Annotated in this window: 189 protein-coding genes and 2 pseudogenes (2 of these 191 cut by a window edge); 105 read left to right on the top strand and 86 right to left on the bottom strand. The window is 65.9% G+C overall.

Annotated elements, in window-relative coordinates; translation table 11 throughout:
• Window positions 1-365 carry the start of a dienelactone hydrolase family protein gene (locus G5S35_RS31915; RefSeq protein ID WP_065059058.1) on the bottom strand. 1,042 nt of this gene lie to the left of the window's left edge, so only the first 365 of its 1,407 coding nucleotides appear in the window; the start codon lies at window positions 363-365; the stop codon falls past the left edge of the window.
• Here G5S35_RS31915 and G5S35_RS40095 point away from each other — a divergent pair.
• From G5S35_RS40095 to G5S35_RS31925, 3 genes are all read left to right on the top strand, one after another.
• Window positions 364-495: a hypothetical protein gene (locus G5S35_RS40095; protein ID WP_272904524.1), complete on the top strand. Its 132-nt coding sequence runs from the start codon at window positions 364-366 to the stop codon at window positions 493-495. The genes G5S35_RS31915 and G5S35_RS40095 overlap by 2 nt on opposite strands.
• Window positions 496-788: 293 nt before the next feature.
• A complete protein-coding gene (locus G5S35_RS31920; protein ID WP_183040470.1) occupies window positions 789-1,193 on the top strand; it encodes a hypothetical protein in 405 nt (134 codons plus the stop codon).
• On the top strand, window positions 1,156-1,650 hold the full coding sequence (locus G5S35_RS31925) for a DUF1801 domain-containing protein (protein ID WP_183040471.1): 495 nt from the start codon (window positions 1,156-1,158) through the stop codon (window positions 1,648-1,650). The genes G5S35_RS31920 and G5S35_RS31925 overlap by 38 nt, the downstream gene beginning before the upstream one ends.
• Window positions 1,651-1,701: 51 nt before the next feature.
• Here G5S35_RS31925 and G5S35_RS31930 read toward each other — a convergent pair whose 3' ends face one another.
• The 4 genes from G5S35_RS31930 to G5S35_RS31945 all read right to left on the bottom strand — a co-directional run bounded on the left by G5S35_RS31930 (window position 1,702) and on the right by G5S35_RS31945 (window position 7,128).
• Window positions 1,702-2,727 carry an XdhC family protein gene (locus tag G5S35_RS31930; protein ID WP_183040654.1) on the bottom strand — a complete coding sequence of 342 codons (1,026 nt, stop codon included), beginning with the start codon at window positions 2,725-2,727 and terminating at the stop codon, window positions 1,702-1,704.
• Between the two features lie 52 nt (window positions 2,728-2,779).
• Window positions 2,780-5,203, bottom strand: coding sequence for a c-type cytochrome (locus G5S35_RS31935; RefSeq protein WP_183040655.1), 2,424 nt, complete (start codon window positions 5,201-5,203; stop codon window positions 2,780-2,782).
• A gap of 53 nt (window positions 5,204-5,256) precedes the next feature.
• Window positions 5,257-5,787, bottom strand: a complete 531-nt coding sequence (locus tag G5S35_RS31940; RefSeq protein WP_183040472.1) for a (2Fe-2S)-binding protein — start codon at window positions 5,785-5,787, stop codon at window positions 5,257-5,259.
• Window positions 5,788-5,955: 168 nt separating this feature from the next.
• The gene (locus tag G5S35_RS31945; protein WP_065059053.1) at window positions 5,956-7,128 is read right to left on the bottom strand and encodes an FAD-dependent monooxygenase; all 1,173 of its coding nucleotides are present in this window, start codon (window positions 7,126-7,128) and stop codon (window positions 5,956-5,958) included.
• 296 nt (window positions 7,129-7,424) lie between these two features.
• Here G5S35_RS31945 and G5S35_RS31950 point away from each other — a divergent pair, with 296 nt between their 5' ends.
• The 5 genes from G5S35_RS31950 (at window position 7,425) to G5S35_RS31970 (ending at window position 13,304) form a co-directional block, all read left to right on the top strand.
• Window positions 7,425-8,177 (top strand): maleate cis-trans isomerase family protein, encoded by a 753-nt coding sequence (locus G5S35_RS31950; protein ID WP_065059052.1) that lies wholly within the window; start codon window positions 7,425-7,427, stop codon window positions 8,175-8,177.
• Between the two features lie 57 nt (window positions 8,178-8,234).
• On the top strand, window positions 8,235-9,098 hold the full coding sequence (locus tag G5S35_RS31955; protein WP_183040473.1) for an alpha/beta fold hydrolase: 864 nt from the start codon (window positions 8,235-8,237) through the stop codon (window positions 9,096-9,098).
• A gap of 27 nt (window positions 9,099-9,125) precedes the next feature.
• A complete protein-coding gene (locus G5S35_RS31960; protein ID WP_183040474.1) occupies window positions 9,126-10,157 on the top strand; it encodes a 2,5-dihydroxypyridine 5,6-dioxygenase NicX family protein in 1,032 nt (343 codons plus the stop codon).
• A gap of 28 nt (window positions 10,158-10,185) precedes the next feature.
• A complete protein-coding gene (locus G5S35_RS31965) occupies window positions 10,186-10,839 on the top strand; it encodes an isochorismatase family protein (protein WP_183040475.1) in 654 nt (217 codons plus the stop codon).
• Between the two features lie 146 nt (window positions 10,840-10,985).
• The gene (locus G5S35_RS31970) at window positions 10,986-13,304 is read left to right on the top strand and encodes a xanthine dehydrogenase family protein molybdopterin-binding subunit (RefSeq protein ID WP_183040476.1); all 2,319 of its coding nucleotides are present in this window, start codon (window positions 10,986-10,988) and stop codon (window positions 13,302-13,304) included.
• A 34-nt stretch (window positions 13,305-13,338) separates the two neighbouring features.
• Here G5S35_RS31970 and G5S35_RS31975 read toward each other — a convergent pair whose 3' ends face one another.
• Complete coding sequence (locus G5S35_RS31975; RefSeq protein WP_065059047.1) at window positions 13,339-13,782, bottom strand: MarR family winged helix-turn-helix transcriptional regulator; 444 nt, start codon at window positions 13,780-13,782, stop codon at window positions 13,339-13,341.
• 478 nt (window positions 13,783-14,260) lie between these two features.
• Here G5S35_RS31975 and G5S35_RS31980 point away from each other — a divergent pair, with 478 nt between their 5' ends.
• The 4 genes from G5S35_RS31980 (at window position 14,261) to G5S35_RS31995 (ending at window position 21,694) form a co-directional block, all read left to right on the top strand.
• On the top strand, window positions 14,261-15,571 hold the full coding sequence (locus G5S35_RS31980) for an MFS transporter (protein ID WP_065059046.1): 1,311 nt from the start codon (window positions 14,261-14,263) through the stop codon (window positions 15,569-15,571).
• A gap of 369 nt (window positions 15,572-15,940) precedes the next feature.
• Window positions 15,941-17,278: a flavin-dependent monooxygenase QhpG gene (gene qhpG / locus G5S35_RS31985; protein WP_234774844.1), complete on the top strand. Its 1,338-nt coding sequence runs from the start codon at window positions 15,941-15,943 to the stop codon at window positions 17,276-17,278.
• A 348-nt stretch (window positions 17,279-17,626) separates the two neighbouring features.
• A complete protein-coding gene (locus tag G5S35_RS31990; RefSeq protein ID WP_065059045.1) occupies window positions 17,627-18,451 on the top strand; it encodes an alpha/beta fold hydrolase in 825 nt (274 codons plus the stop codon).
• A gap of 999 nt (window positions 18,452-19,450) precedes the next feature.
• On the top strand, window positions 19,451-21,694 hold the full coding sequence (locus G5S35_RS31995) for an NADP-dependent isocitrate dehydrogenase (RefSeq protein WP_065059044.1): 2,244 nt from the start codon (window positions 19,451-19,453) through the stop codon (window positions 21,692-21,694).
• Between the two features lie 112 nt (window positions 21,695-21,806).
• On the opposite strand, the gene G5S35_RS32000 is transcribed toward G5S35_RS31995, so the two are convergent.
• Window positions 21,807-22,271 (bottom strand): GNAT family N-acetyltransferase, encoded by a 465-nt coding sequence (locus G5S35_RS32000; protein WP_176080305.1) that lies wholly within the window; start codon window positions 22,269-22,271, stop codon window positions 21,807-21,809.
• Between the two features lie 150 nt (window positions 22,272-22,421).
• On the opposite strand from G5S35_RS32000, the gene G5S35_RS32005 reads away from it, so the two are divergent.
• The 3 genes from G5S35_RS32005 (at window position 22,422) to G5S35_RS32015 (ending at window position 24,900) form a co-directional block, all read left to right on the top strand.
• Window positions 22,422-23,345 carry a LysR family transcriptional regulator gene (locus G5S35_RS32005; protein WP_065059043.1) on the top strand — a complete coding sequence of 308 codons (924 nt, stop codon included), beginning with the start codon at window positions 22,422-22,424 and terminating at the stop codon, window positions 23,343-23,345.
• 198 nt (window positions 23,346-23,543) lie between these two features.
• Window positions 23,544-24,515: a GGDEF domain-containing protein gene (locus G5S35_RS32010; RefSeq protein WP_065059042.1), complete on the top strand. Its 972-nt coding sequence runs from the start codon at window positions 23,544-23,546 to the stop codon at window positions 24,513-24,515.
• 157 nt (window positions 24,516-24,672) lie between these two features.
• Window positions 24,673-24,900, top strand: a complete 228-nt coding sequence (locus G5S35_RS32015; RefSeq protein ID WP_237181923.1) for a hypothetical protein — start codon at window positions 24,673-24,675, stop codon at window positions 24,898-24,900.
• 367 nt (window positions 24,901-25,267) lie between these two features.
• Here the strand turns inward: G5S35_RS32015 and G5S35_RS32020 are convergent, their stop codons facing one another.
• Genes G5S35_RS32020 through nirB form a run of 3 tightly spaced genes read right to left on the bottom strand, consistent with a single transcriptional unit; the run spans window position 25,268 to window position 32,547 of the window.
• Window positions 25,268-29,509 (bottom strand): bifunctional nitrate reductase/sulfite reductase flavoprotein subunit alpha, encoded by a 4,242-nt coding sequence (locus G5S35_RS32020; protein WP_183040477.1) that lies wholly within the window; start codon window positions 29,507-29,509, stop codon window positions 25,268-25,270.
• 56 nt (window positions 29,510-29,565) lie between these two features.
• Complete coding sequence (gene nirD, locus G5S35_RS32025; RefSeq protein WP_065059039.1) at window positions 29,566-29,916, bottom strand: nitrite reductase small subunit NirD; 351 nt, start codon at window positions 29,914-29,916, stop codon at window positions 29,566-29,568.
• A gap of 39 nt (window positions 29,917-29,955) precedes the next feature.
• On the bottom strand, window positions 29,956-32,547 hold the full coding sequence (gene nirB, locus G5S35_RS32030) for a nitrite reductase large subunit NirB (RefSeq protein WP_183040657.1): 2,592 nt from the start codon (window positions 32,545-32,547) through the stop codon (window positions 29,956-29,958).
• A gap of 678 nt (window positions 32,548-33,225) precedes the next feature.
• On the opposite strand from nirB, the gene cobA reads away from it, so the two are divergent.
• A complete protein-coding gene (gene cobA, locus G5S35_RS32035) occupies window positions 33,226-34,005 on the top strand; it encodes a uroporphyrinogen-III C-methyltransferase (RefSeq protein ID WP_183040658.1) in 780 nt (259 codons plus the stop codon).
• A 28-nt stretch (window positions 34,006-34,033) separates the two neighbouring features.
• Here cobA and G5S35_RS32040 read toward each other — a convergent pair whose 3' ends face one another.
• The 4 genes from G5S35_RS32040 to G5S35_RS32055 all read right to left on the bottom strand — a co-directional run bounded on the left by G5S35_RS32040 (window position 34,034) and on the right by G5S35_RS32055 (window position 36,366).
• A complete protein-coding gene (locus G5S35_RS32040; protein WP_074985093.1) occupies window positions 34,034-34,318 on the bottom strand; it encodes a cupin domain-containing protein in 285 nt (94 codons plus the stop codon).
• A 192-nt stretch (window positions 34,319-34,510) separates the two neighbouring features.
• Window positions 34,511-35,302: a glycosyltransferase family 2 protein gene (locus tag G5S35_RS32045; RefSeq protein ID WP_065059037.1), complete on the bottom strand. Its 792-nt coding sequence runs from the start codon at window positions 35,300-35,302 to the stop codon at window positions 34,511-34,513.
• A gap of 36 nt (window positions 35,303-35,338) precedes the next feature.
• Window positions 35,339-36,064: a 3-oxoacyl-ACP reductase FabG gene (fabG, locus tag G5S35_RS32050; protein ID WP_065059036.1), complete on the bottom strand. Its 726-nt coding sequence runs from the start codon at window positions 36,062-36,064 to the stop codon at window positions 35,339-35,341.
• A gap of 41 nt (window positions 36,065-36,105) precedes the next feature.
• Window positions 36,106-36,366 (bottom strand): phosphopantetheine-binding protein, encoded by a 261-nt coding sequence (locus tag G5S35_RS32055; RefSeq protein ID WP_065059035.1) that lies wholly within the window; start codon window positions 36,364-36,366, stop codon window positions 36,106-36,108.
• A 496-nt stretch (window positions 36,367-36,862) separates the two neighbouring features.
• On the opposite strand from G5S35_RS32055, the gene G5S35_RS32060 reads away from it, so the two are divergent.
• The 13 genes and pseudogenes from G5S35_RS32060 (at window position 36,863) to G5S35_RS32120 (ending at window position 53,668) form a co-directional block, all read left to right on the top strand.
• Window positions 36,863-37,603, top strand: a complete 741-nt coding sequence (locus G5S35_RS32060; RefSeq protein ID WP_237181924.1) for a COG4648 family protein — start codon at window positions 36,863-36,865, stop codon at window positions 37,601-37,603.
• A 52-nt stretch (window positions 37,604-37,655) separates the two neighbouring features.
• On the top strand, window positions 37,656-39,440 hold the full coding sequence (locus G5S35_RS32065) for an AMP-binding protein (protein ID WP_183040478.1): 1,785 nt from the start codon (window positions 37,656-37,658) through the stop codon (window positions 39,438-39,440).
• A gap of 149 nt (window positions 39,441-39,589) precedes the next feature.
• Window positions 39,590-40,480, top strand: a pseudogene (locus G5S35_RS32070) (LpxL/LpxP family acyltransferase); the annotation flags it as partial.
• A gap of 80 nt (window positions 40,481-40,560) precedes the next feature.
• Window positions 40,561-41,274 (top strand): outer membrane lipoprotein carrier protein LolA, encoded by a 714-nt coding sequence (locus G5S35_RS32075; RefSeq protein WP_237181925.1) that lies wholly within the window; start codon window positions 40,561-40,563, stop codon window positions 41,272-41,274.
• Between the two features lie 58 nt (window positions 41,275-41,332).
• Window positions 41,333-43,909: an MMPL family transporter gene (locus G5S35_RS32080; RefSeq protein ID WP_183040480.1), complete on the top strand. Its 2,577-nt coding sequence runs from the start codon at window positions 41,333-41,335 to the stop codon at window positions 43,907-43,909.
• The gene (locus G5S35_RS32085) at window positions 43,906-44,859 is read left to right on the top strand and encodes a polysaccharide deacetylase family protein (RefSeq protein WP_183040481.1); all 954 of its coding nucleotides are present in this window, start codon (window positions 43,906-43,908) and stop codon (window positions 44,857-44,859) included. Before G5S35_RS32080 ends, G5S35_RS32085 begins: the two co-directional genes overlap by 4 nt.
• Before the next feature lie 33 nt (window positions 44,860-44,892).
• Window positions 44,893-46,140 (top strand): beta-ketoacyl-[acyl-carrier-protein] synthase family protein, encoded by a 1,248-nt coding sequence (locus G5S35_RS32090; protein ID WP_183040482.1) that lies wholly within the window; start codon window positions 44,893-44,895, stop codon window positions 46,138-46,140.
• A complete protein-coding gene (locus G5S35_RS32095) occupies window positions 46,137-47,072 on the top strand; it encodes a beta-ketoacyl synthase chain length factor (RefSeq protein ID WP_183040483.1) in 936 nt (311 codons plus the stop codon). The genes G5S35_RS32090 and G5S35_RS32095 overlap by 4 nt, the downstream gene beginning before the upstream one ends.
• On the top strand, window positions 47,069-47,581 hold the full coding sequence (locus tag G5S35_RS32100) for a hotdog family protein (RefSeq protein WP_183040484.1): 513 nt from the start codon (window positions 47,069-47,071) through the stop codon (window positions 47,579-47,581). Before G5S35_RS32095 ends, G5S35_RS32100 begins: the two co-directional genes overlap by 4 nt.
• A gap of 13 nt (window positions 47,582-47,594) precedes the next feature.
• The gene (locus G5S35_RS32105; RefSeq protein ID WP_065059029.1) at window positions 47,595-47,912 is read left to right on the top strand and encodes a hypothetical protein; all 318 of its coding nucleotides are present in this window, start codon (window positions 47,595-47,597) and stop codon (window positions 47,910-47,912) included.
• Window positions 47,913-48,291: 379 nt separating this feature from the next.
• Window positions 48,292-48,900 (top strand): DUF2760 domain-containing protein, encoded by a 609-nt coding sequence (locus tag G5S35_RS32110; RefSeq protein WP_183040485.1) that lies wholly within the window; start codon window positions 48,292-48,294, stop codon window positions 48,898-48,900.
• Window positions 48,897-50,765, top strand: a complete 1,869-nt coding sequence (locus tag G5S35_RS32115) for an Hsp70 family protein (protein ID WP_065059027.1) — start codon at window positions 48,897-48,899, stop codon at window positions 50,763-50,765. Before G5S35_RS32110 ends, G5S35_RS32115 begins: the two co-directional genes overlap by 4 nt.
• Window positions 50,766-50,800: 35 nt before the next feature.
• Window positions 50,801-53,668, top strand: a complete 2,868-nt coding sequence (locus G5S35_RS32120) for an Hsp70 family protein (RefSeq protein WP_183040486.1) — start codon at window positions 50,801-50,803, stop codon at window positions 53,666-53,668.
• A gap of 105 nt (window positions 53,669-53,773) precedes the next feature.
• Here G5S35_RS32120 and G5S35_RS32125 read toward each other — a convergent pair whose 3' ends face one another.
• The 6 genes from G5S35_RS32125 to G5S35_RS32150 all read right to left on the bottom strand — a co-directional run bounded on the left by G5S35_RS32125 (window position 53,774) and on the right by G5S35_RS32150 (window position 61,010).
• Complete coding sequence (locus G5S35_RS32125; RefSeq protein ID WP_074985107.1) at window positions 53,774-55,168, bottom strand: MFS transporter; 1,395 nt, start codon at window positions 55,166-55,168, stop codon at window positions 53,774-53,776.
• A gap of 24 nt (window positions 55,169-55,192) precedes the next feature.
• Window positions 55,193-56,002, bottom strand: a complete 810-nt coding sequence (locus G5S35_RS32130) for a type IV pili methyl-accepting chemotaxis transducer N-terminal domain-containing protein (protein WP_183040487.1) — start codon at window positions 56,000-56,002, stop codon at window positions 55,193-55,195.
• Window positions 56,003-56,450: 448 nt separating this feature from the next.
• A complete protein-coding gene (locus tag G5S35_RS32135) occupies window positions 56,451-57,590 on the bottom strand; it encodes a porin (protein WP_074985192.1) in 1,140 nt (379 codons plus the stop codon).
• A gap of 167 nt (window positions 57,591-57,757) precedes the next feature.
• On the bottom strand, window positions 57,758-58,588 hold the full coding sequence (locus G5S35_RS32140) for an ABC transporter ATP-binding protein (RefSeq protein ID WP_065059023.1): 831 nt from the start codon (window positions 58,586-58,588) through the stop codon (window positions 57,758-57,760).
• Complete coding sequence (locus tag G5S35_RS32145; RefSeq protein ID WP_183040488.1) at window positions 58,585-59,727, bottom strand: FecCD family ABC transporter permease; 1,143 nt, start codon at window positions 59,725-59,727, stop codon at window positions 58,585-58,587. Before G5S35_RS32145 ends, G5S35_RS32140 begins: the two co-directional genes overlap by 4 nt.
• Window positions 59,724-61,010, bottom strand: a complete 1,287-nt coding sequence (locus tag G5S35_RS32150) for an ABC transporter substrate-binding protein (protein ID WP_183040489.1) — start codon at window positions 61,008-61,010, stop codon at window positions 59,724-59,726. The genes G5S35_RS32145 and G5S35_RS32150 overlap by 4 nt, the downstream gene beginning before the upstream one ends.
• Window positions 61,011-61,133: 123 nt before the next feature.
• On the opposite strand from G5S35_RS32150, the gene G5S35_RS32155 reads away from it, so the two are divergent.
• Together G5S35_RS32155 and G5S35_RS32160 are read left to right on the top strand one after the other, a co-directional pair.
• Window positions 61,134-61,898: a response regulator gene (locus tag G5S35_RS32155; RefSeq protein WP_183040490.1), complete on the top strand. Its 765-nt coding sequence runs from the start codon at window positions 61,134-61,136 to the stop codon at window positions 61,896-61,898.
• Window positions 61,899-61,957: 59 nt separating this feature from the next.
• Window positions 61,958-63,394 carry an ATP-binding protein gene (locus G5S35_RS32160; RefSeq protein WP_237181926.1) on the top strand — a complete coding sequence of 479 codons (1,437 nt, stop codon included), beginning with the start codon at window positions 61,958-61,960 and terminating at the stop codon, window positions 63,392-63,394.
• A gap of 9 nt (window positions 63,395-63,403) precedes the next feature.
• On the opposite strand, the gene G5S35_RS32165 is transcribed toward G5S35_RS32160, so the two are convergent.
• Complete coding sequence (locus tag G5S35_RS32165) at window positions 63,404-64,198, bottom strand: NAD(P)H-dependent oxidoreductase (protein WP_183040491.1); 795 nt, start codon at window positions 64,196-64,198, stop codon at window positions 63,404-63,406.
• A gap of 87 nt (window positions 64,199-64,285) precedes the next feature.
• Between G5S35_RS32165 and G5S35_RS32170 the strand changes: the two genes are divergently transcribed.
• From G5S35_RS32170 to G5S35_RS32200, 7 genes are all read left to right on the top strand, one after another.
• Window positions 64,286-65,179: a LysR family transcriptional regulator gene (locus G5S35_RS32170; RefSeq protein WP_318298059.1), complete on the top strand. Its 894-nt coding sequence runs from the start codon at window positions 64,286-64,288 to the stop codon at window positions 65,177-65,179.
• Window positions 65,180-65,584: 405 nt separating this feature from the next.
• Entirely contained in the window at window positions 65,585-67,219 is a 1,635-nt protein-coding gene (locus G5S35_RS32175; RefSeq protein ID WP_176080322.1) for a peptide ABC transporter substrate-binding protein, read from the top strand.
• A 13-nt stretch (window positions 67,220-67,232) separates the two neighbouring features.
• The gene (locus G5S35_RS32180) at window positions 67,233-68,171 is read left to right on the top strand and encodes an ABC transporter permease subunit (protein WP_183040492.1); all 939 of its coding nucleotides are present in this window, start codon (window positions 67,233-67,235) and stop codon (window positions 68,169-68,171) included.
• Between the two features lie 23 nt (window positions 68,172-68,194).
• A complete protein-coding gene (locus G5S35_RS32185; protein WP_183040493.1) occupies window positions 68,195-69,088 on the top strand; it encodes an ABC transporter permease in 894 nt (297 codons plus the stop codon).
• A 1-nt stretch (window position 69,089) separates the two neighbouring features.
• A complete protein-coding gene (locus G5S35_RS32190; RefSeq protein WP_183040494.1) occupies window positions 69,090-70,073 on the top strand; it encodes an ABC transporter ATP-binding protein in 984 nt (327 codons plus the stop codon).
• The gene (locus tag G5S35_RS32195; protein WP_124263186.1) at window positions 70,070-71,110 is read left to right on the top strand and encodes an ABC transporter ATP-binding protein; all 1,041 of its coding nucleotides are present in this window, start codon (window positions 70,070-70,072) and stop codon (window positions 71,108-71,110) included. Before G5S35_RS32190 ends, G5S35_RS32195 begins: the two co-directional genes overlap by 4 nt.
• 98 nt (window positions 71,111-71,208) lie before the next feature.
• The gene (locus tag G5S35_RS32200; protein ID WP_065059016.1) at window positions 71,209-72,789 is read left to right on the top strand and encodes an OprD family outer membrane porin; all 1,581 of its coding nucleotides are present in this window, start codon (window positions 71,209-71,211) and stop codon (window positions 72,787-72,789) included.
• Window positions 72,790-72,826: 37 nt separating this feature from the next.
• On the opposite strand, the gene G5S35_RS32205 is transcribed toward G5S35_RS32200, so the two are convergent.
• The 3 genes from G5S35_RS32205 to G5S35_RS32215 all read right to left on the bottom strand — a co-directional run bounded on the left by G5S35_RS32205 (window position 72,827) and on the right by G5S35_RS32215 (window position 74,714).
• Window positions 72,827-73,249 (bottom strand): carboxymuconolactone decarboxylase family protein, encoded by a 423-nt coding sequence (locus G5S35_RS32205; RefSeq protein WP_176080326.1) that lies wholly within the window; start codon window positions 73,247-73,249, stop codon window positions 72,827-72,829.
• Window positions 73,233-73,718 (bottom strand): MerR family transcriptional regulator, encoded by a 486-nt coding sequence (locus tag G5S35_RS32210; protein WP_065059015.1) that lies wholly within the window; start codon window positions 73,716-73,718, stop codon window positions 73,233-73,235. Before G5S35_RS32210 ends, G5S35_RS32205 begins: the two co-directional genes overlap by 17 nt.
• A 108-nt stretch (window positions 73,719-73,826) precedes the next feature.
• Window positions 73,827-74,714 carry a LysR family transcriptional regulator gene (locus G5S35_RS32215; protein WP_183040496.1) on the bottom strand — a complete coding sequence of 296 codons (888 nt, stop codon included), beginning with the start codon at window positions 74,712-74,714 and terminating at the stop codon, window positions 73,827-73,829.
• 108 nt (window positions 74,715-74,822) lie between these two features.
• On the opposite strand from G5S35_RS32215, the gene G5S35_RS32220 reads away from it, so the two are divergent.
• Both G5S35_RS32220 and G5S35_RS32225 read left to right on the top strand, forming a co-directional pair.
• Window positions 74,823-75,422 (top strand): short chain dehydrogenase, encoded by a 600-nt coding sequence (locus tag G5S35_RS32220; protein ID WP_065059013.1) that lies wholly within the window; start codon window positions 74,823-74,825, stop codon window positions 75,420-75,422.
• 136 nt (window positions 75,423-75,558) lie between these two features.
• Complete coding sequence (locus G5S35_RS32225; protein WP_183040497.1) at window positions 75,559-77,277, top strand: tetratricopeptide repeat protein; 1,719 nt, start codon at window positions 75,559-75,561, stop codon at window positions 77,275-77,277.
• 37 nt (window positions 77,278-77,314) lie between these two features.
• Here the strand turns inward: G5S35_RS32225 and G5S35_RS32230 are convergent, their stop codons facing one another.
• Window positions 77,315-78,835 (bottom strand): SulP family inorganic anion transporter, encoded by a 1,521-nt coding sequence (locus G5S35_RS32230; protein ID WP_074985129.1) that lies wholly within the window; start codon window positions 78,833-78,835, stop codon window positions 77,315-77,317.
• 389 nt (window positions 78,836-79,224) lie between these two features.
• Between G5S35_RS32230 and G5S35_RS32235 the strand changes: the two genes are divergently transcribed.
• Entirely contained in the window at window positions 79,225-79,662 is a 438-nt protein-coding gene (locus tag G5S35_RS32235; RefSeq protein ID WP_065059139.1) for a carboxymuconolactone decarboxylase family protein, read from the top strand.
• 10 nt (window positions 79,663-79,672) lie between these two features.
• On the top strand, window positions 79,673-80,095 hold the full coding sequence (locus tag G5S35_RS32240) for a cupin domain-containing protein (protein ID WP_176080329.1): 423 nt from the start codon (window positions 79,673-79,675) through the stop codon (window positions 80,093-80,095).
• Window positions 80,096-80,123: 28 nt separating this feature from the next.
• On the opposite strand, the gene G5S35_RS32245 is transcribed toward G5S35_RS32240, so the two are convergent.
• Together G5S35_RS32245 and sfnG are read right to left on the bottom strand one after the other, a co-directional pair.
• Window positions 80,124-82,058, bottom strand: a complete 1,935-nt coding sequence (locus G5S35_RS32245) for a hypothetical protein (RefSeq protein WP_183040498.1) — start codon at window positions 82,056-82,058, stop codon at window positions 80,124-80,126.
• 720 nt (window positions 82,059-82,778) lie between these two features.
• Complete coding sequence (gene sfnG / locus G5S35_RS32250) at window positions 82,779-83,882, bottom strand: dimethylsulfone monooxygenase SfnG (RefSeq protein ID WP_176080331.1); 1,104 nt, start codon at window positions 83,880-83,882, stop codon at window positions 82,779-82,781.
• Between the two features lie 843 nt (window positions 83,883-84,725).
• On the opposite strand from sfnG, the gene G5S35_RS32255 reads away from it, so the two are divergent.
• The gene (locus G5S35_RS32255; protein WP_065059006.1) at window positions 84,726-85,868 is read left to right on the top strand and encodes a porin; all 1,143 of its coding nucleotides are present in this window, start codon (window positions 84,726-84,728) and stop codon (window positions 85,866-85,868) included.
• A 231-nt stretch (window positions 85,869-86,099) separates the two neighbouring features.
• Here the strand turns inward: G5S35_RS32255 and G5S35_RS32260 are convergent, their stop codons facing one another.
• Window positions 86,100-86,717, bottom strand: a complete 618-nt coding sequence (locus tag G5S35_RS32260) for a histidine phosphatase family protein (protein WP_124262742.1) — start codon at window positions 86,715-86,717, stop codon at window positions 86,100-86,102.
• Between the two features lie 190 nt (window positions 86,718-86,907).
• Between G5S35_RS32260 and G5S35_RS32265 the strand changes: the two genes are divergently transcribed.
• Window positions 86,908-87,279, top strand: coding sequence for a hypothetical protein (locus G5S35_RS32265; RefSeq protein WP_065059004.1), 372 nt, complete (start codon window positions 86,908-86,910; stop codon window positions 87,277-87,279).
• Window positions 87,280-87,300: 21 nt separating this feature from the next.
• Window positions 87,301-87,543, top strand: a complete 243-nt coding sequence (locus G5S35_RS32270; protein WP_124262740.1) for a hypothetical protein — start codon at window positions 87,301-87,303, stop codon at window positions 87,541-87,543.
• 127 nt (window positions 87,544-87,670) lie between these two features.
• On the opposite strand, the gene G5S35_RS32275 is transcribed toward G5S35_RS32270, so the two are convergent.
• Window positions 87,671-88,585: an AraC family transcriptional regulator gene (locus G5S35_RS32275; protein ID WP_183040499.1), complete on the bottom strand. Its 915-nt coding sequence runs from the start codon at window positions 88,583-88,585 to the stop codon at window positions 87,671-87,673.
• Between the two features lie 101 nt (window positions 88,586-88,686).
• On the opposite strand from G5S35_RS32275, the gene G5S35_RS32280 reads away from it, so the two are divergent.
• The gene (locus G5S35_RS32280; protein ID WP_183040500.1) at window positions 88,687-89,439 is read left to right on the top strand and encodes an SDR family oxidoreductase; all 753 of its coding nucleotides are present in this window, start codon (window positions 88,687-88,689) and stop codon (window positions 89,437-89,439) included.
• 7 nt (window positions 89,440-89,446) lie between these two features.
• Here the strand turns inward: G5S35_RS32280 and G5S35_RS32285 are convergent, their stop codons facing one another.
• The 4 genes from G5S35_RS32285 to G5S35_RS32300 form a co-directional block, all read right to left on the bottom strand.
• Entirely contained in the window at window positions 89,447-89,884 is a 438-nt protein-coding gene (locus G5S35_RS32285; RefSeq protein WP_183040501.1) for a MarR family winged helix-turn-helix transcriptional regulator, read from the bottom strand.
• A gap of 17 nt (window positions 89,885-89,901) precedes the next feature.
• Complete coding sequence (locus G5S35_RS32290) at window positions 89,902-91,800, bottom strand: FAD-binding monooxygenase (RefSeq protein ID WP_183040502.1); 1,899 nt, start codon at window positions 91,798-91,800, stop codon at window positions 89,902-89,904.
• 267 nt (window positions 91,801-92,067) lie between these two features.
• Window positions 92,068-92,685, bottom strand: a complete 618-nt coding sequence (locus tag G5S35_RS32295) for a glutathione S-transferase family protein (RefSeq protein ID WP_183040503.1) — start codon at window positions 92,683-92,685, stop codon at window positions 92,068-92,070.
• Window positions 92,686-92,696: 11 nt separating this feature from the next.
• Complete coding sequence (locus G5S35_RS32300; protein ID WP_110326410.1) at window positions 92,697-93,062, bottom strand: hypothetical protein; 366 nt, start codon at window positions 93,060-93,062, stop codon at window positions 92,697-92,699.
• An 83-nt stretch (window positions 93,063-93,145) separates the two neighbouring features.
• Here G5S35_RS32300 and G5S35_RS32305 point away from each other — a divergent pair, with 83 nt between their 5' ends.
• The gene (locus tag G5S35_RS32305) at window positions 93,146-93,592 is read left to right on the top strand and encodes a MarR family winged helix-turn-helix transcriptional regulator (RefSeq protein ID WP_183040504.1); all 447 of its coding nucleotides are present in this window, start codon (window positions 93,146-93,148) and stop codon (window positions 93,590-93,592) included.
• 37 nt (window positions 93,593-93,629) lie between these two features.
• A complete protein-coding gene (locus tag G5S35_RS32310; RefSeq protein ID WP_110326612.1) occupies window positions 93,630-93,830 on the top strand; it encodes a hypothetical protein in 201 nt (66 codons plus the stop codon).
• 242 nt (window positions 93,831-94,072) lie between these two features.
• On the opposite strand, the gene G5S35_RS32315 is transcribed toward G5S35_RS32310, so the two are convergent.
• A complete protein-coding gene (locus G5S35_RS32315) occupies window positions 94,073-94,282 on the bottom strand; it encodes a hypothetical protein (protein WP_183040505.1) in 210 nt (69 codons plus the stop codon).
• A 620-nt stretch (window positions 94,283-94,902) separates the two neighbouring features.
• Window positions 94,903-95,616 (bottom strand): FadR/GntR family transcriptional regulator, encoded by a 714-nt coding sequence (locus tag G5S35_RS32320; RefSeq protein ID WP_065058995.1) that lies wholly within the window; start codon window positions 95,614-95,616, stop codon window positions 94,903-94,905.
• Between the two features lie 191 nt (window positions 95,617-95,807).
• Here G5S35_RS32320 and G5S35_RS32325 point away from each other — a divergent pair, with 191 nt between their 5' ends.
• From G5S35_RS32325 to G5S35_RS40100, 3 genes are all read left to right on the top strand, one after another.
• The gene (locus G5S35_RS32325) at window positions 95,808-97,334 is read left to right on the top strand and encodes a UxaA family hydrolase (protein ID WP_074986495.1); all 1,527 of its coding nucleotides are present in this window, start codon (window positions 95,808-95,810) and stop codon (window positions 97,332-97,334) included.
• Window positions 97,335-97,438: 104 nt separating this feature from the next.
• Window positions 97,439-98,461: a 2-keto-3-deoxygluconate permease gene (locus tag G5S35_RS32330; protein WP_237181927.1), complete on the top strand. Its 1,023-nt coding sequence runs from the start codon at window positions 97,439-97,441 to the stop codon at window positions 98,459-98,461.
• 135 nt (window positions 98,462-98,596) lie between these two features.
• Window positions 98,597-98,725: a hypothetical protein gene (locus G5S35_RS40100; protein WP_258365468.1), complete on the top strand. Its 129-nt coding sequence runs from the start codon at window positions 98,597-98,599 to the stop codon at window positions 98,723-98,725.
• 152 nt (window positions 98,726-98,877) lie between these two features.
• On the opposite strand, the gene G5S35_RS32335 is transcribed toward G5S35_RS40100, so the two are convergent.
• Together G5S35_RS32335 and shc are read right to left on the bottom strand one after the other, a co-directional pair.
• A complete protein-coding gene (locus tag G5S35_RS32335; RefSeq protein WP_065058993.1) occupies window positions 98,878-99,831 on the bottom strand; it encodes a chemotaxis protein CheV in 954 nt (317 codons plus the stop codon).
• A 244-nt stretch (window positions 99,832-100,075) separates the two neighbouring features.
• Window positions 100,076-102,100: a squalene--hopene cyclase gene (shc, locus tag G5S35_RS32340; RefSeq protein ID WP_237181928.1), complete on the bottom strand. Its 2,025-nt coding sequence runs from the start codon at window positions 102,098-102,100 to the stop codon at window positions 100,076-100,078.
• 64 nt (window positions 102,101-102,164) lie between these two features.
• Between shc and G5S35_RS32345 the strand changes: the two genes are divergently transcribed.
• On the top strand, window positions 102,165-102,941 hold the full coding sequence (locus G5S35_RS32345) for a TetR/AcrR family transcriptional regulator (protein ID WP_183040506.1): 777 nt from the start codon (window positions 102,165-102,167) through the stop codon (window positions 102,939-102,941).
• Here G5S35_RS32345 and G5S35_RS32350 read toward each other — a convergent pair.
• Entirely contained in the window at window positions 102,931-103,980 is a 1,050-nt protein-coding gene (locus tag G5S35_RS32350) for a LacI family DNA-binding transcriptional regulator (RefSeq protein WP_183040507.1), read from the bottom strand. The two genes, G5S35_RS32345 and G5S35_RS32350, sit on opposite strands and share 11 nt — an antisense overlap.
• A 191-nt stretch (window positions 103,981-104,171) precedes the next feature.
• Between G5S35_RS32350 and G5S35_RS32355 the strand changes: the two genes are divergently transcribed.
• The 5 genes and pseudogenes from G5S35_RS32355 to G5S35_RS32375 all read left to right on the top strand — a co-directional run bounded on the left by G5S35_RS32355 (window position 104,172) and on the right by G5S35_RS32375 (window position 110,701).
• The gene (locus G5S35_RS32355) at window positions 104,172-105,329 is read left to right on the top strand and encodes an ABC transporter ATP-binding protein (protein ID WP_183040508.1); all 1,158 of its coding nucleotides are present in this window, start codon (window positions 104,172-104,174) and stop codon (window positions 105,327-105,329) included.
• A gap of 83 nt (window positions 105,330-105,412) precedes the next feature.
• Window positions 105,413-107,409, top strand: a pseudogene (locus G5S35_RS32360) (beta-galactosidase).
• An 82-nt stretch (window positions 107,410-107,491) separates the two neighbouring features.
• Entirely contained in the window at window positions 107,492-108,745 is a 1,254-nt protein-coding gene (locus G5S35_RS32365) for an ABC transporter substrate-binding protein (protein ID WP_110326434.1), read from the top strand.
• Between the two features lie 93 nt (window positions 108,746-108,838).
• On the top strand, window positions 108,839-109,825 hold the full coding sequence (locus tag G5S35_RS32370; RefSeq protein WP_231957420.1) for a carbohydrate ABC transporter permease: 987 nt from the start codon (window positions 108,839-108,841) through the stop codon (window positions 109,823-109,825).
• Window positions 109,826-109,849: 24 nt separating this feature from the next.
• Window positions 109,850-110,701 carry a carbohydrate ABC transporter permease gene (locus tag G5S35_RS32375; protein ID WP_065057895.1) on the top strand — a complete coding sequence of 284 codons (852 nt, stop codon included), beginning with the start codon at window positions 109,850-109,852 and terminating at the stop codon, window positions 110,699-110,701.
• A 60-nt stretch (window positions 110,702-110,761) separates the two neighbouring features.
• On the opposite strand, the gene G5S35_RS32380 is transcribed toward G5S35_RS32375, so the two are convergent.
• Entirely contained in the window at window positions 110,762-111,139 is a 378-nt protein-coding gene (locus G5S35_RS32380) for a type II toxin-antitoxin system VapC family toxin (protein ID WP_110326438.1), read from the bottom strand.
• A complete protein-coding gene (locus G5S35_RS32385) occupies window positions 111,139-111,375 on the bottom strand; it encodes a type II toxin-antitoxin system Phd/YefM family antitoxin (RefSeq protein WP_065057893.1) in 237 nt (78 codons plus the stop codon). The genes G5S35_RS32380 and G5S35_RS32385 overlap by 1 nt, the downstream gene beginning before the upstream one ends.
• 268 nt (window positions 111,376-111,643) lie before the next feature.
• Here G5S35_RS32385 and G5S35_RS32390 point away from each other — a divergent pair, with 268 nt between their 5' ends.
• From G5S35_RS32390 to G5S35_RS32410, 5 genes are all read left to right on the top strand, one after another.
• Entirely contained in the window at window positions 111,644-112,525 is an 882-nt protein-coding gene (locus G5S35_RS32390) for a DUF3348 domain-containing protein (protein WP_183040509.1), read from the top strand.
• A 10-nt stretch (window positions 112,526-112,535) separates the two neighbouring features.
• Window positions 112,536-115,694: a DUF802 domain-containing protein gene (locus G5S35_RS32395; RefSeq protein ID WP_183040510.1), complete on the top strand. Its 3,159-nt coding sequence runs from the start codon at window positions 112,536-112,538 to the stop codon at window positions 115,692-115,694.
• Window positions 115,691-116,344 (top strand): OmpA family protein, encoded by a 654-nt coding sequence (locus G5S35_RS32400; protein WP_183040511.1) that lies wholly within the window; start codon window positions 115,691-115,693, stop codon window positions 116,342-116,344. The genes G5S35_RS32395 and G5S35_RS32400 overlap by 4 nt, the downstream gene beginning before the upstream one ends.
• Entirely contained in the window at window positions 116,337-116,966 is a 630-nt protein-coding gene (locus tag G5S35_RS32405; protein ID WP_183040512.1) for a DUF2894 domain-containing protein, read from the top strand. The genes G5S35_RS32400 and G5S35_RS32405 overlap by 8 nt, the downstream gene beginning before the upstream one ends.
• A 197-nt stretch (window positions 116,967-117,163) precedes the next feature.
• Window positions 117,164-118,333, top strand: a complete 1,170-nt coding sequence (locus tag G5S35_RS32410; RefSeq protein ID WP_183040513.1) for a linear amide C-N hydrolase — start codon at window positions 117,164-117,166, stop codon at window positions 118,331-118,333.
• A 63-nt stretch (window positions 118,334-118,396) separates the two neighbouring features.
• Here the strand turns inward: G5S35_RS32410 and G5S35_RS32415 are convergent, their stop codons facing one another.
• The 4 genes from G5S35_RS32415 to galU all read right to left on the bottom strand — a co-directional run bounded on the left by G5S35_RS32415 (window position 118,397) and on the right by galU (window position 123,228).
• The gene (locus G5S35_RS32415; RefSeq protein WP_065057889.1) at window positions 118,397-119,374 is read right to left on the bottom strand and encodes an AraC family transcriptional regulator; all 978 of its coding nucleotides are present in this window, start codon (window positions 119,372-119,374) and stop codon (window positions 118,397-118,399) included.
• Window positions 119,375-119,451: 77 nt separating this feature from the next.
• Entirely contained in the window at window positions 119,452-120,525 is a 1,074-nt protein-coding gene (locus G5S35_RS32420) for a porin (RefSeq protein WP_065057888.1), read from the bottom strand.
• A 661-nt stretch (window positions 120,526-121,186) separates the two neighbouring features.
• Complete coding sequence (locus G5S35_RS32425; protein ID WP_183040514.1) at window positions 121,187-122,335, bottom strand: hypothetical protein; 1,149 nt, start codon at window positions 122,333-122,335, stop codon at window positions 121,187-121,189.
• Window positions 122,336-122,343: 8 nt separating this feature from the next.
• Complete coding sequence (gene galU / locus G5S35_RS32430; protein ID WP_074986513.1) at window positions 122,344-123,228, bottom strand: UTP--glucose-1-phosphate uridylyltransferase GalU; 885 nt, start codon at window positions 123,226-123,228, stop codon at window positions 122,344-122,346.
• A 354-nt stretch (window positions 123,229-123,582) separates the two neighbouring features.
• Between galU and G5S35_RS32435 the strand changes: the two genes are divergently transcribed.
• On the top strand, window positions 123,583-124,953 hold the full coding sequence (locus tag G5S35_RS32435) for a UDP-glucose dehydrogenase family protein (protein ID WP_074986515.1): 1,371 nt from the start codon (window positions 123,583-123,585) through the stop codon (window positions 124,951-124,953).
• Between the two features lie 125 nt (window positions 124,954-125,078).
• Here G5S35_RS32435 and G5S35_RS32440 read toward each other — a convergent pair whose 3' ends face one another.
• The 8 genes from G5S35_RS32440 to rfbB all read right to left on the bottom strand — a co-directional run bounded on the left by G5S35_RS32440 (window position 125,079) and on the right by rfbB (window position 133,257).
• The gene (locus G5S35_RS32440) at window positions 125,079-125,546 is read right to left on the bottom strand and encodes a hypothetical protein (protein WP_183040515.1); all 468 of its coding nucleotides are present in this window, start codon (window positions 125,544-125,546) and stop codon (window positions 125,079-125,081) included.
• Between the two features lie 101 nt (window positions 125,547-125,647).
• On the bottom strand, window positions 125,648-126,613 hold the full coding sequence (locus tag G5S35_RS32445) for a helix-turn-helix domain-containing protein (protein WP_183040516.1): 966 nt from the start codon (window positions 126,611-126,613) through the stop codon (window positions 125,648-125,650).
• 33 nt (window positions 126,614-126,646) lie between these two features.
• Complete coding sequence (locus G5S35_RS32450; RefSeq protein WP_065057882.1) at window positions 126,647-128,905, bottom strand: polysaccharide biosynthesis tyrosine autokinase; 2,259 nt, start codon at window positions 128,903-128,905, stop codon at window positions 126,647-126,649.
• A gap of 14 nt (window positions 128,906-128,919) precedes the next feature.
• Window positions 128,920-129,384 (bottom strand): arsenate reductase/protein-tyrosine-phosphatase family protein, encoded by a 465-nt coding sequence (locus tag G5S35_RS32455; RefSeq protein WP_065057881.1) that lies wholly within the window; start codon window positions 129,382-129,384, stop codon window positions 128,920-128,922.
• Window positions 129,381-130,553 (bottom strand): polysaccharide biosynthesis/export family protein, encoded by a 1,173-nt coding sequence (locus G5S35_RS32460; protein WP_183040517.1) that lies wholly within the window; start codon window positions 130,551-130,553, stop codon window positions 129,381-129,383. Before G5S35_RS32460 ends, G5S35_RS32455 begins: the two co-directional genes overlap by 4 nt.
• A 206-nt stretch (window positions 130,554-130,759) precedes the next feature.
• Window positions 130,760-131,308: a dTDP-4-dehydrorhamnose 3,5-epimerase gene (rfbC, locus tag G5S35_RS32465; protein ID WP_110326456.1), complete on the bottom strand. Its 549-nt coding sequence runs from the start codon at window positions 131,306-131,308 to the stop codon at window positions 130,760-130,762.
• Window positions 131,305-132,192 carry a glucose-1-phosphate thymidylyltransferase RfbA gene (gene rfbA, locus G5S35_RS32470; protein WP_065057879.1) on the bottom strand — a complete coding sequence of 296 codons (888 nt, stop codon included), beginning with the start codon at window positions 132,190-132,192 and terminating at the stop codon, window positions 131,305-131,307. The genes rfbC and rfbA overlap by 4 nt, the downstream gene beginning before the upstream one ends.
• Window positions 132,193-132,195: 3 nt before the next feature.
• Complete coding sequence (gene rfbB / locus G5S35_RS32475; RefSeq protein WP_183040518.1) at window positions 132,196-133,257, bottom strand: dTDP-glucose 4,6-dehydratase; 1,062 nt, start codon at window positions 133,255-133,257, stop codon at window positions 132,196-132,198.
• 385 nt (window positions 133,258-133,642) lie between these two features.
• Between rfbB and G5S35_RS32480 the strand changes: the two genes are divergently transcribed.
• The 3 genes from G5S35_RS32480 (at window position 133,643) to G5S35_RS32490 (ending at window position 138,695) form a co-directional block, all read left to right on the top strand.
• Window positions 133,643-134,899: a DUF1972 domain-containing protein gene (locus G5S35_RS32480; protein WP_183040519.1), complete on the top strand. Its 1,257-nt coding sequence runs from the start codon at window positions 133,643-133,645 to the stop codon at window positions 134,897-134,899.
• 159 nt (window positions 134,900-135,058) lie between these two features.
• The gene (locus G5S35_RS32485) at window positions 135,059-137,275 is read left to right on the top strand and encodes a glycoside hydrolase family 5 protein (RefSeq protein WP_183040520.1); all 2,217 of its coding nucleotides are present in this window, start codon (window positions 135,059-135,061) and stop codon (window positions 137,273-137,275) included.
• Window positions 137,276-137,321: 46 nt separating this feature from the next.
• The gene (locus G5S35_RS32490; protein WP_183040521.1) at window positions 137,322-138,695 is read left to right on the top strand and encodes an O-antigen ligase family protein; all 1,374 of its coding nucleotides are present in this window, start codon (window positions 137,322-137,324) and stop codon (window positions 138,693-138,695) included.
• 91 nt (window positions 138,696-138,786) lie between these two features.
• Here the strand turns inward: G5S35_RS32490 and G5S35_RS32495 are convergent, their stop codons facing one another.
• The 7 genes from G5S35_RS32495 to G5S35_RS32525 all read right to left on the bottom strand — a co-directional run bounded on the left by G5S35_RS32495 (window position 138,787) and on the right by G5S35_RS32525 (window position 146,492).
• Window positions 138,787-140,265: a lipopolysaccharide biosynthesis protein gene (locus tag G5S35_RS32495; protein WP_183040522.1), complete on the bottom strand. Its 1,479-nt coding sequence runs from the start codon at window positions 140,263-140,265 to the stop codon at window positions 138,787-138,789.
• Entirely contained in the window at window positions 140,262-141,371 is a 1,110-nt protein-coding gene (locus tag G5S35_RS32500; RefSeq protein WP_183040523.1) for a glycosyltransferase family 4 protein, read from the bottom strand. Before G5S35_RS32500 ends, G5S35_RS32495 begins: the two co-directional genes overlap by 4 nt.
• A gap of 10 nt (window positions 141,372-141,381) precedes the next feature.
• On the bottom strand, window positions 141,382-142,536 hold the full coding sequence (locus tag G5S35_RS32505; RefSeq protein WP_183040524.1) for a glycosyltransferase: 1,155 nt from the start codon (window positions 142,534-142,536) through the stop codon (window positions 141,382-141,384).
• Window positions 142,533-143,363: a glycosyltransferase family 2 protein gene (locus G5S35_RS32510; protein WP_183040525.1), complete on the bottom strand. Its 831-nt coding sequence runs from the start codon at window positions 143,361-143,363 to the stop codon at window positions 142,533-142,535. The genes G5S35_RS32505 and G5S35_RS32510 overlap by 4 nt, the downstream gene beginning before the upstream one ends.
• Window positions 143,350-144,057: an acyltransferase gene (locus G5S35_RS32515; RefSeq protein WP_183040526.1), complete on the bottom strand. Its 708-nt coding sequence runs from the start codon at window positions 144,055-144,057 to the stop codon at window positions 143,350-143,352. Before G5S35_RS32515 ends, G5S35_RS32510 begins: the two co-directional genes overlap by 14 nt.
• Window positions 144,058-144,133: 76 nt before the next feature.
• Window positions 144,134-145,075 carry a dTDP-4-dehydrorhamnose reductase gene (rfbD, locus tag G5S35_RS32520; RefSeq protein ID WP_065057871.1) on the bottom strand — a complete coding sequence of 314 codons (942 nt, stop codon included), beginning with the start codon at window positions 145,073-145,075 and terminating at the stop codon, window positions 144,134-144,136.
• 46 nt (window positions 145,076-145,121) lie between these two features.
• A complete protein-coding gene (locus G5S35_RS32525; protein WP_124261622.1) occupies window positions 145,122-146,492 on the bottom strand; it encodes an undecaprenyl-phosphate glucose phosphotransferase in 1,371 nt (456 codons plus the stop codon).
• A gap of 85 nt (window positions 146,493-146,577) precedes the next feature.
• Here G5S35_RS32525 and G5S35_RS32530 point away from each other — a divergent pair, with 85 nt between their 5' ends.
• Window positions 146,578-146,931: a hypothetical protein gene (locus G5S35_RS32530; protein WP_124263295.1), complete on the top strand. Its 354-nt coding sequence runs from the start codon at window positions 146,578-146,580 to the stop codon at window positions 146,929-146,931.
• 181 nt (window positions 146,932-147,112) lie between these two features.
• On the opposite strand, the gene G5S35_RS32535 is transcribed toward G5S35_RS32530, so the two are convergent.
• Complete coding sequence (locus G5S35_RS32535) at window positions 147,113-147,511, bottom strand: response regulator (RefSeq protein WP_065057868.1); 399 nt, start codon at window positions 147,509-147,511, stop codon at window positions 147,113-147,115.
• 637 nt (window positions 147,512-148,148) lie between these two features.
• On the opposite strand from G5S35_RS32535, the gene G5S35_RS32540 reads away from it, so the two are divergent.
• Entirely contained in the window at window positions 148,149-149,126 is a 978-nt protein-coding gene (locus tag G5S35_RS32540; protein WP_183040527.1) for a helix-turn-helix domain-containing protein, read from the top strand.
• 138 nt (window positions 149,127-149,264) lie between these two features.
• Here the strand turns inward: G5S35_RS32540 and G5S35_RS32545 are convergent, their stop codons facing one another.
• Both G5S35_RS32545 and G5S35_RS32550 read right to left on the bottom strand, forming a co-directional pair.
• The gene (locus G5S35_RS32545) at window positions 149,265-150,092 is read right to left on the bottom strand and encodes a helix-turn-helix domain-containing protein (RefSeq protein WP_231957419.1); all 828 of its coding nucleotides are present in this window, start codon (window positions 150,090-150,092) and stop codon (window positions 149,265-149,267) included.
• Window positions 150,093-150,749: 657 nt separating this feature from the next.
• Window positions 150,750-151,742 (bottom strand): helix-turn-helix domain-containing protein, encoded by a 993-nt coding sequence (locus G5S35_RS32550; RefSeq protein ID WP_065057865.1) that lies wholly within the window; start codon window positions 151,740-151,742, stop codon window positions 150,750-150,752.
• 268 nt (window positions 151,743-152,010) lie between these two features.
• On the opposite strand from G5S35_RS32550, the gene G5S35_RS32555 reads away from it, so the two are divergent.
• The 4 genes from G5S35_RS32555 to G5S35_RS32570 all read left to right on the top strand — a co-directional run bounded on the left by G5S35_RS32555 (window position 152,011) and on the right by G5S35_RS32570 (window position 155,436).
• Window positions 152,011-153,018, top strand: coding sequence for a GlxA family transcriptional regulator (locus G5S35_RS32555; RefSeq protein ID WP_183040528.1), 1,008 nt, complete (start codon window positions 152,011-152,013; stop codon window positions 153,016-153,018).
• Between the two features lie 257 nt (window positions 153,019-153,275).
• Window positions 153,276-153,569: a hypothetical protein gene (locus tag G5S35_RS32560; RefSeq protein WP_080180334.1), complete on the top strand. Its 294-nt coding sequence runs from the start codon at window positions 153,276-153,278 to the stop codon at window positions 153,567-153,569.
• Between the two features lie 187 nt (window positions 153,570-153,756).
• On the top strand, window positions 153,757-154,290 hold the full coding sequence (locus G5S35_RS32565) for a hypothetical protein (RefSeq protein WP_080180333.1): 534 nt from the start codon (window positions 153,757-153,759) through the stop codon (window positions 154,288-154,290).
• Between the two features lie 138 nt (window positions 154,291-154,428).
• Entirely contained in the window at window positions 154,429-155,436 is a 1,008-nt protein-coding gene (locus G5S35_RS32570) for a helix-turn-helix domain-containing protein (RefSeq protein ID WP_183040529.1), read from the top strand.
• Between the two features lie 27 nt (window positions 155,437-155,463).
• On the opposite strand, the gene G5S35_RS32575 is transcribed toward G5S35_RS32570, so the two are convergent.
• On the bottom strand, window positions 155,464-156,195 hold the full coding sequence (locus tag G5S35_RS32575; protein ID WP_080180332.1) for a GntR family transcriptional regulator: 732 nt from the start codon (window positions 156,193-156,195) through the stop codon (window positions 155,464-155,466).
• 235 nt (window positions 156,196-156,430) lie between these two features.
• Between G5S35_RS32575 and G5S35_RS32580 the strand changes: the two genes are divergently transcribed.
• Genes G5S35_RS32580 through G5S35_RS32590 form a run of 3 tightly spaced genes read left to right on the top strand, consistent with a single transcriptional unit; the run spans window position 156,431 to window position 160,370 of the window.
• On the top strand, window positions 156,431-157,780 hold the full coding sequence (locus tag G5S35_RS32580) for an MFS transporter (RefSeq protein ID WP_183040530.1): 1,350 nt from the start codon (window positions 156,431-156,433) through the stop codon (window positions 157,778-157,780).
• A 30-nt stretch (window positions 157,781-157,810) separates the two neighbouring features.
• Window positions 157,811-159,391 carry a UxaA family hydrolase gene (locus tag G5S35_RS32585; RefSeq protein WP_080180331.1) on the top strand — a complete coding sequence of 527 codons (1,581 nt, stop codon included), beginning with the start codon at window positions 157,811-157,813 and terminating at the stop codon, window positions 159,389-159,391.
• Window positions 159,392-159,440: 49 nt separating this feature from the next.
• Window positions 159,441-160,370 carry a dihydrodipicolinate synthase family protein gene (locus G5S35_RS32590; protein ID WP_183040531.1) on the top strand — a complete coding sequence of 310 codons (930 nt, stop codon included), beginning with the start codon at window positions 159,441-159,443 and terminating at the stop codon, window positions 160,368-160,370.
• A gap of 102 nt (window positions 160,371-160,472) precedes the next feature.
• On the opposite strand, the gene G5S35_RS32595 is transcribed toward G5S35_RS32590, so the two are convergent.
• The 6 genes from G5S35_RS32595 to G5S35_RS32620 form a co-directional block, all read right to left on the bottom strand.
• Complete coding sequence (locus G5S35_RS32595) at window positions 160,473-161,501, bottom strand: ABC transporter substrate-binding protein (RefSeq protein ID WP_065057858.1); 1,029 nt, start codon at window positions 161,499-161,501, stop codon at window positions 160,473-160,475.
• 54 nt (window positions 161,502-161,555) lie between these two features.
• Complete coding sequence (locus G5S35_RS32600; protein WP_183040532.1) at window positions 161,556-162,458, bottom strand: SMP-30/gluconolactonase/LRE family protein; 903 nt, start codon at window positions 162,456-162,458, stop codon at window positions 161,556-161,558.
• A gap of 124 nt (window positions 162,459-162,582) precedes the next feature.
• A complete protein-coding gene (locus G5S35_RS32605; RefSeq protein ID WP_176081619.1) occupies window positions 162,583-163,593 on the bottom strand; it encodes an ABC transporter permease in 1,011 nt (336 codons plus the stop codon).
• Complete coding sequence (locus G5S35_RS32610; RefSeq protein WP_065057855.1) at window positions 163,590-164,528, bottom strand: ABC transporter permease; 939 nt, start codon at window positions 164,526-164,528, stop codon at window positions 163,590-163,592. Before G5S35_RS32610 ends, G5S35_RS32605 begins: the two co-directional genes overlap by 4 nt.
• A complete protein-coding gene (locus G5S35_RS32615) occupies window positions 164,525-166,051 on the bottom strand; it encodes a sugar ABC transporter ATP-binding protein (protein ID WP_074986624.1) in 1,527 nt (508 codons plus the stop codon). The genes G5S35_RS32610 and G5S35_RS32615 overlap by 4 nt, the downstream gene beginning before the upstream one ends.
• A gap of 444 nt (window positions 166,052-166,495) precedes the next feature.
• Window positions 166,496-167,458 (bottom strand): 2-hydroxyacid dehydrogenase, encoded by a 963-nt coding sequence (locus G5S35_RS32620; protein WP_065057854.1) that lies wholly within the window; start codon window positions 167,456-167,458, stop codon window positions 166,496-166,498.
• Window positions 167,459-167,782: 324 nt separating this feature from the next.
• Here G5S35_RS32620 and G5S35_RS32625 point away from each other — a divergent pair, with 324 nt between their 5' ends.
• From G5S35_RS32625 to G5S35_RS32640, 4 genes are all read left to right on the top strand, one after another.
• Window positions 167,783-168,565, top strand: coding sequence for an SDR family oxidoreductase (locus G5S35_RS32625; RefSeq protein ID WP_124261614.1), 783 nt, complete (start codon window positions 167,783-167,785; stop codon window positions 168,563-168,565).
• 69 nt (window positions 168,566-168,634) lie between these two features.
• Window positions 168,635-169,957: an MFS transporter gene (locus G5S35_RS32630; RefSeq protein ID WP_074986552.1), complete on the top strand. Its 1,323-nt coding sequence runs from the start codon at window positions 168,635-168,637 to the stop codon at window positions 169,955-169,957.
• Window positions 169,958-169,996: 39 nt separating this feature from the next.
• A complete protein-coding gene (locus G5S35_RS32635; protein WP_065057915.1) occupies window positions 169,997-170,407 on the top strand; it encodes a VOC family protein in 411 nt (136 codons plus the stop codon).
• Window positions 170,408-170,511: 104 nt separating this feature from the next.
• Window positions 170,512-171,795: a citrate synthase gene (locus G5S35_RS32640; protein WP_065057914.1), complete on the top strand. Its 1,284-nt coding sequence runs from the start codon at window positions 170,512-170,514 to the stop codon at window positions 171,793-171,795.
• Window positions 171,796-171,840: 45 nt separating this feature from the next.
• On the opposite strand, the gene metE is transcribed toward G5S35_RS32640, so the two are convergent.
• Entirely contained in the window at window positions 171,841-174,135 is a 2,295-nt protein-coding gene (gene metE, locus G5S35_RS32645) for a 5-methyltetrahydropteroyltriglutamate--homocysteine S-methyltransferase (protein ID WP_183040533.1), read from the bottom strand.
• Between the two features lie 153 nt (window positions 174,136-174,288).
• On the opposite strand from metE, the gene G5S35_RS32650 reads away from it, so the two are divergent.
• From G5S35_RS32650 to G5S35_RS32695, 10 genes are all read left to right on the top strand, one after another.
• The gene (locus G5S35_RS32650; protein WP_074986556.1) at window positions 174,289-175,197 is read left to right on the top strand and encodes a LysR family transcriptional regulator; all 909 of its coding nucleotides are present in this window, start codon (window positions 174,289-174,291) and stop codon (window positions 175,195-175,197) included.
• 388 nt (window positions 175,198-175,585) lie between these two features.
• Window positions 175,586-176,992: a class I SAM-dependent methyltransferase gene (locus G5S35_RS32655; RefSeq protein ID WP_065057850.1), complete on the top strand. Its 1,407-nt coding sequence runs from the start codon at window positions 175,586-175,588 to the stop codon at window positions 176,990-176,992.
• A gap of 1 nt (window position 176,993) precedes the next feature.
• Window positions 176,994-178,331, top strand: a complete 1,338-nt coding sequence (locus G5S35_RS32660; protein WP_074986557.1) for a sensor histidine kinase — start codon at window positions 176,994-176,996, stop codon at window positions 178,329-178,331.
• Between the two features lie 7 nt (window positions 178,332-178,338).
• A complete protein-coding gene (locus G5S35_RS32665) occupies window positions 178,339-178,743 on the top strand; it encodes a response regulator (protein ID WP_065057848.1) in 405 nt (134 codons plus the stop codon).
• A gap of 25 nt (window positions 178,744-178,768) precedes the next feature.
• Window positions 178,769-179,830 carry a response regulator gene (locus G5S35_RS32670; RefSeq protein ID WP_183040534.1) on the top strand — a complete coding sequence of 354 codons (1,062 nt, stop codon included), beginning with the start codon at window positions 178,769-178,771 and terminating at the stop codon, window positions 179,828-179,830.
• Window positions 179,831-180,326: 496 nt separating this feature from the next.
• The gene (locus G5S35_RS32675) at window positions 180,327-183,587 is read left to right on the top strand and encodes an autotransporter domain-containing protein (RefSeq protein ID WP_183040535.1); all 3,261 of its coding nucleotides are present in this window, start codon (window positions 180,327-180,329) and stop codon (window positions 183,585-183,587) included.
• Window positions 183,588-183,713: 126 nt separating this feature from the next.
• A complete protein-coding gene (locus G5S35_RS32680) occupies window positions 183,714-185,837 on the top strand; it encodes a tetratricopeptide repeat-containing sulfotransferase family protein (RefSeq protein ID WP_183040536.1) in 2,124 nt (707 codons plus the stop codon).
• The gene (locus tag G5S35_RS32685; protein ID WP_183040537.1) at window positions 185,834-187,027 is read left to right on the top strand and encodes a glycosyltransferase family 9 protein; all 1,194 of its coding nucleotides are present in this window, start codon (window positions 185,834-185,836) and stop codon (window positions 187,025-187,027) included. Before G5S35_RS32680 ends, G5S35_RS32685 begins: the two co-directional genes overlap by 4 nt.
• Window positions 187,024-187,920, top strand: a complete 897-nt coding sequence (locus G5S35_RS32690) for an alpha/beta fold hydrolase (RefSeq protein WP_237181929.1) — start codon at window positions 187,024-187,026, stop codon at window positions 187,918-187,920. The genes G5S35_RS32685 and G5S35_RS32690 overlap by 4 nt, the downstream gene beginning before the upstream one ends.
• A gap of 225 nt (window positions 187,921-188,145) precedes the next feature.
• A complete protein-coding gene (locus G5S35_RS32695) occupies window positions 188,146-191,361 on the top strand; it encodes an EAL domain-containing protein (RefSeq protein WP_183040538.1) in 3,216 nt (1,071 codons plus the stop codon).
• 72 nt (window positions 191,362-191,433) lie between these two features.
• Here the strand turns inward: G5S35_RS32695 and G5S35_RS32700 are convergent, their stop codons facing one another.
• Window positions 191,434-191,760, bottom strand: a complete 327-nt coding sequence (locus tag G5S35_RS32700) for a hypothetical protein (protein WP_065057844.1) — start codon at window positions 191,758-191,760, stop codon at window positions 191,434-191,436.
• Between the two features lie 377 nt (window positions 191,761-192,137).
• On the opposite strand from G5S35_RS32700, the gene G5S35_RS32705 reads away from it, so the two are divergent.
• Entirely contained in the window at window positions 192,138-192,689 is a 552-nt protein-coding gene (locus G5S35_RS32705) for a GNAT family N-acetyltransferase (protein WP_183040539.1), read from the top strand.
• A gap of 25 nt (window positions 192,690-192,714) precedes the next feature.
• Here G5S35_RS32705 and G5S35_RS32710 read toward each other — a convergent pair whose 3' ends face one another.
• The 6 genes from G5S35_RS32710 to G5S35_RS32735 all read right to left on the bottom strand — a co-directional run bounded on the left by G5S35_RS32710 (window position 192,715) and on the right by G5S35_RS32735 (window position 199,404).
• Window positions 192,715-193,338: an ATP-binding cassette domain-containing protein gene (locus tag G5S35_RS32710; protein ID WP_183040540.1), complete on the bottom strand. Its 624-nt coding sequence runs from the start codon at window positions 193,336-193,338 to the stop codon at window positions 192,715-192,717.
• Window positions 193,339-193,612: 274 nt separating this feature from the next.
• Entirely contained in the window at window positions 193,613-193,963 is a 351-nt protein-coding gene (locus G5S35_RS32715) for a PilZ domain-containing protein (protein WP_065057842.1), read from the bottom strand.
• Between the two features lie 271 nt (window positions 193,964-194,234).
• Entirely contained in the window at window positions 194,235-196,373 is a 2,139-nt protein-coding gene (locus G5S35_RS32720) for a putative bifunctional diguanylate cyclase/phosphodiesterase (protein WP_183040541.1), read from the bottom strand.
• A 286-nt stretch (window positions 196,374-196,659) separates the two neighbouring features.
• Window positions 196,660-197,529 (bottom strand): substrate-binding periplasmic protein, encoded by an 870-nt coding sequence (locus G5S35_RS32725; protein WP_161495546.1) that lies wholly within the window; start codon window positions 197,527-197,529, stop codon window positions 196,660-196,662.
• Between the two features lie 98 nt (window positions 197,530-197,627).
• Window positions 197,628-198,329, bottom strand: coding sequence for an amino acid ABC transporter permease (locus G5S35_RS32730; protein WP_110326624.1), 702 nt, complete (start codon window positions 198,327-198,329; stop codon window positions 197,628-197,630).
• A gap of 235 nt (window positions 198,330-198,564) precedes the next feature.
• The gene (locus tag G5S35_RS32735) at window positions 198,565-199,404 is read right to left on the bottom strand and encodes an IclR family transcriptional regulator (protein WP_065057839.1); all 840 of its coding nucleotides are present in this window, start codon (window positions 199,402-199,404) and stop codon (window positions 198,565-198,567) included.
• 274 nt (window positions 199,405-199,678) lie between these two features.
• Between G5S35_RS32735 and G5S35_RS32740 the strand changes: the two genes are divergently transcribed.
• Entirely contained in the window at window positions 199,679-199,936 is a 258-nt protein-coding gene (locus G5S35_RS32740; RefSeq protein WP_065057838.1) for a hypothetical protein, read from the top strand.
• A 122-nt stretch (window positions 199,937-200,058) separates the two neighbouring features.
• Here G5S35_RS32740 and G5S35_RS32745 read toward each other — a convergent pair whose 3' ends face one another.
• A complete protein-coding gene (locus G5S35_RS32745) occupies window positions 200,059-200,604 on the bottom strand; it encodes a MerR family transcriptional regulator (protein ID WP_183040542.1) in 546 nt (181 codons plus the stop codon).
• A 220-nt stretch (window positions 200,605-200,824) separates the two neighbouring features.
• On the opposite strand from G5S35_RS32745, the gene G5S35_RS32750 reads away from it, so the two are divergent.
• Window positions 200,825-202,066 (top strand): NADH:flavin oxidoreductase/NADH oxidase family protein, encoded by a 1,242-nt coding sequence (locus G5S35_RS32750; RefSeq protein ID WP_183040543.1) that lies wholly within the window; start codon window positions 200,825-200,827, stop codon window positions 202,064-202,066.
• Here the strand turns inward: G5S35_RS32750 and G5S35_RS32755 are convergent, their stop codons facing one another.
• Window positions 202,067-203,608 carry a methyl-accepting chemotaxis protein gene (locus tag G5S35_RS32755; protein WP_124261602.1) on the bottom strand — a complete coding sequence of 514 codons (1,542 nt, stop codon included), beginning with the start codon at window positions 203,606-203,608 and terminating at the stop codon, window positions 202,067-202,069. It lies immediately after the preceding gene.
• A gap of 153 nt (window positions 203,609-203,761) precedes the next feature.
• Window positions 203,762-204,670 (bottom strand): LysR family transcriptional regulator, encoded by a 909-nt coding sequence (locus G5S35_RS32760; RefSeq protein ID WP_183040544.1) that lies wholly within the window; start codon window positions 204,668-204,670, stop codon window positions 203,762-203,764.
• A gap of 176 nt (window positions 204,671-204,846) precedes the next feature.
• Between G5S35_RS32760 and G5S35_RS32765 the strand changes: the two genes are divergently transcribed.
• From G5S35_RS32765 to G5S35_RS32790, 6 genes are all read left to right on the top strand, one after another.
• On the top strand, window positions 204,847-205,629 hold the full coding sequence (locus G5S35_RS32765; RefSeq protein WP_110326626.1) for a 5-oxoprolinase subunit PxpA: 783 nt from the start codon (window positions 204,847-204,849) through the stop codon (window positions 205,627-205,629).
• 46 nt (window positions 205,630-205,675) lie between these two features.
• Window positions 205,676-205,918, top strand: a complete 243-nt coding sequence (locus tag G5S35_RS32770; protein ID WP_065057834.1) for an acetyl-CoA carboxylase — start codon at window positions 205,676-205,678, stop codon at window positions 205,916-205,918.
• A 4-nt stretch (window positions 205,919-205,922) separates the two neighbouring features.
• A complete protein-coding gene (locus G5S35_RS32775; protein WP_183040545.1) occupies window positions 205,923-207,359 on the top strand; it encodes an acetyl-CoA carboxylase biotin carboxylase subunit in 1,437 nt (478 codons plus the stop codon).
• Window positions 207,356-208,231, top strand: a complete 876-nt coding sequence (locus tag G5S35_RS32780) for a 5-oxoprolinase subunit B family protein (RefSeq protein WP_065057832.1) — start codon at window positions 207,356-207,358, stop codon at window positions 208,229-208,231. The genes G5S35_RS32775 and G5S35_RS32780 overlap by 4 nt, the downstream gene beginning before the upstream one ends.
• Window positions 208,221-209,216, top strand: coding sequence for a 5-oxoprolinase subunit C family protein (locus G5S35_RS32785; protein WP_183040546.1), 996 nt, complete (start codon window positions 208,221-208,223; stop codon window positions 209,214-209,216). Before G5S35_RS32780 ends, G5S35_RS32785 begins: the two co-directional genes overlap by 11 nt.
• A 276-nt stretch (window positions 209,217-209,492) precedes the next feature.
• A complete protein-coding gene (locus G5S35_RS32790) occupies window positions 209,493-210,848 on the top strand; it encodes a purine-cytosine permease family protein (protein ID WP_183040547.1) in 1,356 nt (451 codons plus the stop codon).
• 76 nt (window positions 210,849-210,924) lie between these two features.
• Here G5S35_RS32790 and G5S35_RS32795 read toward each other — a convergent pair whose 3' ends face one another.
• From G5S35_RS32795 to G5S35_RS32805, 3 genes are read right to left on the bottom strand one after another with little or no spacing between them, the layout of a single operon-like run.
• Window positions 210,925-212,373: an efflux transporter outer membrane subunit gene (locus tag G5S35_RS32795; protein ID WP_183040548.1), complete on the bottom strand. Its 1,449-nt coding sequence runs from the start codon at window positions 212,371-212,373 to the stop codon at window positions 210,925-210,927.
• Window positions 212,370-215,618: an efflux RND transporter permease subunit gene (locus tag G5S35_RS32800; protein WP_183040549.1), complete on the bottom strand. Its 3,249-nt coding sequence runs from the start codon at window positions 215,616-215,618 to the stop codon at window positions 212,370-212,372. Before G5S35_RS32800 ends, G5S35_RS32795 begins: the two co-directional genes overlap by 4 nt.
• A 9-nt stretch (window positions 215,619-215,627) precedes the next feature.
• Window positions 215,628-216,857 (bottom strand): efflux RND transporter periplasmic adaptor subunit, encoded by a 1,230-nt coding sequence (locus G5S35_RS32805; protein ID WP_183040550.1) that lies wholly within the window; start codon window positions 216,855-216,857, stop codon window positions 215,628-215,630.
• A gap of 504 nt (window positions 216,858-217,361) precedes the next feature.
• On the opposite strand from G5S35_RS32805, the gene G5S35_RS32810 reads away from it, so the two are divergent.
• Window positions 217,362-217,979, top strand: a complete 618-nt coding sequence (locus G5S35_RS32810; protein WP_065057826.1) for a TetR/AcrR family transcriptional regulator — start codon at window positions 217,362-217,364, stop codon at window positions 217,977-217,979.
• A gap of 41 nt (window positions 217,980-218,020) precedes the next feature.
• On the opposite strand, the gene G5S35_RS32815 is transcribed toward G5S35_RS32810, so the two are convergent.
• Entirely contained in the window at window positions 218,021-219,109 is a 1,089-nt protein-coding gene (locus G5S35_RS32815) for a porin (protein WP_074986631.1), read from the bottom strand.
• A 563-nt stretch (window positions 219,110-219,672) separates the two neighbouring features.
• Between G5S35_RS32815 and G5S35_RS32820 the strand changes: the two genes are divergently transcribed.
• From G5S35_RS32820 to G5S35_RS32840, 5 genes are read left to right on the top strand one after another with little or no spacing between them, the layout of a single operon-like run.
• The gene (locus G5S35_RS32820; RefSeq protein WP_183040551.1) at window positions 219,673-222,513 is read left to right on the top strand and encodes an ABC transporter permease subunit; all 2,841 of its coding nucleotides are present in this window, start codon (window positions 219,673-219,675) and stop codon (window positions 222,511-222,513) included.
• The gene (locus tag G5S35_RS32825; protein WP_183040552.1) at window positions 222,510-223,211 is read left to right on the top strand and encodes an ABC transporter ATP-binding protein; all 702 of its coding nucleotides are present in this window, start codon (window positions 222,510-222,512) and stop codon (window positions 223,209-223,211) included. Before G5S35_RS32820 ends, G5S35_RS32825 begins: the two co-directional genes overlap by 4 nt.
• A 51-nt stretch (window positions 223,212-223,262) precedes the next feature.
• Window positions 223,263-224,510: an ABC transporter substrate-binding protein gene (locus G5S35_RS32830; RefSeq protein ID WP_183040553.1), complete on the top strand. Its 1,248-nt coding sequence runs from the start codon at window positions 223,263-223,265 to the stop codon at window positions 224,508-224,510.
• Window positions 224,507-225,928, top strand: coding sequence for an NtaA/DmoA family FMN-dependent monooxygenase (locus G5S35_RS32835; protein WP_074986585.1), 1,422 nt, complete (start codon window positions 224,507-224,509; stop codon window positions 225,926-225,928). Before G5S35_RS32830 ends, G5S35_RS32835 begins: the two co-directional genes overlap by 4 nt.
• A gap of 44 nt (window positions 225,929-225,972) precedes the next feature.
• Window positions 225,973-227,220, top strand: coding sequence for an acyl-CoA dehydrogenase family protein (locus G5S35_RS32840; RefSeq protein WP_176081634.1), 1,248 nt, complete (start codon window positions 225,973-225,975; stop codon window positions 227,218-227,220).
• A gap of 57 nt (window positions 227,221-227,277) precedes the next feature.
• Here the strand turns inward: G5S35_RS32840 and G5S35_RS32845 are convergent, their stop codons facing one another.
• Together G5S35_RS32845 and G5S35_RS32850 are read right to left on the bottom strand one after the other, a co-directional pair.
• Window positions 227,278-228,423 (bottom strand): porin, encoded by a 1,146-nt coding sequence (locus G5S35_RS32845; RefSeq protein WP_065057821.1) that lies wholly within the window; start codon window positions 228,421-228,423, stop codon window positions 227,278-227,280.
• 365 nt (window positions 228,424-228,788) lie between these two features.
• Complete coding sequence (locus G5S35_RS32850; RefSeq protein ID WP_065057820.1) at window positions 228,789-229,526, bottom strand: response regulator; 738 nt, start codon at window positions 229,524-229,526, stop codon at window positions 228,789-228,791.
• A 286-nt stretch (window positions 229,527-229,812) separates the two neighbouring features.
• Here G5S35_RS32850 and G5S35_RS32855 point away from each other — a divergent pair, with 286 nt between their 5' ends.
• Window positions 229,813-230,686, top strand: the 5' portion of a protein-coding gene (locus tag G5S35_RS32855) for an ATP-binding protein (RefSeq protein WP_124261591.1). Its footprint extends 662 nt past the window's final position; 874 of the gene's 1,536 nt are visible here — the first part of the coding sequence; its start codon is at window positions 229,813-229,815; its stop codon lies beyond the right edge, outside the window.

A 230,686-nucleotide genomic window follows, 5' to 3' on the forward strand; every position in this document is an offset into this window, starting at 1 on the left:
GGCGTCATATGGCCGCCCGATTGCGCGAAGCCGCGCATCATCGGCATGGCGACGGCGTAGCCGCGCGACAGGAAATACCACGGGATGAACTGATCGGCGACACGCGGCGCATTCGGCGGATCGTCGGACGCGCCGTGATTGACGAGCGCGAGCGGAAACGGGCCGCCCTGCGCGGGCATATACACGGTCACTTCGAGATTGACGCGCGGCGAGGCCTGCACGGGCACGCGCAGGATCTTTTCGTTGAGCGGCGCGGCGGGCTCGACGTCCGGGTCGTAAGTCGGCAACGCGGCGTGCGCCAGCGTCGCAAGACAAACGAAAGCCATCAGAACGAGGGAAACCGTGAATTTCAGGCGTGACGTCATGGTGGATCGGGTTCGAGAACGGGCTGCGCGCGGCGCTGCTGGACGCATCGCGTTCATCCTCGCCATCCTTCAGCCCGCGCTCCGCTACGCCGTGCTCTACGGCACGTTCGCGGAAAACTTGAGCGCGTGAAGCGAATCGCTTGAACGACGCCAGGACAGTGCCAGGTTACAAGGACATAACAAGCGCATCGATCATCTAATTTATTTCGGCATCCAGATTAATATCCAATCCACCCAATCTTCGCTGATACGGATGGGCGAGCGCATCGAACGTAGCGTTAGGTGCGTTTATTTAAGCTCATTCACTTCGTTAGTTGCATTAACAACTTTATCTGCGTTGCGATGCCGACTACGCTGGCGGCGAGCGCACCGAACCGCTAACATCGTCGCCTTTTCGTATTTCCGCGCTCGCGCATTCGCCCGATGAAGGCCCCGCTTCTAACCGCCCTCGCCCTCGCTTCGGGCAACACCGTGACGTGGCTGCTCGGCCTGCGCGTCGTCGGCGCGATCGACTGGCTGCCCGACTGGTATCGGCTGCATCATTGGGGCGACACGACCGTGATCGTGCTCGCCACGTTCTCGCTCTATCTGATGAGCCGCGCGCCGCTCAAGGCCTATGCCGTGCATTGCCTCTCGCTGTTTCTGCTGTGGGAAATTCCGACCGTGCTCTATGGCGTCGAACGACTCGCCGGGCCGCCGATGCCCGACGCCGTGCACGCGCAGCTCGCGCCGTTCATCGCGGGCAGCCTGATTCTGTTGACGGCCGCCTCGACCGTCGCAGCGGCCACGTATGTTGCGCCGCGCCGTAAAACCCGGCGCAAGCGCTAACGCGTTTCGCGGCATACTGGCACCTCCATCCGCCCGAGGATCGCACGCGACGACCACCACGCCGACGAATCCCTCCGCCCGCATCGACGAACTGATCGCCGGCATCGACGACTGGCGCGGCGCCACGCTCGCCGCCGTGCGCGCGTGCATGCGCGGCGCCGACGCGGCCATCGTCGAAGAATGGAAATGGATGGGCAGCCCGACCTGGTCGTGCGACGGACTCATCGCGGTCGCGAACGCGCACAAGGGCAAGGTCAAGGTGACGTTCGCGCACGGCGCGGGCCTCGCCGATCCGGACGGCCTGTTCAATGCGGGACTCGAAGGCAACGCGCGGCGCGCCATCGACTATGCCGAAGGCGACAAGGTCGACGCCCGCGCGCTCAAGCGGCTCGTGCGCGCCGCCATCGAGTACAACCGCGCGCATTTGAAGAAGAACGCGAAGACAAAGGGCGCGTAACGCCGTGCGAGTGACGGCACGCGACTACGCTCGAAAACGTTCGCGCGTCGTTCAAGCCAGCGCCTTGCCCGCCTCCACATCCGCCAGCCGATCGACCGGCACGCGATGCCGACGCGCCGTGAGATCGGCGACGATCGACAGCGCGATCTCGGGCGGCGTGCTGCCGCCGAGATACAAACCGACCGGCGCACGCAGCGTGTCGAGCGCCGCTTGCGTCACGCCGAACAGTTGCAGGCGCTCGCGGCGCGCCGCGCTGTTGCGCCGCGAACCGATCGCGCCGACGTAGAACGCGGGCGTCATCAACGCTTCCATCAGCGCGAGGTCGTCGAGCTTGGGATCGTGCGTGAGCGCGATCACGGCCATGCGCGCGTCGGGGCGCATCGCGAGCACGGTGTCGTCGGGCATCGTGCGCACGCGCGCGACACCGGCCACGCGCCAGTCGTCGAGATACGATTCGCGCGGATCGCAGACCGTCACCGCATAGCCGAGCGGCAGCGCCATCGTCGCCACGTACTCGCTCAACTGGCCCGCCCCGATCAGCAACAGGCGCCACGACGGCCCGTGCATCGTGGTCAGGCGCTCGCCGTCGAAGCTGAATGCGTCCGTGTTTGACTGCGCATTTGACTGCGTGTGTGACTGTGGGTGCGACTGCACGCGCACGAGCGTCACCGCGCCGCTGCGCATGTCGAGCGTGCGGCGCATCAACTGCCCTTCGCGCAACGCCGCGAGCAGCGCATCGAGCCGGCTGTGCGCGCCGAGCGTTTCGCACGCGAGGCGCATCGTGCCGCCGCAAGGCAGGCCGAAGCGATGCGCTTCGTCGGCGCTCAGTCCATATTCGAGCGTCGATGCACGCGCGCGCGGCGGCCCTTGCGCACGCAGACGCTCGACGAGATCGTCCTCGATGCAGCCGCCCGACACCGAGCCGACGAGGTGGCCGTCGTCGCGCAAAGCCATCAGCGAGCCGAGCGGACGCGGCGACGAACCCCACGTGCGCACCACCGTGTAGAGCCACGCCGTGCGGCCCGCCGCCAGCCAGCGCGCCGCCGTTTCCAGCACTTCGCGATCCGCGTCCTGCATGCTCACGTCTGCCTCCGTCACGGGATACTGCGCGCGTTGACGATCGCGCCGCTCAATGCGTCTGTGCGCGCACGCGCGCCGACGCGCTTTCCAGATCGCGCCACGCGGGTTCGTCCGGCGCATAACGCGCGCGGATATAGCCCGCGAGTTCAGCCATCTGGCGATCGTCGAAACTGTCCTTGAAACCGGGCATGTAGCCGAGCCCTTCGGTCGCGGGTTGCTCGATGCCGTTCATCAGCACGTGCAGCAGATTGTCGGGGCTCGCGTGGCTCACGCTCGTGTTCAGGCCCATCAGCGGACGCACGCCGAAATGGCCCACGCCGCCCGAGGCCGCGTGACACACCGCGCACGCCGCTTCGAACATGCGCTGGCCGTTCTGGAAACCGAGCGTGGTGAGCGCATCGGCATTCGCGCCTGAGGCGCGTGCAGCGGCGGCCTGCGCGGCGGCGGCCGCTTCGACCGGCGGCGACAGCGACGCGATGTAATGCGCGATGGCGCGCACGTCCGATTCCGGCAAGTCGGCAAGACCCGCGACCACGGGCGCCATCGGCCCCGCCGCCACGCCGTGCTCCGGCGAAAAACCCGTGCGCAGATAGGCGAACAGCGCGTCTTCGGTCCACGGCACGGGCGCGCCGCTTTTGCCGACCTTGCTGTTCGTGCCCGCGTGCGCGGCCACGAGCGACGGCGCGTCCCAGCCTTCGGCGCTGCCGCCCGCGAGATAGGCGAAGCCACCCTTTTCCGCGCCGAGCGCGTTGCGCGGCGTGTGGCACGCGCCGCAATGGCCCGCGCCGTCGACGAGATATTTGCCGCGATTCCAGAGCGCCGAGCGTCGCGGATCGGGCGCGTACTGCGCGTCGTCGTGGAAGAGCCAGTTCCAGCCCGCCACGAGGCGGCGCTGATTCATCGGGAACGGCAGCTTCGTTTCGGGCGCGGCCTGCTTCACGGCCGGTTGCGACATGAGCCACGCGTAGAGCGACATCATGTCGGCGTCGCTCATGCGCGCGAACGACGTGTACGGAAACGCGGGATACAGATGACGGCCGTCGCGCGCAATGCCCTGACGCATCGCGCGCGCGAACGCTTCGTAAGTCCACGCGCCGATGCCGGTCTCGCGATCCGGCGTGATGTTGGTCGACCAGACGGTGCCGAACGGCGTTTCCAGCGCGAAGCCGCCCGCGTTGGTCGCGCCGCCGGGCGCGGTGTGGCACACGGCGCAATCGCCCGCGACGGCGATCTGCCGCCCGCGTTCGAGCATCGCAGCGCTCCATGCCGAGGCGTCGGCGTTCGCGCCCGCGGGCAGCGGCGCGATGGACGCAGGACCGGACAGCATCGAGCACGCGAGGCCGATCAGCCCGCCCGCCACGCCGCCGATGCCGCCGCCTGCAAGCCAGCGTTTCCAGCGCGAGGGACGGCGTTGCGCGGCGGGTGCATCGAGCGCCACGGCCGGACCGGCCGCCGCAAACGCGCGGCGCAGCGTGTCGGGATCGAACGGCGGCGCGCGAAAACGCACACCCGTGGCGTCGTAGAGCGCATTGGCGATGGCGGCCGCCGCGGGCGCGCTCATCTGATCGATACGATTTTCGTCTTGATCGTTGCGACTCTGAATTAATCCGGATTCCGAATCGATTGGCGAATCGATCAGGTCATGCGAAACCGAAGGCTGATTGCCGGCTGGCGAGCCGGTTTCGTCGTGCGTGGCGCGAGCGAGGCGACGCACGCCGGTTGCGCGCGCGATGGCCTCTTCGATCTGCCATGCGGGCATGCCCGTAAGCGCGGTCTGATCCGGCGTACCCGCGCCTTGACCGGCCACGACGCGCCGCACAGCGATATCGCCGGTTGCACGATTGACGTCGAGATCGACGACCCATGCGGACCAGCTTGCCGCCTGTTTCACCGATTTCAGCGATTTCGCCGACGTGCTTTTATCCGCGTAATCGAGCGCGAGCGTCGAAGGCTGTGCGTGCTCGTCGGCGCGTTCGCCATCGAAGGCGAAGCCGCGCCCGCGCACCCAAGGCGAGTCCGGTTGCGCAGCGGCGGCCACCGGCGCGCCCCACGCCGCCCGCTCGCTGACCATGCGGATGACCTCGCGCGCGCCGGCATCGCGGCTCGCGTCGAGATGATCGAGACGCAACGCGACTGCATCGCGTTGCGCGTCGTGCGCGATTTCGTCGATAAACGATTCGCGCGCGAACGCATGCGCCTGCGAGGGAATCGCGCACGCGGGATCGTCCACGGCGATGCTGGCCTGCACATGGCGATACAGCAGCGGCGGCAGCGCCGCGCTTTCCGCATGCACGGCTTCAGCTTCGGCCTGCGCGTCGAGACGCGCGCGGTAATGCCACTTCGTCATCGTGCCGTCGGCGGCGAGACGTGCTTCGACGGCCAGTTGCGCATCGGCCTCGCGACCTTGCGCGGGCCACGCGTAATCCGCGCGACGCAGCGTGCCCGATTGCTGCGCGTGCGCGTCCGTGTTCATCGCCGTCAACGCCGCATCGGCGCGCAAGGCCAGCCCTTGCGGATCGTCCTCGCTCATCGCGCTTCGCTTCCCTGCTCGTTTTCTACTTTATCCGCCTGCTGCAGATACAGCGCCGCGCGCTTCACGGCGCGCACGATCTCCAGATGCGTGCCGCAGCGGCACAGATTGAAGCGCAGCGCGTCGCGTATCGCGCCTTCATCGGGCGACGGATTGCGCGCGAGGAGCGCGGTCGCGCTCATGATCATGCCGTTGAGGCAATAGCCGCACTGCGCGGCCTGTTCGTCGATAAACGCCCGCTGCACCGGATGCAGCGCGCCGAGCGTGCCGAGTCCTTCGAGCGTCGTCACTTCACGCTCGCGCGCCGCCGCCACCGGCACCACGCACGAACGCGTCGGCTGGCCGTCGACGAGCACCGTGCACGCGCCGCATTGACCCAGACCGCAGCCGTACTTCGGACCGTTGAGTTCGCAGTCGTTGCGCAGGATGTAGAGCAGCGGCGTGTCGGGCGTAGCGCCCTCGATGGTGCGCGTCGTGCCGTTCACGCCGAGCGTGAGCGGCCCCGCGAAGGAAGCGGAATGCAACATGAACTGACTCGAATTTAAGGTGAGCACGGGCTGCGTGGCACAGGGTATGACTGGCTACAACCCGCTCCACCGCCCTGCGCGGCGTTCGACGAACGCGCGCACAAGACGTTATAACCCGCCGAAATTCGGCGCGCACGCGTGTGATGCACGTGATCCACGCGATGCACGTTATGCCGTGGCGGCCTCGCTGGCGCTCGGCGTGCGCTTCGCCTGCGGCGCGACGAGCGGCGTGTTGAACACGTCGTACGCGAACACCCACGCCGGGTCTTCGTTCGTGCGCAGCCACGTATTGTTGTGCGAGACGAGTTGCACCTTCGACGCGCGCTCGGCCCGGTTCGCCTCGTACAGCGCGAACGCACCCGCGTAATCGGTCGTGCCCACTTCGTCGAGGCAGCGCGTGAGCATGGCCGCATCCTCGATCGCCATCGCCGCGCCTTGCGCCATATGCGGCTTCATCGGATGGCAGGCATCGCCGAGCAGCACGAGACGGCCACGGCTCCAGAGCGGCAGCGGATCGCGTTCGAGCAACGGCCACTTGGTGATCGACGGCGATACGTCGATCAGATTCAGCACGTCCGGGTGATAACCGTCGAACGCCTCGCGCATTTCCTCGCGGCTGCTTTCCATCATCGAAACGCCCGTGGGCCATTCGGCTTGCGGCACGCCCGTGACGTAGTAGTACTCGTCGCGCTTCTCGGTCACGTAATAGACCATCATGTGACGGTCTTCCGACCACCACTTCACGCACATGTCGTACGCGCGATTGCCGAGCAGCGACGCGGAAAACACCGCGCGATGCGCGACATAACCCGTATAACGCGGCGGTTCCGCGCCCAGCAGATGCTCGCGGATCTTCGAGTTCACGCCGTCCGCGCCGATCACGATGTCGGCGGTTTCCACGCTGCCGTCGGCGAACGTCAGGCGCACTTCGCTGCCCGTATCCTCCACCGCGCTCAGGCACTTGCCGAACGCGATCGTGCCCGGCGCGACGGCGTCGGTCATCAGCTTGTGGAAGTCGCCGCGATGCACGGTCAGGTAGCTCGCGCCATAGGTCTTGAGCGCGTAGTCGCCGAGCGGAATCTGCGAAATCGCTTCGGCCGTTTTCGAGTCGCGGCTGTACCAGTAATCGGGGTGCGAGCCCATGACGTTGAGCGCGTCCTCGCAGCCGATGCGACGCATGATCTTCATGACGTTCGGCCCGAGGTGGATGCCCGCGCCGAGACGCGAAAACGCGGGTGCCTGCTCGTAAAGGCGGACGTCGTGGCCGCGGCGCTGCATCAGCGCGGCGGCTGCCACGCCGCCCAGGCCTGCGCCGATGATGGCGATACGGGGTTTGCTCATGATTTCTCCAGGTCGTGCGCCCACGCGGCAAACGCGCCGCCGGGTCGGGTTGAGTTCGAGGTCTGCCGAGGTGAAATGTAGCGTACACATTAGAAAATAAATCGGCAAGCGGAAACTTTCCCTGGCCGTATCGCGGACTGAAACAGCATTAAATCGCTATATATGAAGCAATGCACGTGAACGATTAATTTTCCACGTTGCACATTTAAAACGTACACACTAGACTTTGCCAAGATTTCGACGACGCCTGCGCCCGCCGGGTTTCGTCGCCGCCCAACTGCAATGGAGTGAGCGTCATGAGCAAGACCTACCGCATCGGCCAGATCGTGCCGAGCTCGAACACCACGATGGAAACCGAGATTCCGGCGATGCTGCGTCTGCGCGAAGCGATCCGCCCCGAGCGCTTCACGTTCCATTCGAGCCGCATGCGCATGAAGAAGGTCGTCAAGGAAGAGCTGGCCGCGATGGATGCGGAGTCGGACCGCTGCGCTGTCGAGCTTTCCGATGCGCGCGTCGACGTGCTCGGTTATGCGTGCCTCGTCGCGATCATGGCGATGGGCCGCGGCTATCACCGCGTTTCGCAGGCGCGTCTCACGAAGCACACGGCGGAGAACGGCGCGGCCGCGCCGGTGCTCACGAGCGCGGGCGCGCTCGTCGACGCGCTCAAGGTGATCGGTGCGAAACGCATCGTGGTGGTCGCGCCGTACATGAAGCCGCTCACGGAACTCGTGGTCGATTACATCCGGCACGAAGGCTACGAAGTGCTCGACTGGCGCGCGCTCGAAATCCCCGACAACCTCGAAGTCGGCCGTCACGATCCGGCGCGCCTGCCCGAGATCGTCAAGACGCTCGATTACGCCGATGCCGATGCGATCGTGTTGTCCGCCTGCGTGCAGATGCCGTCGCTGGCCGCCGTCGCGAAAGTCGAAGCGATGACCGGCAAGCCCGTGATCACCGCCGCCATCGCCACCACCTACGCGATGCTGCGCGAACTCGATCTCGAACCCATCGTACCGGGCGCGGGCGCGCTGCTTTCGGGCGCGTATTGAGCGGCCGTCTTTTATCGATCCGTCACGTAGTCACGCAGTAACGCAACCGGAGCCCTCATGTCCAGCACGTTTCTCTACGGCGCGAACGTTCACGCGAACGGCATCCGCCAGCACTATCTGCGCTACGGCGGCGCGCAAGGCGAACGCGCCGCGCGGCCCGCGGTCATCGTCATTCCCGGCATCACGAGTCCGGCCATCACGTGGGGCTTCGTCGGCGAGGTGTTCGGCGCGACGTTCGACACCTATGTGATCGACGTGCGCGGACGCGGCCTCTCCGAAGCATCGGCCACGCTCGATTACGGTCTCGATGCGCAAGCCGCCGACGTGGTCGCGCTCGCCGCCGCGCTCGGGCTCGAACGCTATGCGCTGGTCGGTCATTCGATGGGCGCGCGCATCGCCGCGCGTGCCGCGTTGCAGGCGAACGGCGCGCTCGAATCGGTAGTACTCGTCGATCCGCCGGTCTCGGGTCCGGGACGTCGCGACTATCCGGGCAAGCTGCCCTGGTATGTCGATTCGATGGCGCTCGCGCGTCAGGGCATCGACGCCGAAGGCATGCGCGCGTTCTGCCCCACGTGGACCGACGAAGAACTGCGTCTGCGCGCCGAATGGCTGCATACCTGCGACGAGCGCGCCGTGCTCGCCTCGTACGCGGGCTTCCATACCGACGACTTCCACGCGGACGCCGCGCAACTGACGCTGCCCGCGCTGCTCATCACCGCCGGGCGCGGCGACGTGGTGCGCGACGAAGACGTCGCCGACTTGCAGCGCGCCACGCCCGCGCTGCAGCACGTGCGCGTGCCCGACGCGGGCCACATGATTCCGTGGGACAACGCCGCCGGCTTCTACGCGGCATTCGGCGACTTTCTCGGCGCTCCGCTCGCGCAGCAAGCCGAATCTGTTACCGCCGAAGTTACCATTTAACACGCAACGCTCACCGGAGAACGCACGATGCCCGTCAGCGACCATCAACTGATCGAAGCGTGGAAAGAAGTGCTCACGCTCTCGCGCCTCGAAGCCGGCCAGACCGTCACGATCCTCACGAGCGTCGCCACGCATGCGCAAACACTCGCGTGCGCGCTGATCGCCACGCAGTCGATGGGCGCGATCGTCAACCGGCTCGACCTGCCGCCCGTGAACGGCGAAAAAGCCTTCAGCCGCGACTCGCTCGCATGGCTCGGCACCACGCCGCTCACGGGCAATCACGCCGCCATCGCGGCGCTCAAGGCAAGCGATCTCGTGCTCGATCTGATGACGCTGCTCTTTTCGCCCGAGCAGCACGACATCCTCAAGTCGGGCACGAAAATCCTGCTCGCCGTCGAGCCGCCCGAGGTGCTCGCGCGTCTCGTGCCGACGCTGGAAGATCGCGAGCGCGTGCTGGCCGCCGCGAAAAAAATCGGCGCGGCGCGCGAGATGCGCGTGAGTTCGCCCGCGGGCACGGCGCTCGTGTGTCCGCTCGGCGAATTCGGTCCGACCGCCGAATACGGCTTCGTCGACGAACCGGGCCGCTGGGATCACTGGCCGAGCGGTTTCGCGCTCACGTATCCTGACGACCGCACCGCGCACGGCACCATCGTGATCGATCGCGGCGACATCCTGCTGCCGCAAAAGCGCTACGTGACGGAGCCGATCGTGCTGACCGTCGAAGGCGGCTACGCGACGAAGATCGAAGGCGGCGTCGACACCGCGCTGCTGCGCGACTACATGGAAACGTTCAACGATCCCGAAGGCTACGCGATCTCGCACATCGGCTGGGGCTTGCAGCCGCGCGCGCGCTGGTCGACGCTCGGCCTCTACGATCGCGAGGCGACCATCGGCATGGACGCGCGCGCGTTCGAAGGCAACTTCCTGTTCTCTCTCGGGCCGAACAACGAAGGCGGCGGCTCGCGCACCACGACCTGCCATATCGACATTCCGCTGCGCAACTGCACCGTCAAGCTCGACGACGACACCGTCGTGCGCGACGGCCGCATCGTGCGCTGAGCGCCCATTCATACGCAGAACATCTGACATGAACGATCACGCACATCACGGCGATCACGCCGAAGCCGCCGTCTATCGCCAGCAAGGTTTCGGCACGCCGCTGCCCGTGAAGGGCAACATCGGCCTGCTCATCATCGACTTCGTGGTGGGCTTCGCGGACCCGAACACCTTCGGCGGCGGCAATATCGCGCCCGCCATCGCCCGCACGCAAACCGCGCTCGCGCTCGCACGCGAACAGGGCTGGCCGGTCGCGCACAGCCGCATCGTCTACGCGGCCGACGGCAGCGACGACAACGTGTTCTCGCTGAAAGTGCCGGGCATGGCCACGCTCACCGAGGACCATCCGAACAGCGCGATCGTGCCCGAGCTGACGCCCGCGCGCGGCGAACTCGTGGTGCGCAAGACCGTGCCCTCGGCGTTCTTCGGCACGCAACTCGCGCCGTGGCTCGCGCAGCGCGCGGTGCAGACGCTGCTGGTCGCCGGCGCGGTGACGAGCGGCTGCGTGCGCGCGAGCGTCGTCGATGCGATGTCGCATGGCTTCCGCCCGCTCGTGCTCTCCGATTGCGTGGGCGATCGCGCGATCGAGCCGCACAAAGCCAACCTCTTCGACATGCAGCAGAAGTACGCGGCCGTGATGCCGCTCGACGAGGCCATTGCCGCGATCGAGGCCGCGCGGCGCTGAACGCGGCTCGCTGGTCGTGCATTCGCCGCTCGTCGTTTGACGTGTGTTTTTTGGCGACGTAGCGTCACGTACACGCGCTCGCGCGAAGACGCGATCAACGCAAGTCCCGCCCGACGTCACGCGCGCCGCCACAGGAACTCTCTGCCGTGAACCGCTCCGAACTGCTCGCGCGCGCGAGCTGCCTCACCGTCGTGCGCCAGCCCGCACCGCCCGTCAAGCCCGCGCCCGGCCAGCCGGGCAGCCTCTCGTCGTTCGTGCCCGAGGTGCCGGAAGTGTTCGTCGCCGTGCTCGACGACGGCCGCATTCTCGCGTTCAACGGACACGTCGATCTCGGCACGGGCATCCGCACCTCGCTCGCGCAGATCGTCGCCGAGGAACTCGATGTGCCCGCCGCGCGCGTGGCGATGCAGCTCGGTCATACCGCCGCCACGCCGAATCAGGGGCCGACCATCGCGAGCGCCTCGATCCAGATTTCGGCCACGCCGCTGCGTTGCGCGGCGGCGCAGGCGCGCCTCGCGCTGCTCGAACTCGCGGCGAAGCACTTCGGCGCGCCCGTCGACGCCCTCGCCACCGACAACGCCGAAGTCTTTTTCGCCGATGCCGATCACGCCAACACCGGGGACAAGCCCGGCGACACGCGCCGCGTGAGCTTCGCGCAACTCGTCGCGGGCCGCCGCATCGCGCTCGATCTCGACCTCAAGGTCGCGGTCAAGGATCCGTCGACGTATCGCGTGATCGGCAAGTCGTCGCCGCGCGTGGACATCCCCGCGAAGGCCACGGGCGCGCTCACCTTCGTGCACGACATGCGCGTGCCCGGCATGCTGCACGGCCGCGTCGTGCGCCCGCCCTATCACGGCATCGACAGCGGCGCGTTCGTCGGCAAGCTGCTCGAACATGTCGATCGCGAATCGGTGGCACATGTGCCGGGGTTGCGCGCCGTGGTCGTGAGCGGCGACTTCGTCGGCGTGGTCTGCGAGCGCGAGGAGCAAGCGATCCGCGCGGCGCGCGAGTTGCGCGTGACGTGGAAGCCGATGCCCGCGCTGCCCTCGCTCGACGATCCCGGCGCGGCCATCCTCGCCGCGCCGGCCACGCGCCGCCCGCTGCTCGAAGAAGGCGATGTCGACGCTGCGCGCACGGCGCCCGGCGCGCTCACCCTCACGCGCACTTACGTGTGGCCGTATCAGATGCACGGTTCGATCGGACCGTCGTGCGCGCTCGCCGATTATCGCGAGCCGGGCGCGGGGCGCATCACCGTGTGGTCGGGCACGCAGAACCCGGTCTCGCTGCGCTACGACCTCGCGACGCTCATGGGCCGCGACGAGGCCGACATCGACATCGTCCGCATGGAAGCCGCGGGCTGCTACGGCCGCAATTGCGCCGACGACGTCTGCGGCGACGCGCTGCTGCTCTCACGCGCGGTACAGGCGCCCGTGCGCGTGCAGCTCACGCGCGCCGACGAGCACGCATGGGAACCCAAGGGTACGGGTCAGGTGGTCGAAGTGACCGGCACGGTCTCGCGCGAAGGCCGCATGACGGGCTACGACTTTCGCACGCGCTATCCGTCGAACGACGCGCCGTTGCTCGCCGCGCTGCTCACCGGCGTGGTGCCGGGCGAGCAGCCGCGCGTGTTCGAAATGGGCGATCGCACGGCTGTCTCGCCGTATGTGAGCGAGAACCGCCGCTTCGTCTGCGAGGATCTCGCGCCGCTCGTGCGCTCGTCGTGGTTTCGCGGCGTCTCCGCGCTGCCTAATTCATTCGCGCACGATGCGTTCGCCGACGAACTCGCGGCGCAAGCCGGCGTCGATCCACTCGACTTCCGGCTGCGTCATCTGCAGGATGCGCGCGCCGCCGAATTGCTCGAAGCGGTTGCGCAACGTGCGGGCTGGAAGGCGCGCGTGACACGCGCCGCGTTGCCGAACGACACCGAGCGCCACGCACGCGGACGCGGCATCGCTTACGCGCGCTACGTGCATAGCCGCTTCCCGGGCTTCGGCGCGGCGTGGTCGGCGTGGGTGGTCGATCTCGTGGTGGACCGCGTGACCGGCGAGGTGCGCGTGGAGCGTCTCACCGTGGGTCAGGACACGGGCACGATGGTGAATCCGGACGGCGTGCGTCATCAGATTCACGGCAATGTGATTCAGGTGCTGAGCCGCTCGCTGAAGGAGCGCGTACGCTTCGCCGATGGCAAGGTGGCGAGCCGCGAATGGGGCAGCTACCCCATCCTGACCTTCCCCGAACTGCCCGCCGTGGACGTGGTGCTGATGCCGCGCCAGGGCGAGCCGCCGATGGGCGCGGGCGAGTCGGCCTCGGTGCCGGGACCGGCCGCGCTGGCGAATGCGATTTTCGATGCGACCGGCGTGCGCTTCTACGCGCCGCCCTTCACGCCCGACACGATCCGCGCAGGCTTGCGCGCGGCGGGCCAGTTACTCGGCGCGCGCCACGCGGAGGCGGTGAGCGCGCGTTAATCGTGCGCCCGCTTATCGCGCGCTATTTACAACCTTATTCGCCGTCCGACTCCATCATCTTGCGCAGCAAAAACAGCAGCGCCACGCGCTCGCCCGCATTGAGTTCGCCGTAGGTGCGCTCGGTCACCTGCTTCGCGAACGGCACCGTGCGCTCGATGAGCGCGAGCCCGGCGGGCGTGGCGCGGACGAGCAGCTTGCGGCCGTCGTTGGGGTCGGGCAGCACTTCGATGAGCGCGCGCGACTTCAGGCGCTCGACCACGCCGCGAATGGTGGCCTGGTCGATGGCCGTGGTCTTGACGATGTCGTTGAGCGAGCAGCCCTGCTTTTCCTTCACGGCGCACAGCGTGACGAACTGCGCGGCGGTGAGGTCGGAATCGGGAATGGCTTCCTGGAAGATCGAAACGTGACGCTGATAGGCGCGGCGCAGCAGATGGCCCACCTGATCGTGGAAGTCGTATGAGTCCTTGGGAGACGGCATGAAGGTTCGGCCCGAAACGGCTTGTTGGCGAAAAAATGTAGTGTACACCTTAGACATTCACGTTCGATACGCACACCTTCTCGCCATTTGCGTTCGATCATCCGCGCATTCGTCGCGCCGACGCAGGGTCGGAAACGAACGAACGTTCCAGAAGGCGCGCGAGACGCAGGATTCGCGCCCGATTCGATCCAGCGTCAACGCTACTAATTCGAGCGTATTCGCACAAATTTAGTGCTGAATGAGCACCATCTTCCGGCACGAACATGATTACCTTTAAGGCACGAAATCACCTTATTTACAGGATGAAATCCTCGCAGCGACACGCCTGATGAAAACCCCTATCCGCTTTCATCGGCAAGAATATTTAGAGCGTATACGCTTATATTTTGACATGCTATACAGTCATCTGTGAGCGCTCGATGTGTGCACGCATCGGACGACTAACTTCCATCCGCTTCATCCCACCAGGGAGCCTTCCATGTCAACCGTGCAATCCGGCAGCGCCACACTTTCACCTGCCGGCGCCCAACACGGCGAGCTATACCGCAAGGTCACGTTCCGCCTCATCACGATCTTCTGTCTGTGTTATTTCGCGGCCTACCTGGACCGGATCAACATCGGCCTCGCGAAGCTGCAGATGCTCGACGCGCTCAAGTTCAGCGACACGATCTACGGTCTCGGCGCCGGCCTGTTCTTCGCGGGCTACATCCTCTTCGAGGTGCCGAGCAACCTGATTCTGCAGCGCGTGGGCGCGAAGCTGTGGATCGCGCGCATCATGATCACGTGGGGCATTCTGTCCGGCGCGACGATGTTCGTGACCACGCCGATGCAGTTCTACATCGTGCGCTTCCTGCTGGGCGTGGCCGAAGCGGGCTTCCTGCCCGGCGTGCTGCTGTACCTCACGCAGTGGTATCCGGATGCACGGCGCGCGCGCATCGTCGCGCTGTTCATGGTTGGCCTGCCGCTCTCCAGCATGATCGGCAGCCCGATCTCGGGCTGGATCATGCGCTTCTTCGACGGCGCACACGGTCTCGGCGGCTGGCAATGGCTGTTCTTCATCGAGGCGCTGCCTTCGGTGCTGCTCGGTCTCGCGATCCTGCGCTGGCTGCCCAACAACATCGAATCGGCGAAATGGCTCGACGCGCAGGAAAAGAAGACCTTGCGCGCGAATCTCGATGCCGATCCCACCGGCGGCAAGAGTCACGCGCTCGGCAAAGCCTTCGTCGATCCGAAAGTGTGGGCGCTCGGCCTGATCGACCTGTGCGTGCTGCTCGGCCTCTACGCCGTGAGTTTCTGGCTGCCGACGATCCTGCGCGACACCGGCGTGAAAGACACCTACACGATCGGCTGGCTGATGGCCGTGCCCAACGCCGCCGCCGTGATCGCCACGCTCTGGTGCGGCGCGAGTTCGGACCGTCTGCGCGAACGCCGCTGGCATATCGTCGTGCCCTTCCTCGTTTCGGCCGTGGCGCTGGCCGTCGCGGCGGGCGGCTCGCACGGCACGCTGTCGACCGTGCTGCTGTTCTCGCTCGTGAACGCGGGCGCGGCGGCGGCCATGCCGGTCGTATGGTCTTTGCCCTCGACGTTTCTCAAGGGCTCGGCGGCGGCAGGCGGCATCGCGTTTGCATGCTCGATCGCGAATCTGGGCGGCTTCGGCAGCACCTATTTCATCGGCTGGCTGCGCGATACGTTCCATTCGCAAAGCGCGGGGCTCTATGGTTTCGCCCTGTGCATGGTGATCGGTTGCGCGCTTGCGCTTTCGTATCCGAAGCAGGTCGTCAACCGTTGATGACAACCTCGGCGTGGCGCGTGCGAATGCATTGAAACTGGCGCTTTAAGCGCGACGTATCACACAACACGAAGTCTGAAGAATACGCATCGCCGCCTTTCCCCGGGCGGCGATGCGTTTTTCATTGGACGCAAACATTCAGCAGCACGCATCAATCGTGCGAGCACGATCGTTCATACGCATCGCGCATCGACGGCACATGTATCGCGCATCCACGGGAAAAATGCGTCCTTGCCCGGATGGACTTATCGCGGCATCCATGCCAGATTGCCTTTTCATGTGCGCCATCCACGACGATGGCGCGCGGCTTCACTCACAACGGGGGACAGTGTGCAGCCTTTCGTCGACGCCCCTGCCCACGCAGGCTGAATGACGATGAGCATCGATTGCGCCAGCCCGCCGCGCATCGTCGTGCTCGGCGCGGGGCCCGCGGGCGCCGCCGTCGCGCGCGCACTCGCCACGCTCGGCTATGTTGTGCAGGTGGTCAGCGACTGGCGCCGTTTTGATGCGGTCGAGTCGCTGTCTGCACGCGTCATCGAAGGCTTGCGTCACGCGAATCTGCATCGCGCCGCCAGCTGCGCGATCGGACCTTGCACGCGCACCACGCTCTGGAACGGTGCCCTGCAAACGCTTAACGCAGAGTTTCTCGTCGAGCGCCGCGCGTTCGACCGGGCGCTGCGCGACGACCTGCGCAGCGTAGGCGTCGACGTGATCGAAGCGAATGTGCGGACGCTGCAATCGTCGTCGAGCGGCCACGATCTGATGATCGATACCGCTGACGGCCCGCTTTCGCTGCGCGCCGATTTTCTCGTCGAAGCGCGCGGGCGACTCGCGCCCCTCATGCGTGACGCCACGCGCGGCCCGCAAACGCTCAGCCTGCTCAATAGCTGGGACGGCCAGCCCGGTCGCGCGGCTTGCGCCGTCGAAAGTCTCCAGGACGGCTGGGCGTGGATGGCGCGCCTGCCCGACGGCCGCTGTTACTGGCAAATGACGCTCGACGTGGCGAGCGCGGAACTGCCGCAACGCGACGAGTTGCTCGCGTTTTGCGCGCGCATGCGCCACGCGCCGCTCGCCGGCGACTTCTTCGCGGGCGACACCGACACCGACGCGCGTCTCTACGCGCGCAGCAGCACGGCCACGCTCTGCGGACGCACGGCCGCAAGCAACTGGCTGCGCGTCGGCGACGCGGCCATGGCCGTCGATCCGCTCGCGGGCAACGGCATCTTCCAGTCGCTGTCCACGGCCTTGCAGGCGCCCGCCGTGATCCACACGCTGCTGCGCTGCCCCGAACGCGCGCCGCTTGCGCTGCGCTTTCATCAGCAACGTATCGAACAGTTGTTCACGCGATTCGCGCGCGCCGGACGTGACATCTACGCACTCGAACTGCGCTGGGCCTTACGCCCGTTCTGGGAAACGCGCCGCATCTGGCCCGATGACGAACCCTCGCAATCGAGCGCCGATTTCAGCCAGCTCGTGATCGAACGCGCGCCCGTGATCGACGGCGATCTGATCGCCGAAGCCGAGGTGGTCGTCACGCCGGATCAGCCGCTCGGCGTCTGGCATTTGCAAGGCGTGCCGCTCGCGCCCATCGTCGAAGCCTTGCGCAAACAGCCCGCCGAACAGGTTCTCAAATCGCTCGATGCGGAGCAGGCGCGCATGGTGCGCCACTGGCTTTCCGCGCACGGCTATCCGCAGCCTTTCGCGTGAGGGTTCGGTGTCGCGATTCAGTGTCGTGATTCAGGTCTTTCGTTGCGTCACGCTTCCGCCATTTTCATCACGCGAACTGAAACGTCTCGCGCGTTTGTTTCGCGAATGTGCACATGCACAGCTCGCGGACGTCAATTGCGCAGGATGGCGCCATCGCTTTCGCATCCTCTCTATACTCGTGCGCGTGTCCGGGCCAGTCTGCCGCGCACGTATGCATCCGTCTGATCACGCAGAGTTCCGTCACCGGTCGCCGTCTTCGCCACGCCGCCAAGCGGCGCGCGAGACCCCGCGGCTGCGGCGTGACTTTCTCGCTGTTTTTCTTCCCTGCTTGAACCAGGAGAGCCGCAGATGAGCACGTTCACCACTCGCGATGGCACGTCGATTTTTTATAAGGACTGGGGCAGCGGACGCCCGGTCGTCTTCTCGCACGGCTGGCCGTTGTCCGCCGATGCGTGGGACGCGCAGATGCTCTTTCTCGTGCAGAAAGGCTTTCGCACCATCGCCCACGATCGGCGCGGCCACGGCCGCTCGGACCAGCCCGCCAAGGGCAACGACATGGACACCTGGGCCGACGACCTCGCCGAGCTGCTCGACAAGCTCGACGTGAAGGACGCCACGCTCGTCGGCCATTCGACGGGCGGCGGCGAAGTTGCGCATTACATCGGCCGTCACGGCACGAAGCGCGTGGCAGGCGCGGTGCTGATCGGCGCGGTGCCGCCGATCATGATCAAGAGCGAGAAGAATCCGGGCGGCCTGCCGAAAGAAGTGTTCGACAACATCCGCAAGGGCGTCGTCGACAACCGCTCGCAATTCTTCCAGGATCTCGCGCTGCCGTTCTACGGCTTCAATCGCGAAGGCGCGAAAGTCTCGCAAGGCACGATCGATTCGTTCTGGCAGCAAGGCATGTGGGGCGGCATCCTCGCGCTTTATGAATGCGTGCACGAATTCTCGGAAGTCGATTACACCGAGGATCTGAAGAAGTTCGACGTGCCCACGCTGATCCTGCATGGCGACGACGACCAGATCGTGCCGATTGACGACGCGGGCAAGCTCTCGGCGAAGATCGTCAAGGACGCCACGCTCAAGATCTATCCAGGCGCGCCGCACGGCATGTGCACGACGGAAGCCGACAAGGTCAACGCGGATTTGCTGGCGTTTTTGAATCGCGGGTGAAAGCGCGGTTTATCCGTGCGGCCTGACGCCCCCGTGCTGCTCAGCGGCCGCGACGAAACAGGCGCGCCGCCTCGCGGCGGCCGCTTTTTCGCATCCAGACCTCCCGACCGATCGCCATGGCCCGCGCTTGCGGCATGCGGGCGAGACCGCCGGCATCGAGTGTAGTACGACGTTTGCATACGATCGGCTGGCAATCAGGCCGCTCATGCTGCCACGACCGTCTGATCGGGAACAAAACGCGACTACCGACAACGACCTGACGAGCGCGACGCACACCGGCGGCCGTCCTGCCAAACCGCGTCGGAGAGATCGGCGTCCGACCATTCGACATTGGTGAATTGGCCGTCGCGTGAGGCATTGGTGAAATCCGCAGTGGCATGCGTGTTGGGCGGGACGACCCTGTTCGGTCGGACAGCCGCTGCCCTCGCCTTTTGCGGCATTTGAGGGGAGCCGAGGTTGAGTTCGGCTTTCGCGCCGCGCCCCACCTGAACACTTCGGCATTCACGAACAACCGCCGTCGAATCGCCCCATCGATCTACCCCCAATAATTTTTCCGCACCGCAACACGACCAACACCCGTCGAATACCCCACTAAACGACCAGGAAAACGACGCCGCAAATGATCTGTCCCGGAAAAAAATTCTTCTATAAGACTCATCGATTCGGTCGGCTTTTCGCAAGGGTCTTTACCAGCTTGACAGAGAATCGGGGGCCAAAACGAAAAATGGCTCGCAGGGTCGCCAGAGGGCGGTCAACAGCCCGATTTCCCTTATGCGACGGCCATTTGGCGAGATAACGTTTTCAGCGCCGACGCCGCCCGAAGGCGGCAAACGCGACGACTTCGCGACGAAACGACGCCACGCAACGCAATTTCACAATATGAAATCCTTGTTCGATTGGCCCCCGGACCGCTCCAAAATCAGGCAAAATCCAGGTGTTTCGCCGACTGCGCGCAGCCGGTGGTGTCACCACCCTGTTTGAGAACCCGCCAAGAAGCCGATGAGTACCCAGCAACCCACCATCATCTATACCCTGACCGATGAAGCGCCGCTGCTCGCCACCAGCGCGTTTCTGCCGATCATCCGCACCTTCGCTGCGCCGGCCGGCGTGAACGTCGAGACCAGCGATATTTCCGTGGCGGGCCGTATCCTCGGCGAGTTTCCGGAATTCCTCACGGAAGACCAGCGCGTGCCCGACAACCTGGCTGAACTGGGTCGTCTGACGCAACTGCCGGAAACCAACATCATCAAGCTGCCGAACATCAGCGCATCGGTGCCGCAGCTCGTCGCCGCGATCAAGGAACTGCAGGGCAAGGGCTACAAGATCCCCGACTTCCCCGAAGATCCGAAGACCGACGAAGAAAAGGCGATCCAGAAGCGCTATTCGAAGTGCCTCGGCTCGGCCGTGAATCCGGTCCTGCGTGAAGGCAACTCGGACCGCCGCGCGCCGCTGGCCGTCAAGAACTACGCGAAGAAGCACCCGCACAGCATGGGCGAGTGGAGCATGGCTTCGCGCACGCACGTCGCGCACATGAAGCATGGCGACTTCTACCACGGCGAAAAGTCGATCACGACCGACAAGGCGCGCGAAGTGCGCATGGAACTCGTGACGAAGAGCGGCGAGACCATCGTCCTCAAGCCGAAGGTTGCGCTGCAGGCCGGCGAAATCGTCGACAGCATGTTCATGAGCAAGAAGGCCCTGCTGGCTTTCTACGAAGACCAGATGGAAGACGCCCGCAAGACGGGCATCATGCTCTCGCTGCACGTCAAGGCGACCATGATGAAGGTCTCGCACCCGATCGTGTTCGGCCACGCCGTGCGCACGTTCTACAAGGACGCGTTCGCGAAGCACGCCAAGCTGTTCGAACAACTGGGCGTGAACGTCAACAACGGTCTCGTCGATCTGTACACGAAGATCGAAGCGCTGCCGGAATCGCAACGCGAAGAAGTCATCCGCGACATGCACGCGTGCCACGAGCACCGTCCGGCGCTGGCGATGGTCGATTCGGCCAAGGGCATCTCGAACCTGCACGCACCGAACGACGTGATCGTCGACGCCTCGATGCCCGCAATGATCCGCGCAGGCGGCAAGATGTGGGGCGCCGACGGCCGTCCGGCCGACACGAAGTGCCTGATTCCGGAAAGCACGTTCGCGCGCATCTACCAGGAAATCATCAACTTCTGCAAGACCAACGGCGCATTCGACCCGAAGACCATGGGCACGGTGCCGAACGTCGGTCTGATGGCGCAGAAGGCTGAAGAGTACGGTTCGCACGACAAGACCTACGAAATCCCGCAGGACGGCACGGCGCGCATCGTCGACAACGCCACGGGCGAAGTGCTCGACGCGCTCACGCAGCCGGTCGAGCAAGGCGACATTTGGCGCATGTGCCTCGTGAAGGACGCGCCGATCCGCGACTGGGTCAAGCTCGCCGTCACGCGTGCGAAGAACTCGAACACGCCGGCTGTGTTCTGGCTCGACCCGTATCGTCCGCACGAAAACGAAGTGATCAAGAAGGTCGAAACGTACCTGAAGGATTACGACCTGACCGGCCTCGACATCCAGATCATGTCGCAAGTCCGCGCGATGCGTTACACGCTCGAACGCGTGATCCGCGGCCTGGACACGATCTCGGTCACCGGCAACATCCTGCGCGACTACCTGACCGACCTGTTCCCGATCATGGAACTGGGCACGTCGGCGAAGATGCTCTCGATCGTTCCGCTGATGGCCGGCGGCGGCATGTACGAAACGGGCGCGGGCGGTTCGGCGCCGAAGCACGTGCAGCAGCTGGTTCAGGAAGACCACCTGCGCTGGGACTCGCTCGGCGAATTCCTCGCGCTGGCCGTCTCGCTGGAAGACCTCGGCATCAAGACGAACAACGCGCGCGCCAAGCTGCTCGCGAAGACGCTCGACGCCGCAACCGGCAAGCTGCTCGACAACAACAAGGGCCCGTCGCCGAAGACCGGCGAGCTGGACAACCGCGGCAGCCAGTTCTATCTGTCGCTGTTCTGGGCGCAAGAACTGGCCGCGCAGAAGGACGACGCGGAACTCGCTGCTCACTTCGCGCCGCTCGCGAAGGCACTGGCCGAAAACGAGCAGAAGATCGTCGCCGAACTGGCCGCGGTTCAGGGCAAGCCGGTCGACATCGGCGGCTACTACAAGCCCGACTTCGCGAAGCTCGCGGAAGTCATGCGTCCGAGCAAGACGTTCAACGACGCGCTCGCAGCCGCAGCAAAGTAAGTGATTTCATGCGCCCCGCGCTTCGTGGGGCGTCGTGAGTTTCACGCAAAACGCCCTTGCAGCCTCACGCTGCAAGGGCGTTTTTTATGCCTCGGCAATTCGTTCGCGATGCTTACTTTTTCGCCAACGGGATTTCATAGCGGATATGACCGCTACGCGAGGCGATCCGGTCGTACACCGCCTGCGCCGCCTCGTTCGCGTCGTTCGTGATCCAGTAAATGCGAAACCAGTTCTCGCGCTCGCCGATCTCGCGCAGGCGCTCGATGAAAGCCGTGGCGACACCCTTTCTGCGTCCCTGCGGCGCCACGTACAGATCCTCCAGATAGCAGACCGTCTGATCGCTCCAGGTGTTCGGATGCAGCACGTAGTTGCACAGACCCAGCGGCTCGCCGTCCTCCCCGTGCGCGATCAGCGCGTGAATCGGTTCCGCCGGATCGGCGATACGCGCCCACGTGCGCGCATTCACGCGCTCGTCGAGCGTCACCTCGTAGTGGCGGCAATAGGCCTGCCAGAGCGCGAGCCACTCGGCGTGATCGGCGGCCTCGACGGGACGGATGGCGAAATCGGCGGACGGCACGAACGGGCTCCTGGTGATGGAAAACACGGGCGGCGGGCCTTCATCGTAACCCATCGATTAACGATGCCGCCGACGCCTCGCACTGGACGTCAGCCGCGCAAGCCGCTATGCTGAAATCATTCATTCCGATGACTTCCGCAATCTGAAATCATGCCTGCCGATATCAGGACGATCGATCTGAACCTGCTGCGCGCGCTCGACGCCCTGCTCGACGAACGCAACGTCACGCGTGCCGCGCGCCGTCTCGCGCTCACGCAGCCCGCCGTGAGCGGCATGCTCGTGCGCCTGCGCGAAGCCTTCGACGATCCCCTCTTCATCCGCACGCAACGCGGCATCGCGCCGACGCTGCGCGCGCTCGAACTCGTCGCGCCGCTCAAGCAGATTCTCGGCGAAGTGGAAACGCTGCTCACGCCGCAAGCCTTCGATCCCGCGAGCGCCGACTTCACGCTCACGCTCGCCGCCACCGACTACGCGCTGCAAGCCGTGGTCGCGCCGTATCTCGCAGTGCTGCGTCGCGAAGCGCCGGGCATCCGCGTGGCCGTGGTGCCGGTGCAGGACCCGTCGCTGCATGCGCAACTCGCGCGCGGCGATGTCGACGTGGCGCTCGTCACGCCCGAGAGCACGCCCGCCGATCTGCACGCGCGGCGTCTGTTCGACGAACGCTACGTCTGCGTGATGCGCGCCGATCATCCCGATGCCGCGCGCGGACGCATCACGCTCGCGCGTTTCTGCGCGCTCGATCACGCCCTGGTGTCGTACACGGGCGGCAGCTTTCACGGCGTCACCGACGAAGCGCTCGCGCAGCATGGCCGCGCGCGCCGCGTCGCGCTCTCGGTCACGAGTTTTCTCGTGCTGCCCGAAATCCTGCGCGCAAGCGATCTGATCGCCGTGGTCCCGCAGCGGCTCGCGCAACGCGCCGAAGGTCTCGCCGTGCTGCCCGCGCCGCTGGAAATTCCGGGCTTCACCAAGACCGCCGCGTGGCATGAACGCACGCATCGCGATCCAGCGCGGCGCTGGGCACGCGCGTTGCTGTTCGAAACCTGCGAATCGCTTCGCGCCACGGCCGCGGCCTAGCGGTGCGAACAACGCGATTTAAGCGATTCGTCCAGCATTCGATCCTGCTTGCGGATGCAGCCGTGGTGCAGTCATTTCGAAAGGCCGCGCTGCACCCGATCCGCGCATCATGCGAACATCGCGCCGGCACATAACGCGCGTCCCGCGTACGCCTGGCGTTAGAATCGAAACTCTCTTTTCTTCACTTCGCCCTCATCCATGCTTCGACCTTCTGCACCGGAAAACGAAGCCGAGCGTGTGGAAATTCTGCGGTCGTTCCAGTTACTCGACACCCAGCCCGAGGAACGCTTCGATCGCATCACGCGCCTCGCACGACGCCTGTTCAACGTTCCCATCGCGGCGGTCACGCTCGTCGATACGCGGCGTCAATGGTTCAAGTCGCATCCCGGCCTCGACGTTTCCGAAACGCCGCGCGACGTCTCGTTCTGCGGCCACGCGATTCTCGGCGACGACCTCTTCTTCGTCAGCGACGCGCGAACGGACGTGCGCTTCGCCGACAACCCGCTCGTCACCGGTGCGCCGAACATCCGCTTCTATGCAGGTTGTCCGCTGTCGGCCGGGCATCAGATGCGCATCGGCACGCTCTGCCTGATCGACGACCGGCCACGCGAATTCGACGACGAAGAACGCATCGTGCTGCGCGATCTCGCGGACATGGCGCAGGAAGAAATCGCCGCCACGCAGCTCGCGACCACCGACGAGCTTACGGGTCTCTCGAACCGGCGCGGCTTCAAGCAACTCGCCGAGCAATCGCTGCGCATGCGCCGCAGCGCTCAGCAGCCGGTCTCGCTGCTCTACCTAGACCTCAACGGCTTCAAGCAGATCAACGACACCTACGGTCATGCCGAAGGCGATCGCGCACTCGTTGCGTTCGCAACGATCATGCTGACCGCGCTGGGTGAAGGCGATGTGATCGGGCGGCTCGGCGGCGACGAGTTCGCGGTCCTGCTCGGCGACGCCGACGAAGCGGGCACGCTGCACGCCATCGAACGCATCCGCTCGCAGCTCGAGGTGTTTAACCGCACGGCGCGCAAGCCCTACGAACTGCGCTGCAGCGTGGGCAACGCGGCGGGCGGCGGCGACTTCGACGGCTCGATCGACGACTTGCTGGTGCGCGCCGACACCTCCATGTATCAGCAGAAGCGCGCGACGGGCAGCGAGCGTCGCTAATCGCGTCGCTCGCCCTTCATGCGTTTTTCGCATGTTTTTCGCTGGCGCTATTTTTGTTTGCAGATGTCGTGCGATTTCCGACGGCGTATCGTCATCACACGGGGCACGCTACTTGCTTGCTCTCGGTGATCACTGAGTACGTGAGTCGGGGATCGACATGATGAAGTCACTACACGAAGCGCGCGAGCGCACGATGCTGGCCGCGACCGGCCTGGCCGTTGGACTTGCCGCCACGGCGGCGGGCGCCGGACTCTGGTTGCGCGCGATCGGCAACGACAGCGCCGCGAATGCCGACGTTCAGTCGGCTTCGGTGGGCGCTATTCTCCTGGGCGTGTTCGTCGCCATCTGCGCGGGTCACGAAATCTGGCGTAACCGCGCGCGCTAATCCGCGTTTGCAGCGCGCAAATACCGGCTTTTGCGCGCTTCAGGCCCACTTCCTCCATCGTCGCCAGCAGGCGCCGCGTGAATGCGCGAGCCGCCTGCTTGAGCGCTGGCGCGCGCGCCGCCATGCAGTGTGACCGCGCGAGTGCGAGCGGCACGCTGACGAAGCGTGCGATGTTTGCGCGCCACCGCCGCGAATGCACCGTCCTCTGCGAATTCAGGCACGATGTCCCCGGCATCGGGCCGCACGATCACGTGTGGGCTAATCTGGTGCACACGAAGCCAGGCGGCGGCGAATTGATGCACCACGAAGTTGGGGGCCAGGCGCACGGGCGATGCGCCCCGACGGCGTTGCTCAGGCGCGCCCCCCTTCAATACACATCCCGCACATAACGCTTCTCGCGCGCCATCTGCCCAACATATTCACTGGCGGCTTCATCGCTCATGCCGCCATGGCGCGCAACCACCGACTTCAGCGCGGCATCCACGTCTTTCGCCATGCGGCTCGCGTCGCCACAAACATAGAGATGCGCGCCCTCTTGCAGCCACGCCCACATCTGCGCACCCTGCTCGCGCATGCGGTCCTGCACGTAGATCTTGTCCTGCTGGTCGCGCGAGAACGCCAGATCGAGGCGATTGAGCAAACCGTCGCCGTGCATCTGCTCCAGTTCTTCGCGGTAGTAGAAGTCGGTGGCCGCGTGCTGTTCGCCGAAGAACAGCCAGTTGCGGCCCGAGTCGCCGCGCGCGCGCCGTTCGTGCAGGAAGGCGCGGAACGGCGCGACGCCCGTGCCGGGGCCGACCATGATCATCGGCGTATCGCCGTGGCGCGGCGGGCGGAAGTGCGTGCTCTTCTGCACGAACACCGGCACGCTGCCTTCGGCCACGCGATCGGCGAGGAAGGTGGACGCCACGCCCTTGCGCTCGCGTCGGCCATTGTTGTAGCGCACGGCAGAAACAGTCAGATGCACTTCGCCCGCGTGCGCCTTCGGGCTCGACGAGATCGAATAAAGACGCGGCTGCAAACGCTTGAGCATGCCGATCAGTTCCGGCGCCGAGAGTTCGACCGGATATTCGTGCAACACGTCCGCGAGCTGCTGGCCCCAGAGCCACTGCTTGAGGTCGCCCTTGCGCTCCTCGCCGAGCATCGCCGCGAGTCCCGTGTCTTTCGCACGCGCGGCGACGAAGGCCAGCGCATCGGGACCCGGACGCGCGATTTCGTAGTGCGTGGCGAGCGCATCGGCGAGACGCATCGTGCCCGCGCCCGGCACGTCCACCGAGGCGTCGCCGTGCAGATGCGTGAGATCGAGCAGTTCGTCGACGAGCGCCGGGCAGTTGGTCGGCCACACGCCGAGCGCGTCGCCCGCTTCGTATTCGAGGCCCGCTTCGGCGGTGGCGAGCGAGAAGTAGCGCGTATCCTTCGACGCGCCCTTCATGTTCAACCGCACGTTGCCGATCAAACGTGACGCGGCGGGCCGCGCCTTCGTCGGCGCGCTGCCGGGCAGCGCCTCGGGAATCGCACCGCCCGCGGGCACCGCGTGCAGCGCCGCATCCTCTTCCTTGATGCGCTGGACCACGCGTTCGAGCCACGCGTCGGCGGCTTCCTGATACTCGCTGTCGCAATCCACGCGCGCCATCAGACGTTGCGCGCCGAGCGCGTCCAGACGTGCATCGAGATTGCGGCCGTGACCGCAGAACTGATCGTAATTGCGGTCGCCGAGCGCGAGCACCGCATAACGCAGCGACGCGAGGCGCGGCGCGCTATCCGCCTTCAGCGCCTTCAGCGCCGCCCAGAACGACTCGCCGTTGTCGGGCGCGTCGCCGTCGCCGAAGGTGCTGGTCATCAGCAACACGTACTGCGCTTTCTCCAGCGTCTCCGGCGCGTAATCGGCCATACAGGTCGCGCGGATCTCGAAGCCCGACTCCATCAATTGCATCGCGTAGCGCTCGACCAGCGACTCGACGTTGCCGGTTTGAGACGCCCAGAGCAGCGTCACTTTCGGACGCGCATGCGCGATGCGCACGGCCGCGCTCTTGTCGCTTTGCAGCGCGTGCAGGCCGCTCTGCGCGTGCGCAGTGTGTGCCGATTCCAGCTCGGCCGGCGCGCCGCCGCTGAACAAGCCCGCGAGCGTGCCGTCGACCCACGCACGCGTGGCGGGCGCGAACGGCGCATGCGCGGGCAAGGACGGCACGCCCTCGCCGCGCGCTTGCGATGCACGCAGGCCGCCGACGAAACCCGCCAGCCAGAGCCGCTCCGTTTCGTTCAGCGCCGGCGCGGCCAGCTCGCCGAGGCCAAACAGATTCGCAAACGCGTCGAGGCGCGCGCCGTCGTGAGTCACTTCGCGGGACATGGTGCTTTCCTGGAGCAGTGGAGCGGCGGCGCGCTCGGGAGTCGGTTCGGCGTCGGGTGCAGCGGTGCCGGGCGCGGGCGCCGGTTCGGCTTCGACGCGCGTCAGTGCGACCGCGCAAAACTTGAGTTCGGGCTGCTGGGAAATCGCGTCGATGGCGTCGTTGGTGACAGCGTTCACGCACAGTTCGTCGCCGAACACGTCGTTCCAGTGCATCGGCGCGAAACAGTTGCCGGGCATCACGCGATCGGTGACGACGGCGGGCAGCACGACGCGGCCGCGCCGCGAACGCACTTCCACGCGATCCTTCGCGGCAATGCCGAGCGCGCTCGCATCCTCGGGATGAATCTCGACGAACGGCGCCGGATTGAGCTTGTTGAGCATGGCCACCTTGCCGGTCTTGGTCATGGTGTGCCACTGATGCTGCAATCGTCCCGTATTGAAGACGATGGGAAAAGTGCCGTCGGGCAGTTCGGCGGGCGCGACGTGCGGACGCGCGAAGAACACGCCCTTGCCATGCGGCGTGGCGAACGCGAGACGCGGGCGCGTGCCGTCGGCGTTTTCGCGCAAGGTCTGGCTCACGCCGTCGTTCAGATAACGCAGCGGATTGCGCTCGTTGTGCGCGCCTTGCGCATCGGCGGGCGCGCATGGCCATTGCAGCGGCGTCTCGCGCAGCTTCGCGTGGCTCGCGCCGCGCAGATCGTAGCCGGTCTTCGGATTCGAGAACCGCACGATTTCATCGAAAACCTCCGCCGCGCTCGCGTAACCGAATGCGTCTTCATAGCCCATCGCACAGGCCACGCGCGCGATCAGCTCCCAGTCGGGCAACGCCTCGCCCGGCGGCTCGACGGCTTGCTGCATGAGCGTCATGTTGCGCTCGGAATTGATCATCACGCCTTCGGCCTCGGCCCAGAGCGCGCCGGGCAGCAGCACGTCGGCGTAGGCGTTGGTTTCGGTGTCGAGAAAGGCGTCCTGTGCGATCACGAGGTCGGCGGCGCGCAAACCGGCCACCACGGTCTTGCGGTTCGCCACCGAGGCCACCGGATTCGTGCAGATGATCCAGCACGCCTTGATCTCGCCCGCTGCCATGCGCTCGAACATGTCGATGGTGCCGCCGCCGAGCTTCGTCGTGAGCGTGCCGCGCGGCAGCGACCAGGCGTCCTCGACGAAGCCGCGATCTTCCTCGGAAAGCACCGAGCGCTGACCCGGCAGGCCCGGACCCATATAGCCCATCTCGCGCCCGCCCATCGCGTTCGGCTGGCCCGTGAGCGAAAACGGCCCGCTGCCCGGACGGCAGATTTTGCCCGTCGCCAGATGCAGATTGCAGATCGCGTTGGTGCTCCACGTGCCGTGCGTGCTCTGGTTCAGGCCCATCGTCCAGCAGGTCATGAACTCGGGCGCGGCGCCGATCATCTGTGCGGCGCGGCGGATGTCGTCGGCGGCGATGCCGGTGATGTCCGCGACTTTGTCGGGCGTGTAATCGGCGAGAAACGCGGGCATCTCGTCCCAGCCCTGCGTGTACTGCGCGATGAAATCGCTATCCGTGTGGCCGTTTTCGTGCAGCAGATGCAGCAGGCCGTTGAGCAGCGCGAGGTCGGTGCCCGCCTTGATCTGCAGGAACAGCGAGGCTTTATCGGCGGTCGCGTTGCGGCGCGGATCGACGACGATCAGCTTCGCGCCCGCCTTCACGCGGTCCATCATGCGCAGGAACAGGATCGGATGGCAGTCCGCCATGTTCGCGCCGATCACGAAGAACAGATCGGCCTTGTCGAAGTCCTGATACGAACCGGGCGGGCCGTCCGCGCCGAGCGAGAGCTTGTAGCCGCTACCCGCGCTCGCCATGCACAGCCGCGAATTCGACTCGATGTTGTTGGTGCCGACATAGCCCTTCGCGAGCTTGTTGACGAGGTACTGCGCCTCGATCGACATCTGGCCCGACACGTAGAACGAGAGCGCGTCGGGGCCGTGCGCGTCGAGCGTGGCGCGCAGCCGCCTGGCCGTGTCGGCGATTGCCTGCGCGATCGGCAGCGGCACGGGGTCCGCGTCGCGCGCGTGACGCACGAACGCGCGTTCGAGACGCCCCGAATTGCGCAGCGCCACGTGCGCCGACGAACCCTTCGTGCAGAGCCGTCCGAAGTTGGTCGGATGCTCGGCGTCGCCGGCGATTTTCGTGACCGCGCCATCCTCGACCTGCAGGATCATGCCGCAGCCCACACCGCAGTAGGGGCACACGGTCTTGACGGATTTCGCGGACTTCGGGCTGCTCATGCGCGTTCGGATCGGCTTGGTGAGTGAAAAGGCGAATCAGAAAAACTGCGTGAAAATCAGGCCGAAATCCACACCTGGCCGTTTTCCACGCGCGTGGCGAATGCGTTCACCGAGCTGCCCGGCACTTCGAGACACTCGCCGGTTTCCAGATCGAAGTGATGCTTGTAGATCGGCGACGCCACCACGATGCGCTCGCCCAGGCTGCCGACGAGACCGCGCGAGAGCACGGCCGCGTTCGAGTTCGGATCGTAGTTGCCGATCGCGAACACGCGCGCTGCGCCGTCGTCGATATGGAACACGGCGACCTGCTCGCCGTTCACGAGCGCGCACACGCCGGTATTCGGCACGATGTCGTCGAGCTGGCAGATCGACACCCAGGTTTCGTCTTGCTGAAGAATGGCATTCATTTCGGATTCCTCGTTATTTGTTGATCGAAAACCGCCACGTCACATCGTTTCGGCGACGACGGGAATCGCCGCCAGCCCTTCGTACTGCGCACGCACCGGCATGCCCTTGCGTTCTTCGAGCGTGGCCGGACGGATTTGTCCGCGTTCTTCGACGAAGGTCACGTTCGCGTCGCCCGCATCGCTGTTGACGAAGTGACGGAAGCGGCGGCGCGTAGCCGGATCGGTCACGGCGACCTTCCATTCGTCTTCGTAGGTGTCGACCACGATCTGCATCTCGGCTTCGAGTTCGGCGGCGAGACCGAGCTTGTCGTGCACGACCACGTCGATCAGATAATCGAGGCCGCCTTCGAGGTTGTCACGCCACACGCTCGTGCGTTGCAGGCGGTCGGCCGTGCGCACATAGAACATCAGGAAGCGGTCGATGTAGCGGATCAGCGTGTCGCGGTCGAGGTCGGCGGCGAGCAGTTCGGCGTGGCGCGGCTTCATGCCGCCGTTGCCGCACACATACAGATTCCAGCCCTTTTCCGTGGCGATCACGCCCACGTCCTTGCCCTGCGCTTCCGCGCATTCGCGCGTGCAGCCCGAGACGCCGAACTTGATCTTGTGCGGCGCGCGCAGGCCTTTGTAGCGGTTCTCCAGGCCGATTGCGAGACCGACCGAATCGCCCACGCCGTAGCGGCACCACGTCGAGCCGACGCACGACTTCACGGTGCGCAGCGACTTGCCGTAGGCATGGCCCGATTCGAAACCCGCGTCGATCAGTTCTTCCCAGATCAGCGGCAACTGCTCGACACGCGCGCCGAACAGGTCCACGCGCTGGCCGCCCGTGATCTTCGTATAGAGGCCGTACTTCTTCGCCACCATGCCCACGGCGATCAGCCCTTCGGGCGTCACCTCGCCGCCCGGCATGCGCGGCACGACCGAATAGGTGCCGTCGCGCTGGATGTTGGCGAGGTAGTAGTCGTTCGAATCCTGCAGGCTCGCGTGCTCCTTCTTGAGCACGAATTCGTTCCAGCACGAGGCGAGAATGCCGGCCACCGCGGGCTTGCAGACATCGCAACCGAGACCGTGACCGTGCTTCGCGAGCAGCGCGCCGAAGGTCTTGATCTGCTCGACGCGCACGATGTGATACAGCTCCTGGCGCGAATACGGGAAGTGCTCGCAGAGATGATTGTTGACGCTGAGGCCCTGACGCTTCATCTCCGACTTCATGATCTGCGTGACGAGCGGCACGCAGCCGCCGCACGACGCGCCCGCGCAGGTCGTGGCCTTCATCGCGCCGATGCTGGTCGCGCCATCGCGCACGGCCGCGCAGATCTGCGCCTTCGAGACGTTGTTGCACGAACAGATCTGCGCGCCGTCGGGCAGCGCTTCCACGCCGAGCGCGGGCTTGGCGCTGCCGTCGGCTTGCGGCAGGATCAGGAATTCGGGGGCTTCCGGCAGCGCGATGCCGTTGAGCATCATTTGCAGCAGCGTGCCGTATTCGCTGGCGTCGCCGACCATCACCGCGCCGAGCAGCTTCGTGCCGCATTCGGACACCACGAGTTTCTTGTAGACCTGGCGGCGTTCGTCGGCGAAACGATAGGCGCGGCTGCCCGGCGTCTTGCCGTGCGCGTCGCCGATGCTCGCCACATCCACGCCCATCAGCTTGAGCTTGGTGCTCATGTCCGCGCCCGCGAAGCACGCCGCCGCCGCTTCACCCATCGCTTCGCCCGCCAGCGTCTTCGCCACGTTGCGCGCCATGTCGTAACCAGGCGCGACGAGGCCGAAAATCTGCCCTTGCCACAGCGCGCATTCGCCGATCGCGTAGATATGCGGATCGCTCGTGCGGCACTCATTGTCGATGGCGATGCCGCCGCGCGGACCCACGTCGAGCCCGCAGGCGCGCGCGATTTCGTCGCGCGGACGGATGCCCGCCGAGAACACGATCATGTCGGTGTCGAGGTGCGTGCCGTCGGCGAACACCATGCGATTCGCGGCGCTTTCGCCGTCGACGATGGCCGTGGTGTTCTTCTGCGTGTGCACCGTCACGCCGAGTTCCTCGATCTTCGCGCGCAGCACGCGGCCGCCGTCGTCGTCGACCTGCACGGCCATCAGGCGCGGCGCGAATTCCACCACATGCGTCTGCAGGCCGAGATCGCGCAACGCCTTCGCGCATTCGAGACCGAGCAGGCCGCCGCCCACCACCACGCCGGTGGTCGCGCTCGCGCCGCGGGCCTGCATCGCTTCGAGATCGTCGATCGTGCGATAGACGAAGCAATCCGCCCGATCGTTGCCGTCGATCGGCGGCACGAACGGCACCGAGCCGGTGGCGATCACGAGCTTGTCGTACGCGAGCGTTTCGCCGTTCGACACGCTCACGGTGCGCGCTTCGCGATCGATCGACACGGCCTTCGCGCCGAGCACGAGACGCACACGTTCGCGCACGTCGTCGCGTTCGAAGAAGCCCGGCGCGACGAGCGAGAGATCGTCGGCGCTCTTGCCCGCGAAAAATTCGGAGAGATGCACGCGGTCGTAGGCCGGACGCGGCTCCTCGCAGAGCACCGTGACGCGCACGTTCGCGCTTTCGGCGAGCACGCTCTCGAGAAATTTATGGCCCACCATGCCGTGGCCAATGACGACGACGTTCAGACCGTTCACTGCGAGCGAAGTTTGCGTCATGCTTGTGCACCAAATAAAAAGGCGTCCCGCGAAGCCAGCTTGCAATAAGCCAGACTCGGGGGACGCCGTTGCCCTGAATTCAATCGATTTGCACTGCTCTGCTGCTGCGCAGCCGGATCGCCGTTGATCCTGTCGACGATCGTTATGCAAGCGCTGTGCCAATTCGTGCGCGCGGCGCGAAAGCCCCGTGCAGCGGGCTTTTCACGTGATCGCTCGCGGGCGGCGCACCGCAACGGCCTGACGCGTCGTGATGCAGCGGAGCACAGATTTGGTGCCGTGCAGCACAGTCGCTGTGCGCTGTCGCCATGAATGGGCCGGCTTCGCGTTAGTGCGCTGTCGATGCCGCGCATAAGGTTTCGGGCGCGTGCGATGCGCGCAGAAAGGCATCGACGAGACATGCGGGCGCAGTGCACCGCGCGCTGGTCTGGAACTTGCGTGATTAGCGCGTGCGAGTCGATACGAACGGCAACGATGCCGGGCGCGTCGCGCGATGTGCAAGCGATGCAAGCGAGCACGCGACGCATCGCCCTCGCAGGATGGGCAGAACTCAGGACAACGGCGTCCCCTCGTCATCGACGACGAGCGGACGCCGTTTTTTATTGGGCAATCGAGATGATCGACATGATGAACCGTAACGCCATCGGCACGATGGGCAAGGTCACTTTATTGAGCGCGGGTCCGGGCGACCTCGACCTGCTGACGTTGAAAGCGGCGAAGGCGCTCGCGAGCGCGGACGTCGTGCTGATCGACGACCTCGTGAATCCCGAGATCGCCACGCTCGCTCCGCAGGCGCGCGTCATCAAGGTCGGCAAGCGCGGCGGTTGCCGCTCGACGCCGCAAGCGTTTATCGAGCGCCTGATGCAGCGTTACGCGAAGAAAGGCGCGCATGTCGTGCGCGTGAAAGGCGGCGACGCGCTGCTGTTCGGCCGCGCGGGCGAGGAACTCGCGGCGCTCGATCGCGCGGGGATTGCGGTGGAAATCGTGAACGGGATTTCGTCGGCGTTCGCGGCGGCGGCGGGACTCGGCGTCTCGCTCACGCATCGCGATCATTGCCAGGGCGTGATCTTCGTGACGGCGCATCTGCGCGATCACAGCGAGCCCGACTGGCGCGCGCTCGCGGCCACCGGCATGACGCTCGCGATCTACATGGGCATGAGCCGCATCGAGGGCTTGTGCGCAACGCTCGCGCAGGCGCTCTCACCCGCCACGCCCGCCGCCGTCGTGCAGTGGGCCGGCAGCGCGAACGAGCGCCGCGTGACGGGCGCGCTCGGCACGATCGCGGCGCTCGCGCGCGACGCCGGGCTCGGCAGTCCGGCGATCATTCTGGTCGGCGAGGCGATTGGCGAGGCGCTGGCTTTCGCGTCGCGTGAAACGGATGTTGCAGCGCCGAATGCTGCGGCGACGCTGCCGCAATTGCGCCGCGCGTGAGCATCGCCACTGAGCGCGACATCGACGCTTACTTGATCTCGACTTCGACGAACACCACTTCGCGCGGCGATGCATTGACCACGTTGTGCTCCACGCCCTGCAAGCCCGCGTAGCTCTGCCCCGCAACGAGCGGTTTCTCGCGCGGACCGTCGCGGGTTTCGATCAGCAGCACGCCATCGGTTTGCGGCACGACGATGTAATCGTGACCGTGCACGTGCCAGCCGGTTTCGGCGCCGGGCGCGAAGCGCCATTCGGTGACGATGGCGCGCGCGTTCGAGACCTGCACGGTGGGGACGGCTTGAGGACGGCTCATGGGGTGCTCCTGATGTTGTTATCGGACGACGATCGAATGATCTCGTGCGCCGATTCTCAGGCAAGCGGCCCTTCACGGAAAGTGACAGTGCGTGCGCGCGGACCAGCACAGTTGCGCGCGCATGAAACGCACGGTCAACGCACGACCAACGCAAAACCGTCGCGACTCAATTCATCAGCATGCCGAATAAAATCAGCGCCCGCCGCTCACCACGCGCTTCGCCACCAGCCCCGGCAGACGCAAGCCAAATCCGGCCACGAGCCGCAGGTGCATCCACGACAGCAGCAGATTGTCGCGCGCATAGTTGAAGTGCGAGACGCCGCCTTCGTCGGCCTTGAAATAGCGCACCGGCGCTTCGATCTGGATCGGCCGCACGCCCGCCCAGCACAGCCGCACGGCGGCTTCGGGATCGAAGTCGAAACGGCGCATCCACGGCAGACGCGTCATGATCGTGCGTAGCGGCGTGATCGGATAGACGCGGAATCCATACAGCGAATCGCCGATGCCCGCCCACAGCGTTTCCACGTCGGCGAGCAGATTCGACACGCGGCGGCCCTGCACGCGCAGCTGCGGCGCGCTCGCATCGAACTTCGGGCGGCCGAGCACCATCGCCTCGGGATTCGCCTGCGAAGCGGCCATGAAACGCGGGATCAGGTCGGCGGGATGCTGGCCGTCGGAGTCCATCGTGAGCACGTGCGTGAAGCCCTGCGCCGCGGCGGCCTCGATGCCCGCGAGCACCGCGCCGCCCTTGCCGCGATTGACGGGCAGCACGATCACGCGCAGGCCGTCGTCCTGCGCGGCCATCGCCTGCAGACGTTCGGCGCTGCCGTCGGTGCTGCCGTCGACGACCACCCACACGGGATTCCAGTGCGCACGCGCGGCGCGCACCGTCTCATCGACCTTCATGCCGGGGTTGTAGCTCGGAATCAGGACGAGATGCGTCGCGCTGGCGCGCGGCGGGGTGGAAGTAACGTCGGCTTGCATGGAACGGGAACGGAGTGGTTGGGACGGCGCGCCGGATCAGGCGAGACCGCCGTTGATCGACAGCACCTGGCCGGTCACATAGGCGGCGGCGTCGGAGACCAGATAGGCGACCATCGCCGCCACTTCCTCCGGCTTGCCGGCGCGCTGCGCGGGCACGATCTGCTTGAGGCGCTCGGCGGGGAACGCGCGCTCGGCCATCGGCGACTCGATCACGCCCGGCGCGATCGCATTCACGGTGATGCCGCGCGACGCCACTTCGAGCGAGAGCGCCTTGGTCGCGCCGATCAGCCCGGCCTTGGCCGCCGAATAGTTGACCTGGCCGCGATTGCCCATCACGCCCGCGAGCGACGCGACGTTCACGATGCGCCCGTGGCGCGTGCGGATCATCGGCAGCAGAAGCGGCTGCGTGACGTTGAAGAAGCCGTTGAGCGACACGTCGATCACGCTGCGCCACTGCTGGCGCGACATGCCGGCCATCGGCGCGTCGGCGGTGATGCCCGCGTTGTTGACGAGGATCTGCACGGGGCCGCCGTTGGCGTCGTCGATCAGCGGGGCGAGCGCGGCTTCGGTGGCGTCGGCGTCGGTGACGTCGAACGCGATCGCGCGCGCCTGCCCGCCCGCCGCGACGATGCGCTGCGCCACGGCCTCGGCCTGCGCGAGCTGACGGTTCGCGTGCACCCAGACTTCATGCCCCGCCGCGGCCAGGGCGTCGCAGATCGCCTGGCCGATCACTCCGCTGCCGCCGGTCACGAGTGCGCGCATCGGCTCTCTCCTGTGGTTCGTCGGTCGCGTGGCGCGTGCGATCAGCGCACGCGATGTGCGTCGACGTAGGCGGCCAGCGCGCCGAGCGTCGCGAAGATCTTTTCGTTGTCCGGGTTGTCCGAGCGCAGCTCGAAACCGTACTTCTTCGAGATCAGCAGCGCGATTTCGAGGATGTCGATGGAGTCGAGCCCGAAGCCTTCGCCATAGAGCGGGGTTTCGGCCGTGACGTCGTCGAGCGAGACGTCTTCGAGATTCAGTTCGCCGACGATGAGCGCGGCCAGTTCATGTTCGAGAGCGTTCATAGGCGTGCGTGTCGTGTCGCGGTCGTACCGCGGTTGCGTCCCGTCGGGGGCGCGCCGGACGGGACATCGTCCGCGCCGCCGCTTGCCTCGCAGGCGCGTTCACCCCGCTCTGCCTGCCCGATTTAGGGATCGTTTGGTAAAAGTTACGCGGATTCTAGACGATGGGTATCGGGGCGTATACGGTGTCGCCCGCCGAAAGGTTACAGACGTTCCGAACCGTCTCGCCCGCAATTTTGGGACACGACCGCCGCAGACGCTTGCACGGCGTCGGACGCGCGCCGATGGGAGCGGGGTCGCGGCTTGCACAGAGGCATACAAACGGTTACAAACCTGCCGGTGCCTTGTCGGACGGCGCTACGCCGCCACCCTAAAATACGGCTGCCACCCGCCTGCAGGCTGTTTGCGGCCCGTTTTTGTCATATCTATGACGGCTTCCGGCATGGAAAATAGCGCCGCCGCAGCCGCCGCCCACTACCATTTGAAGATAAGGAACCCGATGTCACGCCGCACCGACGCGCCAGCCGCGCCAGCCGCGCCTGCCGCGCCTGCCGCGCCCTCGCCGGACCGCCGTCCGGACAGCGCCCGCTCCCCGAGGGAAGCGGCGCTGGGCGTCGTGCGCGCGGGTCTGGCTGTGGCGGGCGTGATCGCGTACCAGTTGCTCGCGCATCGGGCGGTGGCCACGCCCGGCGAAGCAGGTCTCGGTCTCGCGATGGCGCTGCTGCCGCCGCTCGTGCTCGCGCTGGGCGCCGCCGCCGGATCGCCGCGCCGCGCCTGGCTGCTGCCGCTCTGGGCGTTGACCGTCGGGGCGTTGTGGAGCGCGCGCACGCCGCTTGCTTATCACTTCGAATGGGGTCTGTATCTCGAACACGTGAGCTTCAACCTCGGGCTGGCGCTGCTGTTCGGGCGCACGCTGGCCGCCGGGCGCGAGCCGCTGTGCACGCAGTTCGCGCGCACGATGCGCGGCGGCGGTCCGCTGCCGCGTGCGATCGTGCGCTACACGCGCCGCATCACGCTCGCGTGGACGCTGTTTTTCGTGGCGATCGCCGCTGTGTCGACGCTGATGTTCGCGTTCGCGCCGATCGTCGCCTGGGCCACCTTCGCCAACTACGTCGCGCTGCCCCTGGTGGGCGCGATGTTCGCCGCCGAGCACGCCTGCCGCGCGCTGGCGCTGCCGCACGAACCGCGCGCCCGCATGCTCGACGCGGTGCGGGCGTACCGCGCGCGCGCCACGCCCTGAACGACGGGCCGGCAGCCGCGCTGCTGGCCGAAGTTTTCGCATCAACCGATTTATGCCGACTCATCCGCTGCTGTTTCACGCTTCGCCCCGCCAGGTCATCGCCTGGCGCGATGGCGCGCCCGTCACCGTGCGCGGCTTTCTCGCCGACGTCGCACGCGTGGCCGCCGCGTTGCCGCCGGGCGGCCACGTGTTCAACGTCTGCCGCGACCGCTACCGCTTCGCGGTGAGCCTGTGCGCGGCGCTCGTCGCGCGGCGCATCAGTCTGCTGCCTTCGAACCACACGCCGGAAACGGTCCGTCAGCTCGCGGCCTTCGCGCCCGATACCTTCTGCCTGCACGACTCGCCCGACTGCGCGATCGACCTGCCGCGCTTTCAATATCCCGATACGGCCGTCGTAAATCTGAACAAAGATGACTGCCGCGACAGCAGTGACGCCTTCGTCGTCCCGCAGATCGACGCCGCGCGCGTCATGGCCTATGTCTTCACCTCGGGCTCGACCGGCGCGCCGGTGCCGCATCGCAAGACCTGGGGCTGCCTCGTCGACGGCGTGCGCGCCTCCGCGCAGAGTCTCGGTCTGACAGGCGACGATGCCGCCGCCCACACGCTGGTCGGCACGGTGCCCGCGCAGCACATGTACGGCTTCGAATCGACGGTGCTGCTCGCGCTGATCGGCGGCCTCGCCTTCAGCAGCCGCCAGCCGTTCTACGCCGCCGACATCCGCGCGGAACTCGACGCCGTGCCGCAGCCGCGCGTGCTCGTCACATCGCCGATCCATCTGCGCACGCTGCTCGCCAGCGACGCGCCGCTGCCGCGCGCGGCGCTCGTGCTCAGCGCGACCGCGCCGCTCGCCGAAAAGCTCGCGTGCGAAGCCGAAGCGCGGCTCGGCGCGCCGCTGATCGAAATCTACGGCAGCACGGAAACCGGCCAGATCGCCACGCGCCGCACCGCGCGCGGCGCGGTCTGGCAACTGCTGCCGCGCATCCGGCTGAACGCCCTGAAAGCGCGCGACGACGAACAGCAAGATCAGGAAGACAGCACCACGTTCTGGGCCAGCGGCGGCCACCTCGACGAACCCGTGCCGATGGGCGACGCGCTCGAACTGCTCGACGCGCAGCGTTTCCTGCTGCACGGGCGCAAGCAGGACCTCGTCAATATCGCGGGCAAGCGCACCTCGCTCGCGTATCTGAATCATCAGCTCAACGCGATTCCCGGCGTGAGCGACGGCGTGTTCTTCATGCCCGGCGACGCCGCCGACACTGCCGACACGTCAATCACGCGCCTCGTCGCGCTGGTAGTCGCGCCTTCGCTGAACGCAGCCGAGTTGCAGCGCGCGCTGCGCGAACGGATCGACGCCGCGTTCCTGCCGCGTCCGCTCGTGTTCGTCGATGCGCTGCCGCGCAACGAAACCGGCAAGCTGCCGCGCGACGTGCTCGCGGCGCTGGCCGCGCGTCATACGCGCGCTGCGGCGTCGGGGTCTCCGTCGGCATCGACCTGTGAATCCGCGCCCGCGAAAACGCTAGCGCACGCGCTGCGTTTCACGATCGGCGCCGATCATCCCGCGCTGCCGGGCCATTTTCCGGGCCAGCCGATCGTGCCGGGCGTGGTGCTGCTCGACCGCGCCATCGACGCCATCGGTGCCGCGCTCGACCAGCCGCTCGACACCTGGCGTCTCTCGGCGGCCAAGTTCCTGAGCCCGGCCGCGCCCGGCGAAGCGCTCGACCTCGCCTTCGACGCCGCCGCGAGCGGCGCGATCCGCTTCACCGTGCGTGCGGGCGAGCGCGATGTGGCGAGCGGCACGCTGGCCGTGCCGTCCGTCCAGGCGGAGGCCGCGCCATGACGCCGAACCTGCCGCCGGACGCAAACGCAACGACCGCATCGACCGCCTCGAATCAAGCGGATCAAGCCGCCCCGAACGCGACCGCCAAACCCGCGCGCCCCGACTGGGCACAACGCGAGGAGCGCGGCAGCGCGCTGCTGCTGCGCGTGATGACGTGGCTCTCCCTGCGCCTCGGCCGCCCCGCCGGACGCGCCCTGCTCTATCTGTGCGCCGCCTGGTACGTGCTGTTTTCGCCGCGCGCGCGCAGCGCCTCGCGCGACTATCTGCGCCGCGCGCTCAACCGTGCGCCGCGATGGCGCGATTGCTGGCGTCACGTCTTCACGTTCGCGACCACCATCCACGACCGCATCTATCTGATGCACGGGCGCTTCGACCTGTTCGACATCCGCCCGCACGGCCAGCAGCTCGTCGACGAAGCACTCTCGGGCGGACGCGGCGCGTTCCTGATGGGCGCGCATCTGGGCAGCTTCGAAGTGGTGCGCGCGCTCGGCCGCACGCGCCCGCGCCTGCGCGTGGTGGTGACGATGTTCGAAGAGAACGCGCGCAAGATCAACGCGACGCTGGCCGCCGTGAATCCCGCCGCGAGCCCGGAAGTGATCGGCCTCGGCCAGATCGATTCGATGCTCAAGGTGAAGCAGCGTCTCGACGAAAACTGCATGGTCGGCATGCTGGCCGACCGCACGCTGCTCGCCGACGACGCCGCCACGATGCGCCGCATGGCGTTTCTCGGCGAACCCGCCCCGTTCCCGCTCGGCCCGCTTTATATGGCCGCGATGCTCAAGCGCCCGGTGCTGTTCATGACCGGGCTCTATCGCGGCGGCAACCGCTACGACGTGCACTTCGAAGTGGTCGCCGATTTCACCCACACGCCGCGCGACGCGCGCCGCGCCGCCATCGACGCCGCGCTCGCGCGTTACGTCTCGCTGCTCGACAGGTACGCGCGCGCGGCGCCCTATAACTGGTTCAACTATTTCGATTTCTGGAAAACGGTCAAGCCTGCGGCCGATGCGGCTGCGTCCGCGCCTGCTTCTGCCGACAGCGCCGTCGCACGCGACGCGCACGCCACGCGCGCCACGCGCCGCGCCTCGGCCAACCTGACCGCCCAGGAGACTTCCGACGCATGAGCACCACCCCACGTATGAGCACTCACCTTCTTTCGCGTCGCCTCATCGCGCGCGTCTTCGCCGCCATCGCCCTCGTCGGCGGCGGCGCCGCGCTGAGCGCGATCGGCACGCTCGCGCCTGTCACGCCGGCGCAGGCCGCGCCCGCCTGGACGCTCGACCGCCTGATGGCCACGCTGGCGCAGCACAAGACCGGCCGCGCGGCCTTCACCGAAACGCGCTGGCTCGCGATCGCCTCGGAGCCCGTCGAATCGTCGGGTGAACTGGCGTTCGCCGCGCCCGATCATCTGGAAAAGAACACGCTGAGCCCGAAGCCCGAGCATCTCGTCGTCGACGGCGACATGCTCACGGTCGATCGCAACAACCGCAAATACACGCTCGCGCTCGCGCACTATCCGGAAGTGGGCGCGTTCATCGAGAGCATCCGCGCGACGCTGACGGGCAATCGCTATGCGCTCGAACAGACCTATAAAGTCGCGCTCGCCGGTCACGGCGACGACTGGACGCTCACGCTCACGCCGCTCGATTCGCGCATGCGCAAGGTCGTCGACACGATCACGCTAGAAGGTTCGCGCGGCGAGCTGCGCAGCGTGGCGATCCAGCAGGCGGGCGGCGATCATTCGCTGATGAAGCTGCGTCCGCTCGCGGCGACGGCGGCTTCGTCGACCTCGTCGGCCACGGCGGCGAAGGGTTCGGCGTCCACGTCGGGCTGAGCGCCCGGCATCGCCCTGTCCACACGAACAACACCAACAAGACATAAGGGACGCGCCGATGGACCACCGCACCCGCCCCGACTCCGAGACCGCCCCCGCGCCAGGTTCCGCCCGCAGTGCCGGATTCGTGCAGCCCGCCGTCCTGCTGTGGCTGCTGTTTCTGCTCGGCTGCGCCGTGGCCATCGCGCGCGCGCAGTTCAACACCGACCTCTCCGCGTTCCTGCCGCGCGCGCCGAGCGCGGGTCAGCGCGTGCTGATCGAGCAACTGCGCGACGGACTGGTTTCTCGGCTGATTCTCGTCGGCATCGAAGGCGGCGATGCGTCGTCGCGCGCGCGGCTTTCACGCGCGATGGGCACGACGCTGCGCGCCGATCCGCAATTCGCGGCGGTCCATAACGGCGAGGCCGTCAACGACGCGCGCGACCAGCAGTTCGTCTACGCGCATCGCTACGCGCTGAGTCCGGCGGTCACGCCGCAGCGCTTCAGCGTGGCGGGCCTGCACGACGCGCTCGGCGAGAGTCTCGATCTGCTCAGCTCGTCGGCGGGACTCGTGGCGAAAGACCTGCTGCCGCACGATCCGACCGGCGAAGTGGCCGCGCTCGTCGATCAGCTCGACAGCGCCGCGCAGCCCGCGACGCGCGACGGCGTATGGGCCTCGCGCGACGGCACGCGCGCCGTGCTGGTCGCGCAGACCGCCGCCTCGGGCTCGGACACCGACGCCCAGGCGCGCGCGATCGAGGCCGTGCAGCGCGCCTTCGACGCCGCCGCGCGCACGCTGCCGGACGGCGCTCACGCCGACGCGTATCGCCTGCTGATGACCGGCCCCGGCGTGTTCTCGGTGCAGACGCGCGACGCGATTCGCCATGACGTCGAGCGCATTTCGGCGCTGAGCCTCGTGCTGATCGTCGCGCTGCTGCTCACGCTCTATCGCTCGCCGCGCACGCTCGTGCTCGGCCTGCTGCCGGTGCTTTCGGGCGTGGCGGCGGGCATCGCGGCCGTGAGTCTCGCGTTCGGCACCGTGCAGGGCATCACGCTCGGCTTCGGCACCACGCTGATCGGCGAGGCGGTCGATTATTCGATCTATCTGTTCGTGCAGTCTTCGGCATCTTCGTCGACATCGGCATCGACGCAGGCGCAGCGCGCCGCCGCCCTGCGCGCGTGGATCGCGAACTGGTGGCCGACGATCCGCCTCGGCGTGCTGACTTCCGTGTGCGGTTTCGCGTCGATGCTGTTCTCGGGCTTTCCGGGCCTCGTGCAACTGGGCGCATACTCGATCGCCGGGCTCGTGACGGCCGCGCTCGTCACGCGCTTCGTGCTGCCGCATCTGCAAGGCGGCGCGCATGCGATCCGCGATGTCTCGCGCCTCGGCGCGGCGCTCGCGCGCGCCGCCGCTTACGCGCCGCGTCTGCGCTGGCCGCTCGCCGCGCTCGCCCTCGCGGCGGTCGCACTGGTCGCGCTGCACCGCGATGCGCTGTGGAGCCACGAACTCTCCGCGCTGAGCCCCGTGCCCGCCGCGAGCCTGGCGCTCGACACCCGCCTGCGCGCCGACCTCGGCGCGCCCGACGTGCGCTATCTCGTCGAGATTCCCGCCGCCAGCGCGCAAGCCGCGCTCGAAGACGCGGAACGCGTCGGCGCGCAGTTGCAGCCGCTCGTCGCGCGCGGCACGCTCGCGGGCTTCGAAAGTCCCGCGCGCTATCTGCCGAGCGACGCCGCGCAGCGCGCGCGCCTCGCGAGCCTGCCCGACGCCGCGACGCTGAGCGCGCGTCTGCGCGAAGCGGTCGCGAACCAGAGCATCCGCGTGAAACCCGAGGCGTTCGCGCCGTTCATCGCCGACGCGCAGGCCGCGCGCGTTGCGCCGCTCATCACGCGTGCGGACCTGAACGGCACCTCGATGGCGCTGGCCGTCGATGCGCTGCTCACGCAACGCGACGGCCACTGGAACGCGATGCTCGCGCTGCGTGCGCCCGCGCACGCGAACGCAGCGAGCGCCGCCAACACGTCGAGCCTCGACGCCGCCGCGATCCGCGCCGCCGTCGCGCAGGCGGGCGTGCCGGGCGCGCTGTTCGTCGACCTCAAAACGGAAGCCGACCGCCTCTACGTGAACTACGTGCACGAAGACATCCGGCTCTCGCTCGCGGGCTTCGTGGCGATCTGCGTGCTGCTCGCGCTCGCGCTGCGTTCGCTGCGTCTGGCCGCGCGCGCGCTCGCGCCGCTCGTCGCCGCCGTGCTGGTGGTGATCGCGGGCTTCGCGCTCGCGGGCGTGCCGATGACGATCCTGCACCTCGTCGGCATGCTGCTGATCGTGGCGGTGGGCTCGAACTATGCGCTGTTTTTCTGCAAGCGCGGCGCGACGCGGCATGGGCAATCCGCTGACGAATCGGCGACCATCGCACCGCACACGCTGGTCTCGCTGCTGGTGGCGAATCTCGCGACCGTCGCCGGGTTCGGGCTGCTCGCGCTCTCGCATGTGCCGCTGCTCGAAACCTTCGGCCTGACCGTCGGTCCCGGCGCGATGCTCGCGCTCGCGTTCGCGGCGATCCTCGCGCCGCGCAGCGGGACCACGTCCGCCGCGCAGGAAGTGGAAGCCGGCGCACACGCCGACACGCAATCCCATCGACAAGGAAACCCAGCATGAACGGGCCCACGCCGCCGGGAGCGGACCGCACACATTCGCAGCCGAATCCGCGCCACGCCGACGCCGCGCGCCGCTGGGCGCCGTCGCCGTTCATCGCGGGCGCGGCGGCGCTGCATGCGGGCGCGGCGGCCGCGCTGATCGCGCAACCCGCGACGTGGCCATGGGCCGTCGGCAGCGTCGCGGCCTCGCATCTCGCGCTGACAGCGGCGGGCCTCTGGCCCAGAAGCGCGCTGCTCGGCCCGAACTGGACGCGCCTGCCCGCAGCGTCTGCCGCCTCCGTCACGTCCGTGCCCGGCGCCGACCGCCGCCTCGCCCTCACCATCGACGACGGCCCCGATCCGGAGATCACGCCGCGCGTGCTCGATCTGCTCGACGAATACGGCGCGCACGCGACCTTCTTCTGCATCGGCGAGCGCGCGCGCCAGCATCCGAAGTGGATCGAGGCGATCGTCGCGCGCGGCCACGCCGTGGAGAACCACAGCCAGCGCCATCGGCATACGTTTTCGGTCAGCGGACCCGGCGCGCTGCGGCGCGAGATCGAAGCCGCGCAACGCACGCTGACGGACATCAGCGGCACGCGTCCGCGCTTTTTCCGCGCGCCCGCCGGCTTGCGCAATCCGTTTCTCGAACCGGTGCTCTGTGCGCTCGGCCTGCAACTGGCGAGCTGGACGCGGCGCGGTTTCGACACGCGCGAGCGCGATCCGCAGATCGTGACGCGGCGTCTGCTGACCGGTCTCGCGCCGCGCGACATCCTGCTGCTGCACGACGCCAACAGCGCGCGCGACGCACTCGGCCAGCCGGTCGTGCTCGCGGTGCTGCCGCAGGTGCTGCGCGCCGCCGCCGAGGCGCACTATCACTGGATCACCCTGCGCGCGGCGCACGACGCCGCGCCCGTCACGCCAGTCGGACACGGCGGCAACGCCGCCCCGTTTGGTAAAATTCGCCCCTAAATGGCGCGCGCGCCGGCCCCAGGACCGAACTCCGTGAATCCCCTTCTCGTCTCGCACTTCACCGCCACCAGCTGCCTCGGCTGCGGGCTCGACGCCATGCTCGACGCGCTGCGCGAGCGGCGCAGCGGCCTCGCGCCGTGCGACTTCGAACGCGCGGATCTCGACACATGGATCGGCGCGGTCCAGGACGTCGACGCCGTCGACATCCGCGCGGATCTCGCCGCCTACGCGTGCCGCAATCATCGCCTCGCGCAACTCGGTCTCGAACAGGACGGTTTCGCCGAACGCGTGCACGCCGCCGTCGCGCGTTACGGCGCGGACCGCGTCGGCGTGTTCGTCGGCACCAGCACGAGCGGCATCCTCGAAACCGAAAACGCCTATCGCGAGCGCGACCGCGAGACCGGCCTGCTGCATCCCGGCTTCGACTACGCGCGCACCCACAATCCCTACGCGCTGGCCGCGTTCGTGCGCGACTATTTCGGGGCGCGCGGGCCGGCCACGGCGATCTCGTCGGCGTGCTCGTCGAGCGCGAAAGTGTTCGGCTCGGCGCGGCGCATGATCGAAGCGGGCCTGATCGACGCGGCGGTCGTGGGCGGCGTCGATTCGCTGTGCCTCACCACGCTGTACGGCTTCAACTCGCTCGAACTGCTCTCGCGCCAGCCGTGCCGCCCGTTCGACGTGGCGCGCGACGGCATTTCGATCGGCGAAGCGGCCGCGTTCGCGCTGCTCGAACGCCTGCCCGCGCAAGCCGATGCTCTGCCGGGCGACGCGATCCTGCTGCTCGGCATCGGCGAATCGAGCGACGCGCATCACATGTCGTCGCCGCATCCGGAGGGACTGGGCGCACGCGCCGCGCTCGAACAGGCGCTCGCGAGCGCGGGCCTCGCGCCGGACGAGATCGACTACATCAATCTGCACGGCACGGCCACGCCGAGCAACGACGCCTCCGAAAGCCGCGCCGTGGGCGCGCTGTTCGGCGCGACGCCGTGCAGCTCGACCAAGGGCGCGACCGGCCACACGCTCGGCGCGGCGGGCGCGCTCGAAGCGATCGCGGCGGCGCTCGCGCTGCGCCACGGCTTCGTGCCCGCGGGCGTCAACACGCAGGTCGTCGATCACGCGCTCGGACTCGATTACGCGCTGACCAATCGCGACGCCGACGTGCGCGCCGCGCTCAGCAATTCGTTCGGCTTCGGCGGCACGAATTGCAGCCTCTTGCTGGGGCGCGCGGATTTCGCGTTGAGCCGCAAAAACGGCGCTGCAAAGAACGAGGTGCAATCGTGAAACTGCATGCGTGGATCGAAGGGATCGGCGTGATCGGGCCGGGCCTCGCCAACTGGACGCAAGCCGCCGACGTGCTCGCGCAACGCGCGCCGTACGAAGCCGCGCGCACCGTGCTGCCCGCGCCCGCGAGCCTGCCGAGCGCCGAGCGGCGCCGCACCGGCCCGGTCGTGCGCGCGGCGCTCGCCGTGGGCCACGAAGCGGTCGACGCCAGCGGGCGCGACGCCGCCACGCTCGCGTCCGTGTTCGCGGCCTCGGGCGGCGACGGCGTGAATTGCCACGCGATCTGCGAAACGCTCTCCACCGACGACCGCCAGCTTTCGCCGACGCGCTTTCACAACTCGGTGCACAACGCGGCGGCGGGTTACTGGAGCATCGCGTCGCACGCGCGCGCGACGGCAAACGTGCTGTGCGCGCACGACGCGAGCTTCGGCGCGGGCCTGCTCGAAGCGCTCGCCCAGGTGGCCGTCGACCGCGTGCCGACGCTGCTGGTCGCCTACGACTGCGAATATCCCGAGCCGCTGCGCACGGTGCGCCCGATCGCCGATGCGTTCGGCGTGGCGCTGGTGCTCGCGCCCGTCGGCGATGAGGCGCGGGGCGATGCCGACCGCGATGTCGATATCCATGTCGACGGCGCGGCGCGTCCGCGCGCGCTGGCCTGCATCGAAGCGAAGCTCACCGACGCGCCGGCCACGCAACTCGACGCGCCCGAATTCGAAACGCTGCGCGCCAACAACCCGGCCGCGCGCGTGCTGCCGCTGCTGCACGCGCTCGCGACGCGGCAGGCGGCGAGCGTGGTGATCGACTATCTGCCGGAAACGCGCGTGCGGCTCGATGTGTCGTGGCCGGATGCTGCTGTTGCTGCCGACGTTGCCGCCAACGTTGATGCCGCGTCGGGCGTCGCTTCAGGCGCACCGCGCGAGGCCGCGCCATGACGCCCGACGCGCCGACGCTCGCCGCGCCGCTCGACCGCGCCTGGATCGCCGCGCACATTCCGCACAGCGGCGCGATGTGCCTGCTCGACAGCGTCGAAGCCTGGGACGACGCGCAGATCCGCTGCCTCGCGACCAGCCATCTCGACGCGCACAATCCGCTGCGCGCGAACGGCCGGCTCGCCTCGGTCTGCGGCGTCGAATACGCGGCGCAGGCGATGGCCGTGCACGGCGCGCTCGGCAGTCTCGCCGATACCGGCGCGACGGCGCAGCGTCCGCGCGCGGGCTTTCTCGCGAGCGTGCGCGGCGTCGAGGCGCAGGTCGCGCGGCTCGATACGCTGGACGCGCCGCTCGTCGTCGAGGCCGAGCGCATCGGCGGCGACGGCACCACGATTCTTTACCGCTTCACGCTGCGCTGCGACGCCCGCGTGCTGCTGACGGGACGCGCGGCGGTCATGCTCGACGCGTCCGCGGCGGGGACGCTGCGACGTCCCGCCATCGATAACTGCTGAAGGGAGAACCACAATGAAAACCCATCGAATCCTGCTGGCCGCGCTGGCGTTCGGCCTGGCCAGTTCGGCCGCGTTCGCCGATGTGCACGAAGTGAAGGAAGACATCAAGCACGACACGAAGTCGGCGGCGAAAGCGACCGGCCACGCGGCGCGCGACTTCGGCCACGCGACGGCGAGCGCGGCGAAGACCGTCGGCCACGGCATCGCGCACGGCACGCGCGAAGGCTGGGACGCCACCAAGCACGCGACGCACGAAGGCTGGGACGCCACCAAGCGCACCACCAAGCGCGTGTTCCATAAGGACGATGCGCCGGGCAAGGACGACGCTTAAAGTCTTCGCATCCCCTTCCGGCGCGTACACGACGGCGTGTTCATTCGACACGCCGTCGGTTTCACCCCGGGCGCGTGCGTCTCGTGCGCCGCCATGACTGCGCGACGGCATCACGCGACCTCGATCGCCTCGCCCGATGCCCGCCAAACCGGGCTCGCACGCCGCTTTCCCTCCTCCGAACGGCCAATTTGCCCGCTTTTTGTCCGGTAAGCGCCCGCGACAAGGCAAAATACGGGTTTCGAGCCCGCACGGGCTCATGTTTTTTCCCGCCGGCCGCTCCGCACACGGGGCCCGAACACGGCGAAGCCGCGCGAGAGACGCAGCGGCGCCCGGCCCGGCCGGACGCTCGCCCGCGCGTGCGAGACCACTGGAGTAGTTGATGACCGAAGCCAAGATTTCCTTCGCTGGCCGCCTTTCGCTGGCCATCGGATCGTTTTTCGCCATTCTCGGCGACGCCGACCTCGCGGCCGGCGTGCGCCGTCTGCGTAACGGCGAAGCCGCCGCGCCCGCGCCGCAAGCGCCCGTGCCCGCCGCCGCGCCGGTGGCCGCGCCCGCACCTGCACCCGTCGCTGCGCCCGCTCCCGCGCCCGTCGCCGCCATCGAGGAAGCCAGCCCGCAATCGGCGCTGCAACTGCTTGGCCTGCTGCAGCGTAATGCGCGCTTCGTCGACTTCGTCGAGGAAGACATCGCCGGCTACAACGACGCCGATATCGGCGCGGCCGCGCGTCTCGTCCACGAAGGCTGCCGCGCCACGCTGCGCGAGCACTTCACGATCCGCCCGGTGCGCAGCGAGGCCGAAGGCAGCCGCGTGACCATCGCGGAAGGCTTCGACGCCACCGCCATCCGCCTGACCGGCAACGTGGTCGGCTCCGCGCCGTTCACCGGCACCGTCAGCCATCGCGGCTGGCGCGTCGAAGACGTCAAACTGCCCAAGCTCGTGAAGTCGCACGACGCGAAGGTCATCGCACCGGCCGAGGTGGAACTGTGAGCGATCCGCGTTTTTCGATCGGCGTCGATCTGGGCACGACGCACTGCGCCCTCTCCTACGTCGACCTCGCCGCCAGTGACGGCGAAAAGACCGTGCAGGGCGTACTGCCCGTCACGCAACTCACCGCGCCGGGCGCGATCGAGTCGCCCGAGCTGCTGCCCTCGTTTCTCTATCTGCCGAACGCGGGCGAACTCACGCCCGGCGACCTGACGCTGCCGTGGACCGCCTCGCGCGAGTACGCCGTCGGCGAAATGGCGCGCAGCCGTGGTGCGGGCACGCCCATCCGTCTCGTGTCGAGCGCGAAGAGCTGGCTCTGTCATCCGGGCGTGGATCGCCGCGCGGCGATCCTGCCGAACGACGCGCCGCCCGAAGTCGCGCGCGTCTCGCCGCTCGAAAGCTCGATCCGCTATCTCACGCATCTGCGCGAGGCGTGGGATCACGCGCATCCGGATGCGCCGTTCGCGCAGCAGGACGTCACCGTCACGATTCCGGCCTCGTTCGATCCGGCCGCGCGCGAGCTGACAGCCGAAGCCGCGCAGGCCGCCGGCTACACCAGCATGACGCTGCTCGAAGAACCGCAGGCCGCGCTCTATAGCTGGATCCAGAAGAGCGGCGGCGCGTGGCGCAAAGACGTGAAGGTCGGCGACATCATCCTCGTCGTGGACGTGGGCGGCGGCACCACCGACCTCTCGCTGATCGCCGTGGTCGAGCGCGAAGGCAATCTCGAACTGCTGCGCGTGGCCGTGGGCGAACACATCCTGCTCGGCGGCGACAACATGGACCTCGCGCTCGCGCACGTGGTCGCGCGCAAGCTCGCCCAGCAAGGCACGCAGGCCGATCCGTGGCAGTTGCGCGCGCTCACCTACGCCTGCCGTTCGGCCAAGGAGCAACTGCTCTCCGACGCCGGCCTCGAAGCGGTGCCGCTGGTGGTGCCGAGCCGCGGCTCGAAGCTGATCGGCGGCTCGATCCGCACCGAACTCACGCGCGCTGAACTCACGGCCACGATCCTCGAAGGCTTCTTCCCGCGCGTGGACGCCGCGGCGCGTCCGGTCGTGCGCACCCGTGCCGGCCTGACGCAACTCGGCCTGCCCTACGCGCAGGACGCGGGCGTCACGCGCCATCTCGCGGCCTTCCTCGGCCGCCAGGTCGCGGCGCTCGCGGAAGTCGAAGGCTTCGGCGCGCCCGCCGAGGGCACGAGCTTCCTGCATCCCACCGCCGTGCTGTTCAACGGCGGCGTGTTCAAGTCGTCGCTGCTCGCCGGACGTGTGCTCGAGATCATCAACGGCTGGCTGTCGGCGGAAGGCGCGGCCCCCGCGCGTCTGCTCGGCGGCGCGGACCTCGATCTCGCGGTCGCGCGCGGCGCGGCCTATTACGGCTATGTGAAGCGCGGCAAGGGCGTGCGCATTCGCGGCGGCACGGCGCGCGCGTACTACGTGGCGATCGAGTCGGCCATGCCCGCGGTGCCGGGCCTCGAACCGCCGATTTCGGCGCTCTGCGTCGCGCCCTTCGGCATGGAAGAAGGCAGCGACGCCGCGTTGCCGCCGCAGGAATTCGGCCTCGTCGTGGGCGAGCCGGTGCAATTCCGCTTCTTCGGCTCGTCGGTGCGCCGTCAGGATCAGGTCGGCACGATGCTCGACTTCTGGTCGCCCGAGGAACTACAGGAACTCGAATCGATTCAGGCCACGCTGCCCAGCGCGGGCCGTACCGTGGGCGAAGTCGTCGCGGTCCGGCTGCATGCGCGCGTGACCGAAGCGGGCACGCTCGAACTCGAAGCCGTGCCGTCGGGTAGCGACGAGCGCTGGAAAGTCGAGTTCGACGTGCGCGGCGGCGCGGGCGAAGGCGCGGGCCAGGGCGCGAGCTTCTGAGCGCACGCTTGAAGTCCGATCCGCCTGAGAACGCGATGAAGCAATACGTCGTCGGCATCGACCTGGGAACGAGCAACACGGTCGTGGCCTGGGCCGAAGCCGGCGCGAGCGGGGCCGCTGCGGGCAACATCGGCGTGTTCGAAATCGAGCAGCTGACGGGGCTCGGCGAAGTGAGCGCGCAGCCGTTGCTGCCTTCGGCGCGCTATCACCCCGCGCCCGGCGAACTCGCCGCCGACACGCTGCGTTTGCCGTGGCGCGATTCCGCTGCTTCGTCTGCCGCTTCGTCCACCGCCTCCACGGCCGACACGCCTGCGCCCGTCATCGGCAAGCTCGCGCGCACGCTCGGCGCGCAAGTGCCGGGGCGGCTCGTGGCCAGCGCGAAAAGCTGGCTCTCGCACGCCTCGGTCGACCGGCTCGCGCCGATCCTGCCCTGGGGCGCGCCCGACGAGGTCGCGAAGGTCTCGCCCGTCGACGCGAGCGCCAGTTATCTCGCGCACGTCCGCGCAGCCTGGCATCACCGTTTTCCGCACGCGCCGCTCGAACATCAGGACGTGGTGCTCACCGTACCCGCCTCGTTCGACGACGGCGCGCGCGCGCTCACGCTCGAAGCCGCGCGGCGCGCGCAACTGCCCACGCTGCACCTGCTCGAAGAACCGCAGGCCGCGTTCTACGACTGGCTGTTCCATCATCGCGACGCGCTGCAAGCCGAACTCGCGCAGACGCGTCTCGTGCTCGTCTGCGACGTGGGCGGCGGCACGACCGACCTCACGCTCATCAAGGTCCATTTCGAGGACGGCGAGCCGCAGTTGACGCGCATCGGCGTGGGCAACCATCTGATGCTGGGCGGCGACAACATGGACCTCGCGCTCGCCCACCTGGCCGAAAGCCGGCTCGCGACGCAGGACGCGCGGCTCTCGGCCGCCAGCCTGTCGCAGCTCGTCGAGCGCTGCCGCGTCGCCAAGGAGCAACTGCTCGGCGACGCCGCGCCCGAGTCGGTCGGCATCACGCTGCTCGGTGCGGGCGCGCGGCTGATCGGCGGCGCGCGTTCGACGCAACTGGGCCGCGACGAGGCCGAGCGTATCGTCGTCGACGGATTCTTTCCGGCGGTCGGCCCGCGCGATCTGCCGCGCCGCTCGCGTGCGGCGATCGTCGAATTCGGTCTGCCCTATGCGGCCGATGCGGGCATCACGCGTCATATCGCGTCCTTCCTGCAACGCTTCGCCGCGCAGTCGCGCGAGGCGCTCGGTGTGTCCGCCCATCATGCCGATGCCGTTTCGAACGGTGAATCCGCCGCCCCGCCGATGCCCGACACGCTGCTGCTCAACGGCGGCGTGTTCCGCGCGCCCGCGCTGTCGGCGCGTCTGCGCGAGACGCTGGGCAACTGGCGGCAAGCGCCGCTCACCGTGCTGCAAAACGATCAGCCCGACGTGGCCGTCGCGCGCGGCGCGGTCGCGTTCGCGCTGGCGCGCGCGGGTCACGCGCCGCGTATCGGCGGCGGCTCGCCGCGCAGCTATTTTCTGGTGCTCGACGAGGGCGGCGACGCGCGGCGCGGCATCTGCCTGCTGCCGCGCGGCACCGAGGAAGGCCACGAAGTGCAGCTCGACGAGCGCGTGTTCGCGCTGCGTCTGGGCCATCCCGTGCAGTTCCATCTGGTCTCGACGGTCGCGGAAACGGCGTGGCAGCCGGGCGAGATCGTCGATCTCGATCAGGACGCCGCCGACTTCGTGCGTCTGCCTCCGCTCGCGACCGTGGTCGCGCGCGAGCGCGGCGCGAACAAGGCGCGCAACGAGCGCGACGAAAGGCCCGTGCGGCTCACGGCGCAACTGACCGAAGTCGGCACGCTTGAAGTGCGCTGTATCGCGACCGAGGACGCGTCGCAGCGCTGGCTGCTCGAATTCCAGTTGCGCCGCGACGAAGCCGCTCACGCCGCGAACACCGGCGACGACGTCCGCCATGCTTCGCTCGATCACGCCATCGAACTGATCGAGCGCGTGTTCGGCGCGAAGTCGTCGAAGGTCGATCCGAAGGAAGTGAAGCGGCTGCGCGCGCAGCTCGAACACACGCTCGGAGCGCGCCAGAACTGGGACAGCCCGCTGCTGCGCGAACTGTTCGGCGCGCTCTGGGAACGCGCCGCGCGCCGCCGCCGCTCGCCCGACCACGAGCGCCTGTGGCTCAATCTCGCCGGTTATTGCGTGCGGCCCGGGTTCGGCTATCCGCTCGACGAATGGCGCGTCGAACAACTGTGGACGCTGTTCGACGACGGCATCCAGCACATCAACGACAGCCAGGTCTGGTCCGAATGGTGGACGCTCTGGCGGCGCGCGGCCGGCGGTCTCGACGAGGCCGCGCAGGAGCAGGTGCTCGAAGCGATGCGCTGGCTCGAAGACGCGGCCAGTTCGAAGCAGCACAAGCTGCCGTTCGATCCCGCGCGCCTCGGCAACGCCGATATGACGCGGCTTTACGCGTCGCTCGAACGGATCGGCGCGGATCGCAAGATCGAGATTGGCGAGCGGCTGCTGGCGCGGCTGCAGAAGCCTGCGGAGAATCATCAGAGCTGGTGGGCCGTCGGGCGTATCGGCGCGCGGCTGCCCTTCTATGGCAGCGCGCACGGCGTCGTGCCGCCCGAGGTCGCCACGCGCTGGCTCGACGCGATCCTCGCGCTCGACTGGAAGAAGGTGGAACCGGCAATGTTCGCCGCCACGCAAATCGCGCGTATGACCGGCGACCGCTCGCGCGATCTCGATCCTGGCGTGCGCGACACGGTGCTGCGTCGGCTCGAACACGGCAATGCGCCGCCCGCGTGGATCGAGATGGTGCGCGAAGTCGTCACGCTCGATAACGCCGATACGGGCCGCGTGTTCGGCGAAGCGCTGCCCGCGGGGTTGAAGTTGATGGGCGCGTAGCGTTCGCGCGCAGGGATCGGCATACGCGCCGTCATCGAGAAAGCAAAAACGCGCTCCGGCCTGAAACCGGAGCGCGTTTTTTTACGCGTGACGCAGTGACGGAACTCAGTTGCCCGCACGCACCTCGACGGTCTGCACAGCCGCTTGCGGCATGACGCTTTCCTGCGGCAGCGCCCATTCGAGCCAGCGCGCGCGATGCGCCACCACCAGCATGAAGGCCAGCGCCGCGATCGCGCCGAACGTCGCAAAACCCATCTGATAGCTGCCCGTGCTTTCCTTCGCAATGCCCATGATGACCGGCAGATAGAAGCCGCCGATGCCGCCCGCGGCGCCCACGATACCCGACATCAGACCCGTGCGGCCGGTCCAGCGGCGCGGCACGAGCTGGAAGGTCGCGCCGTTGCCGAGACCGAAGCAGACATACGTGAACAGCAGCAGCGCGATGCCCGCGGCGAACGGCGGCATCCACGCGGCGAATGCGAAGTCGCACAGCGAGATCGCGGCGAGCAGCAGCACGAGCGCGCGCACGCCGGAGATGCGATCGGCGATCAGGCCGCCGAGCGGACGCACCATCGCGCCCGTCAGCGCCAGCAGCGACATGATCACGCCCGCTTCGAGCTTCGGCACCTGATAGAGCGAGATCAGCAGCGTCGTCACATACGAGGACATGCCGACGAAACCGCCGAACGTGATGCTGTACACGAGCATCACGACCCACGTATCGCCTTCCGCGAGCACGCCGCGATAGTGACGCGGCAGCACCGCGATCGCGAGCAGCGCGCCGAGCACCGGCAGCAGCAGCACGCCGGTCTTGCCCGCGCCGAACACGCCGTCGTGCACGGCCAGCACCAGCGCGATCAGACCGGCGAGCGTGATGAAGAACGCGCGCATCGCTTTCGGCGCGCTGCCCGATTTCGGGCCGAGATCGCGCGCCCAGAAGCACACGGCGAGCGCCGCGAGCGCCAGCAACGGCAGCGCCGCGCCCGTCGCGCGCGCCCAGCCGAAGCTGTTGGCGAGACCGGGGAACAGGAAGCCGTCGAGCACCGCGCCGATGTTGCCGGCCGCCGCGAGACCGAGCACGAGACCCTGCACCTTCGGCGGATAGTTGCTGCCCGCCATCGGCAGCGCCACCGCGAAACTCGCGCCGCCCACGCCGAGCAGCACGCCCAGCACCAGCAGCAGCGTGTACGACGGCGTGCCCGGCATCAGCAGCAGCACGAGCGCCGGAATCGCCGACAGCGCAATGCCCATCAGCGCGACCTTGCGGCCGTCGCAGGCCTGATAGAGATTGCCGAGCGTGACGCGCAGGATCGCCGCGCCGAGCACCGGCACCGCGACCAGCAGGCCGAGTTCGCCCGGCGTCATCTTGATGTCCTTCTGGATGAACGGCGCGAGCGGCCCCAACATCACCCACACCGTGAAGCCGGTGTCGAAGTACAGAAAACACGCGACCAGCGCGCGCCAGTTACCGCTCTTCAGCGAGTTCAGCAGGTCTTTCACGAGGCTCTCCCCAGGTAAAAACGGTCAGCACGCCAGCGGCGCGCGAATCCGATGATTTCGTACTCCGATGTTCTGTCCGGCGCCGCTGCGCGCCGGGCTGCCCGCACGCGTATCGAGCCCGCCGCGCGCGCCGACCACGCCCTGAATCAGCCGATCCATTTCGCCGATCACATTGGCCAGCTCGGCGGTGATCACGGCGAATTCGCGTCCGTACTGGCCCGCGCGCGCCGCCGCCACGCGTGCATTGAGCGCGACGATGTTGGCGCGCATCGAAATGGTGGCGAGCTGGTCGGCGACTTCGGCTTCGCGGCGCTGCGTCTGGGCCTCGACGCCGCGCATCGCGTCCTGATACGCGAGCGTGAGCGTCTGCAGCAGATCGAGCAGCGGCGTGGCTTCGGCGGTGAGCTTCGCGAGCGCGTCGATGGCGTGGATGCCAGTCGTGGCGTTCGCAACGTTCGTGGCGTTCGTGCTGGTCGCACCGCCGCGCTTGTCGATACCGCCGCGTTCGAGCTGCGCGATCGCGTCGCCTGCGAGCTTCATGAACGCGCGAATGCGCTCGTCGGCGCGGCGCGAGCCGAAGTAAAGCTGACGCAGCGCGTCCGAGAATACGCCCGGAAAATGGCCGTCGCCTTCGACGAGTTGCGCGTGCGCGTCGGCGAACGAGGCAAGGCAGCCGCGCGCGACGCCGAGCGCTTCCTGCCCTTGCGCGCCGTCCTGCGTCGCGAGCAGCACATACAGCACGATGCGCTGCGAGAGCATGCGCTGACGCCCCGAAAGGTTGATCAGCTCGCCCACCACTTCTCCGGATACCGCTTCGCTGGTTTCGTTCTTCATCGTCAGGAGTACAGAATGGATAACAAGCGTGATTGACGAGCGATGCGGCTCGAACAGTCACCAGGCGCGAGCACCAATAAAAAAGCGTCCCGAAGCGTTGCCTTCACGCGCGTGGCCTGAGCCGAGCCGCGTGTCGGGTTATCGCTTCGGGACGCCGTTGCCCCGCCTGCCGGATTCACCCCCGCTCATGCGGGAGTCACGTCAATTCATTGGAGCCATCGTTGGCCCCGAGCCTATTTAGCAATACGTATGCCAACTGCGTGCCCGACCGCATGATGCGCGCGAAAACGCCGATGGCGTAAGGCTTTGGCAAGAGACCCCGTTTCAGGCGCGGAAACCATGCGCGGGCCGCGTGCATGACGCAGCGCCGCATTCGTGTGCCTGCGATGAATGCTGCTGGTGCACCGCCACGACGCGGCGCACCATCGACGGGCGCGCGGCCGCGCGCTCAGAACCGGTGCCGGATGCCCACGCCCACGACCGTCTGCTGATCGCTGCTCGACGCCGACTGGCCGCTCACGTCCGCGCCCAGGCCCGAGCCGTCGGCGGCAATATGCTGCCAGCTCACCTGCGTATACAGATCGGTGCGCTTCGAGAGGTAGTAATCGGCTTCCACCGACACTTCATGCCAGCGCGGATGATGCTGGCCGCTCGCGCTCGACATCGTCGCCTGCGTATACGTGTACTCGCCGCCCAGGCTGAACGAGGGCGTGAAGTGATAGACCGCGTTCAGCTCGTAGTTCGAGAAGTTCGCGCCCTCGCCGTTCGCCGCGATGCCGAGGCTGTTCGCGCCGTTGATCGTATCGAGTCCGCCGAGTTGCGTGCGCGTCCACACGAAACCCACGCGCGCGTTGCCCGCGAGCCAGTTCACGCCCGCGCCGTAAATGCGCTGCTGCGCGGCGATGAAGGTGCGCTCGGTCAGCGTGATCGCGCCATTCGTGTTGCTGCTGCCGCCGTTGTTCGCCTGGAGATAGCCTGCCGCGAACAGCAGCGAACCCGTGTCGTACGACGCGCCGAGGCTGTAGACGCGGTTGTCGTCGAAGCCGCCCGCTTCGTTCGAGAAACCGTAGAGCGCGCCGAACTTCACGCCGCCGTAGTTCGCGCTCGCGTACTTGACGGCATTGTTCACGCGGAACGAGTTGTTGAGGTTGTCGTTGTCGTACGGGTGCGCGCTCAGGTTGTTGCCGCCGGGGTGCTGGCCCGTGAAGCTCAGCGGCGCGAGGTAATCGACTACCGAGTCGTACTGGCGGCCGAGTGTCAGCGCGCCGTAGCGCGCGTTTTCGAGCCCGACGTACGACTGGAAGCCGAACATGCGGCCGCCCTGGCGCAGCGTGCCGTTCATCACCGAGAAGCCGCTTTCGAGCTGGAAGATCGCGGCCGTGCCGCCGCCCAGATCCTCGCGCCCCTTGAAGCCCCAGTGGCTGCCGGTCACGTTGCCGCTGCCCGCCGCCACGACGTTGTGCCCGCCCGAGTTGCTGTTGAACGAAAGACCGGCGTCGATGATGCCGTACAGCGTCACGCTGTCCTGCGCATGCGCCGCGCAGGTCCATGCCGCCGCGCACGCGGCGACCAGGAATGTCTTTTTCATAATGCCCTGTTGTATGTCGTGTTGGTTCGAGTTGTCGTTCGCGGCGTGGCCGCGTGCCTGTCCGATGCGCGCGCGTGCGCGCGATGGCGCGGCGTCGCGAAACGACGCGCCATCGGCACAGCGGAACAAACGGATGGAGGGTGGGCTGGCTGGGCCGCGCGGCACGCTTAACGCGTGTGGCGACTGGCGATGCCCTGGCGATCGGCGATGCCGTCGATCAGCACTTGATGAAGACCGCGCGAGCAAGGCTCGATGCGTGCGCGGACTCCGAAAACCTGCGCAAGACTGGCGGGCGTGACGACTTCGGCGCTCGGGCCGAAGTGCGCGATGTGCCCGTCGTGCAGCAGCATCGCGCGATCACAGGCGCGCAACGCCGCGTTGATGTCGTGCAGCACCACCACCGTCGCGATGCCGCGCTCGCGCGTGACGTCGCGCAGCACCGCCATCACCTGATACTGGTGATTGAGATCGAGCGCCGAGAGCGGCTCGTCGAGCAGCAGCACCTGCGGCTCGCGCACCAGCGCCTGCGCAATGCCGACGAGCTGGCGCTGGCCGCCCGAGAGTTCGTCGAGCGAGCGGTTCGCGAGCGTCGCGATGTCGAGCCGTTCGAGCGTCGCGTGCGCCGTCGCGAGATCGCGCTGCGCGGCGGTTCCGGTGCGCGCGCGCAAGGCCGGATCGCGGCCCGCGCGCGCGGCCACCAGCACCGACTCCAGCACCTGCAACCGCACGCCCGCCGGCAAGGCCTGCGGCAGATAGACCACGCTGTGCGAACGCGCGCTCGCCGCCGTGAGCGCGAGCGGCGCGCCATCGAGCGTGAGCGAACCCGCCGCCGGTTTCGCAAGGCCCGCGAGCGTGCGCAGCAGCGTGGACTTGCCGCTGCCATTCGGCCCGAGCAGCGCCGTGATCTCGCCGCGCGGCAGCGGCCCGGCGCTCAGGCCGCGCAGCACGTCGCGGCGGCCATACCGCACGCTCAGGTCGTGAATCGCGAGACCGTTCATGCCGAGCCTCCCTGCGAGCGCACCACGATGCCGAGGAACAGCGGAATGCCCACCAACGCCGTGACGATGCCGACCGGAATCAGCACGCCCGGAATCAGCAGCTTCGAGGCAATCGACGCCATCGACAGCATCAGCGCGCCGAGCAACAGGCTGCCCGGCAGATAGAAGCGATGGTCCTCGCCGAACAGCGCGCGCGCGACGTGCGGCGCGATCAGCCCGACAAAACCGATGGTGCCGACGAACGACACCGCGAGCGCCGAGAGCACCGCCACGCGCAGCAGCGTGCCCAGACGCAGCCGCTTCACATCGATGCCGAAGCTCGCCGCGCGGTCTTCGCCGAGACGCAGCGCGGTCAGGGCCCACGCGTTTTTCATCGAGAGCGGCAAGGCGATCGCGAGCGCCGCCGCGAGCACGCCGATCTTCGGCCAGTCCGCGCGCGCGAGCGAGCCGAGCGTCCAGAACACGAGACCCTGGAGCGCGTCGGCGGACGCGATGAACTGCATCAGCTCGACGAGCGCATGAAACGAGAACACCAGTGCGATGCCCATCAGCACCACGCCCGCCGTGCTCATGCCGCGCCAGCGCGCGACCAGATCGAGCACGAGCGCCGAGGCGAACGCGAACACGAACGCATTGGCGGAGACGATCCACGTCTGCGCCACGCCCGGAATCGCGAGATCGAGCACGATGGCCAGCGACGCGCCGAACGCCGCCGCCGCCGACACGCCCAGCGTGTACGGACTCGCGAGCGGATTGTTGAGGATGGTCTGCATCTCCGCGCCCGAGAGGCCGAGCGCCGCGCCGACCGCGAGCGCCATCACCGCGTAAGGCAAGCGGATCTGCCAGACGATCACGGCGTTGGCCGGATCGGCGGACGCGCGTTCGAACAGCGTGCGCAGCAGCGTCGCGAGCGGCAGGCCCGACGGCCCCGAACTGAGATCGACGAGCAGCGACGCCGCGATCAGCAGCGCGACCGCCATCAGCAGGAGCGCGCGCCGGCGCGTGAGCCGCGTGTAGGCGCGCAACTGCCGCGCGGCCTCCTCGCCTTGCGCAGCGCGCCTCGCTTCGGCATCAGCATCGGCGTCGGCTTCGGGGTGCGCGCGCCAGCCCGAACCGGCCGGCAGGCGCGCGTCGCTCATCGCGCGGCCTCGTTCTGCGCGCCGGCCTGGGTTTGCAGCGGCGCATCGACCCAATCGGTGCCGCTCACCGGCACGGCCAGGAAGCGTCGATACAACTCCTCCTGCGTCGCCTTCACGTCGAGCGATTTGAACTGCTGCGGATAGAACCACTTCGCGAACGCCTCGATCGCCAGAATGTTGTACGGCGAGTCGTAGTAGTTGTGCGAGATGCCGTGCACGCGGCCATCGTGAATCGCCTTGATGGTGTCGAAGCCCGGACGCGCCACCAGTTGCGCGAGGCTCGCCTGCGCATCGTGCTCGCTCGTTTCCGCGCCCACGCGCAGCGACGCGAGGCCCGGCTTGGTGCGGCTGCCGGTGGCGATATAGACATCGGGCTTCGAGGCGATCACCTGCTCCATGCTGATGTCGCCGAGCACGCCCGGCAGCAGATCCGCCGCGATATTGCGGCCGCCCGCGGCCTGCACGAACTCGCCGAAATTGCCCTTGCCCGCCGTGTGGCAGCAGCCCGCGTCCCACACGCCCGCGAGCATGTCGACGAACACCTTCGGACGCTGGTTCTCCGGAATCTTGTCGACGACGTTCTCGACCGCCGCGAGATGCTGCCGGTAGAACGCGATATACGCATCGGCCTGCTGCTCGCGGTGCAGCACCTGGCCGAGCAGCTTGATGCTCGGCAGCGTGTTCTGCATCGGGTGCACGCGGAAGTCGATGAACACCACCGTCGTGCCGGTCGCTTCCAGTTGCTTCACGAGCGCGTTGTAGCGGCTCGGGCCGTGACCGGCGACGCTGAAAATCGCCACGTCGGGCTTGAGCGCGAGCGCCTTTTCGTCGCTGATGCTGTCCTCGGTCGCCTTGCCGATCAGCGCAATCGTGCGGATCTGCGGGAACTTGCGCGCGTAGGCGTCGAAGGTCTGCGGGTCCATCGCGGGCAGATCGCCCTGCCAGCCGACGATGCGCGCGAGCGGCTGCTGGCCTTCGAGCAGCGCGAGCGCCGACAGCAGACGGCTTTCGCCGAGCAGGATGCGGTGCGGATTGGCGGGAATCTTCACCGTGCGGCCGGCGAGGTCGGTGACGGTCTGCGCGGCGGGCGCGGCCGCGGCATTGACCGTGGCGGCCGCGCTCGACGTGGCGGGTGCAGCAGGCGTGGCGGCCCACACCTGCGAGGCGCTCAGGCACAGCCCCAGCGCCAGCGTGGCCGCGGCGGCGGCCGTGCGTGCAAGGCGGGCGAAAGGTTCGGCGTGCGACGCAATCGCGGCGCGGGAAACGGGCGTGATATAGTTCATAAATGAGAACGATTGCTATTTGCAGGCCACACTTTAGCGGCGCGATGTAATGGCAATGTGTTGAGAAGCGGCGCTTTTGTAATGGAATGTGTTGGCGCCGCCCGCAGCGGAAAAAGAACAGCGATGGACCACATACTCGTCGTCGACGACGACCCCAATATCCGCACGCTCCTGCGCGACTATCTGCGCGACATGGGCTACGAAGCGAGCGCGGCCACCAATGGCGCGCAGATGAAGCAGACGCTGCGCCAGCAAAAGATCGACCTGATCGTGCTCGACCTCATGCTCGACGGCGAGGACGGCCTCGATCTCACGCGCGAATTGCGCCGCGAAAACGCGGTGCCGATCATCATGCTGTCGGCGCGCGGCGGCCTGCTCGACCGCATTCTCGGCCTCGAAATGGGCGCCGACGACTATCTGCCCAAGCCCTTCGATCCGCGCGAACTGGTCGCGAAGATCAAGGTCGTGCTGCGCCGTGCGCGCGTCGTGCCGGGTTCGGGTTCGCCCCACGCGGCGCATGCGCACCCTGCGCCGCACGCCCAGCACGGACGCCACGGCGACGCCAGCGCGTTCGTGAGTTTCGCGGGGTGGCGTCTGGACACACGCATGAAGCAGATGCTCTCGCCCGACGGCGTGGTGGTCTCGCTCGGCGGCTCCGATTACCGCACGCTGCGCACGCTGCTCGATCATCCGAACCGGCCGCTGTCGCGCGAATTCCTGCTCGAACAGGTGTTCGACAAGGACCACACGCCGCTCGACCGTTCGATCGACGTGTGCGTGAGCCGTCTGCGCCATCACCTCAAGGATTCGGCGCGCAATGCCGCGCTGATCCACACGGTGCGCAACGAGGGCTACATGCTGGTCGCCGATGTGAGCCACGAAGCGTGACGACGCCGGACGCCCCGACGTGTGGCTTGCAACGGGGTCTGCAACGCGGATGGCAGCGCGTGAAGCGCGCCTTCTGGCCCGACACGCTGTTCGGCCGTCTCGTGCTGATCCTCGCGGCGGGCATGTTCGCGGGCCAGTTGCTCACCAGCACGATCTGGTTCGACACGCACGACAACCGCACGCTCGAAATCCCCGCGCGCCTGTTCGCGAGCCGCCTCGCCGATACCGTGCGCCTGCTCGAACGCGCGCCCGACGCCGCCGCGCGCGCGAGCGTGCTGAGCGCACTCGGCGACGACCGCTACCAGTTGCATTGGGTGCAGGGCACGCCGCCCGCCGCGCCGCCCGCGCCCTCGCTCACGTTGCGCGCGACAAGCGGGCTGATCGAAGGCGTGATCCGCAAACGCCTCGGCACGCTCATCGAAGTGCGTCTGCTCGATGCGCATCTGCGCGACGACGACGGCCGTCATCGCGGCATCCTCAGCCTGTTCGACTCGCGCATGCCGACGGGCGATTTCCACGTATTCCTGAATATTCCTCAGCAAGGCTGGCTCGAGATTCAATCGAAGGAAGGCCAGGCCGGCATGCATTCGGAACGCGGCGAACTCGTGTTCGACTATCTGCTGCGGATTTATCTGCTGCGCTTCGCGGCGGTCTGCGCGATTGCGTTCGTCGCCGTGCGCTTCGCGCTCGCGCCGTTGCGTCAACTCACGCGCGCGGCGCAGGCGCTCGGTCGCAACATCCATCGCGCGCCGCTGCCCGAAACGGGGCCGCAGGAAGTGCGCAGCGCGGCGCATTCATTCAACGCGATGCAGCAGCAATTGATCGACAGCTTCGCGCAGCGCGCGCGCTTTCTCGCGGCGGTTTCGCACGATCTGCGCTCGCCACTCACGCGCTTGCGGCTGCGCGCGGAAATGCTGCCCGATCCCGCGTGGCGCGAGCGGCTGCGCGGCGACCTCGATGAAATGGAAGCGATGGTGCGCGCGACGCTCGACGTCGTGCAAGGCGTGGAAGTCACGGAGGCGCATCAGAAAATCGATCTCGACTCTATGCTCGAAGGCCTCGCCGCCGACGCGCGCGAGGCCGGTCAGGCCGTCAGCGTGACCGGCGCGACGCGTGCGCCCGTGCGCGGCTTTGCGCGCAATCTCAAGCGCGGTCTGCAAAATCTCGTGGACAACGCGATCCGCTACGGCGGCGCGGCGCACATCGCGGTGCGCGACGATGGCGACAGCGTGCACGTGACCGTGAGCGACAACGGCCCCGGTATCGCCGACGACGCGTTGCGCGAACGCGTGTTCGAGCCGTATTTCCGCATTGCCTCGCTGCGGCGCGATGATGGCGGCGAAGGCGAAGCGCAGGCAGGCGGCACGGGCCTCGGACTCACCATCGCGCGCAGCGTGGCCGCCGCGCACGGCGGCACCCTCACGCTCGTAAATCGCATCGAACAGGGCCGCATCGCCGGTCTGGACGCCGAACTCGTGCTGCCGCGCGACGACTGATCCACACGCTCAGGAAGCCGCGCCCGCGCCATCGACATGCGCGGCAAAACCCGTGCGCCCGGGCGCGATCTCGTCGCGCAAGGTCAACGCGGGAATCTCGTAAGCCCCCGCATTCTGCTGACGAAATGCGATGGGCGCCGTCTCCCACAAACGGTCGAGCCGCTCGCCGAGCGCCGCACGCGTCTGCGCAAAACGCGCGTCGTCCATGCGGCTCGTGCGGTAGACGACGAACGGCGGCAGCACGTCGAAACCGGGGTAATACAGCACTCCATGCTGGATCGGAAACAGAATGTCGTCGATCGGCCCGTTGATGCCGCGCGGACCGTAATGCGACTCCCAGCCGCCCGTGGTCACGATCAGCATCGCGCGCTTGCCGGCCAGCGTGCCTTCGCCGTAACGGCTGCCCCAGCGCTGATCCGAATGCTCGCCCACGCCGTACGCGAAACCGCAGGCATACACGCGCTCCACCCAGCCCTTCAGAATCGCAGGCATCGTGAACCACCAGAGCGGAAATTGCAGGATCACGGCGTCGGCCCAGCGCAGTTTTTCTTGCTCGGCGGCGATATCGGCGGGTTGCGTGCCGCCTTCGAATGCGTGGCGCGAATCGGCGGACGGACGAAACGGCTCGGCGAGATCGCGCGCGGGCGCGTCGTCGGCGTCGAGCGTGGCTTTCCAGTTCATCGCGTAGAGATCCGAGACCTGCACCGTATGGCCCGCGCGTTCGAGACGCTCGACGGTGAAGTTCTTGAGCGAACCGTTCAGCGAGCGCGGTTCGGGATGGGCATAGACCAGCAGCACGTTCATGACGACACTCCGTTTGGGTAAGTGAGGTCGAGCTTAGTGGCCGCTCTGCTATATTGGAAATGAATATCGGCAATGGCAGGTATTACCGTGAATAATCTCCGTCGTCTCGATCTGAATCTGCTGGTCACGCTCGACGTGCTGCTCGACGAACTCAACGTCACGCGTGCGGCCGAACGGCTCGCCTTTTCGCAGCCCGCCGTGAGCGTGCAACTGGCGCGTCTGCGCGACCTGCTCGGCGACCCGCTGCTGCTGCCCGGCCCGCGCGGCATGCGGCCGACGGCGCGCGCCGAGTCCTTGCGCGAACCGCTGCGTGAAGCGCTCGACGCGCTGGAGCGTGCGGTCGCGCCCGAAGGCCCGTTCGATCCGTCGGCGGCGCAACACACCTGGCGCGTGTCCGCCACCGACTACGGCGAATCGACCATCGTGCTGCCCGCGCTCAACGCGCTGCGCGCGACCGCGCCGCATACGCGCCTCGCCGTGATCGAACTGCCGCCCGCGAATCTCGCCAGGGCCGCCGAACAGGGCGAGATCGATCTCGCGATGCATATCGTCAGCGGCGCGCCCGACACGCTGCGCCAGAAACTGCTGTTCAAGGAGCGTTACGTGCTGGCCGGGCGCGCCGGACATCCGCGCCTGAAGCGCCGTCCGAACGCGAAGCAGTTCTGCGAACTCGAACACGTAATCGTTTCGCCGGACGGCGGCGGCTTTCGCGGCGTCACCGACGAAGCGCTCGCGCAAGCGGGACTCGCGCGCCGCGTGGTGCTCTCGGTGCCGCATTTTCTGTTCGTGATCGCCGCGATCTCGCAGACCGATCTGGTCGCGATGCTGCCGTGGCGGCTCGTGCGCGGCAATCCGGCGCTGCGGCTTGTCGAAGCGCCCGTCGAGGTGCCCGGTTATGAGATGTGCATGCTGTGGCACGAGCGCGTGCATCGCGATCCGGCGCATCGCTGGCTGCGCGAGCAGATCGCCGCCGCGATGTGAGCGCTTGCGCGATTGATTAAACGCAACGCGCCGTCACGGCGCGAAACATCGCGCGTCGCACTCGTGTAACCCATTGCGCAAAGCGCGCGCGGCATCGCCCGGATCGCCGCCGACATCGCGCAAAATAAGTCACTCAATATCAACGGCTTACGCATTCGCGTGCATCACGCACGCTCGAAGCGCGCACACGCCGCCAACGCCCCACTATCAGATAACTCCGATTCTTGCGGCGCATCCCTCCGGATTGACAAGCCCTGGCGCGGTTTCAATAATCGCCCCCGGCTCGCCAGAGCAGGCTAATTCTCGAATTTTCACGCGGCAGCGCGCGTTAATCGCCTCGCGTCATCGAACGACAAGCGGACGACCGGCACGTCAATGTCAAAGAACAGTTAATCAGGATCACGAATGAGCTACCGTACCCGACTTTTACTCCGCGCCGCTGCGTTCGCCGCGATCACCACGTTCAGCGTCGCGCAAAGCGGCGGCGTGTTCGCCGTCACGATTCCGGCTGGCACCGCGCTCGCGCAGAAGCAGGAAATCACGCGGCAACTGCTCGCCGAAATCGAGTCGCTCGATCCCGCACGCATCGAATCGGTTGGCGCGAATCTCGTGGGCATCGACGTGTATGAAGGGCTCACGCGCATCGACGCGGCGGGCAACGTGGTGCCGGGCGTGGCCGAATCGTGGACGCATCCCACGCCCGATACGTGGATCTTCAAGCTGCGCCGCGAGGCGAAATGGAGCGACGGCCATCCGGTGACCGCCGCCGATTTCGTCTACGCATGGCAGCGCATGGCCGATCCGAAGACGGCCTCGGTCTATACCGTCGCGATCGAATTCCTCCAGAACGCGAAGGCCGTCATCGCGGGCAAGTCGCCCGTAACGAGTCTGGGCGCGCGCGCGATCGACGCGACCACGCTCGAAGTCAAGACCGAAGCGCCCGCGCCCTTCTTCCCCGAACTGACGGCCAGTGCGAGCATGGCGCCCATCGACCGCGCGACCGTCGCGAAGTATGGCGCGAGCTGGACGCGTCCCGGCAATCTCGTCAGCAACGGTCCGTACGTGCTCGCCGACTGGCAGCCGAACAACCGCATCGTGCTGATGAAGAATCCACAATACTGGAACGCCGCGCGCGTGGCCATTTCGAAGGTCACGTATCTGCCGATCGAGAGCGACGAAACCGCCATGCGCATGTTCCAGTCCGGCCAGATCGACATGACGTATCAACTTCCGTCCGGCCAGTACGCGCAGATCCAGAAGCAGTTCGGTCCCGAGCTGCGCGCCGGCACGCAGATCGGCACGTACTACTACGCGCTCAACAACACCGATCCCGCGCTGCGCGACGCGCGTGTGCGTCAGGCGCTGTCGATGGTGCTCGACCGCGACCTGCTCACCGCGAAGATCACGCAGAACGGCGAGCGTCCCGCCTATGGCCTGATCGTGAACGGCACGAAAGGCGCGCATCCGTATGCGCCCGACTGGGCCGCGTGGCCGATGGCGAAACGCGTGGAAGCCGCGCGCGGTCTGCTGAAAGCGGCCGGTTATTCCGATGCGAAGCCGCTGAGTTTCAAGCTGATCTACAACACCAACGAGATGCACAAGAAGGTCGCGCTGTTCGCAACGAGCGAGTGGCGCACGAAGCTCGGCGTGAACGCGACGATCGAGAACCTCGAATTCAAGGTGCTGCTCAAGCAACGTCACGACGCGGCATATCAGATCGCGCGCGACGGCTGGTATGTCGACTACAACGACGCGATGTCGTACTTCGGCTTGATTCAATGCGGCAGCCCGCAGAACGATCAGCGTTACTGCAATCAGAAAGTGGATGCCGACGTCGCACAGGCGAATCGTCAGACCGACGAGACGAAACGCGAAGCGATGCTCACCGAGGCGTTCAATCGCGCGATGGCCGACACGCCGCTGCTGCCGCTGTTTCAGTACGCGAGCGCGCGTCTCGTGAAGTCCTATGTCGCGGGCTATTCGCTGACGAACTACATCGACCAGCGCGCCACGCAGGACATGTACATCCTCAAGCACTGATCCGCGCCTCGCCATGTTCGCCTATACCTTGCGCCGCCTGCTCTGGGCGATCCCCACCGTGCTCGCGGTCGTGACCGCCTGCTTCCTGCTGCTGCATTGCACGCCCGGCGGCCCGTTCGACACCGACAAGCCGCTCTCGGCGGCGGCGCTCGCGAATCTCAACGCGCGCTACCACCTCGACGAACCGCTCTGGCAGCAGTATCTGCGCTATCTGGGCGCGCTGCTGCACGGCGATCTCGGCAGCTCGTTCCGGTACGCCGACTGGTCCGTGAACGAACTCGTGCGCAAGGCGCTGCCGATCAGCCTCGGCATCGGCGGCGTGTCGATTCCGCTCGCCGTGCTGTTCGGCGTGGCGCTGGGCGCGCTGGCCGCCGTGCGCCGCAACAGCCTGATCGACCATGCGGTGATGCTGCTCGGCAATCTCGGAAACGTGGTGCCGCCGTTCGTGCTCGGTCCGGTGCTCGTGCTGTGTTTCGCCCTCCTGATCAAATCGCACGACGGCGTCGGCTTGCTGCCCGCCGGCGGCTGGGGCGACGGCGAGTGGCATTACCGCGTGCTGCCCATCGCGCTGCTGGTGGTCGTCAACATGGCGTCGATCGCGCGCGTGATGCGCGGCAGCCTGATCGAAGTGCTGTCCGGCAACTTTATCCGCACCGCGCGCGCCAAGGGTCTGCCCGGCCACACCATCGTACTGCGCCACGCGCTGCGTCCCGCGCTCATGCCAGTGGTGTCGCTGCTCGGCCCCGTGTGTATTTCGTCGATCACGGCCGCCGTGGTCACCGAGTCGGTGTTCGCGCTGCCGGGGCTCGGCCAACTGGTCGTCAACGGCGCGGTCAATCGCGATTACACGCTCGTACTCGGCCTCGTCGTGCTCACCACGGTCTGCGCCGTGCTGTTCAACCTGCTCGTCGATCTGGCGTATGCGTGGCTCGATCCGCGCATCCGCTACTGATCGCGCCTGTTCATTTTCACGCCATGAATGCCCTCTCCACTCCTCACGCGCACGCCGACGAGACACGCCGGACACTGCGCACGTTGCCGCCCGCGCTCGCGCGTTTCGTGCGCCATCGCGCGGCGCTCGCGAGTCTCGCGCTGCTCGTGCTGATCGCGCTCGCCTGTTTCATCGGCCCACTGCTGCTGACGAATTCGCCCACCGAAAGCGACTGGAGCGCCATCAGCCTCGCGCCCACGCTGCAAGGTGGCCACTGGTTCGGCACCGACGAACTCGGCCGCGATCTGCTCGCGCGCACGCTCGTCGGCGGACGCGTCTCGCTCGAAGTCGGGCTGCTCGGCACGCTGGTGTCGACGCTCGCGGGCGTGCTGGTCGGCGCCACGGCCGGCTATCTCGGCGGCCGCACGGACGCCGTCCTCATGCGCCTCGTCGACATGATGTACGCGATTCCGTACATGCTGATCGCGATCCTGATGGTCACGCTGTTTGGCCGCGCGTTCTCGCTCGTCGTGCTGACGATCAGCGCGTTCTCGTGGCTCGACATGGCGCGCGTGGTGCGTGGTCAAACGCTCTCGCTGCGCACGCGCGAGTTCGTCGACGCGGCGCGCGCCATCGGCGTGAAGCCTGCCGCGATCATCGTCCGGCATATCGTGCCGAATCTCGCGGGCATCGTCGCCGTGTACGCGACGGTCACGGTCCCGGCCATCATTCTCACGGAGTCGGTGCTGTCGTTCCTCGGCCTCGGCGTGCAGGAACCGATGACGAGCTGGGGCGTGCTGATCGAGGACGGCGCGCAGAAGCTCGAAGCCATGCCGTGGCTGCTGCTCTGTCCCGCCGCGCTGCTGTGCACGACGCTCTATTGCGTGAACTTCGTCGGCGACGGGCTGCGCGATGCGCTCGACCCGCGGGAGCGTTGAGATGGCGCTACTCGAAGTCGAACAACTCGGCGTGCGTTTCGTGCGTCGCGACGGGCCGCCGCTCACGGTCGTCCACGATGTTTCGTTTGCGCTCGAAGCGGGCGGCACGCTCGGCATCGTCGGCGAATCGGGCTCGGGCAAGAGCCAGACCGTCATGGCGATGCTCGGCCTGCTCGCCTCGAACGGGCGCGCGCATGGTCACGCGCGTTTTCGCGGCGACGATCTGCTCGCGATGAAGCCCGGCGCGCTCAACCGCATTCGCGGCGACCGCATCGCGATGATCTTCCAGGACCCGATGACCTCGCTCAATCCGTTCCTCACGATCGAGCGGCAGATGACCGAGTCGCTGCAACAGCATCGCAAGCTCACGCGCCGCGCGGCGCGCACACGGGCGATCGAAGCGCTCGAACGCGTGCGCATTCCCGACGCCGCGCGCCGCATCGGCCTCTATCCGCACGAGTTTTCGGGCGGCATGCGCCAGCGCGTGCTGATCGCCACGGCGCTCATGATGGAGCCCGACGTGCTGATCGCCGACGAACCCACCACGGCGCTCGACGTCACCGTGCAGGCGCAGATCATGGCGCTGCTGCGCGAGATGAATCGCGAGCGCGGCACGGCCATTCTGCTGATCACACACGATATGGGCGTCGTCGCCGAACTCTGCGACGACGTCATGGTGATGTACGCCGGACGCGCGGTCGAGAAGGCATCGGCCACCTCGTTATTCAACAGTCCCTTGCATCCGTACACCGTCGGTCTGCTCGGCGCGCTGCCGCGACTCGACGCGCCCGGCGGCGCGCCGCTGCGCACGATTGCCGGCAATCCGCCGCTGCCCGGCAGCGGCGGCCAGGGATGCGCCTTCGCGCCGCGCTGCGCACAAGCGTTCGAGCGCTGTCACCAGGAAACGCCGCTGCTGCGCGCATCCGGCGCGCGCGAACGCGCTTGCCATTTGCCCGCGCCCGTCGCGCGAGGAGCGCACGCATGACCGCCACGCTCACCACAACATCCGACATCGCCGCATCCGGCACGCTGCTGAGCGTGCGCGATCTCGCCGTGCACTTTCGCGTGAAGCGCGGCCACTGGCCGTGGCAACAGGCGACGCTGCGCGCGGTGGACGGCGTGTCGTTCGACGTGCGGCGCGGCGAAACGCTCGGGCTCGTCGGCGAATCGGGCTGCGGAAAATCGACGCTCGCGCGCGCCGTGATCGGGCTCACGCCGGTTGCGGGCGGCAGCGTGACGTGGCGCGGCGAAGAAACCGTGCATGGCGCGCGCCGCCGGCTCGGCGCGCTGCGCCGCGAAGCACAGATGATCTTCCAGGATCCGCTCGCCTCGCTCGATCCGCGCATGTCGATCGCGCAGATCGTCGCCGAACCGCTCGTCACGCACGCGCCGCAACTCGGCCGTCAGGAGATCGCGCGGCGCGTGCTCACGATGCTCGAACGCGTGGGCCTGAACGCGCATCACGCCGCGCGACGCGCGCATGAATTCTCGGGCGGCCAGTGTCAGCGCGTGGGCATCGCGCGCGCGCTGATCGGCGAACCGGGACTCGTGATCTGCGACGAGCCGGTTTCCGCGCTCGATGTGTCGATCCAGGCGCAGATCGTCAATCTGCTGCGCGATCTGCAGCGCGAACTCGCGCTTTCGCTGCTGTTCGTCGCGCACGACCTCGCCGTGGTGAAGACGATCAGCCATCGCGTGATGGTGATGTATCTGGGCCGCGTGATGGAGCTGGGCGAGCGCGACGCGCTCTACCACGCGGCGCGTCATCCGTACACCCAGGCGCTGCTCGATGCCGTGCCGCTACCCGATCCCGCGTTGGCCCGCGCGCGCGAGGTGCCGCTGCTGAGCGGCGACATCCCCTCGCCGCTCAATCCGCCTTCGGGCTGTGCATTCCGCACGCGCTGCTCGCGCGCGCTCGCGGTGTGCGCCACCCAGACGCCCGCGCTGCACGCGCACGGCTCGCCCCATTCGATCGCCGCCTGCTGGCATCCGCGTACGGGCGGCGATCCTCCCGCTGCCTGAGTCGTCCGCATGCCTCGCGGATGCGGATGTTTATCCAGACAGATTGGCAATCCTTAATGATTGCCATGAACCGACGACAACATAATCCGAGACACACGATGAAACGAGACCAGAGCATCAGGAGCACGACGTTGGCGACGGCGGCGTCGGTATTGGCCATATCGCTGGCGGTATCGCTGGGCGCGAACGTGGCCGAAGCGGCGCCCGTCGGCGGCACGACTTCTGCAGCGTCGACTGCAAAAGCGGGCACGACATCCACGCACAAGGCGAAGCGCAAAACGAAACGCAAACAGTCGCGTCAAGCGTCGCGCCAAACGACGCAGCAACGCGCTCAAGCGCAATTTGAACCGCTGCTCGCACCGAACGCGCCCGAGCAACTCGCCGCGCCCACGCCCGATCAAGGCACCAACGAAGCGGTGCGCGCCGATAATCCGCCGCGCGCGCAATCGGATCAGGCCGCCAGCAAAGGCCTGATCGGCGACAGTCATCTGACGCTCAACCTGCGCAATTACGCCGACGTGCTCGACATGGAAGGCGGTCCGCATCGTCACGCGTGGGTACAGGGCGCGATGCTCGACTACACCTCCGGCTTCACGCAAGGGCCGATCGGCTTCGGCGTGGATGCGTCGCTGTACGGCGCGCTCAAGCTCGACGGCGGCGCGGGCGCCGGCAACATGGTGCACGTGGCCAAGGGCGGCGGCGGCTCGAATCAGCTCGCGTGGGGCTATCCGGGCGTGTACGACGTGAAGGCGCGCGTCTCGGACACGGTCGTCAAATACGGCCTGCACATGGTCGACGACAACCCGTTCTTCGAGCCGCACGACAACCGCGCGCTGCCGCCCACTTTCATGGGCGTCTCGCTCGTGAGCCGCGACGTGCCGAACGCCGTGCTGCAGGCGGGCAGCTTCACCAAGGTCAACGCGCGCGGCCACACCAATCTCACCGACCTCACGACGTCGTACGGCGGCGTGTCGTTCAAGCGCTTCAGCTACGTGGGCGGCACGTGGGATTACAGCCCGAACGGCAGCGTCGCGCTGTTCGCCAATCAGGCCGACGACGTCTGGCGCCAGTATTACGGTTCGGTGCAGCAGAGTGTCGGCGATCCGTCGACGCTCAAGTGGACCGGCTTCGCGAATATCTACTCGACGCACAGCGTGGGCGGCGGCAAGGAAGGCCATATCAACAACAACGCGTACAGCGTGTCGCTGGCCGCGCAGCACGGCGCGCATTCGCTGCTGTTCGGCTTCCAGCAGATTCTCGGCGACCAGTTCTTCGATTACGTGAACGAGACCAACGGCATCTATCTCGTCAACTCGATGGACGTCGATTACAACGCGCCGCACGAGAAGTCGTTCCAGGTGCGCTATGGCTTCGACGGCAAATACGCCGGGCTGCCGGGCGCGAAGGCGATGCTCTGGTACGCGCTGGGCTGGGGCGCGGATGCGTCGGCGGGCGCGGCGGCCAATCCGGATTCCGGGCTCTACTGGAAGAACGGCCAGCCCGTGCACGGCTCGCATCACGAGTTCGGCTTCATCCCTTCGTACACGCTGCAAAGCGGGCGCTTCAAGGACACGAAGATCTCGTTCGTCGCGATGTGGCATCACGGCTCGAAGTACTACTCCGACGCGAGCAACATGGAATACCGGCTCGTCGTGGGCGTGCCGCTCAAGCTGTTCTGAGCGACATCAGCGCGCAGGCCGCCGGAGCGCTTGGGATTCAGGCGGCTTGCGCGTGATCGGTGGATTCGGCGGAATCGGCGGAATCAGAGGGTTCGGCCGCTCCAGCGTCCTCGCCCCGCGCACGCCGCGCCGCGAACACCTCGCGCGCGGCGAACAAACCGTTGAGCGCGGCGGGAAAGCCCGCATACACCGCCATCTGCATGATCGTCTCGACGATCTCCGCTTCGCTCAGTCCCACGTTCAGGCCCGCCGCGATATGCACCTTGAGCTGCGGCTGCGCGTGGCCGAGCGCGGTCAGCGCCGCGATGGTCGCGATCTCCCGTGCGCGCAGATCGAGACCGGGCCGTGCGTAGATGTCGCCGAACGGAAACTCCAGCAGATACGTGGCGAAGTCCGGCGCGATATCGGCAAGCGAGGCCACCACCTGCTCGCCCGCGTGGCCGTCAATCGCCGTCAGCATGCGCAGGCCGCGCGCGAGGCGGCTTTCCTGTGCGCCGCCGGGCGCTGCCGGCGCGGGTTGTTGAAGGTTCGGGTTCGTCGGGTTCGTGACGGTTTGCATGCGCGTGCCTCTGCGAAGAAATAGGAGCGGTCGAATAGCCTTCGATCTTGGCGTCGAGCGCGAGGAGGCACGCCTGCATTTCGGCGATATGGGCACGCACCGCGTCGCGATGCTCGACGAGCAAGGCGCAGCGCTCGGCTTCGGTCGCGGCGCCTTCGGCGCGCAACCGGGCGTAGCGCAACATGCCCTGAATCGGCATGCCGGTGGTCTTCAGACGGCCCAGAAACGCGAGCCAGTCGAGAATCGAGCGGTCGTACGCGCGCTGCCCGGAACCGTCGCGCAATGCGAACGGAATCAGGCCGATGCGCTCGTAGTAGCGGATCGTATGCACCGACAAGCCCGTCAGGCCGGCCACATCGCCAATTTTCATGTGCTTCCCCTCAACGACAACCACGATGGTGAGACTTCGAGCGCGCTCCAGGTCAAGCGCGATTTTGCGCCCACGCCGGAGCGCTCCGTTCGAACCGGTTCGAGCGGCTCAGCCTAGCTGCGCCGCTGCGTGCTCCGCCAGGAAATCGACGAAACTGCGGATCTTCGGCAGAGGCTGCCGGTCCTGCCGATACAGCGCGTACACCGGCCGTCCCTCGGGTGCGAACGCGTCGAGCACGCTGACGAGACGGCCCGACGCCAGATCGTCGGCGACGAGAATGGCCGGTTGCAGCAGCAGCCCCGCGCCGTGCAGCGCCGCCTGGCGCAGGCCGTGGCCGTCGTTGCAGACGAAGTCCGTCTGCTCGGGCCAGCGGTTGTCGCCGAGCAGCCGCCAGCCGTTGCGGCGATCCCAGACCGCGTGGCTCAGACAGCGATGATCGGCGAGGTCGGCCAGCGTGCGCGGCGTGCCGTGCCGCGCCAGATACGCGGGCGCGGCGCAGATCGTCATGCGGTACTGGCCGAGCGGGCGCGCGATCAGATCGAGGTCCGGATCGAGCGCGCCGATGCGCACGGCGACGTCGAAGCCTTCATCGACGAGATCGACCACGCCGTTGCTCAGATCGAGGTCGATACGCACCTGAGGATGCGCGTTCTGATAGGCCGCCGCCAGCGGCGCGACCACGCACGCGCCCAGCGTGGTCGCCGCGCTGATGCGCAGCGTGCCGCGCGGCTCGGCGCGCAGGCGCTCCACCGACGCCTCCGCCAGCGCCAGTTGCTCCAGCACCTTGCGGCTTTCCTCGTAGAAGCGGCGGCCCGCGTCGGTGAGGCTTTGCGCGCGTGTGTTGCGCTGGAGCAGCTGCGCGCCCAGATGCGTTTCCAGTTGCCGCACGTGCTTGCCCACCATCACCGGGCTCAGGTCCAGCGCGCGCGCCGCCGCACTGAAACTGCCGCTGTCCACGGCGCTCACGAACACTTCGATACTGCGCAGCCGGTCCATGATTACTAACTCCTGGTTTCAGGTGAACGAAATTATCGTCCATTTATTCTTTTCGGTGTCAGGCGGATAGTGTGGGCATCCCGTTATCTTTTCGATGGAGCGATGCACATGAAAATCCTTCTGGTCGGCGCGAGCGGCGCCGTGGGCCGCGCGATCGCGCAGACGCTCGGCGAAACGCACACGATCGTGCCCGTGGGCCGCACGAGCGGCGCCTACCGCGCCGATCTCACCGACGACGCCAGCGTCACCGCGCTATTCCGCGAAGTCGGGACGGTGGATGCGATCGTCTCGGCGACCGGTCACGTCCATTTCGGGCCGCTTGCGCAGATGAACGCGGCGCAGTTCGACATCGGCTTGCAGGACAAACTGCTCGGCCAGGTGCGGCTCGCGCTGATCGGCCAGCACTATCTGAGCGACGGCGGCTCGATCACGCTGACGAGCGGCATCGTCGCCGAAGAACCCATCGCCCAGGGCGCGAACGCGACCGCCGTGAACTGCGCGATCGAAGGCTTCGTGCGCGCCGCCGCCACGGAATTGCGCGGCAACCGGCGCATCAACGCGGTGAGCCCGACCGTGCTGACCGAGTCGCTGGAACGCTTCGCGGGCTTCTTCCCCGGCTTCGAGAGCGTGCCCGCGCAGCGCGCGGCGCTTGCGTACCAGCGCAGCGTGGAAGGCGTGCAGACGGGGCGGGTTTATCGCGTCTGGTGAAGGTCCGGCGCGGGCGCGGTGAGCGCGTGCCGCCGCCTTCTCATCGGCTATCGGAAAATTCGGATTTAGCCGATGGATAGTGAGATGGCGCGCGCCTACGCTGGGGCAGGTCCAACGTCCGCCCCTCCGGCCCGCCATGAATACGCCCACGATCGATCCCCTCGCCTCTCACGCGCTTTACGCCGCAGGCCGCCACGCCGAGGCGCTCGCGCTGCTCGACGCCCTGCTCGAACACGATCCGGCCAATCGCGAGGCGCTGCATCTCGCGGCGCGCTGCCTGCACGCGCTCGAACGCGCCGACGCAGAGCATCCCGCCGGTTCCGCTGATATCGCAGACACCGCTCACGCACCGCCCGACGCCTCGCCCGCGCTCGCCACCGCGCTCCTCGCGCTCGGCAACCGCTTTTACGCGCGCAAGCAGGCCGCGCAGGCCGAACACGCCTGGCGCGCGGCGCTCGCCATCGAGCCGGACTGGCCTTCGGCGCTCGGCAATCTCGGGCTCGCCTTGCGCGACCAGGACCGCGCAGCCGAAGCCGAAACCGTGCTGCGCCAGGCGCTCGCCATCGCCCCCGATCACGCAGGAGCCCGAAGCAATCTCGCGCTGCTGCTCTGGCACACGCAGCGTCTGGACGCGGCGCACGCCGAATATCGGCACATCCTCGAACGCGAGCCCGACAATCTGCACGCCAACAACAATCTCGGCCTGCTGCTGCTCGACCTGAACCGCCAGCCCGAGGCCGAGGCGGCGTTCCGGCGCGCGCTCGCGGCCGACCCGAGCGTGCCCGAGGCGCACAACAATCTCGGCAACGCGCTCAACCAGCAGGCGCGCACCGATGAAGCGATCGCCGCCTATCGCCAGGCGCTCGCGCTGCGGCCCGACTACACCGTCGTCAAGGGCAATCTGGCGATGCTGCTGCTGCGCAACGGCCGCTATGCCGAAGGCTGGCCGCTCTACGAGGCGCGTCACGACGAAACCGTCGGCGAGCACGCGGTGAAACTGCCGCCGGTGCCGTGGCCGCGCTGGTGCGGCGAACCGCTCGACGGCAAGTCGATCATCGTCTGGCCGGAGCAAGGCTATGGCGACGACCTGCAATTCTGCCGCTACGTCACGCTGCTGAAAGCCCGCGGCGCGGCGCGCGTGAGCGTCGCGTGCGGACCCGCGCTCGGGCGGCTGTTCAAAAGCCTCGAACATGTGGATGCCGTCTACGTGCTCGACGGTCAGGGCACGATCCCGCGCCACGACTACTGGTGTTTCATGATGAGCCTGCCGCTGCGCTTCGGCACCACGGTCGAGACGATTCCGGCGCCCATGCCCTATCTGCGCGCGGACGCCGCGCTCGCGCAAAGCTGGCGCGAGCGGCTGCCGGCGCGCGGGTTCAAGGTCGGCGTCGTCTGGGCGGGCGCGCCGCGTTCGCACGATCGGCGGATGAACGCGATCGATCAGCGCCGCTCGACGCACGCACGCGACTGGCTGCCGATCCTGCGCGTGCCCGGCGTGCGCTTCGTGAGCCTGCAAAAAGGGGAAGCGACGCAGCCGCAGATCCACGCGCTGCCGGCGGAACTGCGTCCGCTCGATCCGATGGACGCGGCGCAGGATTTCGCCGATACGGCCGCCATCGTCGATGCGCTCGATCTCGTGATTACCGTCGATACGTCGATGGCGCACCTCGCGGGCGCGCTCGGCAAGCCGGTGTGGATTCTGTCGCGCTACGACGCGTGCTGGCGCTGGCTGCGCGAGCGTGACGATTCGCCGTGGTATCTGCGCGCGCGGCTGTTCCAGCAGCGCGCGCCAGGCGATTGGGGTGAGGTGATCGCTCGCGTGGCGCGCGCGCTCGATGCGTTAGCGAAAGCTTAAGCGCCGCGAGATCGACGCGCGCCGCTCACCGCAACAATCAGGACGCGCGTTCCGCCGCCAGCCGCACGTCCGCATCGGCGCGCGCGAGCAGGCCGCTGCAACGCGGCGAGAGATGGGCGAACGTCAGGTGCTTGCCCGCACGCTCGTAGCGCGCCTGCACCGCTTCGAGCGCGGCGATGGCCGAGTGATCGGCCACCTGCAGATGCGCGCAGTCGAGGCGCACCTGCGCCGGATCGCGCGCCGGATCGAACAGCGTCTGGAACTGCGCCGCCGAGGCGAAGAACAGCGTGCCGCGCAGCGTGTAGACGCGCTCGCCCGACGGCTCGTCGCGCATCTCGCAGCGGAATTCGCGCGCGTGCTGCCACGCGAAATTCAGCGAGGCGATCACGATCCCGCACATCACGGCGGTCGCCAGATCGGTGCAGACGGTGATCACCGTCACCGCGACGATCACCACGGCGTCGTTGCGCGGCACCTTGTGCAGCACGCGCAGCGAACCCCACGCGAACGTCTGTCCCGCCACGATGAACATCACGCCCACCAGCGCGGCGAGCGGAATGCGCTCGATCAGCGGCGACAGGAACAGGATGAAGAGCAGGATCATCACGCCGCTCGTCACGCCGGACAGACGACGGCGACCGCCCGAGCCGAGGTTGATGACGGTCTGGCCGATCATCGCGCAGCCGCCCATCGCGCCGAACAGGCCCGACACCACGTTGGCCGCGCCGAGCGCCACGCATTCGCGGTTGGGCTGGCCGCGCGAGGCGGTCACGTCGTCGGTGAGATTGAGCGTGAGCAGCGTTTCGAGCAGGCCGACGAGCGACATCAGCACCGCATAGGGCAACACGATGCGCAGCGTCTCCAGATTCAGCGGCACGCCCGGAATCGCGAACACGGGCAGGCCGCCCGCGATGTGCGCCATGTCGCCGAGCGTGCGCGCGGGCAGATGCAGCAACGCCGCCGCCGCGCCCACGCCGACGATCGCCACGAGCGCGGGCGGCACGGCCTTCGTCAGACGCGGCATCACGAAGACGATCGCCATCGTCAGCGCCACGAGACCGCACATCAGCCAGAGCGCCTGGCCGTGCATCCATTCCATGCCGTGCGCGCCCGGCAGCTTGAAGTGCTCGAACTGCGCGCGCGCGATGATGATCGCGAGGCCGTTCACGAAGCCGAGCATGACCGGATGCGGCACCATGCGGATGAGCTTGCCGAGCTTGAGCGCGCCGAACAGCATCATCAGCAGGCCGCCGAGCACGACGGTCGCGAACAGATACTGCGGGCCATGCTGCACCACCAGCGCGACGATCACCACGGCCATCGAGCCCGCCGCGCCGCTGATCATGCCGGGGCGGCCGCCGAACAGCGCCGTGATCGTGCAGATGAAGAACGCGCCGTAGAGCCCCATCAGCGGATTCAGGTGCGCGACGAGCGCGAACGCGATGCACTCGGGCACCAGCGCGAACGAAGACGTGATGCCGGCGAGCAATTCGCTGCGCAGCGCGGAGAACGAAAACGGCGCCGTGGAACGGCTCGGAGTGGAACGGGCGGATTCCATGGTGCGGGCGGTAGACCGGAAAAAGACGGGCAAACGGGCTGAAAGCGCGCTGCAAAACAACGCGACGAGGCGCGCGGCGCGCCCGGTCCGGATGCACCTGGACGGTGCGTCGGCGGGCCTGCGTACAAGGCCCGATAGGGCGCATCACTGTAAAACATGCAGGCGCACGCGCCGGAGTCCGGACGAACGGGAGCGCGCATGTTAACAGAATCGGCGTTGACGCGCAGGCGACGATGGCCTCGTCGAGCGCACGGGAAGCATTAAAGGAGGCGGAAAAGTGGCTACCTGAAATAGCCGAAAACTGGCTATTTTGAATAGCCGCTATCGCGACTACGATGACGTTCATCGCGCCACCCTTCCCCGGCGCGGCCCACTTCGAAGGAACGATCATGCAACAGCGTCTCGACTTCTACCGCGCCAATCCGAACGCCATCAAGGCCCTGCTCGGACTCGAAGAACGCGTCGAAAAGAGCGGCATCGACAAGCCGCTCGCCGAACTCGTGCGCCTGCGCGCCTCGCAGATCAACGGTTGCGCCTACTGCGTCGACATGCACGTGAGCGACGCGCGCAAGGGCGGCGAAACCGAACGACGTCTGGCCACCGTCGTGGTGTGGCGCGAGACGCCCTTCTTCACGGAACGCGAGCGCGCCGCGCTCGAATGGACCGAGGCGCTCACGCTGGTCTCGCACGAGCACGTGCCCGACGCGGTCTGGGAAGCCGTCAAGCCGCATTTCAGCGACGCCGAAATCGTCGACCTGACCCTGCTGATCAACGCGATCAATAGCTGGAATCGCCTGGCAATCGCGTTCCGCAAAATGCCCGCCTGAGAGGCGCGCCATGAAGACGATTCTGCAAACCGCGCTGGCGTCGCTTGCGTCGCTGATGGTCGCGCTCGCGTCGATGAACACCGCGCAGGCGCACGACGCCGCAAGCGAAACCATCGCCCCGGTCATGAAGCAGGCGATTCCGGAAGCGCCCGGCAAGAACGTGCTGATCGCCACCGTGACGTTCGCGCCGGGGCAGGCGTCCGAGCCGCACATGCACAAGGGATCGGTGTTCGCCTACGTCACGCAGGGCCATATCGAATCGCAGATCGAAGGCTCGCCCGCGCGGACCTATGGCCCCGGCGAGGCGTGGTACGAGCCGCCCGGCTCGCGTCACCTCCTCGCGCGCAACGTCAGCGCGACGGAGCCGGCGCAGATCCTCGTGTTCGCCGTCGCCGGCGAGCACGATGCGATCAAGCAGCCGATTCCGCACTAAGCACCGGGCGCGAAGGCCGCGCAGTGCCTCAGTTCGGCACGTAACCCGTCGGCAGCGTCGTGTTGGCCTTGGCCACCGTCGCGTTGTTCGACACCACGTAGACCGGCGACTCCGTGAGGTTCAGCGTGACCGTGCCGTTGCTGTAGGCCACCGTCGACGGATTGCCCATCATGTCGAGCACCGTGACCGTGCCGTTCGTACCCGGCGCGTCCACCGCGAGGCTGTACGCCGTGCTGTACGTCGAGCTATAGCCCGCGCTGGCGTTCCACACGGTGTTGTTGTGGGTCCAGAGCGCCGTGATCACCGAGCCGTTGTTCAACTGCTGGAACGCGTAGGCGTAGACGCCGGACGGCACGCCGTTGACGGGACCGAGCGTGTTGGTGCCGTCGATGATGCGCGTCATCGCCGCCACGGCCATCGCCGCCGGTTTCGGGCTGATGTTGGTTGCGCCGTACTGGCCCTGCGCATCGGCGAGATCGAAGAACGTGCCGTAGCCCACGAGGCCCGGGAAGTCCGCACCGTAGAACACCCACGTCTGGTCCGCGCCTTCGCCGAGCGCGATCAGGTGTGCGCGCGCGGCCACCGCGCCCTGCGCGTACAGCACGTTGGCCGTCGGGTAGTTCGCGCCGTACGACGAGCCGTTGTCGTAGCTGATGCCCACTTCGGTCTGGAACAGCTTCATGCCGGGCTTGTAGTCGGCGGCCATTTCACTGCGCAGCGTGCGCATCTGGCCGATCAGCGACCCCGACGCCGTCGACGGATCGGTCGCCAGCCGCTCAGGCGGATACGACGGCGACGTGCCGTTGATGTCGTAATAGCCGTGCGTGGTCACGCCATCGAGATACTGAGCGAAGCCGAGCGACGCGAGCGTGCGCAACTGCTCGGCAGTGCCCGAAGGCGCGGTATCGGCCGGACCCATCAGCACGGCGTGCGGATCGGTCGAATGCAGCCCTTGATAGACGGTCTGATAAAGCTGCACGAATTGAGCGTTCGTGCCCGCCCACTGCGCGTCCGGCTCCCACGTGAGCTGATAGTAGTTGGCCGACTGATTCTTGAAATACGTAGTCCGAATTAAATTCGATTCGGTGCCCACGCGGCTCATGTAATCCTGATAGTACGAGAGATCGGTGGGCGGCAGTGTCTCGTCCTCGAAGGCATTCGTCGGGCTGGCCCACGCGGGAATGCCGTCGAGACGGATCAGGCGCATCACGTTGCCCGAGGTGAAGAACGGATCGAGATTATTGGCGTTCGGATTGAAGGTGTTGGGGCCGTTCGGCTCCATGTTGTAGAGCTCGCGATGATCGAGCTGCCACGAAATGCCGAGCGCCGAGAGCACCGCGGCGTTGCCGTCCTCGCCTTGCATGCCGAAGCGGTGCAGGTCCTGATGCGCATACGTCACCGCGGGAATCACGCTACCCAGAGCGGGCAGCACGCCGAAGGTCGCGTTGCCCGCGGGCCGCGTGCCGGCCGAGGGAATCTGGCCGCCCGCGCTGGCGAGCGAGGCGGAGATCGCGAAGTAACCCGCGAGCGTCGACGAGCAGTTCACCGTCGTGGTCACCGCGCCCGCCGTGACCGGCGTGGTGCCGCTCGCGGCCACGTTGCCGAATTGATCGGCGATCGACCAGTTCAGCGTGTCGGGCGACGCGGCGTTGGTCACGATCGTCACCGGAAAGCTCGCGCCCGAGGCGAAGATGCGGCCGCTTTGCGCGCTCGGCGTGTCGGCGGACACGAGCGTGCCGCTGGCCGTCGCGCTCGAGGCCGAAGGCGCGCCGCAGGTCATCGCGCCCTTCGCCACGACGGGCGAATCGGTGCCGCCGCTGGCGTTGACGGCGTTCGAGCCCGCGTTTTGCGCGCCGCCGGACGCGTTGGCGTTCGTGGTGTCCGAACCGGTCCCCCCGGACCCGCCTCCCCCGCAAGCCGCCAGTAGCAGCGATGAGGAGAGCAAAATAAGAATGGGCTTCATCGTTTGTAATAGGCAAAGCGACGCCCAGCCAGCAGCGGCGCTCGCGCGCCCGGCTGCAGGCCGAAGGTCTGGTATGAGAGGTCGGCGGACGCCGCGCATCGGTCGAATGCGCACTTCGTCCGTCAAAACGAGGGCGCGGCTGGCACACCCGGTCGAACCGGCGTATCTGTCCTTTTCGCCTGGGCGCGGGCGCGCCGGGAGCGCGCCGTTGCGGCGATTGCGTCGTCGGGACTTGCGGCCTTGCGCGGGTTCCCAAGGGAATTTGGGGGACATGCGCCTTCGGTGAGCCGAAGCGGCAAATTCACTGCTTAAAATCAGATCATTCGCGGCGGCAGATCTTACCTGGCATTTCTCCTGATATATACCAATTCGACGTAAGAAAGTGTTACATAAGGCAATACAAAACCGAATTGCCGATAATTAAATTCGTTACCGTCGAAATCGCGTCCATATCGGGAAATTTTTGCTTCGGTGCGCGCACGCTGTCGTGCGATGACCGCGAATGATGACCACTTGAGGCCTATAACGGCGGACTTGAGGGGAACTGAAGAGGTGCGCGAAAATTATGTCTGGTGGATACCGGCCCTGTTTTAATTCTAATTTTTATTGCAATGACGGGCCGGGTTCGCTTTTCGACGCAATATGATTACATTTTCATCGGATGAATAAACCATCCGATGAAAATGTAATTGAAATCATGACATCGTGAATACCCGCTGATTACGCCGGCTGGGATTCGCGCTCGCGTTCCAGTTCGCGCACGAGCGGCAGCACCTTCGCGCCGAAGTACTCCACTTCTTCGATGAAGTGCAGAAAACCCGCAAGCACGAGGTCGACGCCAATCGCCTTGAGCGCGACGATGCGCTCCGCAATCTGGCGCGGCGTGCCGATCAGATTGGTGCGGAAGCCGTCGTTGTACTGCACGAGGTCCTCGAAGGTCGATTTCGCCCAGTTGCCCTCGCCTTCGGGCGACGCCTTGCCCGCCTCTTTCACCGCGCTGCCGAAGGCCTCCACGGCCTCCACGTGGGCATGGCGCACGATGTCGTCGAGCACCGCGCGGGCTTCCTCTTCCGTGTCGCGCGCGATCACGAACGCATTCACGCCAATCTTCACGCTGTGCTGGTTCTTCTGCGCTTTCGCGCGAATGTCGTCGATCTGCGCCTTGAGATTCTCCACCGTGTTGCCGTTCGTGAAGTACCAGTCGGAGACGCTCGCCGCGTTGTCGCGCGCGGCGCGCGAACTGCCGCCCTGAAACACCTCCGGATGCGGCTTCTGCACCGGCTTCGGACTCAACGTGTAGTTGTTGAAGCGATAGAAGTCGCCCTTGAACGTGAAGTTGTCCTGCGTCCAGATGCCCTTCACCGCCTGAATGAATTCGTTCGAGCGCCGGTAGCGTTCGTCGTGCTCGAGCCACGCCTCGCCAATCGACGTGAATTCATCCTTGAACCAGCCGCTCACGATGTTGATGGCGATGCGCCCGTTCGAAATATGGTCGATGGTCGCGATCTGTTTGGCGACCACGGCCGGATGCCACGGACCGGGCAGGATCGCGGCGATCACCTTGAGCTTCGTGGTGGCATGCAGCAAGGCCTGACTGAACGACACCGATTCGTGCTGATACTGCGCGCCGTAACCGGCCGTGAAGCGGATCTGGCTGAGCGCGTAGTCGAAACCGGCTTTTTCGGCGGTCTGCGCGAGCTTCTGGTTGTATTCGAGGCTCCAGTCGGTGCGTTGCTCGATCTTGCTCACGACGAGACCGCCGCTCACGTTCGGCACCCAGTAGGCGAATTTGATGGCGTCGTCGGCGGGAGTGCGCTGGCTCATGGTCGGCTTCCTGAAAGATGAGTGGAGTGAGCGGTCCCTCATCTTTGAGGATTTGCGCACGCGGCTGAACGATTTTCTCGTGCTATGAAAAGTCGCCTGACTGCTATGCGCGAACGGCATTGCGAAGCGATTGCGCCGGTTCGATCGTCGTAGCGGACAGCGCGTCAATCTGCCAGCGGCTTTTCCACCGTTATCGTGACTGCCATTTGGAACCGCTGTAACGGACACGATCATTCCCTCTAATCCGGCAATATCGTCTTTAAACTGTGGCGTAATGACGCACTATTCGCCTGACTGGTAACGCACGACGAACCGCCATACAGAGATCGCGAAAATTCCGCAATGCGGCGTCATCGCCCTGAATCGCTGCAATTTGAATGGAGCGACGCGGGTCTCTGACGATTTCCGCACAATGCATTCCCCATACGGATCGCCATGGCTCAAACGCCCGTCATTGAACTCATTAGCGCGCCAGCTTTAGCGCCCTGATCCGTTCCCGGCCTTGAACCGCGCCTTTCCCGACGACAGGTTTGTCCTTTCGTATCGTTTTATCCGGAAAACCGGGATGACGCGCGATGACGCCGAATGCCCTCGAAGCATGCCAATAATGCGACCTGCAGCGCATAAAGACTATCGAGATCACAACATGAGGGGGACATTTCATTCTGTAAAAGATTATTTGCGTTATCTCAAATCATGACGGTAAAGGCGCGATCTGTTGGATGAGTGCAACGGCATTGGAGTGCGACAGCGATATATTTCGTCCGTCCCAACCCGGCAGATTTACACCGCTCATATTCAGCTTGTCTATGAGTAATTGCCTCAGAAACAGGAACGTGCAGAATGAACGTGAAATTCAATAAGAAATTGGTCGTGGCAGCGGCGCTCAGCGCTTTCGGCATTGCCGCTCACGCACAAAGCAGCGTCACGCTGTATGGCTCGCTCGACGCAGGCATCGCGTATGTCAACAACGCGGGCGGCCATAGCGACTGGCTTCAGTCGAGCAGCCTGCTCTCGAATACCTATTTCGGTTTGAAGGGCGCTGAAGACCTCGGCGGCGGCCTGAAGGCAATCTTCAAGTTGGAATCGGGCTTCAGCCTGTCGAACGGCGGCTTCAGCAACGGCTCGATGTTCAATCGTCAGGCGTACGTCGGTATTCAAAGCGCCCAGTACGGCACGGTCACGCTCGGCAAGCAATACGACTCGGTCGTCGACTATCTGTCGCCGCTGTCGCTGGCCGGCCAGGCAGGCGTGGTCAATCTCGCCGCCCACCCGTACAACAACGACAACATCGGTGCGCAATACTCGATCAACAACGCGATCAAGTATGAAAGCGCCAACTACGCCGGCTTCCACTTCGGCGGCCTGTACGGCTTCAGCAACGATCCGGGCCAGTTCTCGAACGGCCGCGCATGGAGCGTGGGCGCCGGCTACTCGGCAGGCCCGCTCACGGTGGCCGCCGCGTATGACCAGACGAACACCGACATCAACGGCACCACCAACTCCAACGCCGCGGCCACGACGCTGCTGGGCGGCGACGTGAAGCGCACCTACGGCGTCGGCGCGACCTACGCGTTCGGCCCGGGCACGGCTGGCGTGTTGTACACGCACACGCGCATTCAAGGCGCTTCGTTCGGCGTCACCGGCCTGAACGCACGCTTCGACAATATCGAAGTCAACGGCACGTACAGCCTCACGCCGGCACTCGCGATCGTGGGCAACTACACGTTCACGTACGGCAAGACGACCGGCGCGGGCACGAACTCGAGCGATCCGAAGTGGCATTCGGCCACCCTCGCGCTCGACTACTCGCTGAGCAAGCGCACCGACGTCTACGTGGCCGGCGCCTACCAGCACGCTTCGGGCAATGTCTACGACAACGGCACGGACGTGATCGGCAATACGGCCAACATTGCCGGTCTGATCGGCAACTCGACGACGCAAAACCAGGTGGCGGCAACGGTCGGCATGCGCCACCGCTTCTAAGCCACGCCGCGCAATCGGGCCGGTTGATCCGGCCTGAATTGCGGACAACAAAAAAGGCGTCTCCGCCGTGACGGAGGCGCCTTTTTTACCGCGGTTTGATGGCGTTTAATCGCGGATCGCTGCACCGGAAAGTCCAGGGAATTTGCTGATTCCCGCTTTTTTCATGCTTGTTCACTTCGACTTGATGCCGCCTGCTTTCCGGGCGGCTTTTTTTTGCTGCCGACGCGAGGCCTACCGGCAGCCTTCGGGAATCGCATTCCAGCGACGCACGGCGCGGCTTTCGCGGTCGAAACCCAGCACGCTGATCGACGCCGTATCGAGGTAGAAATGCGCGCCAAGCGCCGCCGAGTCGCCGACCCAGCAGCCCGCCAGCGTACGCAGAAAATGGGCATGAGAAAACACGGCCACGCGGCCGCCGTTTCCGACCATCGAGAGCAGACTTTCGACCACGCCACGCGCGCGCGTCTCGATCTGCGCGAGGCTTTCGCCTTGTGCGATCGACGAGCGCCATACACTCCAGTCCGGTTCGGTCTCGCGGATCTCCGGCGTGGTGCGGCCTTCGTAGACGCCGTAATCCCATTCGAGCAGATCGGCGGACACGACCATGCGATCGCCAAGCCCCGCGAGCTTGCAGGTCTCGATCGCACGCGACATGGGGCTCGCGAGCACGGCGTCGAACTGCACGTCGGCGAGCGGCTTCGCGAGTGCGCGCGCCTGTTCGCGACCATGCCCGGTCAAAGCGATATCGGTACGGCCCGTGTGCTGGCCGGTGCGGCTCCACTCGGTTTCACCATGACGGATCAGCCAGACTTCGCGGGGCTTGGCAGGGGATTTCGCAACGGCGGGCATCGGGTAGCTCCAGAATGAACGGCGTGGTCATTCTATGCCGCGTGGACGATCCGCTTCAACCCGATACGCAAGATGCGCCAGACCGCTGGGCCGCGCGCCGGTTTTCAGGACAGACAATTTCGCGACGATGCGACCATGACGGCCCAGTTTTCGCCGACCTTTCGCCTTCCTTGCCGCCATGAGAATCCCAATGCTCCTGAAGTCGTTGTTCGACCCTGAACCGGCCGCCGTGCCGGTCGCGCCCGCTACGCCGGTCACCACGCCTACTCACGCCACGCCGGCCACTGCGGTCATGTCACCCGAAGCCGGGACGGCCAGCGCGCCCGCGGCGGCCGACGGCACGCTGCCCCGAAACGAAGCGCACGACAAACCGAACGACGATCCCAACGACACCGCAGGCACGCCGCTTCACGCGACCGACCCGCTGCTCGACGGCATCGACGCGCTCGGCGAAATCGTCCTCACGCTCGACGCGCAATTGCGCGCGCAAAACGCCTCGCACACGGCGCTCTGCCAGCGTCTGCACGGCGAGCTTGGCGCGCTGCGCCGCGCACTGCGCTGAAACCCAACCACGCGCCACGCCGTGAAGGCCGCGAGCCGCCAGATCGAGCGATCGGCGGCGAATGACAATGCGGCGCAAACGCTCGATGCCCTCTCGCTCCACGCGAGCGCGCCATTCCGCGCGCACTTCATGATGCACGCGCGCACGGCCGAAGCGCGCGCACCGTTGCTCGCCCGGCATCGCCACGCGTCGCTGCATGGAAACGCATGGCGCACTCGACGGCATCGACTATTTGCTCTCACAGGATTTGCGGCTGCTGATTGAAACCGCGATTGCGCATTGATGTGACACGCAGCATGGAAAAAACAGCGTGCAGCAAGCGCTGATTCCCATCGAAAATCGGATAATTAATTCGCTCGACTGATTACTTTATCCAGTCACGCGCAAGGCGTTAAACCATGTCCAGACTCGCCTGTTGCTCACGCGCATACTGCGCGGGCGGCCGCCCGACATGCCGCGTAAACGCCACGCTAAACGTACTCGCGGAGCTATAGCCCACGCGCTCCGCAATCTCAGCGAGACGGCCCGCGTTACGGCGCAGCAGATCCTTCGCGAGCGCCATGCGCCAGTTGAGCAGATACTCCATCGGCGCAACGCCCACCGCACGGCTGAAGCGCTCGAAGAACGTCGAGCGTGACAGCGCCGCCGCTTTCGCGAGTTCGGCGACAGTCCATGCGTGCGTGGGCTGCTCGTGCATGCCGCGAATCGCGGCGGCCAGGCGCGTGTCGGCGAGCCCGCGCACGAGTCCCGGCGACGCCTGCGTGCCCGCCGCCGAACGCAGCGCCTCGATCAGCAGCACTTCCATCAAGCGCGACAGCACGATCTCGCGCGCGGGCCGCTGCTCGCGCGTCTCCTCGCGCACGAGCCCGACCAGCGTGGCAAGGCGCTGCTCGCCGCGCACATGCACGTAGCGCGGCAGCAACGACACCAACAAGGCCGCGTCGGGCGAAGCGAACGAGCAATGCCCCGCCATCATGCGCGCGTCCACCGGGCGGTCCGGATCGCCGATTCTGTACTCGTTGTCGCCGAGCGCGACCGGATCGCGCGATTCGACGTCCGGCGGCGCATCGAGACTCGTCATCGCGACGCCGTACACCGCCGGAATCAGCACGAAATCGCCCGCATGCAGCATGATCGGCGCGTGTCCGTCGATGGCCATTTCGCAGCCGCCTTCGAGAATCACGCAATAGAACGGCTGCCCTGAATCCGAGCGGCTGATGCGCCACGGACTCGCGCCGTGCACGAGTTTCGAGAAGCGCGCGCCCGGTTGCAACAGCATGACCACCTCAGCCAGCGGATCGATCATCGCCGGACTCCTGCGAAAGATTTTCGGATTTTTGATTGTAGCAAGTACGGCTTGCGCGCTCTATCGTAAGTGCACTCACCAACCACTTGACTGGAGTGCACATGAAAACCGTGCTGATCACCGGCTGTTCCTCGGGCTTCGGCCTCGAAATCGCGCGCGAATTTCTCGCCCGCGACTGGCGCGTCGTCGCCACGATGCGCACGCCGCGCACCGACTTGCTGCCGCCTTCGGACCGCCTGCGCGTGCTGCCGCTCGACGTCACCGATGCGCAGAGTATTCAACGCGCCGTCGAAGCCGCCGGTCCGATCGACGTGCTCGTCAACAACGCGGGGTTCGGCATGGCGTCGCCCGCCGAACTCGCGCCGATCGACGCCGTCCGCGAGATCTTCGAAACCAACACGCTGGGGACGATCGCGCTCACGCAGGCGGTGCTGCCGCAATTCCGGCAACGCAAGGCGGGCGTCGTGGTGAACGTCACGTCGAGCGTGACCATGAAGGTGCTGCCGCTGTTGAGCGCCTACCGCGCGAGCAAGGCGGCGGTGAACGCGTTCAGCGAATCGACGGCGGTGGAAGTGGCGCCCTTCGGCGTGCGCGTGCATCTCGTGCTGCCCGGGCGCTCGCCCGAAACACGTTTCGCCGATAACGCGCGCGGCCATATCTTCGGCTTCGAGCACGAGGCTTACGCCGATCTCGTCAAGCGCGTGTTCGCCGAATTCGCGGATACCGAAGCGCCCGTGACCTATTCGAAGGATGTGGCCGCCGCCGTCTGGCGCGCGGCCACCGATCCCGCCGCGCCGCTGCGCATTCCGGCGGGCGTGGATGCCGAAGCGTGGGCGGCCGAAGCGGCGCGTTAATCCACCACTATTCTCGCGGCACCATCAACGCCAGCAGCAGGCGGCGCAGCTCCATGCATTCGCGCGGCGAGAGCCGCGCCGTGAGCACGCGCTCGACTTCCTCCACGCGCGGGCGCAAGCTCGCCAACTGCTTCTTGCCCGCCGCCGTGAGAAACAGCACGTAGCTGCGCTTGTCGGCGGGGTCGTCGGAACGCTCGATCAGATCGTTGCGCACCATGCGGGCCACGAGGTCCGCGATGGTCGAGCGATCCACGTCCAGCTCGTCGCCGAGTTGCCGTTGATTGAGGCCGGGCGTCTGCTGGAGAATTTCGAGCGCCGCATACTGCACGCTCGTAATCTCCGCCGACACTTCGCTCAGCCACACTGCCGCGTGGCGCTGCTGCGCGCGGCGCACGAGGCTGCCCGTGAATTTGGAAAGCGCGGGATCGTCGGATTGTTTCGGCAATTTCGCTGTCGATGTGTTTAGCGCGTGCGGAAGATCGGGGCGAAAAAGGCGTCGAGCTCCGCGTACGCGTCCAGTGGAAGAACATGGGCGACGTATTGATCCGGACGGACCACGACGAGCGCGCCGCGTGCACGGTCGATGCCGCGCTCGTCGAAGATATCAGTCGCGGCGTCGCTCGTAAATGCCTTCTCGTAGTCGATCAGGCCGTGACGGCCCTTGCGCGGCAACAGCAGGGCCGGCAAATCGTCGACGCGCACTTCGCGATGCGGCTGCTGGAGGACCGCGCGCAGATCGAGCACGCTGTCGATGTCGGCTTGCGCGGCGGTCGCGCGGCGCAGCACCGACTCGGGCGAGTTGACCAGATGCTCGCAGAGCGCGCGCAGCGCGTGGCCGTCGGCGTCGGCGAACGCATAGAGACGCCAGCGGCCGTCGGCGCGCGCGGCGTGGCCGAGATGCACGGGCTTCGCATCGGCGAGCCGCACGACCGGCGATGAATGGAAGCGCGCGCCAATCGGAAAGCCCGTGGCCAGCGCCTGGTGCATGGCCTCGCCCGTGAGCGCGCCCGCGCGGTAACGCGTGGCGACGCCAGCCGTGTAGCGGCCCGCGCGCACGAAATACGCCTGCAATTCCGCGGGATCGACGCCGCCCGCTTCGGGCCGCTGCGGGTCCTTCGGCGGCGCGGCCATCATCGCGGACCACTCCTTGTCGAAGTCGATCAGTTCCTGCGCGACCGGCTGGCGTTCGTCGGAATAGCTGCGCAGCAGGCTCGCGTCGCTGCGGCCTTCGAGCACCGCGCCGAGCTTCCAGCCCAGATTGAAGCCGTCCTGCATCGACACGTTCATGCCCTGCCCCGCCTTCGCGCTATGCGTGTGGCAGGCGTCGCCGGCGATGAACACGCGCGGCTCGCGCGCGCTGCCGTCGGCGGCGATGGCGTCGTCGAAACGCTCGGTCAAACGCTGGCCCACTTCGTACACCGAGAACCACGCGACCTCTTTCACGTCGAGCGTGTAAGGATGCAAAATGCCGCGCGCCGTGTCGATCAGACGCTCGACCGTGGTCTGCTTGATGCTGTCGCGATTCTCCGGCGTGACGTCGCCGAGATCGACATAAAAGCGCACCAGATAACCGCCTTCGCGCGGAATCAGCAACAGATTGCCCTTGCTCGCCGATTGAATCGCGGCCTTCAGGCGGATGTCCGGAAAGTTGGTGACCGCGAGCGCATCCATCACGCCCCACGCGTGATTGGCGGCGTCGCCGCGCAGCGTCTGGCCGATCGACGCCCGCACGCGGCTGCGCGCGCCGTCGCAACCCACCACGTAGCGCGCCCGCACGGTGACGGTTTCGCCTTCACGCGTGGCGTCGGTGCGGCGCAGCGTGACGAGCACCGGATAGTCGGCATCAGCGCCATCTCGCTGCACGTCGACCACTTCGAGGCCGTAGTCCGGCTCGGCACGCTGCGCGGAACGACGCATCACGTCGAGCAGATAATCCTGCACGCGCGCCTGATTGACGATCACATGCGGAAACTCGGACAAACCTGTTTCGGTATCCTGAACACGTCCGGTACGCCGAATCGCGCCGCGATCCTGCGCGTCCGGACGCCAGAACACGGTTTCGTTGACCCAATACGCTTCGCGCAGCAGGCGGTCGCTGAGCCCGAACGCCTCGAACATCTCGACGGTGCGGCAGGCCACGCCGTCCGCCTGTCCCATCTGCAACGGTCCCTCGCGTCGCTCGACGACGCAGGTCTTGATCGACGGAAACTGCGAGAGTTGCGCCGCCAGCACGAGACCCGCCGGGCCGCTACCGGCGATCAGCACGTCGACTTTCTCGGGCAAACCGGCACGCGGCGCGCCGGCGGCTGCGGGTTCGATGGTCGGGTCGCCAACGCGGAATCCGTTGAGATGAAACTGCATGGTGTCTGTCTCCGTGGGTATCGGTATCGTGATGGAGACAAATATACTCCGTACACCAACTATTTAAAAGCACTTCCGGCACGCCTGATGTTTACCCTGGGATGAGGAGATGGCACGCGCCAGCGGTCGAAAAAAACGAGCGGACCCGCCGTGCCGGTCGCGGCAAACGCGATTCGTCTGCCGATTCAGCGGGTCTGTCGCTCAACAATGGTTTTCTAACAAATAATCAGCATACCGAAGTAAATACCTCATCAAACACGCGCCGCGCTACGCCGCCTTGCGCGCATCGGCAATACGCTGCGGCGCTTCCGGACGCGCGTACAGCCTTTCCAGATAATCGCGCAAACGCGGAAAGCCATCGAGCAATTGCACCTCGCCTGCCCAGTCGATCAGATAGGCCGTCACGCAATCGGCCACCGTCAATCGATTGCCGACGATAAACTCGCGCCCGTTCAGATGCTTCTCCAGAACCGACGCCATCGTCTTGAAGTCGTTGCGCGCGAGTTCGATATCGGCGGGCGAGCGCTGGTCCGGCGGATAGAGAAAGCTGTGCCGCGTGATGCGCCAGAGCGGCTGCTCGAGTTCGGTCACCGCAAACATCGTCCAGCGATACACCTGTGCGCGTTCGTCGAGATCGTCCGGCAGCAAACCTTTCTCGGGATATTTATCGGCCAGATACAGCACGATGGCGGCGGACTCGGGAATCACGCGGTCGCCATCGACGAGCACGGGCACCTTGCCCGCCGGATTCAGGCGCAGATAATCGGGCCGTTTATGCTCGCCTTCGAGCAGATTGACCGAAATGAATTCAAAATCGGCGTCGACTTCCTTGAGACCCCATAGCGCACGCTGCGAACGGGTCCCGGCAAATCCATAGAGTTTCATGACGCCCCCGCTCAGCCGGCCGGAATGGGCAGCACCGGCATCACGTCGATGGTCTCGCCCGGAAAGATCGTGAAATGCGGATGGCCTTCGAACATTTTTGCCGCGTCCGCGTGCGAGGCGCTGCGCACCACCGTGAAGCCCGTCAGCCGATTCGTGGTGTCCGTCACGCCGTCCGCGCCGATGGTCCGCGTCTTGCCAAGCGGCCCGCCCATCTCGACGATCGACGCCTTGTGTTGCTCGACCCACGCCTTCCATGCCGCAATGCCTTCATGCTCTTTGGCGCGCCGCTCGTCTTCGGGCATCGCCATCCAGGCTTTCATGCGCGGCGTGTCCTTGCCGCCGAGAAAAACCGCGAGAAACAGTTGATGATCGCTCATGCTTCCTCCAGCTATCGAAAGGAACAACGGGAGACTGCCCGACCGGCCTTGACAATATAGGTTGATATCAACACAATTGCAACATGGCCTACCCGAAAAAACCTCCCTTCGACGCCACGCTCATGGTGCGCGATTGCTGTCTGTGCCTGCACATGCAGCGCGCGGCGCGCAATCTCGCTCGCATTTTCGACGAGGCGCTGCGTCCGCTCGATCTCACCAACGGGCAATTTTCGCTGCTGATGTCGCTGAATCGCCCGCATCCGCCGACGATGAAAGAAGTGTCGTCGCTGCTGGCCATGGATCGCACCACGCTCACGGCCGCGCTCAAGCCGCTCGAACGGCGCGAACTGGTGCGTATCGAACCGGACGAAGACGACAAGCGCAGCCGCCGCCTGAGCCTCACGCCCGCCGGCGACCGCCTGCTCGCGCAAGCCTTTCCGATCTGGCAGCGCACGCACGAGGAAATCGAAGCACCGTTCCCCGCGGGCGAGATCGACCGCTTACGCACCCATTTGCGCGCGCTTTCGTAGACAATGTGGCGATGCAACGTTGCAGGAGTTCATCGCCATGAGGCGTCTTTATTTCGCTGCCGTATTCGCCGCCTGTTTTAACGCGCTCGCTAGCGGCTGTGCGTCCACTTCGACGCCTGATGGCGCACCGTCCGCCTCGCAACAACCGAGGCTCACGGTCGGCACGAGCTATCCGGATACGCAATTGATCCTGCCGTGGTTTCTCAACGACGTGATCAATCTCGTGAATTATCGCTAGCCTGAGAGCCATCGAACAGTCGTTCGGGTGAGGAGATCACCTTCAGGGTTCTGTCGCTGGTCAAAATATTCTCGTAGGCGAGAAGGCATGCGTTATAGCAGTGAAGCTGCGGGCTCGATCCCACAGTTACAGTCAGATCGGGCCCAAGGGACATTGACGTAAGGGGCTATATTCGACCCTGAGCGGTCTCTCACGTTGATCGATAACGGCCATTTGATGTACGTTCTAAGTGGCCGCGCTAGTCAGCAAAAATAGAACGCGATTTCACGAATAACCTTGCCGTCTGCTTCCGAAACCATGCCAGACATGAAGGGGGTCAATTGCACAAGGATCCCCTTCGCGGGGACGTTGGGCCGATTCACCAAGCACACCAGTTCATCGCGGACACTTGAATCCGTCACGTAGGTGCCAATCAACCGCAGCAAGTTCTTGCGTACTTCTTCGACCGTCATTTTCGAAGTGGCAAATGGATGAGCCAATTGGTCATGTTACGCTCGGAAGCCCACAAGACGAATCTGTACGAGATACCGATGACTAGAGCGAATGACTGACAGCGCGTCCAAATTGGCACGATTGGCTGAGGCTTTTTTCGGTGGCCTAGCGAAAGGAGTGATGGTATTTGTGGGCATAGCCATACTGATAGTGGCCGTACTCTCAGGAGGGGGAGCAGATGTCATTGGTGGCACCTTGCCGACTACACGAAAAGAATGGGGCTACGTTCTTCTCATCATTCTGATATCCGTCACAGGCTTAATCACCTTCCTTTGGTTGCGACGCTCCTGGAAGTTCTGATAAGGCTACGGCGAACCTCCCACGTTTCTGACGAGGCCATGAGTGGCCGCTTCTGGCCGAACTGAGTCAGATGATCTAACGTTATCGCGACGCGAAAGAACGCGTGCCGCTACGAAGCGCATAATGCGCCGCCCTCCCCAAAAAAACAGCCGAAAACCCCACGGATCAAAGGCTTGAGCCAACTCGCCGCAATTGTTAATAGAGAACCCTCATGGTTCCCCAACGACGTGATCAATCTCGTGAATTACCGGTAACTGCCAGCATCCCGCTTCAGCGCCGCTCAGACGTTGAACTGTTTGCCCACGTAATCGATGTGCACGAACATCGCCTGCTGTGCCGCGTCGGGATTGCGGTCGCGAATGGCGTGATAAATCGATTCGTGCTGATCGAGACGATTGCGTGCCTGCATCGCCGCGTTGGCGTTATTGACCGTCGCGTCGTAGGTATTGCTCGCAATATGATCGCGCAGCATCGCAATGACGCTCGCGTAAAACTGATCGAGCAGACGATTGTGCGAGGCCGCCGTGAGCGCCGTGTGGAATTCGCCGTCGGTGGCCGCTTCGGCGTCCACGTCGGCATGAGTCACCGCATCGCGCATGCGCTCGAGTATGGTCTCGAAGCGTTCGAGTTCATGCGCGGACGAGCGCAGCGCCGCGAAGCGCGCCGCCGCGCATTCGAATACCAGGCGGAATTCGAGCGTTTCCGAGCGCAACGGCGGCGTATCCGCGATCAATTGCAACCACGGCGCCGCGAGCCCTGTGGGTTTCGCACGCAGCAGATAGACGCCGCTGCCGCGCCGCGTTTCGAGCACGCCCTTGCTCGCGAGCCGGCCGATCGCCTCGCGCACCGTCGCCCGCGAGACGCCATACGACTCCGCGAGCGCGCGCTCGGAAGGCAGGCGCTCATCGGCCTGCCAGCGTCCTTCCTGAATGCCTGTCTCGATGCGCCGGACCGTCTGGGCCAGCGCGCCTGTGTTTTTCGAACGACTTTCCACCTTCGACTCTCTGTTCGCTATGCCTGAATGGCGCGGAAAAATGCCGCGTGACGCCGTGGTCCCCGAATTGGCCTGACCAATTTGCGCCTGTCTCCCGCCCGCCCGATCATGTGCCCACGCCGGTCGCCAACGCTCGCGAGCCACTACGAAGAGCCACGCCCGGCACCCCGACCCCACAATCAGGAGGCACCATGAGCCAGGCTACGCTCGCCATCAAACTGCACGACCTCGACGACGTGCTGATCGCACGCGGCGCACTCGCCGCCGGTACGATTCTCGCCGATTTCGACGATATTGTTTGCGCCGCCGACATTCCCGCCGCCCACAAGGTCGCCTGCCGCGACGTCGCGCAAGGCGCGCCGGTGCGCCGCTACGGCCAGATCATCGGCTTCGCCACGCAGCCGATTCGCGTCGGCGACCACGTGCACGTCCACAATCTTTCGATCGGCGAATTCGACCGCGATTACGCTTTCGGCGAAGACCTCAAAACCGTCGAGCCCGCGAGCGCGCCGCTGACCTTCAACGGCTTTCGCCGCGCCGACGGCCGCGTGGCCACGCGCAACTATATCGGCGTGATCAGCACGGTCAACTGCTCGGCCACCGTCACGAAGCTGGTTTCGCAGCACTTCAGCACGCCGGGCGCGCTCGATGCGTACCCGAACGTCGACGGCATCGTGCCGATCACGCACAGCTTCGGCTGCTGCATCGACCATCATGGCGAAGGCATCGCGCAACTGCGCCGCACGATCGGCGGCTATGTAAAGCACCCGAATTTCGCGGGCGTGGTTATCATCGGTCTCGGTTGCGAGGCGAACCAGATGGGCGCGATGTTTATCGCCGAGGGCGTCGAGCCCGGCCCGCTGCTCGTGCCGCTCGTGATGCAGGAAGAAGGCGGCACGCAAAAGACCGTGGACGCAGCGATCGCCGCCGTGAAAACCATGCTGCCGATCGCGAATCAATCGGTGCGCGAGCCGCTGCCGGTTTCGCACATCAATATCGCGCTGCAATGCGGCGGCTCCGACGGCTATTCGGGCATCACGGCGAACCCGGCGCTGGGCGCGGCCGTCGATCTGCTCGTGCGTCACGGCGGCACCGCGATTCTCTCCGAAACGCCCGAGATTTACGGTGCGGAACATTTGTTGACGCGGCGCGCGATCAGCCAGGAAGTCGGCGAAAAGATCGTCGAGCGTATTCACTGGTGGGAAGCCTACGCGGAACGCGAGAAAGGCAGCATCGACAATAATCCGACGCCTGGCAACAAGGCCGGCGGCCTCACGACGATCCTCGAAAAGTCGCTGGGCGCGGTGGCGAAAAGTGGTTCCTCGCCGCTGATGGGCGTGTATCGCTATGCCGAACCGGTCGACACGCACGGCCTCGTCTTCATGGATGCGCCGGGTTACGACCCGATGGGCGCGACCGGCCAGATCGCCAGCGGCGCGAATCTCGTGGTCTTCACGACGGGACGCGGTTCGTGCTTCGGCGCCAAGCCCGCGCCCTCGATCAAGCTCGCGACCAATTCGCCGATGTATCGCCGCATGGCCGACGACATGGACATCAATTGCGGCGACATCATGGACGGCACCGCAAGCGTCGAGCAAAAGGGCGAGGAGATTTTCCGCATGATCGTCGAGGTGGCGTCGGGCGGCAAGAGCAAGAGCGAAGCGCTCGGCATCGGCAACGAGGAATTCGTGCCGTGGATGATCGGCGCGCAGATGTAACGCCGCGCGCGGCATGCCGCGCCATCGCCTCGCATGACCTTTGAAGAATGAAAACCGGCCGCACGCCCGCATGCGTGCGCGCCAGAATAAGCAGGAGACTCAAGGTGAAAATCAAACAGGCCATCGAACGCTTTCCTGGAGGGATGATGGTCATCCCTCTGCTCTGGGGTAGCGTACTCAATACATTCGCGCCGCGCGTGCTCGGCATCGGCAGTTTCTCGACGCAACTCGCGCATGGCGCGCTGCCGATTCTCGCGGTGTTCTTCGTCTGCATGGGCGCCGAAATTCAGTTTCGCACCGCGCCGCGTGCGCTTCGAAACGGCGCGGCGATCACGATCGCGAAACTCGTCAGCGGTGTGCTGATCGGGCTCGTGGTCAGCAAATTCTTCGGCGCGCAAGGGTTTCTCGGTTTATCCGGCATGGCGATCATCGCGGCCGTCACCAATGCAAACATGGGTCTCTACGCCGCACTGACGCGGCAATTCGGCGATGAAATGGATCGCGGCGCGCTCGCGGTGCAGTCGATCCTCGAAGGCCCGTTCATCACGATGGTCGCGCTCGGGCTGTCCGGCCTCGCGAAGATTCCCGTGCTCGATCTCGTGGCGACGATCCTGCCGATCGTCATCGGCATGGTGCTCGGCAATCTCGACGCCGACATGCGCAAATTCCTCAAGTCGGGCGGCGATCTGCTGATTCCGTTTTTCGCGTTCGGGCTCGGCGCGCAGATCAATCTGCATGCGATTCTCGGCGCGGGTCTGTCCGGCATCGTGCTCGGCCTGATCACGCTCGCGGCGGGCGCCGTGTTCAACGTGCTGGCGTCGCGCCTGATGGGCGGCTCGGGCGTCGGCGGCATGGCGGCCTCGACCACGGCCGGCAACGCGGTTGCGACGCCGACCGCGATCGCCGCCGTCGATCCGCGCCTCGGCGCGCTCGTGTCGGTGGCGACGCCGCAAATCGCGGCCTCGACCATCGTCACGTCGCTGCTCGCGCCGTTGATGACGGCGGCTTACGCACGCTGGCGCGCGAAGCGCACCGCGAGCACCGGGCGCACACACTCGGCTTCGCGCGACGATGCGCATGCAGTGCCGGCTATCGACGTCAACGCCCACGCGGATCGCGTGCATTGATTCAGACCTCGCGCGCGCGACCCGCAAGTTAATGTAAGGTGCGCGCGCATCGAGTGCTGATAAACTCCCGTTCACGCCGGTTCACAGAACGCAATAAAGCGCACAGCCGGCGTTCGATTACCACGCGGGGTTTATATGTACATTCGCATTCTGGCGATTCTTCTGGTCGCCGCCACGACGCTCGGCCTTTCGGCCTGCAATACGATCGCCGGCTTCGGCCAGGACATCACCGACTCGGCGCGCACCGTGCAGCACGCGCTGTAACGCAAAACCGCCCCGCTCCGCACAACGCAAAAAAAAGCCGACCCGAAGGTCGGCACGGAGCGGTTCCGGGGCTTTGTCGTCGGCGCCCGGAACCAGAGAGAAGCGTTGTTATGTGTTACAGGGGGTTCGTTGCAGCGGCGACTGTTCCGCGTTCATGCGGCGAGCGCCTTGCGGATCGCCGCGGACAATTCGGCCGGGGCGAACTTCGTGATGTAGCCGTTCGCGCCCGCGTTGCGCGCGTGCGCTTCGTTTGCCGCGCCCGTGAGCGACGAGTGAATGATCACGGGAATATGCTTGAGCCGATCGTCGGCCTTGATCTTGCGTGTGAGCATGAAGCCGTCCATCTCGGGCATTTCCAGATCGGTAATCACGAGCGACACTTTCTCGCGCACCGGCACCTTTTCCTGCGCAGCTTCCTCCGCGATCTTCAGCAGCATTTGCCACGCCATTTCGCCGTTCGACGCAATCACATGCGGCGCTTCGAGCGCCGTGAGCGCCTGACCGATCAGCGCACGCGCGAAGCCCGAATCGTCGGCGGCGAGAATGCGGCCGCCCGCCGTGCGCAGCGCGTCGCCCACCGCTTCGGGCTTCACGTCTTCGTGCTGCTCCGGGAACACGTCGCGCATCACCTGCTCGACGTCGAGCACCTGCGCGAGACGCGTCTGTCCATTGCCCGCGTCGATGCGCGCGATCCCCGTCACGTAGCCCGACGTGCCGCTCGATTCGGCGCTCAGCACTTCCTTCCATTCGAGGCGGATGATGTCCTCGACCTCCTCCACCGCGAACGCCTGGGTGCCGCGCGAGAATTCGGTGATGAGCAGGATCGCGGGCGGCTTGTCCGACGCCGAACCGATCAGCGAAGCAATGTCGATCACCGGAATGATCTGGCCGCGAATATCGACCGCGCCCACCAGATGCGCGGGCGAACCGGCGATCGGCGTGACTTCCGGCATCGTCACGATTTCGCGGATCTTGAACACGTTGATGCCGTAAAGCCCGCGCCCGGCGCCCGGACGCGCCTCGCCGAGGCGAAACAGCAGGAGTTCTAAGCGGTTGTTGCTGGTGAGCGTGGTGCGTTCGTCGACGCCTGGCTGGATCGTCTTCATGGAATTTGTCTAAGGAATTGCGTCGTTTCTGCGTCGTTTTGGCTGGCGCTCGCCGGGATGTCCTGCGCATCTGTCCCCGCTCTGCACGACCCTCTACCCGGGATATCGGCAGCGCCCGGCGAAGCTTGAACGCGATCGGCCACCCTTTCCTCGCACCCGCCCAAGCTTTCAAAATGCAAACGCCACTCGTTCGAGTGGCGTCTGGATGTCATGCGGCCATCATCACGCCGCGCTCAGGCAGAAATCACGCGATTTTCGCGCGCCCCGCTTCCACGAGACGGCGATAGCGCGCCAGCGCCCAGAGCGGGAAATACGCGGTATAGCCGTGATACTTCAGGTAGTAAATGCGCGGGAAACCCGGTGCGTTATGCGAGCGATGCCACCAGAAACCGTCGCTGTCCTGCACCGAGAGCAGATACGCAATCCCGCGCTGCACCGACTCCGATTCGTAGTCGCCGAATGCCATTTGCGCGAGCAACGCCCACGCCGTGAAATTCGACGCGCTCTCGCCGCCATTGGTGCCCGCGAGTTTCGCGTCGATATAGCTGTCGTTGGTTTCGCCCCAGCCGCCGTCCGCGTGCTGGCGCGCCTTGAGCCAGGCAAGCGCGCGCGCGATATACGGCTGGCGCGGATCTTCGCCCGCGAGCGCGAGTCCCGCCAGCACGCTCCACGTTCCGTAAATATAGTTGGTGCCCCAGCGTCCCCACCAGCTGCCGTCCTCGCGCTGCGTCGTCTTGATGTAGTCGATGCAGCGCGCGAGCGAGGCGCGCTCCTCTTCGCGGCCCGTCACGCCGAAACACAGCAACACGCGGCCCGACACGTCTTCGGTCGGCGGATCGAGCAGCGCGCCGTGATCGGCGAACGGAATCGCGTTCAGATAGAGGCGGTCGCAATCGGCGTCGAAGGCCGCGAAACCGCCGTTGCGCGATTGCAGACCGCGCATCCAGTCGAGCGCGAGCGACACGCGCGCTGCGTACGGATCGCGGCCCGTCCTGCGCGCTTCGGCACGACCGCGACGATGCAGCATGGCCGCCACCACCGCGCTGTCGTCGATATCCGGATAGTACGGATTCTCGTACTGGAACGCCCAGCCGCCCGGCGGCACGTCGGGCTGCACGTTCTCGATCCAGTCGCCCTTGAGGTCGTCGACCTGACGCTCGGCGAGCCAGTCGTAAGCGCGCGCGATCTGCCGGTCGAGTTGCGCGACCGGCGTGGAGGCCGCGCGCGTTTCGCCCATTGATCCCGACGCTTCGACGGCTTCTTCCGCAGGCACCGCGAGCGCCTGCTCCAGCGCCATCGTGCTCCACGCGGTATCCCAGACCGGCGAGAGGCACGGCTGGCAATACACGCTGCCGTCCGGGCGCTCGATCAGCAGTTTTTCGAGCGCGTTTTCGCAGTCGCGGCGCAGCGCGTGGTCCTCGGGATAGCCAAGCACGTCCATCATCTGGTAGCTGTAGACGATCGGCGGAAAGATGCCGCCCATGCCGTCTTCGCCGTTCATGCGCTCGGCGCACCACGCTTCGGCGTGACGGATCGCGCGCTTGCGCAGCGCGCCCGGAATCAGCGGTTCGATATGGCGTATCGTGCGGTCGAGCGCGAGAAACAGCTTGCGCACGCCTTTGCCGGGCGGAAAGTAGTCGCGCTCCTCGTCCGGCGGCGTGACGAACAGTTCGGCGATCGACACCGCGTGCGGATTGCGCGCGCGCGCCTTGAGCGAGCAGAGCACGAGCAGCGGCACCATGGTCGTGCGCGCCCAGTACGCGACCTTGTACATCGAGATCGGCACCCACTTCGGGAACAGCACGAACTCGATCGGCATGAACGGCGTGGCGCGCCACGGCACCTGGCCGAAGGTGGCGAGCAGGATGCGCGTGAAGACGTTCGACTTCGCCGCGCCGCCGAGCTTGAGAATGGCGTCGCGCGCGCGCTTCATGTGCGGCGCGTCGGGCGCGTCGCCGGCGGCTTTCAGCGCGAAATAGGCCTTCACGCTGGCCGAGACGTCGGGCGCGCCGTCGACGTAGAGGTCCCACGCGCCGTGCGTTTCGAGACGCTGGATCGCACGCAGATAGCGCGCCATTTTCTCCTGGCGCACGGTGTCGATCTTGCCCATGAAATGCATCATGAGGATGTATTCGGCCGTGATCGTGGCGTCGGATTCCAGCTCGAAGCACCAGCTTCCGTCGGGCGCCTGGCGGCGCGCGAGCGCGTCGCGTCCGCGCACGATGGCGGCGTCGAGCAGCGCCGCGAATGGCAGGTCGGATTTTTTCATGGCGCGAATAATACCATCCGTACGGAATGTTTTGCGCCGCCGTCGGCAATGGTAAGATCGAACCATGAAGAATCTCAACGTCAACGCACCGGCGCGCGCTGCCGGACGCGCCGAAAGCGCTACGAAGCCGCGCGCCACCCGCAAGACGCCGGCGCCCAAAACTCCCGCACAAAGCGCCGCGAAATCCACGGCGGAATCCGCCCGGAAAGCCACTCCGAAGCCCGCATCGAAGCCCGCATCAAAGCCCGCGACGAAATCCGAGGCCCCGGCTTCCGGCACGCGTCGCAAGAAAGCCCCGGCGCAGGTGCGTGCGCAATTGCTGCAGGCCGCGTCCGATATCGCCACCGATCACGGCGTGCAGGCCGTCACGCTCGAAGCCGTCGCGGAGCGCGCCGGCGTAACCAAGGGCGCGTTGCAATATCACTTCGTCAACAAGCAAGGACTCCTTGACGCCCTGTTCGAGCAGACGCTCGAACGTTTCGAGGACCAGATGGAAACGCGCCTCGCCGCCGACCGCAAGGACGCGCGCGGCGCAGCGTCGCGCGCCTATCTGCACACCACCATCGACGAAACGAGTCCGGCCGCCAGCACCAACGTGCTGCGCGTGCTGGTCGCCGCGATGATGACGGACCCCGAGATTCGCGAGCGCTATTCCACGCCGATGCGCAAGTGGACGCGCCCCGATCCGCTGCCGCTCGATCAGGCCGCGCGTCTCATGATCTGCCGTCTCGCGGCAGACGGCCTGTGGATCTCCGACCTGCTCGGCTATCAGGACATGTCGCCCGAACTGCGCGACGAAGTCGTGCGCCAGATCGAGCGCATGACGCTCCTCAAGCCGTAGGCGCGCGCGCCGTCGAGGCCCGCACCACGAGCCGCGGCGCCGAGGTCACGCACACCGTCGCCTCGCGCGGCGCCTTGCGCTCTTTCGCCGCTCGCCCCGTCTGCGCGATCAGCTCGCGCAGCAGCTTCACCGCCAGCCCCGCCGCTTCCGCCGTCGGCACCGCGACCGTGCTCAGCGCGGGCCGCGATTCGCTCGCCAGCTGAATGTCGGTGATGCCGACCACCGACAACTGACGCGGCACGTCGAAGCCCAGATCGGCGGCGGCCTGCATCGCGCCCAGCGCGGGCAGATCGTTGGTCGTGAACAGCGCGGTGAGATCGGGGTGGCGGCCGAGCAGTTCGCGCGCCGCCGCGTAGCCGCACTGCGTGGTATCGGGCGTGAAGATGGTCGGCGCGGCCGCGCCGTCGAGCCCCGCCGCGCGCATCGCATCGAGAAAACCTTCGTAGCGCGCCGCATGAATGCCCGTCGCCTTGCTGCCGACGATCGCGCCCACGCGCCGATGTCCCAGCTCGATCAGATGACGCGCCGCGAGTTCGCCCGCGAGCCGGAAATCCACGGCCACGCACGGCAGGCCCGGCGGTTCGAGCGGACGTTCCCACATGCACAGCACGACCGGCGCGCCACGCGATTCGGTGCGGCGCAGATCGTCGAAATCGAGGTTCGCATTGGTCACGAGCACGCCTTCGGACAGCGTGCCGGCAATCTGCTCCAGATACGCGCGGCCCGTCACCGGATCGCCGTCGGTATTGCAGATGATGAGGAATTGCCCGGTATTGCGCAGCGCGTTTTCGACTGCGAGCGCGAACTCCGGATAAAACGGATTGGCGATACTCGGCACCATCAGCGCCATCGTGGGCGCGCGGCCCTCCGCGAGCGCACGCGCGGGCAGATGCGGACGGTAGCCGAGCGCCGCGATCGCCGCCAGCACGCGTTCGCGCGTGGCCTCGCCCACGCGACCGCGTCCGCGCAGCACGTTGGACACGGTCGCGGGCGTGACGCCGGCATGGCGCGCGACTTCGGCAAGAGTGGGCGTGGGCATGAAAGCTCAATATATGGGAATGCGTTTCAACATTTGCCTGATCGCATGCGGCGACGGCACCATAGACCTCGCATTCAAAACGAATCCGGAGACAAGCAACCTGCGATCGCGCCCACGATCGATTTTTTTCGGTTGCCTGATTAAGCGCTTAATCTCCGCTTCGTGCCGATTAAAACATGGAGACGGGACGCATGGCGAGCATTTCCTTGAGAGGCGTGCAGAAGGCCTACGGCGACAACGCGCCGGTGATCCGCGATGTCGATCTGGAGATCGGCAAAAACGAATTCTGCGTGTTTCTTGGACCTTCGGGCTGCGGTAAATCCACCTTGCTGCGCATGATCGCGGGACTCGAAGACGTCACCGACGGCGACGTGTCGATCGGCGGCAAACTCGTGAACGACGTGCCCGCCGCGCAGCGCGGCGTGGCGATGGTGTTCCAGAGCTACGCCCTCTTTCCGCACATGACGGTCTACGAGAACATGGCCTTCGGCCTGAAGCTCGCGAAAACCCCGAAAGCCGATATCGACCGCAAGGTGCGCGAAGCCGCGCGTATTCTGCAGCTCGAAGCGCTGCTCGAACGCCATCCGAAAGCGCTCTCGGGCGGCCAGCGCCAGCGCGTGGCCATCGGCCGCGCGATCGTGCGCGAACCGGGCGTGTTTCTCTTCGACGAACCGCTGTCGAATCTCGACGCCACCTTGCGCGGCCAGACCCGCATCGAAATCGCGCGCCTGCACAAGCAGTTCGCCGAAGCGAGCGTGGTCTACGTCACGCACGACCAGATCGAGGCGATGACGCTCGCCGACAAGATCGTGCTGCTGCACAGCGGTCAGGATACCGAACGATATGGCAGCATCGCCCAGGTGGGCGCGCCGCTCGATCTGTATCACCGGCCCGCGAGCCGTTTCGTGGCGGGCTTCATCGGTTCGCCGCGCATGAATTTTCTGGCCGCGACGGTGACCGCCATCGACACGAACGGCGTGAGCGTCACGCTCGACGGCAGCGGCGAAACGCTCACGCTGCCGCGCCAGGGCGGCACGCTCGCGGTGGGCGCGCCGGTCACGCTCGGCGTGCGGCCCGAGCATCTCGAACCCGTGCACGAAGCCGCCGCGCCGCAAGCCGGCACGCTCGCGCTCACGCGCAAGGTCACGCTCGTGGAAGCGCTCGGCGAGCACAGCTACGTGCATCTGGACCAGCCCGGCGGCGCGGTGCTGATCGCCAAGGCGCCCGGCGACGCGCGTCTCGGTTCCGGCGACACCGCGCATTTCCGCGCGAGCGCCGCGCTCTGCCATCTGTTCGCGGAAGACGGTTTCGCCGTCGCGCCGCTCGACACCGTCGAGACTCACGCCTGAATCCACGCGCACGCGTTCGATCGATCAGGAATCCGTATCGATTCGGAACGCGCGCACGAACCCAACGAAAAGAGGACACCGCAATGCGTCTTGGAGTTTGCTACTACCCGAGCACTGGCAGGAAGCGATGTGGAAGGACGACGCCGCGCGCATGAAGGCGCTCGGCATCGAGCAGGTGCGCATCGCCGAATTCGCATGGAGCCGCATGGAACCGTCGCCCGGCGAATACGACTGGGGCTGGCTCGACCGCGCCGTCGACACGCTCGGCAACGCGGGCCTGAAAGTGGTCATGTGCACGCCCACGGCCACGCCGCCGAAGTGGCTGATCGACCGCCATCCGGAGATTCTGCCCGTGGGCGCGGACGGCCGCGTGCGCGCGTTCGGCTCGCGTCGTCACTATGATTTTTCGTCGCCCGAGTATTACGAGGCGTCGAAGCGCATCTGCGAAGCGGTCGCGCAACGCTACGGCCAGCATCCCGCCGTCGCTTACTGGCAGACCGATAACGAATATGGCTGCCACAACACCGTCGTCAGCTATTCGCCGGCAGCCGTGAAGCGTTTTCGCGAGTGGCTCAAGGCGCGCTACGGCAGCATCGGCGCGCTCAATACGGCGTGGGGCGCGGTGTTCTGGAGCATGGAGTACCGCAGTTTCGACGAGATCGACGCGCCCATCGGCACCGTCACGGAAGCGCATCCTTCGCATCGGCTCGACTATCGCCGCTTTGCGTCCGACGAGGTGCAGCGCTACAACCGCATGCAGGTGGACATCATCCGCGCGCATTCGCCGGGCCGTCCCATCGCGCACAACTTCATGCAGCTGTTCACGGAGTTCGATCACTACAAGGTGGCCGCCGATCTCGACGTGGCATCGTGGGACAGCTATCCGCTCGGCGCGCTCGAGGAGCAGTGGTATGCGCCGGACGTGAAGGCGCGTTATCTGCGCACGGGCCATCCCGACTTCGCGTCGTTCAATCACGATGTGTATCGCGGCATGTCGAAGCTGCCGTTCTGGGTGATGGAGCAGCAGCCCGGCCCCGTCAACTGGGCGCAGTGGAATCCCGCGCCGCTGCCGGGCATGGTGCGCCTGTGGAGCTGGGAAGCGTTCGCGCACGGCGCGGGCTGCGTGTCGTATTTCCGCTGGCGTCAGGCGCCGTTCGCGCAGGAGCAGATGCATGCCGGGCTGAACACGCCCGACAACCGGCTCGATATCGGCGGCAGCGAAGCCGCGCGCGTGGCCGAGGAAATCCGCACCGTGCTCGCCGACGCGCAAGCCGATGCGAACGCGCAAGTAAAAACGCCCGTCGCGCTGGTGTTCGATTACGAAGCGAAGTGGCTGTTCGAAGTGCATCCGCAAGGCGCGGACTTCCACTATCCGCGCTTTGCCGTGGAGTATTACTCGGCGCTGCGCTCGCTCGGTTTCGACGTCGACATCGTGTCCGCGCATGCGCCGCTCGACGGCTACAAGCTCGTGGTCGTGCCGCCGCTGCCCGTGCTGCCCGACGACTTCGCGCAGCGTCTCGCGCAGTCGGGCGCGCAGGTGATCGTCGGTCCGCGTACCGGCTCGAAGACCGTCGATCTGCAGATTCCCGCGAATCTGCCGCCGGGCCCGCTCGCGTCGCTCCTGCCGGTGCGCGTGTGGCGCGTGGAATCGCTGCGTCCCAATGTGACCGAACCGGTCGCGTTCGGCGCGCAAACGGGTCACGCCCGCCACTGGCGCGATCTGGTCGAATTGAGCGAATCGAGCGATGCAGCGCAGGACGGCGCGAGCGAAGTCCGCGCGCGTTTCGCCGACGGCCATCCCGCTTACGTGAAGCACGGCGCGGTGCACTATCTCGCGAGTCTGTTCGACGACGACGCCACCCAGGCGCTGTTCGCGCGGATCGCCAGCGAAGCGGGACTCGCCCCCACGCCGCTCGGCGACGCCGTGCGCGTGAGCCGTCGCGGCGGCCTCACGTGGGTCTTCAACTACGGCCCCGGCACGCACACGATCGACGCGGCGATCCCCGATAGCGACTTCGTGATCGGCACGCGCGCGATCGAGCCGCAGGGCGTCTCGGCGTATCGCTCGGCAGCAGCATAAAACGCAGGGCATTCAGCACTTTTCGACACTTTTCGACACAAACGGCAGCACTGACAACGACGTAAAACCAAGGAGACAGGCCATGACCATGCAACCCCGCACCCTGCTCGTCGCCGTCGCGCTCGCGACCGCCGCGTTCACGGGCGCGCTCGCGACCCCGGCACAAGCCGGCACGCTCGAAGTGAACATCGCGTTCAAGGGCGCGAGCCAGCGCGCCGTGTGGACTCAGGTGATCGACGAGTTCAAGAAGACGCACCCCGGCACGGACGTGAAGGTGTCGTTCGTCGACGAGGAAGCGTACAAGGTGCAGTTGCCGAACTGGCTCACGACCGCGCCGCCCGACATCGTGAACTGGCACAACGGCGAGCGCATGGCGTTCTACGCGAAGCGCGGCCTGTTCGAAGACCTGAGCGGCGACTGGCAGAAGAACGGCTGGGACACGATGTATGCGTCGACGAAGGAATCGTCCACGTACAACGGCAAGCAGTACGCCGCGCCCACGGTCTATTACTCGTGGGGCATGTTCTATCGTAAGGACCTGTTCCAGAAGGTCGGCATCGCGAACGAGCCGAAAACCTGGAACGAGTTTCTCGACGACTGCAAGAAGCTCAAAGCCGCCGGCATCACGCCGATCGCCGTGGGCGGACGCGACGCGTGGACACTCGCGGGCTGGTTCGATTATCTCGACCTGCGCCTGAACGGCAACAAGTTCCACCAGCAGCTCATGGCGGGCGAAGTGCCGTACACCGACCCGCGCGTGAAGAAGGTCTACACAACGTGGAAGCAACTGCTCGACGCCGGCTATTTCATCGACAACTCGCTGTCCTACGACCTCGACGCCGCGCAGCCGTTCCTGTTCCAGGGCAAGGCCGCGATGATGCTGATGGGCACCTTCATCACGGGCGGTTTCAGCCCCACGGTGAAGCAGCAGATGGGCTACTTCCAGTTCCCGATCATCGACTCGAATGTGCCGACGGCCGAGGACGGTCCGGTCGAATCGCTGCATATTCCGGCGAAAGCGAAGAACAAGGCCGACGCGCACGCGTTCCTCGCCTTCGCCGAAACGCCTGAAGTGGGCGCGCAGCTCGCGAAGGGTCTGGGCTCGCTGTCGGCCAACAGCAAGTCGCCGGAACCGGAAGACGCGATCTCGAAGATCGGCTTCCAGATTCTCGCGAACACGAAGGGCGGCATCGCGCAGTTCTACGATCGCGACATGACCAAGGAAATGGCCGACGAAGGCATGAAGGGCATGCAGCAATTCATGGCCGATCCGACGAAGATCGATTCGATCCTCGCGCAGCTCGAAGACGCGCGCAAGCGTATCTACAAGAAGTAAGCCGATGGCGGCGGCGCGCGCGATGCCCACGCGATGGCTGCATGCCGCGCGCCGCCTCATGATTCGCACTGGAGGTTTGTGGTGGTTCGCCCCGTGACTTCAACGATCCGTGCCTCGCACGACACGCCCAACGCGTCCGGCCCTTCGGGTGCGTCGAGTTCCGGCAACGGCCACTCGAACGCGCCGCGCACCGCGCCCGCCGCCGGTCGACCGAACCGGCGCATTTCGCCCACCGCGCGCCGCCAGCGCCGCGCCGCGTGCCTCTTTCTCGCGCCCGCCTGCATCATGGTCGCGATCTACGTGGTCTGGCCGATTCTCTCGACCATCCGCCTCTCGTTCTACAACTGGGACGGCATGAGCGACGCGAGTTTCGTCGGCCTCGCCAATTACGTCGAACTCTTTCACGCGCCCACCTTCTACACCGCGCTGAAGAACAACGTCATCTGGCTCGCGCTCTTTCTGCTCGCGCCGCCGATGGGGCTCGCCATTGCGCTCTATCTGAACCAGGCGGTGCCGGGCATCCGCATCGTCAAGTCGCTGTTCTTCGCGCCCTTCGTGCTCTCGGGCGTGGTGGTCGGGCTCGTGTATTCGTGGTTCTACGATCCCACCTTCGGCCTGCTCGCGCTGCTGCTCGGCCACGGCATTCCGGTGCTGGGCGACCCGCACTACGCCACGCCCGGCATCATCTTCGCGGCGCTCTGGCCGCAGACGGCGTACTGCATGATCCTCTACCTGACCGGTCTCACGACGCTCAACAGCGAGCAGATCGAAGCCGCGCGCATGGAAGGCGCGAAGGGCTGGTCGCTGCTGTGGCACGTGATCCTGCCGCAACTGCGCCCGACGACCTTCATGGCCGTGGTGGTGACGATCATCGGCGCGCTGCGCAGCTTCGACCTGATCTCCGTGATGACGGGCGGCGGCCCGTTCGAAAGCTCCACGGTGCTCGCGTACTACATGTACGACCAGGCCATCAAGTATTACCGGCTCGGCTATTCCGCCGCGATCGCCGTCGTGCTGTTCGCGATCATGCTGCTCTACATCGTCTATCACCTGCGCCGTCTGCTGAAGAACGAGCACTGATCGAGCCAAACCGAGGACACGCTCATGTTTCCGATTCCCGTCGACAAATGGAAGCCCGCGCCGCGCCGGCTCTACAAGCTCTCGCTGCCGATCGCGCTCGTGATCTGGCTGCTGCCGATGCTCGCCGTGCTGATGACGTCCGTGCGCTCCACCGACGAACTCAACGAAGGCAATTACTGGGGCTGGCCGCGCCACTTCGCGATGTTCGACAACTATCGCGAAGCGCTCACCGCCTCGCCGATGCTCCATTACTTCTGGAACAGCGTGCTGATCACCGTGCCTTCGGTGGTCTGCGCGATCGCGCTCGCGGCGATGGCCGGTTTCGCGCTCGCGATCTATCGCTTTCCGGGCAATTCAGCGTTGTTCGCGACCTTCGTCGCGGGCAATTTCGTGCCAATCCAGGTGCTGATGATTCCGGTGCGCGACCTCACGCTCAAGCTCGGCCTCTATAACAGCGTGGGCGGCCTGATTCTGTTTCACCTGTCGTTTCAGACCGGCTTTTGCGCGCTGTTCCTGCGCAATTTCATCAAGCAGTTGCCGTTCGAACTGGTGGAAGCGGCGCGCATCGAAGGCGCGAACGAATGGACCGTGTTCTTCCGCATCATCCTGCCGCTGATCCGCCCGGCGCTCGCGGCGCTCGGCATTCTGGTGTTCACGTTCGTGTGGAACGACTACTTCTGGGCGCTGTGTCTCACGCAAGGCGACGACGCCGCGCCGATCACCGTGGGCGTGGCCGCGCTCAAGGGTCAATGGACGACGGCGTGGAATCTGGTGTCGGCGGGCTCGATCCTCGCGGCGCTGCCTTCGGTGGCGATGTTCTTCGCGATGCAGAAGCACTTCGTCGCGGGGCTGACGTTCGGGGCGACGAAGGGGTGAATGCGGGGTGAGTGTGGAGGGGAGCGGGCGGCGCGCGTACACAGCGCCGCCTGGTCGTGCCTAAACGGACAACACCAGTTCGGTGTATTTCGACAGATGCGCGTCGGCGGTCATGAGCCGCAGCGGTTCGGTCAGCGCCTGCGCAACCAGCATGCGGTCGAATGGATCGCGATGAATGTCGGGCAGGCTGCGCACGCGGGCCGCATGCAGCGCGCGCACCGGCAACTCCCGGAAACCGCTTGCCTCGATCTGCTCGACGAGCTGTTCGATATCCACGTCGAGCTTTCCGAGGCTGGATTTAATCGACGCTTCCCAGATGCTCGCGCTGCTGACGTAGACCTCATCGGCGTCGAGGATCAGCTTGCGCGCCGCCTTGCCCAGCTTCCGGTCGTCCATCAGCGCCCACAGATAGACATGCGTATCGAGCAGCAAACGCATTAGCGGCCCTCGAAATCGGCGATGACGTGGTCGGGCAGCGGGGCGTCGAAGTCGTCCGCAATCCGGATCTCGCCCTTCATGCCGCCGAACCGGCGTCTGGCCTTCAGCGGCTCGATGGGCACGAGCCGCGCGGCGGGCTTGCCGGCCTTGGCAATCACGATCTCCTCGCCGTTCGCGGCGGCGTCGACGAGCCGCGAGAAATGCGTTTTCGCTTCGTGAATGTTGACCGTGGACATGGCGGCGCTCGTCTGAAATCCGTGGAAGTTAGTCCATCTTAGTCCACTCCTGGCCGCCAAACAACCTGGCCGAATGGGTAACCTTACCGGCCCCCATTTACCGCACTCCCTAACCGCGCTCCGGACTTTACGGACTTGACAGCGCCGAAAGCCTACAAAAACAGCAGCTTAGCGCGCGCCGGCGAGATGCTCGTCGCGCGCCCACGCGCAAAACCGCGAAGCCCGGTGCGCCGCCGTGTAAACTGCTGCCTTTTTTGCCTGTTGTGGTATGGTCCCTCCCCCGCAAGGCCCGGCTAAGCGCACGTCGCTAAGCGGTCCGGCCCTCGTTCGCATTCTGGCGCGCTTCGGTGAAACCGAGGTGCTCGCGTCGGAGCAGCCGCTCGCGGACCGGCTGAGCCAATGGCTCGGCTGGACCGACGCGATCGCGCTCTCGACGGTGCTGTCCGCGCCTGCCGCGAGCATGGCGGCGGCAGCGGGCGCGCGCACGAATGGCGCCGACGAGGCGCAACGCGGTCTCGAACTGCGTTCCGCGCTCTCGAAGGCGATTGCCTGCGACGCCCTGCTCGCGCCCGCCAAACGCGCGCTGCGCGGCGCGGCGCTCGCGCAGGCGCGCGCACAGGTGCCGGAAACGCCCGAGATGGCCGCCGATTTCGCGCTCTATCGCCAGTGCTACCTCGCGCTGCAGCAGAAGATGGAGAGCGACATCGGCGACCTGCGCACGCGTCTGCGCAGCCGCCTCGCCGTGCAATCGGCGCCGATGGCGAAGCTCGCGACGCTCGACGCCGCCATGGAGCGCTCGCTCGCTGCGCGTGAACGCAGCCTGCTCGGTACGGTGCCGGGCCTGCTGGGCGCGCATTTCGAGCGTCTGCGCAAGGCCGCGAAAGCAGCGCAGGCTGAGTTAGAGGCGCAAGCCGACGCCACAAAGCAGGCGGAAGCACCGACCCAAGCGCCAACCGCAGCACCCGCAGCCACGCCAGCCGCCGACACCCCGGCAGGCGCCGCCGCCCAATCGCCCGCCGACCGTGGCGCGCCCGGCCCGCAGGCCTGGCTCGACACGTTCCGCAAGGATATGCAGAGCGTATTGCTCGCCGAACTGGATGTTCGGTTTCAACCGGTCGAAGGGCTCATCGCCGCCCTTCGCGCCCGCTAGCCCAAGCACTATGTCCAGACTTCGAATCGATCTCGTTGTGTTCCTCGCCGGTCTCGTCGCCGTGTGCTGGATCGCCGCCGGCTACGCCGGCACGAACACGCCCGCGCTCGCCGTCACCGTGCTGATCGGCGCCTTCTACGTGGGCGGCGCGCTCGAACTGCATCGCTACCGCAAGGCCACGGCGACGCTCGCTCAGGCCGTCAGCGGCCTCGCGAAACCGCCGGCCACCCTCGGCGGCTGGCTCGACACGCTGCATCCGAGTCTGCGCAGCGCCGTGCGCGCACGCGTCGAAGGCGAGCGCGCCGCGCTGCCCGGCCCGTCGCTGACGCCCTATCTGGTCGGCATGCTGGTGCTGCTCGGCATGCTCGGCACGCTGCTCGGCATGGTGAACACGCTGCGCGGCACCGGCGCGGCGCTCGACGGCGCCACCGATCTCGACGCCATCCGCGCCGCGCTGTCCGCGCCGATCCGCGGCCTCGGCTTCGCATTCGGCACCTCGATCGCGGGCGTGGCCAGCTCGGCCATGCTCGGCCTGCTTTCCGCGCTGTGCCGCCGCGAACGCATCGAAGCCGCCCAGCGCCTCGACGCGCAGGTCGCGACCGCCTTGCGCCCGTTCTCGCACGCGCATCAGCGCGAAGCCAACTTCGCGCTGATGCAGCGCCAGGCCGAAGCGATGCCCGCGCTCGTCGAACGCCTCGAATCGATGATGCAGGCCATCGAACGCCAGGGCGCCGCCCAAGGCGAGCGTCAGCTCGCGAGCCAGCAGGCGTTCCTCGGCAGCGCCGAAGCCACTTACACGCGTCTCGCGGCCTCGGTTGGCGAAGCGCTCAAGTCGAGCGCGGCGGAAAGCGCGCGCGCCGCGGGCCAGGCGTTCGCACCGGTCGTGGAAGCGACGATGGCCGGCCTCGCGCGCGAAAGCGCCGCGCTGCACGGCACGCTCACGCAGGCGGTCGAGCGCCAGCTCGACGGGCTCACGGCGGGCTTCGAAGCCAACACCGCGCGCGTCGCCGGCATCTGGACGGACGCGCTCGCCGAACAACGCCGCTCGGGCGAAGCGCTCGCGCGCGATCTGCACGACGCGCTCGAACGTTTCAACGCGAGCTTCGAGGCGCGTTCCGCGAGCCTGCTGCAAGACGTGGCGACGCGCCACGCCAGCGCGAACGCCGAAGTCTCGCAGGCCTGGCACGATGCGCTTGCGCGTCAGGAGCGCGCGGGCGAAAAGCTCGCGGGCGACAACCAGCAGGCGCTCACGCAGGCGGCGGCGACCTTCGAACAGCACGCGTCGGCGCTGCTGCGCGCGGTCAACGAAGCGCACGCCGACCTGCAAACGCAACTGGTCGCGCGCGACGAAACGCGTCTCGCGGCGTGGACCGACACGCTCGGCGCGATGGGCGCGACGCTGCGCGACGAATGGCAAACGGCCAGCGCGCAGGCGACGCAGCATCAGCAGGCGATCTGCTCGACGCTCGAACAGACCGCGAACGCGATCGCCGCGCAAACGGGCACGCACGCGAGCGGCGCGATCGCCGAAATCGCGCGCGCGGCCGAGTCGGCTTCCGCTGCGTGGCAGGCCGCGAGCACGCAGGCGGCGGAAAAACAGCAAGCCGTGTACGACGCGCTCGCGAAGACCGCGGGCGATATCGCCGCGCACGCCGAAGCGCATACGAACAGCACGATCGCCGAAATCACGCGTACGGCGCAGGCCGCGTCGCAAGCGTGGCAAACGGCAAGCACGCAAGCGGCTGAGCGTCAGCAATTCATTTGCGATGCGCTCGCGAAAACCGCGAACGATATCGCCACGCAAACCGAAGCGCATGCGAGCGGCACGATTGCGGAAATCGCGCGCGCTGCCGAAGCGAATGCAAACGCGTGGCAAGCCGCGAGCACGCAAGCGGCCGAACGTCAGCAATTCATTTGCGATGCGCTCGCGAAAACCGCGAACGATATCGCCACGCAAACCGAAGCGCATGCGAGCGGCACGATTGCTGAAATCGCGCGCGCTGCCGAAGCGAATGCAAACGCATGGCAAGCTGCGAGCACGCAAGCCGCCGAGCGTCAGCAATTCATTTGCGATGCGCTTGCAAAAACCGCAAACGATATCGCCACGCAAACCGAATCGCACGCAAGCGGCACGATTGCGGAAATCGCACGCGCTGCCGAAGCGAACGCAAACGCATGGCAAGCTGCGAGCACGCAAGCCGCCGAGCGTCAGCAATTCATTTGCGATGCGCTTGCTAAAACGGCAAACGATATCGCCACGCAAACCGAATCGCACGCAAGCGGCACGATTGCGGAAATCGCGCGCGCTGCCGAAGCGAACGCAAACGCATGGCAAGCTGCGAGCACGCAAGCCGCCGAGCGTCAGCAATTCATTTGCGACGCATTGGCGAAAACCGCAAACGATATCGCCACGCAAACCGAATCGCACGCAAGCGGCACACTCGCCGAAATCGCGCGCCTCGTCGATGCGAACGCCGCCGCCTGGGAGCGCGCCAGCACGCACGCCACGGAACGCCAGCAGGCAATCTGCGACGCGCTCGCGCAAACCGCGACCGATATCGCCACGCAAACCGAAGCGCACGCCAACGGCACCATCGCCGAAATCTCGCGCCTCGTCGAAGCCGCCTCGGAAGCGCCGCGCGTGGCCGCCGAAGTCGTCGCCGAACTGCGCCAGAAGCTCTCCGAGAGCATGGTTCAGGACACCGCGATGCTCGAAGAGCGCGGCCGTCTGCTCGCCACCGTCACCACGCTGCTCGACGCCGTGAATCACGCGAGCACCGAGCAGCGCACGGCGATCGACGCGCTCGTGCAGACCTCGTCGGGTCTCATGGAACGCGTGGGCGCGCGCTTCGATCAGCAGGTCGAGACCGGCGCGCAGACGCTCGAAGGCGCGGCCGCCCAGGTGACGGGCAGCGCCGTCGAAATGGCGAGCCTCGGCGATGCATTCGGCCAGGCCGTGCAGCACTTCGGCGAGTCGAACGACAAGCTGATGACGCAGTTGCAGCGTATTGAAACCGCGCTCGACAAGTCGCTCGCGCGCAGCGACGACCAGCTCGCCTACTACGTCGCGCAGGCGAAGGAAGTGATCGATCTGAGCCTGCTGTCGCAGAAGCAGATCGTCGAGAACCTGCAACGCCTGAGCATTCAGGCGGGAGCTGAAGCCGCATGAACGACGAGATCGACGGCGGCGCGGAGCCGACCGCGCCGGTCTGGGCCGCATTCGGCGACCTGATGGCGGCGCTGCTGGGCGCGTTCGTGCTGATCCTCGTCGGCGTGATCGGCATGCAGCTCGAAGCGTCGTCGAAGCTCGCGAGCGAGGTCAAGCAGCGGCAGATCGAAACGCAGCGCCGCAAGACGCTCGAACAGGCGCTCGCCGGGCCGCTCGCGGCCGGACGCGTGACGCTCGTGAACGGGCGCATCGGCATCAGCGGCAATGTGCTGTTCGCGCTGAACTCCGATCAATTGCAGCCCGAGGGCCGCGAGTTGCTCAAGAGTCTCGCGGGGCCGCTCGCCGCGTATCTGCACGACCGCGACCAGATCCTGATGGTCAGCGGTTTCGCCGACGACCAGCAGGTGCACGCGGGCAATCGCCGTTTCGCGGACAACTGGGAGCTGTCCGCCGAGCGCGCCTTGACGGTGACGCGCGCGTTCATCGACGCGGGCGTGCCTGCGCGTTCGGTATTCGCGGCGGCGTTCGGTTCCGAGCAGCCCGTCAGTTCGAACGCCGACGAAAGCGGCCGCGCGAAGAACCGTCGTGTGGAAATCGCGGCCGTGCCGCGTCCGGCCTCGGCTGCGCCCGCGGCGAATGCTCATGAATGACGATACGCCGGTTGCGGCATCAACCTCGGTGTCCGCGCGCGCGACGCTCGATGCGTGGCGCGAGCAAGGCGCGGATCGGCTCGACACCGTGCGCTATGCGCTGATCGACACGCTGGAGCAACGCGCGAGCGCGCATGACGGCGCGGCGCGTCACGTGCTCGACGCGCGCATCGATACGCTGATCGCCGATTACGCGGCGAGAATCGAGCAAGCGGCGGCGACGCATGCCGCGTGCGCTGAGGATGAGGTGTCCGCCAAAGACGATCCGCAGCGCGCATTCGCGACGCTCGCGGCGGACGCCTCGCGCGACGCCCGCAACGGACCACCCGCCGATCTGCTCGACTACTTCCGCGACGTCTGGTCGAAACTCAGCGCCGACCAGCAGGTTCAGCAGTCGCTCGATCAGGTGCCGAAAAACGCCGGCCCGCTGAATTCGAGCAGCCTCGTGCACCGCGCGCTGCTGCTGATGCGCGAACTCTCGCCGGGCTATCTGCGCCAGTTCCTCGCGTATGCCGACGCGCTGTCGTGGATCGAGGATCTCAACGGCGGCCACGCGCCGGTGGCGAAGGAAGCGCCGCGCGCGAGCGCCGCGAAGAAGACCACGCGCAGCCGCGCGAAGTAAAAGCGAAGCGGGCGGCCGACGCACGGCCCGCTTCGTCGGGGAACACGCTATCCGCGCATTTCTGCGCAGTTCTGTGCATTCCCCCCGCTCTAAAGTGTCCGGCCACGCACGACGCGTCGCATCGCGTTCCCGTGGCATGATCCAGGCGTTCTCCCAGTTTCCGTCCCGGGTACGTCACGCTTCTGGAGCGCGCAACCATGTCCCGTTTCACGCCGAGCACTCCCGCCTCGTCTGCGTCGTCGCTTTCCGTTCGATCCCGCCTCACACGCCGCGCCCTGAGCCCCGTCGCCGCGCTCGCGGCCGCCGCCACGCTCGCCTGCACGGCCTTCGCGCTCTCGCCGCTCGCCGAAGCCTGCACGCGCGCGCTCTACGTTGGCGACAGCGGCCTCGTCATCACGGGCCGCACGATGGACTGGTCCGAGGACATGCGCTCGAATCTCTGGGTGTTCCCGGCAGGCATCGAACGCACCGGCGAAGCGGGCCCGAAATCGCCGCACTGGCGCTCGAAATACGGCAGCGTGATCGTCTCGGGTTACGACATCGGCAGCGTGGACGGCATGAACGAACGCGGCCTCGTGGCCAACGCGCTCTATCTCGCGGAGACTGATTACGGCAAGCCGGACTCAGGGCGCCCGCCGATGGCGATCAGCCTGTGGGCGCAATACGTGCTCGACCGCTACGCCACCGTGAGCGAGGCCGTCGACGCGCTCGGCAAGGAGCCGTTCCAGATCATCGCGCCGCCGCTGCCCGGCGGCAAACCGGTTTCGATCCACCTCTCGCTCTCCGACGCGAGCGGCGACTCGGCGATCCTCGAATATCTCGACGGCAAGCTCATGATTCATCACGGCAAACCCTACAAGATCATGACGAACTCGCCGATCTACAGCGAACAGCTCGCGCTCGACACTTACTGGAAGAGCGTCGGCGGCCTGAGCTTCCTGCCCGGCACGAACCGCGCCGCCGACCGTTTCGTGCGCGCCTCGTTCCTGCTCGACGCGATTCCCAAGAGCCCCGATCCGAATTACATGGCGGGCGTGCCGCAGCAGAACGGCGCGTTTCAGCAGGTGGCGAGCGTGATGAGCGTGATGCGTTCGGTGAGCGTGCCGCTCGGCATCCGCACGCCCGAGACGCCCAATCTTTCCTCGACGATCTGGCGCACGGTGGCCGATCAGACCGATCTCGTCTATTACTTCGATTCGGCCACGCGCCCCGACACGTTCTGGGTCTCGCTGCGCAAACTCGATCTCAAGCCCGGCGCGCCGGTCCTGAAACTGACGATCGATTCCGGCCAGATGTTCTCGGGCGAGACCGCCGACAAATTCGTCGCTACGCCTTCGTTCACGTTCATGCCGGCGCCGCCGCCCTGATTCGAGTCGATCACGGCAACGCCAAATAATTCGGCATCCATACTATTGATTTGACATGCCGCGTCAATGCGGCGACGCGGCCGCCGGATGCGGCACGTAAGTCACATCGCGCAGGCTGCGCGCGTACTGTTTGGGCGCCATGCCCGACCAGCGCCGGAACGCACGAATAAAGGCTTTTTCCGACGCATAGCCCACGCTGGTCGCGATCTCGATGAGCCGTCGCCGCGAGTCTCGCAGCGCGCCGCTCGCCACATACATGCGATACGCGGTCAGATGGCCGATGGGCGTTTCCTCGACCAGTTCGACGAAGCGCGCGCTGAAGCGCGATCGCGACATGCCCGCCGTGGCCGCCAGCGATTCGACCGTCCAGTCGCGCTCCGGATGCCGATGCAGTTGCGCGATCGCGCGGCCGATCTGCGGGTCCATCAGACCGCGCAGCCAGCCGGTATGGCTGATCGCCGACGCCAGATGCGCGCGCAGCAACTGCACGAGCAGCACATCCGCGAGACGCGCGGCCGCGACGGCCCACCCCGGCTGGCAAGCCATCGATTCGCGGATGAACGACATCAGCGTGTCGGCGAGCCAGGAGCCGACCGCCGCGTCGTGCTTGCGCACGTGGATCAGCGGCGGCAGCACCGAAAAGAGCGGATTGCGCACGGCCTCGCGATAGAACACGATGCCCGTGTAGAGATCGCAGACCGCGCCGCCGCCGCCCGCGTTCAGGCGCAGCGGCGTGTCGAAACTCGGCCGGATACCGGCACGCGCGACGAGGTCGTCGAACCGCTCGGGCGCGACGCCCGCCGCCGAGGCCAGCACGTGCGCGTGCCCATGCGGCAGCAGCACGAAGTCACCCGGCTCCACGCGCAGCGGCGCCATGCCCTCCACGCTGATGATGTAGGGCTCGCCGAAGCCGGTGCGAAACACGGCGCCCTCCACCGCGGGTTTGTCGAACGCCCACGGCGCAGTGAGCGAGAAATGGCCGGTTACCACCGCGTCGGCGCGCAGGTCGGCCAGCGCGCCGCTCAACAGGTCAGTCGCCATTTGTCTCTCCGAAAAACTTGTTTTTGCGCGGCGCGGCCATTGCGCCGCGCCGCGTGTTTGCTTCGGCGTGCACCGCGTCAGAAGCGCTGCTGAATGCCCATCATCGCGCCGAACTGGTTCGCGCCCGTCGTGACCGTGCCGGCGGCCGCCACCGCATTCGCCGCGAGCGCGCTGTTCAGCATGTACCCGAGCGAAGCATAAAGCGTCGTGCGCTTGGAGATGAAATAATTCGCGCGCGCGACCAGCAACGTCGAGCTCGACTGCTCGCGCAGAATGTAACGCAGCGCCTGGGCGTCGAACGCGACGGTCGGCGTCAGGTAGTAGTTTGCGCCCAGAAAAAAGAGGTCGGATTGCGCGTGCGTCGCCGCCGCCGTGTTGCGACGGATCCAGCCGCCGCCGATCTTGCCGGAGCCGAATTTTACATAGCCGTCGACGATCACGCGCTTGTCGGTATCCGCGCTGCTCACGAGCGGCGCCGACGCGCCGGGTCCGCCGTACATCACGTCGTACGATGCCGCCGCGCCGCCCCACGCGCTGTCGTAGGCGAGCATCATCGTGTACTGGCGGCAGGCGACGGCGTCGCCGGCCAGCTGGCCTCCGCAGTTGGTCGCCGAGGGACCGGCCGGGCCCGCCGCGTCGCGCCCGAAGCTGTAGGTGCCGCCAACCGTCACGCCGTGGAATTTGCCGAGATAGCCCACGGCGTTGTCGCTGCGCGCGTTCGGCAGATAGCTGTCGAAGCTCGCCATCGAATGGATCGACGGGCCGATCACGTCGGCGTTGAGCAGCACGTACATCGACATGTTCATCTGGCGGCCGAGCGTCAGCGTGCCGTAGTCGCTGCTGATGCCGAGGTTCGCCTGCCGTCCGAACAGGCGGCCGCCGTAATTGAGCGCACCGCTATTGGCCGCGAAACCGTTCTCGAGCACGAAGAACGCCTTGTAGCCGCCGCCGAGATCTTCCTGGCCGCGCAGACCGAAGCGCGACGGCACCTCGCCCGTGAGCGTCGGCATGCCGACGAACGAGCCGCCTTTCGCCGCGTTGTTATAGAACTCGATGCCCGTATCGACGATACCGTACAGCGAAACGCTGCTTTGCCCCCATGCGAGCGCCGACGCGCTCGCCAGGCACGCTGCTGCAACCCTTTTCTTCATGCCGATCTCCAAACCGATTAATTAGTGATACTTATGTATTGTGGAAATGCCGGACCGTGGAGCGTTCCCGGCTTGCTACGTGCGAGAGAATCAGTTTGTGTTGCTATTGTTGTTGCCCGGTGCCGGAAACCGTTGCGCTTTGCGCGGCGTATCGCCCGTGCACGTATTCCCTCCCCAGAAGTCGCCTTGAATCGCGCTTCAAAAGCCTGCGGCGATGTGTGAAATTCTTGGGGTGGACAAAATCACCGGCAATGGCGTGAAGGCTCAAAAAAGTTGCCGATCGTCTCTTTTAATTGAGCGCGATGGAATGGGATGTCGGTTTACAGGTTTTCCCTTAAACCCTTTTATGGTGCGGATTCCAGACTTTTAGCGCAGACGAATGCACCGTAATAGTGATTCATCCGCGATTGACCGTTTCATATATGGAATAGAAACGGGATTGTAGACGCCATAGCACAGTTAGCGGCGAATCAATCGACAATCAAGTGAATGCACAAAAAGCGATGCGCAAAAAAAATCCCGCCGGTTCCTTGCGGAAACGGCGGGTAAAGCGGAAAGGCGGGGGACCTTCCCGGGACCAATCGTGCTGAACGCACGCTTCAGCTCAAACGTTCATCACGAAACTCAACATGAGGCTCGTCACAAGCGTCATCGCGCAGTTTCAGTGCGCGCGGCGTAGCGCCGTACGCAATTGCAGACCAAAGGCGCGCGTCAGTCGCTCGTGTGCGATGCGATCGAGTTCACTACGCATTACCGCCATGCCCACGCCGGCTATCGACAACAGATCGTCCACACTGTCGACCAGCCAGCGCATCACATCGCGGTCGAACGCTGCACCGAGCGACTCGGCACGCACCCGCCGCGCGACGCTCGTGCGAGCCGGCCGTCTCGAACCGTGCCGCTCCGGCCGACGGCTCAGCAGCAGATCGGTGGCCGCAATGAGCTTGCTGTTCTGCTCCACGTCGCGCACCATGCCCGCATAGACGAGCCGTTCACCGAGACTCGCGATCAACTCACGCAGCGGCGAATTGCGCAGCGCCCACACGTTGCCCTGCAACGCGAAGCGCACACCCGGCAACTCGAGCAGCCGCGCAATCAGCGGCGTCCATGACAGATCGCCCGCGTCGAGCAGCAGATCGACATCGGCCGTCACCAGCAGGCCGTCTTCGCCGACCTTGAACGCTTCGCGTGCGAGCTTGCGCTGCGGCGGCGCGAACTGTCCGTGCCACGGATCGGGCAATACCCTCACCGCGCGCTCGCCGATGCATTCCCCACGCAGACGCTCGTTGAACGAGAGCAGCGTCGCGTCCATCGCTTCGATCGCCTCGATCGCGTTCTGGCCGAGATGCGGCGACGCGCTGCCATTCAGTTCGCCCGCCACGAAGTCGTCGCTGTTGTAGAGAAACACGAAGCGACGCGTGCGCGCGAAACGCTCGCCGCGTTCGTCGAGGCGAATGGCGAGCGCATCGAGATAATCGTCGGCGCCCAGCAGCACGAGATCGGCCGGCTGATTCGAGCGCGCATCGGGCAACACATCTTCGGCGGCGTCGAGCAAGGCTTGCGCCGTGTCGTCGCCGAGCACACGGGTATTCGCGCCGTCGAAATTCAGACGCGACGCCACGAAGCGCACATCGGTCCACGTCGGCGCAATGCGGCGCGCGAGTTCGCTGCACGCGAAGTCCTCGCGCGTCACGATGAAAACAGGCCGACGCGATCGCTCGCGCACCGCGGAAATCGCACTGGCGAGCACATTGAGGCGAAAGCCTCGCGCAACGGGTTCGACAAAAATGACAGGCGCGGTGTCGGCCATGCGGGAACTCAAGCCGCCTGCGCGATGCCGGGCAGCGTCGCGAGATACTCGCCGAATTCGCCGGCCACTTCCGGATGCCGCAGCGCGAATTCCACGGTCGCCTTGAGATAGCCGATCTTGCTGCCGCAATCGAAACGCGTGCCGCGATACTTGTAGGCCAGCACCTGTTCGTCCGCGAGCAGCGCCTCGATCGCGTCGGTGAGCTGCAACTCGCCGCCCGCGCCGGGCTTGAGCGCACGCAGATGCGAGAACACGCGCGGCTTGAGCACATAGCGGCCCACCACGCCGAGATTCGTCGGCGCCACTTCCGGCGCGGGCTTTTCGACGATGCCCGAAATCTTGATGATCGACTCGCCCCATTCGCGGCCATCGACAATGCCGTACGACTTCGTATCCTCCGGCGGAATCTCCTCCACGCCGATCACCGAGCTGTGATAGTGATCGAACACGTCGATCATCTGCCTCATCACGGGCGGCTGCCCGTAAAGCAGATCGTCGGCGAGCATGACGGCGAACGGATTGTCGCCCACGAGTTTTTCCGCGCACAGCACTGCATGACCCAGACCCAGCGCTTCGGGCTGGCGCACGTAAAAGCAGTCCACGTGACTCGGTTTGATGCTGCGAACGAGTTCGAGCAGTTTCGCCTTGCCGCGCGCTTCGAGTTCCGCCTCGACTTCATACGACTTGTCGAAGTGATCCTCGATCGCGCGCTTGCTGCGCCCCGTCACGAAGATCATCTCCGTGATGCCCGCGGCCATCGCTTCTTCCACGGCGTACTGGATCAGCGGCTTGTCGACGACCGGCAGCATCTCCTTGGGGCTGGCCTTCGTCGCGGGAAGAAAGCGGGTTCCGAGACCTGCAACTGGAAACACTGCCTTGGTGACCTTCAGCATGGGTAAGTTCGCGTTCGTAAGGTGGTTCGGCGCGAGCACGTCACTCGCGTTTCTGGCGGCTGTGCGAACAGACTAGGCGAGCGAACTTCCCTGCAACGGCACGCGGCGGAAAACGCCCCGGTTTTGGCTACTCACTCCACAAACGTCGCGCTTTTTGCGCATTCAAGACACGTTCTTCGCGATTCAATACGTGGTCCCTATGCGATGTCGAAAACGGAAAACATCCTGGCCGATCACGCCAGCTTGCTCCGGCGACACGCTCGCGCGCCAAAGATGCAGCAGGCCCGTGGCGATTGCGTCAACACATCGCCATCGATTCCCGAACCACATCGCTTGAATCATCCATCCAGAGCCATGAAAGTCACTATCGTTGGAACCGGGTACGTCGGGCTCGTGACCGGCGCCTGCCTTGCCGAACTCGGCAATCAGGTGCTCTGCCTCGACGTCGACGCCGGCAAGATCGACCTGCTGAACGGCGGCGCCGTTCCCATCTACGAACCGGGTCTCGCGGAGATCATCGCGCGCAATCGCGAAGCGGGACGTCTGCGTTTCTCGACCGATATCGCCGCTTCCGTGGCGCACGGCGACATCCAGTTCATCGCCGTGGGCACGCCGCCGGACGAAGACGGTTCCGCCGATCTGCAATACGTGCTCGAAGCCGCGCGCAACATCGGCCGCCATATGACGGCGTTCAAGGTCATCATCGACAAATCGACCGTGCCCGTCGGCACCGCCGACAAGGTGCGCGCCGTCGTGGCCGAAGAACTCGCGCTGCGCAGCGCACAAGCCGAATTCGCGGTGATTTCGAACCCGGAGTTCCTCAAGGAAGGCGCGGCCGTGGAGGACTTCATGCGTCCCGACCGCATCGTGATCGGCTATGAGCCCGACGTGGCGGGTCTGCGCGCGAAGAGTCTCGTCGAGCAGCTTTACGCGCCGTTCAACCGCAACCATCAGCGCACGCTGCACATGGACGTGCGCTCGGCAGAATTCACCAAGTACGCCGCCAACGCCATGCTGGCCACGCGCATTTCGTTCGTCAACGAACTCGCGAATCTCGCCGATCGCGTCGGCGCCGATATCGAACAGGTGCGTCGCGGCATCGGCTCGGACCCGCGCATCGGCTACAGCTTTTTGTACGCCGGTTGCGGCTACGGCGGTTCGTGCTTTCCGAAAGACGTGCACGCGCTGATGCGGACCGCCAACGAATACGACATGCAGCTCGATGTGCTCGCCGCCGTCGAACGCGTGAACGAGCGCCAGAAAAGCGTGCTGTTCGACAAGATTCATCGTCACTTCGACGGCCAGCTCGCGCAGCGCCGTTTCGCGATCTGGGGCCTCGCCTTCAAGCCGAATACCGACGACATGCGCGCCGCGACGAGCCGCGTGCTGATCGCCGATCTGATTCGCGCGGGCGCCTCGGTGAACGTCTACGATCCGGTCGCACTCGACGAAGCGCGCCGCACGCTCGCCGAGGATCTCACGCCCGATGAGTTCGAACACGTGCGCTTCTGCCGCGAACGCGACGCCGCGCTTCAACACGCCGAGGCGCTCGTGATCCTGACCGAGTGGAAGGAATTCCGCAGCCCCGATTTCGAGCAGATGAACGCGGCGCTGAGTCAGCCGGTGGTCTTCGACGGCCGCAATCTCTACGAGCCGACGGTGATGCGTGCACACGGCTGGACCTACTACACGATCGGACGCGATACGGCCAGCACCGCTGCTTGAACGGGCGGCTTTAAGGCGGGACGACCGGCTGGTCGTCCCGCCTCTTTTTTTGTCCGCTGGATTGCCGGGTGAGGATGCCTGAAGCGACGCCTAATGTGACGCCTCAAGCGACGTTGCAAGCGCGATCAGCGGCAAGCGCCGCCGCTACCGCTCGACGTGCCGATGGTCGCGAGCGACGGCAGGCAGCCATAAGCGCCCGCGCCGCGCGCCATGCCCAGCGACGTGCCCGGCATGCCCACACCGCCCGAAAACGCGCCACCTGAAAGCGCCGCGCCCGCCATCGACGGCAACGTCGCCGCGCCGATTCCCGAAGCGCCAGGCAATCCGCTCATGGCCGAAGCGCCCGCCACGCCCGATACGCCCAGCGCGCCCGCAATCGCGCCCGTGCGCACCGAACTCGCGAGACGCGCCTGCGAAGCCACCGAAAGCGGATCCTGGCTCGCGGCAATGTCGCGCAAATAGTTGTCCGGCGAACTCTGCTCGATCATCGCCATATACGGATCGCTCGAATGATGTGCGCGCCGCTGGGCGCGCTGCGTGGTCGTTTGCAGACGCGACTTCGTGAGCGGCGAAGCAAAAGTATCGCCGATCATTTGCGCGTGCGCGCTCGGTGCGCCGGACAGCGTCAGTGCAGTCGTGATCGCGATCGCGATCGTCGATACAAGAAGAAGGCTCCGGCCGGAATCAATGGAAGTCATGTCGTACCCGAAAAATCCGGCTGTCCGCGCTCGGACGCATCGGCCGGTCGATGATGAGTGTGCAACGTGCGAAAAGTGCTCGGCGTCTCGCCGAAGTGCCTGCGGAACAGCTTGGCCAGCGCGCCGCCGCTGCCGACGCCACAACGCCGTGCGATCGTGTCGATGGGCAGCACGGTATCGGCAAGCAATCGGCACGCCATATGCAGGCGCACGTAAAGCAGGTAATCGGAAGGGGTCAGGCCGAATTCGGCCTTGAAACGGCGCAGGAAATTACGCTCGCTCATCGTCACGAATTGCGCGGCCTCGTCGATGCTCACCGGTCGATGGCAGTTCTCCTTGAACCAGCGCGCCGACGCGCGCATCTTCGCGCTCGTGCTGATCGTGCCGATCGTAGAGAATGCGCCGACTGCACCGCGCGCCGCATTGGCAGCCACGGCGTCGAACGAGTGTGCGGCCTCCGCGCCCAACGCCTGCTCGACGATCTCATGCAAGGCGTCCGGCAGCGGCGCGGCGATGTCCTGAAAGCTCGGCAACGTCCCGCTCGCCGACAAACCGTGCGCCGCGGCCCACCGATGACCGGCCGCATCGAGCAGCCGTTGTCCGTCGCCTGGCGCGATCACGTGTTCCGCGAGCGCCGCGGCCCGGCGCAACCAGCCGATCAGCGTCTCGTCGCGCAGGGCATCGTCCACGCCGGGACCATCGGCCACGAACAGCGCGTGAAAGCGCGCCTGCGCACGCGTGGTCAGCATGCTCTCGGTCCACACATAGACCGACGACGACGCCGCGATGCGCCCGCCCAGCGTCGACAGCAGCGCAACGTTAAAGCGCGTGGGCTCGGACACCTGCGCTCCGGCGAGCTCGTTCGCACGCTGGAGCGCCTCCACGATGCGCGCGACGCGCGGCAGCGCGAAACCGTCGAACAAGGCAATACCGATGGTTTTCACGGTGTCGTCCTGGCGCATGCGCGCGTCCGCGTCCGTGTGGCGCGCGCGGCGTCAGCCTTGCGCCTGATAACGATAGCCGTAACCGTAGCCATAGCGCGTGGCGCGGAAGCCGTTGAACACCTGCCCCGTCACGCGGATGCCCGACTGATTGAGGCGCTTCATGGTCTCGGCGAGCTGATGGCGGCTGGTCGTATCCGCGCGCGAGACGACGAAGGTCGCGTCGCAGACCTGGGCGAGCGTTACCGCGTCGCTGACCGGCAGCACCGGCGGCGAGTCGACGATCACGTAATCGTAGCGCGTGGCCGCTTCCTTGAGCATGGCCGCGAATGCCGGACGCTCGAGCAGTTCGCCCGGATTCGGCGGCAACGCGCTGCCAGCGGGCAGCAGATCGAGGCCGTCGAAACCGGTCTGCACGAGCGCATCTTCGAGTTGTGCGTCGCCGGCGAGCACGTTCGCGAGCCCCTTGTACGACGTATTGGCGCTGAAGTAACGCCGCGCCCCGGCACGCCGCAAGTCGGCATCGACGATCAGCACGCGCAGGCCCTTGAGCGCGAGCACATAAGCGAAATTGAGCGCCACGAAGGTCTTGCCGACGCCTTCGGTCGGCCCCGTGAAGAGGATCGAACCACCTTCCTTGCCGAGCAGCGAGAAGCGCAGTGTCGTGCGCAGCGAACGCAACGCCTCGACGCTGGGGTCGCCCGGGCTGCTGCTCGCGAGCAGCGCGACGGGCTGAGCGGACTGGCGTTTGTTGCCGCGTCGTTGGCCTCTGGCCGCCTGCGATTCGGCCGTGCTGGCAGGCACCACGGCGAAGATCGGCGCCTGGCCCACGCGCTCGACATCAAGCGGATCGCGCAGCGTGTCGCGCAACGCGGCCAGCGCCTGAACCACGAGGAAGGCCAGAAATACGCCGCCAAACACGCCGCCCGCGAGCACGATGGGCGTCTTCGGCCACGCCGCCGAATCCGGCCGCGCCGCGAAGTCGATCACCGAAACATTGCCGGTGGTGCCCGCCTCGGCCACTTCAAGCTGCTGCGCGTTCGCCACAAGCGCCGTATAAAGCTGCGTGTCCACCGCCACGTCGCGCGCGAGACGCAGATAATCCTGCTGCGTCGAAGGCAGCGCCTGCACCTGTTTTTCGACATCGCGCAGCGCGCCGTCAAGGACCGAGTCCTGCGCTTCGAGCGTTTTCACGGCCGGATGACCGGGGCGGAACTGTTCGCGCGTGGCCTGCAGATTCAGGTCGATCAGCGTCTTCTGCTTGGTCAGGTCGACTGCGCGCGTGAGCAGCGCCTCGGTCTGTTCCTCGATGTCGATCGTCTTGGTGCGGATGCGATAAGCGTTGAGCCGGTCCTCCGACTGCGCCAGTTCCTCGCGAAACGCGGGCAGCTTGCGGTTGAGAAACTCGAGGCTCAGACGCGACTGCTCCGCGCGATGCTTGATGTTGAGCGCCACGTAAGCGCGCGCGACCGCGTTCGCAAACGCCGCGGCAAGACCCGGTTCGCTGTTCTTCACCGAAAGCGCGATCATCGACGAACCCTTGGTCGTCTCCTGCACCGTCATGCGCTTGCGCATCACGTCGATGGTGTCGTCGAGCGACGACTCGACGAGCGTGAACGACGCGCCGGGCCGGCCGTGCAATTCGCGGATCTCGATGAAACCGGGCGCTGGACCGAAATCAGTGGGCGCCTCGAAGGCCACGCGCTGATTCAGCGCGCCGCGCGCGAGCAGGTTGCCGTCGCGATCTTCGAGCGTCCAGCGCCCTCCGCCCTGCGCACGCACGCGAAATTTCTTGCCGTACAGCACGCGCGGCGCATCGAACGCACTCAGCACGAGACGTTCGCCGCCCCACGCGAAGCCGGTGAGACCGAGCGGCGCGTCGGCGATGCCGTCGGGCGGCGTGTAATAGCGGCCATACAGACGACCGAGCAGCGGCACGCGATTCGCGACCTTCACGGTCGTCCGCGCCTGCGTCGCATCGATCGCCGGTTCGAGCACGGCGCGCGAGGTGAGAATATCCAGTTCGCCGTCGATCGGTTTGTTCAGGCTCAGCGCGCTGGCCACGTCGGAGAGCGCGCCGAGCGCGGAGCCCTGCTGCTCGTCGACCTGAATCAGCGCGTCGGCCTTATAGACCGGCGCGGCCACCAGCAGATACAGCACGGCAAGCGCAACAACGCCTGCGGTAATGCCGTAAAACAAACGGCGGTGGCTGAGCACGTTTTGCCAGAGCATCAACAGGCTGACGTCATCGTCGGACCGGTCTTGCGCCGCGGCATTGGCCAGCATGGTGGGCAGTGTCGATTCGGACTTCATGTGGGGTTCCCGCGTCAAAGGGAAAGTTGCTGATTCAGCGCGGGCAGCCAGCTCCACGCGCTGAGTTCGATGAGGTCGAGCGTCGCGTCGAAGCGCGCCGCATCGCCGCCAACCGGATCGTCGATTTCGCGGTCGAGCCAGTGCCCGAGCGTCCAGAGCTTGCGCGCCGCCACCGGGTACCGGCGGATGATCTCCAGCCGCTGCGAACGCTCCATCGCGAAGGCCAGATCGGCCCATTCGAGCATCGGCTGGGACAATCGCAGCGCGTTGGCTTCGTCTGGCAAACCGTAGCCGCGCGACGAGAGCGCCGCGCGCGCGAGCGGATGCGCGGGCGCGCCGCTCATCGCCTCCACGCCCGCCGAATGAATCTGCGCGTCATACACGTCGGCCAGCACGTGACGAAACACACTCTCGGCCATCGGGCTGCGGCAGACATTCGCGTGACAGATCAGCAGCAGCTTGAGCGGCGGCTTCGTCATTTGAACGCCTCGGTGCCCAGATAGAGCGAGCTGGCGAACGGCAGGATCTGCGAGACCACGCGATAAAAACGCGTCACGTGCGCGGCGTCGACGAACACCACGTCGCGCGGCTGGAGTTCGAAGCGGTCGCCGAGCACGAGCATGCCGGGCGACGCCGTGTCGAGTTGAAAGACGTCGACGGTCCGTCCCGGCCCCTGGCGGAACACATAGACCTGCGAGGCATTCGCCGAGATGCCGTTCAGACCGCCCGCATCGGAAAGCGCCTCGGACAGCGAAAACGGCCCCACCGGCATGATCTGCGAAACAGGCTTGTTCACTTCGCCGAGCACGAAGACTTTCTTCAGGCGGCGTTCCGGCAGATTGATGACGTCGCCGTCTTCAAGCATGACGTTCTGTGAAACGTCGCCGTCGTAGAAGAACGCGTAGAGATCGAGCGGATACACCTTGCCGCCGCGATTGAGCGTGGCCGCCGACAGATCGGCGCCCTGGCTGTAACCGCCCGCGCCCGAGATCGCATCCGAGACGCTTTCGGGAACGTCCGTAAGCGAGATCGTGCCCGGCGTATGCACCGCGCCCGACACATAGATCTTCTGGCTGCGATACGACGCGATCGACACATCCACCTGCGGATTCGACACCGCCTTGTCGAGACGCTTGAAAATGTCCTGGCGAATTTGATCGACCGTCAAACCCGCCACCTTCACACGACCGATATACGGGTAATAAATCGTGCCGTCGGTTTGCACGACGCGGCCATTCGGATCGAGATTGCCGCCTGACGTCGCGGCGGGCATGCCCGTGCTCTGCGTTGCGCCCACGGAGACGATCGACGTCGTGAGCGCCGAAAAACCCGGGTTATTCAGCTCGGGATGATCCCAGACGATCACGCGCAACACGTCGCCGCTGCGCACGCGATACGCCGAGGGCACCACGCGCGGCAGTGCGGATGGCGCAAACGGTGCAGCCGCCGCCGCCAGTTGCGCGATCATTTCCCCATTCAACGCGTGCAGCCGGAACGTGATGCCGTTCTGCACGATCTCCGCGGGCGCGGACTGACCGTCCGCCTGCGTCGTCGTGTCTTCGCGCGGCGCCACGCCCATATACGGACCGGGCGCGAGCACGCAGCCGCCGAGCGCCAGCGTGGCCGCCCAGGCGACGCCCTTTCGCAACAGGCCCGCTTTGAATGTTTCATTCGGACGCGCCGATATTTGATTCGGAATACCAGGAATCATGCTTTGCTTACTCGTTTGAGCATCCATCTCTTCGCGCTCCGATGCAGCCGCGAGCGCCCCCATTTAGTCCTGCATTGGTCCAGCCACGATCATGAGCGGCGAACCGGTGGACACGGCGTTCCGCCGGCCGCCGCCTTCCTTCTTCAGTACACGTCTGCGTGCGCGAGGCGCGCGGCGGCTGCGTCTTTCGGCGCGATCACCGGTTCGCCCTCGAAACCCCACGCGATGTCGAGTTCGGGATCGTTCCAGAGCAACGTGCGTTCGTGCTCGGGATACCAGTAATCGGTGGTCTTGTAGAGAAACTCGGCGCGCTCGGAGAGCACGACGAACCCATGCGCGAAACCCGGCGGCACCCAGAATTGCAGACGATTCGCGGCGGACAGATGCACCCCGGTCCAGCGCCCGAACGTGGGCGACGCGCGGCGCAGATCGACCGCCACGTCGAACACCTCGCCCACCACCACGCGCACGAGCTTGCCCTGCGGACGCACCACCTGATAATGCAAACCGCGCAGCACGTTGCGCGACGACACCGAATGGTTGTCCTGCACGAAGCGCAGACCGCCGGCCACCTGCTCCTCGAATTCGCGCTGATTGAAGCTCTCGAAGAACAGGCCGCGCGCGTCGCCGAACGCGGCGGGCTCGATGATCTTCACGTCGGCGATCGCCGCGGATCTCACGTTGATCGTCATGACGTGACCGCTCCCACGAGCGACTTCAGATACACGCCGTACGCAGTCTTGCGCAGCGGCTCGGCGAGCCGTTCGAGTTGTTCCGCGTCGATCCAGCCCTGCCGGTAAGCGATTTCCTCGGGGCTCGACACGAGCAGCGCCTGACGCTGCTGCACGGTGGCGATGAACATGCCCGCATCGATCAGCGACTGATGCGTGCCGGTATCGAACCATGCAAAACCACGGCTCAACGTTTCGAGTTGCAGATCGCCGCGCTCCAGATAATGACGATTGACGTCCGTGATTTCGAGTTCGCCGCGTGCCGAAGGCGCAATGCCCGCAGCGATTTCGCAAACGTCGCGATCGTAGAAATACAAACCCGTCACCGCGTAATTCGAGCGCGGCACTTCCGGCTTTTCCTCGATCGATACGACCTTGCCCGATGCGTCGAATTCGACCACGCCATAGCGCTGCGGATCGTGAACGTGATAGCCGAAAACCGTTGCGCCGCTCTCGCGTGCATCCGCCGCGCGCAGATGCGCGGTAAGATCCGCGCCGTAAAAAATGTTGTCGCCGAGAATCAGCGCCGAGGGATGATCATCGATAAACTCGCGCCCGATCACGAAGGCCTGCGCGAGACCGTCCGGCGAAGGCTGCACTGCATAGCGGATGCTCACGCCCCACTGGCTGCCGTCGCCGAGCATCGCGCGAAAACGCGGCGTGTCGTCGGGCGTGGAGATCAGCAGAATGTCGTCGATGCCCGCCATCATCAGCGTCGAGAGCGAGTAGTAGATCATCGGCTTGTCGTACACGGGCAGCATCTGCTTGGAGACGACACGCGTGATCGGATAAAGCCGCGTGCCGGAACCACCGGCGAGGACGATACCTTTACGCTTCGTTTTCATCGCCTATGCCCGTTCCAGTTCGTTGCTGAAATACGCCTGCCGATAGGCGCCGGAGAGAATCGCGTCGACCCACGCTTCGTTGTCCACGTACCACTTCACCGTGCGCGCGAGACCGGTGTCGAAGGTTTCCTTCGGCTGCCAGCCGAGTTCGCGTTCGAGCTTCGTTGCGTCGACCGCATAGCGGCGGTCGTGGCCTTTACGGTCGGTCACGTAGGCAATCTGCTCGCGATAGCTGCCGCTCGCGCGCGGACGCAGCGTGTCGAGCAACGCGCAGATGCGATTCACCACGTCGACGTTCGTGTGCTCGTTGCGCCCGCCCACGTTGTAGGTCTCGCCCGGCGTGCCGCGTTCGAGCACCGTGCGAATCGCATCGCAGTGGTCGCCCACGTAGAGCCAGTCGCGCACGTTGAGGCCGTCGCCGTACACCGGCAGCGCCTCGCCGTGCAACGCGCGCTGGATCATCAGCGGAATCAGCTTCTCGGGAAACTGGTGCGGACCGTAATTGTTCGAGCAATTCGTGGTGAGCGTGGGCAGACCGAAGGTGTGATGCCACGCGCGCACCAGATGATCCGAGCCCGCTTTCGAAGCCGCATAAGGACTGTTCGGCGCGTGCGGCGTGGTCTCGGTGAAGGCGGGATCGTGCGGTGCGAGCGTGCCGTAGACCTCGTCGGTCGAGACGTGCAGGAAACGGAATGCGTCGCGCTGTGCGACGGGCAGCGCGATCCAGTACGCGCGCACCGCTTCGAGCAGCGTGGCCGTGCCGACCACATTGGTCGCCACGAAATCGTCGGGGCGATCGATCGAGCGATCCACATGACTTTCGGCCGCGAAATGCAGCACCGCGCGCGGACGATGCTGGTGCAGCACGGCGTCGAGCGTGGCGCGGTCGCCGATATCGGCCTGCACGAAATGGTGGCGCGGATCGCCATCGAGCGGACGCAGCGTGGCGTAATTGCCCGCGTAAGTGAGCTTGTCGAGATTGACGACGGGCTCGTCGTTGCGCGCCAGCCAGTCGATGACGAAATTGGCTCCGATGAAGCCGGCGCCGCCGGTCACAAGGATCATGTTGAGCACTCGTTGAGTTAGGAAAGAGGCCGCGAAGATGGCCCGAAGCGCCACGCTCGCGCAAGCCGGTCGGCCATGACGCAGTGCACGAAAAGCGAAGCCAGCGGATCGCTATGTTAGGTGCACTGATCGCGCCGATTCGGTCATATCGTTGGCGCGTTCCGACAACGTCCGGCGTTGTACGCCATTGAAAGAATGCACACGTTTGTCGCCGCCCATCGCGGATCGAACGTGCAATTTCCGCATGCACGCGTGCCGCATCGACTTTGTCCGAATCGATGAATACGGTGGCCGAATCCGCCATACCCGATGGCATACGCTATCGGCATGGCGGCGCTTGTCCGCCGCAGCATCACAACATGGACCAACGACGGGATTCGATCACATGGCAGTCAGACAGCTCTTCATCCTCGGCACGCGCGGCATTCCCGCGCGCCACGGCGGCTTCGAGACGTTCGCCGAACGCCTCGCGCTCTACCTCACGCAACGCGGCTGGGAAGTAACGGTCTACTGCCAGAGCGACACGCCCGGCAGCGAAATCAGCGAGGACAGCTGGCAAGGCGTGCGCCGCATAATCGTGCCGGTCACGCGCGCGGGCGCGCTGGGCACGATGGAATTCGACTGGAAATCGATTCGCGACGTCACCACGCGCGACCCCGCGCTCGTGCTCACGCTCGGCTACAACACGGCGCTGTTCTGCACGTATCTGCGCTGGCACGGCATCACGAACATCATCAACATGGATGGCCTCGAATGGCGTCGCGAGAAGTGGAAATTTCACGAGCGCGTCTGGCTGTGGCTCAACGAGCGCGTGGGATGCTGGACCGGCAATCATCTGATCGCCGATCATCCTGCGATTGCGGCGCATCTGGCCACGCGCGTAAAGCGCAAAAAGATCACGACGATTCCGTATGGCGCCGACGCCGTGGATGTCGTGAGCACGATGCCGATTCGCGCGCTCGGTCTCGACGAAGTGCGTTACGGTCTCGTAATCGCGCGGCCCGAGCCGGAGAATTCGGTGCTCGAAATCGTGACGGCGTTTTCGCGGCGGCCACGCGGCGCGCGGCTAGTTGTGCTCGGCACGTATCATCGCGATCATCCTTATCATCGCGCGGTGCTCGATGCAGCCAGCGAGGAAGTGTTTTTCCCGGGCGCGATTTACGATCAGCAGGTCGTGCGCTCGCTGCGTTATCACGCGAATTTTTATGTGCACGGACATCGCGTTGGCGGAACGAACCCGTCGCTCGTCGAAGCGATGGGCGCGGGCAGCGCGGTGATCGCGCACGACAATGTGTTCAACCGCTGGGTCGCGGGACCGGAGGCGCGCTTCTTCGCGACCGAGGCCGATTGCGATATGCACATCTCCGCGCTGATCGGCGATCCGGCGACGGCGACAGCCATGGGTATTGCGAGCGCGCAGCGGTTTAGAAGCACATTCCGCTGGGATAACGTGCTTGCGCAGTATGAGGCGTTGCTGGATCGGCATGGGCACACCGAGACCGGATACGCGCCCGCTGCGCACGCACCGCGCGCCGCCACGCGCCCCGCTGCCGCACTCGATCTCGGCGTGCGCACCGAGCGTAAGCAAGCCGACATCGCGACGGCGATGAGCGGCGAACGCGCGGGCAGCCAGATCGACTGAAGGTCGCCACACGTGGCTGCGCCCGCCCGGGCGCGCCCTGCTTGCCCACCCGTGCGTGCAGGGCTTCACTCCTCGCACGCGAGAACGCCAGACTGAGCGACGTTCCCCATGTCATCTTCAAGCCCTGCCTCCCCACGTTCGCGCGCGCAACGCGCGAGCGTGTTCGCCGCCGTCCTCGCGTTGACGGGCGCACTGGTCTTTGCCTGTACGCCTGTCGCCGCAGCAGCGTCGTTTTATCGCTTCGACATTCCGAAGATCGCACCGCACTCGATTGCCGATTTCAGCGCGCTCAATGCGCCGCTCGAGGCCGCCGATCGCCTCACGAGCTGCGGTAACACGCTCTGCACGATCGGCACGAAACATCTCGTGCGTTTGTTCGGCGTGAACCTGTTGTTCGGCGCCGCGCTGCCCAACGCCGCCGAGGGCGCGCAACTCGCGCAGCGCTTACGCGCACTGGGCGTGAATTTCGTGAGACTGCACGGGCTCGATTCAATTGCTTCGTCGAACGCCGGCGGGCCAACGGGATTGCTCACTGCCGGCCCGTTCCCGACGCTGAACGACGAAGCGCTCACCCGTCTGCGCGCATTTCTCGAACAGCTGCGCTCGAACGGCATCTATACCGATCTCAATCTGCACGTCGCGTACACGTTTCGGCCGGACATCGACCACACCCAGGCGTTGCCCGACGGCCGCGCGTGGCCGACGCAGTCAAAGCCGCTGCAGATGATCGACGAAACCGCGATCCGTCTTCAAGCGCTCTACGCGCAACGACTACTCGAAGCGCTACGCGGCGCGGGCGAGCCGTCTCTCGCCGTGGTCGAAATCAACAACGAGAGTTCGCTCGTCTATCACTGGATGGACGGCACGCTCGCGCGTCTCGTGACCGGCCCGCTGCGCGACACCCTGCGGGCGCAATGGCTCGCTTACTGCGCCGCGCACCGGATCGCGCCGGATGACGACGAGGACGACCGCGGCGTCGTGCCGCTCGACACACGCGATGCAACGCGCGCGGCGGCCTACCTCGATTTTCTCGTCGATAAAGACCGGCAATATCTCGACACCATCGCGCGCGCGATCAGGCAGGCGAACGACCACGTGCTCGTAATCGGCACGCAGATGAATTTCGGCACCCTTGCGAACTTCCGTTCGCTCGCCAACATGGACGTGATCGACGCGCACTTTTATGTCGATCAGTATGCTTTTCCGGGCGGCATGTGGCGGTGGAACAACTGGCAGATCACGGACCGTTCGAATATCGGCACCGGTTTGATTCCTTTGATTGGCGCAGCTTTTTACCGGTCGCTGGACAAGCCGTTTCTGATCACCGAATTCAATCAGCCCTGGCCGAACCGGCAGGCGTCGGAAATTTTGCCGGAGACCGTTGCGTTCGCGAGTCTGCAGGACTGGAGCGGTCTGACTTTTCACGACTATGCGCAAACGCGCGAGGGCTACGACACCAAGGCGCCACTGGAATTCAGCCTGGCCGGCGACGCGACGAAGCTCGTCCAGTTCGGACAGGCGGCGTGGGCGTTCAGGACCCGCGCTATCGCCCCGCTCAATGCGGTCGCGCCCTATCGTTTCGACAACAGCGTGATGCTCGATGCGGTGACGAAACGAACCATGGACGGTATCGCCGCATTGCTCGAACAGCGCGGCGTGGCGAAGGCGTCCGCGCCCTTCACCGCGCGCGTAGGGTTTTCCGCGACTGACGCGCCGCTGCCCGCCGCGCAAGCGGACAGTACCAATCCCACCGTGAACACGACGACACAACCCGACGCGCAATTCGACATGAACGCGCGCACGACCGTGATCGACGCACCCGCCATAGAAGGCGTCACGGGCTATCTTGAACCCGGCCGCGCGTACCGCCTCGGCAACGGCGGACGCTTTCAGCTCAAGCTCGATCGCAGCACGCGCGGCTTTGTTTCGCTCATGCTTTCCGCGCGCGACGGCCGCACGATCGAACACTCGCGTTCGATGCTGCTCACCTTACCGGGCTATGCGGTGGGATCAACCGCTTCCGCACATGGCCCCGCGCCGCTCGACCTGACACCGGCTTCACCGCCCTTGCGCGAGGCGCTCAAGAACCCGCTCGATATCACGTCGCCGCGATGGCGCATGGCCGATCCGGCCACGCAGGCAACCGTCAATCTGCGCGCGATCGAAGCGCCGGTCTGGATGGAGCGTATTGCTTGTACCTTCTCGTTTTCGTCCGACGCAAAGTCGCTGCGCGTATTCGCGCTCGATGCAAGCGGCCAGCGCCGAAGCGAGATCGCGGCGCGTTTCATCAGAAAGACCGCAACGGGCTTCGACATCGATTTGCAAGTCTCCGGACAAACGCCCGCGCCGTGGTTCGAAATCGCGGCTTCGGATTGAATCGCATCGCGCGCCTCACTCATTCACCTACGCATTCCATTTGCCCATGAACTATCTTCTCGCTCTCTGGTGCCTGTCGCTCGCGATGTTGCGCCAGAGAAAAATGGCGCTGCTATTTCCCATTCTGTGCTTCTTCACGCCAAAAGGATTCGGGCTGATCGACGTCGCCGCATTACCCTATTTGTCGTTGAATCGTGCGATTGTCCTGTTCATGATGCTGTCGTTCGTGCTTTACGTGATGGCGGCGGGATTCAGGATCAAGCAGACACATTTTCCGCTGGCTTCCGCGTTCACCATTCTCGGTCTCTCGTTTCTGGCTTCGCTGGTTTCGAATCCAGATACCTGGGCGTCCGACGCGGTCACGACATTCATGTTGTTTTCCGAATTGTTCTTCCCGTGCTTTCTGATCTGGAATTTCTGCCAATCGTCGCGCGATGCGGAACGCGCGCTGCGATACATCTATATCGCCGGTATCGTCGCGTCGATTTACGGCACGGTGGCGTTCGCGACGCACTTCAACCCGTTTCTCGACTACATGAAAATGACGACGCCCACGGGCCGGGTGCTCGCTGCGGACTATAGCGGCTCGGTGCGCGGCGCGCGTGCGGTGGGCATGATGTCGAACGCCATCACATATGGCGCATTTCAGGCCATGACTTTCCTGATCGGCATTTTCCTGCTGCGCGCGAATCGCTCCGCCTCGCGACTGCTCTGGTACGTGTTGGGTCAGCTCGTTCTGTTTGTCGGCATCTTCGCCACGGGTTCGCGAACGCCACTCGTATTCGCGCTGTTTTCGACGCTCGCCTTCGTCTGCCTCGCGCGCACGCGGCACAAGATTGTCGTGGTGCAGGTGGGCGTCGCCGTTTGTGCGATCGCCAGCGTAATTGGTCTGCAATACATCGAGAAAGTGATGGACTTCGCCCTTTCGGTATTCAGCGCGAATAGCGCCGCCAGCCAGTCTGGCAGTTCGCTCGATATGCGTCTCGGCCAGGCGCTCATCGCCTGGAATTTCTTTACCGACGCGCCGTGGTTCGGCGGCGGCGTATCGAAGACACGCTCGATTCTCAGCTCGGGCGCCTACCCCGACTTCTATGGCGCAGAGAGTGCGATCTTCCAGTGGGCCATCGATATGGGCGCTTTCGGGCTGTTCGCTTTCGTGGCCCTGTTCACCAGGATCTTCGCGCAAGCCCGCAAGCTGCCGAATCAGTCGGGACGCGCAGTCGTGGTGGGTATGACGGCGGGTTATATCGTCTTCGTGATCTCGACCGGCGTCCTGGAAACGATGCAGTTCTTTCTCGCGATTGTCGTGCTGATGTTCATCGCAGAGGGACGCCGCGTGTCCGCTCCCGGCCGTTATCACGCACTGGAGCGCATCGCGCATGACGCGATATCCGCAGAACGCGCTCAACCGCTGGGTTAACGCCTGCAGCAGAAATGAAAATGACCGGCGTACCTCTTGCTATGAGGCGCGCCGGTCGGGAATGCAACGTTGTGCGCAATTGCGCGCGTAATCAGCGTCCTTCGAGCGCCCCGCTGTCCAGTTTGCGCTGAAGCGCGCGCGCGAAAATCAGCAAACCCAGCGCAACTGCGCATAACGCCGCAAACACGCAGCTTGCCGCGAGGAATGCGCAGAGCTTGCCGCTATCGCGCCAAAGCCACGCAAAGTGACGCGTCGCGCCTGCGATCAGCACCGCAACGAGGACCGTCACGCCAAGCACATCGACGCGCAGCTTCCACCGCACAATCTTGCGCCCCACCACCGAACACCCAAAGCAATACGTCGCCCCCGCCGCCAACGCCGCGCAGCCCGCGCCCACGCCGCCAAAGCGCGGCGTAAGCACCCAGCTCAGCAGCGCATTCAACGCCAGCACCAGTGCCGCCGCGATGCACATCGTCGCCTTGCGTTCCTTGAATTCCAATGGCTTGTGAAAGAACGGCCCCAGCGAGAAACTGAACGACGATGCCACCAGCAGCGGCAACAGCGTCGCCGCCGCGCCAAACCGGTCACCGAGGAAAAGCCGCGTCGCCGGTTCGGCCACGGCATACACGAGCGCCACGAGCACCGCGCCCGCGCACAGCAGCCACGTAATCAGATCGCCAAGCTGGCGCGCCGCCGCCTGCTCGTTGCGCGAATTCCACGCCGCCATCAATTGCGGCCAGGTCGCCGCGAGAATCGGCGCCATCACGAGATTCACCGACCCCACCACGAGCGTCGACGCCGCGCCATACAGGCCCGCCATTTCCGCACCGGACAGCGCGCGCACGAGGAGGCGATCGCAATACATCGCGAGATTCATGAAGATGAACCAGAGCGTCATCGCGCCGCCGTAAATGCGCAACTTATGAAATACCGTACGCGCGCGCCGGGAAAACAGCTTGTCGCGCACCGAACGCGCGAATAGCCCCGCACGCCACGCGCCAAACATCGCGCCCAGCGCCTGGGCTGACGTTACCGCGAGTAACAAGCCGCTCACGTCGCCCTGCCACAGCTCGCACACGAGCAGCGACAACGCGATCTTCAACCCGCCCGCACTCGCCTGTTGAATTGCATACGGCCACGCACGCTGCTCCGATTGCAGAGCCGTGCCCACCAGCGTAAACAGCGTCTGCGCCGCGATCGCGAGCACGCAGACCGGCCAGAGCGCGCCGTCGTGCGGATCGACCAGGACCGCAATGCGCGCCAGCAAATAGAGGACGGCAAGCACGCCGAGTATCGCGCCAGCGCCGATCAGCACCGCCGCTTTCGCATAACTCGCCGCGCGCGCGCCCGACCCGGCCAGATAGCGGCCCGTGGCCTGCTGCAACCATTGTCCTGCAACCGAACTGGCCAGCACGATCACGGTGATCGCAACGGTATAGCCGCCGTAAATCGAGGGCGCAAGGCGGTGAGTCAGCAAAGAAATGAGGACGATGTTGAGTCCCGCGTTGCTGCCGATGCCGAGCGCGTAAGGCACATAAGTCGACCAGATCTTGCGCAAGCGTGTATTCATGACGCGTCCACCGGTCGGCCCTGCGCGAGCGCGTCGAGCAGCTTGTGCACCGACGCTTCCAGCGTAAATTGCTTCGCGAGCCCGATCGAACGCGCCGCGAACGCCGTGCGCCGCGTATCGTCGCCGAGCAGCGCGACCAGCGCGTCGCCCAGTGGTTGCGCCGCTTTCGGCGGCACGACGAAGCCGTTCTCGCCATCCACCACAAAGTCGCGCGTGCCGCCGTTGTCCGCCGTGACCACCGCGCAGCCGCACGCCATCGCTTCGAGTGCGGGCAGTCCCCAACCTTCGCTCCAGCTCGGGCACAGATAGATCGACGAGGCGTTGTAAATCGACTCGCGCAACACGTGGCGCGGCGCATCCTGCACATAGTCGATCCAGTCAGGCAGCAACGCCGGACGCGCCGACGTGCCGAACACCCTCGCGCGTAAATCGGGGAAAACGGCTTTCGCCTGCACCAGCGCCGCCACGCCCTCCGCCGCGCCCTTCCATGTGTGGGGCGAATACAGCATGCTCACGGTGCGCGTGCGCGCGTCGAGCGGCGCGGTCACGAAGAACTCATCGTGATCGACGGGATTCGGCACCTGCCACGCGGCTTCGCCCGACAACTCATGCACCAGATCGCCAAGCCAACCCGATATCACGATCTTGCGCAGCGATGAACGCAGCGTCCGATTCACGCGTTGCTCCGGACCCGACCATGTTTCGTAATGCTGAATAAAATAGAACTGCTCACCCTTGCTCGCGGGAAGCCGTTCGACGTACTCTGCAGTCCGCCACAGCGACGCCACCACTACGTCAGCGTCAGGCATGTAGCGCGAGTAAAGCGCGGGCACCACGCTGATCTTCACGTCGGCGTGCATCTTCATCCACGGCACCGTTGCCGGTTCGCGCCCGTGGCCCACGCCTGCGAGCTTCGCGCAATCGGCGGCCAGCGAGCGCAGTTTCGTGCGCGTCGTGGGCCGGAAACGCCAGAGAAACAGCGTACGCGGATGCAGTACTTCGACTTCGTGTCCCGCTTCGGCGAGCGCATTCGCGTATTGGTAGACGATCTTTCCGCCGCCCGTGGGCCGGGGCGTGAGACGCGGCAAAACAAAGGTGATTTTCATGCGGTTGGGGTCAGCGGCTTTCTTGCGGAAGCGCAGTGGCATCGCGCGCGGCGCTCGCCGGACGAGCCGACGCGCACACGGTATCGGCGATCGCGCGCATATAGGTGTCGACCGTGAACGCGCCCACGTAGCGCTCACGCGCGGCGGCGGCGAGGCGCGCGTAGTCGGTATCGCTCAACGCCACGGCGCGTTGAACGGCGCGGATGAAATCGTCGGCGTCGCTGGCTTCGAACAGGAAGCCGGTCGTGCCGTCCGTCACGATCTCCTTGAGACCGCCCGTCGCCGCCGCGATGACCGGCCGTCCACAGGCGAAGCTTTCGATCGCGACCCGCCCGAACGGCTCGGGCAACACCGACGGCACGAGCGCGTAGTCGGCCCACGCGTAATGCACGGAAGGGGCGTCGGTGAAGCCATGAATCTCCACGCGCTGCGCGCAGCTCGCCGCCGTTTCGCGCAAGGTGTCGAGCACGGCCTCATAACCCGGAAAGACATCTCCGACGATGCGCAATTCCAGCGGCAGCGCGTGTCCGAGCGTGCGCAGCGCATCGACCACGAACTGCTGACCCTTCCAGGGATTGACGCGGCCGATGATCGCGAGGCGCAGTACGCGTCCCTCTCGCGGCCTCACGGGCGCAACGCTGCCCTCGGCGTCGACGCCGTTGTGAATCACCTTGCCCGGCAGCGCGAACGCGGCCGCCGTCGCGTGCGAGTTATAGACGAGCGCGGCGCGCGAGAAGCGCAACAATGCGCGAAACACACTCAGCGCGAGCCGCGACGGTATCTCCCGAACATGCACGTAGGTACCCGCGCGGCGCGTGCGCAACGCCGCGATCGCGGCCACGCACACCACGGTATTTACGTAGCAGATGTCATATTGCCGGAACGCGCGCACGTAGCGCCGCCACGACGACGCCATGCTCGCAAGCGTGCCGAGCGGCCGCGCCTTAAGCTTCTTCTTGCGCAACACCCCATTCTCGTCGTACTGAATCCGGCTCGCATATCGCGCCACCAGGTCGACGAGCGGCCCAGGCTCGGGCAGCACCACATCAATCAACGCGTCGGGATGGCGCTCGCGCAACGCGGCCAGCGCCGAAAGAAAACTCCGGTCGGAACCATACAGTTCCGCACCCTGATGCACCATGACGATGGTTAGCGGCTTGCTCAACGAAACACCTCGGCAACGACGTGGAAGAATCGGCTACGTGCTCGCACGGCGCTCGCAACGCGCCACGCCTTCCACAACACATAGCCACGAATCGCCAGCATTTCCAGCGGATTGCGATCGAACACGCGCAGCCACGATTGCCACAGCCAGATCTGCCGTTGCAGGATCGCGGCGGGATCGGTCGTGCTGCGCAGCGCGGAATCGTGACCGAGTTGCGCGCCGGTGATCCACGCGCGCGCGCCGAGCCGCGAGAGATCGCGGCAAAAGCGCGTATCCACGCCATAAAGGCGCAGACGTTCGTCGAACGGGCGCGGACCGAGGCGCGCGAGCAAGGCGCGGCTCATGCACATGCCGCTCATCATCGCGGTGAAGTTGCGCGGCAGCATCGCCTTGCCCGTTACGCCGGGTAGCGACGCACCCTTGATCCACTTGAGGCAACCGGGGCTGATGGTCTTGTCGCCGTGCATGATGCGCGGCGCGTACACATCGGCCTCGCGTGTTTCGATCGCCTCGATCAGTTCGCGAAAGAAGCGCGCATCCACGCGAGAGTCCTGATCGAAGATCGCCACGTAAGGACGGCTGCTCGCACGCACGAGCGTGTTATAGACCTTCGACAATGGCTCGTTCGCCGCCGACGAACAGTAACGCCACGGTATGCGCAGAAAATCGGCGGGCGGCGGCGCAGGCTGCTCGCGCGCGTTGTCCCAGATGTGCACTTCGGCGTCGATGCCGAGGGCGGCGAAATCGATCTGACTCAGCGTCATCAATGTTTCGGCATCCTGAGGATGGCGTCGATACAGCACGACGATCATATCAATCGCCTGCATGATGCTCGCTCTCCAGCCGGCTGCCCACGACGCGCGCGGGCACGCCCGCCACGATCGAATACGGCGGCACGTCGCGCGTCACCACGGCGCCCGCCGCGATCACGCAGCCCTGTCCGATCGTCACGCCGCCCAGCACTGTCACGCGCGCGCCGATCCAGCAATCCTCGCCAATCGCAATCGGCTTGCGCGTGGTGCCCTGCTCGCGGATCGGCCGCGCAAGGTCGGCGAAATTATGATTCTCCGGATGCGCGCTGAAATGCTGGCCGATGATCGTATTGCGCCCGATGCGCACGCCGCCCGAACCGCCCACACTGGAGAATTCGCCGATACCGCAACCGTCGCCGATCTCGATGTACGCGCCAGGCCGCGCGATATCGGTGCCCACGACGAGCCGCACATACGCGCCGATCGTCGCGCGCGCGCCGATACGCAATCCGTCGCGCCCGAGGCCGCTGAGGATCGCGCCGTCGCCGATGGTCGCGTAACGGCCGATGCGCACCTTGCGGCCAAAGCGCAGTCGCACGCCGCGCCCCACGAAGCACGGTGTCGCGCGCGCGCAGCGCAATGTCGTCAGCAGCGTGCCACGCGCGAGATTCACGCTCTGCTCGGTGAGAAACAGCAGCACGTCCAAGCCGCCGATATCGGGCGCCAGCGCTTTTCCGGGGCGAATGCGCCGCAGCGCAGCGTTAACCATGCCCGTCAGCATGCGCGTGCCCGGCGGCGAGCGCCGGTCTCGGTGTGTGTCATGAGTGATCCGTCACGTGGGGCCATCAGGTCGCCGCAGCAAGCGTTTCGGGCAGCGCCACGCCGTCGAGACAGCAGCGCAGCGCGGCGTCCCATTCGGGCGCGCGCAGACCGAAAGTACGCCAGAGCTTGCTGCAATCGAGCGCGGAATTCGCGGGGCGTTGCGCGGCCGTGGGCCATGCGCCGCTGTCGATCGGGCGCACGTCCGCCGTGCTGCCCGCGATCGCGGCAATGGTCGACGCGAAGTCGTGCCACGAGGCGCAGCCGGACGCCGTGAGGTGATAAAGGCCCGAGCGCGCATCCCACCACGCGCCGCGATCGTCCGCCGCGAGGCTTTGCGCGACGATATGCGCGGTCTGCGCGGCAATCGTCGCGCTCCACGTCGGCGCGCCGAACTGATCCGCGACGACGTCGAACGTATCGCGCTCCTGGGCGAGCCGCAGCATCGTGCGCAGGAAGTTCTTGCCGCGCATGCCATAGACCCAGCTCGTGCGCAGAATCAGATGGCGGCAGCCGACGTTCGCAATCGCGCGCTCGCCCGCCAGCTTCGAAAAGCCATAGACGCTCAGCGGACGCGCGGTGTCGGTCTCGACATAGGGCGCGGTCTTCGTGCCGTCGAACACGTAGTCGGTCGAATAGTGGATCAGCACCGCGCCCGCGCGCTTCGCTTCGAGCGCCATCACATGCGGCGCTTCGGCGTTGATGCGATACGCGAGTTCGCGCTCGGTCTCGGCGCGCTCGACCGCCGTATAGGCCGCCGCGTTGATTACCAGTTGCGGACGCAGATCGCGCATGACCTGCACGATCGAATCGGGATCGCTGAGATCCAGACCCACGCGCTCCGGCGCGACCACGCGGCCCAGCCCCTGTAGCGAGCGCATCAGTTCGTGGCCGACCTGGCCGTTACGGCCGGTCAGCAAAATCAGCGGAGTCGCGCGCCCGTTTTGCACGCCGATACTGCTGCTCATCTGTTCATCTCCCGATCGGGTTTCGATTCGTCGCGGTGCCATGCATTCAATACGCGTTGCTGTTGACGAGGCCCTTCACCACCGTCGCCATCACGATGCGCATGTCGAGCGCGAACGACCAGTTGCGCAGGTAATAGAGATCGTGCTCCACGCGCTTTTCCATCTTCTCGATGCGATCGGTTTCACCGCGATAGCCATTCACCTGCGCCCAGCCGGTAATGCCGGGCTTGATGCGATAACGGTGGATATAGTCGGTCACGACGTCCTGATAGAACTCGTCGTGTTCGAGCGCGTGCGGACGCGGACCCACCACCGACATTTCGCCGCGCAGCACGTTGATGAATTGCGGCAGTTCGTCGAGACTCGTGCGCCGCAAGAACGCGCCGACGCGCGTGATACGCGAATCGCCGCGCGTCGCCTGCGTGACCACGCCATGCTGTTCGGCATGCACGCGCATGGAGCGGAACTTGTAAATGCGGAACGCGTGGCCGTCAGCACCCTTGCGGTATTGACGGAAGAACACCGGGCCGCGCGACGAGAGCTTCACCGCCACGGCAATCGCGATCAGCAGCGGCGACAACGCAAGCAACGCGGCCGCGGCAAACAGGCGGTCGAAGATGTCCTTCTTCACCATCGCATGTGGCGGCAGCGGCGACGCGATCAAATTGATGGCGGGTTCGCCGATCAGATCGGTCATACCGCCGTCGAATAGCGCGACGCTCTGCATGTCGGGAATAAAACGGATATTGACCAGCTCGTTGCGGAATTCGCGCACGAAATGCTGGATCGTCTGACTCTCCGAAAGCGCCAGCGCCAGCCAGATCTCGCGCACCTTATTACCGCGCACGCGCGCGACGAAGCGCTCGAATTCGCTCTCGCCATTCGCGTCGCGGCGCTCCATCGCGGCGGGATCGAACATCGCCGTCACGCGAAAGCCGCTTGCGGGCGATGTCTGCACTTTGCGCACGAGTTCGCGGCCGCGCTCGCCGTGTCCGACGATCGCCACGTCGCGCAGATTCATGCCCGCATGGCGCACGCGGCGCATCACGCCATGCACGACGAGACGCGAAACAATCAGCGCGCCGCCCGAGATCGCCGTCCAATACACGAACCACAGGCGCGAGACCAGATCGGTACGATGCAGCGTAAACATCAACACGAGACCGCAGACCTGCACCACGATCCATGCGAGCGCCGTCTTGCCGACAAGCGCCGGCAAGGAACGGCCGCGCCACGACTCGTAGAGCCCGAACACCGGAAACGCGGCGAGCGCAAAGGCAATTGCAAAGGCGATGAACGCGCTGTTCATCGGATTGACGACAGCGTCCTGATAGCGGATCTGCGAAGCCAGCAGCGCGCCCGACCCGATGAGCGCGGCGTCAAGCAGCCGCGCAAGCAGTCCTTGTATTCCTGGCATTATCCGACTCCCGTGCGTGAGGTCTGCGGCGAGGGCACGCAGCCCATCGATTCGCATTCCTGCCTGAATGGCGAGCGGCGCGCCCGTGTTCTGGCGCATCGCGTCATCGCGGGCTTCGGCTGCTTTGGCTGGCGCCATCGCCTTGTCGACGCCCGGTGCGACCCGGGCCAGCCTCCGCTCGTTGCAATGCATCATAGACAGGCGGCCCGCAGCGGCTTCGCGCCTGACCGATCCGGCCAACATGTTGGCGGGATCGGGTCAGGCGGCCGCGCGTAATCAGCCAGGCAGCGACAAGACGGCGAATCCGCCGCCGCGCGATATCAACGCGAATGCGAAGGCCGATGAAGCGCAGATTGAATTGGCGCTATCGAGAAGGAAATTGGCGCGTACGGAATGGCCGATGCGAATCCACCGTGCGAAAACCGGCAGAAGCGATTGAAAAACAGAATAGAGAGAATGACGCGAAGAATGACGAGAATACAGCGCACGTTCGTGCGGGAATCGCGAAGGGAATATTCAGGCGGAAAAAATCGGTAATTCGAACTCGATCAAACGGGATAGCAGAATGACGGCGCGGCGATTTTTACCGAAACGCCAAAATGGCCGAAATGGCCGAAACGTCACATCATTCTGTTGCTCGGCACGTAAGCGTGCGCAAAGCCCTGGCTTTCCCAGGCGTAGAGCGAGCCGAGCGATTCGATGCCGCGAAACGGCTTTTCGATGCTGGTGCTCGCGCCGTGTTTCAACCCGGAATCGATCACGTCATGCGAGGTGCCCGGGGCCACGCACAGCACTACGGGCACGGCCGATTCGGACTGCGCGAGCTGATACAACGTCTCGTAGCGGCAGCAGTCCGGGTTGATCCAGTCGATCAGGCAGACGTCGACCGAGACCTCCGCCAGCAGGCTCCGGAACGCTTCGTCGTTCGATGCGGCGAAACAGACGTGCCCCGACAACGCACAGGTTTCGAGGACGCGGTCGAGCTCTGCCAGATCGGGTTCCAGAAGGGCAAATTTCATGTGAGTGGGAGCACCTGCAACGACGCCATTAACCAGGGTTTGGGCACCACTGGATTCAACCGTTCGCATAACCCGCGCGACGAGCAACGTGGTGACGTTCCAAAAAGTCTACGCGAAGTTTTCGGAAAAAGTGTCAGAAAAGGTTAATACCTGGGAGATATCCTGGCATCGCGAAGAATGATTAAACTTTTCTTTGCCTCTGCCGATAATTCAGAGGATGAATCCAGCCCGATTCCAATCGGCGCGTCATCGAATCAGCGGGTCGGTTTTATGCAATTCGCACATTTTCGGGCGTGCCCGCTCAGGGTATTTGAAAGTCGGTGGTGAGCGCTACGAAAATTTTCACTGCGCGTCGTTTCGCCTCGCAGGCGACAGTCGACTTGAATGGCGCACGATGGCCGCGGCCCCGCATCCATCAACAACGCACGAGCCCGCACGCACACTGAGACGCACGGTATAGCGCAAAGCAATGGGCGTTATATCGTTGCGCGGTTCGCGCGCTTCCACGCGACGTCATCGCGCGCGGACACGCACGCGCAAGCACCCGACAGCAGACACGCATCGTCGACGGACGCGCACAGCCTTGCGCATGACCGTGCAGTAAACTGGCTGCCTCATTCTCCCGGGAAACTACATCGTGCCTCTCACCGCGCATCAGCCGAGCCGTGGCGGCAGCGCCGTCGCTTTCGCCGCGCGCAGCGCGGGTAAAGCCATCGGCGTCGTCGTATTCAATGGATTTTCCTTGCCGGAAATGGCGCGGCTCGTGGAAGCGTTCCAGCTGGCCAACACGATGTCCGCACCGCACGCGGACGCCGGCCTGCAAAGCGCCCCGTGGCGCGTCACGCTGCTCTCGCCTTCGGGCGGCCGCATCGCCAGCGACTCGTCGGCCTTCGTGTGGACCGAGGGATTCGACGAGCACGTGCCGTCGTCGCCATTCGACACGCTGTTTCTCGTCGAAGGTTCCGGCTTGTCTGCCGCGTTGCGCGATCGGCGCGTCACGCACTGGTTCACGCGTGCGGAGTCGAACGGCGAGCGGCTGATCGCATCGGCGCGGAGTTTGCGATGGCTACGCGCACCGAGCCGGCGTGCCGCCGCGTTCGAGGACGCGCACACGATTCATCACGACGCAATGCGCCACGCGAGCCGCGTCAGCGAAACACGCTTCGCCGCCGCGCTGCAATTGATCGAAGCCGACCAGGGCGCGGCCATCGCGCAACGCGTGCAAAGGCAAATCGCGCATCGCACCGAATCGCCCTTCCCCGTGAGCGCCGACGCTATCGCGAAGCGCGGTCCGAGCGAGCAGATTCAAGCCGCGATGCACTGGCTCGAAGCGCACTGGAACGAATCCGTGGCGATGAATGAAGCCGCCGACGCGGCCGCGATGAGCGAACGCAATTTTCTGCGCCGCTTCAAGATTGAAACCGGACAAACGCCCAACGCGTTTTTGCAGCGGCTGCGTTTCGACGCGATCTGTCGACTGCTTGTGCAAACCGATCTGCCCGTCGAGCACATCGCGCGCCGCTGCGGCATCGGCAATGGCGTGCGGCTTGCGCGTCTGCTGCGCAGTCGGCTCGGCGTCACGCCTGCTGAATATCGGCGCGCGCCCGTGCTTTGAAACCTGAAATCCGGATTGAAACCTGAATCCTGCGTGCCGCCGCGCGAATCGCGCACGCGGCGTGTGAAGACATCACGCGCACGCCCGCAATTCAAAGAGCGTGATCGATCTGTTCAACGTAATCGGCGTGATTCGCATTCACGCGGTCGTGCGGCGCATGTTGGTGCGATATTCCGTGGGCGTGGTCGAGAGATGCTTGCGGAACAGCTTCGCCAGCCAGCCGCCGCTGCCGAGACCGCATCGCCGCGCAACCTTGTCGACGGGCAGATCGGTGTCGACGAGCAAACGGCAACACATGTCGATCCGTACGTAGAGCAGATAGTCCGACGGCGTCACGCCCATTTCGATCTTGAAGCGGCGCAGAAAATTGCGTTCGCTCATCGCGGCAATCTGCGCCGCGTCGTCGATCGTGATGGGGCGGTCGCCATTCGCCTCAAGCCATTTCGCCGACGCCTGAATGCGTTCGCTGACGAAGCCCGACACGTTCTCGCGTATCGTCGCGGTAAATGACGTCTGCTGCTGCGTCATGACGCGGCCCACGGCCTCGCGTGCGAAATCGCCGCCGAAATCCTGCTCGATCAGCGCAAGCGCCTTGCGGACCGGCGCGGTCGCGACCGCCGCAAAACCGCCTTCGGCCGAACGATGCGGCTCGCCTGCGCCGCGCAGGAACGCGTCCCAGCCATGCGTCGAACGCTCGACACCGGCGGCGTCGAGCAAGAGCCGCCCGTCGCCGATCGGCACCACGGCTTCGCTGCGCGAGCCCTCGCGTTGCAGCCAGCGGATCAGCCGCTCGTCGCGCAATGCATGACGCGCACCGGCGCCGCCCGCAACGAAGAGCGTATGGAAGCCGTCCGAGAAGCGGCGGTTTTCGACGCTTTCAGTCCACACGAACACGGACGAAGAACTGTCGATGCGTCCGCCTGCGATGGACAGCAGGGTCACGTCGTAGCGGAGCTTGCCGCTCATGGCCGGCTCCGATTGCGATAACGCATTCGCCGACTGGAACATCTCCAGAACCGTTGCCGCTTCGGGCAACGCAAAGCCACTAAAAAGGAGCAGGCCAATGCGTCTCGCCGCATCCAGATGCGGTAAGACGCGCAACTCCGCGACGTTATTTCTTTGACTACGTGTCCCACACTCCATCGGTTACCCCGCTAATCAATTGTCATATCAGCTTGCGTCGAGCTGACTTAATCGACTGATCTGATCGTACAGTATGTGGGTACACGTTTAAACACCGACTGGCGGAAATCGCCAACATGTTGGCGGCAAATGGCATTCGGCAAAAATCGGGAAAACGTTTGCCTCCCTTTTCAATATTGCCGATAAGACCTGGCATAAGAAAACCGGTTGAAATCCGCCAGATTCCGCTGCCGAAGCAGCGCGGATCGCACCATCGAGTCAGCCATGAAATCCTTGTTTTCATTGATGTTTCATGCCCTGTCCGAGGCTTAGCCGAGTGCGTCGCCGCGCGCATTACCCTGCAATTCGGGCTTCTACTTATGCGCGATGAATCGGCAATTCACATTTATGCAATTTTGCACCAAAGTCGCGCGACCTTTGGCGGATCTATATAGAGAGTGAATATCCGATTCGGTGAATTATGTTGATTGCCGAACAGATTCAGTTCGCGCCCTGCACGACAGGAATGCATTCGGTGGCTTTCGGCATGCGCGAGCGCGCGCGCAAGCGATACTCCGCCGGCGTGCACGCAAAACGTTTTACGAATACGCGCGCCATGGTTTCTCCGCCGCGCCAGCCGCAGCGCCTCGCGATACCGTCGAGCGAAAGGTCGGTCGAGACGAGCAGCGTCGAGGTCAATTCAAGCCGCGCGCGCAACAGGAATTTCAGCGGCGTGAGTCCGGTTTCCACCTTGAAGCAGCGCAGGAAATTCCGCTCGCTCATCGCCGCCATGCGCGCGACGTCGGACACCTGCACGGCATGCGTGCAATTCGCCTCGAACCACTGCACGGCCGCGCGCACGCGTTGCGTCGACGAGGCGGCGCTGCCCTTCACGAATACCGAGTTCAGCGCGCTCGCACCCGCCGACGACAATCGGCTCGCCACCTCGTGCGCGACGAGCACGCCAAGATCGCGCTTCACGCGCGCGAGCGCGGTGGTGGTGGGCGTGGCCCAGTCCGAAGCGTCGGCGGCCGCGCGCACGGTCGCCTGGCCGCATCCGCCATCGCGCCAGCCGCGTGCGCGCGCGGCGTCGAGCACCTCGCGCCCTTCGGCGAACGCTTCGACCATCGGGCAGCCGGGCAGCGTGGCCGCGAGCCAGCGCAACAGGCGCGGCTGCGCCGCCGCAAGGCGCGCGCCTTCGCCATCGCCGATGAACAGCACGTCAAAGCGCGTCGCGCGATGCATCTCGCACGCATGCGTCCACACATCGAGCGACGACGACGAACGAATCTGCCCACCGTCGAGCGATAAAAAGCGCACGTCGTAAAACGTCGCGCCATTCGAGCGCGCCGCGTGTGCTTCATTGGCGAAGCGGAACAAATCGGAAATCACGCTCATCATCAAGAAGCTGAAGCCTTCGAACAGCACCACGCCGATGGTGCGGCCGGCGGCTTCCACCTCGGCATTCACGGCTCGATCGTCTTTCTGCGTCATTGAACTCTGCATGGATGAATTCGCCTCCCGTCGCGTCGCATCATAGTGTTGTCGCGTCGCGCGCTTGCGGGCCCTGTCGGTTTTCAACATCAGCTCGGCGGATTCGCCCATGTGCGCGAATCCGCCCAGGATGGGTTGCAATCGGCCACGCCCGCGCCCTTTCGATTCGCGCTGACTAAGATGCACCGGCAATGATGTACCGGCAATCGGACTCACGGCCGGACCAACACACAGAGACATCGCGACGATGGCGGGAGGATGGCTGAACATGGCGGATGCGGGGCTGCAACAACTTTCGCCCGATGCAACGCCCCGAGCGAATGCCGGGCGTCATCGCGCGAAAAAAATCGGCATCGTGGTTTGCGACGGTTTTGCGCTGTTGCCGGTCGGCGCGGTCGTCGAGATCCTGCATCTCGCGAACCGGGTGCGGGCCGGCGGCGCCACGGCGGAGTTGCCTTATGACGTGCGCCTGCTTTCCGTGCACGGCGGCGTCGTGCGCAGCGCGTCGTCGATCGGGCTGCAGACCGCGCGCGCGGAACCGCCCGCTCACGCCGAGGCCTTCCATGCCGTGTTCGTCGCGACCGGCGACCCCGCGCGCGAAGACGCCGCGCAGGAACCGGCGAGCGCGGCGCTGAACCGCTTCGTCGGACTGGCCGACAAGGTTTTCGCCATCGCCGACGGTGAAGCACACGACAAAGCACACGACAGAGCGCACGAAGAAGCGGCGCGCCCCGCGTGGCTGCGCGCGCAGGTGGCGCGCACGATGGCGGAACACGACGGCATCGAGCGCAGCGGCGCGGCCACGAGCCCGGTCGAACTCGCGCTCGCGCTGGTCGAAGCCGACCTCGGCGCGGCCATCGCGCAGGACATCGGCCGCCGCGCAAGCCAGCCGCTGCGCTGGCAGTTCTGCTCGCTCGCGGGCAAACGCTCGGTGGCAGCGCTCAGTCAGCAGATCCAGCGTGCGGCGCACTGGCTGGAGACCAACGCCACGCGCGACATCAGCACGGACGACGCGGCAAAATTCGCCTCGATGAGCAACCGCAATTTCCAGCGCCGTTTCAAGGCGGAAACCGGCGTGACGCCGTCCGACTATCTTCAGCAGACACGCATCGAACTGTGCTGCAAAATGCTCGCCGACACGCGCCTGCCCGTCGATAAAATCGCGCGCCGTTGCGGCCTGCGCGGCGGCGCGCAGCTGTCCAAACTGCTGCGACGGCGCTTGAACACCACGCCCACCGATTACCGCGCGCAAATGCAGGCGTCGCATAAGGGCTGATCGCGTCGCCTGCTTTGCGCGCGATTGTCGTGATCGGCCAAACCGGGTGCGATTTAGCCAATCGGGCGCGTGCGTCATATTGGATTGCTAAATTGATTGCTGATCGCAACGATGCCTGTGAAGCCGGTCAGTACCAGAAAGCGCGGGAAATGTGGGCTGGCGCTCATAGCGGCCCATCGGCATCGCGAACTGCACGGCGCACTGTTGCACTGTCGCGCCATCCTGGCGCTGAACCTCAACCGGAACGTGAACCTGCCATGCGTGCATCTGACGTCGATTCGCGATTGCCCGTCCAGGCTTCGAATGCGCTCGACAATATCGAACGTTGTTGCACGCGGCTGTTCGAGCGCTGGTGCGAAAGCCGCCGCGTCGTGCCGCTCGCCTATTTGATGCACGCGTGGCCGATGGCCGATCCGGGCGCGCATCGCGCCAAACGGCTCTCGGGCGCGCTGCGCGATCTGCTGCGCTTTCACGCCGACACGCTCGATTCCGGCGACCGCCGACTGATTCGCTACGCGCTCGCGGCGGCGGATATGGCGACACTGATTTAGGACGCGCGGCAGTTCAGGCAAGGCGTCGGCCAATGGGTATCAGCCGGACAAAGCGTGTCCGGAAGGAGCGCAATTCGCGGCGGCAATTTCGTCATTTCATTTCTGGAATTGTGTGGCAATCCGGACACGCGTTGTCCGATTTGCGCTGCAAACTGCACTCTCCAAGGCAATCGGGACTCACCACATCATGATGAAGCACAGTCAAACCGGCGGACGAAACGTGAATCGTCGCGATGCCGCGCTGCCCGATTCCGCGCGCCCGCTTGCGCATGCGCCGCTGCGCATTGCCATCCGCTTATGGGGCTACGATGCCGCCGTCGCGCAGACGTGGCTCGACGCGCTGCCCACGCTCGACGGCCTGATCGGGTGGAGCATCGCGCTCGCGCCGGACAGCCCCGGTGCGCACATGGTCGTGCATATGATCAAGCCTTCGCAGATGCCCGGCGCCACGTTCTGCTGGAATTGCATGGGCGCGAATCGCGCGATTGCGCGCATGGATCCGGCCGACGGCGCGGCCATCGCGCTGTTCGCCGGTCACGCGAAGGCCTTGCCGCCGACGCGCGACGGCTTGTGGATGACGTCCGGCGCGCTGCCGCCGCGCGCTGCGCTGTTCCGGCTCGCGCATCTGATCGGCGCGGCGGCGATGCCCACGTCGTCGGGTGATTTTGCACTGCGCTACCACGTGCTCGAAATGATCGGCGGCGAACTCGACGCAGCGTGAGCCAGGGGCGCTCGCCCCGCTCGATTGCGCCTTTGGCGCAGCGCTAAAACGCCTGCGCGGACCGCGCGCGTCCGGTCCGCGTGCCGCGCTTCGCTCTCTGCATCACTCACTCGCTTCACTCTTTCGGGAAGTCAGATCGTGTATTGTCCTGCGCATCCGTTCGCCACGCCGCACGCCATCCGGAAAAAGCCGATCGGCATCGTGCTGTTCAATGGCTTTGCGCTGTCCGAGTTGTCGCGACTCGTCGACGCGTTCCAGCCCGCCGATGCGGACAACACGCCTGCCGTTCCCGGCAACGCCGCGCCTTGCGACGTGGTGCTGTTCTCCGCCGCGGGCGGCCGGATTGCGAGCGCGAATTCGGTCTTCGTCTGGACCGAGCGTATCGAAGCGATGCCGTTGCAAGGCGATTTCCACGCGTTCTTCGTGCTGAGCGGCAGCGGGCTTGCGGCCGCGCTCAAAGATACGCGTCTCGTCGCGTGGCTCCAGCGCGCGGAATCGAGCGGCGAACGCGTGATCGCGACCGCATCGACGCGGCAACACCTGCGCGCGGCGGGCGTGACCACACACGATGCGACTCACGCTGCGCACGATCTGATCGCTGCGGCACGCAGCATGATCGACGACGAGCGCAGCGACAAGAAAACGACGCACCAGGATAGTCCGGATACCTATGCAAACAAACCGCTATCCGATCTGCCTGCTTTCAACTCGTTCGCAAACGACAGGATCAACGCCTCGATCCGCTGGCTCGAAGCGCACGTCGACAAACCGATGAGCATTCGCGACGCCGCGCAGGCCGCCGCCATGAGCGAGCGCAATTATCTGCGCCGCTTCAAGGCCGCGACGGGCTTCACGCCCTCGGAATACGTGCTGAATCTGCGTATCAAGGCGATCTGCCAGTTGCTGGTGGAAACCGATCTGCCCGTCGAGAAAATCGCGCGCCGCTGCGGCATCGGCAGCGGCGCGGGATTGTCCAAACTCTTCCGCCATCACTTTCAGCTGACGCCGACCGACTACCGCCGCCAGTTCGCCGCGGAACGCGAGCGGCGCATGCGCGAAACCGCCCCGACCGACCGCACGCCGCTTCAGCAGATCCGTGTCATGACGCCCGCGCTCGCGCGCAGCGAGCTTCAATTCGCCCTGTAATCGCGCGCGTGCGGCGGCGCGTGGCGTTCAGCGGCCCTGGAACAGATCGACGTTCGCGTCGTAAGCCGCTTGCTGACGTACGAACGCGTCGTCGAGGTGATCGCGCAGCGCGCGTTCCGCCGCGTCGGGATCGTGGCGCTCAAGCGCTTCGAGAATCGCCTGATGCTGCTGAAGCGTGACATCGGCGACCACGGGATCGCGCACGGTCACGTGACGCACGCGGTCGATCGGCGCGCGCGCGAATTCCACCAGTTGCTGCACGCGCGGCAGCCGCGCGGCCGCGCAAACGGTCGCATGAAACGCGTTGTCGCAACTGATCGCGGCCACCGCGTTATCGCGCGCAATCGCGCGGCGGTGCGCTTCCTGAATGTCGTGCAGCTGTTCAAGCTCGCGCGCCGTGATGATCTCGGCGGCGCGGCGGATGCTCGCTGTCTCCAGCACTTTGCGGATCAGCGCGCTCTCCGCGAACTGCTCGCGCTTCACGGGCGCGACGAAGGTGCCCGACTGCGCCGCGATGCGCACCAGTTCCTCGCGCGACAATTGCAGCAGCGCCTCGCGCACGGGCGTGCGCGAAATGCCGAGCGCGTCGGCCAGCGCGCGCTCGAAGATCACGTCGTCGGGTTGCAGTGTCATCGTCACGATGGCGTCGCGCAGCAACTGGTAAAGCTGCGTGGATAGCGCGTTCGCGCGGTCCAGCTGGAAATCGGCCTGAAGGAGCCGGGCGACGAACGCCTCCGGTTCGTTGCGGTTTTCTGTCATATCTCGGATGGGTTGCGCTGGGCGTTCCGCCATGCGGGCCGGAACCATCCCGTCAGTATATTAGTGTCCCAATTCTTTAGGCTCCGCCCCACGGGCGCTCCAGGGATTTCCCTCGGTCGCGCCCGCTTTCGTTGTGATCGCGGCCAGGTTCTTCTATCATCGAAGAACTAATATATTAATTCACTAGTGCACTGAGCGCGGCCTGGAATCCGCGTCGATCCCCACAGGAGACACCATGCAACTGGAAGACACCGCCACGGCGGGAGGAGACCGCAGCGCGCGCGCCGCGGCCATGGCAGACAGCCGGGCCGCCGCGCCCACCGCCGTTCGCTGGCGCATTTTCTGGATCTTGCTGTTGCTGTCGTCGATCAACTACATCGACCGCGCCTCGCTTTCCGTGGCGCTGCCGCTCATTTCGACCGAATTCAACCTCACGCCCGCGCTCGAAGGCGTGCTGCTGAGCGCGTTCTTCTGGACCTACGCGCTGATGCAGATCCCGAGCGGCCTGCTGGTCGACCGCTTCAAGGCGCGCAATCTCGTCGGCATGGCGACGGTCGCGTGGGGCGCGTGCCAGGCGGTCGCCGCCGGCTGCTTCCACTGGATTCCGCTGCTGCTCACGCGGCTCGGCCTCGGCGTGGCGGAATCGCCGATCATGCCCGCGGGCGCCAAGCTGGCCGGTTCGTGGCTCACGCCGTCCGAACGCGGCCGTGGCGCGGCGCTGCTCGACGGCGGCGCGCCGCTCGGCTCCGCGTTCGGCGCGATCATCATCACCGGGCTGATCGCGTGGCTCGGCTCGTGGCGCCTCGCCTTCGTGGTGGCCGGCGTGGGCACGGTGATCGTGGGCGTGATTGCGTGGTGGTACATCCGCAATCATCCGTCCGAGCATCCGGGCGTGAATGCCGCCGAACTCGCGCACGTCGAAGGCGCGCGCCGCCCGTCACAGCGTCACACGGGCGCACACGCGCCGCGCGAGCGTCTGCCGCTGCGCGCCGTGCTCGCCGACCGTTCGGTGCTTTGCATGTTCGCGAGCTGGGCCTGCTACAACAGCGTGTTCTACGGCCTGATGACGTGGATGCCCAGCTATCTGCACAAGGCGCACGGCTTCGATCTCAAGCAGATGGGCGGCGCGACCTTCGTGATCTTCCTGTGCGGCTTCATCGGCGAACTGTTCGGCGGCTGGCTCGCCGACACGTGGCGCGCCAAGGGCGGCGAGCCGAACCGCGTGATGAAGTCGATGTTCGGCTTCGCGGGCCTCGCCTCGGCCGCCGCGATTCTCGCCGTGAGCTACGCCACCGGCCTCGTCAGCGTGGTCGTGCTGCTCTCCATCGCGCTGTTCTTCATCCGCTGGTGCGGGATGTTCTGGGGCGTGCCGGCCACGCTCGGCGGCCAGTCGCGCGCCGGCCTGCTCGCGGGCGCGATGAACTTCTCCGGCAACATCGTCGGCGTGGTGGTGCCGATCCTGATCGGCATCATCGTGCAGACCACCGGCACCTATTTTCTCGCGCTGATGTTCTTCGTCGCCGCCGCGTTCGGCCTCGCCGTCTGCGCGAGTCTCATCGACTATCGCGACCGCGGCCTCGACTGAGCACGCGGCGCACTCACTCACCTTGCGACCATGTCCACACTCACTTCCGCCATGCCGCCGACGCACGCTTCCCAACCCGCCGCCGCGCGCGTGATCCGCCTGCATCCCGCCGACGATGTCGTCGTCGCGCTCGAACAACTGATCGGCGGCATGCCGGTCGAAGCCGACGGCGTGCGCGTCAGCGGCCTGATTCCCCCGGGCCACAAGGTCGCCACGCGCGCGATCGCGGCCGGCGCACCCGTGCATCGTTACGGTCAGATCATTGGCTTCGCGCGTCAGGCCATCGCGCCCGGCGAACATGTGCATACGCACAATCTCGACATGGGCGAATTCGCGCGCGACTACGCGTTCAGCGAAGGCGCGCGCGCGACAGCATTCGTCGCCGATAGCGAACGCGCGAGCTTCGACGGCATCGTGCGCGCCGACGGCCGCGTGGCCACGCGCAATTACATCGGCATTCTGACTTCCGTGAATTGCTCGGCGACGGTCGCGCGCGCCATCGCCGATCATTTCCGCCGCGACATTCATCCGGAAGCGCTCGCCGCCTTCCCGAACGTGGACGGCGTGGTGGCGCTCACGCACGGCGTGGGCTGCGCCGTGGACACCGAAGGCGAAGCGCTCAAGCTGCTGCAACGCACGCTGGGCGGCTACGCGTGCCATCCGAATTTCGCGGGCGTGCTGGTGATCGGCCTTGGCTGCGAGACGAACCAGATTCCGCGTCTGCTCGAAACGCAGGGCCTCAAGGAACACGCGGGCCTGCGCACCTTCACGATTCAGGACAGCGGCGGCACGGCGAAAACCATCGCCAGGGGCATCGAGATCGTCAAGGAAATGCTGGGCGCGGCGAATCACGTGCAGCGTCAGCGCGTGAGCGCGAGCCATCTGACCGTGGGCCTGCAATGCGGCGGCTCGGACGGCTATTCGGGCATCACCGCGAACCCGGTGCTCGGCGCGGCCGTCGACCGACTGGTGCGCCACGGCGGCACCGCGATCCTCTCCGAAACGCCCGAGATCTACGGCGCGGAACATCTGCTCACGCGCCGCGCGGTCACGCGCGAAGTCGGCGACAAACTGGTCGCGCGCATCCGCTGGTGGGAAGACTATTGCGCGCGCCACAACGCGTCGATGAACAACAATCCCTCGGCGGGCAACAAGGCGGGCGGCCTCACGACCGTGCTCGAAAAATCGCTCGGCGGCATCGCCAAAGCGGGCAGCACGAATCTCGTCGACGTCTACGAATACGCGCAGCCGGTGCTCGCGAAAGGCCTCGTCTTCATGGACACGCCCGGTTACGACCCGATCTCGGCGACGGGCCAGGTTGCCGGCGGCGCGAACCTGATCTGCTTCACGACGGGACGCGGTTCGGCCTATGGCTGCGCGCCCTCGCCTTCGCTGAAGCTCGCCACGAATAGCGCGCTCTGGAAGCGTCAATCCGACGACATCGACCTGAATTGCGGCGGCGTGGTGGACGGCCACGACGACATCGACACGCTCGGCGAAACGCTCTTTCGCATGATGCTCGACGCCGCTTCGGGCAAGCGCACGCGCAGCGAACTGCATGGCTACGGTCAGAACGAATTCGTGCCCTGGCAGATCGGCGCGATTACCTGAAACGCCCGCACTCCGCACTCTTTTCCAGGCCTGACTGCTTCAATCACCGATGACCATGACATCCCCTACTCCTTATCGCGGCGTTTTCCCGGTCATGCCGACCATCTTCACGGAGAACGGCGATCTCGACCTCGACGGCCAGCGCCGCTGCACCGACTTCATGATCGACGCGGGCTCGAACGGCCTGTGCATCCTCGCGAACTTCTCCGAGCAGTTTTCGCTGACCGACGCCGAACGCGAAACCGTCATGCGCTGCGTGCTCGAACACGTCGCGGGCCGCGTGCCCGTGATCGTCACGACCTCGCATTTCAGCGCGCGCGTGTGCGCCGAACGCAGCCGCGCCGCGCAGGATGCGGGCGCCGCGATGGTGATGGTCATGCCGCCGTATCACGGCGCGACGCTGCGCGCGAGCGAGGCCGCGATCTACGGCTTCTTCCGCGCGGTGTCCGAGGCCGTCACGATTCCGGTGATGATCCAGGATGCGCCGATGAGCGGCACCACGCTCTCCGTGCCGTTTCTCGCGCGCCTCGCGCACGAACTGGAGCACGTGAGCTACTTCAAGATCGAAGTGCCGCAGGCGGCGTCGAAACTGCGCGAGCTGATACGCGTGGGCGGCGACGCGATCGTCGGTCCGTGGGACGGCGAAGAAGCGATCACGCTGATCGCCGACCTCGAAGCGGGCGCGACCGGCGCGATGACGGGCGGCGGCTATCCCGACGGCATCCGCCAGATCGTGGACGCGTGGGCCGCAGGTCAGATCGAGGCCGCCGAAGACGCGTATCAGCGCTGGCTGCCGCTCATCAATCACGAGAATCGCCAGGGCGGCATCGCGACCGCGAAGGTGCTGATGAAGGCCGGCGGCGTGATCGCCTCGGACGCCGTGCGCGCGCCGCTGCCGGGCGTGGCCGAGGCCACGTGCGCGAGTCTGCTGCGCGTCGCGAAGCGGCTCGATCCGCTGGTGCTGCGCTGGGGTAAGTAAGTCTGCAACAAGTCCTCGACAAGTCCGCAACAAGCTCGCATCGACACAATAAAAAAGGCGCCGCGTATGTCAACGCGGCGCCTTTTTCACATCGGCTCAAGCTTACTTCTTGTCGACCACCGCCACGGCTTCGTCCACCGTATACAGCTTGTCGCTCACGCCGCCCGGCTTCAGTTTGGCAAGCTCCGCATCGAGCGTCTCGCGCGTCACGCTCACGAGCGGCACCTGAATGTCCTTCGGCATCTTCTTGCCCGCGAGCGCCTGCTGCGCGACCCAGAACGCCGCCGTCACCGCGCCCGGCGGATTCGACACCGAGGTCGTTTCATAGCCCGCACCCGCCTGGTTCTTCCACCAGTTGAGTTCGTCGTAACGATTGCCGAGCACGATGATCGGCGTCGGGCGGCCCGCGGCCTTGAATGCCTGCGCGGTGCCGAAACCATCGTCGCCCTGGGTCGTCACGCCGTCGATCTTCGGCAGCGTCGGCAGCACGCCCGCCACGGCCTTTTGTGCGACCGTCTGCGTCCAGTTGCCGTTGACGCTCGCGACGATCTTCATGCCCGGATACTTCTTCAGTTCGTCGACGATGCCCTGGTGAATCGCTTCGTCGACCGACACGCCCGCCAGACCACGCACTTCGAGCAGCGTGCCCTTGCCGTTCAGACGCTTCGCGAGATAGTCGACCTGATTCGCGCCCCACGCATGGAAGTCGAACGACACGCGATACGCGCACGGCTCGGTCACGATGCCGTCGTACGAGACCACGACGATGCCCGCCGCGCAGGCCTGCTTGATGACGCCGTTGAGCGCCGTGGGCGAGGCCGCATCGACGACGATCGCGCTATAGCCTTGCAGGATCAGGTTCTGGATCTGCTGCGCCTGCTCCGTCACCTGGTTTTCGGCCGTCGTGAAGGTGGGCGCCGCCGCGACGCGCTTTTGCGCGACCGCTTCGTTCGTCACCGTCTGCCAGTCCTTGATCATGGTCTGCCGCCACGCGTTGCCCGCGTAGTTGTTCGACAGCGCGATCTTCTTCGTCGCGGTGCTGGTCTGCGAGACCTGCGCGTGCGCGCCCGTCGTCGCGAACGCGAGGCTCATCAGCGCGACCGCGCTGGCAATGTGGCTCAATTTACGCATCGAATTTCATCTCCTCTTAAGGGTTCTTGTCTTGCGGGATGCAGCGATGTCGATTCAGCGCGCGCCGCGCACGCCAACCGGCAGCGAATAGACCGAGGTCGTCGCCGTGATGAACAGACAGTTGCGATTGAGGCCGCCGAACGTGAGATTCGCGACCGCTTCGGGAATCAGGATCTTGCCGAGCAGCGTGCCGTCCGGCGCATAGCAGTGCACGCCATCGGCGGCGCTGGTCCAGACGTTGCCGTGTTCGTCGACGCGCAGGCCGTCCGGAATGCCCTGCTCCATCGTCACGAAAATGCGGCTGTTCATGAGCCGTCCGTCGCGCACGTCGAATGCGCGAATATGGCGCGGACCGTTCTCGACATGCGACGCGCCCGAGTCGGCGATATAGAGCGTCGATTCGTCGGGCGAGAACGCGAGACCGTTCGGCTTGACGAAGTCGTCGGCGACGCGGCGCGGTTCCGGCGCGCCGCGCACGAACGCATACACGTGGCAGCCGCCGATCTCGCTCTCGGCGCGAAAGCCTTCGTAGTCGCTGAGAATGCCGTAGTCGGGATCGGTGAACCAGATCGTGCCTTGCGAATCGACCACGAGATCGTTCGGCGAATTCAGGCGCTTGCCGTCGTAATGCGAGGCCAGCACGGTTACGCTGCCGTCGTGTTCGGTGCGCGAAATACAGCGCCGTCCGTGTTCGCAGCTCACGAGCCGCCCTTCGCCGTCGCGCGTGTTGCCGTTGCTGAAATTCGCGTTCGCGCGGAACACGCCCACGCCCATGCCGGGCGCCCAGCGCATCATGCGGTTGTTCGGAATGTCGCTCCAGACGAGCATATCGCTCGCGGGAAAATACACCGGCCCTTCGGTCCACAGGCAGGCGCCCGCGATCTTCTGCAACAGCGCGTTAGGCTGGATCAGCCGCCGAAAACGCGGATCGTGGACTTCGTGGTCGTGCGCGTTCATGGTGTCTCCTTGTTATTCGATGAAGATGGCGGGCGCAAGCGCAGCGGCGCAGGCGCATCCTTGCGCCGCGCACATCCGGTTTATTCAGGCATCCTGATGAGTAATCAGGAGTCGTCAGGCGTAGTCAGCGCAGCTTCTGCCCGCCCGCGACCGCCGTGACCGCGATGATGAGCACGCCGTAGACGAGCGAGCGCACGCCCGCATCCGCGCCGACCGCGTTGAGGATCGACGTCATCATGAAGAGGAACATCGACGCGCCCCAGACGCCGAGTATCGACGCCTTGCCGCCCGTCACGAGCGTGCCGCCGATCACCACCACGGCAATCGAGATCAGCATGTATTCGACGCCCATGTCGAGCGCCGCGCCGCCCGCCACCGCCGCGAGACACACGGCCGCGAGCGAGGCGATGATGGCCGAGAGCACGTAGGCCGTGCAGCGCGTGCGATGCACGTTCACGCCCGCGAGCCACGCGGCGCGCGCATTCTGGCCGACCGCCGAGAGCCGCCGTCCATACACGCTGCGATGCATGAGCAGCGCGATCAGCAGCGAGAGCACCACGGCGGCCAGCGCGAGATACGGAATGTGCAGCAGACGGCCGGTCGCGAAGCTGCCGAGCGCGGCGGGCGGCGCGGGCAGATTGCCGCCCTGCGTGATCGCCACCGACTGGATGATGAAGCTCGACGACAGCGTGGCGATGATCGGCGGAATGCGCAGCAGGCGAATCAGCGCGTAATTCGCGAGCCCGACCGCGAGCCCCACGCCGATCACCGCGACGATGCCGAGCGCGATGCGCGCGTCGCTGCCGTTCATCACGTGCATGCCGATCACGCCCGCGAGCGCGATCGTCGACGGCACCGAGAGGTCGATGTTGCCGGTCCCCGAAGTGATCACGAGCATCTGGCCGAGCCCGACAAGCACCATGAAGATGCCGTAGACCAGCGCGGTTTCGAGCACGTTGGCGGCCACCGGCAAGCCGAAGAAACCGACCGTCGCGGCCCAGACCAGCACCGCGCCCGCGAACGAGAGGGCCCACGGCGCGTCGAGCGCCTTGAGGCGCGCGACGAGGCCGGCTTGCGTCGATTCGGCGGAATCGGCGGACGTGGCGGCGACGCCGCCGGAACGAGGCGTCGTCATTGGCGCTCTCCGTTACGTTGAAGCAGGACGCGCAGCGACAGCACGACGATCAGGATCGCGCCCTGCATGCCGACCTGCCAGTCCGACGAAATGTTGAGAAACGCAAGAAACGAAGCCGCGAGCGTGAGCGTGATCGCGCCGAGCACCGCGCCGACCACCGACACGCGTCCGCCCACGAATTCGCCGCCGCCGAGAATCACGGCCGCGATCGAAAGCAGCGTGTAGCGCAGCGCGATGTTCGCATCGGCAGAGGTCGTGAGGCCGAGCAGCGCGAGACCCGAAAGCACGCCGAACACGCCGGCTACGCCGTACATCAGCGCGCGGCGACCGACGAGCGACCAGCCGAAGCGGCTCACCGCGCGCGGATTGCCGCCCACCGCGCGGCTGCGCACGCCCGCGGAACTGCGCATCAGCAGAAAATGCGCGACCACGGCGATCACCGCCGACCAGACGATGGGCGCGGCCACGAGCGGCGTCTGAAAGCTCATCGCCGAGCCGAGCCAGCCGGGGCTGTTGCCGCCCGGCGAAGGCAGCAGCACGATCGCGAGACCGCTCCACACGAACGAGAGCCCGAGCGTAACGACGATCGACGGAATGCGGCGAATCTCGATCAGCGCGCCGATGGCGGCGTAACCGGCGACGCAACCCGCGAGCGCAAGCATGCCGAGCAGCGGATGCTGATCAAGGATCGTCGCGCCGATGCACGCGACGAGACTCACGAACGGCCCGATCGACAGATCGAGATCGTTCACGGTGATGATCGCGAGTTGCGCGAGCGTCGCGAGCACCAGCGGCACGGCGAGATTGAGCAGCAGATTCGAGCCGAAATAGCTGAGCGTGGCCGGTTGCAGAAAGAGGATCGGCACCAGCACCGCGCACAGCGAAACGGCGGGCAGCATCGTGCGCAAACGCGCCTGGGTCAGAACGGTACTCATGCAGCCAGCTCCTCGAAGCTCGCCGCCAGCAGCGCGTCTTCCGTGCATTCGCCTGCGTGCAGCACGCGCGTGACGCGGCGCGAGCGGAACACGAACGTGCGGTCGCAATAGGCGAGTTCGTCGTTTTCGGTCGTGTACCAGACGAAGGTGCGGCCCTTCGCGGCTTCGGCGCGCACGAGCGCGTAGATTTCGCGCTTGGTGCCGATATCGACGCCGCGCGTGGGATCGTCCATGAGGATCAGCGTGGCGTTCGAGGCGAGCGCGCGCGCGAACAGCACCTTCTGCTGATTGCCGCCCGAGAGCGAGAGAATGTTCGATTGCATCGACGCGCCGCGAATGCCGATCTTCGCGCGCCACGTATCCACCAGCGCGCGCGCGGCCTTGAAGTCGATCAGCCAGCCGAGGCCTTTCGAATGGCCGCTGCCTGCGCTATCGGCGGTTTCATGCGCCGTCATGCCGCCGCGCCCGAGCCAGCGCACGTCGAGATTCTGCGCAATCGACCAGACCGGAAACACGCCGTCGCGCGCGCGGTCGCCAGCGACGAAGGCCACGCTGTCGCGCGAGGCGCGCTGCGCGATGTCGTAGATGGCGAGCAGCGTTTCGGTCTGCCCTTGCCCCGCGAGTCCGCCGAAGCCGATCACTTCGCCGCGCGACGCGTCGATTTCCGCGCGCCGATGCGGTCCGATCACCCAGCGATAATCGCGCGTGGCCTGCTCGCGCGCCGTGTGCGCGGCGGCATCGTCGCGCGGCGCGTTCGCCACGTCGACGTGCTGTCCCATCGCCTGGATGATGGCGTCGCGCGTGAGGTTCTCGCGCGGCAGAATGCGCACGAGTTTGCCGTCGCGCATCACCATCACGCGATCCGCCACGCGCTCGATTTCGCCGAGCATGTGCGTGACGAGCAGACAGGTCACGCCGCGCGCGTTGGCCTTGCGCACGTAGTCGAGCAGTTGCTCGGCCGTGTGCGCGTCGAGACTCGACGTGGGTTCGTCGAGAATCACGAGGCGCACGGGCGTGTCGGTTTCCGTGAACGCGCGCGCGATCTCCACCATTTGCCGCTGCGTGAGCGTGAGGTCCGAAACCAGTTCCGCGCCGCTCAGGCCGCAGCCGGGAAAGATCTCGGCGAGCTTGTCGCGCATGAGCGTGCTCGCGCGTTTGCGCCAGCCGCGTCCACGCAGTCGCGGATGCACGACGCACATGTTTTCCGCGATGCTCAGGTTCGGGCAGAGCGACAGTTCCTGGAACACACAGCGCACGCCTGCGAGGCGCGCGGCGTCGGCGTCGTAGTGCGGCGCGGGCGTGCCGTGCGTCTCGATGCGGCCGTCGGTCGGCGTATAGACGCCCGCGAGCACCGCCATCAAGGTGGATTTGCCCGCGCCGTTATGCCCGGCGATGCCGACGCACTCGCCCGCGAGAAAATCGAAATCGATATCGGACAAGGCCCTCACATTGCCGAAGGACTTGCCGATGCCGGAAAAACGTATGAGGGGGGACGCGCTTTGTTTCGACTCGATGTTATCGATCACATCCGTGCTCCGAAAATCGCTTCGCGGCGGGCGTCTGCCCGGGTCGCGACCAATTGGTCGATCCCGGCGACGCAGGTCTCCATGCTTGTTCTCCATCTGGGCGATGGAGGCTTTCTAATATACTAATGTTGCGCAAAACACCTGACCCATAGGGATTTGCCCCTGGACGAGGCACCGGCAGCGCGGCGCGCGGGCAGACGAACAGTGAAGAAAGCGATGCGCGGCGGTTAAAAGAAGCCGCCGTCCGAGTCTAAGGACCGGAGCGATATCGATCTAATGAAAATCCGGACGCTTTCGATATCCGTTTCGATATCGCTTTCGCGATGTGTTTAGATAGCAGCCGCCGCGCGAGGGTCGCGGCTCGATCCGACATAGTGGGATCACGCGGCAGTCTTGCCGCCTCGCCGCCGCATTGCACGGCGGCGAGTGTCCTGCCGAGGCTTAAACCGGATTCAGCGCGCTCGCGCCGTCGAGCACGGCCGCGACGTTATCAAGCGCGGTAAAGCCCATCTGGTCGCGCGTTTCCACGGTCGCGCTCGCCATGTGCGGCGTGAGAAACACGTTGTCGAGCGTGGCGAAACGCGGATCGACGTTCGGCTCGCCGCGATAGACATCGAGGCCCGCGCCGCGCAGTTGTCCCGACGTCAGCGCCGCATACAGCGCGTCTTCATCGACGAGACCACCGCGCGCCGCATTCACGAAGATCGCCCCTTGCGGCAGGCGTCCGAACTCGCGCGCCGTCATCAGCGGCGCGCCGCCGCCGGGCACGTGCAGCGTCAGTACCTGGCTGTGCGGCAGCATGGCGTCGAGACTTTCGTAATACGTCGCGCCGTTTTCGAGCGCAGGCGCCGCGCGCTGGATATCCGTATAGATCACGCGCATGCCGAACCCTTGCGCGCGCCGCGCGACCGCGCGCCCGATCCGTCCGAAGCCGACGATGCCGAGCGTCTTGCCGTTCACGCGCGTGCCGAGCATGTCGGTCATGCCGAACGATTTGCCCCAGCCCGCGCGCATGATGCGCTCGTATTCCGAGGCGCGGCGGCAGGCCGCCAGCACGAGCAGCATCGTGAAATCGGCGGTGCATTCGGTCAACGCATCGGGCGCGTTGGTCACGACGATTCCGCGTGCGTGCGCCGCCGCCACGTCCATATGATCGACGCCCGCGCTCGCGTTCGCGACGATCTTCAGCGTCGGCGGCAACGCGGCGATGTGCTCGGCCTGCAAGCCCGACTTCTTGCCGATCAGCACGGCGGGCAACGCGTGCTTCGTGCAGAACTCGACCACGGACCACGCGTCCATGTCGGCGTCGGTCACGTAGGCGTGAAATTCGGTTTCCGCGCGTTTCGCCACGGCCGCGGGGACCTTGCGTGCGATGAGCAATCGGGTGCGTTGAGTGTCCGGCATCGTGCTTTCCTTTGGGTCGAATGACGACGAGAGACTACGAAGCCGCACACCGGCGCGTCAATCTTGATTCGATCAATCAACTTATGCGGCGCGCACGCCGTTGGGCTTCGCGTGGCGCCTGGCGCTGAGCTTTGCGCCCTATTTCGTGGGGTTTTCGCGGTTTCAGACCGCGCATGAAATGCACACGCCGCATCGGGACATTCCCTGATGGGCGCCCCGGCCAGCAGGCTCTCTGATGTTGATTGAGCGAATCAAGATTGCTGGCCGTGTCAGGCGAATGCAATCCTTTTTCCGTGTTCAACCGAATCGACCAGAGGACGGGAAATGTCTGCTTCGCATCCTGCTTCGCCATCCGCTTCAAAGCGCATCGCCGCCGTCACGGGCGCGGGCTCCGGCATCGGCCGCGCCAGCGCCATCGCGCTCGCCCAGGCCGGCTTCAGCGTCGCGCTGATTGGCCGCCGCATCGAACCCTTGCTGGAAACGCGCGAAGCCATCGGCCTCGCAGGCGGCGAGGCTGAACCCTTTTGCGCCGACGTCACGCAAGCCGATTCCGTCGATCGCGCCTTCGCGCAGATCGCGCACCGCTTCGGCCGTCTCGACGTGCTCTTCAACAATGCGGGCCGCAACGCGGGCGCGGTGCCGCTCGAAGACTACGAACCCGATCTCTGGAACGACGTGGTCGCCACCAATCTCACAGGCGTGTTTCTGTGCGCGCGCGCCGCGTATCGGCAGATGAAAGCGCAAACGCCGCAAGGCGGACGCATCATCAATAACGGTTCGATCTCCGCGCATTCGCCGCGTCCGCACACGATCGCGTATTCGGCGACCAAGCATGCCGTGACCGGCATCACGCGCTCGATCGCGCTCGACGGCCGCGCGTACAACATCGCATGCGGGCAGATCGATATCGGCAACGCGGCGACGCCGCTCACGGAGCGCATGAATCAGGGCGTCATGCAGGCCGACGGACGCATGGCGCCGGAAGCGCGCATGGATGTCGCGCATGTGGCGAACGCGGTCGTGCATATGGCGATGCTGCCGCCCGAGGCCAACATTCTCGACATGACGATCATGGCCACCACGATGCCTTTCGTCGGCCGCGGCTAGCCGCAATCGCTGCAGGCCGGTCCATTCACATGGACCTCATAACAAAAGCCGCCTGACATGGAGACACCGATGAAATACGCAGAGGAACAACCGTTACCCGCCGGCACGCCCGCCTGGTCGCAGAGCGAGAAGCGCACGAAAGTCCGCTATGCCGTGCTCTCGATGCTGCTGATCGCGACCATTCTGAATTACGTCGACCGCTCGGCGCTCGGCATCGTCGCGCCTTCGCTCTCGAAGGATCTCGGCCTGAACAAGATGCAGATGGGCGAGTTGTTCGCCGCATTCGGCCTCGCCTATTCGATCGCGCTCGTGCCGGGCGGCGTGCTCACCGACGTGCTCGGCTCGCGTCTCGCCTATGCGCTCTCGCTGGTGGGCTGGTCGTTCGCGACGCTCACTCAGGGCTTCGCGAACGGCTATCACATGCTGCTCGGTTCGCGCCTCGCGATGGGCGCGCTCGAAACGCCCGCGTTTCCGTCGAACACGCGCGCCGTCACGCTCTGGTTCCCGGTGCAGGAACGCGGTTTCGCCACCAGCGTCTACGTGATGGGGCAGTACATCGGCACGCCCTTGTTCACGGGTCTGCTGCTGTGGATTTCGTCGATGTACGGCTGGCGCACGGTCTTCTTCGTGACGGGCGGATTCGGCATTCTGTTCAGTGCGCTCTGGTATCGCACCTATCGCGATCCGGCCCGGCATCGCGCCGTGAACGCCGCCGAATTGCAGCACATCAACGGCGGCGTCACGCCCGCCTCGCGCAAACCGCGCGACAAGTTCAACTGGCGCATGGCGCTCAAACTGCTCGGCTATCGCCAGATTCTCGCCATCTGTCTCGGCAAGTTCTGCAACAACACGCTGCTCGTTTTCTTCACGACGTGGTTCATGACCTATCTGGTCGAAGCGCGCCACATGTCGATGATCAAGGTCGGCATTTTCCAGGCGCTGCCGTTTCTGGGCGCGACGGTCGGCATTCTCAGCGCGGGCTTCATTTCGGACTTCTGCATCCGCCGCGGCGTGTCGGTGTCCGCCGCGCGCAAGGCGCCGCTGATCGTCGGCACCTTGCTGGGCGCGTCGATCGTGCTGGTGAATTTCGTCGAATCGAACGAACTCGTGATCGCCGTGCTGACCGTCGCGTTCTTCGCGCAGGGCGTGGGCTCGATGTCGTGGGCCGCCGTGGCCGAAATCGCGCCGCGTCAGTATGTGGGCCTGACGAGCAGCATCACCAGTCTCGCCGCCAATATCGCGGGCGTCACCACGCCGCTCATGATCGGCTATATCACGCAGCACACGGGGCACTTCTACTGGGCGCTGAATCTGATGGGCGCGATCTGCCTCGTCGGCACGCTTTCGTATTCCGTGCTGCTCGGCAAGCTCTCCCGCATCGAACTCGAATAAATGCACGCACACGCAAACGCAAACCCACTGGAGCCGCGCATGTCGAACCTGTCATCGCCCGTCGAATGCCGATGGGATCATCTGCAACTCTGTTCCGCCGACGCCGAAGCCACGGCCGCCTGGTTCGCGCGCTGCCTGAACGCCGAAATCGTGCGGCGGCCTGGGCGCGTGGATTTGCGCGTCGGCGGTGTCGATCTGTTCATTACGCCGCTCGCGCCTGCGCAGATTCAATCGAGCGAGCCGCGCACGCGCCGCGAAGGCATCGACCATTTCGGCGTGACCGTGGACGATATCGACGCGGCCTTCGCCCATCTCACGTGCTGCGAGGCGCAGATCGTCGAGCCGGTGCGCCAGATCCGGCCCGGCGTGCGCGCTTGCTTCGTGCGCGCGCCGGGCGAAGTGCTCGTCGAGGTGCTGGAGCGCCGCCCCGCCGAGATGACTTTTCGCTAGAAAGCCTGCAAGATGGGACGATGTCGACGGCGCGCGCTGCGCTTCCTGCATCGCTTATCGCGTCGCTCCCGCATCGTTTTCACTACGTCGTTCCCTGTTTTCACATGCGAAACTGGATCACTCTGGCCGAAGCCGCCCGCCAGCTCGGCGTGCAAGCGCAAACCGTCTACGCCTACGCGAGCCGCGGCAATATCGCCGTGATGCCCGATCCGCACGATCCGCGCAAAAGCCTCTATCGCGCCGACGACGTCGCGCGACTGTGCCGCAAGAAGCAGGTCGGCCGCAAGCGCGAGGCGCTCGCGGCGGGCACGATCTTCGGCGCGGAACCGTGCATCTATAGCGGCATCACCACGTTCGCGAAAGGGCATCCGTACTATCGCGGACGCGACACCATCGCGCTCGCGCAGCACGCCACGCTGGAGGACGTCGCCACGCTGCTCTGGAACGCGCGCGCGCCCGTCTCGTTCCCCTTCGACGACGACGGCCCGGCGCTACAGGGCGAAACGCGCGGTCGCCAATGCGCGTTCACGTCGCTCGCCGCGCTCGCGGCCAACGGCCATTCCACGCTCGGGCGCACGGACGCGGCCCTGCATGCCGAAGCCGGTCAACTGGTCGCGACCGTCGCGCGGGCCTTCGGTGCGTGCGGCGACACGCGTGAAGGAGGCGCAGGCACGCCGATCCACGCACGGCTCGCACAAGGCTGGGGACAAGACGCATCCGGCGCGGAGCTGATCCGCAAGGCGATGGTGCTGGTCGCCGACCACGAGATCACGAGTTCGGCGTTTGCCGCGCGCATCACGGCCTCCACCGGCGCATCGCTGCCCGGCTGCCTGCTCACGGGTCTCGCGACCTTTTCGGGGCCGCTGCACGGCGACGCCTCCGGGCGCGTGCGCGCCGTCTTCGACGACGTGAACCGGCTGGGCGCGGATCAGGTCGTCACGCATCATCTGCGCTCGGCGATTCCGCTGCCGGGCTTCGGCCATCACCTCTATCCGGACGGCGACCCGCGCGCCGAAGCGCTGCTCGACGCGCTCGATCCGCCGCCGGAACTCGCGGCGTTCATCGCCAAGGTGGTGAAGCTCACCGGCCTCAAGCCGACCATCGACGTGGCGCTGGCGACGCTCGCCGCGCAACTCGATCTGCCGCGCGACACCGCGTTCGCGCTGTTCGCCACGGCGCGCTGCGTGGGGCTGCTCGCGCATTGCATCGAGCAACTGCGGGTGGGCAAGGTGATCCGTCCGCGCGGACGCTATACCGGGCCGCCGCTCGAAGAAGCGGGCGTGGCCGATCCTGCCGCGAAAACGCTTGCGCCGCGCCGGAGCAAAAGCACCACGCCCGACGAAAAGACGCTACAGAAGAACCGGCTGTTCAAGGTCGCCGGCAGCTGAGCTGCCGCCGGCTCACTTGCGCAAGTTGCGTTGCAAGGTATCGCGTTATCGCGCCTCGCTGCGCAGCGTCTTCGCAGCCGCCACCATGTTGGTGAGCGCCGGAATCACCTCGGCCCACTGACGCGTCTTCAGCCCGCAATCCGGATTGACCCACAGACGCTGCGCCGGAATGCGCTCGGCCGCCTTCTGCATCAGTTGCACGATGTGCTCCTGCGTCGGGATATTCGGCGAGTGAATGTCGTACACGCCCGGGCCGATCTCGTTCGGATACTTGAAATGGTCGAACGCGTCGAGCAGTTCCATATCCGAGCGCGAGGTCTCGATCGTGATCACGTCGGCGTCCATATCGGCGATCGACGCGATGATGTCGTTGAACTCCGAATAGCACATATGGGTGTGGATCTGCGTGTCGTCGCTCACGCCGTTCGCCGTGATGCGGAACGATTCCACCGCCCAGCGCAGATACTCGCCCCACTGCGCGCGACGCAGCGGCAGACCTTCGCGCAGCGCGGCCTCGTCGATCTGGATCACGCGCACGCCCGCCTTTTCGAGGTCGAGCACTTCGTCGCGGATCGCCAGCGCGAGCTGGTAGCACGACACCGAACGCGGCTGGTCGTCGCGCACGAAGGACCAGTTGAGGATCGTCACCGGGCCCGTGAGCATGCCCTTCATCGGCTTGTTCGTGAGCGATTGCGCGTAGGCGATCCACTCGACCGTCATGGCCTTCGGGCGGCTGATGTCGCCGAACAGAATCGGCGGCTTCACGCAGCGCGAGCCATACGACTGCACCCAGCCGAACTCGCTGAACGCGTAGCCGTCGAGCTGTTCGCCGAAGTATTCGACCATGTCGTTGCGCTCGGCTTCGCCGTGCACGAGCACGTCCAGCCCGAGTTTTTCCTGCTCGCGCACGCTGCGCTCGATCTCGGCGCGCATCGCGGCCTGATAGCCCGCGTGATCGAGCGCGCCGCGCTTGTACTGGCTGCGCGCCTGGCGGATCTCGCCGGTCTGCGGAAACGAGCCGATCGTGGTGGTCGGATACGCGGGCAGGTTCAGCAGCGCGGCCTGCTTCGCGGCGCGCTCGGCGTAAGCGTGCTGACGATGGCCGAGCTTCGCGTCGATACGCGCCAACGCGGCCTGCACCACTGGATTGTTGACGCGCGGCGAGCGGCGACGCGCGCCGATGGCCGCGGCGTTCGCAGCGAGTTCGGCCGCCACGGCGTCGCGCCCCGCGTTGAGCGCCGTCGCCAGCACCTGCACTTCGTCGAGCTTTTGCAGCGCGAACGCGAGCCATGAGCGGATCTCGGCGTCGAGCTTGATCTCGCCCGCGAGGTCGACCGGCACATGCAGCAGCGAGCATGACGGCGCGATCCACAGACGCTCGCCCAGTTCCCGCGCGAGCGGCGCGAGCCAGTCGAGCGTGGCGTTCAGGTCGGTCTTCCAGATGTTGCGGCCGTTGATCGCGCCCACCGAAAGCACGCTCGTCGCAGGCAGTGTCTGCGCGGCCAGCGCCACTTCCTCGCGCGCGTTGATCGCATCGATATGCAGGCCGTCGACGGGCAGCCCGCAGGCGAGATCGAGATTCTCCTTGAGCTCGCCGAAGTACGTCGCCAGCAGCAGCTTCACGCTGCGTTCCTCGAAGCCTTCGTAAGCGCGCACGAAGGCCTCGCGCCACGCCGGCTCCAGTTCGGTCACGAGAATCGGCTCGTCGATCTGCACCCACTCCACGCCCACCGCGTTGAAATGACTGAGCAGTGCGCGATAGACCGCCATCAGGCGCGGCAGCAGCGCGAGCTTGTCCGAGTCGTCCTTCGCCTTGCCGAGCCACAGATACGTGAGTGGCCCGACGATCACCGGCTTGGCCTTCACGCCCTGCGCCTGCGCTTCTTTCAGTTGCGCCGAGAGGCGCGAGAAGTCGAGATTGAACTGCGTCTGCGCCGTGAATTCGGGGACGATGTAGTGGTAGTTCGTATCGAACCACTTCGTCATTTCGCCCGCCGCCACGCCGCCGCAGCAGCCCGCATGGTCTTGCTCGCCCGCCGCCGAACGGCCGCGCGCCACGCGAAAGGCGTTGTCGAGCTTGTCGCCGTGGAAGCCCTGCACGCGTTCCGGCAGATTGCCGAGCGTAAAGCTCATGTCGAGCACGTGGTCGTAGAACGCAAAGTCGCCGACCGGCGCGAAGTCGAGCGCGCGCTGGCTGGCCCAGTGGCGCGCGCGCAGTTCGGCGCCCAGCGCCGTCAGTTCGTCGCGCGAACTCTCGCCTTTCCAGTAGCGCTCGAGGCCGAATTTCAGTTCGCGTTTCGCGCCGATGCGCGGGAAGCCGAGGTTGTGTGTCGTGACCATATGCGCTGCCGTCCGATAAAAAAGTGCCGAAGTGGCAGCGATCATAGGGCTTTCTGATGATGAAGAAAAATGGCATTATTTCATCCATCCATTAGAAATTTTCATCTGAACCGGAGTCGCTTTGCGGCTCTCTCCGCCGGACTCCCTATTTCCATGCTCGAACGCGTTCATCTCGTCATCGTCCGCGAAGTGGCCCGCCAGGGCTCGCTCACCGCCGCCGCGCAAGCGCTGTTTCTCACGCAATCGGCGCTGAGCCATACGGTCAAGAAGATCGAGCAGCAACTCGGCACGCCGATCTGGGACCGCGAGGGCCGCAGCCTGCGGCTGACCCAGGCCGGGCAGTATCTGCTGTCGCTCGCGGAACGTCTGCTGCCGCAATTCGAAACCGCCGAGGCGCGCATGATGCAGTTCGCGGCGGGCGAGCGCGGCACGCTGCGCATCGGCATGGAATGCGCGCCGTGCTATCAGTGGCTGCTCAAGGTGGTGTCGCCGTATCTCGCGCGCTGGCCCGACGTGGACGTGGACGTGAAGCAGCGCTTCCAGTTCGGCGGCATTGGCGCGCTGATCGGTTTCGATATCGACGTGCTGGTCACGCCCGATCCGCTGAACCGCCCCGGCCTGCGCTTCGAACCGGTGTTCGATTACGAGCAGGTGCTGGTGGTCGCCGAAAGCCATCGTCTGGCGGCCGAGCGCTACATCAAGCCCGAACAGCTCGTCGACGAAACGCTCATCACCTACCCCGTGGAAACCGACCGGCTCGACATCTACAACCAGTTCCTGCGCCCGGCCGGCATCATGCCGCGCCGTCACAAGACCATCGAAACCACCGACATCATGTTGCAGATGGTCGCGAGCCGGCGCGGCGTGGCGGCGCTGCCGAAGTGGCTCGCGGAGGAATACGCCGATCGCATGCCGCTCGCCATCGTGAAGCTCGGCAAACAGGGCATCGCCAAGCAGATTTTTCTGGGCACGCGCGAAGGCGACGCGGCGCTCGATTACCTGAACTCATTCGTCGAATTCGCGCGCGAGTCGAACTGGCAGGCGTCGCGACTGATGCGTTGACGAACGCGTTGATCGCACCGGCATCCGGACGCGTTCGCGCGGGCCTTCCATCGCGCTCGCGCGAGACGACAGCAATCCTTTTTTATCAGTAGAATGCTGCAAACGCGCCGGTTCGTTTTCGTTTCGAAACGGCTTGCGAAGTGCATATCGGGTGAGCATGCCGGCCCGCTTTCGGGGCGTCATGCATGAGCCCATTCAGGACCAGGAAGCGAGCGGAGTCGGGCCAATGCCCGCGGGGCCGTCGCGATGTGCCGCGGATAAGTCAAAGGCATAGCCGTCGCGCCAATCCGGTGCGGCGGGCCGGCGGGCCGCATTGGCGCCTCGGTGCATCCCGGGTTTCGCGCGCGCCCAGATCCATTTCTTGTGGTACTTACCTAGCCGCAATACCGTGTATTCCAAAACACAAATCGATCCGGTAGTGAGCTTCCGCAACTCGCAGGGCGAGCTGGTGCGGGGCACGATCATCAATCTCCAGCGCAAGTCCCTGGTGATGGAGGTCTATAACCCGTACTCGATTGTTCAGGTCAGCGAGGTGCTGAGCGAGCTGTCGGTCAAGATGGGTACGGAGCACGCTTATTCGGGCAAGGCGGTCGTCATCAGCATGGTCAATACCGGGCTGACCGCGATCGTCTCGGTCACGCTGATCGACGAGTGGCGCGAACTGAGCGGCGGCGTGCTCGAAGCGCGCGCGGTGGGCGAGGAAGCGCGCCGCTTCGCGCACGAATGGGCCGAGCGTTTCCAGATCCGCCGCGACTATCAGATCGCCGTCAACCAGTTGCGCGCGTTCCTCACCGACATGTCGCGCTGGGTCGAGCAGGCCGATCTCGCCGACACGCTGCCCAAAGAAGGCAAGAGCCTGCGCGAGGACTTCTTCCTCGAACTCGCCTCGCCGCTGATGCAGCGTACCAAGGTCTATTTCGACGAATTCGAAGGCGAAGCGCGCCTCGTGGACGAAGAACTCGCGCCCGCGCATCGCGCCTTCGCCCAGGCCGCGCTCCATCCGCTGCTGCTGCGCTCGCCCTTCGTGTTCCGCACCTTCACGAAGCCGCTCGGTTACGCGGGCGACTATCAGATGGTCAACCAGATGCTCGACGATCCGCGCCAGGGTCCGAGCACGTATTTCCAGATCGTCAACGCGGCCTTCCTGCAAACGGCCGTGGCGCGCGCGCATCGCAACCGCATCGACCTGCTGGTCGATTACCTCACGCGTCTCGCCAACGCGGCGCGCGCCGCGCAGCGGCCGTTCCGCGTGCTGAACGTGGGCTGCGGCCCCGCGCAGGAAATCCAGCGCTTCATTCAGGAATACGACGAGCCGCAATGGCTGACTTTCGAGCTGCTCGACTTCAGCCAGGAAACGCTCGACTGGACGCGCAACCGCCTCGGCGCGCTCGCGCAATCGTCGGGCAAGCCCATGATGATCAGCTACACGCACGACTCGGTGCATCATCTGCTCAAGCGCCGCATGGACGAGCACGCGCCCGACGCGCGCATTTTCGACGCGGTCTATTGCGCCGGGCTGTTCGACTATCTCTCGGACAAGGTCTGCGCGCGCCTGAATCAGTATTTCGCGAGCCGCACGCGTGCGGGCGGCCGTCTGCTCGTCACCAACGTGCACGCCGACAACCCCGAGCGCCTGAGCATGGAGCACGTGCTCGAGTGGTATCTGATCTACCGGAATGAAGCCCAGATGCGCGCCATCATGCCGGAGCACAGCCACGAGCCGCGCCTTTACACCGACCCGACCGGCGTGAACGTGTTCGCCGAAGTCGTGATCGGCCTGCCGCCCGCCGCCTGACATGACGTCCTCTCTGGTGGGGCTGCGATCGACCTATCGTGAAGAGCTGCGCGACTACCGGCTGCTGTGCAGCAAGGCGGGCGGCCTGACGGTGATCGCGCTCGTGCTGATGGGCATGGCGCTGGACTACGTCGTGTATCCGGATCAGCAGAAGACCTTCGCGCTCGTGCGCATGGCGACCAGCGCGGCGATCGGCGTCGCCCTGCTCTCGCTCTACACGCAGACGGGGCGGCGGCACGTGCAGATCATCACCTTCTGCTGGCTGCTGCTGCCGCAGGTCATGATTTCGTGGATGATCTACGCCACGCTCGGCGAAGGCTCGCTGTTCTACGCCGGACTCATGCTGACCATCTTCGCGGTGGGCATCCTGTTTCCCTCGGGCGCGTGGCAGACGCTCGCGTTCGGGTTCGCCACGGTCACGCTCTATTTCATCGCCTGCGCCGCGCATCCGGGCGGCATTCAGGACGCGAGCAAGTTCGAGTTCCAGCTCATCATCATTTTCTTCTGCGCGCTCGCCAGCTCCATCTACACGTACTTCAACGAGAAGGGCCGCTTCCAGCTCTTTCGCCTCAAGGACGAAGTCGCGCACAAGAACGACCAGCTCGCGCGCACCAACGAGAATCTCGCGCAGATCAAGGGCCAGTTGTTGCAGCAGGAGAAGATGGCCGCGATCGGCACCTTGTCGGCGGGGCTGCTTCACGAAGTCAACAACCCCGTGAACTTCTGCTTGATGGCGATCGAGATCGCCATGGAGGAGCCGGAGGTCAAGCACAGCGCATCGCTGCAGGAATGCCTGACGGACGTGAAGCAGGGCATGCACCGCATCCAGCACATCGTCTCCGACCTCAAGACCTTCGCGTACCGCAAGCCCGGCGCGGCGGCCGACGACGTGCCCTTCCTGTTCGAGAAGGCGCTCGATTCGTCGATCCGGCTCAGCGCGCACGAACTGCGCGGCGTGACGCTCACGCGCGAGTTGCCCGCCGACACGCTCGTGCTCGGCGACGAAGCCGCCATCATCGGCGTGCTCATCAATCTCTTTTCCAACGCGGCGCTGGCCATGCACAAGGCCGGCACCGCATCCCCGCAGATCCACGTGAGCGCGCACTGGCGCGAGGAGCGGCTGCACGTGAACGTGCGCGACAACGGCCCGGGCATCGCCGCCGAGCATCTCGCGCGCGTGTTCGAACCGTTCTTCACGACGCGCGAAGTCGGCCAGGGTCTCGGCCTTGGTCTGTCTATCAGCTATGCGGTGATCGAGCGCCACGGCGGCACGCTGTTCGCGGAGAGCCAGCTGGGCGAGTGGACCGCGTTCAATTTCGATTTGCCCCGTGTGGAGTGAGGCCGACATGAGCGACACCCAGCAAGTCCGGCCAACCGTCGTCTATGTCGACGACGAAGAACTGGCCCGCAAATATTTCGCGCGCTCGGCGGGCAACGCCTACGAGGTGCTGCTCGCCGAAAGCGCCGACGAGGCTCTCGCGCTCCTGAGCCGCGAAGGCGCGCGCGTCTCGGTGCTCGTCACCGACTTCCGCATGCCGGGCCGTCACGGCGACGCGCTGCTGCGGCAGATTGCGCAGGCCTATCCGCAGATCGTGCGGATACTCGTGACCGCCTTTGCCGACAAGGACGCGCTGCTCGACGCGCTCGCGTCCGGCGACGTGTTCCGCATTCTCGAGAAGCCGCTCAGCGTGAGCATGGTCCGCGAGGTGCTGGCTGCCGCCACGGCGCGCCCGCCGTCGGCCCCCAATTAAAGAATCGAATGCACAGGAGTAACTCATGAGCGACACGATGGCCAGCCCGATGACGCCAACGCCGACGCCGCCACCGCCGGCAATTCTGTTCGTCGACGACGAAGCGACCGCGGTCAAATATTTCGAGCGCGCGATCGGTGCGATCGCGCCGGTGGCGACGGCCGGCTCGGTGCAGGAAGGCAAGGCGCGGCTCGACGCGCACGCCGCCAGCCTCGCCGTGCTGGTCTCCGATCAGCGCATGCCGGGCGAACAGGGCAATGAATTGCTGCGCTATGCGCGCGAGCGTTATCCGCACATCGTGCGCATCCTGACGACGGCGTATTCGGAACTAGACCAGACCGTCGAGGCCGTCAATCAAGGGCAGATTCATCGCTACATCAAGAAGCCGTGGGACATCGCCGCGCTGCGCATGGAGATGAAACAGGCGCTCGAACTCGCGGGGCTGCGCAAGGAGCGCGACCAGCTCGTGCGCGAAAAGCTCGGCGTGATGCAGACGCAGACCGTGGCCACGCGGCTCGGCATCGTGCAGACGCTGTGCGCGAGCCTGATCGGCCCGGGACGCTTTCAGCCGGTGGAAACCTATCTGGCAGGCGCCGATCTCGCGGGCACGCACAACGTGGAGCCGGATTGGCAGCGCATGGATTACGCCGATCTCGTGCGCGCCGAAAGCGAGGACAGCGGCCGCTTCGGTCACGCGGTCGCCACGCACCTCGCGGCGCTGCGCGCGCAACACGCTCAACATCCGGAACGCGGCGCGGCCGACGCGCTGACGGTGTTCGCCGACGCACTCGGCGACGCCGTGCGCGGCAGCGGCGACGCGCTGGTCTGGACCGCGCCGCAGACGTTGAGCGAGTTTCTTACGCGACCGGTTGGGCAGGCTGTCTCGGCGCCCCATGCTGCGTGGCTCGCCTGCCTGCTGTGGCTCGAGGAAGCGGGCGGCGCGCTGCAGTTCGGCCGCGACGCGGACACGATTCTCTGCCGCGCCGCCGCGCGCAACGAAGGTTTTGCCGCCGATCGCCTGGCGGTGTGGATCGAGCGGTTTTCGGAACGCGCCTTCGAGCAGATGAGGGAAACGGCGCGGGTTTAAGCGCATGTCGAGCATGGCGAGCACGCGCTGCAATGGCGCTGTGCTTGCCTTCATCGCCCGTCGTTTGATTTCCCCGACCGATACCCGGTTTTTTTAAAAACCCTCATTTTTCGCCGATATTCGCCGAATTAACCGCGAGGTAAATCGGTAACAATTCTCCTCTCAGAAATTCGCGCAAACGTTTAACCAGCGGATTTCTATCCGCGATTTTCTTCTGCCTTACCTCGCCCCCATCAAATCCCGCTCACGCCCGCCACACCAGGCTCAGAGCGACTCATCCGCCAAAATCATCCCGCCCCTTTTTAAAGTAACGCGCGCAAACCTTTGCGTAAGATTACGAAATGAAAACCGCAGTATTTCGACTAAGTTAATACTTAATTTCTGATTCTTAACGCCGATAAACCCGCTGGCGGATCGGAGACCAGTTCCGCCTCGCTTCGGTCGTTTTCGTCACGCCCGGAACGAGCGCAATGGAAAAAGACGGGGAAATCGAACAATGAATCAGGCATACAACGTAGTCTGGAATGCGAGCCAGGGGACGTGGCAAGCGGTATCGGAACTCGCAAAACGACAGGGGCCGCGCTCCGTGTCGGTCGGCACGACGACGCGTGCGGCAGCCAGCGTGTGGCGTCCGGCGCTCAGCGCGCTGTCGCTCGCGGTCTCGGCGCTGACCATCATGACGCCGACTGGCGCGTACGCGGTCACGCCCGTGGGCGAGACCTATACCACGGGCGACGCGACGGTCGACTCGAACACGACGGTAAGCGGCACCTCCACCGGCATCGAAACCAACGGCAGCATTGGCGCGCTCACCAACAACGGCACGATCACCGGCGCGTTGTACGCGATCAAAAACGATGCGGGCAGCTCGATCGCCTCGCTCGTCAACGCCGGTACGCTCTCGGGCAACTATGGGGTGTACAGCTCCGGCACCATCGGCGCGATCGACAATCAGTCGATCATCACCGCCAACAACAACTCGGGCATTTACAACGTGCTCGGCTCGATCACCACGATCGAGAACGAGGCCGGCGCGCAGATCAACGCGCATAACACCGGCATCCGCAATACCGGCACGATCGATACGATCACCAACGCCGGCACGATTAACGGCACGACCTTCGCCGCCATCGACAACACCCCCGGCACCATCGGCTGGATCAACAACACGGGGCTGATGGAAGGCGCGCTGTACGGCATCTACAATGGCACGGTCACGAGCACGATCGGCACCATCGAGAACAGCGGCACCATTGCCGGCACGACCACCGGCGTCAACACCATCTACGGCATCTACAATGCCGGCTCGATCGGCACCATCGAGAACAACGGCACGGTCTCCGGCTATTCGGCAATCGGCAATCTGAGCGGCGCCACGATCGATTCGATCACCAACACCGCGCTGATCAGCGGCAGCGAGTACGGCGTCAACAACCTCGGCACGATCGGCACGATCACCAATAGCGGCACGATCTCCGGCAGCGTCGCCGTCATCAACGGCACCGGCGCCACGCTCGACTCGATCAGCAATACGGCGCTGATCAGCGGCACCACATTCGGCGTCGACAATCAAGGCACGCTCGACACGCTCGATAACGACGGCACGATCTCCGCCGGCCTATACGGCGTCTACAACATCGGCACCATCGGCTCGCTCGACAACGCCGGCACGATCTCCGGCACCAGCAGCGGCATCGACAACATGCCGAACGGCTCGATCACGGCGCTGGTGAACAGCGGCACGATCACGGGCACCAACAACGCCCTCATCAACTACGGCACGATTGGCTCGATCGACAATACGGGCCTCGTGAGCGCGGCCGCCGCCTTCTACAACGACGGCACGATCGGCACGCTCTCCAACAGCGGCACGATCACGGGCAGCATCTACGCGATCTCGAACGCCGCCTCGATCGGTTCGATCGTGAACTCGGGCGTCATCGCCGGCAACATCAACAACGGGTCGAGCACCGCGCTCACGATCAGCGGCGGCGCCGGCACGATCTTCGGCACGCTGACGGGCTACAACGGCGCGGCCGGCACGATCACGAGCACCGCGTCGGATCTCGTGTTCGACTCGGGCAACCTGCTGCTCAACGACACGGTCAACGTCGGCACCAACACGGTGTACAACAACAGCGCGACGCTCGAAGTCGACAGCGTCACGACCATCACCGGCAACTACTCGCAAGGTCAGGCGGCCACGCTGCTGATCGGCGTGACGAGCGGCGCGACCGCCACCGGCAGCCTCACCGACACCGGCTATGGCCGTCTCGTCGTCTCGGGCAACGCCACCATCGCCTCGGGTTCGTCGGTCGAGCTCAAGAGCACGACGGGCGGCTACAGCTTCGTCGCGGGCCAGCGCTTCGTGGTGGTCGACGCCACCGGCACCGGCACCTATAACGAAGGCACGCTGACCTACTCGATCGCGGGCGTCACCGCCACGCTGACCGGCACCTCGGTGACCACCACCAACGGCCACACCGACCTCGTCGTGACGGTCGACAGCGTGGGCACTACCACGTCGAGCGGCGACGGTTCGTCGAGCGGCGGCAGTTCGTCAAGCGGCAGCGGTTCATCGAGCGGCAGCGGCTCGTCCAGCACGTCGACCACCGACTACACCAAGGTCGCGACGCAGCCCAACGCCTCGCACGCAATCTCGGGCCTGCTCGGCTATACCGGCGTGAGCAACGCCGCGCTGCTGAATCTGTACGACGCGACGCTCGCTTCGCTCGCCTCCGGTTCGAGCGGCGCGGCCAATCAGATCGGCAAGCAGCTCGGACCGCTGCAGACGCAGTACGCGGGTTCGGCAGCCACGCTCGACGCGGTCGGCGTGGTGGGCGCGCACATCGACGCGCTGCGTATCGCGCACTCGTCGGGCGCCACCGGCCTTTCGACCGGCGACAGCCCCACGCACTGGACCGCCTGGGGCCAGGCATTCGGCGGCCACGCGAGCCAGGGCGAGCGCGACAACACCGACGGCTACAGCGCGAACTACGGCGGCCTGCTGCTCGGCGCCGACCGCAACTTCGGCGACAACTGGCGCGCGGGCGGCGCGTTCGACTACTCGCACACGGCGATCAACTTCACCGGCAGCGAGTCGGGCGACAGCGCCGATGTCAACGCCTACGGCCTGATCGGCTATGCGAGCTACACCGGTTCGCCGTGGTACGTGAACCTTTCCGGCGCCGCCACGCTCCAGCACTTCGACACCACGCGCGCCGTGACGATGACGGGCTACAGCGGCGTCGCCAACGGCAGCTTCAGCGGCCAGCAATACGTGGCGCGCGCGGAAACCGGCTGGCCGCTCGCGGTCGCGGGCATGACGCTCACGCCGCTCGCGAGCCTCACGTACAGCTACCTGAACGAAGCGGGCTACACTGAAACAGGCGGCAACGGTGCGGCGCTGACGATCGGCGGCGAGCATTCGAGCTCCGTGCGCAGCGCGCTGGGCGCGAAGCTCGAGAAGTCGTTCGGCACGTCGTACGGCGAACTCGTGCCCGAACTGCGCGTGCAGTGGGTTCACGACTACAATCGCACGCGTCAGACGACCAGCGCGAGCTTCGCCGCCGACCCGACGGGCGCCACCGCGTTCACGACGCTCGCCGCCACGCCGCTGTCGAATCTCGCCGATGTGTCGATCGGCGTGACCCTCGTGCGCGCGAACAACATGAGCGTGTCGGCGCGTTACGAGTTGCAGGCGGGTTCCGGGTTCGTGTCGAACACCGGCATCCTGCGTCTGCAACAGCGTTTCTGATGTCGCCTCATGAGCTTCTGATGTAACGGAAGCCGCACGGTCCGCCTGCCGCGCCGCCCACACGGGGCGCGGCAGGCGGAGCGCAAGTTTCAACCCGGCCCGCTGGGCCACGAATTCGAACACCGCATGCCGGATTCCAACGCTTCTCCGACCCTGACTTTCGCCGAAGCGCTCACGCGCGCCTACGCCCACTGGAACGCGGGGCAAGCCGCTCAGGCCGAACAGCTCTGCCAGCGCGTGCTGGCCGTGTCGCCGGGGCAATCCGATGCGTTGCATCTGCTGGGCCTCATGGCGCATGCCTACGGCAATCTCGACCTCGCGATCGAACATCTGCAAGGCGCCTGCCGCGCGCCGCAGGCGAACGCGGTCTGCCACGCGAATCTCGCGGAAATGTGCCGCCAGCGCGGCCGGCTCGTCGAAGCCGAAGCAGCCGCGCGCCGCGCCGTCGCGCTCGACGGCGAACTGGTCGCGGCCTGGAACAATCTCGGCATCGTGTTGCAGGAAACGGGCCAGTTCGACGAGAGCCGGCGCTGTCTCGAGCGCGTGGTCGCGCTCCAGCCCGACTCGGCCGACGCCCACAACAATCTCGGCAACACCTGGCGCAGGCTGGCCCGCTTCGATCTCGCCGAAGCCTGCTACCGCGAAGCGCTCGTCTGCAAGCCGTCGTTCGCGTCGGCACACAGCAATCTCGCGTTCCTGCTCTCGACCCAGGGACGTCTCGACGAGGCGGCCAGCGAAGCCCGTCTCGCGATCGATCTCGACCCGCGTCTGATCGACGCCTACCTCAATCTCGCCGATGTCGAAAGCGCGCGCCTCGACGCCGCCGCCGCGCTGCGCGCGCTCGACATGCTGGCCGCGTTCGCGCCGCGCCATCCGGGCGCGCTAATCGCGCGCGCCAAGGTGCTGCGCCAGTTCGAGCGGCACGACGAAGCGCTCGTGGTCGCGCGCGAGGCGCTTGCGCTGGCGCCGCAACACGCGGACGCGCATTACACGCTCGCGCTCGTGCTGCAGTCGCTCGGCCAGACCGCGCCCGCGCTCGACGCCTACGCACGCGCGGCGGCGCTGCCCGGCGCGCAGCGCGAGCGGGCGCTGCTCGGCCGCGCCGCGCTGCTGAACGAAGCGGGCCGCACCGACGACGCACTCGCGGCCTGGGAGCAGACGCTCGCCGCGTTTCCCGACTCGGTGCATGCGCGCGCAAGCCGCATGGAGGCGCGCCGCACCACCCGCGCCGACGACCCGGACATCGCCCGGCTCGAAGCCTTCATCGCCGACGGCGCGCAACGCGCGCGCCCCGAGCGGATCCTCGCGCGTTTCGCACTCGGCAAAGCCTGGCTCGAACTCCGCGAAAACGCGCGCGCCTTCGCGCATTTCGACGCGGGCAACCGCCTCAAGCGCGCGAGCCTCGTCTACGATCCGGCGGCCACTCATGCGTGGATGACGCGGATCGGCGAAGCCTGCGCCAATGCGCACTTCGATGGCACGCACTCGCCCGTGTCGGAACTGCCCGTCTTCGTGATCGGCATGCCGCGCTCCGGCACCACGCTGATCGAGCAGATTCTGTCCTCGCATCCGCAGGTCGCGGGTGCGGGCGAACTGTCCGCGCTGCGGCGCGCCGTCGAAGCGCGCGGCGCCTGGCCCGCGAGCGCCGCCATACTCGACGCCGCGCAACTCGCGCGCATCGGCAACGACTATCTGGCGCGCGTCGAACCGCTCGTGCAAGCCGGCTCGGCCCACGCAGCCATCACGCGCCTCGTCGACAAGATGCCCGCGAACTTTTTCTACGCCGCGCTCATTCCGCACATCCTGCCGCGCGCACGCATCGTGCACGTGCGGCGCGATCCCGTCGACACCTGCCTGTCGTGCTACACGCAACTGTTCGCGGGCGATCAGCGCTTCGCCTACGATCAGGGCGAACTCGGCGCGTTCTACGGCGACTACGCGCGCCTCATGGCGCAGTGGCGCGAAACGCTGCCCGCCGACCGCTTCATCGAAGTCGATTACGAAGACGTGATCGACGATCTCGAAGCTCAGGCTCGCCGCCTGATCGACTTCCTCGGTCTGGCGTGGGACGACGCCTGCCTCGACTTCCACGCGAATCCGCGCGTGGTGCGCACCGCGAGCGTCAACCAGGTGCGCCGGCCGCTCTACGCCACGTCGAAAGGCCGCGGGCGCGCTTACGCCGCGCATCTGCAACCCCTGCTTGCCGCGCTGGCCGCCGCGGGCGTCACGTCGCACGGAGACGCAGCATGAGCGCAGGCCAAATCGATCCCGCCGCGCTCGCGGCCCTCGAACGCTCGGCGCAAAACCTGCTCAACGCGGGGCGTTTCGACGAAGCGGAAGCGCTGCTCGCGCCCTCGCTCGCGTCGGGCACCGGACCGCTGCGCCTGTGGCGCCTGATGGCCGCCGCGCTGCGTCCGCAAGGCAAACTCGCGGGCACGCGCGCGATCCAGGAAATGCTGGTCGCGAATCTGCCCGGCGATTACCCGATACGTTTCGATCTCGCGGAAACGCTGCTGCTGCTCGGCGAATTCGAACGCGGCTGGCGCGAATATCGCTATCGCTACAGCCTCGCGCACACGACGCAATACGAGCGCAAGGTGCAGATGCCGCGCTGGGAAGGCCAGCGACTCACCGGCAAAACGCTGCTGATTCACGATGAACAGGGCTACGGCGACACCTTCCAGTTCATGCGCATGGTGCCGTGGGCGAAGGCGCGCAGCGGCGCGCGCGTGGTGCTCGAAGTGAACGCCGAAGCGCTGCCGCTCGCACGCCGCCTCGGCGGCTACGACGAACTCGTCGTGCGCGGCGAACTGCCGCCCGCCTTCGATCAGCATTGCGAAATGATGAGCCTGCCGATGGCGATGCAGCTCAAGCTGACCGACCTGCCCGGCCAGGTGCCCTATCTGAGTGCCGATCCGCAACGCGTCGAGCACTGGCGCGCGCGCCTCGCCCATCTGCCGCGTCCGCTCGTCGCGCTCGTCTGGGCCGGTCGTCCGACGCACGGCAACGACGCGAACCGTTCGATGGCGCTCGCCCGCCTCGCGCCGCTCGCGGCCACGGGCGCGAGCTTCGTCTCGATCCAGAAAGGCCCCGCCGAAGCGCAGGCGAACGAGCCGCCCGCGGGCATGTCGCTTTTATCGCTGAGCGACGAGATTCGCGATTTCGAGGACACGGCCGCGATTCTCGAAGTCGCCGACCTGCTGATTTCCGTCGATTCGTCGCCGGTGCATCTGGCGGGCGCGCTCGGGCGGCCGGTCTGGGTAATGCTGCCGTTCGTGCCCGACTGGCGCTGGCTGCTCGGCCGCGACGACAGCCCGTGGTATCCGTCGATGAAGCTCTATCGCCAGCCGCAGCGCGGCGACTGGGACAGCGTCACGCGCGCGCTCGCCAGCGATCTCAAGCGCCTTGCGGCGAAGACGCCGAGGCGCGCCACACCATGAACTTCACGAGCATCATGCGGCGCTTCCCGCTTTTGAACCTGTCGCGCGCATTCGGCAGTTTCGGCCTGATCGTCGGCGCGGCTTTGCAGTTGAGCGGTTGCGCGGCGCTCGACCGCGACGCGCACGCCGACGCACTCGCCGCGCACGCCGCCCCCGCTCCGCTGGTGCGCGAGCAGATCGCCACGCCGCAATTCGTGCTCACGGCATGGACACGCATCACGCAGCCGGGCCAGCCGATCGACGTGTATATCGAAGGCGACGGCCTCGCGTGGCTCTCGCGCAGCGAACCCTCGCTCGATCCCACGCCGCGCGAAGCAACCGGCCTCGCGCTCGCCGCCGCCGATCCCGGCCCGAACGTGGCCTATCTCGCGCGCCCTTGCCAGTTCACGCCGATGGCGCTCAATCCGCGCTGCTCGGTGCCCTGGTGGACCGGCAAACGTTTTGCGCCTGAGGTAGTCGCGTCGATGAACGACGCCGTGGGCCAGATCGCCGCGCGCGCGCCGGGCCAGCGTCTGAATCTGATCGGCTTTTCCGGCGGCGGCGCGATTGCCGTGCTGGTCGCCGCGCGCCGCCACGACGTCGCCACGCTGCGCACCGTCGCGGGCAATCTCGACGACGAATACATCAATCGCACCCACGGCGTTTCCGCGATGCCGGATTCGCTCAATCCCGTCGATGCCGCCGCGCGCGTCGCCACGATTGCGCAGATCCACTTCGACAGCGACGCCGACCGCATCGTCACGCCCGAAGTCGCGCGCCGGTTCGCGGCGGCGGCGGGCGGCCGCTGCGTGAGCGTGCGCACGGTGCCGGGCATGGAACACGACGGCGACTGGAGCCGTCAGTGGCCCATGCTATTGCAGATCGCGCCACGCTGCGAATCAAGCAACGAATAAAGCCGGAACGCACGCGCCGCCGCAGTGCGTCGCCGCAGTGCGTCGCCGCACCACGTCGAGGCATGGACACCCCAACGCGGGGAATCGCGAACCGCGCACTTAAGTGCGCGCACAACCTTGCCGTCAAACAGAGAGAATGGCGCGTAATCTCGCGCGCTAATATTGGGCACGTCGATTTTCAGTACAGAATGTAGCGTAAAACAGGGTGTCATTTTGGCGCGAGCGATGAAACACAATCCGTTTTTTCGACTACTGGGCCGTTTGCGCGTGGGCCGCAAATTGCTGCTGATCTATCTGCTCGATCTGAGCGCGGTGGTGTATATCAGCAGCATCCTGATTCACGAGAAATACATGTCGATCGATTTCTCGCAAAAGGAAATCGTCGGCAATGCTTATCTCGCGAGCGTGCGCGACGCCATCATCGACGTCGCCCAGCGCGGCGCGGGCGGTACGCTCGACGCGTCGCGCGTGGCGCGCACCACCGCCGCGCTCGCCAATGCCGAGCAGCAATACGGCGCCAACATGCAGAGCGGCGAGCTGAATGCGCGCGTGCGCGCCGCGCTCGATGCGCTCACGCAGGTGCCCGACACCTCGATCGCCGCCGAGACCGCCAACTCGCGCGCCGTGCACGACGCGCTCTCGGCCTGCCGCGATCTGATCACGCGCGTGGGCAATCAATCGAATCTGATTCTCGACCCCGACCTCGACAGCTATTACTCGATGTCGCTGTCGATCCTGCGCTACCCCGCGCTGCTCGACGCCGTGGACGGCATCGGCCATCGTCTGCACGAAGGCGCGAACGATGCGCAGCGGCGGCGCGAACTGAGCACGCGCTATCTCGTGCTCGAAGGTCAGCTCGATGCCGTGGCGCAAGGGCTGCGCTCCGACTTCGCCGAAGCGGGCGCGGCCAACGAACATGTCCAGCGCGCGCTGAATCCGCCGATCACCCGCCTGCTCGCGGCGCTCGAAACGTATCGCGACGCCGCGCGCGTGGCCGTGGCCCACGACGGCGCCGACGACGCCTCGCGCGACGCCGCCGACGCGGCCCAGCGCGCGCTCGTCGCGAGCGTGGGCGATGCGTGGCGCGCCACCGGCGCGGAACTCGACACGCTGCTGCACGCGCGCGTGAGCGGGCTGTTCTCGCGCATGTGGCTGCATCTGGGCACCGCGCTGTTTCTGCTGTGCGGCATTCTGTCGATGGTCTATCTGGTCGCGCAGCAGATCTCGCGGCCGCTGCGCCAGCTCGCGCGCGTGATGGACACCGTGCGCCGCACCGGCGACCATCGTCTGCGCGCCTCGTGGCACAGTCAGGATGAAATCGGCCAGCTGGTGAGCGGCTTCAACGACATGCTCGCGCAGCTCGATCACGAGCGCGACGTGCAGAAGGAACTCGCCGCCACGGCGCGCGCGTCGGAAGCGCAGCACGCGCTCGTGGAAGCCACGCCGGTGCCCATGATGGTCACGGCCGTGCCCGGCCACGAAGTGCTGCACGCCAATCATCCGGCGCTCTACTGGCTCAATGGCCGCACCTCCGACCCGTGGGCCTACGGACTCGATTCCGCGGTGCGCGCACGCTTTTTCCAGCAGCTTTCCGATCGCGACGCCATCGACGAATTCGAAGTGCGCTGGATGGCGAGCGAGGAGCCCACGTGGGCGATGCTCTCGGCGCGCCGCCTCAAGTTTCAGGGCCGCGACGCGGTGCTCACCGCCTTCACGCCGATCAATCAGATCAAGCTGATGGAGCAGCGTCTCGAACTCTGGGCGAAAGTGTTCGAGGCTTCATCCGAAGCCATCCTCATTCTCGACAGCGAACGCCGCCTGCTGACCGCGAACGCTTCGTTCTACCGCGCCACCGGCTATCGCGCCGCGAACATCAGCGGCATGCTGCCGCGCTTCATCGTGGCGAGCGGCAGCGACGCGCCGCTGATGGAACAACTCGCGGCGCTCGTCGACATCTCCAGCGTCTGGAACGGCGAAGCCGTCGTGCGGCGGCGCGCGGGCGGCGACTATCCCGCGTGGCTCATGATCAGCGCCGTGCGCGACAAGCACGGCGGCGTCTCGCACTACATCTGCACGCTGATCGATATTACCGACCGCAAGAAGAGCGACGCGCGCATTCAATTTCTCGCCGAGCACGACGTGCTCACCGAATTGCCCAATCGCGCGCTGTTCACGCGACGCCTCGGCGCAGCCATCGAAACGGCGCGGCAAAGCGGCGAACAGTTGGCCGTGCTCTTCATCGACCTCGACCGCTTCAAGGACATCAACGACACGCTGGGCCATCACGCGGGCGACGGCCTGCTGCGTTCGGTCTCGCGACGCCTGCTGCAATCGGTGCGCGCGGGCGACACGGTCAGCCGGCTCGGCGGCGACGAATTCATCGTGCTGCTTGGCGGCGTGACGAGCGCGGCCGACGTCGGCCACCTGATCGACGAACGGCTGCTGCCGCTGATGCGCGAGCCGCACACGCTCGGCGGCATGAGCCTGCAGGTGGCGTGCAGCATCGGCATCGCGCTGTATCCGGGCGATGGTGAGGATATCGAAACATTGATGCAGAACGCCGACGCCGCCATGTACCGCGCCAAAGCGGGCGGCCGCAATCTCGTCAAGTTCTTCTCGCAGGAAATGGCCGAGAGCACGCGCCATCGTCTGGAGCTGGATGCGCATTTGCGCACCGCCGTCGAGCGCGGCGAACTCTGGCTCGCGTATCAACCCTGCGTGCACGCCGAAACGGGCGAGCTGATGAGCGTGGAAGCGCTGCTGCGCTGGCAGCATCCGCATCTGGGACTCGTGCCGCCCGCGCAATTCATTCCGATTGCGGAGGAAACGCGGCTCATCGTGCCGATCGGCGCGTGGGTGATCGACGAAGCCTGCCGCCAGATCGCGCGGTGCCGCGCGGCGGGCTTGCCGCCGATGCGCGTGTCGATCAATCTATCGGTCGTGCAGTTGCGCGACGACGCGCAACTCGTCGAGCGGCTGCGCGCGAGCCTTGCCGCGCATGACGTCGATGCGGGCAGCCTCGAACTCGAAATCACCGAAACCGTGCTGATGGAAAGCGTGGACCGCTATCTGGGCGTGGTCAACGAGATTCGCGCGCTGGGCGTGAAGCTGTCGCTCGACGACTTCGGCACCGGTTATTCGAGCCTCAGTTATTTGCCGCGTTTTCCGCTCGACCGGCTCAAGATCGATCGCGCGTTCGTGAACGGCCGTCTCGACGCGCCCGCCGATCTCGCCGTCATCCGCGCGATCGTCGGGCTCGGACATGAACTGGGATTGCGCGTGGTCGCCGAAGGCGTGGAGCAGGAACACGAAGCCCAGGCGCTGCGCCGCATTGGTTGCGACGAGTTGCAAGGCTTTCTGTATGCGAAGCCGCTGCCGCACGACGCGCTGCTGCAGTGGATACAGGCACGCGCCGAGACCTGCATGGGCGAGGCGGTTTAGACGACTGAAGCGACTGGGGCGACTGAAGCGACTGGGGCGACTGAGGCGATCAGCGCCGCGCAGGCAAAGACATCACAGGAATTTCAGCGCGAGCATAATCGTGCTGACCACCGTGCCGACTGCGGCGAAGCATTTGCCCACGCCGAACGCCGTGTTCGTGGGCGGCGGCTTCGAGGGATCGGGCAAGCCGAGCACGCCGTAAGTGACCGACTTGAGCGACGAAGGCGCATCGGCCGGGTCCGTTGCACTCGTCGAACTCGTCGAGTCAGTCGAACCGGTTGCGTCCGCTGCATCCGCGCCGGACGTGCCGGCGTCCTGCGTGCCGGCATCCTCGCTGTTCGTGCTTTGTGCGCTGCCGGCCAACGCCTGAGCGCTCTTTTGCAGGCCCTCGTCCGACAACGTAACTTTCGTGCTGGGCTCGGGTGCCAGACCCGCATCGCTGGCTGTTGTGGGCGTCGTTGCGCCGACGCGTGTATTCGCAGCCAGAGCCTGACTGGAGGTGGACGACGTTACCTGCATAGTTGACTACTCCCCGCCTATTTACGCGCCGACATGAAGCTTTAACGTTTGCGTGCTTTAACGTTTGCGTGCTTCATCGTGCGACGCCGCCGATATTCGTTCACTTTTATATCGACCGGGAATTTGAATACTTGAGGTTTACACCCATAGATTTAATTCGGACAATTGAATTACTTCCCATTCATTTCCAATCCTTTCCTGCGTGTAATAATTTAGTCGATTTCGAATAACATGAATCCCTCACGAGGTGCATTCCATTGAGCGTCGAAAATTTTGAAACCACCGCGCTGCAGTCGGCACGCCTGAGCCTCGCGCCGTTGCGCGCGCAACATGCCGCCATCCTGTTCGAAGGGTTGAGCGACCCGGCCGCCTATCGCTACATTCCACAAACGCCGCCCGCCAGCGTGGAAGCTTTGCAGTCGCGCTACGAGAAGCTGGAGAGCCGCCGCTCGCCGGATGCGAGCGAAGCATGGCTGAACTGGGCGCTCATCGGCGACGATGGCCGCGCGCATGGCTATGTTCAGGCGACGATACAACTGGCGGCGCGGGAAGCGTGGATCGCCTATTTCGTTTTTACGCCGAGCCAGCGTCAGGGTTACGCAAAGGAAGCGCTGGGCGCGCTGCTGCCGGCGTTACGCGAGGTGTACGGCATCGGGCGCTTTCATGCGGAAATCGACACGCGCAATATCGCGTCGATCCGGCTCGTGGAATCGCTGGGATTCGAATGCGTGCGGCGTATCGATCACGCCGACGAATTCAAAGGCGCCATCAGCGACGAATTCCACTACGCGCTGACGATGGCGTCTTGAACCAAGACCATGCCGAACCGGTTGGTCACGCAACCGACGCGAGTTCCGCGAAATTCGTCGTGCGGGCTTCGCAAGCCTGCACGAGTTTCAGATCGTGACTCGAAAAGAACACGACGCGATCTTTCGCCAGCGTCTTGAACAGGTCGACGAGCACGGCGCGTGCGGTCGCGTCGAGCCCGTTGCCCGGTTCGTCCGCGATGATGACCGCAGGGTCGCCAATCGTCGTCGCGGTCAGGAAGAACTTCTTGCGCGTGCCGAGTGACATCTGCTCGAAGCGCTTCTCCAGATGCGGCTCCAGGCCGAAGCGATGCGCGAGGTCGATCACGCGCGCATCCACCGTGGTCTGCCTGGCCGAGGCCACGAGTTCGAGCAGTTCTCGCCCGGTCTGAAACGGATACGCCATGCAGTCATCGGGCACGAAAGCCAGCGCGGCTTTTGCCTTGAGCGGCTCGGTGCGCAGCGAATGGCCGTCGATCCAGATCTCGCCTTCGCTGGCGTCGATCGCGCCCGCGAGCATGCCGAGCAAGGTGGATTTGCCGCTGCCGTTTTCATCGCAGAGCGCCACGCATCCCGGGCCGGACGCGTAATGAAGACCCTGAAAAATGACGTGACTTCCGTAGCGTTTGCTGAGGTGTTCGAATCGGAGCATGGAGAATGAGGTCAAACGAAAAAGTGCCAGGCGGCCGCGACCCAGATCGCGGCCAGCAGCAGCGGCGCAATGGCCGCGAACGGGAGTGAGAGCGTCAGCGTCGCCAATGCCTGCGCAGCAAACGCGCCGCGCTAAAGGCGTACCACCGAAGCCGAAGAGACAGCAGCATGTCCCTGTTTCCGCTTATTGAGTCTTTCGCCATTCTCCAATATATCGGCGAAGGATCGACGAAAAGCGTCAATAAAGCGGCGATAAAGCGGCAATAACTGCGTCGCTACGGCGCCGCTTTCTCGATCATGCAATGCAAACGCGCCATCGACCGCGCATCGAGCGTATGCATTTCGCAGCCCACGCGGCTCCAGCCGCGTTCATGATCTTCGGCGATCCAGCGCACGTCGAGAAACACGGCCACGACGATCTCGTCCTCGTCGTCCACAGCCGACGACTGGAGCCAGCCCGACACCGTTTCGCCCCGCGAAAACAAGCCGCTTCGCGCATGCAGCAGCGCGCCGTGCGAGCTCAGATCGGCAACCTGCGCGAGCGCCCTGCCGTCCTTGTTCAGCAACAGCGGCGCGAAAAGCATCGGCGTGCGCACGTCGCGCCGGAAATCGCGTTCACTTCCCATATGAATCACACCCGTTTTTCAGCATGTATTTTTATCGTGCTGATCGCGTCGAGGACCCGGTTCAACTCGATTCAGGTCCCGCCCGGCTTTCCGTATAAAGGAAATATTTAAATCATCACCATGCGGTGCGGATTGTAGCGTGTGCGCTTGTCATCGAACACTAATTATTCCGGACCAAGCGAATCGTAAGCTATCTGAATGCGCGATTGCCACGCATGCGCCACGCAAGCGCCGCATGAGCGGCATTGTCGGCGCATTCGGCACGCGGCATTCAGCTTTTCATCGCGAACGCGCCCGCCATGGCCTGACGAAACTCGCCGCCCGCGAGCGGCGATCCGCACAGAAAACCCTGCATCTGGTCGCATTCGAGCGCGAGCAGCTTGAGCGACTGCGCGACGGTTTCCACGCCCTCCGCCACCACTTCGATGCCCAGCACGCGGGCAAGCGCCATGACCGCCGAGAGCAACGCCGAACTGCGCGCCGAGGTGTCGTCGAGACCGCTCACGAAGGCGCGGTCGATCTTGATCTGATCGACGCGGAAATCGTGCAGATGCCCGAGGCTCGACAACGCCGAGCCGAAGTTGTCGAGCGCCACGGCATAGCCGCGGTCGCGCAACGCCTGCACGATACGCCGCGTGCGGTCTACGTCCTGCATCGCGGTCGCTTCGCTGATCTCGAACATCAGGCGCTCGGGCGGCACGCCGGCCGCCGTCACGATCGCGTCGATCCGCTCGACGATCCGCGGCAGATTGAACTGCATCGCCGAGAGATTCATCGCGATCGGCATCGGCGCGAGTCCTTCGCGATCCCACTCGACGAGATGCGCGCAGATCTCGCGCAGCACCCAGTCGCCGATGGCGATCATCAGCCCCGCGCGCTCGGCAATCGGAATGAATTCGAGCGGCGGCACGTTGCCGAGCACCGGATGCGCCCAGCGCAGCAGCGCTTCGGCGCCCGTCATGGCCTTGCCGTCCACGGTGAATTTGGGCTGAAACACGAGATCGAACTGCTTGCGCGCGAGCGCCACGTGCAGGTCGCGCTGGATATGCAGCGAGCGCAGCGTGGACTGGCTCATGCTGTCCTCGAAGCGGCGGAAGGTGTTGCGGCCGCCGCGCTTGGCGGCGTACATCGCGCAGTCGGCGTGGCTCAGCAGCGTGTCGAGCGTCGTGCTCTCGTCCTGCGAAAGCGCAATGCCGATGCTCGCGCCGATGCGGATCGGAATCGCCTCGGCGAGCACGAACTCGTCGGCGAGACTCGCGAGTATCTGGCGCGCGATGGTGTCGGCGATCGCGCCGGCATCCGTATTGCCGATCGGGCTCGCATCGTTCGCCTCGGCACGCAGGCCGTTCCCGCGCCGCTGCGCGCCCGGCAAGCCCGACACCACCACCACGAATTCATCGCCGCCCAGCCGCGCCACCAGATCGCCTTTGCGCGCACAACCGGAAATGCGCTCGGCCGCCTGACGCAGCAGATCGTCGCCGATCTTGTGGCCGAGCGTGTCGTTGACGGCCTTGAAGCCGTCGAGATCGACGAACAGCACGGCCAGCGCGCCGCCGCCGCGCGTGCTGCGCTGGACGAGTTCCTTCGCGCGCGCCATCAGATACGCGCGGTTGGGCAGGTCGGTGAGCGCGTCGTGCGTGCCGAGATGACGAATGGTGCGGGTCGCGCGGTCGAGCGAGGCGGACAGGCGGCTCGCCTGCGTGCCGAAGATCCACAACGTGCCGACGAGCACCGCCGTCGAGGCCACGCCCACCACGAACGCCAGCGTGGTGGCGTCGACCTTGTGCGCGCTCAGGCAGCGGCTGCCCTCCGCGAACGTGGCGGCGCTCATGCCCGTGTAATGCATGCCGGTGATCGCGAAGGCCATGATGGCCGCGGCCGCCAGACGTTTCCAGACGATGTTCTCGCGCCGCGAATCGCGCAGATGGAACGCGAGCCAGAGCGCCGCGATGGACGCGCCAATCGCGATCGCCACCGACAGCGCCACGCGCGAAAAGTCATAGTCGATGGACGGCGACATGCGCATGGCGATCATGCCGGTGTAGTGCATGGCGGCCACGCCGACCCCCATCACCACGCCCGCCGCGAACAGGCGCCGCGCCGACAGATGGCCGCGGCTCACGGTGGCGAGCGCCACGAGCGCCGCGAGCACGGCGAGCGCGAGCGAGGCGGCGCTCACGTCGAGGTCGTAACCCACGGCAATCGGCAAGGTCAGCGCGATCATGCCGATGAAATGCATCGACCAGATGCCGATGCCCATCGCGCACGCACTGCCCGCCAGCCAGGCATGACGCCATCGGCTGCTGGTCACGGCACTGAGCATGGCCGCGCCTTCGAGCGCCGTAAATGACGCGAGGAACGCGACCACCACCGACAGACACGTCAACAGCGGGTTATAGACACCGTTCATTCGTGGCCCTTTGCGCGCCCGTCTCTACTGCGCGTCGTTCTGATTCTGATTAGGTCTCGTGTTCGCACGCGCGTGAGCCGCCCGCAATCGGGCCGCACGGCGCGCGTGCACCGTCGCCGCGTCTCTCAGCGCGGCGGGGATTTTTTAGTCGTCGACAAGACGCATCGATGCCTATCGACTCACGCCATATCGGCAGATACGGGAAAACCTTAAGGTCAATCGCACACGGCGCGCCAGCGTTTGCTTCGTTAATTGATTACGGCGCATTACCGCGCGCCCGGGCGGCTCAGTTCTTGACCGGATAAAACCAGAGATTGCGGTCGGTATAGCCGAATTGCCGGAGAATGGCGGCGAGCGAGCCGTCGGCGCGCATTTCGTCGAGCGCGCGCGAGACCGCGTGATTCAGATCGACGTCGCCCTTGCGCAGCGCATAGCGCGCGTAACCGTATTCCTGCGGCAACGGCCGGTAATCGGTCACGAACTCCATGCCCGCATTCGGATGCTGCTTCAAAAAGAGGCCGATCTTGATGCCGTCCTCCATCGCCACATCGATGCGCCCCGCAATCAGATCCGCGAATTCGGCTTCGCTGCTCGTATAGAGCTTCAGCTCCTTGAGATCCTTGCGCCCTTCTAGCAACTGGTGATTGAGGCTCCCGCGCAAGGTGCCGATCGTGCGGCCGCTGAAGTCGTCCCAGCCATGAATCTTCAACGGATTGCCGCGCTGCACGGCGATCGCCGAGCCATACCAGTAGGCCGGACTCGTGAACGCCACCACGCGCAGACGCTGCGCGTTCTCGTGCAGGTTGTCGACGATGATATCGGTGCGGCCCGAGAGCAGCGTCGGAATCATCGCGTCGAACGGCATGATGTTCCAGGTGACTTTCTCGATGCCGAGCCGCTTCATGATCTCCTTGAAGATGCGCACGTCGGTGCCGTCGAACGCGTGCGTCTTGTCGTCGAGATAGGTGGACGGCGGATCGGCGGCGATCGCGAGCGTCACGCCGTTGCGCACCGCGCGCGCATACGAGCCGTCACCGCCATCGAAACGCACCCCGCTGATGACGCCGTTGCTCGCCACGTTGTCGTCGGCGAAGGCGTTGGGCAACGCGACCAGACCCGCCAGCAAGGCGGCCAGCGCCAGCATGTATTTGCGCACGAAACGCTCCACGGAAAAGTAAATTAACGACGCTTTTAAAGCATCAAAATACAGGTTGCTCGCGCATGAAACGCGGCATGCGCGCGATGCGGCGCGGATCAGCGGCGTGAGGTCGTGGGGTTGCCGAAGCGCGGACTGCCCATCTTGCGCTCCAGCCAGCGCACGACGAACGCGCTCGGCCATGAGAACGCCAAATATATCGCGCCAATGATCGTGAAGACGGTGGCGTACTGAAAATTCGTAGAGGAAATAATCTGACCGGTGAACATCAGTTCCTTGACGGTCACGATGGAGACGAGCGAGGTGTCCTTGAACAGCGAAATCGCGTAATTGCCGAGCGGCGGCACGACGATGCGCAGCGCCTGCGGCAGCACCACGAGTTTGAGCGCCTGCCCGTTCGACATGCCGAGCGCCTTCGCGGCTTCGAGCTGGCTTTTGGGCACCGCGAGTATGCCGGCGCGATAAACCTCGGCGAGATAGGCCGAATAATTGATCGACAATCCGAGTACGCCCGCCATGAACGGATCGAACCGAATCCCGAACGAAGGCAAGACGAAATAAATATAGAAAAGCTGCAATAGCGCGGGCGTGCCGCGAATCAACTCGATATACGCGGAAGCGAGCAGGCTCGGCAGCCGCGCATGGCTGATCTTCGCCATTGCGAGCACGAGGCCGCACGGCAGGCTCAGCGCCAGAATGCACAACGTCAATTCGAGGCTCGTCAGCGCGCCGCGCAGCAGATCGGGCAGATAGTGGCTCGCGCCGTGCAGGTCGAACAGGTCCGGAAGCGTAGTCGGCATGAATTCCTTGCCCGCGGCGGCCATGCGGGAGTGCAGTAGTGCGTGTGGAAAGGATTGAGCGGATTGAACGGGTCGAGCGGGTCGTGTCGGGAATAGCGGTCATGCGGGCGCGCCGGGCGCCGGTCGGGCGGCGCGCGTTCGCACAGGCGCGTACTTGCACTTAATTGCACGTGCCGGCTCGTATGCGATCTTAGGCGTCCGTGCGCGCCGATGCGCGCTTATCCGTACTGGTTAGTTACCCGCGCGTGGCAAGCTGCGGCTGCACCTGCGCGCCGAGCATGCTGCTGATCCGCTCCGCATACATCCGCAACGTGCCGCCCAGGGCATGCAGGTCGTTGTCGCTGAGGCCGGTCTTGAGCGTGGTGACGCTGATCGCCGCCACGCCCTCGCCGTCGCGGTTGGTGATCGCGGAACCCACGCAGACCACGCCGATGTTGTCTTCCTCGTCGTCGAACGCATAGCCGCGCTCGGCAACCAGAATCAGATCGCGCATGAGTTCGGCGGGCGTGGTGCGCGTGAACTGCGTGCGTTGCGGCATGCCGGTATGCGCGAGCAGTTTCACGACGCGCGCGGGCGGCAGGAGCGCCATCAGCGACTTGCCGAGCGCCGAGCAATGCGGCAGTTCGCGCTGGCCGAGCGCGGACGCGATGCGCACGATGCCCGCCGCCTCCACGCGCGCGATCGCCACGGCGTAGCCCTCGTCGTCGAGCACCGCGAGCCGCGACGTGAGACCGGTGGTTTCGGTCAGTTCGCGCAGCACCGGCATGGCGATCTGCGAGACGCCGATATCGGCCGCCGCCCGGTCGCCGAGATGCACGAGCGCGAAGCCCAGCCGGTAACGGCGCGAGCCGCCGAGCCGCACATCGATCACGTAGCTGCGCGCCAGCAGCGTCTGCAACAAGGCGAACGCCGTGCTTTTCGACACGCCGATGATCGTGGCGATTTCCGCCACCGTGAGCCCCTCGCTGCCGCAGGCTCCCAAGGCTTCCAGCACGTCGAGCGCGCGGCTGACGCTGCGAAGCGCATAACGGTCTTCGGTATTTTGAGCGATGGGTGTTTGAGCGGCAGATGTCATTTTTATTTCGTGTTCGTCCTGATTCGCCCCGTTAGCGAACCCCTCCGACGAAACGCTAGCTTCGCACACTCGATATTGACAGTCACTAGTGCTGAACCTACCATAAATAACACTACCGAACCGCGTTCGGTATAGCCGAACGATTGAATCCAGCGCGATTTGGGAAGCGCCGCGGATTCACCGCGCGCCCAACCCAAAACAGACGACAACAGGACGCCATCAGGCCGGCGATGCACTCAGGGCATGTGCATCGCTCAACGCCGGGCGAAGAACAATGGGAAGCCTATCGGAACGGGGTTTACACAGCGCCAGACAGCAGAAGCTGTCGGGCGCTCATTCGTCGAAACTCGCTCACGACGAGATTTTGCATATCAAGGCGGTACTGCGACGATTGTCCAACGAGGACATGAACGATTTAGGTTTGCCACCGGGTTATTGGCGCAAGCGTTTGCGCGACCTGATGCAAACCCACCAGTTGTCGAATGGCCAATTCGACGAGATCGACCAGCTGCTGGCTTCCTTGAAAGAATAGTGGCGAGCGGTCAGCTTTTCCGGCCAAAAAAATAGAACCTGAGAGCGTTTTAAACCCGAACTATGCCTCGCGCATAGCCAATATCGTAATCAAATTCGGGATGCAGCTACGCGCTATTGGCATTAGGCGCGTTTGAGCGGACGACGCGATGGCGCGGCTTGAGTCGTTATGGTGGTTTTCGCCGTGATTTTCGTCGCCGCTTTACGGGCAGTGGGTGTTTTGCGGAGTGTTTTTACGTCGCCGGCAGCCAGCGCGGGCGCTTTCACGCGTCCTGCACGAATGCGCGAAAGCACGCGCTGGGCGTTGGCGGAGCAGTCCATACCTTCGGGCTTCGCTTCGATTTCGGCGATCAGCGCCACGAGCTGAGCCCTGCTTTGCGCGAGGCGCTGTTCCAGCGCCTCGATTTCCGCCACCTTGCCGCGCAGCGTGTCGATCAGCGTCCCGTGCTGCCATTGCGCATTGTCGAGCGGCAGCAGCATGCGAATCTCGTCGAGACTGAAACCGGCCTGTTGCGCGCTGGTAATCAGATCGAGCACCAGCACCGCATCGGGCGCATAGCTGCGGTAACCGTTCGGTTCGCGGTCGGCTTTGAGCAGGCCGATGTCTTCGTAAAAACGAATACGCGAAGCCGCCAGCCCCGTGCGTTGCGCCAGTTCTCCGATTTTCATGTTCCTCGCCTCCGCGCGCGGGTCGTTCCCGCAGGGGGTGCCGATCGCCTGCCAGTCTGTACTTTAAGCTTAAAGTCAACCTGAAGGTCAAGCGCCCACGCGAGCCCACCTTGCCCTATCGCCACGATAGAAAAAATTCGCGCGCCCACTCGCTCGCGGCCATTGACATTCAAGTTAGCTTCAACCTTAAAGTCGGCACACGATCCAGTGAGGTGAAACCATGAACGTGTTCGACCCGTTATCCCTGCCGAACGGCTCGGTCATTCCGAACCGCATTGCCAAAGCGGCGATGGAAGAAAACATGGCCGACGCGCATCACGCGCCGTCGGCGCAACTGATGCGGCTCTACGAGGCGTGGGCGGAAGGCGGCGCGGGACTGCTCATCACCGGCAACGTGATGGTCGACAGCCGCGCGATGACCGGCCCCGGCGGCGTAGTGCTCGAAAACGACCGGCACCTCGACGCATTTCGTCAATGGGCGCGTATCGGCCGCTCGCACGGCGCGCAATGCTGGCTGCAGATCAATCATCCGGGCCGCCAGATGCGCGCCAATCTCGGGCAGCCGACGTGGGCGCCGTCGGCCGTGCCGCTCGCGCTGGGCAGTATGTCGAAGCACTTCGCCACACCGCACGCGATGACGCAGGCGGTCATCGAAGACGTGATCGAGCGCTTCGCACGCACCGCGCAGCTCGCCGAGCGCGCGGGTTTCACCGGCGTGGAGATTCACGCGGCGCACGGGTATTTGCTCAGCCAGTTCCTCTCGCCGCTGAGCAACCGCCGCACCGACCGGTGGGGCGGCTCGCTCGCGAATCGCGCGCGGCTATTGCTCGACGTCGTCAAAGCCGTGCGCGCCGTGGTCTCGCCGCAATTCGCCGTAGCCGTCAAACTGAATTCCGCCGATTTCCAGCGCGGCGGTTTCAGCGCCGACGACGCGCGCGGCGTCGTGCAATGGCTCAACGAACTCGATGTCGATCTGGTCGAATTATCGGGCGGCAGTTACGAAGCGCCCGCGATGCAGGGCGACGCTCGCGATGGCCGCACGCTCGCGCGCGAAGCCTATTTCGTGGAGTTCGCGCGCGATATCCGCAAGATAGCGACGATGCCTGTGATGGTCACAGGCGGCATTCGCCGCCACGCCATCGCGCAACAGGTGGTCGCGAGCGGCGTGGATATGGTGGGCATCGGCACGGCGCTCGCCATCGATCCGACGCTGCCGCGCGCGTGGCGTGCGGGTCGCGACGCGGCGCCCGCGCTCGCGCCCATCGCGTGGAAGAACAAGCCGCTCGCCTCGCTCGCGAACATGGCTGCCGTGAAATTCCAGTTGCAGCGGTTGAGCGTGGGAAAGCGGACCGATCCGAACGTCTCGCCACTGCGCGCGCTGATCGTTCAGCAAGTGGCCGAAGCGGCGCGCACGCGACGCTACCGCCGCTGGATCACGCAGTCGCGGCAGGCAAAAAACTGATCAACCCGCGACCCGGAACACGCCCACCGTCGAGCGCAGCCGCGCAGCCTGTTCGTCGAGCGCGGCCGCAGCAGCAGCGGCCTGTTCGACCAGCGCCGCGTTCTGCTGCGTGACGGTATCCATCTGCGAGACCGCCTGATTGACCTGCTCGATGCCGGTGCTTTGCTCGACCGACGCCGCCTCGATCTCGCCCATGATGTCGCTCACGCGCATGATCGACTGCACGATTTCCTTCATGCGCTCGCCCGCCACCGCGACCTGGCCCGAGCCCGCATCTACGCGCTCCACCGACGAGCCGATCAGCGCCCGGATATCCTTCGCCGCCGCCGCGCTGCGCTGCGCGAGCGCGCGCACTTCGCCCGCGACCACGGCGAAACCGCGCCCTTCGTCGCCCGCGCGCGCGGCCTCGACCGCCGCGTTGAGCGCCAGAATATTGGTCTGGAACGCGATGCCCTCGATCGTGCCGATGATCTCGCCGATGCGCTTCGACTCGCCCGCAATGCGCTGCATCGTCTCGATCACTTCGTCGACCGCGCTGCCGCCGCGTCCCGTCGCGTCCGACGCCAGTACCGCGAGCTGACGCGCCTGACGCGCGTTTTCGGCGTTCTGCTTCACCGTCGCCGTGAGTTGCTCCATGCTCGCCGCCGTTTCTTCGAGCGAGGCCGCCTGCTCCTCGGTGCGCTGCGACAGATCGGCGTTGCCCTGCGCGATCTCCGACGACCCCGTCGCGATCGAATCGCTCGATTGCTGAATGCCCTGCACGAGATCGCGCAGCTTCACGCGCATTTCGTGCAGCGCGTGCATCAGGCTCGAACGGTCGCCGGCCGCCAGCGCGATCGGCGTCGTCAGATTGCCCGCCGCGATCTGCGCGGCCAGCGCGGCCGCGTCGGCCGGTTCGCCACCGAGCGCACGGCGGATGCTGCGCGTCATGAGCCAAGCCATCGTGCCCACCACCGCGAAAATCAGCACGGCGATGGCGATCATCGTGCGCGCGACGCGCCAGAACGCGGCGTTGATATCGTCGTAAAAGAAGCCCGTGCCGATCCACCATTGCCATGCGGGCACCGCCACCACACCCTGCAATTTCGGTTCGAGCGGACTGTTCGCCGAGCGGTGGATCAGCACGTCGACGAGCGCCACATGCTCGCGTTGCAGCCCTTGCGCGTACGCCTGCGTGTCGGTGAGATCGCCCATCGTCGTACGATTACCGCCCGTTTTCGTGCCGATCAGGCTCGGGTTCGGATGCACGAGGTTGATGCTGTCCGTCGAGGTGATCCAGAAATAGCTCTTGCTGTCTGCATTCAATTCGCTGATCGCCGCTTTCGCCGCGCTCTGCGCGGCCTCGCGCGTGAGTTTGCCCTGCGCTTCCTGCTGCTGGTAATACAGCACCAGATGCTCGGCCTTGAGCAGCAGATTGGTGATTTCCTGCTGCCGGCTCTCGACGAGCGACTGCTTCAGTTGCGACAGGGTCGTCGCGGCGATCAGGACGACACCGACGAGCGCGGTGCCCACGAGAAGGATCAGCTTGGTTGAGACTTTCATTTCGACTCGAAAAGACGGGGAAAGACGTCGGGCGCGATGCAGACTTCCGATGCATCTGCAAAATTAACCATTTGGTTAATGCATATCGGCACGGCGCGCGGCTTCTTGAGTCGGGTAAGTGCGGAGTGTGTGTGGCGTGTGCGGCGCGCAGCGTCAGGCGCTCGTACGCGTCTCCATGAAGGTATGGCGGAAATACTCGCGCACGGCGTGCATCGCCGGGCTCAGTTCCTTGTTCTTGCGCCACGCGAGCCCCACGCTCATCGCCGGCACCGCGTCGAGCAGCATGATGGTTTCGATGCGCCGCCCTTCGAGCGACCACGGCCGATACACCATGTCGGACAGAATCGCCACGCCGGAACCGTTCGCCACCATGCTGCGCACGGCTTCCACCGACGAGGTGCGCAGAATCACGTTCGGCCGCCACGCGGTTTCGTTCCAGTAGCGCATCGCCGTTTGCGCGGCTTCGTCCACCGTCAACATGACGAAGGGCTCGGGCGCGACCGACGCGAGCGTCACGCTCTCGCGCTTGAGCAGCGGATGATGCGCGCCCACCCACAGGCGGCGCACCGAATGAATCACCGGTTCGAGCGCGAGTTCGGGATTGGAGACGTTGGACGTGAGCAGCACCGCCATGTCGTATTGCCCGGTGATCAAACCTTCCTCGATGGCGTCACGATTGAGTTCGTGCAGTTGAATCGTGAGACGCGGATACAGCGCGTTGAGCCGCTGCACATGATGCGGAAGAAAGTAGCCGAGCACGGTGTAACTCGCGGCAATCGCGAGCGTGCCCGCGAGCGTGCTTTCGAGGTTGGGAATGCGCATGGCCTCGTCCACCGACGCGAGGATCGTGTACGCGTGATTCAGAAAGCGCCGCCCCGTGTCGGTCAGCGCGACGCCCGTCGCGCCGCGCACGAATAGCTGCGTGCCGAGCGTCTCTTCGAGTTCCTTGATCGCGCTTGTCACGGCGGACTGCGAAATCGTCAGATGAATAGCCGCTTGCGAGAGTTGCCCGAGTTCGGCGGTCGCAACGAAGTATTTGAGCTGTCTGAGCGTGAGCGCCATCTTCGTGGGTGGCCCGGCGGCCAGGAAAGAGTCCGGCCGATGGTATCGAAAAAATTGATACTGAGGCATACAAAAATAAAACTTTTTTGGCGATCAGCCACCGGTTAACCTGCCTTTCAATCCTGTTGCGCAGCGGCCTGACACGCCGCCGCCAGACGAACCTGGAGGAGCACCGTATGAACAAGCAGTACGTCGACCTGAACTCCGATATGGGGGAAGGCTTCGGTCCGTGGCACATCGGCGATGGCGTCGACGAGCAGATCATGCCGCTCATCAGTTCGGCGAATATCGCCACCGGTTTTCACGCGGGCGATCCGAACATCATGGCGCGCACCGTGCAACTGGCGCGCGAGTCCGGCGTCGGCATCGGTGCGCATCCGGGCTTTCGCGATCTCGTCGGTTTCGGCCGCCGCCATATCGCCGAAACGCCGCAGGCGCTCGTCAACGATCTGCTGTATCAAGTGGGCGCGCTGCGCGAATTCGCGCGGCTGCACGGCGTGCGGCTCCAGCACGTCAAGCCGCACGGCGCGCTCTACATGCACGCGGCGCGCGACGAAACCTTCTCGCGCCTGCTCGTCGAAACGTTGCAACAGGTCGATCCGAATCTCTTGCTGTTCTGCATGGAATCGTCGGCGACGTGGCGCGTGGCGCAGGAGATCGGCCAGCCCGCGATCCGCGAGTTCTACGCCGATCGCGACTACGACCGCAACGGCTCGATCGTCTTTATCCGCCGCATCGGGCCGCTCGATCCCGAACAGGTTGCCGAGAAAGTGCTGCGCGCCTGCGTGGACGGCAAGGTGCGCACCGTCGACGGCGACGACATCGATATCGACTTCGACTCCGTCTGCATTCACAGCGACACGCCCGGCGCGCTGCAACTGGTGCGCGGCACGCGCGAGGCGCTGGTGCGCGAAGGCATCCGCATCACCGGACCGCTGGCGACGGCCGCGAGTCTCTGAGCCGCGCGACGCTGAATCCCATAACACGATCAAGGAGCACAACACGATGGCACTGCACGATATCGTCAGCCCGTTGCCGGGCACGTTCTACCGGCGTTCCTCGCCTGACGCGCCGTTCTATGTCGAGCTGGACGCCGCTGTTCAGCCCGATACCGTCGTCGGCCTCGTCGAAGTGATGAAGCAGTTCACGGAGATCGAGAGCGGCGTGGCAGGACGCGTCGCGGAACTGCTGGTCGAAGACGGCGAGCCGGTCGATGCCGGCCAGGTGCTGATGCGCGTGGAGGCGTGACGCCATGAACGTTGCAAACACAACCAATACGCGCTATCGCCCCGCGCGCATCCGCACGGTGCTGGTGGCCAATCGCGGCGAAATCGCCGTGCGCGTGATCCGCGCCGCGCACGAACTCGGCATGCGCGCCGCCGTGGTAGTCAGCGACGCGGATCGCGACAGTCTCGCCGCGCGCATGGCCGACGAAGCCGTGCACATCGGCTCGTCGCACGCGGCGAAAAGCTATCTGAATCCGGCGGTCATTCTCGACGCCGCGCGCCAATGCAACGCCGACGCCGTGCATCCGGGCTACGGTTTCCTTTCCGAAAACGCCGACTTCGCCGCGCAGGTCGAAGCGGCCGGCATGATCTTCGTCGGCCCGGCGCCGCAAGTCATCGCGACGATGGGCGACAAGGCCCGCGCCCGCGAGACCGCACAGCGCGCCGACGTGCCGACCGTGCCGGGCAGCACCGGCGTCGTGCAATCGCTCGACGAGGCGCGCGAAGTCGCCGCACGCATCGGCTATCCGATCATGATCAAGGCGGCGGCGGGCGGCGGCGGTCGCGGCATTCGCGTCGCGCACGACGCGGCCCAGCTCGACGCGGAACTGCCGCTCGCGCAGCGCGAAGCGCAGGCGGCGTTCGGCGACGGCGGCGTCTATCTCGAACGCTTCGTGAAGCACGCGCGCCACATCGAAGTCCAGGTGCTCGGCGACGGTCACAACGTCGTGCATCTGTTCGAGCGCGAATGCTCGCTGCAACGACGCCGCCAGAAGATCCTCGAAGAAGCGCCCTCGCCTTCGCTCACGCCCGCGCTGCGCGCACAACTGTGCGCGTCGGCCACGCGGCTCGCGCAACAGGTCGGTTATCGCAGCGCGGGCACGCTAGAATATCTGTTCGACGAAACGCGCGGCGAGTTCTACTTCATCGAAATGAACACGCGCATTCAGGTCGAGCATCCGGTCACGGAGGCGATCACCGGCATCGATCTCGTGCGCGAAACGCTGCGCATCGCCGACGGCGAGCCGCTGCGATTCCAGCAGAGCGATATCGTCATGCGCGGCGCGGCGATCGAATGCCGTATCAACGCCGAAGATCCGCTGCAGGATTTCCGCCCGAATCCTGGCCGCGTCGAAGAACTGATCTGGCCGACCGGCCCCGGCGTGCGCATCGACTCGCTGCTGTATCCGGGCTACGTCGTGCCGCCGTTCTACGACTCGCTGCTGGCCAAGCTGATCGTGCACGACGAGAGCCGCGCCGCCGCGCTCGAGCGTCTCGCGCGCACGCTGCGCGAGCTGCATATCGGCGGGCTGAAAACCACCGCGCCGCTGCATCAGGCGCTGCTCGCCGACGACGACGTGCGCGCCGCGCGCTATCACACCAACTTCCTCGAAACGTGGATGGACGCCTGGCGCGCCGCCTGCGCTGAACCCAAGCAGTCGAACCCGCAGGAGGCATCGTGACGATACGCTACACCTATGGCGGCGACGAATTCGTCTTCGCCGAGATCAGCGAGGACATGTCGCTCGACGCGTTCTTCAAGGGCACGGCGATCACGCGCGAACTCGCGCGCCGCGAGGTTCCAGGCGTAACCGAAATCTGTCCGGCGAACGCCTCGTACCAGGTGCGCTACGACCCGGACGTGATCGCGCCCGACGCGCTCGTGGCGCTGCTGAAAAGCATCGAGGCCGAAGTGGGAGAGGCCACGCTCGACATCGACACACGCATTGTCGAAGTGCCGGTGCTCTACAACGATCCGTGGACGCACGAAACGCTGATGCGCTTTCGCGAGCGTCATCAGGATCCGGAATCGACCGATCTGGAATACGCCGCGCGCATCAACGGCAAGCGCGACGTCGACGAATTCATCGCCGCGCATGCGGATTCGCCGTGGTTCGTCTCGATGGTCGGTTTCGTCGCGGGCCTGCCGTTCATGTATCAGATGGTCGAGCGCGAACGCCAGTTGCAGGTGCCCAAATACCTGCGCCCACGCACCGACACGCCGAAGCTCACCGTGGGTCACGGCGGCTGCTTCGGCTGCATCTATTCGGTGCGCGGCGCGGGCGGCTACCAGATGTTCGGCGTCACGCCCGCGCCGATCTTCGACCCGCAACAGCGTCTCGATTATCTGCGCGACTTCATGGTGTTCTTCCGTCCCGGCGACATCGTGAAGTTCAAGCCCATCGACCGCGCGGAATACGACGCGGCGCTCGCCGCCGTGGAAGCGGGCACGTTCGCGCTGCGCACGCGGCCCGTGCGCTTCTCGCTCGACGCCTTCCTGCGCGATCCCGACGCGACCAACCGTTCTCTCGTCGAGGTGCTGTATGCCGACTGACACGCTCAATCTGATCGAAGTCGTGAAACCCGGCCTCGCCACCTCGGTGCAGGACGGCGGCCGCCAGGGCTACTATCACGTGGGCATTCCGCCGTCCGGCTCGCTCGATCAGTATTCGTCGCGCGCGGCCAATCTGCTGGTCGGCAACGACGAAAACGCGGCCGTGCTCGAATTCACACTGCTCGGCCCCGACCTGCTGTTTCATGCCGATGCGCTCGTCGCGCTCACAGGCGCGGAAATGACGCCGAAGATCGACGGCGTCGTGCAGCAAAGCCACACGGCGCTGCGCGTGCGCGCGGGCAGCAAGCTGAGCTTCGAGTACGTGAAGCGCGGCGCGCGTGCGTATCTCGCGGTGGCGGGCGGCATCGACGTGGCGGAGGTGCTGGGCAGCCGCTCGACCTACACGCTCGGCGCGATCGGCGGACACGAAGGCCGCCGTCTGCAAAAGGGCGACCGCATCGGCTTCGGCGCTGCGCGCGGCGCGGGCCGCGAAGGCACCGAATTGCCGCCGGCGATGCGCGCGAAACTGGACAACACGGTGGCATTGCGCGTGCTCACCGGGCTCTATCACTACCGCCTGACCGACGAATCGGCGCACAGCTTTTTCGACGATGAATGGATCGTCGCGCCCGAGGCGGACCGCATCGGCTATCGCTACAAGGGCGGCACGCCGCTGCGTTTCCGCGACCGCGAACAGCCGTTCGGCGCGGGCGCGGATCCGTCGAATATCGTCGACGCCTGCTATCCGATCGGCTCGATTCAGGTGCCCGCGGGACTGGAGCCGATCATCCTGCATCGCGATGCGGTCTCGGGCGGCGGCTACGCGACCATCGGCACGGTCGTCAGCGCCGACATGGATCTGATCGGCCAGATGCAGCCGAATCATCGCGCGCGTTTCGTGAGCGTGACGATGGACGAGGCGCTCGCGGCGCGCAAGGCATATCAGCATCGGCTCACGCTGCTGCGTGAAGCGTTGCAGACCTGAACGCTGTCGTAGTCGTCGCAGTCGTTGTACTCGTCGTAGTCGAACCCGCAGTCCTCACCCGCTTGTAAAAAACCAGGCCCGCGCCGCTTCCGGCGCGGCGTCTCACCGGCTCCATTCTCAACTCGCGTTCCGTGCGGCCTCGCGCCGCCCGGCGGATGCGCTCGCGCTTTTTTTGTCTGATCAGGCTGCCCGACCGGCGTCACGGCAGCCCCGTTGCCGCACGCGCGGCGCGGCCCCGACGCCGTTCATCGATTTGCCGATTCGAGGAGCACGATCATGGCCAACCTGGCTCAGGAAAGCACGGAGGGCGACGTCGATCTGTCGACGCGCGCCATCCCCGATAGCGCGAGAATGCCGCCCTTCTCGCTGACGATGGCGTGGTGGGCCGTCTGTAGCGCGGTGTTCTACATCGTCGTGGGCGCGACGCTCGCGCTCAATTACGGCGCGCGCAACGCGCTGATCGGCATGGCGCTTTCAGTGCTGTCGTATGGCGTCATCAACACGATCATCAGCCGCTATGCGATGCGCACCGGCCTCTCCGTGGCCTTGTTTTCACGCGTGCTGTTCGGCAGCGTGGGCGCGGCGCTCGCGACGCTGATCTTCTTCGCCACCGCCATTTACTACGCGGTGTTCGAAGGCTCGGTGATCGCCGTCGCGGCCAATCATCTGTTTCCCGCGCTCGACTACAAATGGGCCGCGCTGATCGTGGTCTGCTACAGCGTGCCGCTCGTGTTCGGCAGCGTGCAGCACTGGCTCGACAAGTTCAACGGCGTGCTGCTGCCGTTTTATCTGCTCGGCCTGCTCGCGGCCGTGGGCCTCACGACCTGGGAATACGGCTACAACGCGGCATGGCTCGACTTCGGCCCCAAGGGCGCGGTGCCCGCGAACGGCTGGTGGCAATGCTTCGTCTACTACATGGGCGTGTGGGTGCTCATGATGTTCACATTCGACTATGCGCGTTTCGGCCGCAAAAAAGACGCGGGCTATCACGGCCGCTTCAACTTCGGCATTCCGTTCTATCTCGTCACGTTCCTGCTCAACGGCGCAGCGGGCATTTATCTCGTCAGCACGATCCCAGGACTCGGCACGCTCTCCGAAGTCTCGGTCGTGCTCGCGCTGCTGAAGCTGATGGGCATCTGGGGGCTGCTGTTCGTCTGGGTCACGCAGTCGCGCATCAACACCGCGAACTACTATCTCGCGACCATCAACATGCAGGCCTTCTTCCAGAAAGCCGCCGGTTTGCGCGCGCCGAAATTCGTCTGGGCGCTCGTGGTGGGCGTCGTGGTCTACACGCTGATGATGGCCGATATCTTCTCGAAGATTCTGCAGGCGCTCGCGTGGCAAGGCGTATTCGTGGTGGCGTGGGTGGGTGTGGCGCTCTCGCATATCACCTCGACGCGTTACGAACGGCTGATCGGCGCCGATATCGAATGCCGCGATTCGCACGTGCCGCAATTCAATCCGGGCGGATTGATCGCGTGGTTCAGCGGCGCGTTCGTCGGCTTCGCGCTGAACACGGAGACCGGTTTTGCCGCGTCGCTTTCGGCGCCCGCGACTTTCGTGATTTCGTGGGCCGTGTATAGCGCGCTGCTGGCCGGCGCAAAGCGCACGTGGTTCGTGCGCAATCTGTAATCGGCCAACAGCGGAATAAAAAAAGCGCGTCCTCGATGGACGCGCTTTTTGCTTTTCACACTTCAACGGTGCAGCGTCAGTTCTTCGCCTGCACGCTGTCCGCCGACCAGCCGCCGCCCAGCACCTTGTACAGCGTGACCTGATTCGACAGCTTCGCCAGCTGATCGGTGACGAGCTGCTCCTGCGCCGTATAGAGCGTGCGCTGCGCGGTCAGCAACGTGAGGAAGCTGTCCGTGCCGGTCTTGAAACGCGCCTGCGCGAGATCGTAGTAATCCTGCGCCGACGTCACGTAATCGCGATCCGCTGCGACTTGATCGACATAGGTCGCGCGGCCCGCCAGCGCATTCGCCACTTCCTTGAACGCGGTCTGAATGGCCTTTTCGTAGTCGGCGATATCGATATCCTTTTCGATCTTCGCGACATCGAGCGACGCCTTGTTGCTGCCGTAATCGAAGATCGGCATCGTAATCGACGGTGCAAAACTCCACGCGCCCGTGCCCGCCTTGAACAGCTGCGAGAGACTCGTGCTCGCCGTGCCCGCCGACGCGGTCAGTTCGATCTTCGGAAAGAACGCCGCGCGCGCCGCGCCGATATTCGCGTTCGCGCCCTTGAGCGTGTGCTCGGCCTCGATGATGTCGGGGCGGCGCGTGAGCAGGTCCGAGGGCGCGCCCGCGTCCACGTCGGCGAACAGCGCGTCGCTGTCGAGCAGCGTGGGGCCGCCGTCCAGATCGTCGGGCAGCGCGCAGCCGATCTGGGCGCTCAGCGTGTTGCGGTCCTGCGCGACCGCGCGCGTGTACGACGCCATGCTCGCCCGCGCGCTCGCCAGCGAAGTCTGCGCCTCGCGCACGTCCTGCAACGACGCGCTGCCGATCTTCATCATGCTGACCGTGAGGTCGTAGGTGCTCTGATCGGCCGCGACGGTATCGGTCGCGACTTTCAGCAGCGCCTCGTCGGATTGCAGTTGCAGGAAGTCGGTCGCCACATCGGCCACCAGCGTCAGCTGCGTGCTGGTGCGCGACGCCTCGCTCGACAGATAGTTCTCCAGCGCCTGGCGCTTGAGACTGCGCAGGCGGCCGAAGAAGTCGATCTCCCACGATGTCGTGCCGACCGACGCGGTATTCGAATGGCTGATCGCGCCGTCGGTGCGCGTGTTGGTGATCGAGCCTCCCGCGTCGATGGTCGGCGCGAGCGCCGCGCGCGTGATGCGGTACTGCGCCTCGTACTCGGCCACCTGGAGCGCCGCCACGCGCAGATCGCGATTGTTGTCGAGCGCGAGCGCGATCAGCTTCTGCAGACGCGGGTCCTTGAAGTAGTCGCGCCAGCCGACATCGGCGGCGAACGGCACGGCAGCGGACGACGTAGCGGGCGCTGAAGCCGACGATGCCGACGATGCGCCCACAGTCTCATACGCGGCCCCGGTCGGCCACGCGGCATCGACCGGCGCGGCGGGCCGCTGATAAGCCGGATCGAGCGAACAGGCGCTCAGTGCAACCGCACAGAGCACGGATAAAAGCTTCAATTTCATTCTGAATCTCCGGCAGTCCCGGCGTGGTCGCCGTTATCGTCGGCATGGCCTTCGCGAGCGTCGCCGTGCTCGTTAAACAGCTTGCGCACGACGATGAAGAACACAGGCACGAAGAAGATCGCCAGCGCGGTGGCCGCGATCATGCCGCCGGCCACGCCGGTGCCGATCGCATGGCGCGCGGCCGAGCCCGCGCCCGTGCTCACCACGAGCGGCAGGACGCCGAACACGAACGCCAGCGAGGTCATGAGAATCGGCCGCAAACGCTGATGCGCCGCTTCGAGCGTGGCCTCGACCAGTCCGCGTCCTTGCGCCTGCAAGTCCTTCGCGAACTCCACGATCAGAATCGCGTTCTTGGTGGCGAGCCCGATGGTCGTCAACAGACCCACCTTGAAGTAGACGTCGTTCGAGAGTCCGCGCAGATGCGCACCGAGCAGCGCGCCGAGCACGCCGATCGGCACCACGAGAATCACCGCGATCGGCACCGACCAGCTTTCGTACAGACCCGCGAGACAGAGGAACACCACGACCAGCGAAATGGCGTACAGATACGTCGCCTGCGAACCCGCGAGCACTTCCTGGAACGACTGTCCGGTCCATTCGATGCCGAAACCGGTCGGCAATTGCTTCGCGACTCTTTCGACGGCCGCCATCGCCTGCCCCGTGCTGACGCCGGCCGCGGGCTGCGCGCTCATCTCCATCGCGAGTTCGCGGTTGTAGCGCTCGATCTGCGGCGGCCCGAAGGTCCAGCGCGTCTTCGCGAACGCGGAGAACGGCACCATCTCGCTGTCGTAGCCCGAGGTGCTGGTGGTCGAACTCGACGTGCTCGACGTCGACGTCGACGAAGAAGAACTCGACGACGATGACGAAGAAGACGACGACGAATCCGCCCGCACATACCACTGCCCCACGTCGTTGGGCATCATGCGATAAGGCGCGTCGGCCTGCACATAGACCTTCTGGATGCGGCCCGTATCGATGTAATTGTTCACGTACGACGAGCCGAACGCGGTCGACAGCGTCGAATCGACATCCGAAATCGACAGGCCGAGCGCGCTCGCTTTTTCACGGTCGATATCGACGTAAAGCTGCGGCGTGTCTTCGAGACCGGCGGCGCGCGTCATCGCGAGCGACGGTTCCTTCGCGGCCAGCGCGATGAACTGATTACGCGCCTTGAGCAGCTTGTCGTGGCCCTGGCCCGCGCGGTCTTCGATCTCGAAGTCGAGACCGCTCTGCGTGCCGAGGCCGTGAATCGCGGGCTCGTTCATCACGAAGACCTGCGCGTCGCGGCGGCCCGCGAACGCCGCGTTCGCGCGATCGATCACCGCCTGCGCGCTGTCGTTCGAGCCGCGCACGCTCCAGTCCTTCAACTGCACGAACGCGAGCGCGTTGTTCTGCCCTTGCCCGTTGAAGCTGAAGCCGTTCACGGCCATCACGTGCGAGACCGCGTTCTGCTTGAGGAAGTATTGCTCGACGGCTTCGACCGTCTTCACCGTCTTCGACGCGGGCGTGCCGACCGGCGCCGAGATCGACACCATGATCGAGCCCTGATCTTCTTCGGGCAGATACGAGGACGGCAGCGTCACATAGAGAATGCCGACCACGCCCGCGATCAGCGCATAGCCCAGCATCCAGCGCATCGGCTTCGAGACCACCCCCGCGAGCGAGGCGCTATAACGCGCATTGCTCTTCGTGAACAGGCGGTTGAACGCGCCGAGCAGGCCGCGCCGTTCGTGATGCTCGACGGCGGACGTCGTCAGCAGACTCGCGCACAGCGCGGGCGTGAGCGTCATCGCCAGCAGCACCGAGAGCACCATCGCCGAGACGATGGTGACCGAGAACTGCCGGTAGATCGCGCCGGTCGAGCCGGAGAAGAACGCCATCGGAATGAACACGGCCGTGAGCACCGTGGTCACGCCCACGAGCGCGCCGGTGATCTGGCCCATGGCCTTCTTCGTCGCGGCCTTCGCGTCGAGTTTCTCCTCGGCCATGATGCGTTCGACGTTTTCCACCACGACGATGGCGTCGTCGACGAGCAGGCCGATCGCCAGCACCATCGCGAACATCGAGAGCACGTTGATCGAGAAGCCGATCGCCGACATCACGCCGAGCGTGCCCAGCAGCGCAACCGGCACGACGATGGTCGGAATCAGCGTCGCGCGCAGATTCTGCAGGAACAGATACATCACGAGGAACACGAGGATCACCGCTTCGAAGAGCGTCTTCATGACCTCCTCGATCGAGATCTTCACGAACGGCGTGGAGTCGTACGGATACGCGATCGCCACGTCCTTCGGCAGTTGCGGCTGCAGTTCGACGAGCTTCGCGCGCACGGCCTTCGCCACCGACATCGCGTTCGCGCCGGTCGAAAGCTTGACCGCCAGCGCCGAGGCCGGCTTGCCGTCAAGGCGCGACGACGTATCGTACGAATCGCCGCCCACTTCCACGCGCGCCACGTCCTTCACGCGCACCTTCGAGCCGTCGCTGTTCACGCGCAGCAGGATGTCGCCGAACTGTTCGGGCGTGGTCAGCAGGCTCGACGAGGAAATCGTCGCGTTGATCGCCTGCGAATCCGTCGCGGGCGCGCCGCCGAGTTCGCCGACCGAGAGCTGCACGTTCTGGTTCGTGACCGCCGTCGTCACGTCGGAGGCCGTGAGGCCGAAGCTGCGCAGCTTGACCGGATCGAGCCAGATGCGCATGGCGTGCTGCGCGCCGAACAGCGTCACGTCGCCCACGCCGTTGATCTGCGTGAGCGGGTCTTCGAGCTGCGAGGCGATCACGTTGCCGAGATCGATGGAATTGAGCGTGCCGCCCGGCGAGGACAGCGCGACGATCATCAGGAAGTCGCTCGACGACTTCGCCACTTCCACGCCCTGCTCCTGCACCGTCTCCGGCAGCGAGGCGCTCGCCTGGGTCACCTTGTTCTGGACCTGCACCTGCGCGATGTCCGGATTGGTGCCGGGCTTGAAGGTCAGCGTGATGGTCGCCTGACCCGCGCCGCTGCTCGTCGACGACATATAGAGCAGATTGTCGATGCCCGAGAGCTTCTGCTCGATCACCTGCGTGACGGTCTTCGCCACGGTGTCGGCGGACGCGCCCGGATAGGTCGCCGTGACCTGCACCGAAGGCGGCGCGATGGTCGGGTACTGCTCGATCGGCAACGTGGTGGTCGCCGCGCCGCCAATCAGCATGATGACGATCGCGATGACCCACGCGAGGATCGGGCGCTGGATGAAGAAACCTGCCATGCGCCCTCCTTACGATGCCGTCGCGGCCGAGCTTGCCGATGCGGCGCGCGCATCTGACGCCGACGTTGCCGCCGAAGCCGAGTCAGCGGCTACATGCACCGCCACGCCGCTCTGCACCTTCTGCAAGCCGTCGACGATCACGCGGTCGCCCGCCTTCAGCCCGCTCGTCACGATCCACTGATCGCCGTACGCGCTATCGGCCTGCACCGACACCTGTTTCGCGTGGCCCGTCGAATCGACGATCCAGACGCTCGCGCCGCCATCCGACGCGCGCGTGACAGCCAGTTGCGGCACCAGCAGCGCGTTCGTGCTCTCGCCTTCGTCGAGCTGCGCGCGCACGAACATGCCCGGCAGCAGTTCGCCTTCGGGGTTCGGGAAGATCGTGCGCAGCGTGACCGAACCGGTGGTCGCATCGACCGTGATGCCCGAGAACTGCAGCACGCCCGGATGCGCGTACGACGTGCCGTCCTCCATCACGAGCTGCACCGCCGCGCCGTTGCCCGCGCGCTTCATGCGGCCCGACGCGAAGGCCTTGCGCAGGCGCAGCCAGTCGGCGCTCGAACGCGTCACGTCGAGATACATCTCGTCGTAAGCGTGGATGGTCGCGAGCGCCGTGGTCTGGTCGGACGTCACCAGCGCGCCCTCGGTCACCGACGACGCGCCAATGCGCCCCGAAATCGGCGCGGTAATGCGCGTGTAGCCGAGGTTGATGCGCGCCGATTCGAGCGAGGCGCGGTCGGCGATCACGTCGGCCTCGTCCTCGCGCACGGCGGCGATGGCGTCGTCGTTGTCCTGCGCGCTCACCGCGTTGATCTTCACGAGTTGCGCGTAACGGTCGGCCTTGGTTTTCGCGGACGCCAGCGTGGCCTCGGCCTTCGCGAGCGTGCCGCGCGCCTGATCGTAAGTCGCCTGGTAGGTGGCGGGGTCGATCTGGTAGAGCACCTGACCGGCCTTCACGTCCGAGCCTTCGACGAACAGACGCTTCTGCACGATGCCGCCGATCTGCGGGCGCACGTCCGACACCTTCAGCGACGACAGCCGCCCGGACAGCTCCGCCGTCATCACGATGCGTTGCGGCGCGAGCGTGCGCACACCGACATCGACGGCCTGAGCGGCGGCCGTGTCGCCGCCATGACGCTGGCAACCGGCGATCGCCAGCACGGACGCGCAAACGAGCGCGGCGGCGAGCCAACGCGGCTGGCGCGCGGCTCCCCGGCTTGAATGTTTGAGTTGCGGCATAGATCCCATCGAATACGTTGAAGCTCCAGACCGGGCGGGGCGCGGAGCGAAACAGCGCGGAAAGATTTCGTAAGGCTGAATGGCGTAGAAATGAAGGCTGCCCGGCGGCGCGCCGAGCACGACCCGCAGCGGTTTTCATCGGAGTACCAAACGATCGGCGGCGTTGCGCCCTCGCGCTCGTGCCGGCGACGGCCGTGCGTTTCACCGCATCGCTGCGGTGCTAGTCTCGCGCGGCACATCGACTTCGTTTGCTTCGCACCGTAGCGAATGACCGCTGCCGGCGTTTCAACCCTGAATTCCAGACTCGCGCTGCAATCCCGAATAACTAAACTGAACGGTATGGTTTATAATTGAACCATTGATCGCTGTCAATCCGATTACAGCTTTCCGGCCTCACGCGAATGTTTCAAATCGTCACTGTCACGGCATTGCGCCGCGAATCGAGAGGCGTGCACGAGAAAGTGTGCAAAGGGCGGGAAGCGGCCAATCGGGAGCGGAGTCCCCATGAGAAAGAAAACGGAAGAAAAGCGCCAATCCATTATCGACGCGGCCCTGGAGGTGTTCCGGGAGGTCGGTTTCGAGCAGGCTTCGATGACGCAGATCGCGACGCGCTCGGGCGCCTCGAAGGCCACGCTCTATAGCTATTTCGACTCGAAAGAGGCGTTATTTGCTGAAACAATGACGAGCCGCGCAAGTTCGGAAATCCGCCAGGCGTTCGATCGCCTGACGCTCGACGTGCCGCTGCGCGAGTCGCTGACCGCGTTCGGTCTGCACTATCTCGGTGCCGTGCTGCAACCGTCGTTTCTGTCGACGCGCCGTCTGTGCGTGCAGGAAGTCGACCGCTCGAACGTAGGCCGGGTGCTCTACGAGACCGGCCCGCAGCAAGGTCTGATGCATGTGCGCGACTTTCTCGCGAGCGCCATCGAGGCGCGCACGATCCGCCCGTGCGAGCCGGAAGTCGCCGCGCGCCATCTGCTCGCGCTGATCGAAGCCGAGCTGGTCGAACTCGCGCTGCTCGGCTACGAAGTGAAGACGTCGCGCGCGAAACTCACGCCGGTCGTAAACCGCGCCGTGGATGTGTTTGTCGCCGCTTATGCGGCAGGCGCGCCAGCGGCGAAATGAGCGCGGCGCGCGACGCGCGCGGTGAACGTCCGCAGTGAACGTCAGAACACGTGCTGGATGCCCGCGTAGACGCCCGTCTGCGAGGCGCCCGCAATCGGATTGCCGCTCGCCGCGCCCGTGCCCGCCGCGTTGGCATTGAGCGAGAAGTTCGCGCCGCTGCTGTTGCGCACGCTGGCCGCCTGGAAATCGAGCAGCGTGCGCGTGGAGAGGTTGTACGAGCCGCCGAGCGTATAGATCGTCGCGTTGCCGCCGCCCTTGTTCGCGTTGACGTGATAGACCGCCGCGATCAACGCGGCCGCCGGGGAAATGCGCCACGTCACGCCGCCCCATTCGTGATCGAGCGTCGTGGGCGCAACGCCCGCCGTCGCGCTGCCGCCCGAGGTGCGAATCGCCTGATACGCGCCCTGAATCTTGAATGGCCCGAGGAACACATTGAGCGCCGCCGTGTATTCGCGCGAGGCCGTAAAGGGATCGTCGAATTGTCCGTTGGCGGGATCACGAATTTCATCGTAGATCGCCCGCGCCTGGAATAACGCCGACGTATAGGTCAATTGCGCGCCCGCCTCGCGGCCTTGCGCCGTCGTGCCATTGCCGTTCCAGTTCGTCGCGTTGGACAGCGCATATTGGCCGTAGAAGTCGAAGCCCGCGTATTTCGGCGTCTGATACGAAATCGTATTGCTCGACGACGGCCAGTTTCTGCCGCGCACAAGCGAGCCCGACGACCACGCCGATTGTCCGAACGGATCGAAATCCCACACGCCGTTGGCAATGAAGAACTGACGTCCGAGCAGCAGCGTGCCGTAGCGATCGCTGCCGAGCCCCACGAACGCGAGACGATTGAACAGTTGACCGTCGCCGGCGCCCGCGCCGTTCGTCACGTTCAGCGCGCCTTCGAGCTGGAAGAGCGTCCTCAGTCCGCCGCCCAGATCCTCCACGCCTTTGAGCCCCCACATGCTCGCGCTCCAGTCGCCATTCTCGGCACGCCAGCGCGACGCGCTGCCGCTATTCGTGGGCACGCCGCTCATATATTCGATACCCGTATCGAGGCGGCCATACAAGGTCACGCTGCTTTGCGCCTGCGCGGCGCTCGTTGCCATCAGCGTCGTGAGCGTCGTCAACGACGCCGCCATCCAAATCGTGCGATTCAAATCCAGGACTCCTGTCGATCAGTTTCGTTGGGTGAAGCCGAAAAAACGACAGGATTGTTCAGTGAAAACCGACAAGCGGCAAAGCAGCAAATCTCCGAATCAAATGAATGCATTCGTGCTTCGCAAAGCAGAGTTGAGAACCGCGGGTTTGAACAATTCATGTGATTGCGATAGCAACCTTCTCGCGCGTACGAACGCGAATTCCTCCGCGTTTTAAGGCACCTTCTCCGCTCGCTTCACAGTGGAAAAATTTCGTAATGCCATGCTCGTCTGCGCCAGCGCATCGCGTGATTTCAATTGATCGCGTTATCACAAACCCGCAACGCGAGCCAAGCGCCGATATCTCTTTAGCTTTTCAGAAATCGGCGGTTTTGAATTAATCGTTCGCTGAACATAATGGTTGATCCAGCCGGCAACGCGGCTTTGATGCCGGCGATTCCCACGTTCAATCTGCCGTTCCCGGCGCTGCCCTGGAGATATCGACATGCAAGCGGATCTTTCCGTCGCCGCGACCGCCGTCCGGCCGGCTTCATTGGCGCATTGACATGCATTCCTTCATCGCCCTCATCGATTACGCGCTGCTCGGGCTCAGCACGGGCGGCGCATATGCGCTCGTTGCGCTCGGACTCGTGGCCGTCTATCGCGGCACCGGCGTGGTCAACTTCGCGCAAGGCGGCATCGGCATGGCCTCCGCCTACGCGTTCTGGAAACTGCATGCGCACGCGGGCGTACCGCTGTGGCCCGCGATCGGCCTCGGCATCGCGGCGGGCGTGACGATCAGCATCGCGTTTTACGCCTTCGTCGGGCGGCGTCTCGTGGGTGCGTCGACCACCACGAAAACGCTCGTCACGCTCGGTCTGCTGCTGATGCTCGAAGCGGCCGTGCGCATCGTCTGGACCAATCAGCAGGAGCGCGTGGACAGCTTTCTCGTCTCGGGCGGCACCACGCTGTTCGGCGCGCACGTGCAATATCTCGCGCTGGTGCTGCTGGCCACGGCAATCGCGCTGACCGTGCTGCTCACGCTGCTGTTCGAGCGCACGCGCTTCGGCCACGCCACCACGGCGCTACAGGACAGTCCGCTCGGCGCCCAGGCGCTCGGCTATTCGCCGCATCCGTGGGGCGCAGCCGCGTGGGGCATCAGCGGGCTGCTCGCGGCGCTCGCGGGCATTCTGCTTTCGCCGATCACCGCGCTCAGCCCGAATTCGCTGAGCAGCCTCGTGATTCCCGCGCTGGGCGCGGCGCTGATCGCGGGCTTCCGGCGCTTCGGCGTCGCGCTCGTGGTGGCGCTCGCGGCGGGTGTGGCCGAATCGCTCGCCATCGGTCTGTCGATCGAGCCCGGACTCGGCAAGTCGATCCCCTATCTCGTCACGCTCGTCGCGCTCGTGGTGAGCGGGCGCAATCTGCCGGGACGCGGCACCTTCGACACGCCGCGCCTCTTTCGCGTCGGCAGCGGCCGCGTGAGCCCGTTCGGTCTCGCACTCGCCGCCGCCACGCTCGCGACGCTCGTCTACGCACTGCCCGATTACTGGTCCGACACGCTCGCGCTCACCGCGATTTTCGCGCTGATCGGCCTCGCGGTCGTGGTCTCCACCGGCTACGCGGGCCAGGTGAGCCTGCTGCCGCTTGGGCTCGCGGGCGCGTCGGTGCTGTTCGCAGGCTGGCTCGGACAACACGGCGCGCCGTTTGGCGCGACGCTCGCGGGCACCGCGCTCGCAGCGGGCGCGGCGGGCTTCGCCATCGGTTTGCCGAGCGCGCGTCTGCGCGGCATCGGCCTGACGATCGCCACGCTCGCCCTCGCCGCCATCCTCGAAACGTGGGTCTTTACGTCCGACCGTTTCGTCAACGGCGTGCAAGGCTGGCGTCTCGGCGATGTCACGCTGTTCGGCGTCTCGTTCGACAACGCGCTCGATCCGCGCCGCTTCGCGCTGCTCGCGTGGACCGTGACCGCGCTGGCCGCGCTCGCCGTGGCCGCCTTGCGACGCAGCCGCGCGGGCCGCCGCATTCTCGCGACGCGCTCGAACGAACGCGCCGCCGCCGCGTGCGGCGTGGCCGTGCCGCACGCGAAGATCGCGGCCTTCGTGCTTTCGGCCGCGCTCGCCGGACTCGCGGGCGCGCTGCTCGCGGCGCAGAGCGGCACGGTCGGCGGCCAGCGCTTCGGCGAAGGTTATGCATGGGCCGATTCGCTCGCGGTGCTCAGCATGGCCGTGCTCTCGGGCGCAGGCTATCTGTTCGGCGGCGTGCTCGCGGGCGTGTTCGCGCCGGGCGGCGCGCTCGCGCAACTGCTCTCGTTCGGCGGCACGATCAACGACTGGGTCGCGCTCGTGCTCGCGCTCAATCTGGTGTTCGTGCTGATCAGCGAACCCGATGGCGTGGTCGCGCAAATCCTGCGCGGCGCGGCGCATCTGCCCGAGACGTGGCGCAAGCCGCTTCGCGCGCTCGTGCAATGGCCGCGACGCGCGAGCCCGTCGCAGACGCTCGATGCGCGCGCGTTGCGCGAGCACCTGAGCGGCGCGCAATCCGATGCCTCGACTACCACCGCGACCGCCGCGCTCGAAGTCGAAGACTTGCGCGTGGCCTACGGCAACACCGTCGTGGTCGATGGCGTGAGCCTGCGCATCGCGCCGGGCGAAGTGCTCGGCGTGCTGGGCGCGAACGGCGCAGGCAAGAGCAGTCTCGTCGATGCGTTGACCGGATTCGTCCCCGCGCGAGCGGGCCGCGTGCGCGTGCAAGGCGTCGACGTCACCGCGCTCGCACCACATGGCCGCGTTGCGCACGGTCTCACGCGCACGTTCCAGGACCATCTGCTGTTCGACGATTTGTCGGTGCGCGAAAACCTCGCAACCGCCGCCGAGCCGAAGGACGCCTGGGCGTGGTTCGCCGCGCCGTTCGGTCTCGCGCCGCGTCGTGCTGCGCATCGCTCGCGGGAGACGGTGCACGCGGCGGCCCAGGCCGCCGGCGTCGTCCACCATCTCGACGCCGCCGCCGACACGCTCTCGCTCGGCTGGCAGGCCCGCGTGACGCTGGCCCGCGCGCTCGCCGCGCGGCCCCGCGTGCTCTGTCTCGACGAGCCCGCCGCCGCGCTGAGTCCCGAGGCGCGCCAGCATGCGATCGGCGTGATCCGGCGCGCGGCGCGCGAACTCGGCGTGGCGATCCTGCTGGTCGAGCACAACATCGACGTCGTGCTCGCCACCTGCGACGCCGCCATCGTCATGGATGCCGGGCGCGTGATCGCACACGGCACGCCCGCCGAGGTGCTGCGCCTGCCCGTCGTGCGCCGCGCCTATCTCGGCGATCCGCTCGATGCGGAGGAGATTGCCGCGATCGAACATGATCAGGATATCGAATCAATCGCGACGAATAAGGTTCGCAAGGGAGCCCTCGCATGAGCACGCCTGTACTGAGTCTGCGCGGGATGCGCGCGGGCTATGGCCGCCGCCAGATCCTGCGCGACGTCACGCTCGACGTGCACGCGGGCCAGATCGTCGCGCTGCTCGGCCGCAACGGCGCGGGCAAGTCGACGACGTTGCTCGCCGTCGCGGGCTTCCTGCCGCAAGTCGAAGGCGAGATCCTGCTCGACGGCCAACCGCTCGCGGGCGCGCCGCATACGCGCGCGCGGCGCGGCACCGGCCTCGTCATCAAGGGTCGCAGCCTGTTTGCCTCGCTCACGGTCGCGGAAAACATGCGCCTCGCCGATCTCGCGCCCGACGCGCTGCTCGATATCTTCCCCGAACTCGAAGCGCGCCTGCACGTGCGCGCCGGACAACTGAGCGGCGGCGAGCAGCAGATGGTGGCTGTGGCGCGTGCGCTGCTGCGCCGTCCGCGCGTGGTGCTGCTCGACGAACTCACGTTCGGCCTGAGCCCCGCGATGGCGCGCCGTCTCGTCGACGCCGTGGTCGAACGCGCGCGTCAGGACGGCACCGCCGTGCTCGCCGTCGAACAGCACATCCATATCGCCGAACGCATGGCGACGCACGCGGCCATCGTGGCCGAAGGCGTCGTGAAGCTGCATCTGCGCCGCGACGAACTGCTCGCGCGCGCCGAGGAAATCGAAGGGATCTATCTCGGTCACGCCGTCGATGTCTGAATCGCGCATCGACGCTCCCTCAACCCGTTCACTCTTATCGTTTCCGCCAGCATGAAATCACGCTTTCCCCGCCCTCGCGCGCTCGCGCTCGCCCTGGGTTTCGCGGCCGCCGCCTTCGGCACCGCCATCGATACGGCCACTGACGCCAACGCCGCCGATCAGCCGCCCGTGCTGGTCGGCTTCATCATCGCGCAGAGCGGCTCGCCGTTCGCCGTGACCGACCCGGGCCGCGTCGCGCAGATCGCCGCGCGCGCCGTCAACGACCAGGGCGGCATTCACGGCCGCAAGCTCGTGGTCGAGATCTGCGATACCAAGGGCCAGCCGGCCGCGAGCCTCGCCTGCGCGCGCCGGCTCGCCGACGAAGGCGCGATCACGCTGATCGGCGGCAGCAGCGCCAACGGCGTCGACAAGATCCTGCGCGCGAAGAACATGGCCGCGTGGTTCCCGATGGGCAGCGACCCGTCCGACGTGCGCAATCCGCTCTCGTTCATCACCGCGCTCAACGCGGCGGGCGCGGCGCAAGGCACGTATCTGGGCGCGAAACGCTTCGGCGCGAAGCGCGCGGTCTATGTCTCGATGCTCGGCAACAAGACCTATCAGCAGACGGCGCGCTTCGGCTACGCGCAGGCGGGCGTGAGCGACGTGCAGATCGTCGAGGTGCCGCCCGCGACCACCGACTTCGCGCCGTACATCGCGAAGATCAAGGCGCTCAAGCCCGATGTCTGGGGCGGCATGCTCTACCCGCCCGAACAGCAGACGCTGCTGGTCGAAGCCGCCGCGCAGCAGGGCCTGACGATTCCGTTCGTGAGCAGCAACAACGTGATCGAGGACGCGACCATCGCCGCGCTCAGCAAAGCGCCGTTCCCGAATTCGCTCGCGCTCGAAAAAGGCGAGGACGCGAAGCGCTTTCCGACCTGGGCCGAATACGAGCGCCAGCTCGCGCAATACGACCCGCATCACGACGTGAAAGGCCCGACCGACGGCTCGACCACGACCGACTGGCTCGCCGTGTGGACCTTCGCGCAGATCGCCCGCAAGCTGCCCAACGTGACCGTCGACAGCTTCCGCAACTACGTCACGAACGACAAGCAGTTCACGACCGACGTGCTGCATCCGATCGACTTCACGGCCGTCGCGCCGGTCGAAGGCATGCCGCGCCAGGAAAACATCTGGGCCTACGCGGGCCACGTGCAGGACGGCCACGAAGTGGTCGACGACGCGGTGCCGTACAGCGCCTGGCAGAAAACGCCGGTGCAGGCCTGGAGCAAACAACAGATCGCGGAGGCAACCGGAAAATGAGCGAATACTCGCATTCGGACGGCGCACGTCGTCCGCTGATTTACAACGCGTTCGCGCACGTCACGCCGAACCATCATAGCCACGGTTTCTGGCGTCATCCCGAGGGTCAGCATCAGCTCGATTTCCACAAGCTCGGACCGTGGATCGAGCTTGCGAAAACGGCCGAGCGCGGCTGCTTCGACGTGGTGTTTCTCGCCGACGTCGCGGGCCTGTATGAAACGTCGAGCGGACAATGGCAGCAGGCCGCGCGCACCGGCATGCAGTTTCCCTCGCACGATCCGGCCGCGCTCGTGTCCGCGCTCGCGGCGGCCACGAACGATATCGGCTTCGCGGTCACGAGTTCGGTGATTCAGGAGCATCCGTTCAGCTTCGCGCGCAAGCTCTCGACGCTCGATCATCTGAGCGAGGGCCGCGTGGCCTGGAACATCGTCACGTCTTATCTCGACAACACCGCGCGCAATTACGGTTTCGACAAATTGCCGCCGCACGACGAGCGCTACGTCTGGGGCGAGGAATACGCCGAGGTGGCGTACAAGCTCTGGGAAGCGAGCTGGGAAGACGGCGCGTGGGTCGCCGACGCCGCGCGCGATACGCTCGTCGATCCCGCGCGCCTGCATGCGATCGATCACGTGGGCGCGCGTTATCGCGTGGCCGGTCCGCATCTCGTGCGGACCTCGCCGCAACGCACGCCGGTGCTGTTTCAGGCGGGCTCGTCGGAAGCGGGCCGCGACTTCGCCGCGCGTCACGCCGAGGTGACGTTCCTGCCCTCGCGCACGCCCGAAAGCGCCGCCAACGATCTCGCCGATCTGCGCCGCCGCGCCGTGGCGGCCGGCCGTCACGCCGAGGATATCCGCGCGATCGTCATGCTCTCGCCCGTGATCGGCAGCACCGAAGCCGAAGCGAAGGCGCGCCGCGCCGAGATCCTCGACTCGTTCAGCCTCGACGCGCTCGCGGTGTTCTGGAGCGGCGGCATCGGCGTCGATCTCACCACCATCGATCCGGCCACGCCGCTCACCGAACTGCGCGAGCAGAACGGCACGCGCGGCAGCGTGCGCGCGTTCATCGACGCCGCGCCGCAAGGCGTGGTCACGTTCGGGGACGCCTTGCGCAAGACCATCTCCGCGCAGTTCGCGGGCACGCCCGAACAGATCGCCGACGAAGTCGAGCGCTGGGCCGCCGCGGGCGTCGCGGGCTTCAACGTCGTGCCGGTCACGACGCTCGGCTGGTGGAGCGAGTTCGTCGATCACGTCGTGCCCGTGCTGCAAAAGCGCGGCCTGATGCAGCGCGAGTACGCGCCCGGCACGTTGCGCGAAAAACTGTTCCGCGACGGCCCGCATCTGCCCGACCGTCATCCGGCGCGACGTCTGCGGCCGTGGGCCGGGAAGCAGGCCGCTGCGCTTTCCGCATCGCTTGCCTGAACTTGCATGAATCACGCACCCAACCGACCGAGGATTTCATCGACATGAGCCAAGACCGCACCGCGCCGCTGCCGCCCGGCATCGTCACCGGCCCCGCCTGGGGCGAGCCGCTGCCCGACACCTACGCGCAAGCCGCCGCGCCGTTCCGGCCGCTGTTCGCGCGCATTCGCGAGCACGCCGCCGCGCGCGAGACCGAACGCAGCTTGCCCTACGAAGCCCTCGAATGGCTGCGCGAGGCGCGCCTCACCGCCGCGCGCGTGCCGCGCGAGCACGGCGGACTCGGCCTGAGCCTGCCGGAATTCTTCGAATTGCTGATCGAATTATCGGAAGCGGAATCGAATCTCACCCAGGCGCTGCGCGCGCATTTCGGTTTCGTCGAGCACATTCTCGCGAGCGATCCCGAGCGTCAGGCGCGCTGGTTCGCGCGTCTCGCGAACGGCGCGATCGCGGGCGCGGCGTGGTCCGAAACCGGCGAGGCGAAGCAGGCGCAGTTCTCGACGCGCCTCACGCGCACCCCCGACGGCTGGCGCTTGAACGGCACGAAGTTCTACACGACGGGCTCGCTGTTCGCCGACTGGATTCACGTCGGCGCGAGCGACGAAAACGGCGAATCCGTTTCGCTGACGATCGACCGGCGCGCGCCGGGCGTGGACGTGATCGACGATTGGGACGGCATGGGCCAGCGCCTCACGGCGAGCGGCACGAGCCGCTTCAGCGACGTGCCGGTCGAAGAACACGAGATCGTCGCCGGGCGCGCGCCCTTCGCGTATTCCGAGGCCTACTATCAGCTCGTGCATCTGGCCACGCTCGCGGGCATCAACCGCGCGGCGGCCAACGAAGCGGCTGCGCTAGTCGCGGCGCGCACGCGCAGTTACAGCCACGCACCGGCCGCGCGTCCCGCCGACGACGCCCAGGTGTTGCAGGTGATCGGCCGCGTGCGCGCGCATGCGTGGACGGCGAGCGCGGCGGTCGCGCAAGCGGCGCGCGCGCTCGAACGCGCCGAGCGCGCCGTGGGCCAGGCGCACGAAGCCGCCGCGATCGCCGAAGCCGAAATCGAAATCTGGCAGGCACAAACCGTGGTGTCGCAACTCGTGCTGGACGCAACGGCGAATGTATTCGACGCGCTTGGCGCATCGGCGACATTGCGCCCGCAGGCGCTCGATCGTCACTGGCGCAACGCGCGCACGATCACGTCGCACAATCCGCGCATCTATAAAGATCGGATCGTGGGCGAGTTCGCGGTGAAGGGCACGCTGCCCGCGGGGCAATGGCGGATCGGCGTCGCCGGTTAAGGTGAACGACACGGCGACGCGGCCTGGGTCGCGCCGCCGTTCGTCATCGAGCCGCAATCAGAAACGCGTGCGCAGCCCCACGGTCGCGACCACCTGCGTCGCGGTCGACGACGCGCCGCCCGCCGTATCGATGAACGCCACGTAGCGATGCCCCGATACGTGCTGATAGATCCCTTCGAGATACACGTCGGTCCGCTTCGAGAACGAATAGACCAGTTGCGCGTCGGCCTGCTGCCACTTCGGATCGCTGCCGTAGGTGCGGCTCTGCGAAACATGGCCGTCGGTGTAAACGTAAGCGAGACCGAGCGAGAGGTGATTCGCGAGCGGATATTGGCCGTTGAGTTCGTAGTTGTCGAAGCGCACGTCGCCGCCCGCCGAGCCGAACGCCGTGCTGCCTTCGAACTCGCTATGCGTGTAGACGAACGCGAGCGATGCGCCGTCCGACGCATAACGAATCGCGCCCGCCGCCACGCGCTGCACCGCCGCCGACAAGGTGAAGCCCCCGACGCCGTTGCCCGACGATTCGCTGACGTCGACCGCGCCCGTGCTCGTGCTGCCCGCGCGGTCGATCTGCAGATAACCCGCGCCCACGCTCAGCGGTCCTTGCGTGTAGCGTGCGCCCGCGCTCCATGCGCGGTTCTCGTTGAAGTCGGTGTCGTTGGAGAATGCGTAGAGACCGCCGAATTGCAGACCCGCGAAATTCGGGCTCGCGTATTTGACGGCGTTGCTGAAGCGCAGCGAATCGGCGAGATTATCGTTGTCGAACGGGTGCGCGAAACTCGTCTTGCCGAACGAACCCGCTTCGGCCGAGAGCGGCGCAACGTAATCGACCACCGAATCGTATTGACGACCCACGGCGGCGAAACCATAGCGGTCGCTCGCGAGACCGACCCACGCTTCGCGGCCGAACAGACGATTGTCCTGGCTGAGCTTGCCGTTCTGCACATTGAAGCCGTTTTCGAGCACGAACAGCGCGGTGACACCGTCGCCGAGCGATTCGCGTCCGCGAATGCCGAAACGGCTGCCGTTGATGTTGCCGCTGGTGGCCTGGACGAGCGCGCCGCTATTGCCGGACTTGCTCACGTTGTTGGTGTACATGAGACCGGCATCGATCATGCCGTAGAGCGTGACCGAGTTCTGGGCGAAGGCGTGCGATGAGAGCAGCGCGGCGGTCAATGCGCCGAGCCATGTTGTAGTTTTCAAGCGAAACCCCTAAAGCGTGTATCAAGCCTTGCGGTGTGCAAGGTCTGATCGATGCTAGGGAGGGGCTATCGCTTTTCTAACGCATCATTTAATCGAAGCTCTTTGCGCGCTTTTTGCAATGCATTTCACGCTGCCGGGATAGCGTTTTTCATGCGTGAAGCGCACTACGTTGCGTGCGCAAAACGCGTTATGCATCAGGCGTTTCGCGGCGCGGCGCAGAACCGAATTCCGCAATGGGCACGCATGTCAATCGCCGCGCGCTCGCGCATTATTCAGCTTCTATCAAGTTTGTTTTCCGCTTTGCATGTGGCGCGATTGAAACGTTGATTGAAACATTGATTGAAACGCCGGACACGCTGATACGTTCAGGCCGTCGCTTCCGCCACCACGCCGCCAACGCTGAGAAAGGCGTCGTCGGGACAAAACACATAACCGTCGCGATAACGCGTCTGAATATATTGACGGCCGCACGGCGACAAGCCCAGCAACTTGCGCAGACGAAACACGATCACGTCGAGACTGCGCGCATGCAATTGCGAATTGCGATCGAGCTGGCTCAGAATGCGCTCGCGCGACAGCGGACGCATGCGGTTCGCGGCGAACACCGTCAGCACCGCCAGCGCGAGCGGCGGCGCGGGAATGCGCGAGCCGTTCTTGAACAGCTGATTGTCGATGGCATCGAGTTCGAAGCCGTCGAATTCGTAGCGCGCCTTTTTCGGCGGCGCATCGGGCAGGTCGATCTTGCAGCGCAGCGCGTGGCGCATGCGTGCGAGCAACTCGCGCGGATCGAACGGATCGACGAGGTAATCGTTGGCGCCCAGTTCGAAGGCCAGCACCTTGTCGGCCACATCGGCGCTTTCGCTCACGATGATCACCGGCACCGCATGCCCGCATTCGCGCAGACTGCGCAGCGCGGCGATGCCGTTGCAGTCGCGCGTGTCGTGACGCATCAGGATCAGCGAGGGCATCTCGCGCGCGAGGCGCTGTTCCAGCCCCTTGGTGCCGTACAGCACCGACATGGTGATCTGCTGACGTTGCAGATAACTGCGCAGATTGTCGCGGTAACCCTCATCGGGTTCCACCACCAGCACATGAATGTCCATCGATCTGTCCCCCACTAGGTGAAGCTGAAAGCAACTGAGGAACCACGCGCTGGGACCCAGCAGCCGCGATTCGACGAGGGTGGATCATACGGAACAAAAGTGCAGGAAAAAGACGGGAAAACTGGAGAAAATGTGAATTCGCATCCTCAATGCGGCGCTTGCTGCCCGCTTCGGGGAAAATAGCGGCTATCGAATCGAATATACCGATTAAGCCAATTACACCGTTCAGACCGTCATTGCGACGGACGCGATCCGGCCTCGCCGATCCGTCCCCGCCAGGCCTCCCATGAAAGCCAGCATCACGTCCAAACTCTTTCTCGCGATTCTTTCGGCCTGCGTCCTGGTCGCCGTGGCGATGGGCGTCGCGATCCGCACGAGTTTCGAGTTCGGCTTCATCGACTTCCTGCAGGAGCAAAGCGCCGCCGACCAGGCCGCGCTGGAGCGCGAACTGGTGGCGGCGTACGCCGAGCACGGCAACTGGGATTTCGCGCGCGCGAAGTATGCGCAGCAGGGGCCGTTCGACGGCGGCCCGCCGCCGGGCGAGCCGCCCGCGCAAGGCGGGCCTGGCGGACCCGGTGGTCCTGACGGCCCCGGCGCGGCCGGTGGCCCTGGCGGCCCGGGCTGGCCGCCGCCCGCCGACTTCCGCGGCAACGCCAGTCGCGATAATCGCGACAACAGCGACAACCGCGGCGCGCCGCCCGGCGGCCCCGATTTCGACGACCACATGCGTCCGCACCGGCCGCCGTTTGCGCTCTACGATGCACACCAGAAGCTCATCGTGAGTTCGGGCCCGCCGGCGCCGCCCGACGCCGAACGCCGTCCGCTCAGATTCAACGGCCAGATCGTCGGCTATGTGGCCGTGGCCAGCCCGATCTCGCTGATCAATCAGGCCGAGAAGCGTTTCAAGAACCGCCAGTTGCAAGCGACGTGGATCATCGTGGGCTTCACGGCGCTGCTGTCCGCGGCCATCTCGATCGTGCTCGCGCGCACGCTGCTCACGCCGATCAAGCGCATCGTCACGGCCACGCACCGGCTCGCGGGCGGCGACTACGCCACGCGCGTGCCGGCCAACGGCAGCGACGAACTGCAAATGCTCGCCAACGACTTCAACCGGCTCGCAGCCTCGCTGGAGAAAGCCGAGGGCGACCGGCGCGATTTCA

The sequence above is a fragment of the Paraburkholderia tropica genome (assembly GCF_014171495.1).
GTDB classification, from domain to species: Bacteria; Pseudomonadota; Gammaproteobacteria; order Burkholderiales; family Burkholderiaceae; genus Paraburkholderia; species Paraburkholderia tropica.

Bases quoted from the DNA above. Each gene is read 5' to 3' on its own strand.
- G5S35_RS40095 (WP_272904524.1), top strand. From the start codon at position 364: ATGGTGGATCGGGTTCGAGAACGGGCTGCGCGCGGCGCTGCTGGACGC.
- G5S35_RS31920 (WP_183040470.1), top strand. From the start codon at position 789: ATGAAGGCCCCGCTTCTAACCGCCCTCGCCCTCGCTTCGGGCAACACC.
- G5S35_RS31925 (WP_183040471.1), top strand. From the start codon at position 1,156: ATGTTGCGCCGCGCCGTAAAACCCGGCGCAAGCGCTAACGCGTTTCGC.
- G5S35_RS31930 (WP_183040654.1), bottom strand. From the start codon at position 2,727: ATGCAGGACGCGGATCGCGAAGTGCTGGAAACGGCGGCGCGCTGGCTG.
- G5S35_RS31935 (WP_183040655.1), bottom strand. From the start codon at position 5,203: ATGAACACGGACGCGCACGCGCAGCAATCGGGCACGCTGCGTCGCGCG.
- G5S35_RS31940 (WP_183040472.1), bottom strand. From the start codon at position 5,787: ATGTTGCATTCCGCTTCCTTCGCGGGGCCGCTCACGCTCGGCGTGAAC.
- G5S35_RS31945 (WP_065059053.1), bottom strand. From the start codon at position 7,128: ATGAGCAAACCCCGTATCGCCATCATCGGCGCAGGCCTGGGCGGCGTG.
- G5S35_RS31950 (WP_065059052.1), top strand. From the start codon at position 7,425: ATGAGCAAGACCTACCGCATCGGCCAGATCGTGCCGAGCTCGAACACC.
- G5S35_RS31955 (WP_183040473.1), top strand. From the start codon at position 8,235: ATGTCCAGCACGTTTCTCTACGGCGCGAACGTTCACGCGAACGGCATC.
- G5S35_RS31960 (WP_183040474.1), top strand. From the start codon at position 9,126: ATGCCCGTCAGCGACCATCAACTGATCGAAGCGTGGAAAGAAGTGCTC.
- G5S35_RS31965 (WP_183040475.1), top strand. From the start codon at position 10,186: ATGAACGATCACGCACATCACGGCGATCACGCCGAAGCCGCCGTCTAT.
- G5S35_RS31975 (WP_065059047.1), bottom strand. From the start codon at position 13,782: ATGCCGTCTCCCAAGGACTCATACGACTTCCACGATCAGGTGGGCCAT.
- G5S35_RS31980 (WP_065059046.1), top strand. From the start codon at position 14,261: ATGTCAACCGTGCAATCCGGCAGCGCCACACTTTCACCTGCCGGCGCC.
- qhpG (WP_234774844.1), top strand. From the start codon at position 15,941: ATGACGATGAGCATCGATTGCGCCAGCCCGCCGCGCATCGTCGTGCTC.
- G5S35_RS31990 (WP_065059045.1), top strand. From the start codon at position 17,627: ATGAGCACGTTCACCACTCGCGATGGCACGTCGATTTTTTATAAGGAC.
- G5S35_RS31995 (WP_065059044.1), top strand. From the start codon at position 19,451: ATGAGTACCCAGCAACCCACCATCATCTATACCCTGACCGATGAAGCG.
- G5S35_RS32005 (WP_065059043.1), top strand. From the start codon at position 22,422: ATGCCTGCCGATATCAGGACGATCGATCTGAACCTGCTGCGCGCGCTC.
- G5S35_RS32010 (WP_065059042.1), top strand. From the start codon at position 23,544: ATGCTTCGACCTTCTGCACCGGAAAACGAAGCCGAGCGTGTGGAAATT.
- G5S35_RS32015 (WP_237181923.1), top strand. From the start codon at position 24,673: ATGATGAAGTCACTACACGAAGCGCGCGAGCGCACGATGCTGGCCGCG.
- G5S35_RS32020 (WP_183040477.1), bottom strand. From the start codon at position 29,509: ATGAGCAGCCCGAAGTCCGCGAAATCCGTCAAGACCGTGTGCCCCTAC.
- nirD (WP_065059039.1), bottom strand. From the start codon at position 29,916: ATGAATGCCATTCTTCAGCAAGACGAAACCTGGGTGTCGATCTGCCAG.
- cobA (WP_183040658.1), top strand. From the start codon at position 33,226: ATGGGCAAGGTCACTTTATTGAGCGCGGGTCCGGGCGACCTCGACCTG.
- G5S35_RS32040 (WP_074985093.1), bottom strand. From the start codon at position 34,318: ATGAGCCGTCCTCAAGCCGTCCCCACCGTGCAGGTCTCGAACGCGCGC.
- G5S35_RS32045 (WP_065059037.1), bottom strand. From the start codon at position 35,302: ATGCAAGCCGACGTTACTTCCACCCCGCCGCGCGCCAGCGCGACGCAT.
- fabG (WP_065059036.1), bottom strand. From the start codon at position 36,064: ATGCGCGCACTCGTGACCGGCGGCAGCGGAGTGATCGGCCAGGCGATC.
- G5S35_RS32055 (WP_065059035.1), bottom strand. From the start codon at position 36,366: ATGAACGCTCTCGAACATGAACTGGCCGCGCTCATCGTCGGCGAACTG.
- G5S35_RS32060 (WP_237181924.1), top strand. From the start codon at position 36,863: ATGTCACGCCGCACCGACGCGCCAGCCGCGCCAGCCGCGCCTGCCGCG.
- G5S35_RS32065 (WP_183040478.1), top strand. From the start codon at position 37,656: ATGCCGACTCATCCGCTGCTGTTTCACGCTTCGCCCCGCCAGGTCATC.
- G5S35_RS32075 (WP_237181925.1), top strand. From the start codon at position 40,561: ATGAGCACCACCCCACGTATGAGCACTCACCTTCTTTCGCGTCGCCTC.
- G5S35_RS32080 (WP_183040480.1), top strand. From the start codon at position 41,333: ATGGACCACCGCACCCGCCCCGACTCCGAGACCGCCCCCGCGCCAGGT.
- G5S35_RS32085 (WP_183040481.1), top strand. From the start codon at position 43,906: ATGAACGGGCCCACGCCGCCGGGAGCGGACCGCACACATTCGCAGCCG.
- G5S35_RS32100 (WP_183040484.1), top strand. From the start codon at position 47,069: ATGACGCCCGACGCGCCGACGCTCGCCGCGCCGCTCGACCGCGCCTGG.
- G5S35_RS32105 (WP_065059029.1), top strand. From the start codon at position 47,595: ATGAAAACCCATCGAATCCTGCTGGCCGCGCTGGCGTTCGGCCTGGCC.
- G5S35_RS32110 (WP_183040485.1), top strand. From the start codon at position 48,292: ATGACCGAAGCCAAGATTTCCTTCGCTGGCCGCCTTTCGCTGGCCATC.
- G5S35_RS32120 (WP_183040486.1), top strand. From the start codon at position 50,801: ATGAAGCAATACGTCGTCGGCATCGACCTGGGAACGAGCAACACGGTC.
- G5S35_RS32130 (WP_183040487.1), bottom strand. From the start codon at position 56,002: ATGAAGAACGAAACCAGCGAAGCGGTATCCGGAGAAGTGGTGGGCGAG.
- G5S35_RS32135 (WP_074985192.1), bottom strand. From the start codon at position 57,590: ATGAAAAAGACATTCCTGGTCGCCGCGTGCGCGGCGGCATGGACCTGC.
- G5S35_RS32140 (WP_065059023.1), bottom strand. From the start codon at position 58,588: ATGAACGGTCTCGCGATTCACGACCTGAGCGTGCGGTATGGCCGCCGC.
- G5S35_RS32145 (WP_183040488.1), bottom strand. From the start codon at position 59,727: ATGAGCGACGCGCGCCTGCCGGCCGGTTCGGGCTGGCGCGCGCACCCC.
- G5S35_RS32150 (WP_183040489.1), bottom strand. From the start codon at position 61,010: ATGAACTATATCACGCCCGTTTCCCGCGCCGCGATTGCGTCGCACGCC.
- G5S35_RS32155 (WP_183040490.1), top strand. From the start codon at position 61,134: ATGGACCACATACTCGTCGTCGACGACGACCCCAATATCCGCACGCTC.
- G5S35_RS32165 (WP_183040491.1), bottom strand. From the start codon at position 64,198: ATGAACGTGCTGCTGGTCTATGCCCATCCCGAACCGCGCTCGCTGAAC.
- G5S35_RS32175 (WP_176080322.1), top strand. From the start codon at position 65,585: ATGAGCTACCGTACCCGACTTTTACTCCGCGCCGCTGCGTTCGCCGCG.
- G5S35_RS32180 (WP_183040492.1), top strand. From the start codon at position 67,233: ATGTTCGCCTATACCTTGCGCCGCCTGCTCTGGGCGATCCCCACCGTG.
- G5S35_RS32185 (WP_183040493.1), top strand. From the start codon at position 68,195: ATGAATGCCCTCTCCACTCCTCACGCGCACGCCGACGAGACACGCCGG.
- G5S35_RS32190 (WP_183040494.1), top strand. From the start codon at position 69,090: ATGGCGCTACTCGAAGTCGAACAACTCGGCGTGCGTTTCGTGCGTCGC.
- G5S35_RS32195 (WP_124263186.1), top strand. From the start codon at position 70,070: ATGACCGCCACGCTCACCACAACATCCGACATCGCCGCATCCGGCACG.
- G5S35_RS32200 (WP_065059016.1), top strand. From the start codon at position 71,209: ATGAAACGAGACCAGAGCATCAGGAGCACGACGTTGGCGACGGCGGCG.
- G5S35_RS32205 (WP_176080326.1), bottom strand. From the start codon at position 73,249: ATGCTGACGGCGATTGACGGCCACGCGGGCGAGCAGGTGGTGGCCTCG.
- G5S35_RS32210 (WP_065059015.1), bottom strand. From the start codon at position 73,718: ATGAAAATTGGCGATGTGGCCGGCCTGACGGGCTTGTCGGTGCATACG.
- G5S35_RS32215 (WP_183040496.1), bottom strand. From the start codon at position 74,714: ATGGACCGGCTGCGCAGTATCGAAGTGTTCGTGAGCGCCGTGGACAGC.
- G5S35_RS32220 (WP_065059013.1), top strand. From the start codon at position 74,823: ATGAAAATCCTTCTGGTCGGCGCGAGCGGCGCCGTGGGCCGCGCGATC.
- G5S35_RS32225 (WP_183040497.1), top strand. From the start codon at position 75,559: ATGAATACGCCCACGATCGATCCCCTCGCCTCTCACGCGCTTTACGCC.
- G5S35_RS32230 (WP_074985129.1), bottom strand. From the start codon at position 78,835: ATGGAATCCGCCCGTTCCACTCCGAGCCGTTCCACGGCGCCGTTTTCG.
- G5S35_RS32235 (WP_065059139.1), top strand. From the start codon at position 79,225: ATGCAACAGCGTCTCGACTTCTACCGCGCCAATCCGAACGCCATCAAG.
- G5S35_RS32240 (WP_176080329.1), top strand. From the start codon at position 79,673: ATGAAGACGATTCTGCAAACCGCGCTGGCGTCGCTTGCGTCGCTGATG.
- G5S35_RS32245 (WP_183040498.1), bottom strand. From the start codon at position 82,058: ATGAAGCCCATTCTTATTTTGCTCTCCTCATCGCTGCTACTGGCGGCT.
- sfnG (WP_176080331.1), bottom strand. From the start codon at position 83,882: ATGAGCCAGCGCACTCCCGCCGACGACGCCATCAAATTCGCCTACTGG.
- G5S35_RS32255 (WP_065059006.1), top strand. From the start codon at position 84,726: ATGAACGTGAAATTCAATAAGAAATTGGTCGTGGCAGCGGCGCTCAGC.
- G5S35_RS32260 (WP_124262742.1), bottom strand. From the start codon at position 86,717: ATGCCCGCCGTTGCGAAATCCCCTGCCAAGCCCCGCGAAGTCTGGCTG.
- G5S35_RS32265 (WP_065059004.1), top strand. From the start codon at position 86,908: ATGCTCCTGAAGTCGTTGTTCGACCCTGAACCGGCCGCCGTGCCGGTC.
- G5S35_RS32275 (WP_183040499.1), bottom strand. From the start codon at position 88,585: ATGATCGATCCGCTGGCTGAGGTGGTCATGCTGTTGCAACCGGGCGCG.
- G5S35_RS32280 (WP_183040500.1), top strand. From the start codon at position 88,687: ATGAAAACCGTGCTGATCACCGGCTGTTCCTCGGGCTTCGGCCTCGAA.
- G5S35_RS32290 (WP_183040502.1), bottom strand. From the start codon at position 91,800: ATGCAGTTTCATCTCAACGGATTCCGCGTTGGCGACCCGACCATCGAA.
- G5S35_RS32295 (WP_183040503.1), bottom strand. From the start codon at position 92,685: ATGAAACTCTATGGATTTGCCGGGACCCGTTCGCAGCGTGCGCTATGG.
- G5S35_RS32300 (WP_110326410.1), bottom strand. From the start codon at position 93,062: ATGAGCGATCATCAACTGTTTCTCGCGGTTTTTCTCGGCGGCAAGGAC.
- G5S35_RS32305 (WP_183040504.1), top strand. From the start codon at position 93,146: ATGGCCTACCCGAAAAAACCTCCCTTCGACGCCACGCTCATGGTGCGC.
- G5S35_RS32310 (WP_110326612.1), top strand. From the start codon at position 93,630: ATGAGGCGTCTTTATTTCGCTGCCGTATTCGCCGCCTGTTTTAACGCG.
- G5S35_RS32315 (WP_183040505.1), bottom strand. From the start codon at position 94,282: ATGACGGTCGAAGAAGTACGCAAGAACTTGCTGCGGTTGATTGGCACC.
- G5S35_RS32325 (WP_074986495.1), top strand. From the start codon at position 95,808: ATGAGCCAGGCTACGCTCGCCATCAAACTGCACGACCTCGACGACGTG.
- G5S35_RS40100 (WP_258365468.1), top strand. From the start codon at position 98,597: ATGTACATTCGCATTCTGGCGATTCTTCTGGTCGCCGCCACGACGCTC.
- G5S35_RS32335 (WP_065058993.1), bottom strand. From the start codon at position 99,831: ATGAAGACGATCCAGCCAGGCGTCGACGAACGCACCACGCTCACCAGC.
- shc (WP_237181928.1), bottom strand. From the start codon at position 102,100: ATGAAAAAATCCGACCTGCCATTCGCGGCGCTGCTCGACGCCGCCATC.
- G5S35_RS32345 (WP_183040506.1), top strand. From the start codon at position 102,165: ATGAAGAATCTCAACGTCAACGCACCGGCGCGCGCTGCCGGACGCGCC.
- G5S35_RS32350 (WP_183040507.1), bottom strand. From the start codon at position 103,980: ATGCCCACGCCCACTCTTGCCGAAGTCGCGCGCCATGCCGGCGTCACG.
- G5S35_RS32355 (WP_183040508.1), top strand. From the start codon at position 104,172: ATGGCGAGCATTTCCTTGAGAGGCGTGCAGAAGGCCTACGGCGACAAC.
- G5S35_RS32365 (WP_110326434.1), top strand. From the start codon at position 107,492: ATGACCATGCAACCCCGCACCCTGCTCGTCGCCGTCGCGCTCGCGACC.
- G5S35_RS32375 (WP_065057895.1), top strand. From the start codon at position 109,850: ATGTTTCCGATTCCCGTCGACAAATGGAAGCCCGCGCCGCGCCGGCTC.
- G5S35_RS32380 (WP_110326438.1), bottom strand. From the start codon at position 111,139: ATGCGTTTGCTGCTCGATACGCATGTCTATCTGTGGGCGCTGATGGAC.
- G5S35_RS32385 (WP_065057893.1), bottom strand. From the start codon at position 111,375: ATGTCCACGGTCAACATTCACGAAGCGAAAACGCATTTCTCGCGGCTC.
- G5S35_RS32390 (WP_183040509.1), top strand. From the start codon at position 111,644: ATGGTCCCTCCCCCGCAAGGCCCGGCTAAGCGCACGTCGCTAAGCGGT.
- G5S35_RS32395 (WP_183040510.1), top strand. From the start codon at position 112,536: ATGTCCAGACTTCGAATCGATCTCGTTGTGTTCCTCGCCGGTCTCGTC.
- G5S35_RS32400 (WP_183040511.1), top strand. From the start codon at position 115,691: ATGAACGACGAGATCGACGGCGGCGCGGAGCCGACCGCGCCGGTCTGG.
- G5S35_RS32405 (WP_183040512.1), top strand. From the start codon at position 116,337: ATGAATGACGATACGCCGGTTGCGGCATCAACCTCGGTGTCCGCGCGC.
- G5S35_RS32410 (WP_183040513.1), top strand. From the start codon at position 117,164: ATGTCCCGTTTCACGCCGAGCACTCCCGCCTCGTCTGCGTCGTCGCTT.
- G5S35_RS32415 (WP_065057889.1), bottom strand. From the start codon at position 119,374: ATGGCGACTGACCTGTTGAGCGGCGCGCTGGCCGACCTGCGCGCCGAC.
- G5S35_RS32420 (WP_065057888.1), bottom strand. From the start codon at position 120,525: ATGAAGAAAAGGGTTGCAGCAGCGTGCCTGGCGAGCGCGTCGGCGCTC.
- G5S35_RS32425 (WP_183040514.1), bottom strand. From the start codon at position 122,335: ATGGCCGACACCGCGCCTGTCATTTTTGTCGAACCCGTTGCGCGAGGC.
- galU (WP_074986513.1), bottom strand. From the start codon at position 123,228: ATGCTGAAGGTCACCAAGGCAGTGTTTCCAGTTGCAGGTCTCGGAACC.
- G5S35_RS32435 (WP_074986515.1), top strand. From the start codon at position 123,583: ATGAAAGTCACTATCGTTGGAACCGGGTACGTCGGGCTCGTGACCGGC.
- G5S35_RS32440 (WP_183040515.1), bottom strand. From the start codon at position 125,546: ATGATCGGCGATACTTTTGCTTCGCCGCTCACGAAGTCGCGTCTGCAA.
- G5S35_RS32445 (WP_183040516.1), bottom strand. From the start codon at position 126,613: ATGCGCCAGGACGACACCGTGAAAACCATCGGTATTGCCTTGTTCGAC.
- G5S35_RS32450 (WP_065057882.1), bottom strand. From the start codon at position 128,905: ATGAAGTCCGAATCGACACTGCCCACCATGCTGGCCAATGCCGCGGCG.
- G5S35_RS32455 (WP_065057881.1), bottom strand. From the start codon at position 129,384: ATGACGAAGCCGCCGCTCAAGCTGCTGCTGATCTGTCACGCGAATGTC.
- rfbC (WP_110326456.1), bottom strand. From the start codon at position 131,308: ATGACGATCAACGTGAGATCCGCGGCGATCGCCGACGTGAAGATCATC.
- rfbA (WP_065057879.1), bottom strand. From the start codon at position 132,192: ATGAAAACGAAGCGTAAAGGTATCGTCCTCGCCGGTGGTTCCGGCACG.
- rfbB (WP_183040518.1), bottom strand. From the start codon at position 133,257: ATGATCCTTGTGACCGGCGGCGCCGGCTTCATCGGAGCCAATTTCGTC.
- G5S35_RS32480 (WP_183040519.1), top strand. From the start codon at position 133,643: ATGGCAGTCAGACAGCTCTTCATCCTCGGCACGCGCGGCATTCCCGCG.
- G5S35_RS32490 (WP_183040521.1), top strand. From the start codon at position 137,322: ATGAACTATCTTCTCGCTCTCTGGTGCCTGTCGCTCGCGATGTTGCGC.
- G5S35_RS32495 (WP_183040522.1), bottom strand. From the start codon at position 140,265: ATGAATACACGCTTGCGCAAGATCTGGTCGACTTATGTGCCTTACGCG.
- G5S35_RS32500 (WP_183040523.1), bottom strand. From the start codon at position 141,371: ATGAAAATCACCTTTGTTTTGCCGCGTCTCACGCCCCGGCCCACGGGC.
- G5S35_RS32510 (WP_183040525.1), bottom strand. From the start codon at position 143,363: ATGCAGGCGATTGATATGATCGTCGTGCTGTATCGACGCCATCCTCAG.
- G5S35_RS32515 (WP_183040526.1), bottom strand. From the start codon at position 144,057: ATGGTTAACGCTGCGCTGCGGCGCATTCGCCCCGGAAAAGCGCTGGCG.
- rfbD (WP_065057871.1), bottom strand. From the start codon at position 145,075: ATGAGCAGCAGTATCGGCGTGCAAAACGGGCGCGCGACTCCGCTGATT.
- G5S35_RS32525 (WP_124261622.1), bottom strand. From the start codon at position 146,492: ATGCCAGGAATACAAGGACTGCTTGCGCGGCTGCTTGACGCCGCGCTC.
- G5S35_RS32535 (WP_065057868.1), bottom strand. From the start codon at position 147,511: ATGAAATTTGCCCTTCTGGAACCCGATCTGGCAGAGCTCGACCGCGTC.
- G5S35_RS32545 (WP_231957419.1), bottom strand. From the start codon at position 150,092: ATGAGCGGCAAGCTCCGCTACGACGTGACCCTGCTGTCCATCGCAGGC.
- G5S35_RS32550 (WP_065057865.1), bottom strand. From the start codon at position 151,742: ATGACGCAGAAAGACGATCGAGCCGTGAATGCCGAGGTGGAAGCCGCC.
- G5S35_RS32555 (WP_183040528.1), top strand. From the start codon at position 152,011: ATGGCGGATGCGGGGCTGCAACAACTTTCGCCCGATGCAACGCCCCGA.
- G5S35_RS32560 (WP_080180334.1), top strand. From the start codon at position 153,276: ATGCGTGCATCTGACGTCGATTCGCGATTGCCCGTCCAGGCTTCGAAT.
- G5S35_RS32565 (WP_080180333.1), top strand. From the start codon at position 153,757: ATGATGAAGCACAGTCAAACCGGCGGACGAAACGTGAATCGTCGCGAT.
- G5S35_RS32575 (WP_080180332.1), bottom strand. From the start codon at position 156,195: ATGACAGAAAACCGCAACGAACCGGAGGCGTTCGTCGCCCGGCTCCTT.
- G5S35_RS32580 (WP_183040530.1), top strand. From the start codon at position 156,431: ATGCAACTGGAAGACACCGCCACGGCGGGAGGAGACCGCAGCGCGCGC.
- G5S35_RS32585 (WP_080180331.1), top strand. From the start codon at position 157,811: ATGTCCACACTCACTTCCGCCATGCCGCCGACGCACGCTTCCCAACCC.
- G5S35_RS32590 (WP_183040531.1), top strand. From the start codon at position 159,441: ATGACCATGACATCCCCTACTCCTTATCGCGGCGTTTTCCCGGTCATG.
- G5S35_RS32595 (WP_065057858.1), bottom strand. From the start codon at position 161,501: ATGCGTAAATTGAGCCACATTGCCAGCGCGGTCGCGCTGATGAGCCTC.
- G5S35_RS32600 (WP_183040532.1), bottom strand. From the start codon at position 162,458: ATGAACGCGCACGACCACGAAGTCCACGATCCGCGTTTTCGGCGGCTG.
- G5S35_RS32605 (WP_176081619.1), bottom strand. From the start codon at position 163,593: ATGACGACGCCTCGTTCCGGCGGCGTCGCCGCCACGTCCGCCGATTCC.
- G5S35_RS32610 (WP_065057855.1), bottom strand. From the start codon at position 164,528: ATGAGTACCGTTCTGACCCAGGCGCGTTTGCGCACGATGCTGCCCGCC.
- G5S35_RS32620 (WP_065057854.1), bottom strand. From the start codon at position 167,458: ATGCCGGACACTCAACGCACCCGATTGCTCATCGCACGCAAGGTCCCC.
- G5S35_RS32625 (WP_124261614.1), top strand. From the start codon at position 167,783: ATGTCTGCTTCGCATCCTGCTTCGCCATCCGCTTCAAAGCGCATCGCC.
- G5S35_RS32630 (WP_074986552.1), top strand. From the start codon at position 168,635: ATGAAATACGCAGAGGAACAACCGTTACCCGCCGGCACGCCCGCCTGG.
- G5S35_RS32635 (WP_065057915.1), top strand. From the start codon at position 169,997: ATGTCGAACCTGTCATCGCCCGTCGAATGCCGATGGGATCATCTGCAA.
- G5S35_RS32640 (WP_065057914.1), top strand. From the start codon at position 170,512: ATGCGAAACTGGATCACTCTGGCCGAAGCCGCCCGCCAGCTCGGCGTG.
- metE (WP_183040533.1), bottom strand. From the start codon at position 174,135: ATGGTCACGACACACAACCTCGGCTTCCCGCGCATCGGCGCGAAACGC.
- G5S35_RS32650 (WP_074986556.1), top strand. From the start codon at position 174,289: ATGCTCGAACGCGTTCATCTCGTCATCGTCCGCGAAGTGGCCCGCCAG.
- G5S35_RS32660 (WP_074986557.1), top strand. From the start codon at position 176,994: ATGACGTCCTCTCTGGTGGGGCTGCGATCGACCTATCGTGAAGAGCTG.
- G5S35_RS32665 (WP_065057848.1), top strand. From the start codon at position 178,339: ATGAGCGACACCCAGCAAGTCCGGCCAACCGTCGTCTATGTCGACGAC.
- G5S35_RS32670 (WP_183040534.1), top strand. From the start codon at position 178,769: ATGAGCGACACGATGGCCAGCCCGATGACGCCAACGCCGACGCCGCCA.
- G5S35_RS32675 (WP_183040535.1), top strand. From the start codon at position 180,327: ATGAATCAGGCATACAACGTAGTCTGGAATGCGAGCCAGGGGACGTGG.
- G5S35_RS32680 (WP_183040536.1), top strand. From the start codon at position 183,714: ATGCCGGATTCCAACGCTTCTCCGACCCTGACTTTCGCCGAAGCGCTC.
- G5S35_RS32685 (WP_183040537.1), top strand. From the start codon at position 185,834: ATGAGCGCAGGCCAAATCGATCCCGCCGCGCTCGCGGCCCTCGAACGC.
- G5S35_RS32690 (WP_237181929.1), top strand. From the start codon at position 187,024: ATGAACTTCACGAGCATCATGCGGCGCTTCCCGCTTTTGAACCTGTCG.
- G5S35_RS32695 (WP_183040538.1), top strand. From the start codon at position 188,146: ATGAAACACAATCCGTTTTTTCGACTACTGGGCCGTTTGCGCGTGGGC.
- G5S35_RS32710 (WP_183040540.1), bottom strand. From the start codon at position 193,338: ATGCTCCGATTCGAACACCTCAGCAAACGCTACGGAAGTCACGTCATT.
- G5S35_RS32715 (WP_065057842.1), bottom strand. From the start codon at position 193,963: ATGGGAAGTGAACGCGATTTCCGGCGCGACGTGCGCACGCCGATGCTT.
- G5S35_RS32720 (WP_183040541.1), bottom strand. From the start codon at position 196,373: ATGAACGGTGTCTATAACCCGCTGTTGACGTGTCTGTCGGTGGTGGTC.
- G5S35_RS32730 (WP_110326624.1), bottom strand. From the start codon at position 198,329: ATGCCGACTACGCTTCCGGACCTGTTCGACCTGCACGGCGCGAGCCAC.
- G5S35_RS32735 (WP_065057839.1), bottom strand. From the start codon at position 199,404: ATGACATCTGCCGCTCAAACACCCATCGCTCAAAATACCGAAGACCGT.
- G5S35_RS32740 (WP_065057838.1), top strand. From the start codon at position 199,679: ATGGGAAGCCTATCGGAACGGGGTTTACACAGCGCCAGACAGCAGAAG.
- G5S35_RS32745 (WP_183040542.1), bottom strand. From the start codon at position 200,604: ATGAAAATCGGAGAACTGGCGCAACGCACGGGGCTGGCGGCTTCGCGT.
- G5S35_RS32750 (WP_183040543.1), top strand. From the start codon at position 200,825: ATGAACGTGTTCGACCCGTTATCCCTGCCGAACGGCTCGGTCATTCCG.
- G5S35_RS32755 (WP_124261602.1), bottom strand. From the start codon at position 203,608: ATGAAAGTCTCAACCAAGCTGATCCTTCTCGTGGGCACCGCGCTCGTC.
- G5S35_RS32760 (WP_183040544.1), bottom strand. From the start codon at position 204,670: ATGGCGCTCACGCTCAGACAGCTCAAATACTTCGTTGCGACCGCCGAA.
- G5S35_RS32765 (WP_110326626.1), top strand. From the start codon at position 204,847: ATGAACAAGCAGTACGTCGACCTGAACTCCGATATGGGGGAAGGCTTC.
- G5S35_RS32770 (WP_065057834.1), top strand. From the start codon at position 205,676: ATGGCACTGCACGATATCGTCAGCCCGTTGCCGGGCACGTTCTACCGG.
- G5S35_RS32775 (WP_183040545.1), top strand. From the start codon at position 205,923: ATGAACGTTGCAAACACAACCAATACGCGCTATCGCCCCGCGCGCATC.
- G5S35_RS32785 (WP_183040546.1), top strand. From the start codon at position 208,221: ATGCCGACTGACACGCTCAATCTGATCGAAGTCGTGAAACCCGGCCTC.
- G5S35_RS32790 (WP_183040547.1), top strand. From the start codon at position 209,493: ATGGCCAACCTGGCTCAGGAAAGCACGGAGGGCGACGTCGATCTGTCG.
- G5S35_RS32795 (WP_183040548.1), bottom strand. From the start codon at position 212,373: ATGAAATTGAAGCTTTTATCCGTGCTCTGTGCGGTTGCACTGAGCGCC.
- G5S35_RS32800 (WP_183040549.1), bottom strand. From the start codon at position 215,618: ATGGCAGGTTTCTTCATCCAGCGCCCGATCCTCGCGTGGGTCATCGCG.
- G5S35_RS32805 (WP_183040550.1), bottom strand. From the start codon at position 216,857: ATGCCGCAACTCAAACATTCAAGCCGGGGAGCCGCGCGCCAGCCGCGT.
- G5S35_RS32810 (WP_065057826.1), top strand. From the start codon at position 217,362: ATGAGAAAGAAAACGGAAGAAAAGCGCCAATCCATTATCGACGCGGCC.
- G5S35_RS32815 (WP_074986631.1), bottom strand. From the start codon at position 219,109: ATGGCGGCGTCGTTGACGACGCTCACGACGCTGATGGCAACGAGCGCC.
- G5S35_RS32820 (WP_183040551.1), top strand. From the start codon at position 219,673: ATGCATTCCTTCATCGCCCTCATCGATTACGCGCTGCTCGGGCTCAGC.
- G5S35_RS32825 (WP_183040552.1), top strand. From the start codon at position 222,510: ATGAGCACGCCTGTACTGAGTCTGCGCGGGATGCGCGCGGGCTATGGC.
- G5S35_RS32830 (WP_183040553.1), top strand. From the start codon at position 223,263: ATGAAATCACGCTTTCCCCGCCCTCGCGCGCTCGCGCTCGCCCTGGGT.
- G5S35_RS32835 (WP_074986585.1), top strand. From the start codon at position 224,507: ATGAGCGAATACTCGCATTCGGACGGCGCACGTCGTCCGCTGATTTAC.
- G5S35_RS32840 (WP_176081634.1), top strand. From the start codon at position 225,973: ATGAGCCAAGACCGCACCGCGCCGCTGCCGCCCGGCATCGTCACCGGC.
- G5S35_RS32850 (WP_065057820.1), bottom strand. From the start codon at position 229,526: ATGGACATTCATGTGCTGGTGGTGGAACCCGATGAGGGTTACCGCGAC.